The following is a 226,643-nucleotide window of genomic DNA, read 5'->3' on the forward strand; positions in this document are numbered from 1 at the left end:
GACGGCACCCACTTTTCGCCGCGGTCCTGGTTGTCGGTAGTGACCTTGCAGGTCAACTGGCCTGTTCCGGTGACGTTCTGGCGCAGAACGGTTTCATACATCCCATAGGGCACATCGAACGTCAGTGTTTTTTCGGTGACCTGGCCACAGCCTGCCAGCAGATACAGCGCCGATAGACCGATGGCTCCTTGGAGAATCTTCACGTGCTTTCCTTTGCTTGGGGGGAATGTTTGGAGAAAAGAGGGTACCCGGCCTGCTGATAAAAGATAAGGCGGTTGTGGTGAATCGGTCCTTTCTGTGGGAAGCGGGCTTACTCTGCACTGGCTGGTTTTGGGGCTGCTTCGCAGCCCAACGCGAGCAAGCTCGCTCACCACAGAGGAATGGGTGATCCTTAAAGAGGCGCCTATACAGTTATGCCTGTTCGCCATCAATGCACTGAGTGATCCACTGCCGGCTATAGGCCAACACCCCATCCGCCATCGCCACCGGAAAATGAATAAACCCATGGGCCGACTCCGGCAGCAGTTGTGCTTCAGCACTGGGCCACCGCTCGGCAATCAGCAGCGTGTCATCCTTAAGCGGGTCCAATTCCCCGACAAACATCAACGCCGGGGGCAGCCCTTCAAAATCGCCATACAACGGCGACAACGGCGGCTGTCGGCGCTCATCATCACTCAGCCCCGGCGTGAGCATCCGCAACGCCGCCACCATCCCCGGCCCGTCCAGCAGCAACGTTTCAGGCCCGGCCGCGCGTACGCTCGGTGTACCGGCCAGGTCATAAACGCCGTAGTACAGCACCGCGCCGCTTATGCGCTTGAGCAGTTCCGGCCATTGCTTGAGCGCCAGCAATGTCGCCGCCGCCAGATGCCCACCGGCCGATTCACCGACGACGATCACCGGCAGCCCGGCAAACTCATCATCCGTGAGCAACCAACGTGCGGCGTTCAGGCAGTCTTCCATCAAGCCTTCAACCGGCGTATCCACCGCCAACCGATAATCCACCGACACCACCGCCACGTCGCACGCCTGCAGCATGCCCAGGTTGAGGTCGTCATCCATCTGCGCATTGCCGATCACCCAGCCGCCGCCGTGGATATCCAGCACCACGCCCTTGGGCTTGCCGCTCGGCCGCAGGATGCGCACCGGGACGTGGTCGACAATCCGGCTTTCAGCCGGTATGGCACGCTTGAGCGTTTGACTGACGCGCAACAGCGCCTGGATCAAACGCGGCGTAACGCGATTGCGGATCTTGAAGCGCGGCAGCCAGGCGAGCTTCTGATTGAAGCGGCGCATCTGCGCCAGTTCCGCCTCGCTGACGGGCCACGGTTGGCGAGCCATCAGCGGTTATTACGCAGGATCGAGAAATTCAGCGCCGCCGCCACGCACAGCCACGCCAGGTACGGGAACAGGATCAACCCGGTGATCAGGTCCAGGCGCACGGCCAGTACCACCATCGCCGCCACGGTGATCCACACCAGCACGATGATCACCATCCCGGCCAGCAGGCGATGCGCGCCGAAAAACACCGGTGTCCACAAGGTATTCAGCGCAATTTGCGCGGCCCACAGCGCCAGCACCATTTGACTGCCGGGGATCAGGCTCAAGCGATAGCCGGCCCAGGCCAGCAGCAGGTAGATGATCGTCCAGGCCACCGGGAACAGCCAATTGGGTGGGGTGAAGCTGGGTTTGACGAGGGATTCATACCAGGCGCCGGGTTTGAAAATGACGCCGGTACTGGCGGCGGCGGCGCAGGCAAGCAGGAAGATAAAGAAGGTCATCGTCTGTCCTTGGCGGGAGTGATTTGAAGCTTGGACGTGCGACACCTACCTAAAAGTTCAGCGCCAATTCATTCCGGTATCTCCAACCCGACAATCCTCAGCCAGGGCCACCGCGCCTGATAACTGCGCGCCTTCTGCTCAAACAACGCCTGCTCCGGATGCAGTGGATTAATCCGCAAAATCCCCAGTTCCACATCCTCCAACCCATACGGCGCATACACCTGGCCCGTGGCAATCTCCAAGCCGATGCACGTACCGGCCACCAGATAACGGTCGACCCCGTCGCGCGCCGACTGCAACTGCGGGTAAGGCCGACCAAAGCGCTGAGCGTACCAAAGGTGCACCCGCGCCTGGTTCTTGACCTCGACATTCACGCCAAGGTCTTTGAACAGCTCATCCGCCGCACGAATTACCGCATCCTCCGCCTCGTAGGACAGGTCGGTGTCGAAGTAAAAAACGTCGTAATCCTTCACGCCCTGATCAGCCGGCAGATTCGCCTGATGATTCCACACCGCCTGGAACAGGCAGCCCGCCGTGAGCATGCACTGGTCCACACCAAGGTCAGGCAGGCGCGCAGTGATTTCGGCGTTGATGGGGTTGGCCATGGCCAGTTCGAGCAGGGTGTCGACGGTCAATGTCATGGGGGCTCCTTCATCATCGGTACGGTCCTGGGGAGCAACGGTACAACATTGAGCGCTGGCGCCGCTTCTTCACGTCATCAAAATTCGCTAAGGTGCCGCGATGCCCTGCCCTCACCGAGACCGCCCGCCTTGGCTGACTCCCCTGCAGATCGACGCGAAAGCCCCTGGTCAGTGTTCCTGATTTTCCTGCGCCTGGGCCTTACCTCCTTTGGCGGCCCGATTGCGCACCTGGGTTATTTCCGGGACGCGTTCGTGACCCGGCGACGCTGGCTGAGCGAGCGCAGTTACGCGGATTTGGTCGCACTGTGCCAATTCCTGCCCGGCCCCGCCAGCAGCCAGGTCGGCATCGCCCTCGGCCTGTCGCGCGCGGGGTACGGCGGCGCATTGGCGGCGTGGCTCGGGTTTACCTTGCCGTCCGCCGTGGTGCTGATCCTGTTGGCCTTGGGCATCACCCGGCACAGCACCGCCATCCCTCCCGGCGCGTTGCATGGCCTTAAAGTGGTGGCCGTCGCCGTGGTCGCCCAGGCCGTGTGGGGCATGGCGCGCAACCTGTGCACCAACGCCCCGCGCGTGGCCGTGATGCTGCTCGCCGCTTGCGTGGCCCTGCTGCAAACATCGGCGTGGGGCCAGGTCGGCGTGATCCTCATCGCGGGCATGGCCGGCCTGCTGCTGTTCAAGCCCGCACCGCCCACCGCACACGACGCCCTGCCCGTGACCATCAGCCGTCGCGCCGGGGCGCTATGGCTGTCGCTGTTTGGGCTGTTGCTGGCCAGTCTGCCGATTCTCGCCCAGTGGCTGCCCACCCCAACCCTGGCCGTGACCGACGCCTTCTACCGCACCGGCGCGCTGGTATTCGGCGGCGGCCACGTGGTGCTGCCCTTGCTGCAAGCCGAAGTCGTGCCCCGCCACTGGGTGAGCAACGATGTGTTCCTCGCCGGCTACGGCGCCGTCCAAGCCATGCCCGGCCCGTTGTTCACCTTCGCCGCCTTCCTCGGCGCCTCGATGACCCAAGCGCCGAACGGCTGGCTCGGTGGCCTGCTCTGCCTGCTGGCGATCTTCACACCGTCGTTTTTACTGGTGCTGGGCGCGCTGCCCTTCTGGGAAAGCCTGCGCCGCAGCCCGCGCACCCAAGCCGCGCTGGCGGGCGTGAACGCGGCGGTGGTCGGCCTGTTGCTGGCGGCGCTGTACCAGCCGGTGTGGACCAGCGCCATCTTCACCGCCCAGGACGTCGCCCTGGCGCTGATTGGCCTGGTGTCGCTGATGGTGTGGAAACTGCCACCGTGGCTGGTGGTTGTAGGAAGCGGCGCGGCGGGATGGTTATTAAGTCTTACGGTGTGAGCCGCCCAGCCACCGCACCGTGCTCCGGCTGATGATCAGCCTTTCAACTCACCCGCCCGATGACCCGCCGCATCGTCGTAAGCCACATACAACGACTCGGCGATTTGGCTTTTGATAGCCTTGGTGGACTCCAGTCCCAACACAAAACCTTCCGCCTTACCGCCGGCACGGTTGAGTTCTTCGGGGGTGGACGCGCCGGTGATGGCGTCAAGCAGCTTGATGGCGTGAGGGCCTACACCCTTGGGAAGGCTGATTTGGTCGATGGACATGGGCGATACCTTGAAAGAGAGAGATCGGTAGCGCGTGGAACCACTGCCGGGGGTGGCATGGTAGACCGTTATACGCCGCAAGGGGCTGTTTTCCGGGTGAGCCTGATGCCCCCTTTAAACTCAAGACGCCTTCACCATGTCATTTAGCTATCATGCATCACCCCGGCCTCGCGTCATCGCGCGGGCCCCGCACACTTCATCCAACAAAGACCAGGGACAGGCAATGCCGCCATTCAAGACACTGCTCGCCGCCAGCCTGCTGCTGCTCGCGTTCATGCCGGCCACCGCCAGCGCCGGGCTCTACAGTTCCGATAAAAACAACTTCGGCACCCTGAAAACCAGCCTCACCGACGCAAGCAAGTACCGCTACGCCACGCTGGTGTCTACCACGGTCGGTGGTGACAACTTTGAAACCCTGCACCGGCTTGCCCGGATCTACGCCGACATCCTGGAAAAGGACATGGGCGTTCCCGTCAGCCTGTACGACACCGACGCCCTGCAGCTGAAAAACATCGAAAACTACCGCACTTCGGCCATCGAACAGATCCAAGACAAAAACTTTAACGCCACAGTGCAGACCTGCGCGGTCGCCAGCACCTTCCTGTACCCGTCCACGGTCTCAAACCTGCTGCGCATCATGGCTCCCGACATGGTCATCACCCGCAACGACCCCGCCGTGCATGCGCAATTGGTCGATGTGTCCAAGCACTTCCTGGCGCAGGACCTGGGTGTGTTGATGAAAATGTGCGAGGCCGCCCCTTCACGCCAGCAAGTCGGTGCGTTCAAGGCGTTTTTGGAAGCGCTGCAAAAAGAACAACCCTACATTGCCAGCACCGCACGCCTCAGCCAGCATCGCGTGCAGGCCAACGCCGAACAAACCAGCGAAGACGCCCGACGCGCAGAGATCGACCGGCAGGCATGGGCGCGCAAGGCCGAGCAAGATAAGGCCTACCAAGCCGCCGAAGACGCCCGCGACGCAAAAAGCCTCGCCGACCAAGCCGCCGTCCGCGAGGAAAAACGACTCAAGGCCCAACGCGACGAAGCCGCCCGCCAACAAGCCCTGGCCGCCCGCACGCCCGAGCAAGTGAATTGGGATAACCAACGCAACGAAGACGTGCAGCAATGCTACAAATATTCCGCCATGAACAAAGTCGCCACCGACGCCAACAACCAAGGCTTTTCCATCGAAAAAGCCGAGCAATACCTGGTGGATGCCAGGGGCCTCAAAGGCCAGGATGCCCAAGATATGCGGAGCATCATCCGAGTGGTGCGCTTGACTCACGCCAACGACACACCGAACCAAGCCTTCACAACTGAATACGACCGCTGCCTGGCGCTACGGGCCAAGAAGCATGCGGCAGCTGCAGCGAACTGACCAAGGCAAACGCTCCCCCCTGTGGCGAGGGAGCTTGCTCCCGTTGGGCTGCGCAGCAGCCCCCCAACCATTCGCAGCACAGATGAACAACAGAGCCTGGCCACCCCGTGCACATTCGCCCCTAAGCGGGTGTTCCAATTACGGCATGGAAATCCTGTACTCCGCGAGCTTGGCCTTGTTCTCCTGCTCCAGGTACTTCTTGTCGACGATCTGCGAGAACTTCATGAAGTCGGCCTTGGCGTCTTCCCTGTTGCCCAAATGGTCGTACGCGATCCCGCGCGCATAATAGGCCCAGGCGTAGTCCGGCTGGCGCTGAAGGCCGGTACTGAATGCTTCGGCGGCCTCCCGGTACTGACCCAGGTCTGTCAGTGCGAGGCCCAGATGATAGTAGGTCGGCATATTGAAGCCGGCCCCCTTTCCTGCTTCTCCCATTCCGTTGTCAAGGTTGTACTGCACGAGCTCAAGGGCTTTTTTCGGGTTACCCGCGGCGCGATACATGGCGCTCAAGTCCAGGTAGGCGCGCGGCTCAGGCTTGACCACCAGTTGCATGGATTTCTCCTTGGCGGCCAAGGCTTCGGGAAAGCGCTTGAGGTTGAGGTAGGCGTCGGCCTGCACCGCATAAATCAAACTATGCAGCGAGGCAGGCAGCGTAGCTTTCTGCAGGCATAGATCACCTTCCTGCAGCACCAGGGGGTAGTTTTCGGCTTTGGACGCCTTTAACTGGTTGGCGCAGTGGGCAAGGTTGGCTTTTTGCGGGTTCTGCATCCCTGCACAACCGGTGAGGAAGGCGGAGCAGGCAATCAGTGCGAGCCAGCGAGTATTCATGATCAGCATCCTTGTCAGTCGAGCAGATGAGCGTTGAGGTCAGGGCGATAGACCTGCAGGAGCGGCGCGGTCACGGTGCCTTGCAGCGAGCAGAACACGGTGGTGTGTCCCACGAGCGACGGGGACGTGTCGCCCGCGTCGACCATCAGCACACGGTCTACGAAACCAAACGGCGTAGCGACGCCGGGACCGGTCAGCCCTTCGGTGCGCCATTGGCCGATCGGGTCACCGACACGGCGGATTTCGGCGCGGGTAATGGCTTTGCCCTGACTGACAAAACGGGCGTTATCAACGATCAGCGGCTTGAGCTTTGCAGCCACCTCTTGCGGCGAGCCATCGGCTACAAAACCCCAGAACAGAAAATTGCCGACGTCCTTGATGGTTTGGGCCTGGTTGTAATAGCCGACCATACGCACGCCGTTAACGATCAGGGGCGTTTCGAAGTGTTGGTAAGTGCCACCTTCCTGCAGCGGGCTCATGATGGTCGGTGCCTTGACCGAACCGTAGTCACTCAGGCGCAAGGTACCTGCTGGTAAGCGCGCATCGCGCAGGCTCTCGAAGAAATGCGCATCGCAACGAGAGAACTCGGTCAGCAGTTGTTCGGGCGTGGTGACGGCACGGGCGTGGGCAGTGCAGGCGACGGCGAGCAATGCAACGCCGGAAAAAAGAGAGCGGAACATTAAAATCATCCGTGAAGTGGGAACAACAGCTGTCGGCGGGTGAGTGGGAAACTTTAGCAATACGGGCCTGCCGGAGAATACCCCTGTGCGGCTGGTCCGGCCCTGCCCGGCATAAGCTATCCTGCGCTGCGACATGCACCGCCTGTCACAGACTTTCGAGCAACCTTAAAAACGGCGCACCAGGAGAGCTGCATGTTGATAGGCCATCGCTTCGAGCGCACCGCCCAGGGTGACCTGCACATCCACTCGCGCAATCGGGTGCAAAGCGCATTCGTGCTGCTGACCGGCGCAATGGCCTTCATCCTGCCGCTGGCCTTCGTCGTGTTGGGGTTCAGCGCTGAAAATGCGTCGATGGCGGACCTGGACCCACTGTCCTCGCTGCTGATCGTGCTCGGCCTGCTGCTGATTCCTGCCCTTGGCCTGCTGCTGATGGTGTACACCGGCACCCGCGAAACCTTGCTGTTATCGCGGCACAACGGTGAAGGCACGCGCCGCACCCGTAACTTTTTCGGCGGCCGCGAACGGGTGCAGTCGGTGTTCAGCATCAATGCCCCCCATGCCCTCGAACTTCGCCGCCGCCCACAGGCCGAGCCGGTCTATACCCAGCTGTGGCTGGTGATGCGCGATGGCAGCGAGCAGCGTTTGACCACCGACAACGTGCCGGTGGTGCCGGGCAGTCAACGCACCGACAGGTGGCTGCGTGAGCTGGCCGGCTACCTGAACCTGCCGGTACCCACCGAGGTCGTGGTCGATCCGGCGGCCAGGGCGACCGCCTATAGGCCCGCCCCCGCCCACGACAGAGCGGCAAAGGGGGTCAAGCCGAAGGGGAAAGAGCTCACCTCTTCACACGAATCGAGCGAGAAACTCGGCCTTCCCGCCCGCGCCCTGCTCACCCTGCTGGGAGCGTTCCTGGCGGTGCTGGAGTTGACTCACGTGATCGCATTGATGCGTGCGCTGTTGACCGGACGGCTGCGGGTCAGCGGGCTTCGAACGGGGTCGACAAGTTTTTACTGGGCTGAGCAACCGATGGTTTTTTCATTCAACCTGCTTGTCGGCATCGCCGAGGTGCTGATTATCGGGTTGATCGCCTGGGGTTGCCTGCGCACGGCGATACTGGGCCGACTTAAAGCCAATCCCTGAGCGCCGCCCTACGACACAAGATCGCTCTTTTATGGTTTTGACTGCGGTTGCGCCATCTGCCGACCTGTCAACATTCACAGTATCCGCCACGGCTGTCAGCGTTCAGAGTAAAGACTACTCAGCCGAGGAGTTCGCCATGCACATCTCCAGCTCGAACCTGGTGTCCATCCGCGCAGCATCGATGATTTTGCTGTGGCCTGCGGTACTGTTCAACCTTGCAGCCTGTACATCGAGTTCCAATACCAACACGGCCGGCAGTATGTGCCCGGGTATCGGGAACATCCACCAGACCAAAGAGTTAAAAGGCTATAGTTACACCGCACTTTCACCCGGCAGCGGATGGAAAGGTGAGAACCCCTATGCACAAGAGCACTACCTCAAGGGAATGAAGTTTGAATCGGCCGCTATTCGCACTGCGCAGCAACGCGAAGGCCAGCCCGAATATTATTTCGTAGCCTGTGACTACGAGGGGCCGGAGCAGTTGGCGTTTTTGAGAATGTCCCAGCGTTTCCCTGTACGACCTCGCGCGGTCGGCCCAAATTGGACGGCAGACGACTTCTGCCGGGCTGGTTCGGTGGACGGTTGCCAATTCACGATATTCACCGAAGTGCCGTGATAGATCTTCGCCGTAAGCTGATGCCCTAAAGCATGCACGCTGCTAATCTCAGGCATTTGGCCCCTGCAGACTCTCTATGCCCCTGACCCATCGCGAAACCGCCCGCCTCGACCGCTGCCTCATCGCCGCCCTCACCGACGCCTGCGAAACCGCCAAGACTGAAATCCCCGGCTTCGATTGGCTGACCCACACCGTCGACTACAACGCCTTCCCCCAAAGCCTGCGGGTGATCTGGGTGTTCGACAGCCGCGCCAGCAAGGAGCACGCCCTCTCGACCGGGGCAGACACACGCATGCGAGAGCTGACTGCCGCCGCACTCAACGATGCGGACGTGCGCGGCGCGCCCATGGAGCGCTGCGTACACTTCGACTCCGAGGAAGAATGCCGCCTGCGCCATGACGGCGATTGGCGCGTGCGCCTGGCCAAGGTGCATACGGCCAAGGTGTGAGTGCGCGTCTTCCTGGCGCCGGTTGTACCAGTGGGCATGGCATCTGCGGGCTTTCGCGATGGTTGCTGCACGGCTGCATTTTTACCCCACCAGGCAGGTCACGCCTGCGTACTGAACCGCTGCACTCCACGCCGCTCATACATCGCCGCTTCCGTCGCTTGCGTCGCCCGCTCGCCTTTGTATTGCAGTTGTTGGATAAAAGTCCGGTCCTTGGCCCCCTTGATGTCCGATGGGTCGTGATCCGTGAGTAGAGGCGCCAGATCAAGGGTCTTGGCGAAGTTTTCGTTAGTCAGGCTGTAAAACCCCAGGCCCGACCAGACGGAATCGGCGTCCACCGTGTCGATGGCGGCATTCCGGTAGGCAATGGCTGCGCTTTTCAGGCCCAGGGATCGGTTGAGCAAATCCGTCAGCCGCTGGGTATCCGAGCGGCTGAGCTGGCTGGCCGAATCCAGCACTTTCAGACGGCCATCGGCTTCGACGGTGAAGCCGTATTTTTTGCCGGCCAAGTCGGGAGCGGTGGCCGACAGCGCTGACTCGAATGACTTGAAGGAAGCCTTCAGCGTACTGAACGCCCCGTTGAAGATTTCAGCGCGGCGAGGAAAGTCTCGCGACTGGGTACGACCGACCCAGGTGTCGACCACCTCCAGCGGTTCCAAGGGGGCGCTGGCTGATCCACTGGGATGGTAGACGGCTGCCGGGGCGGCGTTGGCCAACGCGTCTTTCGCGGCGTCCGTCAGGGGCTGGGCCACGAGTTTCTGCTCGGAAGGTGCGAGGCTGACATTGGCCGGCGGGAGATAGGCAGCGCTGACGGAAAGAGCCATTTAATCGGTCCATGATTGGCGGGTTCATACAGGTTATCGACGGTAAAGGGTCGAGCTTTAGGCGGCCAACCTGCAGGATCGTACAAGCCAGGCGCTCCGCGGCCTCGATAGTCTGGCCGTCTTACCTACCAGAGGATGGATCATGGCTACGTCACAGCACTCGGCACAACCGGTAAACCTCGCGCAAAAGGCATCGCTCATCGACGCGCAGTGGAGCCCCAGGGTCGTCGCTGAGATGAACGACTACCAGTTCAAGGTGGTGCGCATCGAAGGGGAGTTCATCTGGCACTCGCACCCGGAAACCGACGAAGCATTCCTGGTGCTCGAAGGGACGCTGCGTATCGATCTGCCGGAAGGCCCGGTGTACGTGGCGGCGGGCGAGTTGTATGTGGTCCCGCGTGGCATGGAACATCGGACCGCCGCCGAGGGTGAGGCGAAGCTGATGATGATTGAGCCTCGAGGCATCTTGAATACCGGCCATGAAGGCGGCGAACGTACTGCAACAAACGATCTTTGGATCTGAAAAAATCGCGCGCCTCATGGGGCTCGATCATTGAGTCGAGCCTTTAGCGGGTAATTTCTGGATAATGCCCAGCTCCCGCCCCCGATACGGACATCCCGCTCGATGAAGTTGCCCACCGCCGCCGCCCTCCTCCTCGCCTCTGCGCTGCTGCCTTCCATCGCCCACGCCGACGACGCCGCGCTGACCGACACGCTCAAGGCCTTCACCCGCTGCGACGCGACGTTCTTCAGCCGCCTGAACAGCCACCGCGACGCCTGGCAGGCCTACGCACCGCTCAAGCAGGACAAAGACTTCGCGTGGATCGCGGTGGTCAACCGCGCGGACCGCAAGGCTAACGCGGTGCCGGTCAGCACGCCGCCCATCGCCGGCTTGAAGCTGTTGTCGTACGCCGACGAGGCCACCGACCTCGGCAACCTGGGGCTCTACTATTACTGGGGCTTTGTTGTGCAAGGCAACATCGACGAGGTTGCCCAACGCCTTGCCCCGCTGCTCGACCAACCGGCTCGCCTGCAAAAAGGCGACGGCGCCTACATCCGTAGCGAGCTCAAGGTCGGCGACCGCTGGCAGGCCATCAAGCCACGGCCCGGCACCGCGCCAGGCACCCGCGAAGTCGAGCGCGTACTGCTGGTAGAGCCCGAGGGCAGCGACGGCACGCAATCGCGCATCAGTTGTTCGTTGCAGGGTGGTGTCGATGCGGCGCTGCTGGCCTGGTCGCGTCCGGACATCCAACCGGTGGACTACCCGCGCACTATCGTGGAACCAAGCATCAACGACGTCGCCGTCCCCGCCAGCGTGCTCCAGCGCCTCGACTCGGCCCTGCTGCAGCCGAAGTTCAAGACGTTGAGCTACACGTACCTGTCGAAAAAAAGCGATGGCAGCAACGACAGCCCCACCTCGGTGACCTTTACGGCGGTGGGTGGCTTGCTGAACAAGAATGAGATCTACAGCGACACCTTCCATGTCGAGCGCCTGGTACAGGCGGACCTGATCCAGTTGAAGTCGAAGATGAACGGCGTGGGCGACGGCCAGGTGCTGCTGACCCGCGAAGCCGAGCTGAGTATTCCGAGCAGTTGGACGCCTGGCCAGACGCTGAGCGCCAACCTGCACATGGCGAACGTGCCCGGCAAACCGACCGATACCCCACTCGAGACCTTTGTGAGCTGCAAGGTCGGCCAGCGCTTCCCGGCCCGACAGGTGTTTGCCTCGTTGACCGGCGACGCCATCAAGCTGGAGTGCGAGCAAGGCGACTACAAGACCTCGCGCGCGTTTATCGAAGACCTGGGCATTGCCCTGACGCTGGCAACGACCTCGAGCAAAATGCGCTCGGCGTATGAATACACGGCGTTCGAGGTGGTGCGTTAATCGGCAAAAAGGAGGTATGCCATGGAACTGAAATTCAGCCACGTCGATGTACTGGTCGAAAACCTAGAGGACGCCTGCGCGTACTACGCACAGGTGCTCAACGCGCGCATCTCCAAGACCTTCGTCTGGGAACGCGGCGGCCTGCATGTGCGCTACGCAGTGGCGTTGATGGGGCGAGAGCGGTTCATGCTGGTCCAGCCGATCGCAGGCAACCTCAGGGCGCTGTTGGACACCCATGGCGAAGGCATGATTTACCGCCACTGCTATTCGACGCCGGACATCGAGCAGGCCTATGACGAATTGATCGCGTCGGGTGTACAACCCGAAGATGAAAACGGCCAGCCCCTGGCATGGGAGAACCTGCAAACGCCGTCCGGTGGACGGATTATCTGGTTGCCGAAGCGCTTTGGGAATTTCTCTATCGAGATTCTGGAGGAACACTGGCTGGAGGCCTTTATCCTGGAAGCATTTGCCGATTCGGGGCACTCTGCACCCGCCTAGCAGTCTGTTCCTACACACCCCATGCCCCGCGGAGTTCCCATGATCATTGTCCATCACCTCAACAACTCACGTTCGCAGCGCATTCTGTGGCTGCTGGAAGAGCTTGGCCTGCCGTACGAGATCAAGCGCTACCAGCGCGACCCGAAAACCAACCTTGCGCCGCCGGAACTCAAGGCGATCAATGCGCTGGGTAAATCCCCGGTGATCGAAGACGGCGCCAACGTGGTGATCGAGTCCGGCGCCATCGTCGACTACCTGATCCGCCGACATGGCGATGGCCGCCTGCAGCCGGACCCGGCCACGGCCGCCTACGACCAGTACGTGCAATGGCTGCACTTCGCCGAAGGCTCGGCCATGCTGCCGCTGATGCTTAACCTGTATGTGGGCCGCCTGGGTGAAGCCGGTGCGCCGCTGCACCCGCGGATCGAATCGGAAGTGGCCAATTACCTCGGTTACCTCAACGAGGCGCTGGCACACACGCCGTATCTGCTGGGGGATGACGTGAGCGGCGCGGACATCCAGATGAGCTTTATCGGCGAAATCGCCAAGGCCCAGGGCAAGCTGGCGGCGTACCCGCACCTGGCGGCGTGGGTACAGCGGTTCCAGGCACGCCCGGCTTATCGCCAGGCGCTGGAACAGGGTGGGGAGTATGCGTTTGCCAAGTGAGTAGCTTGCCCTCGACTGCGTGACAGAGGCTAAGGCGCCGCCATCTGCCACAGCGAAGCGCCCACGCCGGTGATGCTCTCTCCCGCAATCAACCCCGCCGCTGCGGTAATCGCAAACCGCTCGGTGAGGCTCGGCCAGCGGCAGCTCACCAGCCAGGTGAGCACCGCACCCAGGGCCATCATCAGCGACACCGAAGCTGGCAGCACAAACGCCAGCCCCAACGCGGCAGCACTGGGCAGGTAGCGGGCGCGATGGGCGGGTAACAGGCTGTCGAGTACGCCCAGCAACACCCCGGCCAGCCCTGCGATACCGATCGCCCAGCGAATGCTCGCCGACAATGAATCCAGCCCATGGGTGAGGGTTTGCGCCACGGCTTTCCAGGTCGCGACCGCCGGCGCCGGCCATTCCTCGGTGAGCAACATCGAATGCGGATCAGGAATCAGCGCCAGGTACGCGAACACCCCGACGATGCTGCCAATGAAAATCCCCAGGATCTGCGCGATCACTTGCTTGTGAGGCGTGGCACCAATGGCCTTGCCGACCTTGAAGTCGTTCATCAGGTCGGTGCACTGCCCGGCCGAGCCGCCAGCGGTGTTGGCGCTCATCAGGTTGATCGGCACCTGCCCCGGCGCGACGATACCGAAGCTCAGCTGGGACAACTGCCCGATGGCGCCAATCGGCGGAATACCGGTGGCGCCCACCACACGGGCAGCGACGGCCGCCAGGCAGATCGCCAGGGGGATGGTCAGCAACGCCATCCACAGGTTGATGCCGAACAACAGTGCCTGCAGGCTCACCACCAATACGATCGACAGCACAAAACCGGCGGCCGGCCCGGGTTTGGGTACGCTCCAGGCTTGCCCGCCGGCCGACTTGGTCGAGGTGTATAACGCCCACAGACGAATCGTCAGCGACGCCAAGGTCGAGCACACCATCAGGCTCACTCCCGGCCACAGCAACCACTCCACCAACGCCGCAAATTGCGGGCCGCTGCTGCCGGCCGGCAAGCTCACCAGGCCTTGCGCCAGCAACCACGGGCCCAGGCCGCCCCAGGCGAGCAAGGCGCCGAGCAGCAGGGTCAGGCCGACACGAATGCCGATAATGCCGCCAAACCCCAGCAGCAACAGCGAGGGGTCGGCAGTGAAGGTCAGGCGCTCCAACTGGGCGGTTGGCGACCAACGCGGGAAGGCCCACACAAAGGTGTCCACCCACTTCATCAGCCCGGACAGCAACGCCGCACTGAGCAGCACCTTCAAGCGCGTCGCCGCTTCGCGCCCATGGTTGTAGATATGCAGCAGGGTTTCCAGGGTGGCCATGCCTTCGGGAAACTTCAGCGCCTTGTCATTGAGCAACGAAGGCCGCAGGTACCAGGCGATCCAGATGCCCAGGAAACTCACCGAGAACACCCAGGCGATCATCGGCAGCGCATCCAGCTGGTTGCCGGTCAGCAGGGTATAGGCCGGGATCGGCGCCACCAGCCCACCGGAAATGATCGAAGCAGCGGCCGAGGCGACGGTCTGGTTGATATTGCTCTCATGCAGCGTCCACGGCAGCTGCTCCGACGACCGCCTCGCCAGGCCCTGCCAGATCGCATACCCCACCAGCAGGGCAATGATCGACATGTTGAACGACCAGCCGATCTTCAACCCGGCGTACACGTTCGAAGGGGTCAGCAGGATACCGAGCACGGTGCCGGTGATGACCGCGCGCAGGCTCAGTTCGCGTTCGACGGGGGGATGAAGGGGGACCGTTGATGAGGTGGCATGCATGCGGATTCCTTTCGGCAGGGGAACAGGACGACATAACAAGTGAGCCCCTCAAGGCCTGAAGGTTCCTACGCGGCAAGCGGGCACCGTTTTTTGATGAGCGGGCTTCAACCACTGCGCCATCAATTACTCAATCAGAGCCATGCAGCATCCCATAACGAATAATCCCCTACCTGCTCCACCAACCCGGCCCGCAAAGGGTTGGCAATGATGTAGCGAGCCATCTTGCGAACATCATCCTCCGCACGGACAGCCCTATCGTGATAACCGGATTGCCAGACACGCTCCTTGCTTTGACGACGCCGGTTGATGGTCAGCGTGCTACGCGACTTCATACGCCGCACCACGTCGGGCAAGGTCTTCCGCTTCAGCTCAAACAACCAGTGAATATGGTCAGGCATGATGACCCAGGCCAGAGAGTCGACCAATCCCAGCTCATGAACCTGCCGGAATTCGGCCACCAACAGACGACCCAGATAAAGGTCGGTGAATAGCTGCTGACGGTGATGCACGACAATGGTAATGAGGTAACTGCGTCCGTATTCAGAGTAACGACCGTGACGCAGGCGATGGGATTGGGGTGTGGGGCGCATTCCGATGCTCCTGGGGACCGTCCTGAAAAGCATTAACACTAGCGCGCCGTAGCTGGCGAGCCAGTGTCATCGGGTGACTGAATGTATCCGCCCGGAGTGACCTGGCTTTTTTGTGGTGAGCGGGCTTGCCCCGCGCTGGGCTGCGAAGCGGCCCCAAAAGCTGTGATCAGGATTTACCTGGAAAAACGCAGTGTTCTTGATGGGGCCGCTTCGCGGCCCAGCGCGGGGCAAGCCCGCTCACCACAGAAGCCCGCTCATCACAAAAAAGCCCGCTCACCACAGAAGCCCGCTCACCACAAAAAGTCCGTTCACCACTACGCGGGCGTACAACCCGTTCCCCCGGCCACCTCGCCATCGGCTTGTGCCTTGTCCAACAGTTGCTGCACCCACGGCCCGTTCCGGGGATTGACCACGCCATAGCGGTCCGGGGGGAAAAACGCCCAATGATGGGCGATTGCAGTAAGGCGCTTGAGCTCATCGGCCGCCAGCCAATACCCGGTGTCCAGCAAGGGCAGCGGTTCGCCGTCGAAACGTCGCCCCAGCATCAGGTTGGTGCCGGGGGCGAAGGTAAAGGCCAGGTCCTGGCAGGGTTGCAGTTGTTTGTCCGGTGCAGGCATGCGGCCGACTCGGTTGTACGTGAAGTCACCGGGGTATTCGTCCTTGAATACCAGCCAGTGGCCCGCCGTGGTCTTGGCGACGATCCACTGCGACACCCCGCTGCTCTGGGTGCGTTCGAGCTGGCCGTTTTTCCATTGCATCAGGGCGTTGCAGTCGGGATCGTAGTCCGAGGCCCACAGGCTGGTGCCCGACACCAGCCTGTGGCGCTCCAGCTCGACCACGCCCTGGTCCGGCATGGCCTGCCAGTAGCGCTTGATGGGATCGCGGGTATCACGCAGGTAGTTGCGCAGCCCCCAGGCCGCCGTAAAGACCACCGCCGCCAATACCTGCCAGGCAAACGTGTCGCCGATGACACGGTCCACGTCCAGCCCTGGCGCGAACGCGGCCCCGTACAGCCACACGCCCAGCATGAACACCAGGCTGGGCAGGAACACACCAAAGCACAGCGGCGGCAGCAGCACTTCGATCCAACTGAAGTGATGCCCGGCTGCATGCTCCCGTGCCCAGGCCTGCTCCTGGGCGAGCATCGGTGCCTGTTCGCGCGGGCCGATGCCGGGATCGGGGGCCTTGAAGCGCCAGTAAAGTGCGATGGGATCGTTATGCATGCCGCGCATCATGCCCTTGGCGCGGGCAGAGATACAGCGCCCCGACCGCCGATAAAACAATCATTGCCGAGATCCGCCCACAGTCATACGATGACTGATCACACCCATAACAATAAAGGATCACCTGTGAACAAACCCCTGCTCCTGGCCGCCGCTGTGGTCTGCGGCCTCAGTGCCCACGCCCACGCCGCCACGTTTGCGTACATCTCCAGCCCGGTTGACGGGCTGATTTCCCAGTACCGCCTCGACGAAAGTAACGGCGCCCTGAGCCTGGTCGAGCAAGTGACGGCCGGCGACCAGGTCAACCCCATGGCCCTCAGCCCCGACGGCAAGACCTTGTTCGCGGCGTTACGGGTCAAGCCGTTTCAGGTCCAGGGCTTCAGCATCGACCCGACAACCGGCCGCCTGACGCCGCAGTCCAAGGCGCCGCTGGCCGAAAGCATGGCGTACCTGGCCACCGACCGCGCCGGGCGCTATTTGCTCGCGGCGTCCTACGGTGCCGATACCCTCAGCGTCCAGCCCATCGACAAGCCTGAACCTATCCACACCTACAAGACCGGCCTGCATGCCCACTCGCTGCGCACCGACCCCAGCAATCGCTTTGCCTACGCCGGCAATCTGGGCACGGACCATGTGCTGCAATACCGCTTCGATGCCAACACCGGCGCACTCACCCCGATCGGAAGCGGCTTCGTGAGCGTGCCGGCCAATACCGGGCCTCGGCACCTGGCGTTTTCGGCCAACGGCAAGTACCTGTATGTGGTCGGTGAAATGAGCGGCACTGTCACCGCGTTTGCCATCGATGACAGTACCGGCGCGCTGACCCAGATTGGCGTGGCCAATGGCATTCCCGAGCGTTTGAAACTGGCCCATGGTGAAGTGCGTGACGCGCGCAACAATGACCTGAAAGACGACCCGACGCCGCGCATCTGGGCGGCCGACCTGCGCCTGTCGCCGGACGGCAAGCTGTTGCTGATGAGCGAGCGCACCAGCAGTTCGGTGTCGGCGTTTGCGGTGGATACCGCCACCGGCGGCCTGCGCTATGTCGACAACTACCCGGTCGAGGAGAAGCAGCCGCGCAATATCGCGTTCTCCCCCAACGGGCATTGGCTGCTGGTGACCGGCGAGAAAAGCGACAAGGTCGGCACCTATGCAGTCAGCGCCAGCGGTGCGTTGAAGCGGGTGGGGGAAGCGGCGTCGGGCAAGGGGGCGCTGTGGATTGAGGTGCTGCATACCTCGGCCAACTGACCTGAACCTGTGGGAGGGGACTTGCCCCCACCACAGGGTTGGATCTTGAGGGTTTACAGGCCTCAGCTCAGGCGAAAGCGTGCGGTGTTATCACTCAACGCCTGGCTGCCCTTGCTCAAGGTGTCCGCCGCACGGTTTACCGCGCGGGCACCGTCCAGCAGGCGCCCGGCGGCCTGGTCGACTTGCTGGATATTGCCGCTCACTTCATCCGCCGTCGCTGCCTGCTCCTCCACGGCCGTGGCGATTTGCGCCAGGGTGTCGGTGACGTTCTGCACCGCGCCGGCAATCTCGCCCAGGCGCGTGCCCAGGCCGGTGACGGACTCGGCATCGGTCAACGCCTGCTCACACGCGGCGCCCATCAGCGTCACCGCCTGGCTCACGGTGGCGCGCAGGCTGTCGACGGTGCCGGCGATCTGCGCCGTCGAGGCCTGGGTGCGTTGCGACAGGCTGCGCACCTCATCGGCGACCACCGCAAAGCCCCGGCCCTGCTCGCCTGCGCGTGCAGCTTCAATGGCGGCGTTAAGCGCCAGCAGGTTGGTCTGCTCGGCGATGCCACGAATGGTGTCGACCACCGATTGAATCTGCTGGCCTTGCTGGCTGACCTGCTGCAAGGCGTCCGAGGTGTCGGTCAGGCGCTGGTTGAGCTGCTGGATGCTGGCGGTGGTACGCTGGCTGTCGCGGCTGCTGTCTTCGGCGATGCGCCGGGTCTGCTGGGCACTGCCCGAGGCCTGTTCGCAGCTGCGCGCGACGCCCATGGACGTGGCGGCCAACTGCGTGGCAGCGGCGGCGATCTGGCTGATCTGGTGCTGCTGGTCTTCGACTTCGCTGAGGGTGCTGCCCGATTGCGAGTTCAGGGTAAGCACCGCCGAGCCAAGCTGCTGGGTTTCGTGATTGACGCCGAGCAGGCTGGTGCGCAATTGCACCACCGCGACGTTCAGCGCGGTGCTGATCGCCGCGAGTTCGTCGCGCCCTTCTACCGTCACGGCCACGCACAGGTTGCCGTCGCGCAGGGACTCGGCCAGCGTAGTGATGCCGCTGGCGCTTCGACGGATGGACGCTTGCAGGCACATGAACAGGTACAGCGCCGCCAACGCCAACAGGCTGAACGTTGCCGCCATCGGTATGAATTGCGTGTTCGCGTGCTCGTGGTAGTAGTCCAGGCGCGCATCCATCGACGTCAGCGACTGAACACGCAACGCGCCAAGCGAGGTAAGCATGGCGTCGATACTGCGCTCGAAACCGGCCGTATCCAGCTTGATGCTGCCGCCGAACACGCCGTCGTCGAGCACTTTGAGTTCGTTATCCAACAACTGCAGGCTGGTGTCGTATTGCGCTGTCCACGGTTCCATCCCGGCGTATTGCTTGGCCTTGAGCGAAGCCGCAGCCTTGACCAGTTGATCCCGCGCATCGCCGATGCGGCTGCGCAAGTCGCGCATCTGCAAACGGCTCTGCAAGGTGAACTGCCCCGAGGAAATCGAGGACTGCCCGACACTGGCCATCCGCCCGATACGCTCGATCAGGTCGGGCGTTTGCTGGGTGCCCATCTGCATGAGCATGTAGGTTTCCAACCAGGGATCGAGGATCAGGCCGGCGTCGAGGGTGATCTGTTCGCGCAGGGCCTGCATCGCCGTCAGCGCGGCGGTGAAGCGGTCGTAGCCATCCGGCCACCAACCCACGGTGCGCAGGGACGCCGAGTCCATGCCCTTGACCGTGGCCTGCAAAGCCTCGAAGCGGGCCAGGACGTCAGCGCCGGCGTTCTGGGTTTTCAGGGCATCACCGAGGGCCTGCAGGCTTTGCAGGATCAGCGGGAAATTGGCATCCACCTTATCCATCGCCGCCTTCGCCGCTGGCGTCGGGGCATGCAGGATGTCCGCCGCTTTCCAGCGCGCAGCCAGGTTACGTTGGACGGTCAATTGGCCATCCAGCGCGTCCAGGGCCAACAGTTGACGAAGGCCGGACTGCTCAGCGGAAATCACGCCTAACTTGTCGCGATAGTCCTGGCCGATCATCCACAGGCTGCCCGCCAGGGGCAGCATGAACAGGAAGAACAGGATCTGGAACTTACGCGCGAAGCCGAAACGTCCGAGCAGGCGGATACCGGGTGATAAAAGGCTGTGCATGTCCACTCCCAAAAACAACCCACGCGTTAGACGGCAGGCGAAGCCTTGAAATGACTAACGGCAAAATGCCATGTCATTGATTAGGTTGGCACTAGCAAGATACGGGCCGCTGCTGCACAGCCCTGAAACAGGGCACGCCACGCGCCAATACGGCCCGAGGCGTGCTCGAAAATGGGGCGAAAGCACCCAGTTGCGACACAGGCATCGTCACCTGCGGAGACGACCACCCGAGGCGCGCACTGAAACGCCCTCAATCACCACAGCCTATCGGCCGCCCATGGGGAGAACTTGAAGGGAGTCCAGCGGCCTATTTACGCCAGCAGTCGGGTAATCCACTGGACCTGCTGGGCGATGGCTTGCGCCTTCGCGTGCGGCACCCGCTGCCGAGCCTGTTCAAAGCCCGCCAGGGTGCGTTTTTTCAGGCGCAACGCACGCTGCCACTTGGCGAGGAACGCCGGGCTGCGGGCCTGCAGGTGCATGGGGCCGAAGTACAGCTCCTCAGCGCTGTACACCACGGGTTCGGCGCGCTCGGCCATGATGATTTCATAGTAGAAGCGGTTTTCGTGCAGCAGCTCCTCACTGAGGATGCGGTAGCCGTTGCTCATCAACCAGTGGCGCAACGGCTGTTCGCCGCCGTTGGGTTGCAGGATCAGACGTTCGCGGCCGCTGAGGTGGGCCTTGCCACTGTCGAGGATGTCGCGGATCGTCTCGCCGCCCATGCCGCACACGCTGATCGCGGTGATCGCGTCCGCCGGCTCTATCGCCGCCAACCCATCGGCCAGGCGCACCGTGACGTGCTGCTCCAGGCCATTGTCGCGCACGGTGCGCTGCGCCGCGTGGAACGGCGTGCTCGCCACCTCGCCCGCCACCGCCGCCTCAATCACGCCACGGCGCATCAAGGCCACCGGCAGGTAGGCGTGGTCCGAGCCGATATCGGCCAGCCGCGCGCCCCTCGGCACCTGCGCGGCCACACGCTCCAGGCGCATGGACAAGGTGTGTTCGTTCAACCTGCGTTCCTTTTTATTCGCCGGAAAATCGATCCCGGCTGTTGGTCAGATGCAACACCATCGCCGCCCTTGCGGCATCCGGGTCCTGGCGCTTGATCGCGTTGAAGATCGCCTCATGCTCCAGGTTCGCCAGTTGCCCGAGCTTGGCAAAGTCCGCCCCGCCGCGCTCGGCGCCCTTCACCTGGGTACGCGGAATCATCGCATTGCCCAGGTGCTGCATGATCTCGGTGAAGAACGTGTTGCCGGTGGCTTCGGCGATCAACTGGTGAAAACGCCTGTCCTCTTCCACGCAGCTGTCGTTGTTGGCCAGCGAGGCCTGGTAGTCGTCGAGAGCGGCGCGCATGTGGGCCAGCTGCGCGTCGGACCTGCGCACGGCGGCCAGCGCCACCGCCTGCACTTCCAGGCCCAGGCGCAGCTCGAGCATGTTGCGCACGCTGGCGACGGTGTCCACATGCAGGCGCAAGCCTTGCTGGGCCTGTTGCGCCAGCACAAAGGTGCCGATGCCATGGCGCGTCTCCACCAGCCCCGAGGCTTGCAGCTTGGACAGGGCCTCGCGCACCACGGTCCGGCTCACCCCATGCTCGAGCACGATGGTGGATTCGGACGGCAGCTTTTCACCGGGCTTCAACTGCCCAAGCAGGATGCGCTGGGTCAGGGCGTCGAGCACGCCTTGGGCCAGGTTGTTGGAGCGTCTACGGACGGGAGGTCCACTATCAATGGGCATCGTTGCGGGTCCACGGGGTTGGGCTGGAGGGAGCTTAACATCCCGATCGGGCACGAGGCGGTGTTGATTCAAAAGCCAGTCAACTTGTATGACAACCAATCTGATGCCTGCCTTACCTCAATCATCGTCACCGTGAAGAACTCGCGACAACCAACCTTCTTTACCCCGCCAAAAACCCCAATAAACATTAATCAAATAACCAAAATACCCGATAACCGTACGGTCTTATAAGAACAAATCACTCACGACCGCATTGCGAATCTCAGAAACTCACTTGTATGATGTCTATCAACAAAACACGCAAACCCGCATAAAAACAATCAGGGGGAGTTTTGAATTGTGAACAATTCAAGCCATGCATCTGCCGCACCAGAAAGTGATCCGGTCCTCGCGCGCGCCGTGAGCAAAGTGAAGGGCCATGTGCTCCCACTGTTCGTGATCATGTTCATCCTCAACTACATCGACCGGGTCAATATCGGCTTTGTGCGCACGCACATGGAACATGACCTGGGCATCGGAGCTGCCGCCTATGGCTTCGGTGCCGGGCTGTTCTTCATCGGCTACGCGCTCTTTGAAGTGCCCTCCAACATGCTGCTGCAAAAGGTCGGCGCGCGCATCTGGCTGACCCGCATCATGTTCACCTGGGGCATCGTCGCCACGCTGATGGCGTTCATCCAGAACGAAACCCACTTCTACATCCTGCGCTTCCTGCTGGGCGTGGCCGAAGCCGGGTTCTTCCCCGGGGTGATCTACTACTTCACGCGCTGGCTGCCGGGGGTTGAGCGCGGCAAGGCCATTGCGATATTCCTCAGCGGCTCGGCGGTGGCCTCGCTGATCTCCGGCCCGCTGTCAGGCGCGCTGCTGCAGATCGAAGGGTTCGGCTTCCACGGCTGGCAATGGATGTTCGCCATCGAAGGCCTGGCCTCGGTGGTGATCGGTTTCTTTGTGTGGTTCTGGCTCGATTCCAAGCCCCACGACGCCAAATGGATGACCCGTGAAGAACAGGATGCGCTGGTCAACGCCATCGACCAGGAACAGCGCGAGCGTGAAGCCCTGACCAGCGTCAAGCCGACCCTCGGCAAGCTGCTCAGGGACCGCCAGATCCTGCTGTTCTGCGCCCTGTACTTCTGCATTCAACTGACGATCTACGCGGCGACGTTCTGGCTGCCGAGCATCATCAAGAAGATGGGTGACCTGAGCGATGTGCAGGTGGGTTTCTTCAACTCGATCCCGTGGCTGATCTCGATCATCGCCATGTACGCCTTCGCGACGCTGTCGGGCAAATTCAAGTTCCAGCAGGCCTGGGTCGCGGCTGCGCTGTTGATTGCCGCAGCAGGCATGTTCATGTCCACCACCGGCGGGCCGATCTTCGCGTTCGTGGCGATCTGCTTTGCGGCCATTGGGTTCAAGTCGGCGTCTTCGCTGTTCTGGCCCATCCCACAGGGCTACCTGGACGTGCGCATCGCCGCAGCCGTGATTGCCTTGATCAACTCCATCGGCAACCTGGGTGGCTTCGTTGCGCCGACCACCTTCGGCTTCCTGGAGCAGACCACCGGCTCGATCCAGGGCGGTCTCTACGGCCTGGCCGGCACCTCGGTGCTCGCCGCGATCCTGGTGTTCTTCGCCAAGACCTCGCCCGCTGCCGCATCGGCCTCGCCGGGCGCCGTGCCCACCGGCGCTGCCATCAGCAAATCTCTCTGAGCCTCTTTAGGAATTAGCCATGAATACTCCCGTCATCACCCACTTCCAGGTCATCCCGGTGGCCGGTCACGACAGCATGCTGCTCAACCTCAGCGGCGCCCACGGACCGTTTTTTACCCGCAACATCGTGATTCTCAAGGACAGCAGCGGCAACACCGGCGTCGGTGAAGTGCCCGGCGGCGAACGCATCCGCGAAACCCTGGAAGACGCGCGCAGCCTGGTGATCGGCCAACCCATCGGCCAGTACCAGCGCGTCCTCAACCAGATGCGCAGCACCTTTGCCTCACGGGATTCGGCGGGCCGTGGCCTGCAAACCTTTGACCTGCGCATCACCATCCATGCCGTCACCGCCATGGAAGCCGCCCTGCTCGACCTGCTGGGCCAGTTCCTCGAAGTGCCGGTGGCTGCCCTGCTCGGCGAAGGCCAGCAGCGTGATGCGGTGAAAATGCTCGGCTACCTGTTTTATGTCGGCGACCGCAGCGCCACCGACCTGGCTTACCGCAACGAAGCCGACAGCGACGATGCGTGGTTTCGCCTGCGCCATGAAACCGCCCTGACCAGCGAGGCCGTGGTGCGCCTGGCCGAAGCCGCCAAGGCCAAGTACGGCTTCAACGACTTCAAGCTCAAGGGCGGCGTATTGAGCGGCGACGCAGAGATCGAAGCCGTCACCGCCCTGGCCGAACGCTTCCCCGATGCACGCATCACCCTCGACCCCAACGGCGCCTGGTCACTGAAAGAAGCCATCCGGCTGTGCCGCGACCAGCACCACGTGCTCGCCTACGCCGAAGACCCATGTGGCGCCGAAAACGGTTACTCGGGGCGCGAAGTCATGGCCGAATTCCGCCGCGCCACCGGCCTGAAAACCGCCACCAATATGATCGCCACCGACTGGCGCGAAATGGGCCACGCGATCCAGCTGCAATCGGTGGACATCCCCTTGGCCGACCCGCACTTCTGGACCCTGCAAGGCTCGGTGCGCGTGGCGCAGATGTGCCATGAGTGGGGCCTGACCTGGGGCTCGCACTCCAACAACCACTTCGATATTTCCCTGGCCATGTTCACCCAAGTGGCCGCCGCCGCCCCGGGCGACATCACCGCCATCGACACCCACTGGATCTGGCAGGACGGCCAACGCCTGACCCGCGAACCGCTGAAAATAGAAGGCGGCTATGTGAAAGTGCCGGCCAAGCCCGGCCTGGGCGTGGACATCGACATGGACGCCGTGGCCAAAGCCCACGAACTGTACAAAGGCATGGGCCTCGGCGCACGGGATGACAGCGTGGCGATGCAGTTCCTGATTCCGGGGTGGCGTTATAACAACAAGCAGCCTTGCCTGGTGCGCTGAAGCGCTGGGTTCTGGGGGCGGCTCGGTCTCCATAACACCATCAATCCCATGTGGGAGGGGGCTTGCTCCCGATGGCGGAGTGTCAGTCGATACATGGCTGGCTGACACACCGCAATCGGGAGCAAGCCCCCTCCCACATGGGTCCTCGGTGTTTTACAAGGGTTGTGGTCGCTCGCTAAACCGCGCGTCAGGGTTTACCGGCCAAAGCCCGCTTTGCTCTTGCAGCTTTCTTGACTGCCACCGCCGCAATCGGCTGCACCGTCAGTTCCACGCCTAACGCCAGCATCAACTTCTGAATCGTCTCATAGCGCGTTTTAGAACCGCCTTTCAGCGTTTTATACAGGCTCTCGCGATTAACCCCCGCAGACTCCGCCACCTTGTTCACGCCCTGGGCCTTGGCGACCTCGGCAAGCGCTTTCATGAGCACCTGCGGGTCTTGAGATTTCATGCTCTGCGCCAGATAAGCGCTGATGGTTTCCGGGCTATCGAGGAAGCGCGACGCTTCATAGACGCTGGTACCGGAGGTATCAAGATCGAGGATCGGCATGTCCTCTGGTTTGAATTTCGATTCGCTCATTTCATCTACCTCTCAGGGCATCAAGGATCTCTTTTGCCCGTTTGATTCCTCTGTTCTGGTCGGTTTTATCACTGCCCCAGAGCATCAGGTAAGCAGTGATGCCCGTACGCACAAAGTAAATTCTGTAGCCGGGCCCGACAAACACACGCATTTCACTCACCCCATCGCCTACAGGTGCACAATCGCCGAAATTGTTTTCCTCGGCTCGGTCTAACCGTGTGAGAACAGCGGTTTTTCCATAAATATCGCTCATGCCGTCGAGCCATGTATCGAACTCCGGCGTCCTGCCGATCAGATGGGTCACAGAATTATTTGTAGCCTACTGGCTACTCCTTGTCGATGCCAGTGAATTTTGAGTCCGGAATACTCCGGAAGAAAAATCCTAGTCCAGCGCTCGCATAAGCAGCCGATCGATACTATTAGCGCCTGTGTCTAACCTTCACCACGCCTCAGCACCTGCGCATTCTCCCGCTATCACGGTGGCTGACACTCCGCCATCGGCGGCAAACTGAGGCGGCAGACGATAGAGATGAAGCCCAAAGAAAACGTCCTGCACAGCCGCTTCACTTTGCGTAAAATGCGAGCCGTTCTCGATCAGGAAAACTCAACCCAGGAAGGGTAACTCTATGCTTGCCTTGAAGTATTCCGAGACGCAGGAAGGCGTTTACTGCCCCAAGAAACGTATGTTCACCCCATTGCATCGGTGCGATTCAGAGCGGATCACGCACACCGCACTGGATGGAGGCACACGCTTCACAGGCCCCTATTTCAAGCTGAAAGCGCTGTCAGCCATGCAACTTGCTGACGCGCCCGAAGCGCAAGAAACCGACCTCACGCCACCAACGGTGCACGTCTGATCAATTTCGCGGGTTCCTGCCTTGGTATCGGAACGCCCCACTGAGTCCGTGAGGCCGTCGCGCCGCCACTGCGGGCCTCAAACGCAAGGAAACCAGGACATGGCAACAGCAAAAACCAAAAAGGCGTTTGTGTATTCGGCATGGGGGCTACTGTTTTTGAGCCTGGTCGGGGTTTTAGTCATACAGGCCTTCCAGGACCCCCCCCAGCCCAGTAAAACCACTTTCCTCAGCGACCTCATCATCGTGACCGCACGAACGACGCCCGGGAATCGAAAGATCGACGAGCATCTAACCTTCGTTCGCGCGGAAGCGGCCAACAGTCACGCCCTCAAGTTCTATTACACGTTGGTCGATTACGATACCCATCCCGAGGACGTTGACTTGGGCGTGATGAAATCAAGCATCACCCAGGCTGTCTGCGCCGCGCAAATGCCAAGGGACCAGTCCATCATTTCATTGGGTGGCACCTTCATTTACATATTCGGCAGCAAAAATGTAAAAGAGGTTGGACGGTTCGAAATCAACAAGCAGAGCTGTAATGGCTAATGAGCTGGCCCCCCTTCAACCGACTCGCTCGAACCGCCGCCGCTTCAGGAACAACCCCACCCCCAACGCCACCGCAAAGATCGACAGCAACCCCAGGTCAGCCCCCCATGGACGGACCTGGCTCGCCGCCACGCAGCCGACCGCCCCCGCCACCACCAGCAGCCCCCCCAGCCACGTGCGAAGCAGGTACGGTTTGACAAACCGATCGAGCAGAAAAAACAGCACCAGGGCCAGGACCAACTGGGTAATGTCAGACATGTGCTTCTCCCGTCAGGTCTTGATGATCAGTGTCGAGGCGCTGCGTTGCGGGCCGATGCCGCCGTTGACCTGCGCTTCGATGCTGACCAGTACGTCGCCGGCATGATAGGTGGGCAGGATTTCATTGGCATACATGCGCACACCCGCGCCAACAGGAACACCCACGTAAGGGGAAGCCACAGCAGAAGTGGCGCCAGCGAAGGCACTGGCGGCCAGGTTGGCGATCCTGGTGCGCTGGGCATTGAGGGTGTCGCCCTGTTGCCGCGTCAGTGGCTTGGAGATGCCGATCATCATCACGCACGGCAGGCTCTTGGCCAACATCTTGTCGTACACCTCGACGACCTTGCTGTTGACCTCGTAATGGGCACTTTTCGCCTCGCCAAAATGCAGCTCGCGCAGGCGTCCGCGTTCGCTGTCGGTGAGGGTGATCTGCGAAACGTTGAACACGATCCCGTGATTGCCCATGTATTGGAACGTCCCTTCGAACTTCATCGCACGCATCCTTTCGAGCCAAAGGCGGGGATTCTCTAGAAGGCGGGCAGTGGATTCAAGGCATAAGAAAGGAAATGAGAAAATAGGGGGTCAGGCCGTTCTCACCTGTCGCGACCTTCCCCCCGGCGCTACTCACGTTCAAGTCCGCTTGGGCAACTTCCAGTTCGGCCGGATGAAGTGGCAGGTATAGCCGTTGGGTATCCGCTCCAGATAATCCTGATGCTCCGGCTCCGCCTGCCAAAACTCCCTGGCGGGTTCAATTTCCGTGACCACAGGCCCCGGCCACAGGTTGGAGGCATCCACGTCAGCCGCAGTATCTTCGGCAATCTCCCGTTGCTGTTCGCTCAGGTAGTAAATCGCCGAACGATAGCTTGGCCCCAGATCATTGCCCTGCCGGTTCGGCGTGCTCGGATCATGGATCTGGAAAAAGAACTCAAGGATCTGCCGGTAGGAAATCACCGCCGGGTCAAACACGATCTCAATCGCTTCAGCATGGTTGCCATGGTTGCGGTAGGTGGCATTCGGCACATCGCCACCGGTATAGCCGACGCGCGTCTGCAGCACGCCGGGGTAGCGTCGCAACAGGTCCTGCATGCCCCAGAAGCAGCCGCCGGCGAGGATGGCGGTTTCGGTTGGGTTGGTCATGGTCTGTCCTTGCGGTTAATGGAGACAGGGATAGTTATGGGGCAATGCTGGGCAATACCAAGTTCAATCAAAGAAAACTGCCCGCCCCTATCGACTCAAGGTTTATTCCTGGAACGAAACGCCGCCACCTTCATCCGGTTGCCGCAGGTCGCCATGCTGCACCAGCGGCGGCGGTGTGATTTGCTCAGGTCATGGAACAACAGCACGCAATCGTGGGCCTCGCACTGCCGGACAAATTCAAACTTATCGTTCGTGACCAAGCCCACCAGCGACTCGGCCACCGGCCCAAGCAGGCTGGCCGGGCGTCCCTCGACAACAACCTCCAGTGATCAACGCAACCCAATGCAGGAGCGAGCTTGCTCGCGAAAAACGTCAACGATAACGCCGCGACTCTGGTTTCCCGCGGAGCTCCAGGATTCTTCGCGCGCCAGCTCGCGCCTACCTTGTAGACATGTCCTACAGCAAGCTGCAGCGCCTTGCCCCGCTGCCTACAGTTGCGTCAGAATCCGCCGGCTTGTGCGCTTGAGTGGGCGTCTCTAAGGTGGCCCGGTCGCTGACAACTCAGTGATCGGGTTTAGTAGCCCGAGGGTCAATTACACTTAGTGCATGAGCTTCATCTATCAGACGTTCCTGTCTGTACCTGATGGTGGCTGTGCGTAGGGCGCCTTCGGGTGCGCCGGCTTTGTGTAATTCCCCGGTCTACTAACCTGCGTACAGCTGCCACCCTTCTTGTGTAGTAGCGAAAGGGTGTCAGCCTCATTCAGGAATTACACCATGTTCAAAATAACGCCTAATCCTCCGAACGGCCCCGACCTGAAACTGAATCAGGCGGCGCATCGTGCGATTGATCACTACCTCAACGCGGGCGCCGAACCGCCAGGGCCGCCTCCTCCACCTTCGACTACGCTGTTCAGCGTTGCGGACGATGTCAGCCGTGAAGTGCTGATTGCCAATAGCTATGAGACTTTTTCTTCGGTGACTGCGTTGTTGCTGGACCTGTCGGATGAGCTGACGGGGAAGCAGCGGGATGTGGCGTTGGCGATTCATCAACTCAGCGAGTTGGGAGTGTTGCTGATAGATAAGTTGATGGAGCAGAAAGTTGCGGTAGCTGGCAGCTAACCTTTCAATACTCCGATAGATCGCCGAACCGTTGTGGCACCTCTACGGCGACTCGGCGATTTTCTTCGGCCTTGTTGCGCTCCAAATCGAGAGCACTGAAAACTCAAACTCCGCTAGTTCAACTAGAGGGCCATGGCTACACGAAAATAAGAATTCCCATTCGCCAACTCTCCACTATGAACAACCGCTTTTGACCAAACTTGAGAAACCAACATCTCAAATTTAAGCGCTTTGTCACTCGCTTGAGTTAGCTGTCAAAATGCACATTCAGAATGAGTATTTCACAACCGCTCCCCACAACCACATCAGCAAGCTAAATCCCATACACGCCACGAACATGACCGTACATGCACGGAATTCCAAGTTTTTCAAAAAAACGATCTGCAAATGCGACGGCACTCACAATTGCCCATCGAGCACAACCCGCCCCAAGCACTTTATCCGGATAAAAGGGGTTGCCAGGCCCGGTCAGCCTATTAGGCTCAAATCTTCCGCGAAGCTTCTTCTCAAACTTATGCTCGGCGCCTTTATTCTCTTCAGTGTCGCTGGAGTTGAGTATGGTCTCGGGCTCATAGTGAACTAGAGCATTTCGAAGTTCAACGAGCAGCTTCACGTCCTGATAGGGACTAGCGTCCCTCGAAAGTTCTGGCTTCGAATTCAACTCAAGTGCCAACTCGTATTTTTCAAGCATTGTTGCTCGCTTGAGTGGGGACTTCCTCCATAAAGTGGCCATGACTGCACTACTTTGAAGACCTTCGATCCGTGCCGAATCGAAACCTTCACTGCAATCAGCCCATAGTTCGTTAATTACCGCCTCTAAGAACGCAACTGACAGCATAATGCTGGTCACCACACAGGCCGTGTGCTCGCGCAGACCTTCATTCGAAGCGGAGTCTCCAAGAGTCAACAAGGGTTCAAGCACAACGGCCCTCTGTGAGAACAAAGCAGCCGCAGACAAATGGGATATTGACAGATAGTGCCTAGATGAAATGCTAACATATGATGCGACGGCCACAGCAACTTCCTTATAGACAAATAGAATTCTTGAGGTTTTATCCCTGATTACCCACTCAAGCCAGAGCGCATTATATACAGAGCCTAACATCAAGGGAATCACCCTCTACAAGTACAAAATTAAACCTTGGAAAATAACTAACCCCCCAAGCTCTTCCCCAACGCAATCGTTACAACCCGAATAATTAAACAAACTCCACTTCCAACATTACAATCAAGTGAAAATTCAACACCATTAAAACTAATAAAAATTTTTAACGCAATATTTGAGACCTACCAAAAAGATCCATCAATAGGCCTAGCACTGCAAAGATATAGAAAATAGAGTCAGACCACTATTGACTTTTTATTAAAAAAGCGCTCTCAACTCGTTTTTAGACATTTTTTAGTGGATCAGTTGATGGAGTGCAAGGTTACTGGGGCGGGTGGTTAATCCTTCATAAATCAATAGATAATAGAGTCATTGTGCGCCCTCTACAACGACTCGCGATTTTCTTGGGCCTTGGTACCTTCCAGATAGAGCGCGTTGAAATTTTACATTCCGCCAATTCGACTGAAGTGTCATGACAAAACAAAATTGAAATTTTCAATCGTCAGCGGTGAAGGGCCACTTCCGACCCAAAGCGGATATTGACACCAGATAAATAACAGTCACCCCAAGCATTTATATGCTTAGGATAATTGACCAAGGAAATTTATCTTTTACAATACTTCCACCAAATCAAATTCCTCTACCACCAGCTCCATAGACTCGTCGAATGAGCCCTCTCTTTGGAAAAAATCTTTATGACCCTGCATCCAGTAACTGAGACTGAGATCCCCTTCACCTTCCTTCCTTGCAAGATCTTGATCTACATCGCAGTAACGAATTATGCGCATCGAAATGACTCTAACGACACATACAGGTTCGTCCTTACTGTTGAGAATAATGCTGTAACCACCAATAGTGGGTGACTTATCTTCATGCTTGAATGACGAGAGCGAGCTACAGCTAGCCGTTTTTATTCCTTTAGCAACAAGCTCAGCCAGCTCATCTGCCATTTCTGGAGTATCCCCAAATGACCATGCAATGGCACCGGGGTACGTAATTTCTAAATCATCAACTATGCTCATAACTAAATCCCGTCAAACCATATTATTGGCTATATCGCTGGCATTCATGAATCGTCAGGGCCTATGCGAAAGTCAGTTGCTGAAATTCTTTATCCGAATCCAACGTCGGCTCTTCGGACCAGGTATTACACGTAAACTCTTTGGTAGGTGACCGAATCTTTCAGATCCAGGTAAAAGTAGCATTCGAGACAACTGACGGGTGGCTTTTTTGGCCGGAAGAGGACCGGCCTACACACAAAAAATCTGACGGTCCCTCGATCAGTCCCGCGGAGTCTGGCCAGTCGAACTTCCAATGCTCGCGAGAAAAATCCTAGTGTCCCGATTAGACCGCAGATAAACCACGCGGCAAGCTGAGGGCGCAGTTGCGACGAGTTGCTGCATTTTTGCGCGCGCTGATCTTTTCGTCCGCCACATGAACCTAAAAAACTCCGGCAGGTTCGCCAGCAGTTCAGGGCAGTTATGCGGCAGGTCAGGCCGAGACTGACCGCGTTGGAGCAGCGTTCTGCGCAGTACGCGCAAGAATCGAAGCGTCGCCGAACGATCAATCCATATCAAAAGATCTGCACGGGCCATCCGGTTGTCCCAAGTGGCTGAATGACCACCTTCGAATATCCAGCAATCACGGGCCTCGACCTCGAGACAAAGCTGCGTCTTCTCGTCCCGGCTTCGTTCTATCCAACCTGGCTGCCAGTGGATAGTGTCGATATGAACGACCGGCAAGCCCGTGAGCTGACCAAGCTTACTTGCCAAAGTGCTTTTGCCTGACCCAGGTTGACCAACAATCATCACCCGTTGCATCGAAGCACCTTCTCGCTATTCAAGCTGATTTTTTGGGGTGGCGATTTTACGTCAATGCCTATATCGGTCAACAACAAGGGGGCATAGCGACAGACAGCTTTCGCCCAGAAGACTTCAATCAACTGGAGGGCATGGGTTGGTTGGAACGTACCAGTGGGCTGCGGAGTCGAGATGAACGTGTTCCTGCTTTCGAGGCAAGAAGGGCGTATCAAGCGTACCCAGTGCTATTGAAACCCAACTGGCAAACTCGCCTTGAGACCGTGACCAGAACAAAGCCGAACCACACTGCACGCAGAACTCGCGTGATACCGTCGCTGAAGATGCATAGGATTTGATATGGATGGAGTCGCTAAGTATTTGCAGCGCGCTGCGCGGAACACTGCCGTAAGAAGCAAATGCCGCCCCATGACCTTTGCGACACTGGCTGCAATGACAATGACTCACTGCTTTCGGTCTGGTGGATAGCTCGTAACTGACGGCGGCACATAAGCAGCTTCCTTGGTACACCTCTGTCATACGCTCTTCCATGCATGCAAAAGTGCCAGCGTAGCCCTACCTGTCTAATCAGTCGAGCGACGGCTATTGGCCGATTCTGTTGAAAACAGTCGGCCATGGTTTCCGCAGTTGAAAAGTACGCGCCCGACGTTGAAATCTTTACTTTCGGCTGAGGTGCCCACAGGCGGATTTAAAATAGCAGCGTGTAAAAAAGGCGTTTTCACCGGTCAATAATCAGGCAGTTTCGGATGACCGACTTTTTCAACAGCATTGGCCGAAAGCAGCTCCCCTATAAACACCAACCTAAGAACACCCGCGTCCATCCGTCGCATCCCCCACCCTCCCCCTCCAGCCCCCACCCAACCTGCCGATAACCCTACTAACCACATGCCTACCCCCGCATCCCCACCCGACCGAGCCCACCCTATGAACCCACTCTCCCTCCTGAAAAAATCCCGGCCCGCTCGCCAAGGCACCACCACCCTCACCAGCACCGCCAACAACCTGGACGCCGCACTCACGGCCCTGCGTATCACCCCCACCCTGATCACCGGTTTCATCTCCCCCCACCTGGACATCGACGCCATCGCCGCCAAGCTCAAGCGCCGTTTCCCCCAGTCCACCCTCAGCCTGTGCACCACCTCCGGCGAGCTGTGCAATGCGCCCGGTTCGTTGTATTGCGCCACGGGCGAGCGCTGGGACCGGGTGGTGTTGCAGTTGTTCGACGACAGTCTGATCGCCTCGGCCGAGGTGGTGATGGTGCCGCTGGAGTGTGAGGACATTCGCGGTGGCGGCACTCGCCTGGGGATGCAGGAGCGGATTGCCAAGTTGGTGGCGAATATCAAGCGGGTGCAGGTACGTACGTCGATCGATCATCGCGATACCTTGGCGTATGTGGTGTTCGATGGGTTGTCGGCGTCGGAGTCGTTTTTCATGGAGGCGCTGTATGAGTCGGGGCGGTTTCCGTGTTTGTTTGTGGGGGGATCGGCCGGGGGTAAGTCGGATTTCCAGAAGACGCTGATTCATGACGGCCAGCGCAGTTATCAGAACCATGCGCAGATTGTGTTCCTGAAGACGGCGGCCCATGTGCGGTTTGGGGTGTTCAAGAGCCAGAACTTCAAGGCGGCGGATTTGACCTTCAGTGTGCTGACGGCGTCGGTGGAGGACCGCACGATTGACCAGGTGATCGACAGCAGCGGCAATATCAAGAGCATGGTGCAGGCGCTGTGTGATGCGTTCAGTTGCGCGCCCCAGGCGTTGGAGTCGAAGCTGGCGGATTATTCGTTTGCGATTCGGGTGGGCAGTGAGTTGTTTGTGCGGTCTATCGCGCGTATCGATTATGAGCAGCAGATCGTGCAGTTGTTTTGCGACGTGGCGCCGGGCGAGGAGTTGGTGATGGTGCGGCGGACGCCATTGCGGGAGGCGACGCGCCTGGATTATGAGCAGTTCCTGCGTGGCAAGGGTGGCCAGCCGGTGGCAGGGATTTTGAATGACTGCATTCTGCGCCGGCTGAATAACGGCGCCGAGCTGGGCAGCATGGCCGGCATTTTTGGGGATGTGCCGTTGGCGGGGTTTTCGACCTTCGGGGAGATTCTGGGCCTGAACCTGAACCAGACGCTGACGGCGATTTTCTTCTTTCGGGTGGCCAAGGGTGCGAGTTTCAGTGATGAGTACGTGGACAATTTCATCGCCCATTACGGCGAGTTCAAGGCGTTTTTCCTACGGCGTCAGGTGAAGAAGCTGGCGGGGTTGAACCATGTGGTGGTCAAGCAGATTACCGCATTCAAGAACAATGACTTCACCGACACCCTGAATACCCGAGGCCTGGACCGCAATATCCTGCCAGTCTTCGAGGGCCTGGCCGACTTGGGCCTGGTGTTGGCCCAGGCCGAGCGTCAGCAGGAGGACATCGCTTCGCAGCTCAAGCATTACTCCGGCGAGTTGCACGCCTCGATGGATGAACTGGTGGGCACGATTGGCCAGCAGAACAGCGTGTCTGCCCAGGCAGGGGCCACGGTGGAGGGGCTGTCGAGCCAGGCGGATGTCGCGGTGCAGGGGGCGCGCACGCTGGCGGGGTCGAGTTTGCGTATCCAGTCGATTGTGCAGGTGATCCAGCAGATCGCCGGGCAGACCAACCTGCTGGCACTCAATGCCGCGATTGAAGCGGCGCGCGCCGGCGACCTGGGCCGGGGTTTTGCGGTGGTGGCGGACGAGGTGCGCAAGCTGGCGGAAATCACGCGCAAGAATGCGGCGGAAATTGGTGTGGATATCGACTTGTTGTCGAGTGAGATCCAGCGGGTGGCCCAGCAGATTGAAGACCAGTCCACCGGGGTCGGTGCGCTGCGGGAGATGCTGGATGTGCTGGAGGCGTCGAGCCGAGCAACTGAGGGTACGGCGCAACGGACCAAGACCATTGCGGATACGTTGACGGGGTTGACCCATGGGTAGGCGCTAACGGCAGGTAAAAAACGGCGCGGGGCTCATGGCACTGAACGGGGGATTCAGTGCATGATGCGTCGCTCATATCAAGGACGATAACAACCGTGAAAAACGCCCTCGCCGCCCTGCTATTGCCGTGCCTGACCGCTCCAGCCTTCGCCGCCGAAAACCCCGTCGGCTTCAAGACCGTCACCCTGCCTGATGCGCAAGACAAGCGTCCACTTGAGCTGGTCGTCTGGTACCCCGCCACCACCACCGCCAAACCCACCCTGATCGCCGACAACGCGGTGTTCATCGGTGCCCTCGCCGTACCCGACGCGCCGCCGGCTGCCGGCGAGCATCCGCTGGTGGTGCTCTCCCACGGCTACGGCGGTAACTGGGGCAAGCAGGTGTGGCTGGCCAGTGCGCTGGCGCATCAGGGCTACATCGTGGCGGCGGTCAACCACCCCGGCACCACCACCCAGGATCGCAACCCGCAAACCGCCGCGCAGTTATGGCAACGCCCGGCCGACCTGAGCCGCGTGATCGACGCGGTATTGGCCCAGCCGAAGCCATTTGGCGCGGTCGCGAATGGCCAGATTGCCGCCGTGGGCCATTCCCTGGGCGGCTGGACCGTGCTGGAACTCGCCGGGGCGCGCTTCGACCCCGAGCTGTTCAGCCGCGACTGCAGCATCCACCCCAAGCTCGGCGGTTGCATCGGCTACCAGGAGATGAACCCCGCCGGCACGCCAGAAGGTAAAGCGCGCTTGGCGGCGGATTTGAGCGACAAGCGCGTCACCGCCATCGTGTCCCTGGACCTGGGCCTGTCCCGCGGCTTCACCGACGCCAGCCTGGCTGCATTGCCGGTACCAGCGCTGGTGATTGCGGGGGGTGTGCCGTCGGAGGATATGGACCCGCAGCTGGAGTCCGCCGACATGGTCAAGCGGCTGCCTGAAGCAACGACGAAGTACGTGGAGATCGCCGACGCTACGCACTTCAGCTTTATGTCGATCTGCAAGCCGGGGGGCATGGCGCTGATCGAGGAGAGTTCACCGGGCGACGGCATGATTTGCCGCGATGGTGAGGGGGCTCGGCCACGGGCGGTGATTCAGCAGCAGGTGGTGGGGCTGATCAGTGAGTTTTTGGGGCGCAAAGCGCCTAACTAAAGAAAAGGCTATTCAAGAAAAAACGAATCAAATACGATGCATAAGTGTATTAACCCTCACAAATGCATTGTATAGGATGCAAACACTGTGGACGATTTAGGTTTCCTGATCAAAAACCTGCGAAAGGCGGCTGGCCTTTCCCAAAGCCAGCTCGCACTTCGGCACGGTATGAGTCGTGCAACCATCTCCGGAATCGAGAACAACACCATCCCCGAAGTGGGAATTCGCAAGGTGGCTGCGATCCTTGAAGGGTTAGGGTACGAGTTAACCGCGACACCTAAGCGTCGACGCAAAACGCTGGATGAACTGAAAGCAGAAAACGTCCATGACTAGACAAAGCGATCGGCTGCACATCGGCGCCAGCGGCGTGTATGCCGGAATACTCGGGCGCAGTGAAGAAAACCAGCGCGATTCGGTGTTTTCATATAACCAGGCAGTCACCGAAAAGAACGCGGTTTCGCTGACCATGCCCGTGCGCCTGGAGAGCTACATCTGGGCGTATGGCATCCATCCCCTGTTTGAGATGCATCTCCCCGAAGGCCACCTGAAAGCGGAGCTTGTGAGACGTTTCAGCAAGTCCGTGCGAGGTTTTGATGACTTCGCATTGCTGGGTATCGTCGGCCCCCATCAGTTGGGCCGAATCAGCGTCGCCCGAGCCACTGCGGATGAGTTACTACCTGAAATAAAACTCTCCGAGCTGCTCGTGTATGACGGGGCGAAAGATCTGTTCGACGACCTGATGAAAACCTACGCAGCCTACTCAGGCGTTTCTGGCGTTCAGCCGAAGGTACTGGTGCGCGACGCTGACGATACGAATCCTGACGTTGCGCGTCTCACCCATCGTGGCGCTACGCACTTGGTGAAGGCCTTCAATGATTCAGACTTCGCGCAACTGGCGGCCAATGAGTTTTTCTGCATGCGCGCGGCACTTCATACAGGCCTTGAAGTGCCTGAATGCCAGTTGAGTCAGCAGGGTAAGTTTCTGGTGGTCAAACGGTTCGATATCGGTGACAGCGCCTACCTTGGTTTTGAGGATATGTGCGTCTTATCCGGATGGGGGACAGATAAAAAGTACGACGGCAGCTACCAGGGCTGCGCGAAGTTGATCAAGACTTACGTCTCTCCTTCTCTTGTGACTAAGGCACTTGAGGACTTCTTTATGATGGTGGCGCTCTGCGCTGGCATACAAAATGGAGACGGGCACTTGAAAAACTTTGGCCTGCTCTATGAGAACTGCGCAGAAGATGCCGATATTTGGCTCGCGCCGGCTTACGACCTTGTGACGACCACGGTGTACCAAGTCAACGATATTATGGGTCTGTTGCTCGGTGGCTCAAAGGCTTGGCCAAAACGTAAGATGCTGGTCCAGTTCGGGCGCAGTTCGTGCAATTTGACAGAGGCTCGTTGCAATGAATTGCTCGCCAGAGTCCACAGCGGCATGAGCCGTGCAATGGTGGAGCTTTCGGACTATCGAAGCACCCACCCGGAATTTGATGTTGTTGGGGAAAAGATGACCGCTGCATGGGCGACAGGGCTGGCGAGGAGTATTGAGCCGCCGTGATTTTGCTTGCCTGGTATATGTCGTTCTTCAAGCCGGGGGGCATGGCCGAGGCCGGTGATTCAGCAGCACGGCTGACTATTTATCGTTTTAACGCTATTGAACTGCGGAGCGAACATGCAAGAAAGTAAACACCCGAAGGGACTTGGCGGTTGGTTGATCGTGGTTGGCTTGGGCCTGTTTATAGCCTTGGCGCGCCTGGGTTATGCCCTTATCGCGGTGTATTACCCAATATTCGCAGATGGCTCGTTCAGCATCCTCACCTCATCCGGCACGACGATGACTAACGCCCTGTGGGGCGCGATCCTGATTTCAGAAACCCTCGTCAATGCAGTCTTTATCGCGGCCTTTGGTTATTTGGTTTACCTGTTCTTCTGCGAACATTATTTATTCCCCAAGGTTTATATCGTCACGCTCATCGCCTCGGCTGTTTACGTTCCACTTGATGCATGGTTCAGCTCGCTTGTTCTGGTGGATGAACCCATATTCGACTACAACACGACCAAGGAAACCGTCCGCGGATTGGTGTCCACCTCGATCTGGGTCCCCTACATACTGTTCTCCAAAAGGGTCAAGGCAACGTTTGTCCAACACCGGCCGGTTGCGGCGCAAGCGCCGGGCATCGTCAGCCCTTGACGCGGTGAGCATCGAGCGCCTGCCGGATGACTGGCAGGCTGCCAAGGCGATGCCGCTGAACTACGCAGCCCCCTCACATCGATAGCACTGATGATTACTATCGAACCGCTCGCCTATAGGGTGGCCAGGCCCGATTCCTATAATCGCCTCCCAATTCTTCCCCTTCGCCTGGCCTCAGGCGACATCCCCCTTGGAACCCAGCATCATGCCAAGTGCCCTCCAGGCCCCCAGCGGCCGTCCCGAACATAATCAGCAAAGCGTCAAACAGCAGTGGCTGGCAATCCTCTCGGTCGCGGTGGGCGCTTTCGCCCTGGTGACCAGTGAATTCCTGCCGGTAGGTGTGCTCAACGACGTCGCCAGCGACCTCGGTATCAGTGCCGGCCACGCCGGGCTGATGGTGACGTTGCCCGGCATCATGGCCGCCCTCGCTGCGCCGTTCCTGTCGGTGAGCATTGGCGCGATGGACCGGCGTTACCTGCTGATCGGCCTGACGTTGATCATGATCATCGCCAACTCGGTCGTGGCCTTTGCCAGTGACTTCAGCCTGCTGCTGTTCGGCCGTGTCTTGCTGGGCATCAGTATCGGCGGGTTCTGGGCCACGGCCATTGCCCTCAGTGGGCGCCTGGCGCCCAGGGGTGTGGACGTGGCGAAGGCCACCTCGATCATCATGATGGGCGTGACCCTGGCCACCGTGCTCGGCGTGCCGGTCGGCACCTGGCTCAGCGGCCTGATGGGCTGGCGCATGACGTTCCTGGTCACCGCACTGCTGGGCGTGCCGGTGCTGCTGGCGCAGGTGTTCCTGCTGCCGCGGCTCACCCCGGAGAAGGCCATTCGCGTCAGCGACCTGCCGGCGTTGTTTATCAACCCACAGGCGCGGATCGGGTTGATCGCGGTGCTGTTGATCGGCCTGGCGCACTTTGCGGCCTACACCTATGTGGCGCCGTTCTTCAAATACAGTTCCGGCTTCGACGGGCCGACGATTGGTTCGCTGTTGCTGCTCTTCGGCGTGGCCGGGGTGTTCGGCAATATCTTTGCCGGTTTCGCCGCCAACCGCAGCGTGCGTCACACCCTGTTGCTGGTGGCGCTGATGATCGGCACCAGCACCGCGCTCTTCCCCCACTTCGCCACCGGCATGACCGGCGCAGCGATGCTGATCGGGCTGTGGGGCTTCGCCTTCGGCGCCTTCCCGGCCTGTGCCAGTATCTGGATGTTTGTGGTGGCGCCCAAGGATGTCGAACGCGGCATGCCGCTGTTCGTGGCCTTGTTCCAGGTGATCATTGCCTTGGGTTCGTTCTTCGGCGGGCGCATCGTCGACCAACTGGGCAGCTCGGTGCTGTTGAGCCTGGCCACGGCACTGGTGGGCTGCGGTTTTGTTACAGTGCTGGTGCTGGGGCGCAACATCAGTAATAGCCTGGCGGCCCAGCCTGGCTAAACCGAGGGTCCATGGATACCGCCAACGACGCTTCTTTCGCCTATCAGGCGGTGTACCGCTACCTTGTCGAGTTGATCGAGGCGAGCCCTTCGGCAGGCGAACGCCAACTGCCGTCCCTGCGCCAGTTGGCCCGGCGCCTGGGCGTGTCGGTATCGACCACCAAGTACGCCTATGCGCTGCTGGAGGATGAGGGGCGTGTCCAGGCCAGGCCCAAGCGCGGCTATTTCACCCGGGCCGTGCCGGCGCCGCTGTTGAGCGAAGGTTCGCCTGATTTGCTCGACCAGGTATTCGCCAACGCCCGCCAGCCGGGCATGCTGGCCCTGAGCAGCGACGCCCCGGCGATGCTGCTGTCGTTGGAAAACCCCTTGTTGATGATGGAGCGCGAACTGGCCCGCCAGTACCCGCGCGCCCTCACGCCGCTGTACCTGCCATTCGGCGAGCCCGAGTTGCGTGCGGCACTGGCCGCGCGCTACACCCAATCCACCCAGCGCTATTGGCAGGCCGAACAGGTGTATATCGGTTCGGACCTGCACAGCGTGCTGGACCTGTCGCTCAGCGCCCTGGCGTTGCGTGGCACGCTGGCGCTGGTGGAGTCGCCGTGTTCGTGGGCGGTGCTGCGTCAGTTGCAGGCGGCGAATATCCGCGTGATTGAAATGCCCCTCGGCGCGGACGGGCGCTTCGACCTGCCCGCCTTCCAGGCACTGCTCGAGCGGGAGCCGATCCGCCTGGCGGTGCTGTCATCCAGCGTGAACGTGCCCCAGGGCGGCGTGATGCCGGCGCAGGATAAACAGCAGATCTGCCGCTGGCTGGCAGAGCGGGACATCTGGCTGTTCGAAAACGACACCTACGGCGAGCTGTATTTCGAGCCGCCCACCGCCCGCTATCGCGACTTTGCCGACCCACAGAAACTGTTGGTGTTCTCGACCTTCGACAAGGTGATCGGCGCGGAGGCACCCTACGCTTATGTGCTGTGTCGCGGGCAAGGGCCGCAGTTGCAGCGGGTGTTCCTGGAGCGGGGATTTCGCCTGTCGCCGACCCGTCAGAAAGCGATCGCGAAGCTGTTCACCTCCGGGCGCATCGATCAGCACCTGCTGATGCTGCGCGCGGCCTTGCGGGAACGGATGACGCGCATGAAAGCCCTGCTGGAAACGCACGGCGAGTGGCACGTGGTCGAACCCCATGGCGGCGCGAGTTTCTGGCTGGAGGCCAGGCGCCCGGTCGACATGGGGCACGTGTTCGAACGCCTGCTGGCCCAGCGCGTCGTGATCGCTCCGGGGCAGTTGTTCAGCCTGCACGGCAGCTGGGCGCAGCATGTGCGCCTGAGCTACACCCTCGACTGGAGCAAGGACATCACCCAGGCCGTGCAGCTGTTGGCCCAGGCGATCCGTCAAAGCCCGTAGCAGTGTTGCGCTTGGGGGAAGCGGCCCTGGCGCACGTCGTCGGCAAACCGCTCGCACGCATCGCGAATCACCGCGCCGACATCGGCGTATTGCTTGACGAAGCGCGGCAGATGCTCGCCGCCCAGGCCCAACAGGTCTTCGGTGACCAGCACCTGGCCGTCGCAGGCCGGTGAGGCGCCGATGCCGATGGTGGGCCTGTTCGAGTCCAGGGTGATCTGCCGCGCCACGCCTTCGGCCACACCCTCGAGCAGCAGGCTGAAAGCGCCCGCCTCCAGATTGGCGCGGGCGTCTTCGGCAATCACTGCGCCGGTTTCAGCCGTGAGGCCCTGGGCCTTGAACCCACCCATCACGTTGACGAACTGCGGCATCAGCCCCACGTGCGCCATCACCGGAATACCACGCGCCACCAGGAACGCCACGGTGCCCGCCAGCGCCTGGTTGGCTTCCAGCTTGACCGCATCGCAGCCGGTGCGCGCCAACACCTGGGCGCAATTGCGGAACGCCTGTTCATGGGATTCCTGATAGCTGCCAAATGGCATGTCGGCAATCACACAGGCCAGGCGCGTGCTGTCGACCACGGCACGGGTGTGGCCGATGATTTCTTCGAGCTGCATGCTCAAGGTCGACGGCCGGCCATAGCCGACCATGGCCGTGGAGTCACCGACCAGAATGAAGTCCACCAACGGATCGATCAGCCTGGCGATGGCGCTGGTGTAGGCCGTGAGGGAGACGATTTTCTGCTGGCCTTTCATGGCGACCAGTTGGGGCACGGTCATGCGTTTGGTGCGGGTGTGCAGGCTCATGGTGTGTTCCTTATCGCGTTCAATACTCGGGGAATGCGGGGCCCGAGTATTGGCGAAAGGCGCGGCGATTCAATGCACAGATCGGCGCTAAAAAGCGACCCAGGCAGCCGTCGCGGTTTTTTAAGCTGGTATCATCCGCGCACGTACACGCCAGGTAACAACCCATGAATCGCCAGAAAAAACTGCAACAGCTGTTCAAGGCCAAAGCGAAAAAGGCCAGCGCCAAATTGGCACCGAAATCCAAGGATAAGTACATCAGCAAGGCCGAGCGGGAAAAGCTGGCGGCTGAGGCCGCCCAGGCGCCAGACATTTCCCCCGAGGGTTAACTCAGCAACCGCTCAGCGCTTCGGGCCGGCGCTCACCGGCAAAGAAAAACGGCCGCAGGCGCACGCCCACGCTGTTGCCGATAAACGCCGCCACCAGCCACACCCAGCCATGCAGGCTGCCCGAGGCGATACCGCTGAAGTACGCGCCGATGTTGCAGCCGTAGGCCAGGCGCGAGCCGTAGCCGAGCAGCAGGCCGCCGATCACCGCGGCCAGCAGCGAGCGGGCCGGGATCTTCAGGCTGGGGGCAAAGCGCCCGGCCAGGCCGGCGGCCAACAGCGCACCGAGGACGATGCCGATGTCCATGACGCTGGTGATGTCTTCCCACACCGGCGCAGCCAGGGCCTTGGCGTTGCCCGGCAGTTGCCAGAACGCCCAGCTGGCCACGTCCACACCCAACCCGTTTGCCACCTTGGCGCCCCACAGCGCGAAGGCCGAGGTAATCCCCCACGGCCGCCCGGCCAGCGCCAGGGTGGCGTAGTTGAGCAACGCCAAACCCATCGCGCCCCATACCAACGGCCATGGCCCACGCAGGAAGCGGCGCAGGCCTTGGTGTTCGCTGGTCACGCCGGCTTCAAGCTGGCCGTGGCGGCGCTTTTCCAGGCGCACGGTGACGGCCGCGATGAGCGCAAACATGGTCAGGCTGGCGAGCAACGCCGGCACCACGCCGAAGCTCTTGACGATGGACACCGCCGGGAACGCCGGCAACGCAAACCACCAGTCCACATGGTGGGTGGCGATCAGCGAGCCGCAGATAAAGAACAACAGCGTCACCAGCATGCGCGCATTACCGCCGCCCACCGTGAACAGCGTGCCCGAGGCACACCCGCCGCCCAACTGCATGCCGATGCCGAAAATAAACGCACCGAACACCACCGACACCCCGGCCGGCGCCACCAGCCCGACCACCGGTTGCCCGAACAACGTGCCCGCCCCCAGCGCCGGAAAAAACAGCAGCACCGCCAGCGCGAGCATCACCATCTGCGCCCGCAGGCCAGCGCCACGGCGATCATTGATAAACACGCGCCAGGCGGAGGTGAAGCCGAAGGCAGCGTGGTAAAGGGTCAAGCCCAGCGCGGCGCCGACCACCAGCAACAGCACCTGGCGCGAACCGACGCTGTTTTGCAGGAACAAGGCGCCCAGCACCAGGATGACAAAGGCCACCAGCGGCGCGACAGGCTTGCGCGCAGGGGTGAGGGAAAGAGAGGTGCTCATGGGGTATCTCGGTTTGATTTGAAGGAGTGATTGCGAAGGGGCGAGTATAACCTGTGGGCGCTGCGGTCACCTTGTATAGGGGGGTGGGGTATGACACACTCCGCCGAACTATAGGTAGGGGGGGTATACCGTGGGCCATATCGCAGCCAACAAAGACAGCCTGATAAAACGGGTCAAGCGCATCGCCGGGCAGATTCAAGCGGTGGAAAAAGCCCTGGCGTCGGACGCCGACTGCGCCAAGACCCTGCACCTGGTGGCCGCTACGCGCGGCGCCATCAACGGCTTGATGGAAGAAATCATCGAAGAACACGCCAGGGCGCACGTGGCCGATCCTTCCCTCAGCGAGGAGGAACGCAGCAAGGGCGTCGAAGAACTGCTCGAAGCCATCCGGCGCTACGCCAAATGACGCTCATGCCCCACCACGCCCACGACCATGTGTTCCTCGGCGGCGCCCACGACGAGAACGCCAGGCGCACCCTGTGGGTGGTGATGCTGACGGTGGTGATGATGGTGGCGGAAATTGCCGCCGGCTACCTCACCGGCTCCATGGCACTGCTGGCCGACGGTTTTCATATGGCGACCCATGCCGGTGCCTTGGGCATTGCCGCCGCAGCCTATGCCTATGCCAAACGCCATGCGCGCAGCCCGCGCTACAGCTTCGGCACCGGCAAGGTGGGCGACCTCGGTGGCTTCGCCTCGGCGCTGATCCTGGCGCTGGTGGCCCTGGGCATTGGCGTCGAGTCGGTGGTCCGCCTGCTGGAACCCACCGAGGTGCAGTTCGGTACCGCCACCCTGATTGCCATCGTGGGCCTGGTGGTGAATATCGTCAGTGCGCTGTTGCTGGGCCACGGTCACAGCCATGAGCACGATCACGAGCACCACCACGGCAGCGACAACAACCTCAAATCCGCCTATGTGCATGTGCTCGCCGATGCGCTGACCTCGGTCCTCGCCATCGCCGCCTTGCTGGCCGGGCGTTACCTGGGCTGGGTGTGGCTGGACCCGGTGATGGGTATCGTCGGTGCCATCGTGATCGCGCGCTGGGCCTGGAGCCTGATGGGGGTGACCGCCGGTGTGCTCTTGGATCAAACCGATGAGCACGTCGCCGCCGAGATCCGCGCGTTGGTCGAGCAACCCGGCGACGCCAGGATTACCGACCTGCACGTGTGGCGCGTGGGCCCCGACGCCCACGCAGCGATCGTGAGTGTGCTCGGCCAGGCGACCACGGATGCCGACACCCTTCGCGAGCGTCTCAAGGCGGTGCATGAAGTGAGCCACCTCACCATTGAGTTTCGTTCGGCGTAAGCCTTTACCCCCACCCAGGTGAACCCTTGGCTAAAGACATCGAAAATCCCTGCGTCTCCACCTGCCAGCTCAGCGGCGACCTGTGCGTCAGCTGTGGCCGCAGCAAGGACGAGATCCGCAAGTGGAAACGCATGAAGCGCCCCGAGAAAATGGCCGCCGTGCAACGTGCAACCCAACGCTTGAAAGCGTTGAAAAAAGCCAGGTAAGCCGCTTGATCAGGAGCGCCCCACCGACCCGGATACCGGAAGGTTACCCAGCAATTTGAGCCCGGTGCTTTTCACGAAGGTGTCGTAGTCCATCGGCTTCTGAATGCGCGTTTCGGCGTTGGGCAGCACGTAGGCCCAGGCGCGCTGGCTGGAGGCGTCGTACACCAGCTTGAACAGGCGCGTCGGCACCCAGACTTTGTTGTCGCCGATGGTGCTGTAGCCCGGATCGAACAGCGGCCCGGTAAACACATACACGTCACCGCCCGCGCGCACCGCGAACTTGCGTACGTCGGCCTCGACCTTGCTCCAGATCTTGCGGTTGTTGGTGGGGTCCTGGGGGACCATGTTCGACAGCGCAAACGACTGGGCCATGGCCTTGGCATCGGGGGCATCGGCGGCCGGGGATTGATGGCCGCGATCCATGGCCGGTTGCTGGCCATGGTAATCGCTCAACTCGGCCCGCGCGCCCTTGGGAATGCGCGGGTCCGCGTAGAAATGGTTGGTCCGTTCCTCGCCTTTGGCGTCCTTGAGCTGGCGGGCGTTGAGGCGCTCGACCACCACCAGCGGCGTCTTGCTGGTTTGCGAATACAGCACGGCGAAATGGTCGGAGCACAGCGCCAGGGGTTTCATGCTGGCGGGGATGGTTGCGGTTTTGATCGGCGTCGCGCCAGGGAATACATCGGCACAGCTGTCGAACGACAACTGCCGTTCCTGAGTGGAATAAAGGTCTATCGCACCACGGGCATGCGCCCCGGCCGAAAACAGGATAAAGGCCGATAGCCCAACTGCAATGTTGCGTAGGTGCATGGATTGAATCTTCGATGGAAAGTGAAGCGGCAGGCTCCGCGTACGGAGCCAAGTAAATGATATTTCGAGGATTATGGACTAGCAGATGTCAAATTAGTGCCCGAGCGACGCCGGTTTTCCCGCACCCCGCACGCCCGGCTTGAAGCCATGGGCGCTGGCCACCCAGGCAATGGCAAACGCCACGGCCACCAACAGCAGCATCGCCCACGCAAATGCGCCCACGCCCCAGGTGTCCAGCAGCACGCCACCGACCACGCCGCTGCCGGCAATCGCGCTGTTCCACGCCACCACGTTCAGCGACAGCGCCACATCCGCGCCCTCTCCCGCCGCATCCGCCAGGGCGGTTTGCAGCAAGGTCGCGGCGCCGCCGAAGCTCAGGCCCCAGACCGCCACGCCGAGGTAAATCACCTGCGGCATCGTTCCCAGTAAGCCGAACACCAGGCTGATGAGCGCAAAGCTCGCCAGGCTTGCCAGCACGGTGTTGCGCAATAACGGCTCGACCAGCCTGGCCGTGAGCCAAATCCCCGCCAACGCAGCGATCCCGAAGACCAGCAACACCAGGTCCACGCGCTCGGCCAAACCGGCCGGCGCCACGAACGGTGCGATGTAGGTGTACAGAATGTTGTGGGCCAGCATCCAACTGATCACCACCGCCAGCACAGGGCGCACCCCCGGCGTGGTCAGCACCTTGCCCAGCGACAGGCGTTGATGGGCGGGCTGCGGCGCGTAGTCCGGGACTTTCACCAGCACCCAGGCGATCAGTATCAGGCTCACGGCCGACATCAGGCCGAAGGTGGTGCGCCAGCCCACCAGGCCACCGAGCCAGGTGCCCAGCGGCACCCCCAACGACAGCGCAATCGGCGTGCCGACCATCGCCAGCGCCAGTGCCTTGCCCTGTTGGTGGGGCGCAACCATGCGCCGGGCGTAACCGGCCAGCAGGCTCCAGGCCAACCCCGCCGCCACCCCGGCAAAGAAGCGCGCCACCAGCGTCACGCCATAGTGGGACGACAACGCAGTGATCGAGTTGAACAGCAGGAAACCGACGATGGTCAGCAGCAGCACATTGCGCCGGCGCCAGCCACGGGTGGCGATGGTCATGGGGATCACCGCCAGCACCGAGCCCAGCGCATACGCGGTGACCATCTGCCCGGCCATCGACGGCGAAATCGCCAGGCCATCGCTGATCAACGGCAACAGGCCGGCGGGCAGGGTTTCGGTGACGATGCAGATGAAGCCAGTCATCGCCAGGGCGAGCAAGGCACCGATGGGCAGGCGCTCGGAGGCGGCCGATAAAGTGAGTGAGGGGGTCACGGTAAACTCCTTGGGCAAGACTTAGATACTGATCGATATAAATGTTGCGGGCGATCGGTGCACGTTGTCAACGACTTATGTATCGACTAGTATTTATCTCGCTTTCCCACCGGAGACCTGACATGGCACAAATGGGCCGCCCCCGCACCTTCGACCGCGAACGCGCCGTGGAACAGGCCATGCACCTGTTCTGGCAGCATGGCTACGACGCCACCTCCCTGGCCCAGCTCAAGGCGGGTTTGGGCGGCGGGATCTCCGCGCCGAGTTTCTACGCGGCGTTCGGTTCCAAGGAGGCGTTGTTCGACGAGTGCGTAAAGCGCTACCTGGCGACCTACGCCCAGGTCACCGAATGCCTGTGGGACGAAACCCTGCCCCCGCGCCAGGCCGTCGAAACCGCGCTGCGCCAGTCGGCGCGCATGCAATGCGAAGACGGGCACCCCAAGGGCTGCATGGTGGCGCTGGGCGTGATGAGTGCGCCCAGCCCTGAGAATGCGCGGGTGGCCGACGGGTTGACCCAGTCGCGCCTGCGTACGCGGGCGGGGATTGTGGCGTGCGTGGAGCGCGCGGTTCGGTTGGGCCAGTTGCCGCAACAGACCCAGCCCGCCGTGATGGCGAGTGTGTTTGACAGTTTTTTGCAGGGGGTGTCGATCCTGGCGCGGGACAACGTGCCCCATGCCACCCTCGACGCGGCGATCAGCCAGTTGCTGGTGAGCTGGGATGTTGCCGCGTCTATCGCACCGCCCAGTCCTCACAGCCCTGCAGCAAAAAAACCATAACCTACGAGCCGACTAGAACAGCAACCGCGAAAAATCGCAGCACGCCTGCGCCATCCGCCCCACGTCCTGGTTCAGGCCGAATTGCCGGTCCAGCCGGTGCAATGCCACATACTGGATACTTGGCAACTGCGGCTGTGTAATCAGCGCACGCAACGCCCCCTGCTCGATCAAGTGCGACAGACACGCCTTGGGCAAATAACTCACGCCGATCCCCGACAGCGCCAACCCCACCTGCACCAGCAGGTTATGGCTGGTGAGGGTGCGCGGCATCTGCACATTGTGCGCGGCCAGCCAACGCTCGTAGATCAGGCCGGTGCCCGACTGCGAACCCTGGGTCAGCACGGTGTAATCGGCCAGCACTTCCAGGCTGACGGGGTCGGGGTGCGGGATCAGGCCAGGCGCGCAGATCCAGGCGTTTTCCACGCTTTGCAGGACGGTGCTGTGGAAGCGCGGGTCGCTGTAGACGTCCGGCACAATCACCAGGTCGAGTTGGTCGCTTTCCAGCTTGCGAAACAGTTCGCTGCTCAGTTCCACTGACGGCTCGATCTGCACCTTGGGGTAGGCCTGGCGCAACGCTTCCACCAGCGCCGGCAGCCAGGTCAAGGCGGTGAGTTCGGTGACGCCGAGGCGAAAACGGCGCACCAGCACCTCGCGGGCGCTGACCCGTTCGAGCAGTTGGTCGCGGCTGTTGAGCAGGTCGCGGGCATAGTCGAGCAGCTCACCGCCCTTCTCCGTCAGCCGGGCGTTGCGCTTGCTGCGGTCGAAAATCTCGACGTCGAAGGTGTCTTCCAGCTCCTGGATGCGCTTGGAGATGGCCGACTGAGACATGTTCAGCTTGTTTGCCGCCGCTTCGAAGCTGCCGAGTTCGGCGATCCAGTACAGCGCATCGATTTGCTTGAAGGTGATCATGGCGACCAACTCATGAGAAAAAGCGATGCTATCACATCATAAAATATCGCTAAAACTCTCGCGTCATCACTCCTAAGATCCGGCCATAGCCCATCGCTATCCAACAATTCTGGAGATTTGCCATGTCCTTGCCCGGTTCACGCATCCTTCCCAACGCGCCCATGGCGCCGGCCGAACTGGTCGAGGCGTTTGCCCATGTCGTCACCCCGCATATCAGCGACAACCTCGGCCGCCATATCGGCGCCCGTGGCCTGACCCGCTACAACCGCAGCGGCAAGCTGGTGGGCACGGCGATCACGGTCAAGACCCGCCCCGGTGACAACCTGCTGATCTACAAGGCCATGAGCCTGCTGCAACCCGGCCATGTGCTGGTGGTGGACGGCCAGGGCGACACCAACAACGCGGTGATCGGCGAGTTGATCAAGCTGTATGCCCAACAGCGCGGTTGCGTGGGGTTTGTGATCGACGGCGCGATTCGCGATGTCGCCAGCTTCGAGGACACCCCCTGCTACGCCCGCGCCGTGGTGCATACCGGCCCGTACAAGACCGGCCCCGGCGAAGTGAACGTGCCGGTGTCCATCGGCGGCATGGTGGTCAACCCCGGCGACCTGCTGGTGGGTGATGAAGACGGCCTGGTCGCGTTCTCCCAGGCCGACGCCGCCGAAGTGCTGCGCCGTGCCGCGCAACATGCCGAGCATGAAGAAGCGGTCAAGGCAGAGATCGCCAGCGGTGCGGTGCGCCAGAGCTGGATCGACAAGGCCCTTAGCAACGCCGGCCTGGCGTGAAGGAGTCCCAGATGAGCACTGCATTTTTGTCGGACCGCGTCCTGGGCATCGCCCCCTCCCCCAGCATCGCCGCCAACGCCCTGGTCACCGAGTTGCGCGCCCAGGGCCGCGACATCGTCAACTTCACCGTGGGCGAGCCGGACTTCGACACCCCGGCGCACATTCTCGAGGCCGCCAGCCTGGCGATGCACAGCGGTGACACCCATTACACCGCCACCACCGGCACCCTCGCGCTGCGCCAGGCCGTCTGCCTGAAACTGCAGCGCGACAATGATCTGGTGTATGGCCTGGACGAAGTCGTCGCCGGCTGCGGCGGCAAGCACATCATTTATCACGCCCTGGCCGCCACCTTGAATCGCGGCGATGAAGTCATCGTGCACACACCGTATTGGGTGTCGTACCCGGACATCGCACGGCTCAACGACGCCACGCCGGTGATCATTGCCGGCGATGAAAGCCTGGGTTTCAAGCTGTCGCCCGCCGCCCTCGAAGAGGCGATCACCCCACGCACCAAATGGGTGATCCTCAACAGCCCGAACAACCCCAGCGGCGCGGTGTACAGTGAAGCCGAACTCTTGGCCCTGGCGCAGGTGCTGCGCCGCCATCCCCATGTGCTGATCATGGCCGATGAGATCTACGAGCACTTCGTCTACGGCGACGCCCGGCATGTGCCGTTGACACGCCTGGCGCCCGACCTCAAGCCACGCACGCTGATCGTCAATGGCGCGTCCAAGGGCTATGCGATGACCGGTTGGCGCCTGGGTTTTGGTGCGGGGCCGGCGTGGCTGATCGCGGCCATCGCCAAGCTGCTGTCGCAGACCACCACCTGCCCCAGCTCAGTGAGCCAGGCCGCCGCCGTGGCTGCATTTGCCGGTGACCAGGCGCCTATTGCCGCGATGCGCGAAGAATACCGGCAGCGTCGTGCCCTGATGCTGGAGCGACTAGCGGGTATTCCCGGCCTGGGCCTCATCCCGCCCGATGGCGCGTTCTATGTGTTCGCCAACGTCAGCGGCCTGATGGGCAAGCTCACCCCCCAAGGTGATCGCCTCGACAGCGACACCCAACTGGTGGACTACCTGCTGCGCGACTACGGCCTGGCCACGGTCAGCGGCGCGGCCTACGGCATGTCGCCGTATGTGCGCCTGTCGTTCGCAAGCGCCCTGGACGTGATCGAAGAAGGGTGCCGTCGCCTCAAAGACGCATGCCACGACCTGCGCTGACGGCCACCCGCAACACCCGGCGACCAGCGGACGGTCGCCTTTTGACTGCCTAGAACAACAACTTAAAAATCATTGATCAAATGAGGCATTCCCATGCACACGCCCCGTATCGCGCTGGTCTGGCAAATCATGATCGGCTTGCTCGCCGGTATCGCCATTGGTGCCCTGCTGCACCGCTTTCCCGAGTCCCGGCCGTGGCTGGTGGACAATCTCCTGCAACCGGCGGGCGATATCTTTATCAAGCTGATGAAGATGATCGTGGTGCCTATCGTGTTTGCCTGCATGGTGGTGGGCATTGCCGGCCACGGTGACGGCAAATCCCTGGGCCGTATCGGGGTCAAATCCCTTAGCTATTTTTTCTGCATCACCACCCTGGCGATCATCATCGGCCTGGTCATGGGCAACCTGCTCAAGCCCGGCGCCGGCACTGAACTGTCCAGCCTGCATGCGGCGAATATCACCCTGCCCACCAGCAACGGCGCCGGTCATAGCCTGGGGCAGATCATCGTCGGCATCATCCCCGACAACGTGGTCAACGCCATGGCCCAGGGCAGCCTGTTGTCGGTGCTGTTTTTTGCGGTGATGTTCGGCCTGGGCGTGGCGCGCCTGCCCGCCGAACGCAAGGACCCGGTCATCGCACTGTTGCGCGGCGTCAGCGATGCCATGTTCAAGGTCACCTCGATGATCATGGCCTACTCGCCCATCGGCGTGTTCGGCATGATCGCCGTGACCGTGGCCAACTTCGGCTTCAGCTCATTGCTGCCGCTGGCCAAGCTGATCATGGTCAGCTATGTGGCCATCGCGTTCTTTGTGCTGGTGGTGCTCAACCTGGTGGCGCGCGTGTGCGGGATCAACCTGTTCGCGCTGATGCGCCATATCAAGGATGAGTTGGTGCTGGCCTTCTCCACCGCCAGCTCGGCGGCGGTGATGCCGCAACTGATGAAAAAACTCGAAACCTACGGCGTGCCTCCTTCGCTGGTGAGCTTTGTGGTGCCGGTGGGTTACTCGTTCAACCTCGACGGCGCTTCCCTGTTCCTCGGCATCGGCACCCTGTTCGTCGCGCAGTTGTACGGCATCGACCTGAGCCTGGGCGATCAGGCGTTGCTGGTGGTGACCATGGTGCTCACCTCCAAGGGCGCGGCCGGAGTACCGGGATTCATGTTCGTGATCCTATCGGCCACCCTGGCCAGCGCGGGTTTGCCGCTGGAAGGCATCGCGTTTATCGCCGGGGTGTATCGCTTGATGGAGATGCCGACCACAGCGCTGAATGTGCTGGGCAATGCCTTGGCGCCGTTGGTGATTGCCAAGTGGGAGGGGCGTGAGGTGCGGGCGGGGCATGAGTCTAGAGGTAGAAATGTTCCCACGCTGTAATGTGAACGCTACGAATAAAGGCGCCCCGAAGAGCGCCTTTATTCATTCCAGCCTTACTGCTCGCTGATGGATTTCACCTCGGCCTTGGCTGCACCGCCAATCGCGATGCGCTTAGGCTTGGCTTCCTCCGGTACCACCCTGAGCAGGTCGATGCTCAGCAACCCGTTGGCGAGTTGTGCGCCCTGCACTTCAATGTGGTCGACCAGGCGGAACGACAAACGGAACGCGCGCTGGGCGATGCCCTGGTGCAGGTAGGTGATGCCCTCATCGTGTTCGCGCTTGCCGCCAGCGACGGTCAACACGCCTTTTTCCACCTGGATCTCCAGATCATCCTCCACCAGGCCTGCCGCCGCGATGACGATCCGGTAGTGATCTTCACCGTGCTTTTCGACGTTGTGAGGTGGGTAGGTGGTACCGGCCTCGCTGCGAAGCGCCGATTCAAAAAGGTCGTTGAAGCGGTCAAAGCCGACGGAATGACGGAACAGTGGGGCCAACGAAAGAGTAGTAGCCATTGCAAAATCTCCTGAGTTTTCTCCAAGTGATTTGACACGCGACCCGTATTCGGCATCGCGTAAAACCTAAGTAAGTTCAGGGGAAAAAATTTCAAGCAGCGCCAGCAAAAAAATTTATCCGCTGCTGTGATTGCGTGCAGACAGGCTGACGCAATGAGCCTTCCCCTAGGTCGAACAACCACTCAACGCCACATAGCAAAACGACAATTGTTGACTAGACTCATGGGCGCACTGCACTGGCAATGGGAATCGCTGCATGAGTGAAACAAACGCGCGGGCAGGAATGTTTTCCAGCCCGTGGCGACACAGGGAGTTGTTGTTTTCCATGGTCCAGCGGGAAGTGATTGGGCGTTATCGAGGCTCCATCATGGGGCTGTTGTGGTCGTTCCTTAACCCGCTATTCATGTTGCTGGTCTACACCTTCGTGTTCAGCGTGATGTTCAAGCTGCGCTGGCCCGCGGGCGACGGTTCGCGCACCGAGTTCGCGCTGCTGGTGTTTGCCGGCCTGCTGGTGTTCAACGTGTTCGCCGAATGCGTGGGACGTGCGCCAGGCCTGATCATCGCCAATGCCAACTACGTCAAGAAAGTCGTGTTCCCCCTCGAGATCCTGCCGTGGGTGGTGCTGGGCGCCGTGTTGTTCCACACCCTGGCCAGCCTGGTGATCTGGCTGGTCTTCCACCTGGTGTTTTTCGGCTGGCCGCCCCTGACCAGTGTGTTGCTGCCCCTGGTGTTATTGCCGCTGGCGCTCTTCACACTGGGAGTCACCTGGCTATTGGCAGCGCTGGGGGTTTACCTGCGTGATGTCGGCCAGGTGGTGGGCGTGCTGACCACGGCATTGATGTTTGTCTCGGCGATTTTTTACCCGACCAGCGCATTTCCGCCAGCCTACCAGGGCATCCTTCACCTCAACCCGCTCACCCTGGTGGTCGAACAGGCCCGTGACCTGCTGTTCTGGGGGGTGGTACCAGACCCTTTCACCTGGGCCTGCGGCCTGCTGGTGGCTGGTGGTATCGCCTGGCTGGGGTTCACCTGGTTCCAGAAAACCCGCAAAGGATTTGCCGATGTGCTCTGACATCGCCGTACAAACGGCCCACCTGAGTAAGAGCTATCACATCTACGACACGCCCAGGGATCGCCTGTGGCAGCTGTTGTCGCGCGGGCAAAAGCAGTTCTATCGAGAATTCTGGGCACTGCGGGACGTGTCGCTGCAACTGTGCAAAGGTGAAACGGTAGGGATCATTGGCCGCAACGGCAGCGGCAAATCGACGCTGCTGCAACTGATCTGCGGCACCCTCAGTGCCACCTCCGGCAGCATTGAGAGCCATGGCCGCGTGGCGGCGTTGCTGGAGCTGGGCTCGGGGTTCAATCACGATTTCACCGGGCGTGAAAACGTCTATATGAACGGTGCCGTATTGGGGCTCAGCCGCGCGGAAATCGATGCCCGTTTTGCCCAGATCACTGACTTCGCCACTATCGGCGAGTTTATCGACCAGCCCACCAAGACCTACTCGAGCGGGATGCTGGTACGCCTGGCCTTTGCCGTCGCGGTGTGCGTGGACCCCGACATCCTGATCGTCGATGAAGCCCTGGCAGTGGGCGACGCGTCCTTCCAGTTCAAGTGCCTTAATCGGCTGGAAGCGCTCACCCAGCAAGGCACGACGCTGCTGTTCGTGTCCCATGACATGGCCATGGTCAAGCGCTTTTGCAATCGGGTGATTTACCTGCGCGAAGGCCAGGTGCGTGCCAGTGGCTCTCCCGAAGAAATGGCCGAACTCTACCTGCTGGAGATGCGTGACGAACAGCGTCGCTGGGCCAGCGGCGGCGCGGTGGCGGTCGCCCCCAAGGCGTTTCTTGCCCAACAGGCTGGCATCGCCTTTGGCACCGATGAGGGGCATATCGTTGCGGCCTGCTTTACCAACACGGACAGCCTGTATTCAAGCTTTGTGTATGGCGAGACCATCGAACTGCGCATCGAAACCCGGGTACGCGAAAGTATCGAGCTGCCGACCCTCAGCGTGACGATCCAGGAGGCCCGCCTGCTGGTGATCGGCGGTGCCAACCTGCCGCTGCACCTGGAGGCAGCGCACAACGGCTGGCGCAAGGCGACGCTCAACGTCCGCTTCCCCGCCAACCTTGCGGCGGGCAAGTACCACATCACGCTGAAACTGATGAACGGCCACCTCGAAGAAACCGCGCAGCTCATCGAGAAGCAGGTCGCGCTGCTGGCGTTCGACACCTTGCCGGGTACCCGGGAATTCCTTGGTTTCGTCGATCTGGGAATAGAGGCCGGTCCTGCCCCTCACACGAATGAACCGGGGGTGCTGCAATGAGCCGAGAGTGGCAGGTCGGGATCTTCGGCACATTCGATGTCGCCAATTATGGCGACTTGCTGTTTCCCATTCTCGCCGAGGCGGAATTGACCCGGCGCCTGGGCGCGATAACGCTGCACCGGTTTTCCTATCACGGGAAAACACCGCCCGAGTGGCCGTACGAGGTCACCTCGCTGACTCGTTTGCCGGACATCGCCGGTCAGTTGGATGGAGTATTGATCGGCGGTGGTTTCATTGTGCGTTTCGACAAGCTGGTGGCCAGCGGTTATTACCCCCCGGATGCCACCATTCACCACCCCACCGGCTACTGGCTGACGCCCGCGCTGATCGCGCTGCAACATGGCATCCCGTTGATCTGGAATGCGCCGGGCATGCATTGCAACGACATCCCGCCGTGGGCCGCGCCACTGGTGCAATTGACCCTCGAACACAGCCCGCACATCAGGGTACGCGATGCGCTGTCCCAAGCGGCCCTGGCCCAGCTGTCGCCGACGGCCCAGGTCGAGGTGCTTCCCGACACGGCCTTTGGCCTGCCACGGGTGCTCGACCCTCATGCGCCGTCTACCCGGTTCCTGGCGCTGCGCAGCAGCGCCGACCTGACCCTCCCTTATCTGGTGGTGCATGCGATAGGAGGCTTGGACAGCTTCCTGCAGCTGTGGCAAACCCATGCCGGGCAGTTCGAGGACGTGCAACTGCTGCTGCTGCCCATAGGGCCGGTACTGGGTGATCATGAATCCGTACTGGGCGACGGCCTTGCGCGCGCGCGGTGCCTGCCCTTCTGGCCGGAGCCCCTGCTGTTGGCAGAGCTGATCGCCCATGCCGAAGGGGTGATCGGGCACAGCTACCACCTGGCGATCAGTGCACTGGCCTTTGGTGTGCCGGTCTTCTGCTCGGCGGACCTGGGCACCGGCAAATACACTGCGCTGCCGAGCCATGGACGAATATTCCAATTACGCCGGGACCAGCCGATTGATCCGCAGTGGTTTCGCGCACAGCTGGGCAAGCAACCGGTGTCCCAGGTGACCGCCGACGCGATGGTACGGATCGACGCACATTGGGACCGCGTGGCCGAGTTGATCCGCGAAGGTCCCAGGCCCACGCAGCCCGCGCTCAACCGCTACTGGCAAGCCTTGCCCGGCGTTCTCGAAGACCTGCACTCACACCTCGAAAGCCAGGCCGCCGAGCGACAACACGAACGCGAGCAACATCAACAGGCACTGGAAACGCTGTACCGCTCCAACTCGTTCAAGCTGACGGCGCCGTTGCGCCATCTGCGCCGAACCCTGAACAAATGGCTGGGAGCCCTTCGACATGATTGACCTGAGCAAACTGACGGCCCACCGCCTGCAGACCGTGCCTTTTTCCTGGGCGCAAATCGGTGCGCTCTACACCCCCGACGATGCCAAGGCGCTGGCCGAAACCTACCCGCACGACCACTTCAAGACGGTCTCCGGCTACGGCGGGGCCAAGGACTACGAATACGAGGCGCGGCAATTGATCGCCTTGGGCAGCCACCAGGTGGTCAACCCACAGGCCTTGAGCCCGCAATGGCTGGCACTGGCCCACAGCCTCTGTTCGCCGCAGTACCGCCAGGCCCTCTCCGCGCTGACCGGGGTGGACGTGACCGAGGTCCCCATGGAAGCCAATCTGTTCCACTACGGCCCCGGGGCCAACCTCGGGCCGCACCCGGACCTGGAAGACAAACTGGTCACGCACGTTTTGTACTTCAATCAGACCTGGGACCCCGCCGACGGCGGCTGCCTGCAGATCCTCGGCTCTGCCAGGCCCACCGATATCGTCGCGCAAGTGACGCCCGAGGTCGGCAACTCGGCGATTCTCGTGCGCGCCGACAACTCCTGGCACGCGGTTTCACGGGTGGTCGAGGGTTGTCGTTCTTCCAGGCGCAGCGTGACGGTGACGTTTTACCGCCCCGGCTCTACCAGCTCGATGTGGCCGGACAACGACCCGACACCTCTGCACGCTTACGGCGAACAGCACAACACAAGGTTTTCGTGAAGGACGGCACCATGGACAGGCACACGGACGACACGCGCAACTACCTGCGCTACCCGGGCTTCGCCGCCGCAAATAACCAGGGGCTGCGCCTGCAGTCCTTCAGGGTACTGCAGACGTTGTTCCACATCGAAGACGGGCCGGTCGAGTCGGGCACGTTGAAAAGCGACTTGCTTTGTGGTGGTCGCCGCATCGCCGAAAACGTCCGGATGAGGTCGTCCCGCCCATGATGATCGAGCGACGCCCATCTGGCCGGCAGCGCTGGCGCGCGGTGTATCACCGGCTGCCGTTGCCGGCCAGCGCGAAAAAACTCCTGGCAGTCATCTACCGACGTGCACTGCTGCCCGCTGTGCGCGTACTGCGCGGCGTACTGCAACCGATGAAAACCTTAGCCGACCCAGCGCCGGCGCCTCAGCCTGCGCCCCAGCCACAACAGGCCGGGCTGGCGGATTACATTATCTGGGGCGCTATCGACTGGGACTTGCGCCACCAGCGCCCGCAGCAACTGGCCCAGGTGCTGGCCGCCACCGGCCGGCGGGTCATCTACGTGTCGGCCTCATTGATACATGCGCCCCAAGCCGGCTTTGAACTCGACTCGCTGGACCAGACGCAGCGGTTGTTCCAGGTCAAGCTGTTCGCCCGTGGTGCACCGCTGATCTACACCGCAGCGCCTGACGCCGCGCAGGTTCGACAGTTGTGCTGCAGTATTGGCGAGGTACTCCTCTGGGCCGGCTCAGCCCGGGTCATTTCACTGGTGCAGCACCCTTTCTGGTGCGACATCGCCGGTGAATTACCCAACAGCCGATTGATCTACGATTGCATGGACCATCATCAAGGCTTCGGCGACAACGGCCCGAGCATCCTGCAGCTGGAGCAACGGCTGGTGCGCAACGCGGACGTTCGGCTGTTCACCTCCGACTGGTTGGCCGAGCAATGGCCGGCCCAGGCCAATGAAACTCGCGCCATCCTGCGCAATGCCGCCGACTTCACCCGGTTCTGCACCCCACCTGCCTCGATCTACCGGGATCGCTTGCAACGTAAGGTGATTGGCTACTACGGTGCCATTGCACACTGGTTCGACCAGGCGCTCGTCGCCCGCATCGCCGAGGCGTTTCCACAGCATGTGGTGCTGCTGATCGGCGCCGATACGGTGGGCGCGCGGGCGCAATTGAGTGGCTATGCGAACGTAGAATTCACCGGCGAAGTGCCCTATGCCACCCTGCCCTACTACCTGCATGGCTTCGATGTGGGCATCGTGCCGTTTCACATCACGGCCCTGACGCTCGCTACCAACCCGGTCAAGGTCTACGAGTACCTGAGTGCCGGGAAACCGGTGGTCTCGGTCGACCTGCCAGAAATGCAACAATTCGGCTCCCTGGTGCAGGTCGGCCGGGACGGCCCGGCGTTCATTACCGCGATCACGCGGGCATTGCTGCCAGCGACGACCGAACAGATTGCCCAGCGCCAGGCGTTCGCTGCCCGACAAACCTGGACACACCGCGCCGATGCGCTCATCACCCTGGCCGAGCGCCGCGACCACGCGGCACGCATCAGCGTGATCATCGTGACCTACAACAACCTGGCGCTGACGCGGGCGTGCCTGGACAGCCTCGAGCACGACAGCGAGGGGCCTGAACTGGAAATCATCGTGGTGGACAACGCGTCCAGTGACGGCACCGCTGAATTTCTCTCGCAATGGGCGGCCGACAGAGGCCAGACGATCGTACTCAACACCGACAACCGCGGTTTCGCCGCCGCGAACAACCAGGGCCTGGCGATCGCCAACGGTGAGTACCTGGTGCTGCTCAATAACGACACGCAGGTTACCAGCGGCTGGGCGAGTACCTTGCGCCGCCATTTACAACGCAATCCCGAGCTTGGCCTGATTGGCCCGGTGACCAACAACATCGGTAACCAGGCCAGGATCGACATCGGCTACACCGACCTCGCAGACATGCCACAAGCGGCTCGGCGCTTTACCTGCCGCCACCTTGGCGAGGTGGTCCGGCTGCCGACCCTGGCGTTCTTCTGCGTGATGATGCCGCGCAGTACCTACACGCGAATCGGCCCGCTCGACGAAGTCTATGGCCGTGGATTCTTCGAGGATGACGACTACTGCCGACGTGTCGAACATGCCGGCCTGGTGAATGCCTGCGCCCGCGATGTGTTTATCCATCACCAGCTTTCGGCATCGTTCGCGCTCATGAACCAGGATGAACGCCAAGCCCTGTTCGAGCGCAACAAGGCGATCTATGAAGCCAAGTGGGGCCCGTGGGTGCCCCATGAATATGAGTAACTAACGCAGGTCGTCCTGTGACAATAAAAATCCCCTGGGCGCGAAGCCAAGATCCCGGGCAGCCTCGGTATGCTCGAACACCAGGTCCTGGTTCATGCGCTGCGCCATCGCCGCCGACCAATGGCGGTAGCGTGGCAGTACTCGCAACAGCCACAACGTCATCCGGAACAGCCAGAGCGGCACCGTGAGAAAACGCGGGCGGCGCTTCTGCGCGGTGAACACGCGGGAGACCATCTCCCGATAGGGCAACGCTTCTGCGCCGCTGAGGTTGTAGGCATGGCGGCACACCTGGGGTGCCTGCAACGCACGCACACAGGCGCTCGCCACATCCTCGGCATGCACGGGTTGACGCAGCCCCATCGCGCCACCCAACAGCGGGAAAAAGCCGAAGCGCCGAATAAAGCGTGCGATCTCGGTGATGTTTTTGTCGCGGCCCTGGCCGTAGATCAAGGTCGGACGCAGGATGCCCCAGTGCACCCCGTGGTCCTGCGCCCACTGCTCAACACGCGCCTCGGCATCGCCCAACAGGTTGGCGAGGCGCCGCTCTGCGGAGTCGACGGAGTGGCTTTTGCTAAAGCGACTGGTGGAAGACAGGGCCACGACCTTGCGCGCTCCGCAGGCCTGCAGCAGCGCAAAATGCTGCGGCAGCGTCCAAATCGGTGCCACGCAGATCCAGTAGGGAATCGGCGCGGCATACGCGCTTACACCCGCCTCAGGAAGCCGTTGCCAACTGACCGTATCGCTGCCGTGCCGGGGCTGGCGGGAAAAAGCGACGACCTTGAACTGTTCGCGCACTAGCAACACAAGCAGGCATCGGCCTACCAGGCTACTGGCCCCCAGCACACCGACCGTGACCTCAGGCATGCCCACTCCGGGATCGTCCCAGCAACCAATTGAATCCATGGTAGAGGCAGACCAAACCGAAGCGCAGCCACACCCCCAGGACCACCCACCACCACAATCCCTTGGGGTAGTTGGCCCTGAAGAACTTTGCGTAGAACCGCACCATCCCTCGGTGTTTGTGCCACTCGACAAAAAACCGTCGATTCCGGCTACAGGCGCCCCGCCAGTGCATGACGCGCGCCTGTGGCACAAACACGACGCGCCACTGTTTGAGCTTGAAGCGCATGCACCAGTCCAGATCCTCGCAATGCAGAAAATAGCCTTCATCCCAGAGGCCCACAGACTTCAACGCTTCACGCTTGACCAGCATGCAGGCACCGGAAATGGCTTCCACCGCGGCGGGCTCGGTGGGCAGCGGCTCACGATGCAACAGGAAGTCGGCGCACAGCGTGGGAAACACTCCATCCAGGCGCGATAAGCCAAAAGCCCGGACGAATGCTCTCCTGGGGGTCGGAAACACCCGGCGCCCGCCCGGCTGTTCGGACCCATCGGGGTTGCATAGAAAGCCCCCCACCATGCCCGTGGCGGCATCCGCGTGCAGCGCTTCCATCATGCCCTGCAATGAGCCCGGCAGCAGGACACAATCCGGGTTCAGGAACAACAATGCGCCGGCACTCGACACCCCCACACCGGTATTACAGGCCGAGGCAAAGCCCATATTCCGCTGATTCCGGATGATGCTCAGGCCCGTATAGGCCGGGCACTCATCCAGGTACGCCAGGCTGCCGTCAGTCGAAGCGTTGTCCACCACAATCACCCGCCGCGCGCCTTCCCTGAAGGCCGACGCCACGCATTCGCCGAGCAGCGTGCCGACGTTGTAGTTGACGACGATCACGTCGCAGTCATGGATGAAGCGTGGCGGCATCAAAACGCGCTTCCCATGAGTGTTGTCGTGCAAATGCACGGGCTTCGTCCGCATTGCGCTCACACTCCAAGGCGGCCTCGGCCAGCCCGGCAATATCGCTGTGCGAGTGACTGATAAAAACACCCGGCAGCCCTGAACGGCCATGCATCTCGCCGAAGTCAGTCGAGATCACCGGCAATGCCAGGCCGCGGTATTCGTAGTACTTGATCGGATCGACCGACGCGGTGAGCAGGGTCTTTTTGAAAGGAATCAAGCCCACGTCGAACTCGGCCATGGCGGCCAACGCCGCGCCATGATTATCGGCAGGCAACACCGCTACGTTGCTCGGCAAATGCGCGGGCGCGGCGCCGAAGATCGGCCCCATCAAACGAATTTCATCGTTGGGCCTGGCTTCGGCCAAAGCCGCCACCCAGGCCCAGTCAAACCAGGTCGCCAGGGTGCCCACGTAGCCAAAAACCTTTCGACTCGATGACATCGGCGCCCGCTTTACGGCAGAGATCGCCGCCAAGTCCAGGCCGTTCAGCACCAGGCACACCTCGTTGCGATAACGCCGCCACTGTGCGTCGAGCACGGAACTCGACGTCCAGATGACGTCCACGTGCTGGGCGATCAGCCGCTCACGGCGCGCCAGGGCCGATCGCGAGAGGCCGGTATAAAACGCCGGGAAATCGTCCATTGCGTCATACAAGGACGCGCAGTGACGAAGCCGCTGCAACAACAGATGTGCCAGGACCGAGGGCTTGCCGACCACGAGCAAGGCTGGGGAGGCGTGGGTGAATTGATCGATCCTGCTCAATGCATGCCGCCAGCAAAAGCGGTTCACCCAGCCCGAGCACGGTAGAGGTTCTATCGGTAGACCGCCAGGCTTGATCAGCGTGAGCCATGGCGGCGTGCCACTGGATGGACTGGTTTGCGCGCAGGGCGCAGCCGCCTTGAGATCGCTCCACCTGGGCAGCCGCGTGGGATAAGGATCGACCCACAGCACCGACGCCCCTGTGCGGCTGTGCACCCAATCGACAAACTTGTGCGGCCGCTGGGCGAAGCTGTGCCAGGGCAACGGCGAGAGAAATACCAGGCGCTTCAAGAAAAGTGCTCGCGCAGGACCTTCACGATACGCCCGGCAGCCTGCCCATCGCCGTAGGGCGAAACACCTCGCACCATGCCACGGTAGGCCGATTCATCGTCAAGCAGGCGCTGCGCCTGCTCGATGATACGTTCATAGTTGGCCCCCACCAGCTTGACGCTGCCCTGCTCCACCGCTTCCGGGCGCTCGGTTTCATCCCGCATGACCAGCACCGGCTTACCCAGCGCCGGCGCCTCTTCCTGGACGCCTCCCGAGTCGGTCAGGATGAAATACGCCGCTTTCATGGCGGCGATGAACGCCGCGTAACCCAGCGGCGCGCACAGCCTGAAGTTCGGCATGCCTGCCAGGCACGCCTGGGCGACGTCCTGGATATTCGGGTTCGGGTGCACAGGGTAGAGAAACTGAACCCCAGGGTTGTTCTCGGCAAGGGTGCGCAGCGCTCGGCAGATGTCGAGAAACGGCGCGCCAAAATGCTCCCTGCGATGGGCCGTCACCAGCACCAGGCGCTTGCTCGGATCAAGATCAAGGCCGATCTCCACCTCACTGGCCGCGGTCATGATCAGGGCATCAATCACCGTGTTGCCCGTGACGAAAATGTCCCCACTGGCTACGCCTTCTTTCAGCAGGTTTTGCCGGGTGCCTTGCGTTGCCGCGAAGTGCCAGTGCGCTAATTTACCGGCAATGACCCGGTTGGCTTCCTCGGGGAACGGATGCTGCAGATCCCAGGTGCGTAGGCCGGCCTCAATATGCCCCACCGGTATGCGCCGATAAAAACAGGCCAGGGCACAGGCCATCACCGTGGTGGTATCGCCTTGCACCAGCACCGCATCGGGCCGTTCTTCGAGCAGGACAACATCCAGCTTGAGCAATAACTGCCCGGTCAGGGTGGCCAAGGTTTGATTGGGTCGCATGACGTCCAAGTCGATATCGGGCTCGATGCCGAAAAACGCCAGGACCTGATCCAGCATGTCGCGATGCTGTGCCGTGGCGACCACACGCACATCGACCCAGCCCTGCTGCTTCAAGGCCAGAATGACCGGGGTCATTTTGATCGCTTCGGGACGCGTTCCGACCACACAAAGAATTTTTTTTACCGACACATCAAGCCTATTTCCCTATTCGATAAGTGGCTGAATCGCTCAGGCGTTCAAGCTCATGCTCACGCACATTCCGCTGTGCTGTTTTGATGCTGTGATGGTGAAAATCCGGACTGCGGACAGCGAGAGTGCGGCGTCGAGACAGGTTCGTAGCGGGTCTCGACACCCATACTGCAGCATAGACACAGACTGCAATACCTGCACGGTGGATGGACTAAAGGACGGTCTGGTCCCGAGGAGTTCCCGCAAATCTACGCCAGGGAATGAGCGCACCGGTTCATGCCTGATGCGGTTGCCCTGGAAATGACGTGACCGACCTGTCGTTCGAGCCTGAAGACCGGCCAGATACAGTGCATAGCAGGCCAGCGCGGCTATCGTTTTTTTTGGGCCGCGTCTGTGAAAACGTCTGCTCAGGCCTGGCTGATATCCAGCAATCGAGGCATGGCGATCGCCAGATAGTCCTGCGTATCGAGCACCATCGACGCATCCAGCCGCCCCGCGTTAAAGGCTATTTCGGCGTAGCCTGTGGTCAAGGCCGGATCGACGATCAATTGAATCCGCTCATCGAAAACAAACGGAGGGATGGCGCCGATCCGGCACCCGGTCAGCTCCATGGCGGTTTCGGCCTTCACCAGCTCGGCTTTTTTCCCGCCCAGGGCCGCTCCGACTTTCTTCATGTCCAGCTTCTGGTCGCCCGGCAGTATCACCAGCGCATAGGGGCCGGCCTGGCCCTTGAGGGCGCAAAGCATGGCCTTCGCGCCTTGGCCGGGCTCGGTGCCACGGATTTCGGCGACGCGCGCCGACTGGCCCTCGGCATCGTGCATCAACACCCGGTAAGAGGCTGAGCGGGCATCGAGTAATGCCACGAGGCGATCGAACATGGGATGCATGGAGTTTTCCTCTGGTTTACAGGAACAGGTCGTAGGACAGCTTGCTGATCAGAATCACCAGTAACACCAGGAATAGAGCCCGGACAAAGGGCACGCCTTTATGAACCGCCAGCCAGGTGCCGGTGAGCGCGCCCAGGATGTTGAATGCCGCCATGGGGATTGCGATCAGGTAGAGCACGTTACCCGTCGGAATGAAGAATATCAGTGCCGCTACGTTGGTCGCGATGTTGACTAGCTTGGCCGATGCAGAGGCATGGAGAAAGTCGAAGGCGAAGCAGCGGATAAACAGGAAGATCAGGAAGCTGCCAGTGCCGGGACCGAACAGACCGTCGTAGAAACCGATGGCGCCGCCGATGACGATCGCCAGCAGTTTTTCCTTGGTACCGATGCGCATGGGTTTGTGCAGGGCGCCGAAATCTTTTTTCCAGAAGGTGTAGATCGCCATCAGCACAATCAACACCAGCACCGCCGGCCGGATCATCGACTGGGGTACGAACGACACCGTGGCGGCTCCGAAGAAGGCCATGACAAAGGCCGCGCAGGCGGCGGGGATCACAAGCCCCCAGTCGATCACCACCTTGCGCACGAAGGACCGGGCCGCGAATGCGGTGCCGCAGGCGGCCGCGACCTTATTGGTACCCAGCAGCGCCGCCGGTTGAGCGGTGGGTAGCACGTTGAATAGCGCGGGAATCTGGATCAGTCCGCCGCCGCCCACCGCCGCATCGATCAGGCCGGCGGCGAAGGCGAACACGCAAAGGATGACAATATCGACCATGAAATCAGGCTCTGACTATATAGGGTTGATGAGGGTCCAGCGGTACCACGCGTGCCGGATCATTGACCCCGAAGACACGCAACATCCAGCGATCACGGCCGTCGTAGCGGGGGGTAAAACCATCCCGGGCATGCAGGGTTTGCTGGTTCTTGAAGATCAGCATGTCCCCCGGTTGCAGCATGATGTGGTGCACGACATCGGGATGATTGGCGGCGGCGGCAAACAGCTGGAGAGCAAACTGCGCAGGGGCGCAGGTCGCTTCGACACTCGCTTTGTTGTAGCGGCAATACAGGCCATCGGTTGCGCTTCTGTAGAGCAAGGGGACGTTTTCCAGCACATTCCCCTGTTTGCCGAAGGAGGCTGGTCGGCGAACGGTGAAGTTCGGTCGTGACAGTTCTTCTTCGACGTAGGCCGGCAGAATGGCCAGCACCTCGTCAATGGCGACGATGCGCGTCGGCACGTCGAGCTCGCAGCGCAGGCCGGTCAGGGACAGGTACTCCGGACAGGCCGACAACTGCGAGATAGGTTCGCAGGTCAAAGGCAGGTGAGGGTTGTCGACATGCATGTCCAGATCCGCCCGCGAGCCATAGGAGCTCTTTTCGGTCTCCCGCTTGCGCTTGGGCGATACGTGACGGAACACGGAGTCGGTGCTTTCACCCTCGTACGCCAGCGGACGGGTTTGCAGAGTGTGCAGCACGGACAAAATAGCCCCGGCCAGAATCGACAGGTTCTCGATACCTGGCTCCAGGTCATAGGGCGTGGCGGGCAGTTGCGGGTCCAGCGGCAGCCCCCTGACGATCATCGCCACGTCACGGGCCTGTGGAAAATTGCGCAGCTGTTGGATTTTCTCGGTGCCCAGGACACTTTCCAGCAACCGCCCCAGGACCGGCATCTGGCGGATCCCCGAGGCGCTATCGGTCACGTCCAGCGATGCCAGCCCGGCCTGAAGTGTGCGTTGTTCTTCCAGCGACAGATGAATTTGCGGTATCTCCCGTCGGGTCAAAGTCACTGATTTTTTTTCCAGCCTTTCATGAATGACTTCATCAATACACGCTGCGGCTTTCCCGATTACTTCATCCAGCTTCGACACGTCCTTGCGCTCCTGTTTGCACCATCCTTGTGGGTTGAACGGGAAGGTTAACGGAAGGGCCTTTTTTGTGTTGCAATGCCGCGTTGTGAAAAATGCAATGAGGTGGAAAGTGGCACTGAATATGTTGGGGGAACTTGAAGCCTTCGCGACCGTGGCTCGCAAGCGCAGCTTCGTCGCCGCGGCACGGACGCTGGGGCGCTCCCCCAGCGCACTGACCCGTGCCGTTCAAGCCCTGGAGGAAAGTGTGGGGCTCAAGTTGTTCAATCGCTCGTCCAATGCCGTGAGCTTGACCGAAGCGGGCGAATGCTTATTGCCCCACGCGTACAAAATGCTCGATCTGCAACGTGAGGTGGATGAAGACCTGGCCGGCCTCAGCGGCCTGGCCTCCGGCTGGATCCGTTTTTCCGCCCCCGAGGTTCTCGGACACGGGGTATTGCCCCGGTTGATCGCGCAATACTGCGAGCGTTATCCAGACGTTAACATCGATGTGATTTTCACCGATGAGATCATCGACCCGGCCAAGAGCAAGCTGGACTTCTCGATTCGCGGTGCGTTTCCACAATCCAGCGACTTGATCGGCTTTGCGCTGTGGAGTTACTCACGTTACCTGTATGCCAGCCCCGGCTACCTGGAGCGCAACGGCATGCCCGACTCCATCGAGGCACTGGAGGCGCATTCGCTGATCCTGCATACGGCGCCGCGGATTCTCAAGGAGTGGAATTTTCGCAGTGAGGAGCAGGCCATCAGCTTTCGGGTTCATCCAAAATTTCGGTTCAGCTCCGGCCTGGCGGTATTCCAGGCAGCCCTGGCGGGCGTCGGGATCGCCCGCCTGGCGGATTGGATGGCGGAACCCGAAGTGGAAACGGGGCGCCTGCTCCGGGTGTGTCCTGAATACAAGCTCACCTCCAGCAGCGGTGAGAGCCCACAGATGCACGCGGTATACCCGGCCGGAAACTTGCCACTGCGGGTGAAGGCATTGATGGAGATGATCCGTGGCTTAGGTGAAAGCCTCGAATGTAAACGCGGCTCAGCACCTCTATGAAGACGGCCCTCACGTCGCTGTGAGGGGGATTCATTCAAGCATTCTGAATCGCCCCGGCACCGTAGACATCTCCAGCCTGCCAGGCTACGTTCATTAATGAGGCGTCATGGGAGGAAGGTAAAGGGTGTAGGCGCTGACCTTAGACTCCTTGTTCGAACGCTATATTGGGCTCCACTCTAAGTGCTCCCGCGGTCAAGCAAAGCGTGTGTTACTCGGCGATTCAGCCATCCAATTTGGTCATGCAAAATCACAATGGAAGTCACGGAGCAACTGAGTGACTGGCTCTCCCATCAAGCTCACACCAATGCAGTTGCAATCTTTCTGGAACGCCAGGCAAATCCCAGCACCATCAGCAGCCCTAGCCCCGCCACTGCCGCTCCAGCCAGGGAAATCGCCGGATAACCTAGCCCTGCATTGATCACCGCACCGCCCAGTGCCGCACCAATCGCATTGCCGAAGTTAAACGCACCGATGTTCACCGCCGAGGCCAGATTGGGCGCGTCCTTGGCAGCTTCCATGACGCGCATCTGTAGCGGCGGCACCAAGGCGAAACTGGCGATACCCCATATCAGGATGGCAACGGCCGCCGGCAGCGGCCAACGCATCAGTACCGTAAACGCCAGCAACACGAGAATCAGCACGCTCAGCGAAACGATCAGTGTGCGATCTATCGAGCGGTCGGCGGCCTTGCCGCCCCACATGTTGCCCAGTGTCAGGCCCACACCGAACAGAACCAGCATGGCGGTTATGTAGGCGGTGGACGCGTGAGTCTCGCTGCTAAGGATCGGCGCGATGTAGGTGAAGACGGTAAACATTGCGCCCGAACCGACTACCGTGAGGGCCAACGCGCCCAGCACCGGGCCACGGCCCAGTACCCGAATTTCGGCCATTACACCGACGCCTGGCGGCGCCTTCAGGTTGGGCAGGGCGAACCATAACGCGGCCATGGCGACCACGCCGAGGCCGGTAATGCCCCAGAATGCAGTGCGCCAACCGAACATTTCGCCAAACCAGGCGGCCAGCGGCACACCGCCAATGGTCGCCAGGGTGAGGCCCATAAACATTGCCGCGACCGCTCCGGCACGTTTCTCAGGGGCGACCACGCTGGCAGCAACGATAGAGCCAACGCCAAAGAACGCACCGTGGTTCAGTGAGGTCACCACCCTGGCGATCATGAGGCTGTAGTAATCGGTCGCCAGGGCTGACATCAGATTACCCAGGGTGAAAATCGCCATGAGTCCGATCAGTAGATAGCGCCGGGGGATCCTGCCGGTAGTCAGGGTCATCAGCGGCGCGCCGAGCAGTACACCCAGGGCGTAAGCACTGACCAACAGGCCCGCGGCGGGAATAGAAACGCCGAGATCCGCAGCGATGCCCGGCAACATGCCCATGGGGGCGAACTCGGTAACACCGATGCCAAAGGCACCTATGGCAAGTGCGACAAGTGGTGGATTGATACGCATGGAAGGCTCCTTATCTATGCCGCCAATGCTACGATCCAGCGTTTTAAGGCGGTAGATAGCATTTCTGGCAATCACCTATGCGTAAGGGGCACAAATGGACTTCAACGGCAGATCCGGTGACATGCTCGTGTTCGCCACCGTGGCGCAGGAAGGCAGCCTATCGGCTGCCGCGCGTGCATTAGGGCTCACACCCTCGGCGGTCAGTCGGATCATCGCGCGTACCGAACAGCGCCTTGGCACCCGGTTGCTGTTGCGCACCACCCGAGCGATCAGCTTCACTGCCGAGGGCGAGGCTTTCCTGCGCGGCGCCCGGCGTATCCTGGCCGACATGGCCGAGGTGGAAGAAGCCATCGCCGACCAGGGCGTACCCAGGGGCCGATTGCGGGTCAGTGCCGCCCTTGGCCACGGGCGGCTGGCCATCGTCCCCCTGGTGGCGGCATTCAGCGCCCGCCATCCGAACATCTTGGTCGACCTCACCCTCGGCGACGAAGTGGTCGATATTCTCGGCGGCCAGGCCGATGTGGCGGTACGTTTTGGCCATCTGCCCGACAGCCCGCTGACCGCGCGCAGGATCGGCGACACCGGCCAGGTAGTGGTGGCATCGCCCGAGTATCTGCAACGCCACGGCATCCCTCGCGAACCGGAAGACCTGCTACGGCATAACTGCCTGCGCTTCAACTTCCGGCGTGCCGAACCCAACTGGCCGTTCATCCGCGACGCAAGAGAGTTCTCCCTGAAGGTCTGCGGCAACATCGAATGCAGCAGTGGTGAAGCGCTGGCACAACTTGCGCGAGTAGGTGCGGGCATTGCGCGTATCGGCGAGTTCAGCGTGAGCGAGGATCTGCAGCGCGGTGACCTGATACCGCTGCTGGAAGCCTGGAACCCCGGCGACCGGGAACCGATTCATGCGGTGTTCGTAGGCGGCTCGGCAATGCCGGCGCGGGTGCGATTGTTCGTAGACTTCTTGCTGGAGCATCACCGGATGTAAGCGGTGGCGTCAGCTGATTGAACGGATCATTGGAATGGATCAATGAGAGATTAGGAATGCAGGTGTGCGAAATGACCTGGTCGGCCCGGGTCTCGTTGTTCGCGATCAGTTGATAGGTTCCACCGGGCGCCTCGTGCGATAGCGCATAGAACGACGACAGCGACGGCTGATTAAAAGTCATTTGCTAGCTGTTAGTCGCAACGGTGCCACGGAAGAGCGTGGTGGAGAGATAGGGTTGCTGCATAGCGTGCGCTGTATGAGCTCAGCACGCCACGAAAGTTAGTCGTGTTGGATTGGGTGGTTGTCAAAGCGTGGTAAAGCAATGACTTGTAGGAAAAGGAGGCGGCAGCAGTCAGCTACCGGGCTATCTTCAATGCGTGTCTGAGCGGTTCGACTTCCAGATGGCGTTACTTCAAAGTTGTGGCAATTCGTAGCTACAGCACTAAAGGACAGACTATATTTAAAATTACTAAACCACCAAAGAATGGAATCGTGAGCTGACCTCGTTTGCTGACGCCCTATCCAGCAGCCTTCCCTACCTACAATGACAGAAGAAAGTCCTTCCAACCGCGTAAAGCCCGTTCGAAGTCATCCAAACTTATAGTTATTGAGAAGTCCTCATCATAAAGTGAATAAATTTTAACTCCACTTTTCGAAATATGGGTTGCCCAGGCATCGCGGGCCCATTCAGTGGTGACCTCGTCCTCTCGCCTCACGGCTATCAATCTATTCAGACCCTCGTCTAGCCAAGGAATAGTTTCGACAAAAGGTCCCCCTCCATCGTCGATCAATAGGCAAGCAAGAATATCTAAATCATCAGGCCCCAACCCATCCGTGCTACACCAAGGTATTGCTACCCCAGTTGACTCTTCCAAAAAAAAACAAATATTCCCCTTACCTCGTACGGGCATACGGTCCACTTCGAGATCCCCCCACCTCATCTTGATTTCACTAAAACCGGCTATAACTCAAAAATCCATGATCATTTCCTTAAACTTTAATCACAGTAGGCCGCGTACCAGCTGCATACTGAAAGTAAATCTGCTTTCCTTAGCAAGTTTTTCAAAGCTCGTACTTACATATCAACTTTTGTAGATCACCAGCTCTTTCAGGGTATTTATTCCCAAGAGCAAGCATAGATTCCTTCATGGCCTCCTTAACAGCCTGAACACTATAAACACGAGAATCAGGAAAAATACCGCTCATGTTCTGATCAGCTGAGAAAACATAGTGCCCAGAACAGGCATCCGGTTCGTATTCAAACTCCCAACCCGGGTCACCAGAAAGCCCTTCGCAACGTATAAACATCCTCTGCAAAAGCCCTTCTAAGTCACCCTCTGAAAACGCACCGATAGCAAACCAAAGAATCCAATATAACAGATTCTCACTATTTCCGGACAACTCACCCCACTTCATTTATCAACTCCAATTGGAAATACAGTTGAAACATATATCCCAACATTTTTTATATTAATCGGGACCTGAAACCTCTACTTACCAACAACAACTTCCTGCAGTCTCTCACCCGTCGCCTGATACTGAATGAGCGCTCTACGCAAGAAAATAGAGGTCAGACCAACATTCTTATTTTTAAAGAGCAATTTTTCTGGCCTTTATAAAAACATGGTCTGACCCCGATTTCTATGGGCTCGCGAGCAGGCAAATCGTTTGGATCCTCTTCAGCAGGAACTGGGCGAGGTCACCGAGCTTGCGGTTGAGCTGGAGAGTTGGTTCAGCGAGTCAAGCTTTGGGCGTAAGGAAAAGGATTGGTGGGGATGAAGCACCATTCGAAGACATCTACCCCCAAGCCCTCCACCGTAGCAAAGCGAAACCAAAAGCCGTCCACACACATACAAGCACTACTTTCAAGCGGTGCTTACCCAACTAGGAGCAGCCGACCTCTCATATAAGAAAACATCGTTCACATCACACTCCGGGTACACCCATTTACTCCAGTTATCAATCAGCCACCTTGTCGAAATCCCGTGACCAGGAGCACGACTTTCGATAGGGAGCTGAATGAGCATCAACCCTGACTTATTTCCAGACGCAACGACCAAAGAGTGCCCAAATTTCTCATCCGGGAGATCAACAACCATGAAATCCACAACACTTTCATATGGCCAACTTGCTGGCAGTCTAAATATATAGCCGCGCGAAATCAGCTCACCTGCATACTCAACCAGCTTAACACATGCCATTACTTAACCCTCAGATCATGACCACCAGAAGAGTCTTTTGAGTTTTCTACAGGACTAAGATCGAAGTTAACCTCTCCCATATGCGCCCCGCCCCTACCATTTAACTGCTCGAATCTACCATGAAGGGTATCAACCGAGTAAATAAAACCATCACCACCGACATAACGTCTCGCGAATTCATACTACTGAGACGGCTATCTTCCTTCCACCCAAGCGAATCAGAAGAAAATAGAGGTCAGACCAACATTCCCATTTTTAAAGAGTAATTCTGCTGGGATTTATAAAAAAGTGGTCTGACCCCGATTTCTTGAGTTCCATCATCAACGGCTGATGATGCCTCATATATTGCTTCGGTCGCTGCCATAAGCGAATCCTCTCCACCAGCTAAGGACAGCGCCGATACAGCGCGAGCTTGGCTAAACAGCTGAAGGTCTTCTACATTTAAGCTTTGCTCTTCGTCCAGGCTGCCTTGCAAGTCAAAATACTTCTCATCTAACTGTGCAGCTGAAGCATCTAGCCCAAATACCTGATCAGTCGTGAGTTTATTACCAGATTGTAGACACCTAAGAGACTCGGCAAAATTAAAAACTTCTACTGGACAGTCCTGAAATCAAGTTCGCAAGCCAATTTTACAGCACCTCTTCGTTATTCCTCACTGACTACCTTAAGTTTTTCTACAAAGCTTTTCTCAACCTTTTCTAAACGCATAATTATTATTTAGTCTCTGGCAGTGGTTTTAATGGCGCGGACACATCCTGTGCGCTCTTTAAACTACGACTGCCAAAATGTCAGACAGACGCCATATTCATCGAGAAGATCGTCAGCAATTTCAAACTGAAATACCTTCTCTGGAAAGGCATCGGATAAAGCGCGCTTCCAATATCTAGTGATCTGTTCAGCAAATAAATGACAAAGACGATAATCTTCTTCCGACAGACCCACTTTAAATACGGGTCTGCCCGGTGCATCCTCCCACTTTGAAAAGAACTGATTTATTGAAAAAATATTTCTGTATCGTTCAACGTCTCTACGCGATGTACTTTGTTCCAACACACTAGATTCGGTTTCAACCAGCCCGTTCAAATGAAATTTTTGTGGATCGTATTGCTGAGCGTTAGGCAGCCAGAAAATGTGACCCTTGGCCTCAATAAATCAGGAGAGAGCAAACCCAGAACAGAAATTGCCTGTTCTAATGAAACCAAGTGCCCTACATATGAAAAAAACTCTCCGGAGCCAATATCTGAAACAAACAGACTCAACGACTCTTTAGAAATATCACCCTGATAAAACTTCATCATTTCAACCCCAAGCTATCAAGAACCGACTGAGGAACATTTCCCTCAAAAAATTTTTGTGTCACTTCCCTTCTTGGGGAAATATGTTCCATTCGGAGCTTGGTTCCATTCGACCACCTTAATCCGAGAGCTAGACACATCATATAGTGCACGCCCCTCAGGACCGTAGACAACAACATGCCCATTTCCAAGATTCGCATAAGAATCGGGAGTTTACCCTTGCAACGGATACTGAACACCACCACGCGTTCCCGTGACCGTCACATTCGTTTGCCTGAGCCCCTTGGTATAATCTAAATCAATAGAGGAAAATAGGGGTCAGACCACTATTCTCATTTTTTAAAGAGCAATTTTTCTGGCCTTTATAAAAACGTGGTCTGCCCCCGATTTCTGCAAATAAACAACGGTGGGTTTCCCACCAGAACTAGCTAATTCTCCTGTCGCTTTTGCACCAACTAATTACGGCGAAATCAAAACCACTGGAAAATTTAAAACTCTTCCTTCAACATAATCCCAAGATAGGGCATGCAACTTCTTTGACACGCGCGAATCTATTGGCATAAGTAACATCAAGAAAGTCTCCAGTTCGTCACTATACTCTATTCCTTTTATACCTAAATTATCGTGCAGCCTTCCAGAATACTCACTTTCAATTCCATCATTCGAAAAGACATAAATTATCTCAGAGGTAATATCTGAGTAAACAATTGACTGAACAAAAACCTTACTGTTTATAGACGGAATGACCATTCCACACATCCTTAAACTCTTCAACGCCCATTTTGTACTGCGTACCATTAAAAGGATCTTTAATCAACACCCTGCCAACGTCATCCACTCCATCAACCACGACCCAGTGCCCCACTTTATTTCCAGAATCCCACATCATTGCACTCCAAGAGCCAGTTTTATTGAGTGCATTGAAGCTAGATACATCGACTGCATTCCCAACCAAACCAGAATCAACTGTATTCAATTTTCTCGCCAAGGAGTTCATGGAAGTAAGCTCGGTTCCAAGGTCAACCTGAGAAGTAAGAACACCTCGATCCTTCAACAGCATCTCACCACAGGCAGCACCGCAAGCTGCAAAACAATGACGTATAGGAAAAGGAGGCAGCGGCAGTCAGCTACCGGTTCATCTCCGATACGTATCGAACGGGGTCCACTTCTAGATGGAGTACTCAAGATTGTGGCAATTCGTAGGGACAGCACTAAGGGACAGACCATATTCAAAATTACTAACTAAACCACCAAAGAATAGAATGGTGGGCTGCCCCTAAGGAATCCCCACAAAACTTCCTTGCAGGTCAGTGAGATAGCTTGAAGTGCCGTGCATGAGTCGGGCAGTTTGGTAGTCGCCAAACAAACCAATATCTGAGACTCATGCAGGCCGTACGATTCTTACACAAGGCATTTTCCCAAGCACTCCCACTCTGTACCGCAAGCGCCTGAGCGCCCTGATGAGTCGCGTCAGCGCCTTGCTGTACGGGCACCGTCTGACGCCGACCGATCTGGGCAAATCTATGCCCAGCAGAGCTTACGCCAAGCATTCGATCAAACGTGTGAATTGCCTGCTCGGTAACGTTCAGCTGCAACCTGAACGTCCGCTGTTTTACTGGAAAATGCTCACGGCACTGATTGGCTCCTTGCGCCATCCCTTGATTTTGGTGCATTGGTCGCCTGATCAATGCCGCTTCTGATCTTTACCTGCTGCGGGCGTCAATTCCGCTGGCTGGCCGAGCGTTCCCTATTTACGAGAGTGTGCATGATCGTGAAGGTTGCCCCTGGCAGCAGCGGCGGTTGCTCGATGCGCTTGAACTTATGCTTCCCGAGCAGTGCGTACCGATCCTGCTGACGGATGCCGGGTTTCGTCGTCTCTGGTTCCAGGCCGTCGAAGCCAAAGGCGGGTATTACGTGGGACGTGTGCGCGATCGTGATCTCTATCGTAACGAGCAAGGTCAATGGCGACCGATAAAGCAGCTCTATCGGCAGACAACATCGACCGCACGTTCGCTTGCACAAATTGAGATGACACGTAGCGCACCGTACCGCGTTGCGCTGTACGGCATTCACCAACCGCCCAAGGGGAGAAAACATCGGCGAGTGACGGGTAACATCGCGCGCAGCAAACTCAGCCGACAGAACGCTCGCCGTGAACAAGAACCCTGGCTGCTCGCCTGCAATTTGCCGCAACCGCAATGGATGGCTCGGAAAATTTTCGGTATCTACCGCAAGCGGATGCAGATTGAGGAAGGTTTTCGGGACATGAAGAGTCTGCGTTTCGGCTTTACCTTTGACCTGCATCGAACGCGCAGCCCACGGCGTATCGAGATCCTGCTGCTGATCGCCGCGTTGGCCTGTTATGCACTGCATCTGGCCGGTCTTCAGGCTCGAACGACAGGTCGGTCACGTCACTTCCAGAGCAACAGCATCAGGGATAAATCGGTGCTCTCACTCTGGCGTCTCGGCCTCGAATACTTCGAGATGCTCCACCACCGGTTTGTCCTGCTCGAAATTGGCGGATATGGAACTATTGCTGCGCGATGAAGTGCACCGGCAAGCTCAGAGACTGGAGTAGATTTGTGGGGACTCCTCAGGGTCTGCCCCCGTTTCCCACTCGCCTGAAGAAATCAAACTAGATCCAGCCAGTCTCCGGAGAAACTATTGCCCCCATTAAGAATATAAGCACCATACTTTCGCTTGCAAAGCTCTATATTTTTAGAATCTATATCAATAGAAATAAATCCAGTGGGCTTTTCATACACACACAAAGACTCTATCTCAATGGTAGAATCTTCTACGCTAACAAAACGCCCAATAGCTTCCACTCTATGAAACACAAAGCTCTTCCCCCCACCAAGAGGATAAATACGATCTCTCACAGCATAAACAATATCAGAGTTTAATATCCTGACTTTCTTACTAATCTCATAGGGGTCGGCATAGCTCTCTTCCAAAATAAAAAACTCATTACCAATGATAACTAACCACCCGGAGAGACTATAAACGGCGCCACCCTCAACAAGCTCAGAAAGATGATCGCCTTCGAAAAGCAGCCCTACGTCCATAATCACCTCCCCACAATAATTGTGTTAGCGCCACTCGATATTGCTCTATCTACAAATAATTGCATTACTCCACGAGGCCCCGCAAGTGGATCTCGAGCCATATAATATCCAACCCCATCTACAACTTTAACACTATCCACTATAATAAAACGATATCCATTACCACCAACAGGAACTTGTAGAATCACATTCCTACCGCCTTGCAATACTTGATTAAGTTCGCTCGGCAGCATCGTAGCTTTCACGGTGTTATATACACCTGCATTTGATAAAACCTCCGATAACTCCAGTGTATTCACACCTGACGATCTAATGCCGTTCGCAAACCCGCCAATTGCATCAACCAAACTAAGAGAGCGCCCCGTATTACCTGTTATTGTCATTGCCGCACATGCCGAACCGCACACAGGCGCATCTCCTTGCAAGACAACTGAGCCAGGAGGATCATATGAGATGGATGGTTTAAGACTACCACCAGCCCCATCTTTAATAACGTTTTCACCGGCGACACTGCCAACCGCTGCCTTCAGCCCCACTATATTCAGAAGCGCTTGCGCAAACCAACCAATACGCTCGCCAGTGGTCGCCTTCGTCTCTGTAATCGGGTTGGTGGCTCCAAACCCCATCGAAAGCTTGCATACGATACCGATTCCTAGCGACCCACCGCAGCCTTCATTGAATGAATCAGCAGCAATCTGCTTAAGCGACGCTATCGTATCGCTCGTCATCTTCTCCTGATTCGCTCGTCCTTCCAATGCCTGTTCGACAGTCACCGGCTTCAGATACCACTCGTCACCGTCAGCGGTTTTCACAGATTGATCTGTAACGACACAGAACGAGGTATAAGATGTATGGCACATGACGATGTCGCAAGGCTTGTGATCCAACTTGGACGCCTGTGTTGCATCAAATCGGCCAAAAGCGGACCGCCGGCGCAGTTCTGGTTCAGACCGATAGTCGAGGCTCACAGCATGCGACTGCATATCTAAAGTCATTCTGGCTTATTGCTTACACCCATATCCCTATTGGCTCCCTCTCGCCGTCCAGTTTACTGGGGGATTGAAGACCCTCTAAGCTCAGCGGGAGCATGCTCCCGCCACAGGGGAACATTAAAGTCATAAGACTTGTATTGGCCACTGGGTAATTGGCATAGTGCTGCCACTCCCCAACTGACCCGGCGCCAAGGACTAAATCAGCCAGAAGCTGACGGAAGTTCAGGGCCTTGCCAGGTTGCTTGTTCCAAGGATCTGGACATTTACCCCATGAAAACATACGCAGCGCTGGCCCTTGCGCTCACCACTCTGTGCAGCACCGTCCACGCGGCGAGCTGGCAGATTTGCCGGTTGGACGTACAGATCGTCAACGTATTGAAACAACCGTACCCACAACTGCATGGGCGGATCCTCAAGGCCGCCCCGATCTCCACCACCACGCAATGTCCCCAGCAAGGCTCGATGGTCACCTTCACCCCGGAAACCACCGATTACCAGAACACCCTTCCGCGTCGGCAATGGCCTCGAAAAGGCCAGTCGGTGCAGATTGACTACCGGTATCTGGATGGCATTTGCAAGGGCGACGGCCACCCGCATCCGTGTCGCATCGACCACTATCCACTCATGGGACGCTAATCGGGCGTCACTCGCTCACGCAACTTTCGCAGCAACCCATCGCATGGATATGCCCAGCACTCCTTCGCGCGAAATGCGTGGCGCTGTAGCATCATGAATTCTGCCAGCAATCCAGCCCTAAGGACGATTGATGGCTATTAACTTTGAACCCAAGATAGGCAGATCTTGGAGCGTAATTATGGCGGCTACCAGTACGATGAGAACGCCATGGCTATCATTAGAGGGACTCAAGCGCACTAGCTGCCTATCAGCCATTCCAGCTCGGCCTTTCCAATTAGAAAGTCAGTTATCGGCCAAAAGGGGCCTTTGATAGACAGTAGTTGATGACGAAATTATCACTGTGGCTCTAATTCTGACCATAAACCTTTGCAGCCCATGCCGGCCATTAATGTCCCGAAGTCTTCAAAGTTGCAGACATTCACCTCAATCTGGCTCGCCCACGTTGCCTCACACTCGTCGCACACCCACAGTAAAAGTTGTGTAGAGCAGACCCGCATTGCTCGAACGTCACCTTGACCGCATCTTTGGCATTTAATCAGCATGAAAATAATCTCTGACAGGACCCCGGCGTAGTCTAATCAGATCGGTCGACTGTCGTCCGCGGCGACAGGCAGAGGTTGTCCAAAAGCAGAAATCTAAAGTGTCCCCACTAGAGTGGGGACTATTCAGTTGAGTGCCTGATGGTCGGCACGCTCTCAATCACCTTGGCGTCGTTCCGAGCGCGTACGCCGGCACTCTGGTCTCGGTGCTATTGCACACCTCGGCGAAAGCCGTGAATATCTTGAGGGGCGTCGTGACAAGCCTGTGGCTGTTGAGCTGCGCTGCCTTCGACTCATGGTGGAAATAAAAAATAGAGCAATCAGGGAATGGAATATCCTTCATTTGAAAACGAGCCAAAGAAAAAAGCTTTCTGGGCGGCGACGTGCCTGATTTTGGTAGTGGGCTGGATTGTTTATATGCTTTGGGCTAGTCGCATTGGGACTCGAATCGTTTTAATGGCGTCGATTTCTGAGTGGACCACCTATATAGTCGTTGGCTGTTTGGTTGGACTCGTTTTTACCGGACGAGCAATTTACTATCGCCCTGACGGAAGAGACTTGAAGCGAGTTGCCGACTCTTTTGTGGGGGGCGTTTGTCTGGGTCTTGTATTGTCTTTAGATTGTTATAAGGTTTTTACTTATCTATTGCCTGGCGAGATTATTCATTATGAATCAGCTTATGAGCTACATATTCCGGGACCTTCCTTTGCAAGGTCTGGCCGGTGTGAGGCGGGCTTGCGGTTTAAGCATTTGAATACTGAGCGCTGGATTGAGCTGTGCACCACTGAGTTGGAGTTCAACGAGCGAAGGAAAAAAGGCATGGATTTCGTTTTGGTGACTGCACACTCCAATAAGATAGGCTCTTATATTGTTGGTTATCAGTTCATTTATAAATAAATTATAGTGGAGTCGCTTCCATAGACCTCAGCGCTTAATCAGCCTGTAAGAAACTCTGGCAGCACTTTGATGTAGCCTAGTACCGTCGTCCGCATCATCGCCGTTTCCTGTCATAGACGACAGGCAGAATCGACTCAAAAGCGGCTTCCGACACCGACAAAAATCCACAACTACAGATGCCACCAACGGCCGTAGCATCCGGGCGCCGAAAACAGATTTTCTAGAAGGCTAAAGGTCTATTTTCCTTCGGGTTGTGAGTCCAGGCGCCCAAGGCCGTAGTAATTCATGAATTCGCGCATAGTCGGTGAAAGCGTCTCTTGTGAAGCAATCTGCCAGAATTTTCTTTCCCCAAGAACCGGCTGTAACCGCTTGATGAGTTCCTGCGCCGTATTGTGATGGCCAGCACGCAGCCAATGCCTGAACATGTATTCGTTTTCTTGCCTCGGTAGCTGTGCTGCTTGGAGCAGTCTGAGTGAATACCGGAAGTTCAGTGGCCAAAGTTGCTTTAAAAAATCGAGCCTCTCAGCGATTGGAAGGCCCACTAACCATTGCCTCACATCTTTATCCACCTGAGCATTACCAGATCGCGACGCCATCTGCTGCGGGGTGAAACGAGAGTCGTCCATGAAGTGCAAGGCCTAAGAGTAAAAGGGAAGGTCACATTCTGTCGTATGCATAGGAATAACGGGCAGCTTATTTTTTGCCCTTTGCCTGCTATTGGCCGTTTTCTGCCTGTCCCGACCGACAGAAAACGACCCATTGCAGCCCATCGCGATCAGCGGCAGTTGGTCAGAACCAGCTGTTGACTGACTCTGCGACTCGACATCACGAGTCGAACGGTGAAGCTGAATAACGCTATTTTTTTTACAACCGGCCGAGTTGCCCGCTTGAAGTAATCAAAGCTCTGGGCCGCTGAATTTTCCTGATGCAATACATTCTAAAAAAATTCTTTGTTCTGGTTTAAGAAGTTTGCGTGGCGTATAGCCGTGCTCATCAGGCTCCCTTAGCCACCTCGCCAAAGCTCGGCTCGCGGATTCCTTGAGAGCTTGACGCTCTGCGTCAGTGAAATTATGTTCCATCTCATGAGACATAGACTCAATTTCTTTTACTACCCAATCTTCGTCAAATCCTAAATCATCGCTTGAAAAATTCAGCGTCCAAAGATAGTTCAAAGCTATGTCCGCGAGATTATTCATAAACGTTCCTAATGGTCTATTCAGGGGACAATTTTGGCCGACCCGGATGAGCTACGCGAACAATTTTAAGCAGCTGTGTAGGTAGCCTCGCTGACTCGACCAAATGCGCAAAAAAATTCGCGGGTACATTACTCGATTCGCACGAAACGTGTCGATGGGAGAGGGTTGAAGGCTCGTCTCCAACACTTTCGTCATACGGTAGACTCTATTTCATTGATGCTGACCAGCATTTACTTTTGGCCGACCTCTGCCGGATGCGAAGGGCTGCAATGGGTCGATTCTGTTGAAAAAGCCGGCTTCGAATTCCGCGCCAGAAAAGTACGCGCCTGAGATTGAAATCTGAATTTTTGGCAGAAGGTTCAGCACTCGGATTTCGCGTAGCCGCGTGTAACTGAGGTGTTTTCATCCCTCAATATTCGAGTGTTTCGGGAAAGCCGACTTTTTCAACACAATCGGTCGATTTCTGCCGGCGGCGACAGGTAGAAAACGAGCCGTTGCGGTCAATCGATCTGAGACGATGAGTTGGATGGCGTATACCAGTGAACTCTGGAGGCGACATAAACGTGTTTTTGCGTCTGAGGCGTGAAGGTGGTGTCGAGTGTGCCCAGTGCTATCGAAACCCAATCGGAAAATTCACCTTGAGAACGTGACCAGAACAAAGTCGAACCACACTGAGCACAGAATTCACGTTGCACAGATTCTGAAGAAGAATACTTAGTGATATACCTGGCGCCGTTGAGTATTCGTAACGCGCTTCGGGGCACGCTACCATACGAAGCGAATGCTGCACCGTGACCTTTACGGCATTGACTACAGTGACAATGACTCACTGCTTTTGGCGTAGTCAGTAGCTCATACCTGATTGCTGAGCATAGGCAGCTTCCCTTGTAGCTCTCTGTCATGCCTTCGTCCCTGTCGCTGGAAGAGGCGCCAGCTTACTCACTTGAATCTGATCAGTCGAACGTCTGCTTCTGGCCGATTGTGTTGAAAAAGTCGGTTTTCTCAAACGGCCGAAAAATTGATCGGTGAAAGCGCCTTTTAGCACGCTGCTACGTGAAATCTCAGTCCGAATGCCTCTGAGAGAATTCTGGATTTCAATCTCAGGCGCTTACTTTTTGCCAAGGAAACTAAGGCCGACTTTTTCAACAGAATCGGCCGAAAGCAGGCGCTCGCGTGAGGCTGTTATCCGCCCCGCTTAAGAGTGAGTGATCTCACCGCACTGCAGACCGACGGTGCTGACTAGCAATTTAGCTTTTGCCCGACTACCACTCAGCTTTCGTCTCCCATGACGCTAGAAAGTCACCTCAACTGCACAATTTGAGAACCCCACTCAGGCTCTGGAGCCCCTCGTGCCCTCAATTCAGCGAAGACTTGCGCAGAACACTCACCGTAACCCGAATAGCCGAGTTTGATAGCAGACATACCATCTTCCTCCCGAACGTAGGTAGCGTCCGCTCCTGCTTGCAGAAGCAACATAGCGATCTCACTTCCCTTTTTCTTTCCGGCACTGCACGCGTGGAGCAAGGGCGTCAGCCCGTAGCGATCGACCTGGTCAATGGGTGCGCCGACCTCGATAAGAAATTTCACGAAGGCAATACGAAGCTTGTCCACTGCCGCCTCCATAGCGCCGTCCAGACTTGCGCCTGCATCCGCTAGCAACTTGGCTGCAGCAATCGTCCCGTTGTACACCGCCGATATCATTGCTGTACGGCCGAACTTATCTTTCAGGTCGACCTCTGCTCCGCGTTTGAGCAGCAACTTCGCAAGCTTTAAGTCACCCCTTCCGCAGACCGACGCCAGCGGCGTTGAGAGTTCACCCGTACCATTGGGGTTTCCTCCATGGTCGAGCGCATGCAGGAGTATTTCCTCCCTGCCGTAATAGGCGGCTTTGTCGAGCACGCTGTGGGGATCAGCTTCAAAGTCATATTCATGCCCAATGAAATCCAGAAGCTGCTGCAGGTCACAATCACGCATGAGGTTGCTGAGATCGTTTCTAAAACTCAATTCGCTCATTCAGACAAGTCCATTTGTTAGAGGTGAGTTTACGGGTGTTCAATGGATGGCAAAATAGTAGCAGACGATCTTGAGATATCGCTGAGTACGCACGCTCTCGATCAAAAAAATTGAAGGCTTGCATCAAGTAGGAGGGCTTGTTAACCCCATAGATTAAAGTTTACTGGGTTTTTATTGGCTTGCGCACCTAGTTCCGTAGACACCCGAAGGCCGCTTTTGGCCGGTTAGCGACGTTCTGATTTCGACCGTCACTATAAATGGTCAAACCTCAGTCTGTTCCGCCATCTCCAGGGCGTCATCGACCTCAATCCCCAGGTAAACAGTGCTCTCCAGCTTCGTATGGCCGAGCAGCAACTGAACCGCCCGCAGGTTCTTCGTCCTGCGATAGATCAGTGATGCCTTCGTACGTCTCATTGAGTGGGTACCATACATGGCTGGATCAGGGCCCACGGCTTTCACCCAGCCTTTGCGACAGCATGGACATCTCCGAATCCATTGACGTGCGCGACGCCTCCACACCCAGCGCCATCATTCCGATGGGCGCCGAACCTCAATCTCGACAATGTGGCGAGGACTCAGTCCACGCCGGGCATCGCCGTTGGCGATGGCGACTATAGCCGCGATGACCTTGGGCCAATCCTCATCCCGTAACTGACCGCGCATCAAATTCGCCAGGTTGAGCTCGCCCAGGATGGCAATCAAACGAAACATCAGGGCGTGAGCTGACATCTCCTGGCTGTAGATCTGGACCGTGTTGGTTGGCTTCTGTTGAAGTGCCGCATCCACGACACTAAGTGCCAGGCTGGTTTTCCCCATAGAAGGACGCGCCGCAATGACGATCAAGTCGGCATCTTGAAAACCACCCGTGACTTGGTCCATCGCATCCAAACCACTGGGAATGCCGGTAACGCTGTCGCCCTCATTGAAGTGGTAGTCGATCCTTTCAACCACCTCCATCAGTGTCTGCTTCACGTCTACGAAATCACTCCGACTTCTATCCTGCCCCAGCAAGAAGAGTTTCTGTTCGATAAGGTCTTGGACCTCGGCGCTCTTGGCCTGGCTTGAAGAGGCCTCCCGACTGCACTCATAACCGAGCATCACCAAACGACGAAGGTGGGAGCGCTCACGGACGATCGCGGCGTAGGTCGAAATGTTGGCAACGGAGGGCGTGTTCTTTGCCAGCTCCGCCAGATAACTCAAGCCTCCAACTTCATCAGGTTCCTCGAGGGACTCAAGGACAGTGACAACGTCAATAGGTGAACTACGTGAAGCGAGCTGCTCAATTGCCTGGTAAATCAGACGGTGATCACGCCTGAAAAAATCGTCCGCAGAGAGGACGTCGGCGATGAGGTCCCATGTGGAGTTGTCAAGCATCAGGCCACCGATCACGCCTTGCTCGGCCTCAACCGAATGAGGTGGGGCTAGATCAAGGAGACTCATACCGCAGTTCTCCCCAAGACCACCCTATTCGATAACAACGATATGTTCTGACTCAGACGCTCTTCGCTCAGCGCTTCAAATTTCGAGCGCCATTCGGGAAATAGCTCGATTGAGAGGTCTTTGATGACTTTGAATGCTGTGGGTGAACGGCGGTGAGTCGGGAGGCGATACTCCAGGCGGTGCGCAGGAATGCCTTCTGTGGCAGCCCGACGAAAACTCACTGCCGCCGGGATCGTGGTCTGGATCATCTGAACCTTCGGATGATCAGCAAAGGTTTCGGTCAGCGTGTGATAAATCAGGTTTGCATCATTGGTTGCATCAAGCTTGTTGATCACGACATTCAGCATTGGCGTCACTGCGCCCAGTGCGGCCAACGGCTCAAGATCTCGATAGAGCTGGAGCATTCCACGCTGAAACTCTCGTGCAGTCAGCATATCCGGGGTGATGGGCGAAATCGCCATGTGTGCCCCAAGCAAGGCCATCTCCAGCACGATGGAGCGAGCGCCTTGGGTATCGATCAAAATCAGATCAAAGTCCTGCTCGAAAGCAGGCAACAGATTCTTGAGACGAAGATGTCCGTCAGCAGCATGGAGCAACAAATTTCCCAGCTGATTGAACGGATCATTGGAATGGATCAGTGAGAGATTAGGAATGCAGGTGCGTGAAATGACCTGGTCGGCCCGGGTCTCGTTGTTCGCGATCAGTTGATAGGTTCCACCGGGCGCCTCGTGCGATAGCGCATAGAACGACGACAGCGACGGTTGATTATCCAGATCGATGAGCAGGGTACGGATCCCTGCATCGGCGCAGAACGCGCCCAGATTGACGCCAACCGTGGTTTTACCCGGCCCGCCTTTGGTTGAAACGACCGCAGTGACTTTCATGATATTGACCTCGGAATCGTAGGATTTGAGATGCTTTCATGCAGGTCACGCTATGCGCTTTGATCACCCCGGAAAATCCAAGGCAAAAAAAAGCCTGCATCGCTGCAGGCTTTTCCCTATCTGGCTCCACGACCTGGACTCGAACCAGGGACCCAATGATTAACAGTCATTTGCTCTACCAACTGAGCTATCGCGGAATGCGCCGTATGTTACTGATTGAAAAGGAGAAGTCAAGCTTTCCCTGACGGCCTGGACGATTAATCCGGATGACCGGCTGAAAGCTGCTGCTCCTTGGCCAGGTCCAGCCAGGCGCGCACGGCGGGTGGCAGGTGGGCGCTGGCGCGCCAGGCCAGGGCGATGTGCCAGTCGGTGTGGGGTTCGTCGAGGGGGATCAGGGCGATGCCTGCGTGTTGATGCTTGTGCGCCAGCATGCGGGGCAGGAAGGCGACGCCGAGGCCGGCGGCGACCAGGTCGACGATGAAGTCGATCTGCCCGCTGCGCGCCGCCACGCGGGGTATCACGCCTTTGCGCTCGCAGGCGGCGAGGATCTTGGCGTTCAGGGCGAAGCCGGCTTCGAACAGGATGAATGGCGAATCCGCCAGGTCGGCGAAGTCGATGCGTTGACGCTGGGCCAGGGCGTGGCTCCTGGGCAGTACGGCCATCAGCGGTTCGTTGCGCACGGGCTGATAATCGAAGCCCGCATCCACCGGCAGCAGCAACGCAGCGAGGTCGACCTCCCCCGCTTCCAGGCACTCGCGCAATCTCTTGCTGCCGTATTCGGTGAGTTCGATGTCGATGTCCGGGTAACGGCTGCGATAGGTGGCAAACATCGTCGCAAACAGCACCCCACACCCCACCGGTGGCAGGCCGATGCGCAACACGCCGCGCTTGAGGCCGCGCAGGTCGTTGATCTCGGCGACCAGGTCATGGTGTTCGGCGAGCAGTACCAGGGCGCGGCGGTAGGCGATCTCACCCGCGGCGGTGAGTTCGTTGCGGTGGCCGAGGCGGTCGAGCAGCGGCATGCCGAGTTCTTCCTCCAGGGTCTTGACCGCCTTGCTCACCGTGGATTGGGTCAAGGCCACCACGTCGGCGGCCTGGGAAAATCCGCCCTGGCGCACCACTTCGACGAACGTGCGCAACGTTCTCAAGTTCATGGGTATTCCTTTAGCGACTGGTATCTAGCGATAAAAGTTGTTTTTATCATGACAGATATTTGCCTATCCTGACCCGCCCAGCCTTGTGGAGACACGCTTAATGATCATCTCGTCCGCCTCCGACTACCGCGCAGCGGCCAAACGCAAGCTGCCGCGCTTCCTGTTCGACTACATCGACGGCGGTGCCTACGCCGAGCACACGATGCGCGCGAACAGTTCGGACCTGGCCGAGATCAGCCTGCGCCAACGGGTGCTGCGTAATGTCGACAACCTCAGCCTCAAGACCACGCTGTTCGGCCAGACCCTGGACATGCCGGTCATCCTCAGCCCTGTCGGCTTGACCGGCATGTATGCGCGGCGCGGCGAAGTGCAGGCGGCAAAGGCGGCGGCGAACAAGGGCATCCCCTTCTGCCTGTCGACGGTGTCGGTGTGTTCGATTGAAGAAGTGGCCTCGCAGAGCCCGCAGTCAATCTGGTTCCAGCTGTATGTGCTCAAGGACCGGGGCTTTATGCGCAATGCCCTGGAGCGGGCCCAGGCGGCGGGGGTTACCACCCTGGTGTTCACCGTGGACATGCCCACACCGGGCGCGCGCTACCGCGATGCACACTCGGGCATGTCCGGGCCGTTCGCGGCGCAGCGGCGCATGTTGCAGGCCGTCACCAAGCCGCAATGGGCGTTCGACGTAGGGCTCATGGGCCGCCCCCACGACCTGGGCAATATCTCCAGGTACCTCGGCAAACCCACTCATCTGGAAGATTACATTGGCTGGCTGGCCAATAACTTCGACCCCTCCATCAGTTGGAAAGACCTGGAGTGGATCCGCGACTTCTGGAAAGGCCCGATGATCATCAAGGGCATCCTCGACCCTCAGGACGCCAGGGACGCAGTCAGTTTCGGCGCCGATGGCATCGTGGTTTCCAACCATGGCGGCCGTCAACTGGACGGTGTGCTGTCCACCGCCAAGGCTCTGCCACCGATTGCGGACGTGGTGGGCGATGACCTGACGGTGCTGGTGGACTCCGGCATCCGTTCCGGGCTGGACGTGGTGCGCATGCTCGCCCTCGGCGCCAAGGCGTGCCTGCTCGGACGCGCCACCGCCTATGCACTGGCCGCCGACGGGCAGCACGGGGTAGAGAACCTGCTGGACATCTTCGCCAAGGAAATGCGTGTGGCCATGACGTTGACCGGTGTCACGTCCATCGACCAGATTGACCACAACACGCTGGTGCAATCAGCCAAATAACTGACGTCAGTGCTGAACGACCGTTTTTTTACTGTAAAAACGGTCTTTGATTTGTAAGGTTTTTTATTTATTTAAACGAAATGGCACGAATCTCGCTCTAACACCTTCCAAGCAGGTCAAGCGATGACAAGACGTGCGGCAGTGCCCAGGGGTTATAACCCCTGGTAAAGCGGTCTAAACTGTTTCCAATGTTTTACGGAACTGAAGGAACAGTAAGACGCCTGGCATTTGCCACTCTCATCCAGCCTGTAAGACAGCTAAGTGCTTAGAGGCCGTTTGCTTATGAAAACCCCCACCCAGACCAACGCAATTGACTTTGACAGTGCAAAATTGCAACGCCTGGGCTTTGGCCAACCCGCCCTCCTGCCACGTCGCCCCACCACCCTTGTCCAAACTCGCCAGCAACTGGGCATGCAACTGCAGACCAGCCTGGAACCGCAGCGCATCCTTGCCGTGTTCTTCCGTGAGGTCCAGCATCTGGTGCCCCTGGACGCCCTGCAGTACCGCCACGACGCCAGTGACCTGCGCCTGGAGTTCGGCCACCGTGGCCACCACTCGGTGAGCTACAGCCTGAGCCACGAAGGCGAGCACCTCGGCGAGCTGGTCTTTCGCCGCAACCAGCGTCTGCTGGAAGAGGAACTCGGCCAGCTCGAATCACTGCTGTCGACCCTGCTCTACCCGATGCGCAACGCCCTGCTCTACCGCGCCGCCACCCGCAGCGCCCTGCGCGACCCATTGACAGAAACGGGCAACCGCATTGCCATGGACCAGACCCTGCAACGGGAAATCGACATGGCGCGCCGGCACCTGAACCCGCTGTCCCTGCTGATGCTGGACATCGACCATTTCAAGACCATCAACGACACCCACGGCCATGCGGCCGGCGATAACGTATTGCGCGCCGTCGCCGGGGCAATCAAGAGCCAGTTGCGGAACGTGGACATGGTGTTTCGGTTTGGCGGGGAAGAGTTTCTGATCCTGCTGTCCAACACCGGCCGGGATGCGGCGGCCATGGTCGGTGAACGCCTGCGCCAGGCGGCACAGGCCCAGGACTATTGGGCGGATGGCACACGGATCGAATTGACGGTGAGCCTCGGTTGTTCGACCTTGCTGGCCGCCGAGTCGGCCGAAAGCCTGTTGCGTCGCGCCGACAGCGCCTTGTACGTGGCCAAGCGCGAAGGCCGCAATCGCCTGGCAATGGCGGGGTAAAACCCCGCCATCCCCGTTACATCACGCTTCGCTGGCGACGCGCAGCGGGCGCTCACGCACAGCAGCGCTCGCCGGTTTTTCTTTCTCCAGGCGCATGCAACTTTCCAGGAACAGGTACATGTAGTCGTAGCTCTTGCATACGGCCTGGCGCAGCTCTGCCTGCAGTGCCCTGGTAGGGTTCATCCCGGCCAGGGTGCAGATGATTTCCAGGGCTTCCCAAGGATGGGCATCGTCGTACTGGGCGTGCATCTTCAACCACTTCATCGCACGCTTGCGGTCTTCCTCGGGAAAGGCTGCCGCATACACGCCGGTGGAGCACACCACCGCCGACCATTCCCCCGTCGCCCCCTCGATCGCATAGTTGGTCGCGGCAATGGCCACGATCAACGAATCGGCCGAGCTGGTGTGCCAGCACCAGTGGCTCAGCGCATGCAACTCCGGCGGCACGTCCTGGGCCTGCAGTTCTTCGAGGCTGACGCCATGGGCACGCGCCCAATGCACCCAATAGTCCGCGTGGTTCAGCTCCACGCGGATATTGCGCATCAACCAACGGCGCGCCATGTCTTCCCCCGGATGGCGGGCAAACTTGGTTTTGGTGAGGTTCTGTGCCATGTACAAGGCAAACTGTTCCACCACGGGCCAGCCACCGATCAGGTAGTGACGCATGGTCTTGGCGCTGAGCGTGTTGTCACGCATGCGTTGGTACAGTTCGTGTTCGACAACCCGGCGCTTGCTCTCGCTGCAGTCCTGGATCAATTGCTGAGCCCAGGCGGGGTAGCTTGAGGCTTCCATAAGCGGGCCGGTTCTGCTGAATGTGTCGATCACTATTAAGGCTCCTTTTTAAGTGTGATTTACAGACCGGCGAATGTTTCAGCGGAATGTGCCGGGCGCCCTGAATAACAGAGGCTGCGGCCGCACGGGTCGACACTGCAAGCTATCGAAGGTAAACAATTGCGGTCGTTCAATCAGGTAGCCCTGAGCGTAATCCACACCAATATCGAGCAGGGCCTGTTCGATTTGCGGTGTTTCAACAAACTCGGCAATTGTGCGCTTACCCATGACATGGCCGATGTGATTGATCACTTCAACCATCGCGCGGTTAATCGGGTCGTCCAGCATATCCTTTACGAAACTTCCATCGATCTTCAGGAAGTCTACAGGTAAATGTTTGAGATAAGCGAATGAGGACATTCCGGCGCAAAAGTCATCCAGCGAAAAATGGCAACCTAAGGCCTTGAGTTCATTAATAAAGCGGATGGCACTGCCCAAGTTTGCAATGGCACTGGTTTCGGTAATTTCAAAACAGATCATGCTGGGCGGAATAGCGTAGGTATGAAATTTCTCTCGCAGGAATCCGAGAAAGTCATCATCGCCAATCGTTATACCTGACAGATTGATCGCACACAGGGCCATGGGACGGCCCGGACGCTCTTTAATGCAACGGGCAATAATCTCAAATACATTCTCCACCACCCAACGGTCCAGGGACGTCATCAAACCATAGCGTTCGGCGGCCGGGATAAAGCTGTCCGGCAGGATTACACGCCCTGCCTCATCGTGCAGACGCAGCAGTATTTCGATATGCCCATTGCCGCCGTCGGTATGCCCGAGGGGGGAAATTTCCTGGGAGTACAGGCAAAAGCGGTTCTCCTCAAGCGCCATGTGCAGGCGCTGCACCCAGGCCATTTCGCCAAAGCGCAGGGACAGTTCGGAGTCGTCGGCGTGGTACACCTGCACGCGGTTGCGGCCTTTTTCCTTGGCCATGTAGCACGCCATGTCGGCGGCACGCAGCGAGGCTTCCAGGGTGGTCGGGGTGCTGGCAATGTGTACCAGGCCGATACTCACGGTGGTCATGAACGGCCGCCCCTTCCATACGAAATGCAGACTCTGCACGGTATGGCGCAGGCTTTCGGCGATTTTTTCCGCCACCGCCACCGGGCAGTTCTCCAGCAGGATGCCGAATTCATCGCCGCCCAGGCGCGCCAGGGTGTCACCTTCGCGCAGGTCCGATTGCAACAGCGCGCAGATGTGCCGCAACAGTTCGTCGCCTGCCGCATGGCCGCAGGTGTCGTTGACCAGCTTGAACTGGTCCAGGTCCAGGAACATCAACGCATGCCGCCCGGCCTGCGCCTGCCCTGCCGGGTGCAGCACCTGCTCCAGGCGATACTCGAATTCGCGGCGGTTGGCCAGGCCGGTCAGCGCATCGTGGGTCGCCTGCCATGACAGATTGGCGATGTACTGGCGCTCCTGGGTCATGTCATGCAGCACCAGCACCGCGCCCGAGACCTTGCCGGCGCTGCGGATCGGCGCGCCCACCAGGGTGACCGAGACCGTGCTGCCATCCAGGCGCTGGATCGTCTTCGAATGCTCGCTGCCGCCGCTGAGCTGGCCCTTGACGATGTGTTCGATCAGGGTGAAGCCATCCGGCTGTGCGTGGTCTTCCAGCAACTTGAACAACGCTGCCAGGGGCTGGCCCTGGGCCTGCGCCGAGTGCCAGTGAGTCAGCGCCTCGGCCGCCGGGTTCATATAGGTAATGGCACCGTCGACGTCGGTGGTGATCACCCCGTCGCCAATCGACTCCAGGGTGATCTGCGCCCGCTCCTTTTCTTCCTGCAAGGCATCGGCGAAGGCATGGCGCTGGGCCAGCAGCTTATGGGTGCGCAACAGTGCCAATACGATCAGGCCCAGGGCCGTCGCCAGGTTCGTGATGACCAGCAGCCGCAGAATCATGCGCGAACCTTCGCCGAGAGCATCGCTGAAGGCCTTGGCGGCGGGTGTCACGCCTTCGTTGATGGCGATGATATGCGCCTTCCACTGGCGCACATCGTTGGCGCCGATCTGGTCGTGAATGATCGCCTGGTGCATCTCGCGGGCCAGGTCATCCAGTTGAAGCAGGTAACCATCGCCTACGGTCCACAGTTGGATGGCTTTTTCCAGGTAGCTGAAATGGCGAAAGTTGAGGTACAGCCAGATCAGGCTGGAGACATCATCCGGGTGGTTGCCCCCCTTGAGGATACCCAGGCGGGCTGCGGCAAGGTCGGGCACGGGACGGTCAAGGGCAATGCGCAGTTCGTGCCCGCCCTGGGGCACGGCAATGGCCTGCTGGTACTTGAGGTACGTGCCGGCGTCGCGATTATCGGCGTAGAGCGTCAGGTAATAGATGGCGTCCTTCTGGCCCTTGGACCACAGGCTCTCGCCGGCCACGTAACCACGCACGGCCGAAAGCACGTAGAGACTGACACAGCCCAATAATGCCTGGAACAGCACCACGGCGATAAATGGCCAGACAATGCCCAACAACCGGGGCGTTCCTAAAGTCCGCTTTTGCTTCATGAAGTCCCTTGCACATGCACTGCTGGATACGCACGCGAAAACCCGCTTCCGATAGCTCAGCCTAGGCTAAATCAACGTACCTGTTGCAAGTGTCCATACAGTTTGGCGTACAGCCCGCCATCGGCAATCAGCTGCTGATGGTCACCATCCTCGGCAATGTGACCGCCGTCGAACACCAAGACTCGATCCGCCTGCTTAACAGCCGACAGACGGTGGGCGATGATCAGTGTAGTACGCCCGCTGAGGAACCGTGCCAGCGCCTGGTGCAGGTTGTACTCGGTGGCGGCGTCCAGGGCTGAGGTTGCTTCGTCGAGTATCACCACCTTGGGTTCGGCCAGGACCATGCGCGCAATTGCCAGGCGCTGGCGCTGCCCACCGGAAAAACGCACCCCGGAACGCCCCACCACGCTGTCCAGGCCCAAGGGCAGTGCCTTGACGGTAGCATCCAACTGGGCGATTTCCAGTGCCTGCCAACAGGCCTGGTCGCTGCGCTCCCGGCCCATGGTCAAGTTGGCGCGCACGGTATCGTTGAACAGCGCCGGGTGTTGCAGCACCACCGCAACGTGCTCGCGAAGGGTCTCCAGGCCAATCTCCTGCTGGGTGGCACCGCCAAACCGGATACTGCCCGCCTGGGGTGTGTAGAGCCCGAGCAACAATTGCACCAGGGTGCTTTTGCCACCGCCACTGGCACCGACGATCGCCACCTTCTCACCGGGCGCGATGGCCAGGTTCAACTGGTCGAGTACCAGCTCTTCGCCGTAGCCGAAGTCCAGGCCGCGCACTTCGATGCCCACGGTGTCGTGCCCGGTGAACGGATCAGCACCGCCGGCATATTGCGGCTCATCGGCACGCGCCAGCAGCTCGTTGATCCGCGTCAGCGCCCCGCCTGCCGCGTAGTAGGCGTATTGCAGGTTGAGCAGTTGCTCCACCGGGCCGATCATGAACCACAGGTAGCTGAACACCGCGAGCATCTGGCCGATGGACAGGTCGGAAAACAGCACGGTAAGCATCGCCGCCGCACGGAAGATGTCGATACCGAACTGGAACAGCAACCCACTGGCGCGGCTCGAAGCGTCGGTTTTCCATTGCGAATGAATGGCGTAGTCACGCACTTCCTGGGCCCGCTGGCCGAGGCGCCCGAGGAAAAAGCCCTGGCGGTTGCCGGCGCGCACTTCCTGGATGGCATCCATGGTTTCGGTCAGGGCCTGGGTAAAGCGCGAGGTGCTGTCGTTTTCCAGCTTCTTCAGGTGCTTGACGCGCTTGCCCAACTGCACCGTGGCGTAGATCACCAACGGGTTGAACAGCAGGATCAGCAGCGCCAGTTGCCAATGCATCCATACCAGGATCGCCGAGGTACCCACCAGGGTCAGCATGGCCACCAGGAAACGGCTGAGGGTTTCACCGACAAACTTGTCCAGCGTATCCAGGTCGGTGACCAGGTGGGTGGTGACGGTCCCGCTGCCCAGGCTTTCGTACTCGCCCAGGGAGATGCGCTTGAGCCGCTCGATCAGGCGCACGCGGATGCGGTACACGATGTCCTTGGCCAAGCGCGCAAACAACCGCGCCTGCACCACGTTGAACAGCAGCGCGCCACAACGCAGAAACAGCGTCACCAGCAGCATCAGGCCGATATAGCCGGCCGCCTTCTGCCAACCCAGGGGCAGTGCGTGGTTCATCACCTTGAGCGCGGCATCGCCGTGTCCCAACAGCACTTCATCCACCAGCAACGGCAACAGCAAGGGAATCGGCACGCTGCACAGGGTCGCCAGCACGGCGACGCCATTGGCGATCCACAGGGACTTCTTGTGCCGCAGGGCCAGGCGGCGAATTTCCGCCCAGGTCAGTCGGTCGGTACGGGGTGACTGATCATGCACAGGTCGCTCGCTCCAGCCATCGCCCCAACAACGGTGACAGCTCGGACAGCGGCTGGTAGCCGTTGGTCAGCAACGCCAACTGGCCATTACGCTCGGCAAGCAAGGTCGGAAACCCGGCGATCCCCAGGTCCTGGACCCAGGTGAAGTCAGCGGCGGTCGCGGCATGCTGCTCGGCACGGTCGAATGCGCCGGCAAACTCGATGCGCGGGATGCCTGCCTTTTCAGCCAGTTCCACCAGCACGCTGGCGAGGGTCACGTCGCGGCCCTCGACATAAAACGCGCGCTGAATCAGCCCCAACAGTGTCCAGGCGCAATCCGGCGCCAGGCTGCGCGCGGTGACGATGGCACGGCAGGCAGGCTCGGTGTCATAGACAAAGCCGTCGGGCAACGCGCCATCGCGCTTGAACGACTGGCCGGTGGCGTCGGTGACCGCCTGCCAGTGCTCGAGGATGTAGCGCCGCGTGGTCGGTTCCAGTGCCGCGCCGCTGCCGGTGCGCAAGCCGCCCACCACCAGGTGCACGTCCACGCCGGCCGCCTGGGCCTGCTCGACCAGCGCCTGCGCCACCGGGGCAAAGCCCCAGCACCAGGAACACATCGGGTCCATCACATAGAGCAGGCGCGCGGGCATGGGTCAGGCCTCGGAAGGGGTTTGCTTGTAGTTGAAGCCAATCGGGTGCGGCATATTGCGGGCCTTGGCCAGCTCAATCTGCTTTTGCCGGTCGATCGCGCTGCGACGGGTTTTCTCCGGCAGCTTATCCCAGCAATGGGGGCAACTGATGCCAGCCACATAGTGTTCGGATGCGCGGTCGGAGGCGCTCACCGGTGTGCGGCAGGCATGACATTGATCGTAGTCGCCTTCGCTCAGGTCGTGGCGCACAGTGACGCGATTGTCGAACACAAAGCAGTCGCCCTGCCATTTGGTTTCTGCCTGCGGCACCTCTTCGAGGTACTTCAGGATGCCGCCCTTGAGGTGGTAGACCTCATCGAAACCTTCGCTGAGCATGTAGCTCGACGCCTTCTCGCAACGAATGCCGCCGGTGCAGAACATGGCGACCTTCTTGTGCCTGGCCGGGTCGAAGTTGGCTTTGATATAGGCGGGAAATTCGCGAAAACTGGTGGTTTTCGGGTCGATTGCGCCTTCGAAGGTGCCGATCGAAACTTCGTAGTCGTTGCGGGTGTCGATCAACAGCACTTCGGGGTCGCTGATCAGCGCGTTCCAGTCCTGCGGGTCGACATAGGTGCCGACTTTCTTGTTCGGGTCGACGCCTTCGACGCCCAGGGTCACGATCTCTTTCTTGAGCTTGACCTTGGTGCGGTAGAACGGCTGCTCATCGCAGTACGACTCTTTATGGTCGATGTCGTCCATGCGCGGGTCGTTCTTCAGCCAGGACATCAGGCCATCAATGCCTTCGCGGCTGCCGGAAACGGTGCCGTTGATACCTTCTTCGGCGATCAGCAAGGTGCCTTTGATGCCGTTGTCGACCATCGCCTGCAGCAGTGGCTCGCGCAGGGCGACGTAATCTTCGAGGGTGACGAACTTATACAGTGCCGCCACGACAATCGGTTGAGTCATGGGTGTTCTCTCCAGGTGGCTACCCTCGTAAGGGGTGAACCGGATGCAAAAAAAACGCGCCGGCTGAGCGGCGCGCTGCGGATTCTAGCAAATGCGGGGTGTCAGAGACACCCGCGTATCAGCCATGCCCGCCGGCGCAGGTCGGCGAGGCCGGGGCTGCGTCGATTTTCGCCCATTCTTCGGGCGTGTAGGTATGCAGCGCCAGCGCATGAAATTCGCTCATCAGGTCACCCAGGGTGGCGTAGACCTTCTGGTGGCGCTTGACGCGGTTAAGCCCCTCGAACTGCTGGCTGACCAGCACGGCCTTGAAGTGGGTCTGCAACCCACGGCTGTGCATATGGCTTTCATCCAGCACGCTCAAATGCTCCGGGGCCAGGGCGGCGAGCGCCGTTTCGATACGCTGTTGCATGGTCATTCCTGCTTACTTCTTCTTCGCCGGTGCGGCAGCTTTTGGCGTCAGCTCGTTGGTCATGTCTTCCAACAGCTTGTTGACTACCGGCACGGCGCTTTCCAGCTTGGCCTGGGTCATCTGGGCCGATTGCTGGGTCAGTTGCGGCATTTTTTCCAGGACTTTCTTGCCCAGTGGCGACTGGTAGAAGGCAACCAGGTCCTTGAGCTCGGATTCGCTGAAGTTGGTGGTGTAGAGCTTGACCATGTCCGGCTTCAGCTTCGGCCAGCCGATGGCCTGGTCCAGGGCGGCGTTGGCCTTGGCCTGGTAGCTGTCCAGTACGGACTGCTTGGCGGCAGGCGCCTTGGTCTGTTCGAAACGCTGGGCGAACATTTGCTGCACTTGCATGTACACCGGGGTACCCAGCTTGTCGGCATGGGCCAGGGTAAGGAAGGCTTCGGCACTGGCGTTGTGGCTGGCGGTATCGGCAAAAACCTGGCCGCTGGCGCAAACCAGAGCAACCGCGGTACAGATGGCACGAAGACGAGTCATCGAGTTTCCTTTTCTAGCAGGCGAGGTAAGACCCCAAGGGCGCCCATTCTGCGCCTAAAAAACGCTGCGGCTCAACCCCGGGCCTTACCGGGCGCGGATTGCAGTGAATGAATCCGATGAAAAGTCTTTTAGGGAACCCCCCAGGCCGATCAGGGCCTAAACTGCGCAAACGAACCTGAAGGAGAGTGCCCGATGAGCCGTATCGAAACCGACAGCCTGGGAGACGTGGAAGTCCCGGATGACGCTTACTGGGGCGCCCAGACCCAACGTTCGCTGGTGAATTTCGCCATCGGCGAGCAGCGCATGCCCCTCGCGGTACTGCACGCACTGGCCCTGATCAAGAAGGCCGCCGCCCGGGTCAACGACCGCAACGGCGACCTGCCCGCCGACATCGCCCGCCTGATCGAACAGGCCGCCGACGAAGTGCTCGATGGCCAACATGATGACCAGTTCCCACTGGTCGTCTGGCAAACCGGCAGCGGCACCCAGAGCAACATGAACGCCAACGAGGTCATCGCCGGCCGCGCCAACGAGCTGTCGGGCAAGCCCCGTGGCGGCAAGAGCCCGGTACACCCCAACGATCATGTGAACCGCTCCCAAAGCTCCAACGACTGCTTCCCTACGGCCATGAGCATTGCGGCGGTGCAAGCGGTGCACCAGCAATTGTTGCCGGCGATCAATACGCTGTCCGGCGGCCTCGCGGAGTTGTCGGCGCGGCATGCAAAGCTGGTGAAGACGGGCCGCACCCACATGATGGACGCCACGCCGATCACCTTCGGCCAGGAACTCTCGGCGTTTATCGCCCAGCTCGACTACGCCGAACGGGCGATCCGCAGCGCCCTGCCCCAGGTATGCGAGCTGGCCCAGGGCGGTACGGCGGTGGGCACCGGGCTCAATGCCCCCCATGGCTTCAGCGAGGCGATTGCTTCGGAATTGGCCGCCTTGTCCGGCCTGCCCTTCGTCACCGCGCCGAACAAATTCGCCGCACTGGCCGGCCATGAACCGATCGTGACCCTGCACGGCGCCCTGAAAACCCTGGCCGTGGCCCTGATGAAAATCGCCAACGACCTGCGCCTGCTGGGCTCCGGCCCGCGTGCCGGCCTTGCCGAGGTGAAACTGCCGGCCAACGAGCCCGGCAGCTCGATCATGCCCGGCAAGGTCAACCCGACCCAGTGCGAGGCGTTGTCGATGCTGGCCTGCCAGGTGCTGGGCAATGACGTGACCATCGGCATCGCGGCGAGCCAGGGGCATTTGCAGTTGAACGTGTACAAGCCGGTGATCATCCACAACCTGCTGGAATCGATCCGCCTGCTGGCCGATGGCTGCAATAACTTCCAGGAGCACTGCATTGCCGGCCTCGAACCCGACGCCGGGAAAATGGCCGAACACCTGGAGCGCGGGCTGATGCTGGTCACCGCGCTCAACCCGCACATCGGCTATGACAAGTCGGCAGAGATCGCCAAGAAGGCCTACGCCGAAGGCTTGACCCTTCGGGAAGCGGCGTTGGACCTGGGCTACCTCACCGACGCAGAGTTCGACCAGTGGGTACGCCCGGAAAACATGCTGGGCGCCTAAGACGCCATGCGTAGCCGCCGGGCCTTGAGCCCGGCGAGCAACGACGGCGCCAGCGCCACCGCCGCCGACCCCAGCACCACCACCAACGCGCCGAAATAGCCCAGGGCATTGATCTCTTCGGCCTGCACATAGTCCGGCCACAGCCATGCCGCCAACGCCACCGCGACAAAGGTCACCAATGGCGTCAGGGCCAGGGTCGCGCTCACCCGCGAGGCTTCCCAGTGGGCCAGGGCCTCGGCGAATGCACCATAAGCCACCAGTGTGTTCATGCAGCACGCCAGCAACAGCCAGCCTTGCAGCGGGCTCAGTTGCAGGGCCTCCAGCGGATGGGCCCACGGCGTCAGCAGCACGGCGCACGACAGGTAGATCACCATCATCACTTGCAGCGAATTCCACACGGTCAGCAACTGCTTCTGTCCCAGGGCATAGAACACCCAGACCGAAGTCGCCAGCAGGATAGTCAGCACGCCGGCGGTGTAGGCGCCAAGGGACGTCAGCAACTCTTCCAGGCGTTGGTTGAAGAACAGCCCGAAGCCGATGATCAGCACCACCAGGCCCACGCTCTGCCCGACGCTGAAACGTTCCTTGAACACAAACACGCTGGCGATCATCAGGAAGATCGGGCCCATCTGCACCACCAACTGCGCGGTGCCGGGGCTGAGCAGTTTCAGGCCCACCAGGTACAACACGTAGTTACCCACCAGGCCGCACACCGCCATCGCCACCAGCCAGCCGCCCCTGGGGCCGAGTACCTTACGACTGGGCAGGCGCCTGGTCGCGGCGAGGTACACGAACAGGCAACTGCCGGCCACCACCAGGCGAAACCAGGTGACCGTGATCGGGTCCATGACCTGCAACACTTGCTTGAGCTTGATCGGCAGAATGCCCCAGAGCAGCGCGGTCAGCAGGGTCAGGAGAAAACCGTAGACCCAGCGGCCGGAAGAGATGTGCATGAGTGCCCCAGAAGCCAGAGGAAGTGGAGCGGGCATTCTAGGGGGAAGTGAGCGAATTGGGATACGCCGCCGTTCAAATGTGGGAGGGGCAAGTCGAATCGTCGCACTGTCCCTCCAACACTTATCAGCGCACGGCTTCGAACAGTCCGGTGGCGCCCATGCCGCCGCCCACGCACATGGTGACGATGCCATAACGCACATTACGCCGTTGCAGCTCACGCACCAGGTGCCCCACCTGCCGCGAGCCGGTCATGCCGAACGGGTGGCCGATGGAAATCGAGCCGCCGTTGACGTTGTACCTGGCGTTATCGATGCCCAGGCGATTGCGCGCATACAGGCACTGCGACGCAAAGGCCTCGTTGAGTTCCCACAGGTCGATGTCCGCCACCTGCAAGCCCCGCGACTTGAGCAGCTTGGGCACCGAGAACACCGGGCCGATGCCCATCTCATCCGGTTCGCAACCGGCCACGGTGAAACCGCGGAAAAACGCCTTGGGCTTGAGCCCCAGTGCCAGGGCTTTTTCCAGGCTCATCACCAGAGTCATCGAGGCACCGTCGGAGAGCTGCGAGGAGTTACCCGCCGTCACCGAGCCGTCTTCGGCAAATACGGGCTTCAACCCAGACAGGCTGGCCAACGTAGTGTCCGGACGGTTGCAGTCATCGCGATCAACCACGCCGTCGAGGATCTGCACGGCACCGGTGTTCTTGTCCTCGACCTTGTACTTGACCGCCATCGGCACGATTTCATCATCAAACAAGCCCTCCGCCTGGGCCTGGGCGGTGCGTTGCTGGCTTTGCAGGGCGTAGAGGTCCTGTTCTTCGCGGCTGACGTCATAACGGCGGGCGACGATTTCCGCGGTCTGGCCCATGGGGAAGTAAATGCCCGGCACCTGCTCCTTGAGCAGCGGGTTGATCAGGTTATCGGTGTTGACGCTTTTCATGGTCAGGCTGATGGACTCGACGCCCCCGGCAACGATGATGTCGCTGCAACCCGACGCGATCTGGTTGGCCGCAATCGCAATCGCCTGCAAGCCCGACGAGCAGAACCGGTTGAGGGTCATGCCCGCCGTACCGGTGCCCAATTGCGACAGCACGGCCACGTTGCGCCCGATGTTGTAGCCCTGGGCGCCTTCGTTGGAACCCGCGCCGACGATGCAATCCTCGACGCTGGCCGGGTCGATGCCGTTGCGGGTCAGCAGTGCGTTGACGCAATGGGCCGCCATGTCATCCGGGCGGGTCTGGTTGAACTTGCCGCGAAAGGATTTGGCCAAGCCGGTTCGCACGCTGTCGACGATCACTACTTCACGCATGGGCTACCTCGATCTTGTCGTTGTGGGGAGATGGATCGAGGATAGATCCAGGCCTGCCCCACCGCGACGATCATTCACCCGGCGTATACAAAAGCATGGTGACGGACATAAACCTGTTGCGGGGCGGGCCTGTTGTGGCAAGCGGGCCGGTTGTGGTGAGCAGGCTTGTTGTAGTCAGCAGGCCTGTTGTGGTGAGGGGGCCTGTTGTGGTGAGCGGGCTTGTTGTGGTGAGCGGGCTTGCCCCGCGCTGGGCTGCGAAGCGGCCCTGACCAAGGCGCCGCGTTATTTCAGGCAGACCTTATTGGCTGGTTTTGGGGCCGCTTCGCGCCCCAGCGCGGGGCAAGCCCGCTCACCACAACAAGCCCGCTCACCACAACAAGCCCGCTCACCACAACAAGCCCGCTCACCACAACAACCCTGCTCACCACCACAGGCCCGCTCGCAACAGAGGACTGCATCCTGAACAACACCAGGCCAGTGGTTATTTCTTTTTCTTCTTGTCGTGCTTGTCGGACTTGGCGAACGCTTCCTCCAGGGCAAGGTTGATGGTGCGCAACACCTTGACCCGCGCCCAGCGCTTGTCGTTAGCCTCCACCAGCGTCCACGGCGAGACCTCGGTGCTGGTGCGGTCGACCATATCGCCCACGGCGGCGCGGTAGTCGTCCCATTTTTCGCGGTTGCGCCAGTCGTCTTCGGTGATCTTGAAGCGCTTGAAGGGGATTTCCTCGCGGGCCTGGAAGCGTTCCAGTTGGGTCTGCTTGTCGATGGCCAGCCAGAACTTGACCACGATCACACCGGCGTCGCGCAGTTGCTCTTCGAAGTCATTGATCTCGCCATAGGCGCGCATCCAGTCGGCCGTGGTACAGAAGCCCTCGATACGCTCCACCAGCACGCGGCCGTACCACGAGCGGTCGAACACGGTGAACTTGCCCCGCGCCGGGATCTTCTGCCAGAACCGCCACAGGTACGGCTGGGCGCGTTCATCCTCGGTGGGCGCGGCAATCGGCACGATGTGGTACTGGCGCGGGTCGAGCGCGGCCGCCACCCGACGGATCGCCCCGCCCTTGCCCGCCGCGTCGTTACCTTCGAAGACCGTCACCAGCGCGTGCTTGCGCATGCGCTTGTCGCGCATCAGGCCGGAGAAGCGCGCCTGCTCGGTAATCAGCTGTTCTTCGTAATCGTCCTTGTCCAGGCTCAAGGTCATGTCGAGGCTGTTGAGCAGGCTCATCTGGTCGACGGCCGAGGGCAAGGGTGCCGGGTTCATGCCGCTGGCCTTGCCCTTGGGCAGCTTCAGGGCGTTCTGCAGGCCTTCGAGCAGGATCTTGCCCACGGTGAGGCTGCGGTAGTTGGCGTCGACGCCTTCAATCACATGCCAGGGCGCGTAATCGCGGCTGGTACGGCGCAGGATGCGCTCGCCGAAATGCACGAACTTGTCGTAGGTCTCGGATTGCTGCCAGTCCAGCGGGCTGATGCGCCAACTGTGCAACGGGTCGTCGGCCAGGGCCTTGAGCCGTGCCTTCATTTGCTTCTTGGACAGGTGGAACCAGAACTTGAAGATCAGCGCGCCTTCATCGCAGAGCATCTTCTCCAGGCGCTCGGCGCCGGCGATGGCCTGGTCGAGCCGCGCATCCTTGATCTCGCCGTGCACCCGGCCTTGCAGCATCTGGCTGTACCAGTTGCCGAAAAAAATGCCCATGCGGCCTTTGGCGGGCAGTTGGCGCCAGTAGCGCCAGGCCGGGGGGCGGGCCAGTTCTTCGTCGGTCTGCTGGTCGAAGGTGCGCACCTCGATCAGGCGCGGGTCCATCCATTCATTCAGCAGTTTGACCGTCTCACCTTTACCGGCGCCTTCGATGCCGTTGATCAGGATGATCACCGGGAAGCGCTTTTGCTGTTGCAACTCGTACTGCACCTCCAGCAAAGCCTCGCGCAGGGCGGGCACTTCGGCCTCAAAGGTGTCTTTGTCGATGGCGTGACCGATTTCGGCAGATTCGAACATGGGCGGCTCCGTTCCAGAAGTGAGCAAGACTAGCGGATTGGGCAACAACGCGCGGGAGGAAATTCCACCTGGGCTTGCCGTGGGTCAATTCAAAGCCTGTTGATCGGCTAGAATGGCCGCCTTGCCTTTACCGAGCCGCCCATGAACCCCGTAACCCACGCCCAGCTCGACTGGGATGATCAAGGTCGCCCGCACTCGCGGGTGTTCGACGACGTGTATTTCTCCGACCAATCGGGCCTGGACGAAACCCGCTATGTGTTCCTGCAACAGAACCGCTTGCAGGAGCGCTTCGCCGCACTGCCGGCGGGCGGGCGGTTGGTGATTGGCGAAACCGGCTTCGGCACCGGCCTGAATTTCCTCTGCGCCTGGCAGTTGTTCGAGCAACACGCCGTAGCCGGTGCACGCCTGCATTTTGTCAGCGTGGAAAAATACCCCCTGAGCCACGCCGACCTGCAACGCGCCCTCGCCCTCTGGCCCGAGCTCGCGCCGTTCGCCGAGCAATTGCTGGCGCACTACATCGCCATTCACCAAGGCTTCCAGCGCCTGGTGCTGGATAACGGCCGCGTCACCCTCACGCTGCTGATCGGCGATGCCCTGGAACAGTTGCCGCAACTGGATGCGCAGATCGACGCGTGGTTTCTCGACGGCTTCGCCCCGGCAAAAAACCCCGAGATGTGGAGCGCCGAACTGTTTGCCGAGCTGGCACGCCTGGCGGCCCCGGGTTCGACCATCAGCACCTTCACCAGCACCGGCTGGGTGCGCCGGCTGATCAACGCCGCCGGTTTCAAGATGAAGCGTACGCCGGGCATCGGCCACAAGTGGGAAATCCTGCGCGGGGAGTTTCTCGGCTGGCCGGCCGAGACCCCGGCACCGGCCGCCGCCAAGCCCTGGTTCGCCCGCCCCTCCATGCCCAATGGCGAGCGCCGTGCCCTGGTGATCGGCGGCGGCCTGGCCGGCTGCGCCAGCGCGGCCAGCCTGGCGGCGCGGGGTTGGCAGGTCAGCCTGTTGGAGCGCCATGGCGGTCTCGCCCAAGAGGCCTCCGGCAATCCGCAAGGGGTGCTTTATCTCAAGCTGTCGGCACACGGCACGGCGTTGTCGCAGATGATCGTCAGCGGGTTCGGATACACCCGGCGCCTGCTGGAGCACCTGCAACGCGGCGTGGAGTGGGACGGCTGCGGCGTGCTGCAACTGGCCTTCAATGCCAAGGAGGCCGAACGCCAGGCGCAACTGGCCCAGGCATTCGCCCCGCAGCTGCTGCATCTGCTGGATAAGGCTCAAGCCCAGGCTCGCGCCGGGGTGGGCCTGGAACAGGGCGGGCTGTTTTTCCCCGAAGGCGGCTGGGTGCATCCCCCCGCGCTGTGCCAATGGCAGGCGCGCCAGCCAGGTATCGGGGTGCTGGCCCATCATGAGGTGCTGGACCTGCGCAAAGTCGACGGCCACTGGCAGGCCTGGGACGGCGATCGGCTGCTGGCCAGCGCCCCCGTGGTGGTGCTGGCCGGGGCGGCTGAGGTCAAACGGTTTGCCGCCAGCGCCGAGTTGCCCCTCAAGCGGATTCGCGGGCAGATCACCCGCCTGCCCCAGACCACCGCCAGCCAGGCCCTGGCCACGGTGGTGTGTGCCGAGGGCTACGTGGCGCCGGCTCGCCTGGGCGAACACACCCTGGGGGCCAGCTTTGATTTCAACAACGATGACCTCACCCCTACCGCCGCCGAGCACGCCGGTAACCTTGAGCTGCTGCAAGAGATTTCCCCGGACCTGGCCCAGCGCCTGCACGCCGCCGACCTTGCCGCAGAGACCCTGGAAGGCCGCGCCGCCTTCCGCTGCACCAGCCCGGACTACTTGCCGATTGTCGGGCCCCTGGCCGACAGCCTGGCGTTCGCCCAGGCCTACGACGCGCTGCGCAAAGACGCCCGCTACACACCGCAGGCTGCCTGCCCGTGGCTGGACGGCCTGTACATCAACAGCGGCCACGGCTCCCGGGGCCTGATCACCGCGCCGCTGTCCGGCGAGTTGCTGGCGGCATGGCTGGACAACGAACCGCTGCCCCTGCCCCGCAGCGTGGCCGAGGCCTGTCACCCGAATCGCTTTGCAGTGCGCGGGTTGATTCGCAGCAACGCTGCAAAAACGACCCCGTAGGCCGCGCTTCAACCTGCCGGTGGCAATTGGCAGGTGCCCAGCTCATCGAGCCTCAACGCCTCCTGGGTCAGGCGTTTGAGCTCGACGAGTTCGGCGCTTTCCCGCGCGCTCTGGATCGCGCCCATCTGGGTGTGATAGTCAGCGTCACCCAAGGTTTCCCTTTGCGCCCACACCGCTTCCATGCGATCGCCAAAAGGCTGGGTCAGGGTGTCGAACGAACCGCCATGGGTGCGCCTCAGGTAACTGCTCCAGAATGGCAGCTTCACCATATAGTTCAGCAGTTGCGGGGAAAGCTCGGCCTCCTTCAACTGCGCTTCGGCAACCTCCAGCATGTGCTCGGTCACCCCGGCCAGGCTGGCAAAGCGCATATGCCGGGGCTGCCCGGGCAAATGAAAGCGCTCCACCAGCCCGGTGCGATAAGCCAGGCTGACCTCCAGCGGGTCGAGCATCGGATGCTCGGCGCTGTGTCGGCTGGCCATGGACTCCAGGCGGTCGAGACGAAACAAGCCCCTGGCCAACCTGAGCAGCGGCTTGGCCGTGACCCTGCCGCCCTCCACCCGCTGCGAGGCCTCGTGGATTTCAACCAGCACCTCCAGGTCGCTGAAGCTCACGGCAGCGGCGTCATCACAGTTCAACGGCGTGGCCGCGCGCTCGAAAATCTCGGCCCGCAGTCGGGTATCGGCAGCGGCCGCCTCCAACACGCGCCAGATGCGGCGGTTCATGTCCTCGCGCACGTGGCTGGTGTCGGCGGCGCCCCCCAGGCCGGCCAGCAATTTGAACAGGCCGTCGGAGCCGGGCTCATCCTTGAGCCCCTGCCAGGTCTCGGCCTTTTCGGCGAAGTGTGTCGCGTATTCATCGCCCAGCCACAGCTCCCGGGCGGTCTGCTCGTTGAGTCGCGCAATGTCATCCTCAACGAAGCCCATGCCCACGCCGATGGTGTCCCGGTAACGGTTCAAGGCCTGACGAGTGCTGGCGTCCAGAGGGTTATGCCGCACGTTGATGACTTCGGTGTGCTCACGCGGCGCATTGAACAACCATGCCGGCAAACTGGCGATGTCATTGTCCCGCAGGTCGAGTTGCTCCAGGTACGGAACGCGGGTAAAGCCGGTGGGCAGACTGGTCAGCCGGCAGTTGCGCAGCATCAGGTTGCGCAATTCGAACATCTTGTTGACGACGGGCGGGTCCACCAGGGGATTGTTGCTCAGGTCGAGCACGACCAGGCTCTTCAGGTCCGCGAGTTTGGTGCGGGTGTACTCGGTCAGTTGCAGGTGGTTATCGGCCATGTACAGCTGCCTGAGCCACGGCATGTGCTGGAGCACTTCCGGCAGCCGCGTCAGCCGATTGCCGTTCAACGCCAGGCTGCGCAGCCCCTTGAAGTGCTTGAGGAAATACGCAACGTCATCGTTGAGCCCCATGCGTTTCAATGACAATTGCCGGACATGCTCGAACTGCACGTGCGCCGGCAAGGTCGGCAACGCCCCGATGGCCATGCCGTCCAGGGACAGGCTCGGCACTTTCTGATGGTGTTCATCCGGCGCCAGCGACGCATATTGCCAACAACGCTCGATGGCCCGAGCGGCCTGGTGTCGCGCCAGGCGGTAGTCTTGCAGCGCAATGTCCGAGTAGGGCTGCGCCGGTTTGTCCTTGGCCCACAGCCTCAACGCCCGCTGCAGTGCCTCATAGTGCTGCTCAAGGGTGCGCACGGCTTTGGCCCGGGACAGGTGATCGGTGCCCAAGTCCTGCAGGAAGGTCGACAGGCGCCGGTCATCGAATAACGGGAAGAGTTTGCGAGCCTTGCGCATCAAGCCCGCAGGCTGTGGAGGCGGCGCAGGCGGCGAGCCTTGCACGCACGACAGGGCCGGCTCCTCGGGTACCGCGCGCTCGGGCCATAAGTAACGGCCGATGCGATTGCGTTCATCCTGCGCCTTGCCAATCAATGCATGCCGCAGCTGGCTGGCCCTGCCGCTCGCGGTCAGGCGCAGCGCGTCGCGTTGGGCGGCAGGCAAACTGTTGAGCAACGCCTCGTAGAAACCTTCCGACCCGCCGGCCAACGCGCCCAAGGCCTTACCTTGCCCATCGTGGGCGCGAAAGCCCTTGGCCGACTGCACCACGATGCGCCTCATATCAGCGTCTGCGTGGCCCACCTGGCCCAGGACAGTGCCCTGTACGCTTTCGCGGCGTACCTGCAAGAACAGATCCCCGGGCCAGCCTGGAACCCGTTGCAGCAACCCGGTGGCCACGCGCCGTGTCGCATCGGTGGCCAGCTCCGGCAAGTACAGGCCGGCCAGGGCGGCGTCTTCCTCCAGCGCTTCCAGGGCTTCCCGGGCCCATTGGCTGACCCGCAGCGGCACACGCCCGGTATGACGCAAGTGCCAGCGCTCCGCCGTGGAGGCCTGGGTCATGACCTCCCAGGCCACCCGGATCGGCAATTGCGGCAAGCGCTGCTTGAGCTGGCCGTGATCGGTCTGATCGATGAAATCGGCATCCATGCGCAGCCGCTCATAGACCGCCTGATGGGTGGTCTTGAGCGAGGCGGTGAGACGCCGCGCCAGGGCCGCTTGCGCTTCGTCGGCGTGGAAGGTGCCCCCGAGCAATTGCGCGGTTTCCTCGGAGTCGAGGGCGGCCAGCAAGGTGGGCAGGATCTGTCCGTTCCGCAGTTGTTGCGTGGTGAGGTGGATGCTCAAGTCCTCGTAATCGAACGGCGCGGTATCTGGATGGCGCTCAAGCAGGTAGCCCTCGTCGTCGAGCAGTTCGAAAAAACGCCCACGGGGCCACCCGTCCATCAGCGGCAGGGCCAGCATCTGTACACGGGTGGTGGCCGCATTAAGCGGGGCTTGATGCTCCATTTGCCAGATCAGGTCGCGAACCCCCTGGTTCAGCTTGAACCGCAGCGCACAATCGCGCAGCCGCTCCGGCAGCGGCAGGTTCTGCCTGGCCAGTTGCTGCAAACGCGGCAAGGTCGAGCCGGTGATAGCGGCGATATCCTTCAGGTGTCCGGCCGGGAAAACGCTGAGACTGGGGTCCAGCCGCCCCAGGATATAGTCAGGGCTGCGCCATTCATCCGCCTGCTCGAACGAGAACTGCCAGCCGCCCTGGTAGTTGTGGGTCAAGGGCGGCCGATAGGCCGAATCCCGCTGCGGATGCCGGGCTCGCCAGCGCCCGGTGCGGGCGTCAAAGACAATCGAATACAGCGCCCCGTCGACATTCACATAGGACTGGCCATTGAGCTGGTAGACCCCACGGGGGCTGGCCACTGTGCCTTCGAGCGAGACGGTGTGGCGATACGGCTCGGTACGACTGCGCCATAAGCGCGTGGTCTTGTCGGGCAGCCGCACGGCTTCGAGGCTGTCGTAGAACCCCGCCGCCGACGGCGTGGTTCGCCACAGCCGGCCCACCACTTTCGTACCCGCGGCGAACAACGCCATGGCAGCGAGGTTTTCCGCGATGTTCGTCAGGTGCCTGAGGGCGCCGAGCTTGTCATGGTGCAGCCAGTCATCCACCCCCTCGAACACCTCGCCAAGCAACTGCCCAACGGCCACGCCGGTCATCAGTTGGCCCACCACCGGTACCACGAACCCGGCGACGTTGAGCACCGTCAAGCCGACATCCAGGTAATCCTGGATACGCTTGCGACGCGCGTCGTCATCGGCCTGGGCATTGGGAACCGCCAATACCTGCGCATCCAGCTGGATCTTGCCAACGCAGGCATTGAAAAAGAATGTCGACAACTTGCCTGTGACCGGGAGCGGCGTCACCCGCACGACGATTGCCTCCTGGTCAAAACGCTCGAAAAAACCGAAACGCTCGGACTCGTCCAGGTAACCCTTGAAGAAATCACGATAGGTACTGACGTGAAGCTTGAGGGTGAGGTAGAGCTTGAAATGCTCCAGTGATTCATAGCGGTACCACGGCCGCACGGGCTCGTTGGGCATATACACCACGATCGGGCCGCTGGAGAACCCTTCGGCCGATGCACTGGAAAACACCAATACCCCCCACAGGCAGGCGCCGTCGATGTTCAGGCCTTGCCAGGTCAGCGGCTGCTGGTTGAACCACAATTGCCGGATGTCCCTGGCGGGCATATCCGCCTTGACCAGACCCAGCAGCAACGCGCGGGTCGGTGCATCGATATCGCCCTTGGCATGGGCCAGATGCAGGTCGATCTGCATGTCCACGCAGCGGGATTGGCCGACCTGCGCCACCGAAGGATTGAAGTCCTGGTCGGGTGCCACCAGGTTGAACACTTCGCGCACATGGGTCTGATAGGCCTCTCCCAGGTTCAGCTCGCGGCAGTAGCCGATAAAGGCCTGGGCACTGAGGGTTTGCGCAACTTGGCGCATCGGGCCGATGCGCACCACGGCAGTGGTCGGCGAGCCGCCTGGCTCGGCAGCCGCCTGGGAGAAATTCTGCATGGCCGCTTGCAGCAGGCTGTGCTTCTCCAGATTGACGGTCTCAATCATCTGGCCGCCCAGGTCCTGGCTGACACCGCTGAACGAGCGCCGGGGGATTTCCAGGGTGTCGTTTTCGATGTCCAGGCCCCCATGCCCCTTGTCGTCCAGGAATGCCCTGAGCCGTCCGGCACAGAATTTATCCAGCGGTTGCAGACGGTTCAGCAATCGGTGCAGGGTTTCACGGGGGCGCTCGCTGTCGGCATACGCCTGCTCGATGGCCTGCAGTACATGGGAGTCGGCCTTGACCAACCAGGCCGGCAGCGTGTCGTGCAAGACCTGCGCTTTATCCAGGTCGCCGGTGATATTCAGCAGGGCCGCCATCAATTGGTCGTGGGGCACCGGCTCGAGCGCCTGGGTCAAATCAGTGGTTTGCGTCATTCGCAATGTTCCTTTATCGCGTTGAACAATGACGCCAGACGATAAGCGCTGCGATCGCGCAAAAGGGTTCAAATAGCTGCAGGATCAGCCCTCGTAACCGTCGATTTTTTGCATCTCACCTCGACTTAAGTACCGCCCCTTTCACCCACGCCGCACAGGCTGCTGGGGTGTTCCGAATGGGGGGCGGCGGTTTGCCATATAACTTATTGATCTAAAACTCCGCGTATAGCCTCGGGTCAGTCCCTAGGTACCCGCCCTTTTGGTGCGGGTCTTTCTATCCCTCCCCAACGGAAAAACCGGTAAGGAACCTATGTGCGGATTAGCTGGCGAGTTACGTTTCGATCACCAACCTGCGGACCTCGCAGCGGTGGAGCGAATTACCCATCATTTGGCCCCACGTGGCCCTGACGCGTGGGGCTTCCATGCCCAAGGGCCGATTGCCCTGGGTCATCGGCGCCTGAAAATCATGGACCTGTCGGACGGCTCCGCCCAACCGATGGTCGACGCCCAACTGGGCCTGTCCCTGGCGTTCAACGGCGCGATCTATAACTTTCCGGAATTGCGCCAGGAGCTTGAAGCCCTCGGCTACGCGTTCTATTCCGGCGGCGACACCGAAGTGCTGCTCAAGGGCTACCACGCCTGGGGCGAAGCGCTGCTGCCCAAGCTCAACGGCATGTTTGCCTTTGCCGTCTGGGAGCGCGATGCCCAGCGCCTGTTCATCGCCCGTGACCGTCTCGGCGTGAAGCCGTTGTACCTGTCGCGCACCGGCCAGCGCCTGCGCTTTGCCTCGGCCTTGCCGGCGCTGCTCAAGGGCGGTGATATCAACCCGATCCTAGATCCGGTGGCGCTCAATCACTACTTGAATTTCCATGCCGTCGTGCCTGCTCCGCGCACCTTGCTGGCGGGCATTGAAAAACTGCCGCCGGCCTCCTGGATGCGCATCGATGCCGAAGGCAACACCGAGCAGAAAACCTGGTGGACCCTGCCCTACGGCCCCCATGAAGATGAAAAAAACCTGAGCCTGGAAGACTGGACCGACCGCGTGTTGGACAGCACCCGCGAAGCCGTGGCCATCCGTCAACGGGCCGCAGTGGATGTCGGCGTACTGCTTTCCGGCGGCGTCGACTCGAGCATGCTCGTCGGCCTGCTGCGTGAAGTGGGCGTGCAGGACCTGTCGACCTTCTCCATCGGTTTTGAAGACGCCGGTGGCGAGCGTGGCGACGAGTTCCAGTATTCGGACCTGATCGCCAAGCACTACGGTACCCGTCATCACCAACTGCGCATTGCCGAACACGAGATCATCGAACAACTGCCGGCGGCGTTCCGCGCCATGAGCGAGCCGATGGTCAGCCATGACTGCATCGCCTTCTACCTGCTGTCGCGGGAAGTGGCCAAGCATTGCAAGGTGGTGCAGAGCGGCCAGGGCGCCGATGAGTTGTTCGCCGGTTACCACTGGTACCCGCAGGTCGACGGCGCGAGCGACCCGTATGCGGCTTATCGCGAGGCGTTCTTCGACCGCAGCTACGATGATTACGCCGCCACCGTCGCACCGAAATGGCTGACCGCCAACGACGCCGCCGGCGACTTCGTGCGCGAGCATTTCGCCATGCCCGGCGCGGACGCCGCCGTGGACAAGGCCCTGCGCCTGGACAGCACGGTGATGCTGGTGGATGACCCGGTCAAACGCGTCGACAACATGACCATGGCCTGGGGCCTGGAAGCGCGCACGCCCTTCCTCGACTACCGCCTGGTGGAACTGTCGGCCCGTGTACCGGGTAAATTCAAATTGCCCGACGGTGGCAAGCAGGTGTTGAAAGAGGCCGCGCGCCGGGTGATTCCGAGCGAAGTCATCGACCGCAAGAAAGGCTACTTCCCGGTACCGGGCCTCAAGCACTTGCAGGGCGACACCCTGAATTGGGTGCGCGAACTGCTGCTGGACCCAAGCCAGGATCGCGGCCTGTTCAACCCGGCCATGCTCGACCGCCTGCTCACCGACCCGCAGGGTCAATTGACCCCGTTGCGCGGCTCGAAGCTGTGGCAACTGGCCGCGCTGAACCTGTGGCTCAGCGAACAAGGAATCTGATTGATGAAACCCCATGCAGCGGCTTACAGCCAACGCTTGTTGAAGGGCCAGGCGCCGACCTACGAGCGCCTGCAAGCGCGTCTGGCCGAAGATGGCAGCCCATTGGCCGCCGAGCCGATCGCCGTGCATTGCGGCTGGGGCCGGTTGTTGATCGGCCATACCTTCCCGGACCCGGCGAGCCTGGCCCAGGAACTGCTCAACGAACAGCCCGGCGAGCGCGATATCGCGCTGTATGTGGCCGCGCCCCAGCAGATCCTCGGCATAGATCCGCAGCAGTTGTTCCTCGACCCATCCGACACCCTGCGCCTGTGGTTCAGCGACTACCGCCCGGCCACCCGTGTGTTTCGCGGCTTTCGGATTCGCCGGGTGCAGAGCGAGGCCGATTGGCTGGCGGTCAACCAGTTGTATCAAGGCCGCGGCATGCTGCCGGTCGACGCCGAACGCCTGACACCGCGCCATGAAGGCGGCCCGGTGTACTGGCTGGCCGAGGACGAAGACAGTGGCGCGGTGATCGGCAGCGTGATGGGCCTCAATCACCAGAAAGCCTTCCACGACCCGGAAAACGGTTGCAGCCTGTGGTGCCTGGCGGTCGACCCGCTGTGCACACGCCCCGGTGTGGGCGAAGTGCTGGTGCGCCACCTGGTGGAGCACTTTATGAGCCGTGGCCTGAGCTATCTCGACCTGTCGGTGCTGCACGATAATCGCCAGGCCAAGAACCTCTACGCCAAGCTCGGCTTCCGTGCCCTGACCACCTTTGCGATCAAGCGCAAGAACGGTATCAACCAGCCGCTGTTCCTCGGCCCCGGACCCCAGGCGGGGTTCAACCCGTATGCGCGGATCATTGTCGAAGAGGCCCATCGACGCGGCATCGATGTGCAGGTGGATGACGCCGATGCCGGTTTGTTCACCCTCAGCCATGGTGGCCGCCGCGTGCGCTGCCGCGAGTCGCTGAGCGACCTGACCAGCGCGATCAGCATGACCCTGTGCCAGGACAAGAGCCTCACCCACAAGGTGTTGAAAGCCGCGGGCTTGAAACTGCCTGCGCAACAACTGGCGGGCAGCGCCGATGACAACCTGGAGTTCCTCGACGAACACCAGCGCGTCGTGGTCAAGCCGCTCGATGGCGAGCAAGGCCAGGGCGTGGCGGTGGATCTGCAGAGCATTGAAGAGGTGCAGCAGGCAATCGAAGCCGCGCGCCAGTTCGACAGCCGCGTGTTGCTGGAGAGCTTCCACCAAGGCCTGGACCTGCGCATCCTGGTGATCGGCTTCGAGGTGGTCGCCGCTGCGATTCGCCGCCCTGCCGAAGTGACCGGTGACGGCCAGCATTCCATTGGTGCGCTGATCGAGGCCCAGAGCCGACGCCGGCAGGCGGCCACCGACGGCGAAAGCAAAATCCCCGTGGATGCAGAAACCGAACGCACCCTGCACGCCGCCGGCTACGACTACAGCAGCATCCTGCCCCGTGGCCAGACCCTGGCCGTGCGCCGCACCGCCAACCTGCACACCGGCGGCTGCCTGGAGGACGTCACCGCGATCCTCCATCCGACCCTGGTGGACGCCGCCGTGCGCGCCGCCCGCGCCCTGGATATCCCCATGGTGGGCCTGGACCTGATGGTGGCTGCGGCCGATCAACCCGAGTACGTCTTTATCGAAGCCAACGAACGGGCCGGCCTGGCCAACCATGAACCGCAGCCGACGGCGGAGAAGTTTGTGGACCTGCTATTCCCCCATAGCCAGCCGACAGCTCAATAACCCTGTGGTGAGCGGGCTTGCCACAACAAGCCCCTTGGCCACAACAGCCCCACTGGCCAAAGAATTTCACTTATTTCATCAGGAGTCTTCATGAGCCGAACCATCCCCGAACCGGATCTCAACTACCTGCAAAAAGTCCTGCTGGAAATGCTCGCCATTCCCAGCCCCACCGGGTTTACCGACACCATCGTGCGCTACGTCGCCGAGCGCCTGGAAGAGCTGGGCATCCCGTTTGAAATGACCCGGCGCGGCACGATTCGCGCCACCCTCAAGGGCCAGAAAAACAGCCCCGACCGCGCGGTGTCCGCGCACCTGGACACCATCGGCGCCGCCGTGCGCGCGATCAAGGACAACGGCCGCCTGACCCTCGCGCCCGTCGGCTGCTGGTCGAGCCGCTTTGCCGAGGGCAGCCGCGTCAGCCTGTTTACCGACAACGGTGTGATCCGTGGCAGCGTGTTGCCGTTGATGGCCTCCGGGCACGCGTTCAACACCGCCGTGGATGAAATGCCGGTGAGCTGGGACCATGTGGAATTGCGCCTGGATGCCTACTGCGCCACCCGCGCCGATTGCGATTCCCTGGGGATCGGCATCGGTGACTACGTGGCGTTCGACCCCTTGCCCGAGTTCACCGAGAGCGGGCATATCAGTGCCCGCCACCTGGACGATAAAGCCGGCGTCGCCGCGCTGTTGGCTGCGCTCAAGGCCATCGTCGACAGCGGCGAACCGTTGTTGATCGACTGCCACCCGCTGTTCACCATCACCGAGGAAACCGGCAGCGGCGCCGCGGCGGCTTTGCCCTGGGATGTGAGTGAGTTTGTCGGTATCGATATCGCCCCGGTCGCCCCCGGCCAGCACTCCAGCGAGCACGCGGTCAGTGTGGCCATGCAGGATTCCGGCGGGCCGTATGACTATCACCTCTCCCGCCACCTGCTGCGCCTGGCCTCGGATAACGACTTGCCCGTGCGCCGCGACCTGTTCCGCTATTACTTCAGCGATGCCCATTCGGCGGTGACGGCCGGCCACGACATCCGCACCGCGCTGCTGGCGTTCGGTTGCGATGCGACCCATGGTTATGAGCGCACCCATATCGACAGCCTGGCGGCGCTGAGCCGGCTGTTGGGCGCGTATATCCTCAGCCCGCCGGTGTTCGCCAGTGACGCACAACCGGCCCAGGGCTCACTGGACCGGTTCAGCCATCAGATCGAGCACGAAACGCAGATGGAGAGCGACACGCGTGTGCCGTCGGTGGACAGCCTGGTCGGCCAGAAGTCCTGACGCTGGCAACTGCGGTCCCGGCGCAGTAGGATCGCCGGGATCCATCATCTGAGGCTTGTATGCTGATTCCCTACGATGCACTTGAAGTCGACACCCTGACCCGCCTTATCGAAGACTTCGTGACCCGCGACGGCACCGACAATGGTGACGACACGCCCCTGGAAACCCGCGTGCTGCGGGTGCGCCAGGCGCTGACCAAGGGCCAGGCGCTGATTGTGTTCGACCCGGACAGCGAGCAGTGCCAGTTGATGCTCAAGCACGATGTGCCCAAGCATCTGTTCGACTGACTCAGGGGTTGGTGGCGGTTTGGGATTGCGGGGTTTGACGCTTGAGGATCTTTTGGTGGACCTCGGCACGATGGACATGCACCCCGACGGGCGCAACAACACCAAATTTCACCTGATTACCATTCAGCTCGAGAATGCGCACGGTGATGTCATCACCGATGGCGATGATTTCGCCTACGGCGCGGCTTAAGACCAGCATGGCGGTTGTCCTTATTGAATGACAGGACCCCGACCATGCGCGCTGGGTGTGGGCGCAGCAATGCCTCGCGGCAAAATCAGGCAACACCTACATATGCAGGTAAATTGCCTGACAGACTACTGCCTGATCAGCCCTTAACAGCCTGTGCCTTGGCGCGCATCTTGTCGGCCATGGTGGTCATTTCGTCATAGAGCAACTGCGGGTTCTTCTGCTTCAAGGCCCACGCCATCCGCCCCTGCTCATGGGGCAGGATCATGAATTCGCCCTGCGCCACACGCTGGTAGATGTAGTCGGCAATGTCCGCCGCCGAGATCGGCGAACTCTCCAACAACTTGCCGACCTGCGCCTTCATCGCCGGTGTGGGCCCACGAAACGAATCCAACAGGTTGGTCTGGAAGAACGACGGGCACACCACGTGCACGCCGACTTCCTGCTGCTTGAGCTCCACCAGCAAACTCTCCGACAGCGCCACCACACCGGCCTTGGCCACGTTGTAGTTGCTCATGGCCGGCCCCTGCATCAGGGCCGCCATCGAGGCGATGTTGATGATGCGGCCCTTGCTCTTTTCCAGCAGCGGCAGGAACGCCTTGCAGCCCTTGACCACGCCCATCAGGTTGATTGCGATCTGCCAGTCCCAGTCCTCCAGGGACAGTTCGGCAAAGAAACCGCCCGAGGCCACGCCGGCATTGTTGACGATCACATCGATGCCGCCCAGCTTCACTTCGCAGGCCTGGGCAAACGCCGTGAGCTGGCTGTAGTCGCGCACGTCGCAGCGCTGGATAAAGCCATCGCCACCGGCTTCACGCACGCGCTTCAGGGTGTCCTGCAAGCCTGGCTCGCTGACGTCCGACAAGGCCAACTGCCAACCCTCACGGGCCCAGCGCAGAGCGATTTCACGACCCAGGCCGGACCCGGCGCCAGTGATCATCATGCGATTTTGCATAGGAAGTAGCCTTGTGGTTCACAGAAGAAGTGATCGGCAGTGTAGCGAAGGTTTTTCCTGCACCCACGCACCATCAGAGTGATGAATGCCCCAGGCAAACCGTGGGCCGGGTCGGATACCTGCCGTCCGCCTAAGTTCAATGTTTTTCAACTAATAAGTGCTGGATGAGCGCGAATTAAAAGAAATAAGCGACTGATCGAAATGCTTTAAAAAAACATGGAATTTTCTGCGAAGCACCAGAGTCGGAGTAGTTAAGGCGTCTGTAATTAACTCTGCAGGCCTATCGTTAAACAACCGGTCTTTGCAGAAAGACAATAAGGAAAAAACCATGAGCCTCATTCTGATCATTATCTTGATCCTCCTGCTGGTCGGCGGCCTGCCGGTATTCCCGCACTCGCGTAATTGGGGTTATGGCCCGTCGGGTATCCTCGGTGTGGTGCTGGTGGTGCTGCTGGTCCTGTTGTTGCTGGGCCGGATATAACCGCCCCGCGGTAATAACGAAGCAAAAAAAGAGGCCTTGAAAAAGGCCTCTTTTTTATTGCCGGTTAATTAGTCCGGCTTACCGTTTACAACGCCTGCGGTGTTATCCAGCAAACTCTTGGTCGCGGTTTGCAGGAACGCTTCGAGTTTCTGCTTGAGTGCAGCCTCGTCCGGCGATTCGGCAATCACTTTACCGCTCGGGTTGGCGCCCAGTTCGTATTGCCACAGCTTCGGTGGCATTTCCTTGGGCAGTACCAGAATGCGGTCTGCGGTGACCAAGGCCACGGTCTGGTCGCTGCCCGATGGCTTGATCACGCCAAAGCCCTTGTCGCCTTCCGGCAGGTTCAGCAGGTCGCGGCCCCAGCATTGGTGCAGGGTGTCGCCACCCAGGCGGCCCATGATGGTCGGCACGATGTCGATCTGGGTGCCCACGGTGTGGTCACGCTCGCCGAACTTCTCCTGCATGCCCGGTGCAATCATCAGCATCGGCACGTTGAAGCGGCCCAGGTCCATCTCGGTGATCTGCTGTTCGTTGCCGAAGCCGTGGTCGCCCACGATCACGAACAGGGTTTCCTTGAAGTACGGCTCCTTGCGGGCCTTTTCAAAGAACTGGCCCAGGGCCCAGTCGGAGTAACGCATGGCCGTCAAATGCTCGTTGAGGCTGCCACGGTCGGTGACTTTCTCCACCGGCAATGGCGTCGGCAACGCGTACGGCGTGTGGTTGGACAGGGTTTGCAGGAGTGCGTAGAACGGCTTGCCGCCTTCACGGGCCTTCAACTCTTCCAGGCCACGGTTGAACATGTCCTGGTCGGACACGCCCCAGGTTGGGTCGGAGAACACCGGGTCGACGAAGTCGTTGCGGCCGATGAAGTTGGTCATGCCCTGGTTGCTGAAGAAGCCCGACTGGTTGTCCCAGGCGAAGTCACCGTTGTAGACATACACGTCGTTGAAATCACGGGCGCTGAGCAACTGCGGCAGGCCCGACAGCTTGTGGCTGCCTTCCGGGGTCTGCATCAGGTATTCAAAGCCTGGCAGGTTCGGGAAGCAGGCCATGGTGGCGAACATACCCTGGTGGGTATGGGTGCCGTTGGAGAAGAAACGGTCGAACAGCAGGCCTTCCTTGGACAATTTGTCGAAGGATGGCGTGATGTTGCCGGGACGCCCCAAGGCGCCGACCGAGTGACCGGCGAAGCTTTCCATCAGGATCACGACCACGTTCTTGATCGGCAGGGTCTTCTCGGCCGGTGGCGTGTAGTCGCGGCGTACGGCGGCGATGTCGGTATCGACCAGTTTTTCCTGTGGCAGCACCAGCATGTCACGCACGGTCTGGGTGGCCAGCGGCTGGTCCAGGGTCGCCTTCCAGATGTTGGAGCGGTCCTCACCGAACCGGGCCTTGGCCGCCGCGATCAGCGACAAGGTGCCATTGAGGCCCAACTGGTTGGCGAAGTTCGAATCGGTGGTGTACACGTCGCCCCAACGCAGCGGCGGGCCCTGGCGCAGGGTGCCACGGGCGGCAACCACGGCGATCAGCAGGCACACGACGAACACCGCGATGCGGCTGTACCACGGCGCCACCTGGCGCGTGCCGATGCTGCCACCACTGAACGGGCCACGTGGGCGCGTCGCGCGGTCGGCGCCTTTGAACGCGATGCTCAGGATCAGCGTGCCCACGGCCCAGGCCAGCAGGTAGCGCACCACCGGGAAACCGTACCAGAGCATGCTCATCACGGTTTTCGGGTCTTCCTTCACATACTGGAAGACCAGGCCGTTGAGGCGCTGGTGGAACTCGCGGTAGAAGTCCATCTCCATCAAGCCCAGGAACAGGGCGATGCTGGACGCAAGGGTCAGCCAGAAGCGGAATAACCCACGCGCGGCCATGGCCCGTACGCTGAACAGTGCCAGCAGCAGCGGGATCAGCAGGTAGACCACCAGGCGGATGTCAAAACGCAGGCCGTTGGCGAACGCTTCAAGGAAGGTCGAGGCCGGCGTGTCGAGGATCATCTCGCGGTTGTAGACCAGCAGCGCCAGGCGCAGCAGGGAGAACATCACCATCATGACCAGTGCGCAGAGCAGCGTGTACGCCAGATGGGATTTGACGGTCGGTTGCAGCAGGCGATTAGAAGCTCGCTGCTGACTCAGGGCGTCCGGGTTTGCCATGTCGTTTCAGGACCCATTGGAAGTTTAAGTGACGAAGTAATGCAGTGGCGCGAATGGTGCCCGATCAATGCCATCAAGGCTATTAATTACTGAACGAGCACCGCTGCGCCGCCTTTAAAAGCACCTGAGGCAGGGCCTTGGCAGGGAGATAGAGCCGGCGGATTGTCTTGGATAAGATGTGAAAATTGTGTGCAGCGAATATTTCGACACACAAATCTCTGGAGCGCGCTGAAAACCAATGTGGGAGGGGCTTGCTCCCTCCCACATTTACTGTGCCCACTCCAAATTGAGTGCGGGGGGGGGGGTCAGATGCGCACGTTGCCGCGCGGCCCGGCGATAGCCCAGATGATCAGGCCCAGTACCGGCAGCAGCAGGATCAACAGGATCCACAACACCTTGGCCCCGGTGCTTGCGCCGCTTTTGAACACATTGATGATCGCCCAGATATCCAGCGCCAGGATAATCAGCCCGATCAGACCGTTGAAAGTGGAACCCATGGTGTCGCTCCTAAGTGAGGGCATGCCCTTGTAGGATAGCCAGCCCTGGCCGGGGTTCCGTTTTATTTCAGACGTGCACGGCGACCTTCAGCGCTTCCAGGGATGGCTCGGCCTGGATGCCGACTTCGGCACACAACGCCAGCACGCGCGGCAGGTCATTGCCGAACACCAGCACCGCCTGGATCTCGTCGTCCAGCAACTGGCTGAAGTTGAGCAGCACATAACCGCCGTCTTCCGGGCTCAGGGCGCTCATCTGGATCTGGATACGGTTGAGGGCGGTGAGACTATCAGTCTTGGCCAGTTGCTTGGGTTTGAGGTTGAACGCCACACCCGGGCCGAACGACGCGACGATCTGCGCAAACAGGTCGCCATAGGTATCGGCCTGGAACAGCACGGTATCCGGCAGGCTGCCGACCACTACCCACTCCCCCAGCGGGATCGGAAAGCTGTCGTCGTAGTTGATATCCGGGTTGGCCGCCAGGAAGGCCGCCGGGTCGGCGTAGGCTTGGGCGGCCTCTTCGGCAATGCGCGCCACCTCGTCCTCGCCCATGACCCCGGCGCTGATTTTACTGATAAGTTCGACGAGGGCGGTTTTCATGGGGTGATCCTGTAGCGGGCTGGTTTTTGAGGGCGCACAGCCTACACCAGTTTCTCCAACTGCGCCGCCGTGTCCTTCGCCCCCATGGTCTGCGCCGCCGCCAGCGCAGTCGCGCCCTGGGCATCGGTGACCTTGGGGTTGGCGCCTTGGCTGAGCAGGTAGTCGAGCATCTCGACGCGGTTGAACATGGCGGCCATCATCAGGGCGGTACGCCCGTCGGACGAGGCGGCCTCGATTGGCGTGCCCCCTTCAATCAGCGCCTTGACCACCGGCAAGTGGCCCTTGAAGGCAGCGCCAGCGATGGGCAACTGGTTCTTGTCATTGGCGATCAGCGGGTCGGCCTTGAACTCCAGCAGCACTTTTACCGCTTCGGCATGGCCGTGGTAGGCAGACAGCATCAGCAAGGTATCGCCGTTGTGGTTGCGAAAGTTGGCCGGCAAGCCTTTGGCCAGGAGCGCGGCGAGCATGGCGGCGTCGCCTTTGCGGGCGACGTCGAAGACCTGCTCGGCAAATTCGGCGGCTTCGTCTTCAGTCATTTGTTTGGCTTGGTCTGACATGTGGGGGCTCCTTGTCTGGTGCTTTATAGGCCGCCAGTGTCGCGAGGGAGTTCCCCACTGTCATGCCCTTTTTAGCAAAAGCGGCCATAGACAGAATCAATAGCGGAACTGGCCGCCCTGGATCTGCGCCAACAGTTGCCCGGTGACCGGCACATAGCAGTCCGACCCCGGCAGCCAGGCATACACCGGGTCATTGCCGGCCTTGTCCGGATCAAAGGCTTCTTCCTTGAGCTTGACCTTCTGGTACTTGAAGGTACCGGTGGTTTCCATCTTGACCTTGATCCGCAGGAAGAGCGGCACCGCATAGTGGGGCAACTGGCCGTGGGCGAATTGCAGCAGCTCGCGCATGTCCAGCGCGGCCAGGGATTCACTCGGGGTGATGGCGACCATGCCCGCGCGGCCATTGGTGTTTTCGATCTCGACGCCATAAGCCACTACTTCGGCGATCTGCGGGTGTTGCAGCAGGACGTTCTCGACCTCGGTGGTGGACACGTTTTCACCTTTCCAGCGATAGGTGTCCCCCAGGCGATCCACAAATTGCGCATGGCCAAAGCCGATGCTGCGCAACAAATCGCCGGTATTGAAGTAGCGATCACCTTTTTCAAACACGTCGGTGAGTACCACCTTGCGATTCTTTTCCGGGTCGGTGTAGCCGTCGAAGGGGGATTTTTCATCGATCCTCGCCAACAACAGGCCCTGCCCGCCCGTGGGGACTTTACGCATAAAGCCATCGCTGCCACGCAGCGGCTCACCGTTGTCATGGGCGTAGTCCACCAGCGCCCAGTGCTGGAGGCAGAAGCCGATGGTGTTGTCGAAATTCAGCACGTTGGTAAAACCGATATTGCCGTCACTGGCCGCGTACAGCTCACAGATATGCTCCACGCCATAGCGTGCCTTGAACTGCGCCCACACGCCGGGGCGCAAGCCATTGCCGACCATCTTGGTCACACGGTTATCACGATCGTTTTCGCCGGGTGGCTGGTCGAGCAGGTAACGACACAACTCACCGACATAGCCGAGGGTGGTCGCCTTGAATCGGCGCGCATCGTCCCAGAACTGGCTGGCGCTGAACTTGCGGCGAATGGCGAAGCCCGAGGCCCCGACAATCGCCGAGCCCCAACACACGCAAAGGCCGGTGGCGTGGTACAGCGGCAAGGTGCAATACAGGACGTCGTCAGGGCCCATGTCCAGCGCGATGCTGCCGAAGCTGACGGCAGTCTTGGTCCAGCGGCCGTGTTTCATGATGCCGGCCTTGGGCAGGCCGGTGGTGCCGGAGGTGTAGATATAGAAGCAAGGGTCGTTGAAGAAGATCTGCGCAGTGCTGGCCGGGTTGTCCACCGGGCACGCGGCGCTCGCCGCCAACAGGTCGATATACCCCTGCGGCACCAGGCTGGACGGCTGATCGGCGACGAACCAGGTTCGATCAGCCGCGATGGCCACCTGATCGCGCACCGCGTCATAGGGGGCCACCAGTTCCGCGCCGACAATAATGGCTGCCGGGCTCACCAGGGTCAGGCTGTGCACCAGCGCCGCCTGGGTTTGCGCGGTATTGAGCATCGCGCAGATGCCACCCAGCTTGGCCACGGCCAGCACGTTCAAGAGCAATTCGGGGCGGTTTTCGATAAACAGCGCCACCACGTCCCCCTTGCCGATGCCCTCGACTTGCAGGTGGTGGGCAATACGGTTGGCGCGCTGGTTGGCGTCGGTGTAGCTGAGCACACGGTCGCCGTACAGCAATGCGTTGCCGTCGGGGTTGCGCAGGGTGGCTTGCTCAAAGTGCCAGCCCAGCCCGCAAGGCTGCGCGGGGTCGGTGACATTGGCGGCACGCATGCCGCGCACTACGCGCGGCAGGGCGCGAACGATGGCCGGCACCTTACTCAGCAGCTTGCCCCAGGTGATCATGTCGTTGTGCGGGTGGCTCATGGAGAAACGTCCTTTTTCTTATTCTTCGTCTGATCCCGAAGCACCGACACCTCCGTAAGAGGAAGGCCGAATGCATTGCAGGAAAATACGTCAGCCGTTCTTCGGCTGTACACGCGGGATTTGAAAAGTTTTGTATCCCGTCGGGTGGGTGCTCAAAAAAGGAATTTAGCTGCCCGCGAGTAGTCTTTATCCGTACAGGGGCGCCAACCCCATCCTATCGAGTAACGCAAAATGCAGGATGCATGATGGCCATTCATGCAAATTGCACGAAAGCGAAAATCTACTGTATTTTCAAGCCATTGATTTATAAGGATATTTTTTAAATCATAAGCTGGCACAATCACTGCACCTATCACTCCATGCTTGCCAACTTGAGCCAACGGAGCTGATAGACATGAGCCTGATCCAAGATAAATTCGCTTCAGTATTCTCCAACTACGACGTCACCACCCAGCCTCGTCCCGACGGCGGCATTCTGTTGACCCTGCGCAACAGTGACGGCAAGCAGGTCAAGCGTTCGATCTCTTACCAGCAGTTGCACACCGCCGATCAATTGACCTGGGTGATCAGCGCGATTCGTCGCGACCTGGCCGAACAAGCCAGTGAACTGCCGCAAATTTCGATGTTGCAAAGCCAGAACCGCTTTGCCCTGCCGACCTACCATTCGGCGTAAATACCGCAGTCATAACAAGGCCGCGACGCTCTTGAGCGTCGCGGCCTTTTTTGTTTGACGATGACTCCAGCCCGGCACTTCGCTGAACTGCGCCTGAGCCCGATACAGCTGTTTATACGCGAGTTCAACATCTGCCGGTGCCGTCTCGTCTTATAGAGTCGGCACCGGGGTGCCGCCGTTCAAGGCTGGAATCTTTGAAAACACCTCAGCCATGAAATCCATGAACACGATAGCCCGCGTGGGGAGCAATCTATTGGCGACATAAACCATCTGCACGGGGACAGGTGGAGCCCCATGGTTGGTGAGAATGAACTGTAATCTCCCGCTGTTCAGCCCGCCCTCAAACAGCCACGCGGGTCCATGCGCCACACCCAGGCCCGCCACGACCGCCGCACTCACAGCGTCGGGCGAGTTGACCCTGAGCCTGCCGGTAATCGGAATCTCCGCGTCCCGGAATCGCCAGGTCGCCCCGGACGACAGTAAGGTGTAGATGATGCAATCGTGGTCGCGTAGATCCTCCGGGGTCTGCGGAACGCCGCGTTTAGCCAAGTAGTCCGTGCTGGCGACGAAGACCCGGTCGTACCATCCAAGAGGCCGGGCGCGCAAGGTGCTGTCCTCCAGCAGTCCTATGCGAATGGCGAGTTCGGTGCCTTCATTGACCAGGTCTACGTATCGATCGTTGAGTTGGAGATCCAAGATCAATTGAGGGTAGCGCTCCAGAAAGGCCGGCACATGCGGCAGCACAAACGCGTGTGCGAGAGCTGTCGGACAGGCTACGCGCAAGAGTCCCGATGGATCGACGCTGTTTCTGAAGGACGATTCGGATTCATCCACCGCATCCAGGATGCGCCGGATGTCCGCATAGTAGCGTTCGCCCTCCGGTGTCAACGACAGCTTGCGAGTAGACCGGTGGAGCAAACGCGTCTGCAAATGATCCTCCAGAGCCGCTACATAACGGCTTACATTCGGTTGCCCCAGCCCTAGATCACGTCCTGCCGCCGAAAAGCTCCCGGTTTCTACAGCACGCGCGAAGCACGTCATCAACAGAAATCGGTCCACTTCTCCACCTCAATTCATGCTCAATTTGCATGAATTATATGCGAATAAGCAGTCTTATATACCATGGGGCATGAGCGCATATTCTCCCTGTCGACCGCGGTGGTCGTCATTCACCGGAGAATTCAAATGTCGCGCTTGCAAGGTAAACGTACGCTCATTACTGGCGGCACCAGTGGCATCGGGCTGGAAACGGCAAAGCAGTTCCTGGCGGAGGGTGCTCGCGTGATCGTAACGGGGGTCAACCCCGATTCGATTGCAAAGGCCCAGGCCGAATTAGGCCCGGAAGTGCCGGTGCTGCGCGCCGACTCGGCCAGCGTTGCGGCACAAAAGGAGCTGGCACACGTCATCAAGGAACACTACGGCCAACTCGACGTTGCCTTCCTCAATGCCGGCGTATCCGTCTGGCAGCCCATTGAGGAATGGACGGAAGATATGTTTGACCGCTCTTTCGACATCAACGTCAAAGGGCCGTACTTCCTGATGCAGGCGCTGTTGCCGGTCTTCGCCAATCCTGCTTCGGTCGTGTTGACGACTTCCGTAAGCGCCCATGCAGGCGCAGATCGCTCGTCCGTGTATGCCGCAACGAAGGCCGCACTGCTGAACATGTCGAAGACGCTCTCGACCGAATTGCTGGGCCGTGGCATCCGTGTCAACGCAGTGAGCCCTGGCCCCGTCGAGACGCCGCTTTACGACAAGCTGGGTATTCCGCAAGCTTATCGCGCGCAGCTTAACAAAGAGATTGCGGCAACCATTCCGCTTGGGCGCTTCGGTACCTCCGACGAGGTGGCCAAGGCAGTGCTGTATCTGGCATCCGACGAGTCGCGCTGGACGCTCGGCTCTGAAATCGTCCTTGACGGCGGCCGCCTGCTGAATGGCTAAGCGCGCAGCTCAAGAATTACGCGAATGCCACATCGCCCGGGCTGAGTTAATCAGGTACTGAACGCCGGCCCCAGCACTCAGGGACGAAACAGTCCAATCCAGACTGCGCACACAGCGGTACGCGGGAAACCTCTGCCGCTGTTTGCGCTTGATAAACCATCCAGGGCCACTAAAAGCAATGAACGCTCTTACGCTGATAAGCCACCCACTATGCCCATTCGTACAGCGCGCCGCGATTGTGCTGCTTGAAAAGGGTATCCAATTCGATCGGATAAATGTCGATTTATCAGCCAAGCCAGACTGGTTCCTGGCAGTTTCGCCAACCGGCAAGGTCCCGGTGCTCAAGGTGCGCCGGGACAATGCAAAAGACGCGATCCTATTCGAAAGCATGGTCATCTGCGAGTACCTCGACGAAACCCAAGGCGGCGCGCCGATGTACCCCGTCGATGCGTTAGCTCGCGCACGGAATCGCGCGTGGATCGAGTTCGCGTCGCAGGCGCAGGCTGAAGCCTGGCAGTTTCTCCACGCTCGTGACTCTGCGACCGCAGATGCCAAGCGCACCGCATTTCGCGAACGGCTCGGCAAACTGGAGTCAGAAATAGGCGTGGGGCCGTTCTTCAATGGCTCGGCCTTTGGAATGGTTGATGCGGTTTATGCCCCGCTTTTCCGTTACTTCGAGAGTATCGACGCAACTGTCGCACACCAGATTTTCGACGGCCTTCCGCGCATTTCGGCTTGGCGTGAGGCGCTTGAGGCGCGCTCCAGCGTAAGGGATGCCGTTGTCGAAGACTATGCCGATCGTTTCCAGACGCATCTGCGCCAACAAGGAGCGCTGATCGCTGCCGCTTAGCCGACGCGATCAATCAAAAGACTGACGTCGAGCCTAGCGCCACCAATGCGACGTTAGGCATCGAGCCCCCCCGAATGTGGGCGACACGATGAGGTCAATTAGGAGCAAGGTCGAGCTCATGGCATTACCGTTATTCCGCGTCAGGTACCGCCTCCGCTACGCCCGTTCATTGACACCCTCCGGAACTGGAGCCGAGTCGGTCGCCGAGGACATTCTGAAGGGGCATCCACGTAAGCACGACTTCGTTATGGCTGGACGATGACGCTTCAAACCGATTGCTTCGGTGGCCGAAAGCTGGGGTCAGCATAAACCTTGGCGTGCCGCCTCATTCATCGCCTGCACTCGGTTGGTCACGCCAAATTTGCCGTAGATATTGCGCAGGTGGAATTTCACCGTGGCTTCGGACGTGGCGCGAATCTGGCTGATCTCCCAGACGGTCTTGCCTTCGGAGGCCCAACGCAGGATTTCCAATTCCGTAGGGGTCAGTGGTTTTCCGGACAAGCTCAAACGCCTCCTGGCGGCGTTGGGCACCGAATGTGGCACTGGAGACAATTCCCTGGGGCCTCTCATTAGTTTCACTCCCTTTTGCTGGCTATCGCCCTATCACCTTCGGATTCCTCCTATTGACAGGTGATATAAACGTTGTTGCCGCAAAGAGTTACATAACCAATGGCACTAAGGCGCAGGCCCCGCGATAAACAGCCGGGCCTTACAAGAATAAGAGTTTATTCCCACAACAACTTCCAACATGCGGGGGTTGAAGTTTTCGATATGTCGTAATCAGTCATCCAGCCCGGGAAAGCGTCGGGCGATATCGTCGCCCGTCAACTCCGGCACCGGGTTTTGCGCCTGATTGAAGAGTCGCAGCGTTATACAGTGGGGGTTCTCCCCCATATCAAACCAATGCGGCATACCGGCGGGTACCAACAGCAGATCGTTTTTTTCACAACGCACGGCATACACGTAGTCGCCAACATGCAGGTTGAACAAGCCCTGGCCGGCGATGAAAAAATGCACTTCGTCTTCGCTGCAGCGGCGTTCATCCAGGAACCGGGCACGCCATTCGGCTTTTTGCGGGTGGTCGCTGGTGACACTGAGCACCGCCACCGCACCGTAGCCGAGGGCATCGATCTGCGGCTGATAGGCGGCAATCATCTCAGCGTCGCTGGCGCCCCTCTCGATCAGGGCAGGCTGCCAGCGCTCGAACCGCACACCGTGCTCGGCCAGGGTAGCGGCGATGTCGTCGACATGGGTCAGGACCTTGTTCGGGGTATCCGGTGAAGCGACGGGGTAGACGGCGACATAACTCATTGAAGGGTTCCTTGGTTCTGCTCTTGCAATCGAAAACCGATGATAGCGGCGGCGGCCAGGGCGGCGACGCTGGCAATACTAAAGGTGAAGGTCGGCCCCAGCAGGTTCCAGCTGTAGCCGGAATACAGCGCACCCAGCGCACCGCCGGTGCCGGCCAGGGCGGCGTACAGCGCCTGGCCCTGGCCTTGTTGCTTATCGCCAAAGCTGCGCTGCACAAAGGCAATCGCTGCGGCGTGAAAACTGCCGAACGTGGCAGCGTGCATGACCTGCGCCAGCAACAGCACCCACAGCAGTTCGGCAAACGAGCCCAGCAACAGCCAGCGCAGGGCCGCCAGCAGGAAACTGGCCAGCAGCACCCGGCGTACCGAAAAACGTGTGAGGATGCGGCTCATGCCCAGGAACATCAGCACTTCCGCCAGCACTCCCAGGGCCCACAGCATGCCGATCATGCCACGGCTGTAGCCAAGGTGTTCCAGGTGCAGGGTCAGGAAGGTGTAATACGGGCCATGGCTCATTTGCATCAGCGCCACGCAGGCGTAAAACGCCAGTACGCCGGGACTGCGCAGCTGCTTGAGGAAACCATCAGCGGCCAGACGATTGCCGTGGCTGGCGGGCTGCGCATTCGGGACCCACAGGCTGGCACCGATGATGCCGGCCATGATCACCACGACCACCACCGGGTAGATATCCAGGCTCAGCCAGTCGAACAGGCGGCCCATGATCACCACGGTGAGGATAAAACCGATGGAGCCCCACAGGCGCACCTGGCTATAGCGCGCGGTCTGTTTTTGCAGGTGGGCCAGGGTGATCACTTCAAACTGCGGCAGCACCGCGTGCCAGAAGAACGCATGCAGGGCCATCACCAGGGCCAGCCAGGCGTAGGAGTGGCTGACGAAGATCAGGGAAAAACTCAGCAGGGTGCACACCGCGCCGAAGCGCACGATGGCCAGGCGTCGGCCGCTGTAGTCGCCCAGCCAGCCCCACAGGTTGGGGGCCACGCAGCGCATCAGCATGGGGATGGCCACCAGCTCGCCGATGCGCGCGCTGGAGAACCCCAGGTGGTCGAAGTACAGCGCCAGGAACGGCGCCGTCGCCCCGAGCAGGGCGAAGTAGAACAGGTAGAAGCTGGAGAGGCGCCAGTACGGGAGGGCTGTCACCGCCGCGCCGTCACAGCTGGCCCAGCACCGGGGTACTCACGCGCACATCGGCATTTTGCCCGCGATTGCGCAGCAGGTGGTCCATCAACACGATGGCCATCATCGCTTCGGCAATCGGCGTGGCCCGGATGCCCACGCACGGGTCGTGACGGCCCTTGGTGATCACGTCCACCGGGTTGCCGTGCACATCGATCGAACGGCCCGGGGTGGTGATGCTCGAGGTGGCCTTGAGTGCCAGGTGCGCAACAATCGGCTGGCCGGAGGAAATACCGCCGAGGATGCCGCCCGCGTTGTTGCTGAGGAAGCCTTCCGGCGTCAGTTCATCGCGGTGCTCGGTGCCACGCTGGGACACGCAGGCGAAACCGGCGCCAATCTCCACGCCTTTCACGGCATTGATGCTCATCAGCGCGTGGGCCAGTTCGGCGTCGAGGCGATCGAAAATCGGCTCGCCCAGGCCCGGCTTGACGCCTTCGGCGACCACGGTGATCTTGGCGCCGACCGAATCCTGGTCGCGGCGCAGCTGGTCCATGTAGGCTTCCAGCTCCGGTACTTTGTCCGGGTCAGGGCAGAAAAAGGCGTTGTCTTCCACGCTGTCCCAGGTCTTGAACGGGATTTCAATCGGGCCCAACTGGCTCATGTAGCCACGGATGACGATGCCCTGGGTCGCCAGGTATTTCTTGGCGATGGCGCCGGCTGCCACCCTCATCGCGGTTTCACGGGCCGAGCTGCGACCGCCGCCACGGTAGTCGCGTTCGCCGTATTTATGGTGGTAGGTGTAGTCGGCGTGGGCCGGGCGGAACAGATCCTTGATCGCCGAATAGTCCTTGGACTTCTGGTCGGTATTGCGAATCAGCAGGCCGATGGCGCACCCGGTGGTACGACCTTCGAACACCCCGGAGAGGATCTCGACTTCGTCGGGCTCCTGGCGCTGGGTGGTGTGGCGGCTGGTGCCGGGCTTGCGACGGTCGAGGTCACGCTGCAGGTCTTCCAGGGACAGCTCGAGGCCGGGCGGGCAGCCGTCGACAATGGCGACCAACGCCGGGCCATGGCTTTCGCCCGCGGTGGTGACAGTGAACAGCTTGCCGAAGGTATTGCCGGACATGCAGGGCGCTCCGTGAAATCAGTTGAATCAAGTCAACCGTAATAACTTAAGGCGGCCAGTATACGCAGGCTAACCGACTAGTTCATCCTCGAAACCTTACCGGTAGACCTTGGTCCAACCGGCACCTTCCTCATGATGGCGCGATGATGCTGCGAGTTCTTCTGTTTACCCTGACCCTGTTTACCGCCGTGGCCCACGCCGCCTCCCCTGTCGTACTGCAACGCCCGATCAGCCTGGACACCGGCAGTGGCGAACTGTTTGGCTCGCTGCTGCTGCCGCAGTCCGACAAACCGGTACCGGTGGTGTTGATCATCGCCGGCTCCGGCCCCACCGACCGCAACGGCAACAGCGCCGACGGCGCACGCAATGACAGCCTCAAGCGCCTGGCCTGGGTGCTGGCCCGGCATAACATCGCCAGCGTGCGCTACGACAAGCGCGGTGTGGCCGCCAGCCTCGCCGCCACGCCCGACGAACGCAACCTGACCCTCGATGCCTACGTGGCCGACGCGGTGGCCTGGGGTAAATTGCTCAAGGCCGACACACGCATGGGCCCGCTGATTGTGCTGGGCCACAGCGAAGGCGCGCTGGTTGCCGCCCTCGCCGCCCCCCAACTCGACCCGGCTGGAGTCATTTCCCTGTCCGGCAGCGCCCGCCCGGTCGACCAGGTGATCCGCCAGCAACTGGCCGATCACCTGCCCCCTGCCCTGCTGCTGCGCAGCAATGAAATCCTTGATCACCTCAAGGCCGGTCAGGTGGACGCCGATGTGCCTGGCCCGTTGCAGGGCATTTTCCGACCCAGCGTGCAGCCTTATCTGATCAGCCTGTTTCGCGCCGACCCTTCAGCGGCCTTTGCGAAACTGCGCATGCCGGCGTTGATCATCCAGGGCAGCAACGATATTCAGGTCGGTGTGGGCGACGCCGAGCAACTCAAAAGGGCCAAGCCCGATGCCGAACTGGCGGTGATCGAAGGCATGAACCACGTGATGCGCATCGTGCCCAACGACGTAAAGCAACAATTGGCCTCCTACAATGACCCGCAATTGCCGCTCGCCGCTGAACTGGGCACCCGCTTGGCAGGCTTTATCGACGGACTTCAACCCCGTTAACCGACAATTTGCCTCCAGTCCTGCAAAAAGCGGCCGATAAGCCCAGAGTCGACAGCAAAAAGACTGTCGACTGGCAGGGCTTGGACAGGATCGCACCGCATGACAACCACTGAAGCAACACCGGAACCGACCGCCGACACCCCGGCTGAAAAAACCGAGGCCATCGACACGGCGGCTCCCCTGCCGTGGGCGGATGTTCAGGCCGAGCATTTCAAGATGCTGCGCCTGGCCCCGCTGGCCACCGACCGCGCCACCGGCCTGCGGCCGCTGCGGTTCGTACAGTTCGGCTATGCCGAGCGCCATGACAAACACCACAGCCTGTTGCGCATGGTGATCCAATTGCCGGGGCAGCGGGTGCGCCGTGAGCAGAACCATCTGGATATCTGGGTGGATCACGATAAACACCGCGTGCACTTCGGCCCGGGCAACAGCCTGGAAATCGAACCGGCCAACCGCGGCATCGGCCGCTTCCTGGTGGCCCAGGGCGCCGCGTGGGCGAAGAAAAAATGGTCAAGCTACCGCGTCGACGGCGTGGACCTGGCCAACAAGGACGCACTCAACGAAGCCACACGCCTGCGCCGCGATCACTTCCTGCGCGTCCAGGGTTTCGATGTGGCCTACGCCGATGTGCAGCACCTCAAAGGCAACGTGCAGCCGGGCAAGGTCAGCGACGTACTGGACAGTTGGAACACCGAGAAGGTGCAGTTCGTGGAGATCCTTGAAGCCGCGCAGATGCTGCAACAGGCCGAGCACAACCTGCTGGAGCAGGAAGTGAAGCTGCGCAAGGAAGAAGAAAAGGTCACCAAGTTCAAGCGTGAGGACAGCGGGTTGCGCTTTACCATCACCTGCCTGGTGGCATTTACCGTGTTTCAGGCGGGGCTGTTGATCTGGATTGCCACGCACCGATAGCCGGCTGGAAAGCCATCGAAAGGTGGGAGGGGGCGTGGCCCCTCCTACATTTCCTACCCTAAGGTTGGTTAAACCCGAGCGGCGAAGATTGCCTGGTGCTCTCGGCACTGTTCGGCCGTGAGCATGAACACCCCATGCCCACCCCGCTGGAAATCCAGCCAGGCGAAGTCCACTTCCGGGTACAGCGCGTCAACATGCACCTGGCTGTTGCCCACCTCGACAATCAGCAAACCCTTCTCGGTCAGGTGGTCCGCCGCCTCGGCCAGCATGCGCCGCACCAGGTTCAGGCCATCGTCGCCGCAGGCCAGGCCCAGCTCCGGCTCGTGCTGGTATTCGTCCGGCATGTCGGCAAAGTCTTCGGCATCCACATACGGCGGGTTCGACACGATCAGGTCAAAGCGCTGGCCCGGCAGGCCGTCGAAGCCGTCGCCCTGCACGGTGTACACACGCTCGTCGACACCATGGCGCTCGATATTCTGATTGGCCACTTCCAGGGCTTCGAAGGACAGGTCACCGAGTACCACTTCGGCGTCCTGGAACTCGTAGGCGCAGGCAATGCCGATGCAGCCGGAGCCGGTGCACAGGTCGAGGATGCGCGTCGGTGGTTGGGCCAGCCAAGGTTCGAAGCGGTTTTCGATCAACTCGCCGATAGGTGAGCGCGGGATCAGCACGCGCTCGTCAACGATAAACGACATGCCGCAGAACCACGCCTCTTTCAACAGGTAGGCCGTGGGCACCCGCTCATGGATACGGCGATGCAACAAACGCTGTACGTGAGAGATTTCCTCTTCTTCCAGGTTGCAATCGAGGTAGCTGTCGGCAATTTCCCATGGCAGGTGCAAGGCACCGAGCACCAACTGCCGGGCTTCGTCCCAGGCATTGTCGGTGCCATGGCCAAAAAACAGGTCTTCCCCATGGAAACGGCTGACGGCCCAACGGATGTGGTCGCGCAAGGTGCGCAGGCGGGATGTGATCACGGGGGGCAGACTCCTGGAAAAAACGACTGGCGATTCTAACAGTCTTCGCCTGTATCGACGATGTACGAAAACCTGTTGCCGTACGTCGGATTTCATCCAAATCGCCATCATTCGGTTAAACATCGCCACCACTTGACATGGCTGCACGCCAGCAACGGCGTACCTTACGATAGTAGCGATTCACAGAACCGCTCAGCCAGTGGACAATGACGCAAAAGCCCCCCTCACAGGAGCCCCAGAATGTCCGTTCCAAAGACGATGTTTCAACTCAGCGGTCGTGGTTACGCAGCTGCCAACCTTGCCCATGCGACCCTCGTGATCATCGACGCTCAAAAGGAATACCTCAGTGGCCCGCTCGCCCTCTCCGGCATGGACGCGGCGGTCGGCAATATCAAGCAACTGGTCGCCGCCGCGCGCAACGCCGGGCGCCCGATCGTGCACGTGCGCCACCTGGGTACCGTGGGCGGCCTGTTTGACCCCCAGGGCGAGCGCGGTGAGTTCATCCCCGGCCTCGAACCTCAAGGTGACGAAACCATCATCGGCAAGCTGCTGCCCAGCGCCTTCCACGGCACCGGCCTGGAAAAACACCTGCAGGACCTCGGTTCCCTCGACCTGATCGTCTGCGGCTTCATGAGCCACTCCAGCGTCAGCACCACCGTGCGTGCCGCGAAGAACCTGGGGTTTCGCTGCACCCTGGTGGAAGACGCCTGTGCCACCCGCGACCTGCCTTACAAAGGTGGCATCCTGAGCGCCGAGCATGTGCAGCAGACCGAGATGGCCATCATGGCTGACAATTTTGCCACTCTCGCACTGACTAAAGACCTGATCTGATCGCCCTTCGGGTGAGCGGCGCGGCCTGTTGCAGGTCCCGCTCATCCGCAAAGCCCTCTCATTTGGCGCATTTACCTCGGGTACAGGAACAACCTGTGTATCTTCCGGTCGAAGGGCCGATACCCTGGAGGAAAGGTCGGAATGAAGATATCCGATGGTTTTGACGCTCGTCGCTTGCGCCCCAAGGGCCCGAGCAACTGGCGTCTGCGCCTGGTGGCCGGCATTGCCGCGCTGCTGGCGGTCGTAGGCTTGTTGTTGGCTGGCGCTGGTGGCGCCGGTTTGTCTGGCCACTCGCCGGCCCTTGGCGAACTGAATGCCAGCCCTGGCGGCTCGGCGATTTTACTGGGGATCGGGCTGCTGGTGCTGTGGCTGGGCGTGTGGCTGTGGCGCCGCAGCCGTCGGAAGATGCGCCAGCCGTTGTCACTGAACATCGCCTCGCACCTGATGAAAAAGCACGACTGATGGCGCTTGGATAGCGTTTCCTGCGCCCCGGCCGCCGCGATTTAGGTAAACTGCCCGCCCTTCGCGGAGGCTGACATGCAAGACGACGATTTTTCCCTGTTCAAAAACGAGCTGCGCGGCGTCAAGCCGATCAAGCACGACCGCGCCGACACCGGCAAACCCAAGGCCGACCGCGCACAGATCGCCAAGCTGCGCCAGGCTGCTACCGTGCGCACCGATGCCACCACCGTAGATGGCCTGTCAGACCAGTTCGTGATCGATGTCGGCCCCGAAGACGAGCTGATGTGGGCCCGCGACGGCGTACAGGAAAGCCAGATGCGCAAGCTCAAGGCCGGTCAGATCCCGTTCGAAGGCAGCCTCGACCTGCACGGCATGAACGTGGAGAAAGCCCGGGAAACCCTGTGGGCCTTCCTCGCCGAAGCCACCAAGTTTGAAATCCGCTGCGTGCGCGTCACCCATGGCAAGGCGGTGCGCTTGGACGGCAAGCGGCCGATGATCAAGAGCCACGTCAACACCTGGCTGCGCCAGCATGCCCAGGTGCTCGGCTTTACCTCGTGCCAGGCCCGTCATGGGGGCGCGGGTGCGGTGTATGTGATGCTCAAGCGCACGATGATGGAAGGGCGCGACGAGTAACAAGTGCCATCGTCAGGCTTGCAGCGATGTGTCGGCCACCGTAACCTTGCGCTTTGCGAAAATCCCACAGGTAGTTTCATGTCCCTGGAACAGAATTACACCGCGATCCTCGGCCAACTCGGCGAGGACGTCTCCCGCGAGGGCCTGCTCGACACGCCCAAGCGTGCCGCCAAGGCGATGCAGTACCTTTGCCGCGGCTATGAACAGACACTCGAAGAAGTCACCAACGGTGCCTTGTTCAGCTCCGACAACAGCGAAATGGTGCTGGTCAAGGACATCGAGTTGTACTCGCTGTGCGAACACCACCTGCTGCCGTTTATCGGCAAGGCGCATGTGGCGTATATCCCGAGCGGCAAGGTGCTGGGCCTGTCGAAGGTCGCGCGGATTGTCGACATGTATGCGCGCCGCCTGCAGATCCAGGAAAACCTCAGCCGCCAGATCGCCGATGCGGTGATGCAAGTGACCGGTGCCCTGGGCGTGGCCGTGGTGATCGAAGCCAAGCACATGTGCATGATGATGCGCGGTGTGGAGAAACAGAATTCGTCGATGATCACCTCGGTGATGCTGGGTGAGTTCCGCGAAAACGCGGCCACCCGCAGTGAATTCCTCAGCCTGATCAAGTAACAGGCCGGGTAGGGAAAAACCGGCGTTCATCGCCGGTTTTTTTTCGCCTGCAAAATTGAGGTAAGCTGCGGCCCCTTCTTCATGGGCAAGAGGTTTCAGCCATGTTCGTCAAAGCACTTCGAGTGGGCCTCGGCCACGTCATCATCGCCGGCGACTTCCTTACCCGCCCGCGCAAAAAGCAGCGCCCTGCCGAACAACAGGCGCAGGTGAACGCAGCGGCCAAGGACCTGACCCTGTATCAATTCCACGCCTGCCCGTTCTGCGTGAAGACCCGCCGCACCCTGCACCGCCTGAATGTGCCGGTGGCGCTGAAGGATGCGAAGAACAACGAGCAGGACCGCCAGACCCTGCTGGAGCAAGGCGGCAAGATCAAGGTGCCGTGCCTGCGTATCGAAGAGAATGGCCAGACCACCTGGATGTATGACTCCAAGGTGATCATCGATTACCTGGACAAGCGTTTCGCCGCGATCTGACAGACCTGGGCAGATTCACTGTGGGAGGGGCAAGTCCCTCCCAGAGTTAGTCCAGTAGTGCCAAATCGAGATCGAGCAGCGCCGAGCCGAGGCACTTGCCATGGGCATCCAGTGCCAGCGAGCGGGTTACGCCGCCGCGCAATATCCCCGGCAGTACGAAGTTCAGCGCCTGCACATTCGGCAGTTCATAGCGGCGCACCGGGGCCGCGTCCGGCTCCAGCAGGCCGGCAAAAAAGTCGGCCACGCGCTCGGCGGTAAGCTGTTCACACAACAGCAGATAATCCTCGGCTCGGTAAGCAATGATCGAAATGTTCGAGGTGTCGCCCTTGTCGCCGGTACGGGAATGGGCCAGCGTGTGCAGTTTCATGCTTCGATCCTCGGGTTGACCGCGTCACGGGGCAGCAGCAATGACGCCACCGCCACCACCTGCCGTACGCTCTTGCTGGCACCGCCGCCGCCGGACGGGCCGTTGGTGTAGAGGGTTTCCACTTCATTGCCGACCCGCACCGCTTCACTGCGGTCTTCACAGCGGGCCGCCACGCGCAGGCGCACTTCCCAGGGCTCTACGCTGCTGCGCGGACCGTGCAGCGAGTCCATGCCGATCAGTTCGGCGCGTACGTCCTGCATCTTCACACCCATCAGTTGCAAACGCTTGAGTACGACATCCCGCGCCAGCTGCGCCCGTGCGACCGCGCCGGGACCGCCGTAGGACATTTGCCCTTCGCCAATCCAGCCATCCAGGTAACCGACGCTCACCTTCAACTGCTCGGGCCGTGCGCGGCCAGCAGCACCGTGGGCACGTACCCGATCAACGCCCTCCTCGTCAAACCCCACCTGGGAAAAATCGGCAGTCACGTCCGGGGTGAGATACGCCGCAGGATCATGCACTTCGTAGATCAACTGCTCGGTGCAGGTGGCACGACTGACCCGCCCACCGGAGCCTGCCACCTTGGTGATCACGGCCTCACCCTCGGCATCGATTTCAGCCAACGGAAAGCCCAGGCGTGCGAGGTCATCCACATCCTTGAAACCGGGATCGGCAAAATAGCCGCCGCTGACCTGCCCGGCACACTCCAGCAGATGCCCGACCAACGTACCGCGCCCCAGACGCTGCCAATCATCCGCTGCCCAGCCGAACGCAAACATCTGCGGTGCCAGGAACAGCGACGGGTCGGCCACCCGCCCGGTGATCACCACATCGGCCTCGGCGCGCAAGGCATCAAGAATGCCGTCGACGCCCAGGTAGGCATTCGCGGAAATCAGGCGCTTGCCGAGTGAACCCACGGTCTGGCCGTTATCCAGCAATTGCTCAGGCCGCAAGGCCTCCAACACATCATCGCCCACCACGGCCACGACCTTGAGGTGCAGGCCCAGCTCCGTGGCGATACGGCGCACTTCAACGGCGGCCGACACGGGGTTGGCCGCGCCCATATTGGTGATCACCCGCAGGCGGCGACGCCCTTCATGGCGGCCGACGTAAGGCAACACACGCTGCATGCGCTCACTGAGCAGCGGGTCATACCCCCCCTGCGGGTCACTGATTCGCGCCTGTTGCGCCAAGGCGATGGTGCGCTCGGCCAGGCACTCGAACACCAGGTAATCCAGGTCGCCCAGCTCGGCCAGTTCCACGGCAGGTTCGATGCGGTCGCCGGAGTAGCCGGCGCCGGAACCGATGCGCAAGGTTTTCATTTCAAATCACTCCCAGGAGCAACGCCGTCAGGGTCATCAACACCGACGCGGCAAACAGAAAAGGAATGGTGAAGCGCTGGTGATCGGCCAATTCGATCTTGCACAGGCCCACCAACAGGAAGGTCGCCGGGGTCAGCGGACTGACCGGAAAACCGGTGGTGTGTACGCCCAGCAACGACGCCTGGGCCACTTGCAGTGGGTCGACGCCCAGGGCCTTGCCGACTTCGGCAATCACCGGCATCACGCCGAAATAGTAGGAGTCGGGGTCGAACAGCATGCTCAGCGGCATGGACATAAAGCCCACCACGGCCGGAATCAGCTTGCCGTGGCCGGCCGGAATCTGCGCTACCGCCACTTCGGCGATGGCCTTGAGCATGCCGGTGCCTTGCATGATGCCGGTGAACACCCCGGCGGCGAGCAGGATACTGGCCATGGTCAGGGCGGTTTTCGCATGGGCATCGATGCGTGCGCGTTGGGCGTCCACGTTCGGGTAGTTGATGCACAGCGCTGCCACGGTGCCGAGCATGAACATCACCACCGGGTCGACCCAGCCGGCGATCATCACCACCATAACCAGCACGGTCAGGATCAGGTTGACCCAGAACAGGCGGGGGCGGCGCAGCTTGATGTCGTCGTCGCTGAGCACCCGTTGCGGCACGGCGTCCACGCTGGAGCCGGCGCCCAGGCCCAGGCGTCTTTCTTCTCGCCGGCCGAGCCACCAGGCGCAGGCGAAGACGAAGATCAGCCCGACGATCTGCACCGGGATCAGCGGCTGGAACAGGTCCGCCACCGGCACGTGCAAGGCCGCCGAAGAGCGCAGCACCGGGCCGGTCCACGGCAGGAAATTGACCCCGGCGGCCATCGCGCAGACACAGGCGAGGATGCGTTTATCGATGCCCAGCCGCGTATACAACGGCAGCATCGCCGGCACCGTCACCAGAAAGGTCACGGCACCGGAACCGTCCAGGTGCACCAACAGGGCCAGGGTCGCAGTCCCAACGACAATCCGTGTAGGACGTGTCCCTACCGTGCGCAGGATGCGATCAATGATGGGATCGAGCATACCGGCATCGGTCATGATCCCGAAAAACAGGATCGCGAACACGAACATGCCCACCACGGGGGCGACGTTCTTGATGCCGGTAATGATGAAGGCACTGGTTTGCAGGCCGAACCCACCGAGCAGCGCGGCGATGATCGGCAAGGCGATCAGGGCCACCAGTGGCGAAAGGCGTTTGCTCATGACGGCAGCGAGCAGGCACAGGATGGTAATGACACCCAGGGTTGCGAGCATGGGTTACTCCAGAGCGGCCTTGGTGGCCGGTTATTGTTTTCCCTGGAGTATTGGAAGCGCGTTACTCTTTGTAAATTGGAATGTTCAGCCAGTCATATTCGTAAAAACAAAACGCTCGAGAACAACAACAATGAAAAATTCGATCCAGCACATTCAGGCGTTCCTTGCGGTGGCCCGCACCGGCAGCTTTATCAAGGCCGCCCATGAGCTGCATCTTTCGCCTTCGGCACTCACCGTGCAGGTGCAACAACTCGAAGACTGGCTCGGCGTCGCCCTGCTCGACCGCAGCCCCCGGCATGTGAGCATCACCGCTGCCGGCCAGGACGCGCGCGGGCCGATGGAAAAACTGCTGCTGGACCTGGACAACATCGTCACCGGCTCCCGCGACCTCGCGGCCTTGCGCCGTGGCGTGGTCACCCTCGCGGCCCTGCCGTCGGTCTGCGCCGGCGCCCTGCCCCCGGCCCTGCGTCTGTTTCGCGAGCGTTTTGCCGGGATCGAAGTACGCCTGCAGGACCTGGTGGCCCATCGCATTCATGCCCAGGTGCGCGCAGGCGAAGTGGATTTCGGTATTGGCGTACGGGCGCGGCTAAGCCATGGCCTGGAGTTCACCCCGGTGCTGAATGATCGATTGTGTGCGTTCGTACCGCTGGATCACCCCCTCGCCCACCATCGCCAATTGACCCTGGAGCAACTGGCGGACCAGCCGATCATCCTTACCGGCCGCGACAGCAGCGTACGCGAGCAAGTGGATGGGCTGTTCGATGAGACGCGGTTGACGATGAACGCCGGGATGGAGGCCAACTACATGTCGACGGTGCTGGCGCTGGTGCGTCAGGGGCTGGGGATCAGCGTACTGCCGGAGTCGGCGGCGGACAGCCTGGAGGGGTTGAAGCGCATCCATATCGATCATCCCGGGGTGAACCGCGAGATCGGCTTGATCAGTCGTAGCGGGATGGGATTGAGCCCGGCGGCGCAGCGCTGTTTCGACCTGCTGAACGATGAATTATCTGGCACGGCATCGAGCTGAATGTGGGAGGGGCAAGTCGAATCGTCGCACCGCCCTCCCACCGTTTTTGACCGTGGTGATCAGTCGAGCATGGCCACATGCCTGGGATGGCTGGCCACGCGCTTCAACCAGGCCTGCACCGCCGGGTAAGGCGTCAGGTCAAACCCACCTTCATGGGCTACATGGGTGTAGGCATACAGCGCAATATCGGCAATCGAATACTGCTCGCCCACCAGGTATGGCGTGGTTTGCAGCTGACGCTCCATGACCTTCAGAGCCTTGTAACCGCGCTTGTGGGTGGTCTTGTATTCCTCCAGGCGATCTTCCGGCATGTTCAGGTAGAACTGGATAAACCGCGCCACCGCAATGTACGGCTCATGGCTGTACTGCTCGAAAAACTGCCACTGCAGCACTTGCGTGCGCAGGCGCGGTTCGGTGGGCAGGAATTCGCTGCCATCGGCAAGGAAGTTGAGGATCGCGTTGGACTCCCACAGGCAGGTGCCATCCTCCAGCTCCAGCACCGGGATCTTGCCGTTGGGGTTCTTGGCCAGGAATTCAGGGGTCTCGGTATCGCCGTTGAGGATGTCGATATCCACCCATTGATACGGGATACCCAACAGGTTGAGCATCAATTTGACCTTGTAGCAGTTGCCCGACTTGTAATCGCCATAAACCTTGTACATGGGGCTCCCCTTATGCCGCTTGCGCGTGCTGTGCTTGACGGACCACCGCGGCCAGGCGTTTGAGCCCTTCGTCCAGGCGGGCCGGGTCGATATGGCTGAAATTGAGTCGCAGTGAGCCTAAATGCTGGTCCGGCTCGGAAAAGAACGGTTCACCGGGCATGAACGCGACGTCCTGATCGAGCGCAGGTGCCAACAAAGTGCGGGTATCGAGCGGCTGTTTCAAGGTCAGCCAGAAGAATAATCCGCCCTGGGGCACTTGCCAGTCGGCCAGTTCGCTGAAGTGGCGTTGTAATGCAGCCTGGAATGCGTCGCGGCGCTCGCGGTAGAAACTGCGCAGTTCCACCAGGTGTTGCTGGTATTTCTGCGTGCCGATCCACTGCATGGCCTGCCACTGGCCGACGCGATTGGTGTGCAGGTCCGCCGATTGCTTGAGCTTGAGCAGGTGCGGGAACAGGTCCGGGCTGGCGATCAGGTACCCCACGCGCAGGCCGGGCAGCAAGGTCTTGGAGACCGTGCCGGTGTAGATCCAGCTGGCTTTTTTCAAGCGGCCGACGATGGGCTGCGCACTGCCGCCGTCGAAGGTCAGCTCGCGATAGGGTTCGTCTTCGATCAGGGTCACGCCGAACTCATCGAGCAAAGCGGCGACGGCCTCGCGCTTGGCTTCGCTGTAGCGCACGGCCGAAGGGTTCTGGAACGTCGGGATCAGGTAAATGAACGCCGGGCGATGGCGTTCGAGATTGGCGCGCAGGCTGGCCAGGTCGGGACCATCGGCTTCCAGTTGCACGCTGAGGCAATCGGCGCCGAACAGCTGGAAGATCTGCAGGGCGGCCAGGTAGGTCGGGCCTTCCAGCAGGATCTTGGTGCCCTTGTCGATATACAGCTTGGCCGCCAGGTCCAGGGTTTGCTGGGAACCGCTGACCACCAGCACCTGGCTGGCCTGGCACGGCACACCCAACGCACGCGCTTCGGCGGCGAGCAGTTCACGTAACTGCGGCTCGCCTTCGCTCATGCCGTATTGGCCGATGTTGAGCGGCATGTCATCCCAGTCCAGCGCGGGCAGCATGGCCTCGGCCGGCAGGCCACCGGCGAACGACATCACTTCCGGGCGCTGGGCTGCGGCAAGGATTTCACGGATCAAGGAGCTTTTGAGGCGCGTAACACGTTCAGAGAAGGCCATAAGGTCACCGCTAGCGAAGCCTGTGGGAAATACGTCAAACTGGTTGACCGAAATTACGACAGCTTGAGTGGATACGTCAACATGCTTGACCTTAAAAACCAAAGCAGCCAGCAACAAGCCATGGAAGCGTTCTTCTTTGGTTACCAGGCGTTCACTGCCAAGGCCGATGAAATGCTTGAACGCCGTGGCCTGAGCCGGGTGCACCAGCGCATCGTGTTTTTTATCGCGCGCTACCCGGCGCTGAGCGTCAAGCAACTGCTGGAACTGCTCGGTGTGAGCAAGCAGGCGCTGAACATACCCTTGCGCCAATTGCAGGAAATGCACCTGGTGGACAGCGTCGCGTCGCAGACCGACAAGCGCAAACGCCTGCTGGAGTTGACCGAGGAAGGCCTGCGTTTCGAGCAGTCGCTGCGCCGTGAACAGGTGAAGTTGTTGCAGCGCGCCTTCGCCGAAGCGGGCGAAGAAGCGGTAAACGGTTGGCTCGCAGTCAACCAGGCACTTGCAGGCCAGCCTTGATCCTCGGTGGCGCCCTGGCTTTGCCTTTCATCCTTTTCATGCAGAAAATAGAAAACATTATTTGCTTTATTTGTATACAAAAGCATAATTCGCTTCGTGCGAGTTCCTGACCTATTGGTCAACAAAACCCGCCGGTACCTCACAGCGCCCCGCGCTGGACATAACAATAAAATGCTTGAGGAGTACTCGCTGTGGATAGCCGCAAATCCGAAGCCTCGCCGCTGGACCTTGCCCCCTCACAGAACGGCTGGCTCGAACGCCTGTTCAAACTGCGCCTGCATGGCACCACAGTGAAGACCGAGCTGATCGCCGGGCTCACCACCTTCATCACCATGGCCTACATCATCTTCGTCAACCCCAACATCATGGCCGATGCCGGCATCGATCACGGCGCTGCGTTCGTCGCCACCTGCATCGCCGCCGCGCTGGGTTGCCTGCTGATGGGCCTGTACGCCAACTGGCCGGTGGGCCTGGCGCCGGGCATGGGCCTGAATGCGTTTTTCACCTACACCGTGGTCGGCACCATGGGTTACCACTGGGAAACCGCGCTGGGTGCGGTGTTTATTTCCGGGGTGCTGTTCATGGGCCTGACCCTTTCCCGGGTGCGTGAATGGCTGCTCAACAGCATTCCGGTGAGCCTGCGCCACGCCATGGGTGCTGGTGTCGGGCTGTTCCTCGGGGTGATCGGCCTGAAAACCGCGGGCATCATCGTCGACAGCCCGGCCACCCTGATCAAGCTCGGTTCGCTGCACGAGCCGGCGCCGCTGCTGGCGGCGGTGTGTTTCCTGCTGATCGCGATCCTCAGCTACCACCGGGTGTTCGGCGCGATCCTCATCAGCATCATCGCCGTGACCCTGGCCGGCTGGGGCCTGGACCTGGTGCACTACAACGGCATTCTCTCCACGCCTCCGAGCCTGGCGCCGACCTGGATGGCCATGGACATAAAAGGTGTATTCAATGTCAGCATGATCAGCGTGGTATTTGCCTTCCTTTTTGTGCACATGTTTGACACTGCAGGTACACTGATGGGCGTTGCGCAACGCGCCGGGCTGGTCAACGCCGACGGCAGGATCGATAACCTGTCCCGCGCCCTCAAGGCCGACAGCGCTTCGAGTGTGTTCGGTGCCATGGTGGGGGTGCCGCCGGTGACCAGCTACGTGGAAAGCGCCGCCGGGGTGGCCGCAGGTGGCCGTACCGGGTTGACGGCGGTGACGGTCGGCGTGTTGTTTGTGGCGGCCATGTTCTTCGCACCGCTGGCGGGCATGATCCCGGCCTATGCCACCGCCGGTGCGCTGATCTACGTGGCGATGCTGATGATGGCGAGCATGGCCCACATCAATTGGGATGAGGCCACCGACAGCATCCCGGCCATCGTGACTGCGATCATGATGCCCCTGACCTTCTCGGTCGCCGACGGTATCGCCCTGGGCTTTATCACCTATGTGGCGCTCAAGGCGGGCACCGGCAAGTACCGCGAGATTTCCGTAAGCCTGTGGGTGTTGTGCGCGATCTTTATCGCCAAGTTCGTCTTTCTATAGAAAAGGAGCATGCAATGAGTCTGGAAACCTGGCTGCTGTTCAGCGGCGCTGCGCTGGTGGTGATCCTGATCCCGGGGCCGCTGTCGTTGCTGATGATCAGCAACAGCCTGAACTACGGCCTGCGCCGCTCGTACCCGGCATTTCTCGGTGGGGTGATTGCCTCGATCTGCCTGTTGAGCGCGTCGGCCCTGGGCCTGGGCGCCTTGCTGCTGGCTTCGGAACAACTCTTCAGCGCGTTGAAGATCGTCGGCGCGCTCTACCTGTTCTACCTCGCCTCGCAGAGCTGGCAGCAATCGCGCCAGCCGTCCCACGGCGCGACCGTCCCGGAGGCGGCGCCGGTGCCGCGTTTTCGCGCACTGTTCGGCCGCGCCTTCGTGCTGGGGGCCAGCAACCCCAAGGACATCCTGTTTTTCGCCGCCTTCCTGCCGCAGTTCCTCAGCAGCCAGCAGCCGTTCCTGCCGCAATTGCTGATCATGATCGCCACCTGGACGCTCCTCGACCTGCTGTGCAAACTCGCCTACGGCCTCGGCGCCCATGGCGCTGCGCGCTACCTGCGCAGCGGCAGCGGCCAACACTGGTTCAACCGCGTCAGCGCCGCGCTGTTCGGCTGCGCCGGCGTTGCCTCGCTGCTCAAGGCACGGGTGGGCTCAGTTTGACGAAGTAAACGCTGGGCGCCAGGTTCCCCAGCACCGGCCACTGGATGCCTGCGACGATCCGAACCAGGCGCTGTTCCTCCATCGCCCCGCTGACCGTGGCGGCGAGGACGGAATCCCGGTGCGAACGGATGGCTGCCTGGAGCCAGCGGTCAGTGAGCCGCTTGTTCAACGCCACCGAACCGCGCTCGAACCACTGATAGGTCACGTAGTACAGGTTGTTCGAATGGGGATGGGTGGCAACCAGCTCAGGCACGAGGATCTTGCCGCGCCGCACACGCCATTCGTGAAGGCGGAAGCCCTGCTGCTCCAGTACAGCCCTGACGGCCTCCCGCTGCAGGGTTTTGCGTGCTTCGGAGACCTGCGCACCACCGGCCTTGAGTCGCGGCGCCACGGCGACCGGCGAACTGAAATCGACACGGGTGAAACCCGGCGCCTTGCCTTCGTAGCCAATGAACAGATTGGCGCCCCGCGTTGGCGTGGGCCGCAGCAGGTTCAGCAAATCATCGGTCTGGCCCAACCTCACAGGGTTGGGGGTCAACCAGTTGTCCAGGGTGGCCCGCAGGTTGAGCAAATGGCTGGCCGTGACCGAGCGCGAGGAATCGGCCAACTCAATCACCCTGGCAATCGCAGACGCCTGGCTTTGCCGCGTAATGCCCGGGAACGCCCTGCCCACCTGTGGCTCCAGCGGCCCGTCGAACAACGGCGCGTGCAATTGCCACTCCCCCGATGGCAGGCGCGACACCGGAATCGGCTGCTCCTGCAGCGCGCCGCCGGTCCAGCGCTCGATATCCACCTGGGCCTTTGAAACCAGCGGCTCGTTCCTGGCAATAAAGCCGAGCGTGCTTAACGGCGCGTGATCCCCCTGGTGAAGCAACCGGTAATAACCAACGCCCGATTGCGTCGCGGTGTCATACCTGGAGCCGATGTAAATAGCGTCGTAGGGAAAACCGGGCGGTTCCAGATGCACGTGAAACACCCCGGAAGCCGGTGTACTCGTCGCCTGGGCTTCAGGCACCTGGGTACGCCAACTGAACCAGTAGTCCGCCGGCGCGGAGGACTGAAGAATACGGTTGTGGGTGGCCATCGGTGCAGTGGGCGGTCGCCAGCCTGGTGCTCGGGCAGGTGCCGGCCACGGGGTGAGCGTGGCCGAACTCGGCCCGGCCACGGGTGCATCCGCCCCCAGCAGCCACTCCCGGGGCTCATGGACCGTCAGGATCAACTCATCGGTGCCCGGCGCCTGCCGGTTCTTCAGGCGGAAATACGCTTCGTCGCCACGTCGGTAAACCGGGTAGTGGTGCGTGTCGTCCACCATGAAGTACTCGCCGTGTTTGACGTAGATGCCTTTTTCGCCCGGCCCCTTCAACGCCACGGCCTCCTGCGGCGCACCCTGGGTTTTGAAACGCTCCAGGGGATTGAAGCGCGCGCCCCTCGATGGCGACGGCTCCAATGGGGCGACCCGGCCCAACGTCGAGACGCTCGCGCGGTGGATACGATTCAAGCCGGCGCCCATGGAACGGACCGCCGGGTTCGCCACAGTGCCCGGCTTCAGCTTGGGGCCGGGGAAAAACGTCAGTAACAGGTCTATCGTCAAAAACACCGTGCCAAACGCCACATCCACCGCATCCCGCGCATCACCATAGCGGTGATAGCGCCGCGAGGTGAGCAGCAACTCGTACAGCTGGTTACCCAAGCTGAAAAACGGCACCACCACCGACAGCAACGCCCGCCGACGCGTGTCACGTTGCGCCTCCAGGCGCTGTTCGCGGTAGCGCTGCAGCGCCTGGCCGGACTGACTGTGCGCCTGGGCCTGGCGGTGCAACTCAAGCACCCGCGCCCGGTACAACAGGGCCTGGGCATCGGCGTGGGACGTCGGGACCCAGGCCAGCCAGTTCAGCGGGTCACTGGCGATTTGCTCAAGCAGTTGCTGTTCAATCTCCTCGACACGCGCCGCGGGCACCAGGTGCTTGATATTGAATGAGCGAACGAAATCAGCCGCGCGCCAGAGCCCCTGCAGCATGATCGCGCCCGGCAGCAGATTACTCGGCTGAAAAAAACCGGCTTGCGCGTGCACCGGGCCCGGGTGATGGACGATGGCTTCAAACGCCCAGCCCGGCGCAACATGCCGGGCCAGGGCGCTGACGTAATCGGGCAACGCCCCGACACGATTGAAGTGCTCATGGGCCTCTTGCAGGCTGGCGTACTCATGAATGTGCCGCGCATCCGGCGCACTGGGCCAATAGACCACGCAGCGTTGCGACAACAGGTCGTGAATCAGCAGGATGCCGGCGATATAGCGATCGTGCTGCAGGGTATGGCCCACCAGATGCGCCACGTGCAGTTGCAACTGATCGCCGTGTGCAAGCAAATCCGCAGGCATACGGGCCGCCATTGCCGTGTTGAAAAAACGTTGGGCACTCGGGGTCAGCCCCTGCTGAATCGCCGAATGGAGATCCGCCTCGATACCCGCCTGCAAGGCCCGCCTGAGCAGCTCCGGGACACGTGCGTCGCTCAGCCGGTGCGCAGCGGCATCGGGGGGATAAAACGCACGATTGATCAAGGCTTCGTAGCGCCCGCCAATATCCAGCGAGGACACCATGCCGATCAGGTAACGCGGGCTCAGTTGCTGCCGCCAGGCCGGTTGCAGGTAATGGGCATAACGGAAGCGCCACCAGGTGGACATCATCTGCGGGTCGAGGTTGTGCAGTGCCAGTTGCAGCAGGCTCAAGCGCGAACGCTCAGTACTGGGCGCGAGGACTTCCTTGCGATCGCCGACCGTACAGCCGCTTTCCCAACCGCAGAAGCGGCCATCGACCCGGTCGGGCATTTCGATAAACGGAGTGTCGATGTCCAGTTGCGGCGGCAGGCCGTCCTCACGCAAGCGCGCAATCAAAAGGCGGCGGGCGAAGCTGTGCAGATCCGGCAAACGCTGCCCGAGGCGCTCTTCATAGGCCAGGACGCTGCCCAGGTAGCGGCTCTGCAGGTACTTGAAACGGTTGCGTTGCGCCACCGTCGCCTCGGCCAGCCAACTCGGCAATCTGTGTTTGGCACTCGCCGCCTTGCGCACCAGATCGACCTGGGCCCGTGCTTGAATAAGGGCATCGCTGACCGGCGCGTCGAGGTGCTTCTCCAACTCGACGGCCAACAGAGAGCGAGTCAATTGGACATCCCGGGTTTCACTGAAAATATTCGCGCTGCCATCAAACCCGCGCTGCTGGCGCAGGTACCCCTTCATCAGCCTTTTGAGCGCAAGCAACACAGGATTACCCTCGCTGACCTCATAGCGCACCGCCAGGGTTTGATTGGCCACCTGTTCACGTAGGGCGTTGCGCTGCGGCCGCTCGATGTAGCGCCACAACACAGACCCATCACGGCTGTCGAGGCTGGCCTCGATGCCCAGGGACAAGGCTTCGAGGCTGGCAAACGTCGCCACGCCACCCTCGCGCCCCAACGCGCACAGCACCACCGGCACCCGGCGCTGCGGATCGTTGAGCGCCGTGGTGCGGGTCACCGCAAACACGCTGTGCAGAGGCTCAAAGGCGTCGGCGCTGCCCACCAGCACGGACAGCACGCGGGTATCACTGCCGGCGCGCTTGCTGGCCAGCGGCGTATCCAGCACATCCACCAGCAGGTCGCGATGGACTGCGCGGATCAATTGCAGCCGATGCAGCAAGAAGATGTCGGCGCGCAGCACATCACTCCACCCGTCGATGAGCGCGTTCAGGCGCCTGGCTTGACCGGTGGGGCGCGCCTTCCAGAAGGCAGGGTCGAACAGCTGCAATTGCGCGCCGTGCAGCAGCGTGTGCAGGGTGTCCGCGTGCACCTTGCGCCGCTGCTCCAACACGACGAAATCGTCAAAGGCCTGGGTATCCGCCCCGACGTCCTGCGGGTCGAGCAATGCCATCAGGCCTTTTTCATACCGTTTGAGCTGTTGCAGCGCCGTGTTCACGGGCAGGTGCGCGGCGGTGCTGGCGAACAGGATTTCCTTGCGCCGTCGATGCTGATCCCAGTCCTGCAACGTCCGGCGAAGGCTGCCCAGGCGTGCCTTGCCCACCCAGTGTCGGCGCGCGCGTTCGATATAGGCGAGCAGTCGCGCGGCATTCATCTCCAGCGGCTCGCGCCTGGCGGAAAACACCTGCGCAAGGTTGATCGACATCCCACAGGCCAACTCGTTTTCCCATTGCCCCTCCAGCACCGCCTGCGCGCTGTATGCCAGCGCATCGCCCCTCAATGCCACACCGCGTCCGGGCGCCGCCGCCGCGTCTTCGGGCCGGCACACCTCATGCCGGCGCCGCAGCGGCAGGCACTGCCAGAGGTCGTCGAACGAGGCGCCATTGATCAGTGCCACCAGGCCACACTGCAAGTGGGCGAACGACGGATATTCGTAGTAGTTGCGGCGGGCACCCGGCAGGTACATCACGTGCGGCCCGCCCGCCGGGTCGCCCTCGCGATAAATATGCAGGGCGCCGGGGATCGGCATCAGCCGCGGCCCCACGCCCGGCCACATCAACTCACTGGCCTTGACGCTGGCCCATGGCTCACCGGCGCGTCGGCGCGCCTCGGCCGTCGGAGCGTCCGCCAGCGCCTGGAGCATGCCCATCGCCCCCTCCGACAGCTCGTCCAACTGCCGCGCCACAAAGGCCTGGTCGGCGAACTGCTGCTTGTGCAAAACCGCCCAGCGCTCCTGGCGCGTCAGCCAGGAACCCGGCACCAGCGCCTGCCAATAGGCGCTGTGCACCTGGGCAAGTCGAGCCGAAAGGTTGAGCGCAATCACCCGGCGCAACGCCTCCAGCGGCGTAAACGGCAGCTGGCGTGCCGGTTCGGCCTTGAGGCTGACAGCGGTGAACTGATTGAGGTTGATCGGCACTGCAGGCAACACCATCAGCCGTAACGCACGGTCGGTCAGACTGTCGACCTGCTGCGCGGCTGCCGGCGGCTTGGGTTCGGTGAAGAGCAGGCCGTCCGGGTCCAGGTCAAAGGCCTTGCGCAGCTCGGCGCGAATCACCCGCAGCACCTTGGGCGCATGCAGGATCAGGCGAGACTGGTGTTTGACCGACTGGGAGCAGCGCAGGTCGGCAATGGCCAGCCAATTGATCAACAGGCTGGGATGGGGGCTGCGGTTGATGGACCGGGTCAGTTGGCGACGCATGGCCTGCAACGCATCGTCGTCAGCCATATCGGGATCGGTAGGTGAAGTCACGGCGGTATCTTCGTCGAGGAAAGCCCTAGCCTATGCAGCGCAAACGCCCAGGGGGCGCTAGATAATTGACGGGTGCCGCGCACAAAAAAAAGCCCGCAGTGTGGGCGGGCGAAAAACCAACGAAGAGCTTGGGGGTGTAACCAGGTGACGACTCAGCTACCGCGATAGGTGGAGTAGCTGTAGGGCGAAATCAGCAGGGGCACATGGTAGTGATCCTGTTCGGCGCTGATGCCGAAGCGCAATACCACCACATCCAGGAAGGCCGGCTCCGGTAATTGCACACTGCGGGCGCGGTAGTAATCGCCGGCGCTGAATTGCAATTGGTAGACACCGCTGCGGTAGTCATCACCTTGCAGTAACGGCGCGTCGCAGCGGCCATCGCTGTTGGTCAGCGCAGTGGCGACCAGTTCCAGCTGCGCGCCGTCGACGCGGTACAGCTCAACCTGGATGGCGCTGCCGGGGCAGCCGTGGGCTGCGTCGAGTACGTGTGTCGTCAGTCGTCCCATGGGGCGGGCTCCCTTGCATGAAGTGAAATAGGCTGCACCTTTACGGGGCATCAAAAAGCCGCTGATAGGCCGATTAAGACACTTTTAATAAAAATTGTACACAATAAAAACCACAAAGTTTCGCACAGGCTGCGACGCCTCGATCCTCAACGGGATTTCCCAGCAAGCCTTGCTTTTAAAAGACCTTTTGTCCGTTTACTGACCAATCGGGCAAGTTTCTTGCAGTGCTGAACGGCGGCAACTCCACGGAAAAAATGCGGAAATACAGGCTTACAAAGTGACCATTAAGTTGTATACAATCAGCCCATCGCTGTGACGCCACCCAGTCTTTCCGCTGGCCGCCACACACTTGCTACCACGAACAAGAAGGAAGACTGCAGTGAGCGCTGACTACCCACGCGACCTGATCGGTTACGGCAGTAACCCTCCTCACCCCCACTGGCCGGGCAAGGCACGCATCGCCTTGTCGTTCGTACTCAACTACGAAGAAGGCGGCGAGCGCAACATTCTGCACGGTGACAAAGAGTCCGAAGCCTTCCTTTCGGAAATGGTCTCGGCCCAGCCGCTGCAGGGTGAGCGCAACATGAGCATGGAGTCGCTGTACGAATACGGCAGCCGGGCCGGCGTGTGGCGCATCCTCAAGTTGTTCAAGGAATTCGACATTCCTTTGACCATCTTCGCCGTGGCCATGGCTGCCCAGCGTCACCCGGATGTGATCCGCGCCATGGTCGACGCCGGCCACGAGATCTGCAGCCACGGCTACCGCTGGATCGACTACCAATACATGGACGAGGCCCAGGAGCGCGAGCATATGCTCGAAGCCATCCGCATCCTCACCGAACTGACCGGCGAACGCCCGTTGGGCTGGTACACCGGGCGCACCGGCCCCAACACGCGGCGGCTGGTGATGGAGGAAGGCGGCTTCCTGTACGACTGCGACACCTACGACGACGACCTGCCCTACTGGGAACCCAACACCCCCACCGGCAAGCCGCACCTGGTGATCCCCTACACCCTGGACACCAACGATATGCGCTTCACCCAGGTGCAGGGTTTCAACAAGGGCGATGACTTTTTCGAGTACCTGAAAGACGCGTTCGACGTGCTGTATGCCGAAGGCGCCGAGGCACCGAAGATGCTGTCGATCGGCCTGCATTGCCGCCTGATCGGCCGCCCGGCGCGCCTGGCCGCCCTCAAGCGCTTTATCGAATACGCCAAGGGCCATGACCAGGTGTGGTTCACCCGCCGCGTCGACATCGCCCGCCACTGGCATGACGTACACCCTTTTCAGGGAGCGGCAAAATGACCGCTTTCCAGACCTTGAAACCTTCGACCTTGAGCCGTGACGCCTTCGTCCAGGCCTTCGCCGACATCTACGAACACTCGCCATGGGTGGCCGAAAAGGCCTTCGACCTGGGCCAGGACGCCTCGATCGACCAGATCGAAACCCTGCACCAGCGCATGAGCGACATCCTGTTGAGCGCCGATCACGCCAGTCAGCTGGCGTTGATCAACGCTCACCCGGACCTGGCCGGCAAAGCGGCCGTCCAGGGCCAACTCACCCAAGCCAGCACCGATGAGCAAGCTGGCGCGGGGATTCACCACTGCACGGCCGAAGAGTTCTCACGCTTCACCGAGCTGAACGATGCCTACAAGGCCAAGTTCAAGTTTCCCTTCATCATGGCGGTAAAAGGCAGCAACCGGCACCAGATTCTCGCCGCGTTCGAAACCCGCATTCACAACTCGGTGGATGCCGAGTTCAAGTGCGCGCTGGACGAGATCAACAAGATCGCGTTGTTCCGTTTACTGACCCTCTAAACGACCATCCCCAGCCACTCAATTTAAGGCAGACAAGAAGAATGAAAGCTTACGCCGTACCTTTCGAAAAGTTCGTCAACCTGGCCGACGCCCGCCTGGGCACCAAGATCATCTCCGTGACAGATGACTGGTTCGCCGACGCCAACCGCCTGTTCCAGCCGACCCCGGCCGTGTGGAAGGAGGGCGTTTTCGATGACAACGGCAAGTGGATGGACGGCTGGGAGTCACGCCGCAAGCGCTTCGAAGGCTACGACAGCGCAGTGATCCGCCTGGGCGTACCGGGCTCGATCAAGGGCGTGGACATCGACACGTCATTCTTCACCGGCAACTACCCGCCGTCGGCCTCCCTGGAAGCCTGCTTCCTGGCCTCGGGCGAGCCTGACGACAACACCCAGTGGGTAGAAGTCCTGTCGGCCGTCGAGCTGCAAGGCAACAGCCACCACTACCACGAGATCAGCAACGACCAGGCGTTCAGCCACCTGCGTTTCAACATCTACCCGGATGGCGGCGTGGCCCGTCTGCGTGTGTACGGCGTGCCGTTCCGCGACTGGTCGGCAGTGGGCGACAACGAACAGATCGACCTGGCTGCCGCATTGAACGGTGGTCGCGCACTGGCGTGTTCCGATGAACACTTCGGGCGCATGAGCAACATTCTCAACCCAGGCCGTGGCGTCAACATGGGCGATGGCTGGGAAACCGCCCGCCGTCGCACGCCAGGCAATGACTGGGTGATCGTCGCCCTGGGCCACCCCGGCGAAATCGAGAAGATCATCGTCGACACCCTGCACTTCAAGGGCAACTACCCGGACACCTGCTCGATCCAGGGCGCCTTCGTGAAGGGCGGCACCGACAGCCAGATCGAAACCCAGTCGCTGTTCTGGCGCGAACTGCTGCCGGCACAGAAACTGGAAATGCACGCCGAACACACCTTCGCCGAGCAGATCAAGGCGCTGGGGCCGATCACCCATATCCGCCTGAACGTGTTCCCGGATGGCGGTGTGAGTCGCCTGCGTGTGCTGGGTAAAGTCTCCAGGTAAACGCTGAATCCTGTGGCAAAAGAGCTTGTTGTGGTGAGCGGGCTTGTCGAATCGTCGCACCGCCCGCGTTGGGGCGCGAAGCGACCCTGGAAGCAGACACCGCGTTTTCACAGAAGAAACGCAGTGATCTTGTTGGGGCCGCTTCGCAGCCCAGCGCGGGCAAGCCCGCTCACCACATAAGCTCATTGCCACACACAAAATAGTTTTAACAACACAGAACTCGGATAAGAAGACAGCCATGCGCACACTGATGATCGAACCCCTGACCAAAGAAGCCTTCGCCCCTTTCGGAGACGTTATCGAAACCGACGGCAGCGATCACTTCATGATCAACAACGGGTCGACCATGCGCTTTCACAAGCTGGCAACGGTAGAAACCGCACAGCCTGAAGACAACGCGATCATCAGCATCTTCCGCGCCGACGCGCTGGATATGCCGTTGACCGTGTGCATGCTGGAGAGACACCCGCTGGGCAGCCAGGCCTTCATTCCGCTGCTCGGCAACCCCTTTCTGATCGTGGTCGCGCCACTTGGCGATGCACCTGTATCAGGCTTGGTCCGCGCCTTCGTCACCAACGGCAGGCAGGGCATCAATTACCATCGCGGCGTCTGGCACCACCCGGTGCTGACGATCGAAAAGCGGGATGACTTCCTGGTGGTTGATCGCAGTGGCACAGGCAATAACTGCGATGAGCATTTTTTCAAAGAGGATGAGCGGTTGATCCTCGCCCCCCACCAATAAGAGAAGGCCGGATCACCCGACAACAAGGGTGACAGGCGAGAGGTAAAGACTGTGGAAGCACATCTGTTGGAATGGCTGAACCTCAGCGTGCGCTGGGTTCACATGATCACTGGCGTCGCCTGGATCGGCGCTTCGTTCTACTTCGTCTGGCTGGAAAACAACCTCAACCGCGTCAACCCCAAGGACGGCCTGTCCGGTGACTTGTGGGCGATCCACGGTGGCGGTATCTACCACCTGGAAAAATACAAACTGGCCCCGCCGACCATGCCGGACAACCTGCACTGGTTCAAATGGGAAGCCTATTTCACCTGGATGTCGGGCGTCGCGCTGCTGTGCGTGGTGTTCTACCTCAACCCGACGCTCTACCTGCTCGCCCCCGGCAGCAGCCTCAGTGGCGGCGAAGGCGTCTTGCTGGGCATCGGCTCACTGTTCGCCGGCTGGTTCATCTACTCCTTCCTCTGCGACTCGGCCCTGGGCAAACGCCCTGCCCTGCTCGGCTTGATCCTGTTCGTGCTGTTGATTGCCGCCGCGTACGGCTTCAGCAAAGTGTTCAGCGGCCGTGGTGCGTACCTGCACGTGGGCGCGGTGATCGGCACCATCATGGTCGGTAACGTGTTCCGCATCATCATGCCGGCGCAGCGCGCGTTGGTGGCGGCGATCGCCGAGCACCGCACGCCCGATCCGGCCCTGCCGGCCAAGGGTCTGCTGCGCTCACGGCACAACAACTACTTCACCCTGCCGGTGCTGTTCATCATGATCAGCAACCACTTCCCGAGCACCTACGGCAGCCAATACAACTGGCTGATCCTGGCCGGGATCGCGGTGGCGGCGGTGCTGGTGCGGCACTACTTCAACACGCGGCATAACAGCCAGAAGTATGCGTGGACCTTGCCCGTGGGTGCGTTGGCCATGATTTGCCTGGCGTATGTGACCGGGCCCAAGCCGGTGGCGGAAGTCGCCAAGGCACCGGCGGCCATTGAGTACCAACCGTTGCCGGAAACCGCATTGGGCGGTGGCTTGAAACCCGCCGCGCCGGCAGCTCCGGCCGCCGCACCTGCGCCTGCCCAGGCGACGATTGATTTCGACAAGGTCCACGGGGTGATCCAGGAGCGTTGCGCCGTGTGCCATTCGGCCAAACCCACCAGCCCGCTGTTCAGCACCGCCCCGGCCGGCGTGATGTTCGATACACCGGCGCAGATCCAGCAACAGGCGGCACGTATCCAGGCGCAGGCCGTGGCAAGCCAGATCATGCCGTTGGGCAACATCACCCAGATGACCCAGCAGGAGAGGGATTTGATTGGCACGTGGATCAATCAGGGGGCGCGTACCAACTAACAGATTCACATAGTTCCAATGTGGGAGGGGCTTGCCCCCTCCCACATTTGGACCTGCAGTGTTTTGAAGATTGCGTTCCACACAACACAAAAATAAAAAAGATCCGAGGTGTTGCATGACCGAGTTAGTCGAACCGCAGATTCCTGCCGCACCCGCCATGGTGCGGCTGCCCCTCTTGCAACTGATTCTGGTAGGCCTGCAACACGTCTTGCTGATGTACGGCGGCGCCGTCGCCGTCCCCCTGATCATTGGCCAGGCCGCCGGCCTGAGCCGTGAAGAAATCGCCTTTCTGATCAACGCCGACCTGCTGGTAGCCGGCATCGCCACCCTGGTGCAGTCATTCGGCATCGGCCCGGTGGGCATCCGTATGCCGGTGATGATGGGCGCCAGTTTCGCCGCTGTGGGCAGCATGGTCGCCATGGCCGGCATGCCCGGTATCGGCTTGCAGGGCATCTTCGGCGCTACCATCGCCGCCGGGTTCTTCGGCATGCTGATCGCACCGTTCATGTCCAAGGTCGTACGCTTTTTTCCGCCGCTGGTGACCGGCACCGTGATCACGGCCATCGGCCTGTCGCTGTTCCCCGTGGCCGTGAACTGGGCCGGTGGCGGCAGCGCAGCGGCCACCTTCGGCTCACCGATTTACCTGGCGATTGCCGCCCTGGTACTGGCGACCATCCTGCTGATCAACCGCTTCATGCGCGGCTTCTGGGTGAATATCTCGGTGCTGATCGGCATGGGCCTGGGTTACGCCCTGTGCGGGGCCATCGGCATGGTTGACCTCAGCGGCCTGGCCCAGGCGCCGTGGGTGCAAGTGGTGACGCCGCTGCACTTCGGCATGCCCAGGTTCGAACTGGCGCCGATCCTGTCGATGTGCCTGGTGGTGGTGATTATCTTCGTCGAATCCACCGGAATGTTCCTGGCGCTGGGCAAGATCACCGGCCAGGACGTCACGCCGAAAATGCTGCGCCGTGGCTTGCTGTGTGATGCCGGTGCGTCGTTCTTCGCCGGTTTCTTCAACACCTTCACCCATTCCTCCTTCGCGCAGAACATCGGCCTGGTGCAGATGACCGGCGTGCGCTGCCGCTCGGTGACGATGATGGCCGGTGCCTTCCTGATTGTGCTCAGCCTGTTGCCCAAGGCCGCGTACCTGGTGGCGTCGATTCCCCCGGCGGTGCTCGGCGGGGCGGCGATCGCCATGTTCGGCATGGTGGCGGCCACCGGCATCAAGATCCTCCAGGAGGCCGATATCGCCGACCGTCGCAACCAGTTGCTGGTGGCGGTGAGCATCGGCATGGGCCTGATCCCCGTGGTGCGCCCGGAGTTCTTCGCACAGTTGCCCGTGTGGATGAGCCCGATCACCCACAGCGGCATCGCCATGGCGACCCTCAGCGCACTGTCGCTGAATATCCTGTTCAACATTCTCGGCGGGGCCGAACGCCCCGTAGTCGACCCCGCCCATACCTGACACGTGCCCCATTGTCGCCCTGTGCGCGCTGTAACGGCGCACTTGAGCCCTGACGTGGGAGCCAGTATTCTCCGCGCCCGCTTGAATCGACGGTTGTTTACCGCCTTGGCGCGGGTCTTGCTGTAGCAATAAAGCTGACCATTCAGACCACTTTTGTAACCACTAAAGGCGCCGCACCAGAGCGCTTGTGTAGAAGAAAAACCATAAAACTTTAACTCGGGAGCAACCGAATGAAACCTCTGTTCAAAGGCCTGATGCTGGCGGGATCCCTGCTGGCCGGCGGCCAGGCCGTGGCCGGTGACTTGTTGCAGTGGCAGAACAACAGCCTGACGTATCTGTGGGGCAAGAGCTTTACCGTCAACCCGCAGATCCAGCAAACCGTCACGTTCGAACATGCCGATGCCTGGAAGTACGGCGACAACTTCGTCTTCGTCGACCGCATCTTTTACAACGGCAAGGAAGACGGCAACGTCGGCCCAAGCACGTATTACGGTGAGATCAGCCCGCGACTGTCGTTCGGCAAGATTTTCGACCAGGACCTGTCCTTCGGCCCGATCAAGGATGTGTTGCTGGCCTTCACGTATGAGTTCGGCGAAGGCGACAACGAGTCGTACCTGCTCGGCCCTGGCTTCGACCTGAACATCCCGGGCTTCGACTACTTCCAGCTGAACTTCTACCAGCGCCAGACCGAAGGCAATCGCCCAGGCGACGGTGTATGGCAGATCACCCCGGTATGGTCGTACACCCTGCCGGTGGGCAACTCGAATATCCTGATCGACGGCTTCATGGATTGGGTGGTGGACAACGACAAGAACGCCCGTGGCACTTACCACGCCAACCTGCACTTCAACCCGCAGGTCAAATACGACTTGGGCAAGGCGCTGCATTGGGGCGACAAGCAGTTGTACGTGGGCTTTGAATACGACTACTGGAAGAACAAGTACGGGATCGAGGATTCCGGCGCGTTCAAGACGACCCAGGACACGGCGAGCTTCCTGGTCAAGTATCACTTCTAAAAGCTACTGCAAGACACATGTGGGAGGGACTTGCTCCCTCCCACATTCAGATAGGCGGCAGGCCCAGGAACCGCATGATCTCTTCACGCTTGGCCAGCGCATCCTTCCTGCCCAACTCAATCAACTCGCTGCAATACCCCGCCTCGAACAGCAAGTAACTCAGCACCCCTGCCCCGCTCGTCTTGGTCGCCCCCGGCCCACGCAGGAACAGACGCAATGCCGCCGGCAATTCCTGCCGATGCCTTGCGGCGATTTCGTCGATCGGCTGGCTTGGCGCAATGACCAGCACTTCCACCGGTGCCAGGCCACGGGCCGCGCTGTCGGCTGGCTGGTGATGGCTGAACTGGTTCAGACGCTCCAGCAGTTCGATATCGCTTTCCAGGCTGTCAATGAACGTGCTGTTGAGCATATGCCCGCCGATCTGGGCCAACGTCGGCTCCTGGCCGGTATAGGTGCGTTGCGCCATCGGTTCATTGCCCCGCGGGTTACCGCTGACACCCACCACCAGCACCCGGGTCGCCCCCAGGTGCAGCGCCGGGCTGATGGGGGCGGATTGGCGCACCGCGCCGTCACCGAAGTATTCCTGGTCGAGTTTCACCGGGGCAAACAGCAAGGGGATCGCCGAACTGGCCAGCAGGTGTTCAACGGTCAGTTGCGTCGGCACTCCGATACGCCGATGGCGCAACCAGGCGTCGATGGTGCCGCCGCCCTGATAGAAGGTCACCGCCTGCCCGGATTCATAGCCGAAGGCCGTGACGGCGACCGCATGCAGGTGCTGTTGGCGGATGGCCTCGTCGATACCTGCCAAATGCAGTTTGTCCTGCAACAAGTCCCGCAGCGGCGAGCTGTTGAGCAGCGCCACCGGCAACTGCCGGCCCAGCCCCAGCAAGCTGTGGGTAAAGAAGCGACTCGCCTGGCGCACCACCCCCGGCCAATCGCTGCGCAATACCAGGTGGCTGCGAAACCCCTGCCAGAACGCAGTCAGGCGCTGGATCGCCGCCGTGAAGTCCATCGCACCGCTGGCCAGGCTCACCGCATTGATCGCACCGGCCGACGTGCCGACGATCACCGGAAACGGATTGGGCGCCCCCGGCGGCAACAGCTCGGCAATCGCCGCCAATACCCCCACCTGATACGCCGCTCGCGCCCCGCCGCCTGAAAGAATCAAGCCTGTAACCGGTTCAGCTGCGCGCATTGCATCACTCCATGTGGGGGAAAGTCGGTCTTAGCGACGGCGTTTTTCGTACAGCTTGGGTTCGCCCGGTGGCCGACTCTTGAAGCGGCGGTGGGTCCACAGGTATTGCTCGGGACATTCACGCACCGAGGCTTCCACCCACCGGTTGATGCGCAGGCAGTCGACTTCATCGCTTTCGCCGGGGAAGTCGGTCAACGGCGGGTGGATCACCAGGCGGTAACCGCTGCCGTCCGCCAGGCGCTGCTGGGTGAACGGCACCACCAGCGCCTTGCCCAGCTTGGCGAACTTGCTGGTGGCAGGCACGGTGGCGGCCTGGATGCCGAACAGCGGCACGAAGATACTTTGCTTGGCGCCGTAGTCCTGGTCCGGTGCATACCAGATGGCGCGGCCGGCACGCAGCAGCTTGAGCATGCCGCGCACGTCTTCGCGCTCGACCGCCAGGGAGTCGAGGTTATGCCGCTCGCGGCCACGGCGCTGGATATAGTCGAACAGCGGGTTGCCGTGCTCGCGGTACATGCCGTCGATGGTGTGCTTCTGCCCCAGCAGGGCCGCGCCGATTTCCAGGGTGGTGAAGTGCAGGGCCATGAGGATCACGCCCTTGCCATCCAGTTGGGCCTGCTTGAGGTGTTCCAGGCCTTCGACATGGGCCAGGCGCGCCAGGCGCTGGCGCGACCACCACCAGCTCATGGCCATTTCGAAGAAGGCGATGCCGGTGGAGGCGAAGTTTTCCTTGAGCAGCTTCTTGCGCTCTGCGGGGGATTTTTCCGGGAAGCACAGTTCCAGGTTGCGGGCGGCGATGCGGCGACGTTCGCCGGCCACATGGTACATGCCTGCACCCAGCAGGCGACCAATGGTCAGCAGCGCACGGTACGGCAGTTGGGTCACCAGCCACAGCAGGCCGAGTCCCAGCCATAACAGCCAAAAGCGCGGGTGAAAAAATACAGCTCGAAAACGCGGGCGATCCATTACAGATTCCGGGAAAGACAGGGCCGCGCATTCTACAACGGTTCGACTCGGCTTGCGGCCAGTGAGTGTTCTCGTTATAAGTCTCGACACTTTTCGTGACAAGCCGCTTTTTGCCGACCATGAGCCAAACCGAACCGCTAGACCAAGATCCCGTGTTCCAGCTGAAAGGCAGCATGCTCGCCATCACCGTGCTGGAACTGGCCCGCAACGACCTCGACGCCCTGGACCGCCAGCTCGCCGCCAAGGTCGCCCTGGCGCCGAACTTCTTCAACAACGCCCCGCTGGTACTGGCCCTGGACAAACTGCCGGCCGGCCAGGGCAGCATCGACCTGCCCGGCCTGATGCGCGTGTGCCGCTCCCACGGCCTGCGAACCCTGGCGATTCGTGCCAGCCGCATCGAAGACATTGCCGCCGCCATCGCCATTGAACTGCCAGTACTGCCACCCTCCGGCGCGCGTGAGCGTCCACTGGAACCTTTGGTCGGCGAAGTGCAGAAAAAACCGGAAAAACCAGCGGAACCGACGATCAAGCCTACAAAGATAATCACCACGCCCGTACGCGGCGGACAGCAGATTTACGCCCAGGGCGGCGACCTGGTGGTGATCTCTTCGGTCAGTCCCGGCGCGGAACTTCTCGCCGATGGCAATATCCATGTATACGGCCCGATGCGCGGACGTGCCCTCGCCGGCATCAAGGGGGATACCAAGGCGCGCATTTTTTGCCAGCAATTGACCGCTGAGCTGGTGTCCATCGCGGGCCAGTACAAGGTTTCGGAAGATTTGCGCCGCGATCCGCTGTGGGGAGCCGCGGTGCAGGTCAGCCTGTCGGGCGATGTGTTGAACATCATCCGTCTTTAACGGATACTGCCGCATTTTCCAAGCATCTCTAGACTCTGATAGCACAGCGAAACTGGCATTACTTGCGTAGGAACATTTGAAGGTTGGCGTTTTTCCTGCGAAAACCCGTCTTTTTTCCTACAAAGGCTGTCCGCCTGCGGCGAGTTCCAAGAGATGTTTTTCAGGGGCTGAAAAGTCCTTTTTCCTTAGGGGTGAAACACCTTGGCCAAGATTCTCGTGGTTACATCCGGCAAGGGTGGTGTGGGTAAGACCACCACCAGCGCCGCTATCGGTACCGGCCTCGCTCTGCGCGGCCACAAGACAGTCATCGTCGACTTCGACGTCGGTTTGCGTAACCTCGACCTGATCATGGGCTGCGAACGCCGCGTGGTGTACGACTTCGTCAACGTGGTGAACGGCGAAGCCAACCTGCAACAGGCCCTGATCAAGGACAAGCGCCTTGAGAACCTGTATGTACTGGCCGCCAGCCAGACGCGCGACAAAGATGCGCTGACCAAGGAAGGCGTAGGCAAGGTCCTCGCTGAACTGAAGGAAACCTTCGAGTACGTGGTCTGCGACTCCCCGGCCGGTATCGAAACCGGTGCTCACCTGGCGATGTACTTCGCCGATGAAGCCATCGTGGTGACCAACCCGGAAGTGTCTTCGGTACGTGACTCGGACCGCATGCTCGGCCTGTTGGCCAGCAAGTCCAAGCGCGCCGAGGAAGGCCAGGACCCGATCAAGGAACACCTGCTGCTCACCCGCTACAACCCTGAGCGCGTCAGCAACGGCGAAATGCTCGGTGTTGAAGACGTCAAGGAAATCCTCGCCGTAACCCTGCTGGGTGTGATCCCGGAATCCCAGGCCGTGCTGAAGGCTTCCAACCAGGGCGTCCCGGTGATTCTCGACGACCAGAGCGACGCCGGCCAGGCGTACAGCGATGCGGTTGATCGCTTGCTGGGCAAGACCGTGGAACATCGCTTCCTCGATGTTAAGAAGAAGGGATTCTTCGAGCGTATCTTTGGAGGCAACTAAACAATGAAATTTCTCGACTTCTTTCGCGCCAACAAAAAGCCAAGCACCGCGTCGGTCGCGAAAGAGCGTCTACAGATCATCGTGGCGCACGAACGCGGCCAACGCAGTACCCCGGATTACCTGCCAGCCTTGCAGAAGGAGCTGGTGGAGGTGATCCGCAAGTACGTCAATATCGGCAACGATGACGTGCATGTCGCCCTGGAAAATGACGGCAGCTGCTCGATTCTGGAACTCAATATCACCCTGCCTGATCGTTGATCGAACAGGCGGCCGCCACGGCGGCTCGGTCACCTTGATCCCTTCGCGGGAACCGGGTGGTCGAGCCGCCGTTGGCGTTTGTTGCGAGGCTGTTTAATGCCGCTGTCCACTATTCATATCCTGCATCAGGACGACGCTGTCCTGGTGGTGAACAAGCCGACCCTGTTGCTCTCGGTGCCCGGCCGCGCCGATGACAACAAGGACTGCCTGATCACCCGCCTGCAGGAAAACGGCTACCCCGAAGCCCGCATCGTCCATCGCCTGGACTGGGAAACCTCGGGGATCATCCTGCTGGCCCGGGATGCCGATACCCATCGCGAACTGTCCCGCCAGTTTCACGACCGCGAAACCGAAAAGGCCTACACCGCGCTGGCCTGGGGCCAGCCGGAACTGGACAGCGGCAGCATCGACCTGCCCCTGCGCTACGACCCGCCGACCAAACCGCGCCATGTGGTGGACCACGAGTTCGGCAAGCATGCGCTGACCTTCTGGAAAGTGCTGGAACGCTGTGGCGACTGGTGCCGCGTCGAGCTGACGCCGATTACCGGAAGGTCGCACCAGTTGCGCGTGCATATGCTGTCCATCGGGCATCCGTTGCTCGGTGACGGCCTGTATGCCCATGAACAGGCCCTGGCTGCCTGGCCGCGCCTGTGCCTGCACGCGAGCATGCTGAGCTTCACTCACCCGCAAAGCGGTGAGCGCTTGCGCTTTGAGTGCCCGGCTCCCTTCTAAAGCTGTAAATACAGTACATGTGGGAGGGGCGGTGCGACTTGCCCCCTCCCACATTTGTTCTGTGCACTTCTCGCCCTCGAACGGTAAACTCCGCGCATTGCTGTCTGGAGCTATTTATGCGCGAAGCGTTGAATCAAGGCCTGATCGACTTCCTCAAGGCCTCCCCTACTCCTTTTCATGCCACCGCCGCCCTGGCCCAGCGCCTGGAAGCGGCCGGTTTCCAGCGCCTCGACGAGCGCGAGACCTGGGCCACCGAAGCCAACGGTCGCTACTACGTGACCCGCAACGATTCCTCGATCATCGCCTTCAAGCTCGGCCGCCATTCGCCGTTGCAAGGTGGGATTCGCCTGGTCGGCGCCCATACCGACAGCCCGTGCCTGCGGGTCAAGCCCCAGCCTGAGCTGCAACGCCAGGGCTTCTGGCAACTCGGCGTGGAAGTCTACGGCGGCGCGCTGCTGGCGCCGTGGTTCGACCGCGACCTGTCCCTGGCCGGCCGCGTCACCTTCCGTCGCGACGGCAAGGTCGAAAGCCAGCTGATCGACTTCAAGCTGCCCATCGCTATCATCCCCAACCTGGCCATTCACCTGAACCGTGAAGCCAACCAGGGCTGGGCGATCAATGCCCAGACCGAATTGCCGCCGATCCTCGCGCAATTTGCCGGTGATGAACGCGTGGACTTCCGTGCCGTGCTCACCGAGCAGTTGGCACGGGAGCACGGGCTGAACGCCGATGTGGTGCTCGACTACGAGTTGAGCTTCTACGACACCCAGAGTGCCGCCGTCATCGGCCTGAACGGCGACTTCATCGCCGGCGCACGCCTCGATAACCTGCTGTCGTGCTACGCCGGCCTGCAAGCCCTGCTCACCAGCGAGAGCGACGAAACCTGCGTGCTGGTGTGCAACGACCACGAGGAAGTCGGTTCCTGCTCGGCCTGCGGTGCCGACGGCCCGATGCTGGAACAGACCCTGCGTCGCCTGTTGCCTGAAGGTGATGAATTCGTACGCACCATTCAGAAATCCCTGCTGGTGTCGGCCGACAATGCCCACGGCGTACACCCCAACTACGCCGATAAGCACGACGCCAACCACGGCCCCAAGCTCAATGCCGGCCCGGTGATCAAGGTCAACAGCAACCAGCGCTACGCCACCAACAGCGAAACCGCCGGGTTCTTCCGTCACCTGTGCATGGCCCAGGAAGTGCCGGTGCAGAGCTTCGTGGTGCGCAGCGACATGGGCTGCGGCTCGACCATCGGCCCGATCACCGCCAGCCACCTGGGTGTGCGTACGGTGGATATCGGTTTGCCGACGTTTGCCATGCACTCCATTCGTGAACTGTGCGGCAGCCATGACCTGGCGCATCTGGTGAAGGTGTTGGGCGCGTTCTACGCCAGCCACGACCTGCCCTAAGACCAGGACTGGATGTCGTCAACATGTGGGAGGGGCGGTGCGACGATTCGCACTTGCCCCCCACATTTGGTTTACGTCCACCTGATCTGCATCACCTGCATTTCCTGCAATCCGACCTAGACTTGTCAGTATTCCCACTCCGACAAGGCCGTCGCCCCATGATCTCCATGTCCTCCTTCCACGCCATGCTTATCCCTATCCTGATCGGCATGATCATGCTCGCCGTCGGCTTCAACTTCCGCGACAAGCCCCTCGGCGTGTTCGGCATGTGGGTCGGCATGCTGCTGATCCTGGGCACCGTGGTGTACAAGATCCTCGCCAAACTGGCCGAATGACGCTTGCACTCGTACACTCGCTCAACCCGTCGTTTCCAAGGTTGACCGCCTCGTGCTTTCCCGTCTGTTTGCCCTGCCCTGCTGTTTCCTGATCGCCCTGCTCACGCTGCTGCCGCTCTCGTCCGCCCAAGCGGTGGGCCTGCCCGGGCTGCTCGGCACCACCAAGGCCCAACCCCAGGCCGAAGTGCCGTTGGGGCAGTCGCTGGACGAGGTGATCAAGACCCTGGAAAACGACCAGCAACGCACCCAGTTGCTGAGCGACTTGAAGAAGCTGCGCGCCGCTACCCAGAAGGCCCAGCCCGCCGCCGAGCAAGGCGTGCTCGGGCTGATCGGCAGTACGCTGTCGGGCCTGGAGCAGCAGTTCTCCGGCGCCGACAGCCCGCTGGGGCGCTGGTCGAATGAAATCGACCTGGCCAAGGACGAACTCAGCGCCCTGATGCTGCCGGCCAGCGAATGGCTGCCGATCATTTTCGGCTTTGCAGTGATTCTCGCGGTATGGAGCCTGCTGGCAGCCGCGTTGATCTGGCTGAGCCACCGGGTACGCGAGCGCTTCGGCCTGCCCGAGGAGCTGCCGCAACACCCGCGTACCTGGGACATGCTGCGCTTCGCCCTGCGCAAGCTGGGGCCCTGGCTGATCGCACTGGTGATCACCGTGTACCTGAGCTACGCCCTGCCCTCGTCCCTGGGCAAATCCCTGGCGATGGTGCTGGCGTATGCGCTGGTGGTCGGCACCTGTTTCTCGGCGATCTGCGTGATTGCCTTCTCCCTGCTCGACGGCCCGCACCGCCACCGCGCGCTGTATATCCTGCGCCACCAGGCGTTCCGCCCGCTGTGGTGGATCGGCAGCTTTGCCGCCTTCGGTGAAGCCTTGAGCGACCCGCGGCTGGTGGCTGCGCTCGGCCAGCACCTGGCCCACACGGCGGCCACGGTCGCCAATGTGATGGCCGCGCTGTCCACCGGCGTGTTCATCCTGCGTTTCCGACGGCCGATCGCCCACCTGATCCGCAACCAGCCCCTGTCGCGCCGCCTGACCCGCCGCGCCCTCAGCGACACCATCGAGATCGTCGGCACCTTCTGGTACATCCCCGCCTTGCTGTTGGTGGGCATCTCGCTGTTCGCCACCTTCGTCTCCGCCGGCGACACCAGCACCGCCCTGCGCCAGTCGCTGTTGTGCACGGTGTTGCTGGTGTTGTGCATGGTGATCAACGGCCTGGTGCGGCGCCATGCGCTCAAGCCGCAACGGGGGCACAAGCGCCATGCGCTGTACTCCGAACGCCTGAAAAGCTTCGTCTACACCCTCGCCCACCTGGTGGTGTGGCTGGTGTTTATCGAACTCGGGCTGCGGGTGTGGGGCCTGTCGCTGATCCGCTTTACCGAAGGCGACGGCCATGAAATCAGCGTCAAGCTGTTCGGCCTGGGCGGCACGCTGCTATTTGCCTGGTTGATCTGGATCCTCAGCGACACCGCCATCCATCACGCCCTCACCCGCTCGCGCAAAGGCCTGGCCAATGCCCGCGCGCAGACCATGATGCCGCTGATCCGCAACGTGCTGTTCGTGACCATCTTCATCATCGCCGCCATCGTCGCCCTGGCGAACATGGGCATGAACGTCACGCCACTGCTGGCCGGTGCCGGTGTGATCGGCCTGGCCATCGGTTTTGGTGCGCAGTCACTGGTGGCCGACTTGATCACCGGCCTGTTCATCATCATCGAAGACTCCCTGGCCATCGATGACTACGTGGACGTCGGCGGCCACCTCGGCACCGTCGAAGGCCTGACCATCCGTACCGTGCGCCTGCGCGACATTGACGGCATCGTGCACACCATCCCGTTCAGCGAGATCAAGAGCATCAAGAACTACTCGCGGGAGTTCGGCTATGCGATCTTCCGGGTGGCGATCCCGTACAACATGGAAATCGACGATGCGATCAAGCTGATGCGCGATGTCGGCCAGAAAATGCGCAACGATCCGCTGCAACGCCGCAATATCTGGTCGCCGCTGGAGATCCAGGGGGTGGAAAGCTTCGAGTCAGGCAGTGCGATCCTGCGCGCGCGCTTCAAGACGGCGCCGATCAAGCAGTGGGAAGTGTCGCGGGCGTTCAACCTGTCGCTGAAGCGGCATCTGGATGAAGCCGGTCTGGACCTGGCCACGCCGCGCTTGAGTGTGCAGGTGGTGACGGGGGCTGCGGGGGGGTTGGAGAAGGACAAGAACGCGTAAGGTCATGGCGAATGTGATGAGCTTGTTGTGGTTTGTGGTGAACTTATTGTGGTGAGCTTTTTGTGGTGAGCGGGCTTGCCCCGCGCTGGGCTGCGAAGCAGCCCCACTCAAGAAGCACTCGGTGTATCAGACATAACTCAGCGGCTGGTTTTGGGGCTGCTGCGCAGCCCAGCGCGGGGCAAGCCCGCTCACCACAACAAGCCCGCTCACCACAACAAGCCTGCTTGCCACAACAGGCCCGCCCACCATAACAGGCCGGCCTACTGAAGGTTTTGCGTCAGGCCAGCGTTGCGCCGTCCATCTTCTGGCGCAGGCTCAACGGACGCATATCGGTCCAGGTTTCTTCGATGTAGGCCAGGCACTCTTTCTTCAGGCCGCTCTTGCCCACGGTGCGCCAGCCTTCCGGCACGGCCTTGTAGTCGGGCCAGATGGAATACTGTTCTTCATGGTTGACCACTACCTGAAACAGGATGTCGTCGCGGTCAAATACTGAGGTCATTGCTGTTCTCCATCGCTCAAAGGCTGGCTGCGCACCACGCGCAGCGCTGATATCTGTAGAAACGTACCAACACGCCAAAAAATTAGAGGCTGGCGACGGCTGCCGCCAGGGCGCGCCCGAAGATCTCGGCCACGCGGTCGATCTCGGCGGCGCTGATCACCAGTGGCGGCAGGAAGCGCACCACGCTGCCATGCCGGCCGCCCAGCTCGAGGATCAAGCCGCGCTTGAGGCATTCGCGCTGTACCAGCGGTGCCAGCTGGCGATGCACCGGCGGGTGGCCCTGGATATCCAGGGTGCCGTCCGGGTCCACCAGTTCCACGCCGAGCATCAGCCCGCGCCCGCGAATATCCCCCAGGTGCGGGTAGTCACGCTGCAGGATGCGCAGGTGTTCGCCCAGGCGCTCGCCCATGGCGGTCGCGTGGCCGGCCAGGTCGTGCTCCTTGAGGTAGCGCATCACCGCCGAACCGGCCGCCATGGCCATCTGATTGCCACGGAATGTCCCGGCATGGGCGCCCGGCAGCCAGGTGTCGAGCCAGTCGCGATACACCACCACCGCCAACGGCAGGCTGCCGCCGATGGCCTTGGACATCACCACCACATCCGGAATGATGCCGGCGTGCTCGAAGGCAAACATCTTGCCGGTACGGCCGAAACCGCTCTGAATCTCATCGACAATCAACGCCACGCCGGCCTGTTCGGTGATGCGCCGCAGGCCGCGCAGCCAGTCGAGATCGGCCGGGATCACCCCGCCCTCGCCCTGCACCACTTCGACAATCACCGCCGCCGGCAGCAACACCCCGGCTTCAGGATCGTTGAGCAGGTTTTCCAGGTAATGCAGATTGACCCGCACGCCTTCTGCGCCGCCGAGACCGAACGGGCAACGGTAGTCGTAAGGGAATGGCAAAAACTGCACGCCATTGCCGAGCAAGGCACCCAAGGGTTTTTTCGGCCCCAGGCTGCCCATCAGGCTCAACGCGCCCTGGCTCATGCCGTGATAACCGCCCTGGAACGACAGCACCGTGCTGCGCCCCGTGGCAGTGCGCACCAATTTCAACGCCGCTTCCACGGCATCGGTACCGGTGGGGCCGCAGAACTGGATCTTGGCTTCCCGCGCCAGTTCCGCCGGCAGCAGGCCGAACAGGTCCTGCACGAACTGGTCCTTGACCGGCGTGGTCAGGTCCAGGGTATGCAACGGCAGTTCGTCGCTCAGCACTTGCTGGATGGCCTGGATCACCACCGGGTGGTTGTGACCCAACGCCAGGGTGCCGGCGCCGGCCAGGCAGTCGATGAAACTGCGACCCTCCACGTCTTCCACGTAGATCCCCTTGGCGCGCTTGAGCGCCAGGGGAATGCGCCGTGGGTAACTGCGGGCGTTGGATTCCTGCTGGCGCTGGCGGGCCAGCAGCGGGCTTTCGTCGAACTGATAAAGCGTTTCATGCACCTGGGTATCTTCGATACGGCTGGTAGCGACTGACATCTCTCGATCCCTCAATACGCGGATGATGGTGACCAAACTGCCGATCCGTTGGCGTCTGGCCCAAGGGCATGCGCACGGATTTCCTGTTCTGGAGACGCACCAGCGAGAAAAGGATTTAGGGGACAGTGATGGTTGACTGATGGATGAGATCAAAGTCCGCGGTATTTTTCGTTCAAGGCATACAGGATCGCGCAGGTCTCGGCATCCAACACACCACCATAATCCCGCGCCCGAAAGTGCATCTGAAACGCCCGGGTGCGCTGCTCGAACGCCTGGCGATTCTGCGCCGGCTTATAGCCATAGCGCTGAAATGCCCGCTCCACCTCCACTTCAGGCGGCAGCCCGACACAAAACCGGCGCTGGTACATGGCCCGCGTCGACTCGTCGAACCACGCCCCGACTCCCGCCTCGAACAAACCGCGCCACGGCAGGCGCGGTCCCGGATCGCTCTTGCGCCAGTACGCCACGTCCGAATGCCCAAGAATGTCGGCCGGTCCGATCTGCGGGTAACGCCCAAGGATGTCGCGAAGCAATGCGATCAACACCGCCACCTGCTCCTGGCCGTACGCGGGAAAGGTGAATACGCCGCCGTCATCCCGGGCCAGGTTGACGATTTCGATGCCGATCGCCCGACTGTTGAGGTTATCGCGCCCACCCCAGTGGCTCGCCCCGGCATGCCAGGCGCGCTGGTTTTCGTGCACCAGGCGAAACACGCGCAACTCGTCATACCCGGCGGCGCGGTAGCCGGGCTCATGGGGATCCGGCAGCAGGTAATGCGCGCTGACCCCGTTACGGGTGAGGGTGCGCAAGGAGGAGGCGAACGGGGCCGCGGTGTAATGCAGGATCACCTGCCGCACGGGTTCGCCGTGACGTTCGTTGAAATCCCTGGCGGGGAAACTGGTATCGATGACCAACATAAGAACCGTCCTTTTCAATACAGGCCGAGTCTTTCGGCCCGTTCAAGCGCAAAAAAATTACCGCCATCCTGAAGGCTTGCACCTCAAGCGGGCGGTAACTATTTGGCACGTGAAAGAACGCGGTCAGCGCCGCAACGGCATGCCCAGGTCAACGCGCAGGCCATCCACCTGGCTGTCGAACTTCAATGAGCAGGAACAGCGCTGCACGATCGCCTGCACGATCGCCAGGCCCAAGCCACAGCCCTCGCTGTTGCCATTGCGCCAGAAGCGTTGGGTGAGGTATTGCAGGTCTTCGGGGGAGATCTGCTTGCCGTGGTCGCGCACGCGGAAGATCACGTGATCGGCGGCGGTAAACACGCTGAGCTCCACCCGTGTGTCTGCGGGTGTGTGGCGCAGGGCGTTGTCCAGCAGGTTGCGCAGGGCGGCAACTGCCAGGCCCACCGGCATGTCCACCGGGGTTTCGCTGAGGTTATCCGCCAGGTTCAGGTCGATACGCCCATTATCGCCGGCATTCGCATCCTGGATCGCCAGCCGTGCGACTTCCTCGGCGCTGGACTGCACGCCATCGTCGAATGACAGGCTGCCTTCCACCCGCGCCAACAGCAGCAATTGCTCCAGGGTGCGATGCAAGCGGTCGGCGCCCTCCTCGGCATGGGCCAGGGACTGGTCGCGGGCCGCGCCTTCGGTCATGCGCGCCACTTGCAGGTGGGTCTTGATCGCCGTCAGCGGGCTGCGCAGCTCGTGGGCGGCGTCGCCGGTGAGGCGGCGTTCGCGCTCGATGGTCTTGGCGATGCGTTGCAGCAGTTGGTTCTGGGTGTCGAGCAGCGGCTTGAGCTCGCTGGGCAGCGGGTGGATCTGCAACGGCTCGAGGGAATCGGCACTGCGGCGCATCAGCGCGTCACGCATGCGGTTGAGCGGCAGCAGGCTCTGGCCGATACCCAGCCACAACAGGCACAGGCAACCGAGCATCGCCACGCCCACCGGCACCGAGGCGGCTAGCAGGATCGACAGGTTCAGCGCCTCGCGCTCCACCTGGCGGTCGGCGGTGGTGATCAACAGGTCGCCACGGGACAGGGTAAAACTGCGCCAGCCCACGCCATCGATGACCTGGTCACGAAAGCCGCTCTTGCGCGACTCCAGGCCCTCATCCGGCGTGGTATGGCTGCGGGCGAGGATTTCCCCGCGCAAGGAGCTGACCTGGCACGCCATGCCCCCCGGCACATTCAGTTGCTCGGCGCTGAAATGCGCGCCGCCGCTGACACTGGCCAGGCCCGGCATCTGCTCGGTCAGGCCCGCCACCATGCGCGCCGACGCCACCAGGCGCTGGTCGAGGGAGAACATCATCTGGTTGCGCAGGTCGTTGAGCATCCAGGCCGCCGCCAGGGCCCAGATCAGCACAAACGCGGCGCCGAGCTTGAACGTCAGGCGCAGGCGCAGGCTTTTCACGAAACGTTCTCGCCATCGTCTGCCGGGCCGAGGCGATAACCCAGGCCGCGCACGGTCTCGACGATGCCATTGCCCAACTTGCGCCGCAGGTGATGGATATGCACGTTGAGGGCGTTGCTTTCCAGTTCATCGTTGAAGCCGTAGACGCTGTCCTTGAGTTGCTCGCTGGACAGCACCCGGCCTTTGTTGTGCAGCAGCGCCTGTAAGAGCGCCTGTTCACGTCGGGACAGGTCCACCGGCTGGCCGCCCAGCAGGGTTTCGCGGCTGCTCGGGTCGTAGGTCAGCCGGCCGTGCTCGATCAGGTTGACGCTGCGCCCCGCCATCCGGCGCAGCAGGGTTTGCAGGCGTGCGGCCAATTCGCGCAGGTCGAAGGGTTTGAGCAGGTAGTCATCGGCACCGGCTTGCAGGCCGTCGACACGGTTGGTCACCGAATCCCGCGCGGTGAGGATCAGCACCGGAATCTCCAGGCCCTGGCTGCGCAGCTGTTGCAGCAGCTTGAGGCCGTCTTCGTCGGGCAGGCCGAGGTCAAGCACCATGATGTCGAAGGTCGCCGCCTTGAGCATCGCGCGCGCAGCGGCGGCCGTGGCCACGCGCTCGACTGTAAAGCCCTGGGCTCCGAGGCCGGCCACGATGCCGCTGGCGATCAGTTCGTCGTCTTCACAGACCAGTACGTGCATGCTGAACCCTTCATGAAAGATGGGGGGATTAAAAGTGCAGCGGATTAAGCGCAGATTATGCCGTGAAAAGATGCAAGCTCAGATAATCCCTACACTTTAGAATAGCGCCCGGTTAATCATCGGTTAATCAACGCCACACATTGTGTGCCTCACTTGCATCGAACTAAGGCTTGACCATGCGGCATCTGTTTATCTTTCTGCTGGTGTTATTCGCGGGGTTGGCCCAGGCGGCGCCGGGCAATCCGTTTGAGACCAAAGCCGATTTCCTCCCGGTGGGCAAGGCTTTCACCTTTACCTCCGAACGTCTTGAAAGTGGCGAGACCCAGCTGTATTGGCAGATTGCCGACGGTTATTACCTGTACAAGCAGCGCATGAAGTTCGATGGCCTGGCCGAAAAGCCCGTGTTGCCGCAAGGCGAAGCCCATAGCGACGAATTCTTTGGCGAGCAGGAAGTGTATCGCCAGGGCCTGGAAGTGAAGATTCCCGCCGGTGTCACCGGCCAGGTCAAGCTCGGCTGGCAGGGCTGCGCCGATGCAGGGCTGTGCTATCCGCCGCAGTCGATCAGCGTAGACCTGGGCGGCAACCCCGCCGTTGCGGCCACCGCCGAAGCCCAGGACCAGAGCCTGGCCAGCGGCCTGCAACAACGCAGCCTGGGCTGGAGCCTGCTGGTGTTCTTCGGCCTGGGCCTGCTGCTGGCGTTTGCCCCGTGTTCGTTGCCGATGCTGCCGATCCTCGCCGGCCTGGTGGTGGGCAGTGGCGCCAGCCCGCGTCGCGGCTTTGCCCTGGCCGGCAGCTACGTGGTGTGCATGGCGCTGGTGTACGCGGCGCTCGGCGTGCTCGCCGCCCTGCTCGGCGCCAACCTCGCCGCGCTGTTGCAAACCCCGTGGATCCTCGGCAGCTTCGCCGCCTTGTTCGTGATCCTCGCCCTGCCGATGTTCGGCTTCTTCGAACTGCAACTGCCCGTGGCCTTGCGCGATCGCCTGGATAACGTCAGCCGCAACCAGAGCGGCGGCAGCCTGGTCGGCGCCGGGGTGCTCGGCGCGCTGTCCGGCCTGCTGGTGGGGCCGTGCATGACCGCGCCGCTGGCCGGTGCATTGCTGTATATCGCCCAGAGCGGCAATGCCCTGCACGGCGGCCTGATCCTGTTCGCCATGGGCATCGGCATTGGCGTGCCGCTGCTGTTGCTGGTGACCGTGGGCAACCGTTTCCTGCCCAAGCCGGGCACCTGGATGAATGTACTCAAGGGCATCTTCGGCTTCCTGTTCCTGGCCACCGCCGTGCTGATGATTCGCCCGGTGATCGACGAAAGCCTGTGGCTCGGCCTGTGGGGCGTGCTGGCCATGTCCATGGCCTACTGCGGCTGGCGCCTGGCCCAGGATTTCGGGCGGGTCGCCATGCTGTTCGGCGCCGGTTCCGTGGTCGTGGGGGTGTGGGGCGGCCTGCTGCTGGTGGGTGCTGCGGGTGGCAGCGATGACCTGTGGCAACCGTTGAAGGTCTACAGCGGCTCGCGGTCCACTGCCGCACCCAGCGCCCACGAAGCCTTCATGACCATCAATGACCCCGCTGTGCTGCAAGGCCAGCTCGACAGCGCCAAGGCCCAGGGCCAATGGGTGCTGGTGGACTACTACGCCGACTGGTGCGTGTCGTGCAAGATCATGGAAAAACAGGTGTTCGGCAAACCCGAAGTGCTCGATGCGCTGAAGGACGTACGTCTGCTGCGCCTTGACGTCACCGCCGACAATGCCGCCAGCCGCGCACTGCTGGGCCGCTACAAGGTACCGGGGCCGCCCAGCTTCGTGTGGATCGGCCCTGACGGTGAGGAACGCCGCGCCCAGCGCATCACCGGCGAAGTGGATGCCGCCGCCTTCCTGCAACGCTGGACTCACGCCCGGGACGCCCTCTGATGCTGACCCTGACCATCGGCACCTTCGCCATCGCCCTGAATCACATCCTGCTGATCAGCGCGTTGATTCTCGCCACCCTGGTGGGTTGGCGCGTGGCCAAGCGTGGCGGTGAAAATCCGGAATCGGTGCTGTTCAGCCTGTTCCTGCTGGGCATGCTGGCGGCCCGCGTCAGCTTCGTGCTGATGTACTGGAGTTACTACAGCAACGACTGGCTGCAGATGGTCGACCTGCGCGACGGCGGTTTTCTCGCCTGGCCCGGTATCGTCGCCCTGATCCTCGGTGCACTGCTCTATGGCTGGCGTCGCCCGGCGCTGCGCAAGCCCCTGAGCGCCGGGGTCATCACCGGGCTGGTGTTCTGGGGCATGACCAGCCTGTCCTTGAGCGTGTATGAAAAAGGCACACGCCTGCCGGACATCACCTTGCGCAACGCCAATGGCGAAGTGGTGCAACTGGCCGATTACCAGGGCGGTCCGCTGGTGATCAACCTGTGGGCCACCTGGTGCCCGCCGTGCCGCCGCGAAATGCCGGTGCTGGAAAACGCCCAGCGCATGCGCCCCGACGTGACCTTCCTGTTCGTCAACCAGGCCGAAAGCATGCAAAGCGTCAGCACCTTCCTCGCCACCCAGGGCCTGACCCTCGACAACGTGCTGTTCGACGCCAGCGGCCGCCTCGGCCAGGCCGTGGGCTCCATGGCCCTGCCCACCACGCTGTTCTACCAAGCCGACGGGCGCCTGATCAACAGCCACCTGGGCGAGTTGTCCCAGGCCAGCCTGGCCCGTGCCATGGAACCCTTCGACACCGCCCCTGCCGCCACAAGGAAACCGACATGCCTCGCCTCCGCCACCTGCTGACCCTGCTGCCGCTGACGCTGGCGGCCTCCCTGGCCCAGGCCGAAAACTGGCCGGCACCGATCAAACAGATCGAAGCCAAAGGCGCCAAAATCCTCGGCAAGTTCGACGCCCCCAGCGGCCTCACCGGCTACGCCGCGCAATACCAGAACCGCGGCATGGCGCTGTACCTGACCGCCGACGGCAAGAGCGTGATCGCCGGCAACCTGTACGACGCCCAGGGCAATGACCTGAGCAGCGCGCCCCTGGAAAAACTGGTGTACGCGCCGATGGCCAAGGAAGTCTGGGCCAAAATGGAAAAAAGCAGCTGGATCCAGGACGGCGACAAAAACGCCCCGCGCATCGTCTACCTGTTCAGCGACCCCAACTGCCCGTACTGCAACATGTTCTGGGAACAGGCGCGGCCATGGGTAAAAGCCGGCAAGGTCCAACTGCGCCACATCATGGTCGGCATCATCCGCGAAGACAGCGCCGCCAAATCGGCCGCCCTGTTCGCCGCCAAGGACCCGCAAAAGGCCCTGGAAGAACATGAAGCCGCCGGCAAGGGCAGCAAATTGCAGGCGCTGGCCAAGATCCCGGCGGACATCGAAGCCAAGCTCGATGCCAATATGAAGTTGATGGACGAGCTGGAACTGTCGGCGACGCCGGCGATTTTCTACCTGGATGACAAGGGCGGCTTGCAGCAACAGCAAGGGGCGCCGTCGCCGGAGAAGTTGGCGAAGATTATGGGGCCGAAGTAAGCGGCGCCTGGTCTGACGCCATCGGGGGCAAGCCCCGATGGCGTCCTGACAGACAGCGAAGATCAGAGCCCCTCCAACTCCGCCATCAAATCACTCAACCGATCCACCTTCTCCGCACTGATCTCATTGGCCGCCAGCCCCTCGATGTACTCGGCCAACTCCGCCACCGTACTGCATTCGAACATCGCCCGCAGCGGCACATCCCGCTGCAGGGTCTTCTGCACGCGCGAGGCAATCTGCGTGGCCAGCAACGAGTGGCCGCCCAGTTCGAAGAAGTTGTCCTGCACGCCGACCCTGTCGACTTTCAGCACCTCGGCCCAGATCGCGGCCAAGGTGTTTTCCAGTTCGTTGCGTGGCGCCAGGTAGTCCTGGCTGTGCAACTGGCCGATCTCCAGTTCCGGCAGGGCCTTGCGGTCGAGTTTGCCGTTGGCGTTGAGCGGCAGGCGCTCGAGCCATAGCCAGTGCAGCGGCACCATATACTCCGGCAGTTCGGCGCGCAGGCGTTGCTTGATGCGGTCCAGGCGTTCGCCCGGATTCAGCCTCTCATCGGCGGCCACCAGGTAACCCACCAGATGCTTGCCGTTGACGCCTTCCTGCACGCCCACCGCCGCGTCGCGCACTAGGGGTTGTTCGTGCAGGCGCGCTTCGATTTCACCCAGCTCGATGCGGTAACCGCGAATCTTCACCTGATGGTCGATACGCCCGACGTACTCCAGCACGCCATCGCTGCGCCGCCGTGCCAGGTCGCCGGTGCGGTACAGGCGCTCGCCCGGTGCACCGAACGGGTTCGGCACAAACACCTGGGCGGTGCGCAGCGGATCGCTGACATACCCGCGGCCCACCCCGGTGCCGGCCACGCACAGCTCACCGACCGCCCCTTGGGGCACCAATTCCAGCGCACCATCCACCACGTACAAACGGTTATTGTCCGTCGGCGTACCAATCGGCAGGTAAGTGCCACGGGTGGACGCCAGGTCGACGCGGAAGAACGCCACATCGTCCGAACATTCCGCCGGGCCGTAGGCGTTGACCAGGCCGATCTCCGGGTAACGCAACAACCACTGGTGCGCCAGCTCCGGCGGCATCGCTTCACCGGTCGGCAGCATCCAGCGCAAACCGTCCAGGCTGATGCGATCCTGGGCCAGCATGCCCTGGATCAGCGACGGCACGCTTTCCAACACGGTGATGCCGTGTGCCTGCACATGGGCCAGCAAGCCCTGCGGATCGTGGGCGATGCTGTTCGGCACGATATCCACCCGTGCACCGAACAGCGGCGCGGCGAGGAATTGCCATACGGAAATATCGAAGCTTTGCGAGGCGGTCTGGGCGATCACATCCGCTGGCGTCAGGTCCATATACGGCACCTTGCTCAATTGGTTATTGAGCATGCCGCGCTGTTCGACCATCACGCCTTTGGGCAAGCCGGTGGAGCCCGAGGTGTAGATCACGTAGGCAAGGTTATCCGGGCCGCTGTAGATGCCAGGATTTTCCCCACGGGCAGGCACGTCCTCCCACACCAGCAACTGGCAGTCGACGCCGTCCAGCAGCTCGATGGCCTGCTCGCGGCACGCTTCGGTGCAGACCAGCAACGGTGTGCGACTCAGGTCGATGATGCGACTCAGGCGCTGGCTCGGCAGGCCCGGGTCCAACGGCAGGTAACCGGCACCGGCCTTGAAGCTGCCGATGATCATGCCCAGCAGGTCGAGGTTACGCTCGGCCAGCAACGCCACGGGTTGGTCCAGGCCGACGCCCGCCGCAATCAGTGCATGACCCAGGCCGTTACTGCGCCGGTTCAGCTCGTCATAGGTCCATTGCCGGTCCAGGCAACGGGCGGCGATGCGCTGCGGATGCGCGCTCACCTGGGCTTCGAACAGCTCGATATAGCTGCGTTCCAGCGGGTAGGCGTGTTCGCTCTGGTTGCAGCCGTCCAACAGGAACGCGCGCTCCTGTTCGCCCATCAGTGGCAGGTCGGCCATGTCGCCATGGAAGCCCTGCACCAGCGCCAGCAGCAGGCGCTTGAACTCGCCGAGCATGCCTTGCACGGTGGTTTCGTCGAAGTAACGCTGGTCGTAGGACAGGTGCAGGCCGAGGTCATCCCCCGGGTAGCACACGGCGGTCAGCGGGAAATTGGTGTGGGTGCGGCCGGAGTCCGAGGTGGCATTCAGGCTGTGGGCGCGGTCCAGCACCGAGACTTCCACCGGGGCGTTTTCGAACACGAACAGGCTGTCGAACAGCGGCTGGCCCTTGGGCAGTTCGCTGTGTTCCTGGATCGTCACCAGCGGCAGGTATTCGTACTCGCGCAGTTGCATATTGCTGTCGAGCAACGCGTTCAACCACTGGCGTACGCTGCAACGCTGGTCGTCCTCGGGCAGCTTCACCCGCAGCGCAATGCTGTTGATAAACAGGCCGACGGTGCGTTGCATCTCGGGCATTTCTACCGGGCGCCCGGCCACGGTGACGCCGAACAGCACGTCACGCTCGCCGCTCAAGCGTCGCAGCACCAAGGCCCAGGCCGCCTGGGCGAAGGTATTGACGGTGAGTTGATGGGCCTGGGCCAGTTCGCGCAGTTGCGCACCGTCACGGGGGTCGAGGCGGGTGTAGCAGTCACCCACCACCATGCCGCCACTGTGGCCGGCATGTTCGCGCAGGAACGGCCGGTCGCTGGGGATCGGCGTGGTGCGCTCGAACCCTTGCAGGTTCTGCTGCCACCACTGGCGTGCTTCGGCCAGGTTCTGGCGTTGCAGCCAGGCGATGTAGTCGCGGTAGCGCGGCGGCGTGGCCAGCTGCGCTTCACGACCTTCGCCGAGGGCCATGTAGATATCGAAGAAGTCATTCATCAACAGCGAGCGGCACCAGGCATCGATCAGGATGTGGTGGTTGCTCATCATGAACCAGTAGCGCGCTTCACCGACGCGGATCAGGCGCAGGTGGAACGGCGCCTGGTTGAGCAGATCGAAACCGGCTTCGCGCTCGGCCTTGAGCAGCGCTTGCAGGCGCGGTTCCTGTTCACTTTCCTGGTCGGCACTCCAATCCAGGTACTCGATCGGCGTGCTGCCCGGCTTGTGGATCACTTGCAGCATGTCTTCGCCGACGTTCCAGCAGAACGAGGCGCGCAAGGCTTCGTGGCGAGCGATCACCGCTTGCCAGGCCTGGGCGAAACGCTCGGGGTCCAGAGCGCTGTTGATGCGGTAGCGGTCCTGCATGTAGTAGAGGCCGGTGCCCGGCTCGAGCAGGGTGTGCAGCAGCAGGCCCTCTTGCATCGGGGTCAGCGGGTACACGTCTTCGATGGCGCCGGCCGGTACCGGCAAGCTGTCGAGCTGCGACTGGCTCAAGTGCGCCAGGGGGAAGTCGGACGGCGTGAGGCCGCCGGCGTTGTCCTCCAGGCAATGGGCGACCAACGCTTGCAGTTCGGCCAGGTAGGCCTGCGCCAGGTCCTGGATGGCCTGTGGGTCGTGGCGTTCGCGGCTGAAGGTCCAGCGCAGCACCAGTTCGCCGCCGTACACCTGGCTGTCCACACTCAGTTCGTTGGGCAGCGGCGCATCCGGGTCATGGGCCAGGCCCGCCGATTCGTCCAATGGGTGGAACAGTGCATCGGCGCCGAAGCTTTGGTCGAACTGGCCAAGGTAGTTAAAGGTGATCTGCGCACTCGGCAAGGCGGCCATGCTCTGTTTGCACAGGTCATCGGCGAGGTAACGCAGCACGCCATAGCCCAACCCTTTATGGGGCACCGCACGCAGCTGTTCCTTGATCGCCTTGATCGAGTCGCCCTGCCCGGTTTGCGGGGTCAGGCGCAGTGGATAAGCGCTGGTGAACCAGCCGACGCTGCGGGTCAGGTCGATGTCGTCGAACAGGCTTTCGCGGCCATGGCCTTCGAGCTGGATCAGCGCCGCCCCGTGCCCGCTCCAGCGGCACAGCACACGGGCCAGGGCGGTCAGCAGCAGGTCGTTGACCTGGGTGCGGTAGGCGCTCGGCGCCTGTTGCAGCAACTGGCGCGTGTGTTCGGCATCCAGGCGCACGCTGACGGTGTCGGCATCGCGGTTGCGCCGCGAACCGTGCGGGTGGGCCACAGGCAATACCGCGTCAGGGCCGGCCAATCGGTCCTGCCACAGGCTCAGCTCTTCACGCAGGGATTCGCTGCCGGCATACGCCTGCAAGCGCGCGGCCCAATCGCGCAGGGCGCTGGTCTTGGCCGGCAGGCTGACGGACTGGCCGTCGCTGAGCTGGCGGTAAACGTTTTGCAGGTCTTCGAGCAACACGCGCCACGACACACCGTCCACCACCAGGTGATGGATCGCGATCAGCAAGCGTTGCTGGCCTTGAGGGCCATCCACCAGCAAGGCGCGCACCAGCGGGCCGTGCTCCAGGTCGAGGCTGCGCTGGGTGTCGGTGAACAGCGCGGTGCACTGTTGCATGTCGCGCACTTGCGCCTGCATCAGCACGCCGCCTTTCGGCACGGCCAAGTGTTCGGCATGCCATTGCGCATCGCGCCGGGTGAAACTCAGGCGCAGGGCGTCGTGGTGCTCGAGTACCGCCAGCAACGCTTGCTCCAGTCGATGAGGCTCGAGCAGTTGCAGCGGCTTGAGCACCAACGCCTGATTCCAGTGCTGGCGCGCGGGAATATCGGTGTCGAAGAACCAGTGCTGGATCGGTGTAAGGCCCGAAGCGCCGGTGAGCACGCCTTGCTCGGCGCTGACCTGCTCGGAGCGCGTGGCCACCCCGGCCAGGGTTTGCACGGTCTGGTGCTGGAACAGGTCGCGGGGGCTGAAGTGAATCCCCGCCTGACGCGCGCGACTGACCACCTGGATCGACAGGATCGAATCGCCGCCCAGTTCAAAGAAGTTATCGTCGAGGCCGACCTGCTGCACGTTCAACACCGCGCACCAGATCGCCGCCAAGGTGCTTTCCAGCTCGTTGCGCGGCGCCACGTACTGTTGCCGATTGGCCTCGGGATCGGGTTGCGGCAGGGCGCGGCGGTCGAGCTTGCCGTTGGCGGTCAGCGGCATGCTGTCGAGTACGATCAGGTGCGCGGGTACCATGTAGTCCGGCAGTTGCGCCTTGAGATGAGCCTTGAGCGCCTCACGCAAGGTGCCGTGGTCGGCGTCGCTGACCAGGTACGCCACCAGTTGCCTGCCACTCGGCGAATCCAGCGCCAGCACCACCGCTTCGCGCACAGCTGCGTGTTCCAGCAGGCGGGTTTCGATCTCGCCCAGTTCGATCCGGAAACCGCGAATCTTCACCTGGTGGTCGATACGCCCCAGGTATTCCACCAGGCCATCGGCACGCTGGCGCACCAGGTCGCCGGTGCGATACAGGCGACCGCCCTGGCGGGCAAACGGGTCGGCGACAAACCGTTCGGCCGTCATCCCCGGACGTTCGTGGTAACCCTGGGCCAGACCGGCGCCGCCCACATACAACTCGCCGGTCGCGCCTTGCGGTACCAACGCCAGGTCGGCGTCGAGAATATAAGCCACGCGGTCGCCGATGATGCTACCGATCGGCACGCTGGCGGCGCCCTCTTCCAACTGCTGCGGCGCCAGGCTGGCCAGGGGCATCACCACGGTTTCGGTGGGCCCATAGGCATTGAAAAACACCTCGGGCTGGAACGCCGCACGGATACGCTGCAGGTGTTCGCCGGTCAGCGCTTCGCCGCCGGTGATGCACATGCGCACCGGCAAGGTCTGGTGCTGGGTTGCCAGCCACTGCGCCAACTGGCTGCCGTAGCTCGGGGTAAAACCGAGGATGTTGATGCGATGGGTACGGATCAGCCCGCAGATTTCCTCGGCATCCCACTGGCCCTGGGCGCGCAGGACCACCTGGGCACCGCTGAGCAGCGGCACCAGCAGACGCTCGGTGGCGGCGTCGAAGTTGATCGAATAGAAATGCAGCTCGCAATCGTCCGGGCGCATGCCGAAGCGCTCGATCACGGCCTGGCAATGCATGGCGATTTCACCGTGGGACACCACCACGCCCTTGGGTTTACCGGTGGAACCGGAGGTGTAGATCAGGTAGGCCTGATGTTGCGGCAAACTGATAAACGGCAGCTCGCCGGCCGGGTAATTGGCCAGCACCGGCAAGTCATCTTCCAGGCACCAGCAGGCCACGCTCGCCGGCAATTCGCCGAGGGCGTCGAACATCGCCGCATCGCTGAGCAGCAGGCCGATGCCGCTGTCTTCGATCATGTAGTGCAGGCGGTCCAGCGGGTATTCCGGGTCCAGCGGCACATAGGCGCCACCGGCCTTGAGGATCGCCAGCAGGCCGATGACCATTTCCAGCGAGCGCGGCAGCGCCAGGCCGACCCGCACCTGCGGGCCGACGCCGCGCTCGCGCAGCATCCAGGCCAGGCGGTTGGCGCGGGCGTCGAGTTCAGCGTAGGTGAGGGTCACACCGGCAAAGGTCAGCGCCGGGGCATCGCCACGCTTGAGCGCCTGCTGGCTGAACAGTTGCTGGAGGCACTGGTCGAGGCGATGCTCGCCCGCCTCCACGCCCAGGCTGTCCTGCAACGCGCGTTGCTCGGTGGCGCTCAGCAATGGCAATTCGCTGAGGCGTTGTTGCGGGTTGGCGATCAACGCTTCGAGCAGGTTGCGCCAATGCTCGGCCATGCGCGCGATGCGCGGTTCATCGAACAAATCGGTGCTGTAGGTCAGGCAGCAACCCAGGCGATGGTCGAGGTCGGTGACTTCCAGGTTGAGGTCGAACTTGGTCGCGCGGGCATCGTTGGCCAGGTATTCGACGGTCATGCCGGCCAGTTGGCGGCTCTGCTGGAATTCCCAGCGCTGCACGTTGCACATCACCTGGAACAGTGGGTTGTACGCCGCGCTGCGCGGCGGTTGCAGGGCTTCCACCAGGTGGTCGAACGGCAGGTCCTGATGGGACTGGCCTTCGATCACCGTGTGACGGACCTGCTCGAACAGCTCGGCGACACGCATCTGCCCCGTGAGCTGGCAACGCAGTACCTGGGTGTTGAGGAACGCGCCGATCAGCCCTTCGCTTTCCGGGCGAATGCGGTTGGCCACCGGCGCGCCGATGCGCAGGTCGGTCTGGCCGCTGTAGCGATAGAGCAATACGGCCAGGGTGGCGGTCATGGTCATGAACAGGGTCAGGCCATGTTCGGCGTTGAAAGCACGCACACGGGCGGCGAGATCGTCGCTGAGGTCGAAGCGGTACAGCTCGCCCTGGTGACTTTGCACCGGTGGCCGTGGACGGTCGCTGGGCAGTTCCAGCAGCGGATGCTCATGGCCGAGCTGCGCGGTCCAATAGTCCAGTTGGCGTTGGCGCTCGCCAGACTCCAACCACTGGCGTTGCCACACGCTGTAGTCCAGGTACTGCACCGGCAACGGCGCCAGCGGTGACAGGCGCTCATCGATAAACGCTTCGTACAGCGCGCTGAGTTCACGGGCAAAAATGTCCATGGCCCAGCCTTCGGTGACGATATGGTGCAGGGTCAGCACCAGGTAGTGCTCCCGCTCACCGGCCTTGACCAGGCACGCGCGCAGCAGTGGCCCGGTTTCCAGGTTGAACGGGGTGTGCGCCTCGTGGTCGGCCAGTTGCTGCAAACGCTGCTCGCGCTCGCCTTCGTTCAACGCCGACATATCCTGCCAGTCCATGCGCAGGCCGGTCTGCGCCGACACCTTTTGATAGGCCACGCCGTCGACGCTCGGGAATGTAGTGCGCAGGGTTTCGTGGCGCATGACCAAGGCCTGCAATGCCGCCTCGAAACGCCCCACATCCAGCACGCCACGCAGGCGTGCCATGCCGCCGACGTTGTAGGCCGGGCTGTCCGGTTCCATCTGCCAGAGGAACCACATGCGCTGCTGGGAATACGACAACGGCACCGGCAGGCTGCGGTCGACGGTGGCGATTGCGGTTTGCTGGTTGCGTTGGCCGCTGGCCTGGATCAGGCCGACTTGCTCGGCAAACGCGCCCAGCTCGCTGGCCTCGAACAAGGTGCGCAACGGCAACTCGACGTCGCACGCCTGGCGGGTGCGGGAGATGATTTGCGTGGCCAGCAGCGAGTGGCCGCCGAGGGCGAAAAAGTCATCGCGCAGGCCGATTGTTGCCAAGCCGAGTACTTCGCGCCAGATCGCTGCAATCTGCTGCTGCAAGGGTGTTTCGGGCTCGATGTGTTCGCGGGTTTGCCACACCGGCGCCGGTAATGCGCGACGGTCGAGCTTGCCGCTGGGGCTCAGGGGCATCGCGTCCAGGCGCATCAGTTGCGCGGGCACCATGTACTCCGGCAGCTCGGCGGCCAGGGCGGCTTTGACGTCCTGTTCGTCGAGGGGGGCATGGGCGGTGTAGTAACCGATCAACTGCGCATCGCGCACCAGCACCACGGCCTGGGCGACACCGTCCAGGGCCAGCAGGCGCGCTTCGATTTCTTCCGGTTCCACCCGGAAACCGCGCAGCTTGACCTGCTGGTCGAGACGGCCGAGGTATTCGAGCACGCCATCCGCACTCCAGCGTGCACGGTCACCGCTGCGATACAGGCGCGCGCCCGCCTCGCCCAGCGGGTCGGCGACAAAGCGCTCGGCGGTCAAGCCGGCACGCCCAAGGTAACCACGGGCCAGGCCGATACCGCCGATGCACAGTTCACCCGGCACACCGGCCGGCAACGGGTTGAGCTGCTCGTCCAGCACGCGGCAGATCACATTGCCCAGTGGTCGGCCAATCGGCGAACGCTCGCCATCGTCAGCAGTGCAATGCCAGTGGGTGACGTTGATCGCGGTCTCGGTCGGGCCATAGCGGTTGTGCAATTGCACCGCCGGCAACTGCGCCAATACGCGATTGCGCAACTCGGCAGGCAAGGCTTCGCCACCGGAGAACAGGCGACGCAGGCTGGTGCACTCGGGCACCAGCGGTTCGTCGATAAACAGCTGCAACAGCGGCGGCACGAAGTGCAGCGTGGTCACGCCGTGCGCCTGCACCAACTGCGCGATGCGGTGCGGGTCGCGGTGTTCGCCAGGACCGGCCAGCACCAGGCGGCAGCCGGTGATCAGCGGCCAGAAGCATTCCCACACCGACACGTCGAAACTGATCGGTGCCTTTTGCATCAGCACGTCGCTGTCATTGAGTTGATAGGTGGCCTGCATCCACTGCAAGCGCTCGGCCAGGGCCGCATGGGTATTGCCCACGCCCTTGGGCTGGCCGGTGGAGCCGGAGGTGTAGATCACATAGGCGAGGTTGTCGCCATCGAGGTGCAGGCCGGGCGGCTGGGTCGGCCAGCTGTCGAGGTGCAGGCTGTCCATGGCAATCACGCACACGCCTTCGGCACTCGGCACACGGTCCAGCAATGCGGTCTGGGTCAACAGCAGGTGCACGCCGCTGTCCTTGAGCATGTAGGCCAGGCGCTCGGCGGGGTAATCCGGGTCCAGCGGCACATAGGCGCCACCGGCCTTGATGATCGCCAGCAGGCCCACCAGCAACTGCGGCGAACGTTCGGCGGCGATGGCTACGCACACGTCCGGGCCGACGCCTTTGTCGCGCAGGTAATGGGCCAGGCGGTTGGCCTGGGTGTGCAGTTGGGCGAAGGTCAGGCTGCCGTCCTGCCAGACCAGCGCGGTGTTGTCCGAGGTGTGTTGATTGAGCAGTTCGGGCAACCATTGTTGAGCCGGTGCGCACGGCGCCTGGCTCCACGCTTGCTGTTCGTCCTGCGGCATCAGCTGGAGGTCACCGATGGCCTGTTGCGGCTGTTCGCACACGGCCTGCAGCAGGTGGATGAAGTGCGCGGCCAGGCGCTGGATGGTCGCGCTGTCGAACAGTTCGTCGGCGTAGTCGAAGGACAGGCTCAGGCGCCCGTTGCGGTCTTCTTCGCTGTGCAGCTGCAGGTCGAACTTGGCTTCGCGGCTGTGCCAGGGCAGCTCATCGGCGAGCATCCCCGGCAGGCGGCGCAAGGCGCTGAGGTCGCGCTGCTGGTGGTTGAACATGACCTGGAACAGGCCCTGTTCGCGGGCTTGCGGGAAGGCTTCCAACAGTTGCTCGAACGGCAGGTCCTGATGGGCCTGGGCGCCCAACGCAGTGTGGCGGGTGGCGGCCAGCAGCTCATTGAAAGGCCGGCGCCCGTCCAGCTCGGCACGCAGCACCAGGGTGTTGATAAAGAAGCCGATCAGGCCTTGGGTTTCCTGGCGCGGGCGGTTGGCGTTGGGCACGCCGATGCGGATATCGCGCTGGCCGCTGTAGCGGTAGAGCAAGGTCTGGAACGCCGCCAGCAACAGCATGAACGGCGTTGACTCGTGGGCCTGGGCGGTCTGGCGAATCGCCTCGCTGAGGCTGACACTCAGGCGCACACTATGGCGCGATGCGCTGTGGCGTTGCCGGGCCGCACGCGGGTGGTCGGTGGCCAGGCTCAGGGTCGGGTGCTCGTCGCCCAACTGCGCTTTCCAGTACGCCAGTTGGCGCTGGCCTTCACCGTCGGCCAGCCATTGGCGCTGCCAGCTGCCGTAGTCGGCGTACTGCAAGGCCAGTGGCGGCAACGCCAGGGCCTGGCCCTGGCTTGCGGCGGCGTACAGGCGCGAGAACTCGTCGATGAGGATATTCAACGACCAGCCATCGGCGATGATGTGATGCAGGGTCACCAGCAACTGGTGATCGTCCTCGTCCAGGCGCACCAGGGTCACCCACAGCAGCGGGCCTTTTTCCAGGTCGAACAGGGTGCGGGCTTCGTCCTCACGGATCTGTTGCGCGCGAGCCTCACGCTCGGCGACGGGCAAGTCGCTGAGATCGATAACCTGCAGGTCAAAATCGCTATTGGCGTCCACACGCTGGAAGCCCTGGCCATCGCGCTCATAGAAGCGGGTGCGCAGGGCTTCGTGGCGCTGGATCAGGTACTGGAAGCTCGAGCGCAGCGCGTCTTCATCCAGCTCGCCACGCAAACGCAAGGCGCCAGGGATGGTGTAGGCGCTGCTTTGCGGGTCCAGTTGCCAGGTGATCCACAGGCGGTTCTGGGCCAGGGATTGGGGCAGTTCGTCCTGGCGCGACAACGGGCGGATCGCACCTTGGGCAATGCCGCCGTCCTGTTGCAGTTGCGCCACGCCGGCGGCGAACCCGGACAACGTCGGCGCCTCGAACAGCAGGCGCAGGTTCAGCTCCAGGCCGAGGGTTTCCCGCAGGCGCGCCACCACCTGGGTGGCGGTGATGGAGTTGCCGCCGAGCAGGAAGAAGTGGTCGTCGGCCGCCACCGTGGCGACCTGCAACTGCTCGCGCCAGATAGCGGCGATCCGGCTTTGCAATTCGGATTCCAGTGCAACAGTGCTCGCCTGGGCATGCAGATCGGGGAACTGCGCGTAGCAGTCGAGGCTGCCGTCGGCCTGCCGAAGCGCGCACGCCGCACGCTGCACCTTGCCGCTGGAGGTCTTGGGCAAGCCGCCGGGATTGAGCAATACCACCACGCACGGCGCCTCTTGGTAGGCCTCGGCCACCGCCTGGCGGATGGCTTTGATCAACGCTTCAGGCGGCAGGATCTTCTGCACGCTGCGGCTGATCTCTGCGGCGATGCCGATGCCTTCCAGGCCGTTGTCATTCACCGCAAACGCCGCGACCCGGCCCTTGCGCACCACTTCCACTTCGCGCTCGATGGTCTGTTCGATGTCCTGGGGGTAGAGGTTATGGCCGCGCACGATCAGCAGGTCTTTCAGGCGACCGGTGATGTACACCTCACCCTCGCGGATAAAGCCCAGGTCACCGGTGCGCAGCCAGGTGCGGCCGGCATGCTGCACGAAGGTCTTGGCACTGGCTTCCGGGTTGCGCCAGTAGCCGTGGGCGATGCTCGGGCCGCTGGCCCAGAGTTCGCCGACGCAGTTGTCGGCCAGCTCGCTCAGTGTGTGCGGGTCGGCGATCAGCACCGCGTGTTCCGGCTGGGAGGTGCCGCAACTCATGATCGCACTGCCCTGCCCCGGCTCGGCGCGGTTGGCGGCCAGGGCCTGCTCGTCAATGCGCAGCGCCGGGATGCCATGGCCACGCCGGCCGCCGGCGACAAACAGGGTGGCTTCGGCCAGGCCGTAGGAGGCGAAGAAACTATCCGAGGTAAACCCGCAGGCGGCGAACTTCTCGGCGAAGCGCTCGAGGGTGTCGAGGCGGATAGGTTCGGAGCCGGAATAGGCCACGCGCCAGTTGCTCAAGTCCAGGCGTTCCAGGGCCGACTCACTGACCCGCTCGCTGCACAGGCGGTAGGCGAAATCCGGCCCGCCGCTGATGGTGCCGCGGTATTCGCTGATCGCTTCAAGCCAGCGCAATGGCCGGCCGAGGAAATAGGCCGGCGACATCAACACGCACGGCACGCCGCTGAAAATCGGTTGCAGCAGGCCGCCGATCAGGCCCATGTCGTGGTACAGCGGCAGCCAGCTGACGATCACGTCGTCAGGGTTCAGGTCGATGCCAAAGCCGCGCCGGATCAGCACTTCGTTGGCCACCAGGTTGCCGTGGCTGACTTGCACGCCCTTGGGCAACGCGGTGGAGCCGGAGGTGTATTGCAGGAAGGCGATGTCGTCGGGTTGCAGGTCGGGGGCGCTCCAGGCGCTGGCGATCTGTGCGTCGAGGGTGTCGACACTCAGCACCGGCGGCGCGTTTTCGATCTGCGCGAGGCCCTCGGCCAGGCTGGCGATGGTCAGCAACAGGCGCGGTTCGGCGTCACCGATAATCGACAGCAAGCGCTCCTGGTGATGACGGCGGGTGGACTCCGGCGGGTAGGCCGGCACCGCGATCACCCCGGCGTACAGGCAGCCGAAGAACGCCGCGACGTAGTCCGGGCCACTGGGGAACAGCAGCACCGCACGGTCGCCCTGTGCCGCATTGGCCTGGAGGGCGGCGGCGATGGTGCGGGCGCGTTGGTCCAGGTCACGGTAACTGAGTACCACGTTGTGCTCGGCCGACTCGGCGAGGAAGCGCAGGGCGACCTGGTCCGGGGCCTGGGCGGCGCGACGTTGAAGGGACTCGACCAGGGTGCGGGGAAGTTCGAAGGCGTCCATCATGGGGTTCCTGCCTGAAATCGGCTTGCGGGAAATTCGGGAATGGGAGAGCGATCAGCCGGCGGCCAGTTGCCGCGCCGCGCCATTGCGCCAGCGGGCCAGGTGTTCGTCGGCATAGCGCCGCACGCAGCGCAATACGGCGCTTTCGTGCTGGATAAGGAAGAAGTGGTGGCCGTCGAACATGTCCAGGGAAAAACCGCTGGCGGCATCGAGCTGCCAGTCGAGCAACTGGTCGGCGCGCACGCTGTCCTGCTTGCCGCCGAACACATGGATCGGCAGGTCCAGCGGCTTGCGCTCGCCGTAGGTGAAGCTGCCGCACAGCAGGAAGTCGGCGCGCAGGATCGGCAGCATCAACTGCATCAGCTCGGGATTGGCCAGGGCTTCTTCGGCGGTGCCTTGCAGTTCGCGCAGGCGGGCGATCAGTTGCGCGTCGGTCTTTTCGATGGCGTATTCGCTGACATCGCGGCGGGCCGGGCCGGCCGTGCCGGAGGCGAACAGCGCCAGCGGCGCAGGGACATTCCGTGCGTTTAACGCGTGGGCCAATTCAAAGGCCAGCAGGCCGCCGAGGCTATGCCCGAACAACGCATAAGGGCCGCTCAAGTCGCGACTGATTTCCTCCGCGAGCTGCGCCGCCAAGGCCTTGATATCGCGCTGCAGGGGCTCGTCCATGCGCATGCCCCGCCCAGGCAATTCCAGCGGGCACACCTGCAGCCACTCCGGCAACGTGCGGCGCCAACGCGCGTAAACCATGGCGCTGGCGCCCGAATAGGGCAGGCAGAACAGGCGCAGTCGAGTCGGCGTAGTCATCCCGCGGCGACTCCAAACTGAAACACGCTGTGTGCACGATAAAAACCCATGTCGTCCTCCTGCGGGTGCTGATCCTTGGCCGCTTGACTAACGGCCCTGTCACCCAGAAGAACGGACGGCACCGGCAAATAATTAGTCGCCGGGTACCTGCGAGACGTGGTTCACACCTAACAAGAAAGCATAAGATTAGTTCGCCTTCTCATTTGACAATCATTATCATTCAGCATAATTTGTTGCCCGATGTGTAGGAGGCCTCAGCAAGGACGCCCTCCCCTAACCTCTTTTGCGACAAGGTGATTTCCATGACGGAACAAGTATCCACAGGCAGGTGCGACTCACCGCTTCTCCAGGCATTTGTCGACAATCGACTGATTCTGGTGAAGATTGCGGCACGTATTACCGGGTGCCGCTCCCGTGCCGAAGATGTAGTGCAGGACGCCTACTTCCGCCTGCAATCGGCGCCGACGATCACGTCATCGTTCAAGGCCCAACTGAGTTATCTGTTCCAGATCGTGCGCAACCTGGCGATCGATCACTACCGCAAGCAGGCCCTGGAACTCAAATATTCCGGGACGGAAGAGGAAGGCTTGAATGTGGTCATTCACGGCGCTTCACCGGAAACCTCCCACATCAATTTCAACACCCTGGAAAACATCGCCGACGCCCTGACGGAGTTGCCCCAGCGCACCCGCTACGCGTTCGAGATGTACCGCCTGCACGGTGTGCCGCAAAAGGACATTGCCAAGGAACTCGGGGTTTCACCGACGTTGGTGAACTTCATGATTCGCGATGCGCTGGTGCACTGCCGCAAGGTGTCCGGCAACCATAGCGATACGTTTGCACGGCGGGTGTGACCTCAGGGTACCGCCATCACATCGATGCGGTACGGCTCGAAAATCTTCAGCATCTCGCCGCTGTCGCGCAAGCGCTTGAGCAACGCCGAAAACGCCTCGCCCGTGATCGGCGCCTTGGGCCGCAGCAACGCGTAGTGGTGATAGACCTGGTCGATGCGCTCCGAGACCAGGAACTGCCCGGCCATATCCGCATTGCGCACCATGAAGTCACTCAGGTACGAACGGGTTACCAAGGCGATGTCCGCACGCCCGCGCGCAACCATCAGCAGGTTGCTGTCATGGGAATAGGTCAAGGTGGCGTTGAAGTGCTCGGCCAAGTACTTGGGGTCGGGGTTGAAGTTGGCAAAGGCGTAGTGATAGCCGCTGAACACGGCCAGGCGTTTTCCGGCAAGGTCGGCGAAATAGTCCTGGCCTCGACCGGGCTCACGCTGGGCGACGAAGATTTCCGCATCTTCCAGGCCCATGTCGATGCTGGTGTGGGCAACCTTCTGCCAGCCCCAATCGGGATTTTCGAAGATGGCCATGTCGATACGGCCTTGTTCGAAATCACGAAAACGCCGAGGGATGGAGGTCGGTACCAGCACAAACTGGTAGTCGGTTTGCGAGGCGTTCAGGGCCTCCACCAATTGAGGCAACAGACCGGTGTCGGCGCCTTGCTCCGGGCGCACGGTGTAGGGCGGAAAATGCGCCGCGCCGATACGCACCAGTTGCGCAGCCGAAGCCGGCAACCACGCTGCGGTGCCGAGTGCCCATAAAGTAAGTCCTGCAGCCAACCGCCATGGCGAAAACATCAAGGCACGCACCGTTCAATACATCGATGTCGATAAGCTAGGCGTTTTTGTCCAGCTAGACAACTTTCCACCGGAAAATTAATAGCTTGCGCCTCAATCGGCCTTCAAAACCATCAACAAGGCTTCTTCGGCCAATTGCTCCAGGGTCAGGTTGCCCTCGGCGCGAAACCAGGTGGTGGTCCAGGACAAGGCTCCGGTGAGGAAGCGTCGCGCAATAAACACATCGCCCTTGATGTAACCCGCCGCCTTGGCCTCGCCCAACACCTGCAGCCAAATGTCTTCGTACACATCGCGCAGCGCCAGCACCTGGGCCTGGGCGTCGGTCGACAGCGAACGCCATTCATACACCAGCACCGCCATGGCCTCGCCGCTGCCACCCATGATCGACTGCAATTCGCAGCGAATCAGCGCCAGCACACGTTCGCGTACGGTGCTCGCCTCCTCGAGCGAGGCACGCATCAAGGCGGTGTTGTAGTGGATGGTTTCCTCCATCACCGCGCGCAGGATCTCGTCCTTGCTCTTGAAGTGATGAAAGATACTGCCGGACTGGATGCCCACGGCACTGGCCAGATCGCGCACGGTGGTGCGTTCAAAGCCCTTGTTGCGAAACAGGTGCGCCGCGGTTTGCAGCAACTTGCCCCGGGCACTGTCGGGGTCGGTCAATTGGCCGCCGTCGACCATGGTGCGCATCACCCGCAGGGCTTTGTGCTCATCCATGCTGCTCTCCTCTACTTCTACTGACGTCTTGGCCGGCAATTTAGGCCGTGCCAGTCACCCAAGCAAGCGCTTGGGCAAAACTTGTGACCGGAGTTTACAAACCAAGCGCTTGCTTGGTAGTCTCGTTGCCAGCCATTCGAGGAAGGATTTCTCATGAGCAAGACGGTTCGTATCGGCTGCGCCAGCGCCTTCTGGGGTGACACCTGCAGCGCGGCCGCGCAGTTGGTGCACGGCGGCAAGCTGGACTACCTGGTGTTCGACTACCTGGCGGAAGTCACGATGTCGATCCTCGCCGGTGCACGGATGAAAGATCCCCAGGCCGGCTACGCCACGGATTTCGTCGAGGTGCTCACACCGCTGCTGGCCGAGATCCAGCGCCAGGGCATCCGCGTGATCAGCAATGCCGGCGGCATCCACCCCCAGGCCTGCGCCGCCGCCCTGCAAGCTGCCTGCGATACAGCCCAGGTGCCGTTGAAAATCGCCGTGCTGCTGGGCGATGACCTGCAACCCCGGCTCAAGCACCTGCACGGCATCACCGACATGTTCAACGGCGCGCCGCTGCCCCCCCTGTGCGTCTCCGCCAATGCCTACCTCGGCGCACCGGGCATTGCCCAGGCGCTGCAACTGGGCGCGGACATCGTCATCACCGGCCGGGTGGTCGACAGCGCGGTGGTCAGCGCGGCACTGGTGCATGAATTCGGTTGGTCGTGGCAGGACTACGACCGCCTGGCCCAGGCCGCGTTGGCCGGGCATATCATCGAATGCGGCGCGCAGTGTACCGGCGGCAACTTCACCGACTGGCGCGAGGTGCCCGACTACGAGCACATCGGCTTTCCCATCGTCGAAGTCAATGCCGATGGCCAGTTCACGGTCAATAAAGTCGAGGGCAGCGGTGGCCTGATCAGCGAACTGAGCGTGGCCGAACAGCTGCTGTATGAAATCGGCGACCCACACGCGTACCTGCTGCCCGATGTGATCTGCGATTTCAGCCAGGTGAAGTTGCAGCAGCAAGGCAAAAACTGCGTACGCCTGCACGGCGCCAAGGGGTTGCCGCCAACGCACCAGTACAAGGTCAGCGCCACGTACCCGGAAGGCTTTCGCTGCACCGCCAGTTGCCTGATCGCCGGGATAGACGCGGTGGCCAAGGCCGAGCGGGTCAGCCAGGCGATCATCAACAAGACCTCGGAACTGTTCAGCCAGCGCGGCTGGGCGCCCTACACCGACGTGAATATCGAACTGCTGGGCAGCGAAGCGACGTATGGCCCCCGCGCCCTGCGCCACGACTGCCGCGAGGTGGTGGTCAAGCTGGCGGTGCGCCACCCGAGCAAGCCGGCCCTGGTGCTGTTCGCCCGCGAGATCGCCCAGGCGGCCACGGGCATGGCGCCGGGGCTGACCGGGATTGTCGGCGGGCGGCCGACGGTGTGCCCGCTGATCCGCTTGTTCTCGTTCCTGATCGATAAGGCCGCCTGTGAGGTGGTAGTCGACTTCCAGGGCCAACGCCATGTCTGCACGCTGCCCATCGCCGACGCGCCGATCCTGCCTGCCGCCCCGATGGATCCGCCCCAGCCCCAAGGCCGCGCCGACGCCAGCGTGGCGTTGGTGAAACTCGCCGTGGCACGCTCCGGCGACAAGGGCAACCACAGCAATATCGGGGTCATCGCCCGCGCCCCCGAGTACCTGCCGTGGATTGCCGAAGCGCTGACGCCAGAGGTGCTCGTCGACTGGATGGGCCATGTGCTCGACCCCGTGCACGGCCGCGTTGAACGCTGGTATTTGCCCGGCAGCCACAGCCTCAATTTCCTGCTGGAAAACGCCCTGGGCGGCGGCGGTATCGCCAGCCTGCGCATCGACCCCCAGGGCAAGGCCTTCGCCCAGCAGCTGTTGGAAATCCCCATCGCTGTGCCGCAACACATTGCCGATCAACTCACGTAAAGGAGCATTGCCGTGGCCTTCGACTCGATCTTCAAAGCCGGCCTGTTCCAGGGCTACACCGTGATCGTCAGCGACCGCGACACAAGGCGGAGCAATAAACCATGCCGCTGATTGACAGCCTGATCGATCCCCACAGCCCGCAGTTCGCCCAGAACCGCGCCGCCATGCTGGAAGGCATCCAACACCTGCGCCAGTTGGAACAGACCCTGCTGGGCAAGGCCGAGGAGGCCAGGCCCAAGTTCGAAAAACGCGGCCAACTGCTGCCCCGCGAGCGCCTCAACCTGCTGCTGGACCCGGGCGCGCCGTTCCTGGAACTGGCGAGCCTGGCCGGCTACAAGCTGCATGATGACAAGGACGGCAGCGCCGCCGGCGGGGGGTTGATCGCCGGCATCGGCTACGTCAGCGGCGTGCGCATGCTGGTGGTGGCCAATAACAGCGCGATCAAGGGCGGCACCGTTTCGCCCTCCGGCCTGAAAAAATCCCTGCGCCTGCAACAGATCGCCATGGACAACAAACTACCGGTGGTGACCCTCGCCGAAAGCGGCGGCGCCAACCTCAACTATGCCGCGGAGATTTTCATCGAAGGCGCGCGCAGCTTTGCCAACCAGGCGCGCATGTCGGCCATGGGCTTGCCGCAGATCACCGTGGTGCACGGCTCGGCCACGGCGGGTGGCGCGTACCAGCCAGGACTGTCGGATTACGTGGTGGTGGTGCGCGGCAAGGCCAAGCTGTTCCTTGCCGGCCCGCCGCTGCTCAAGGCGGCGACCGGTGAAGTCGCCACCGATGAAGAATTGGGCGGTGCCGAAATGCATGCACAGATCGCCGGCACCGCCGAATACCTGGCGGAAAACGACGCCGATGGCGTGCGCATCGTGCGTGAAATCGTCAGCCTGTTGCCCTGGGATGAGCGCCTGCCGCTGGCGCCCAAACGCAATTACGCCGAGCCGCTGTACCCCATCGACGACCTGCTGGGGCTGATCCCCGCTGACCCGAAAAAGCCCTACGACGTGCGCGAGATCCTCGCGCGCCTGGCCGACGGTTCGCAGTTCCTCGAGTTCAAGGCAGCGTTCGACGCCCATACCGTCTGCGGCCATCTGCACATCCAGGGCCGCGCGGTCGGCGTGATCGGCAACAACGGCCCGATCACGCCCAAGGGCGCGAGCAAGGCGGCGCAGTTTATCCAGCTGTGTGACCAGAGCCGCACACCGCTGCTGTTCCTGCACAACACCACCGGCTTCATGGTGGGTACCGAAGCGGAGCAGCAAGGGGTGATCAAGCATGGCGCGAAGATGATCCAGGCGGTGGCCAACGCACGGGTGCCTAAACTCACGGTGGTGGTCGGTGGCTCCTACGGCGCCGGCAACTATGCAATGTGCGGTCGCGGCCTGGACCCACGTTTTATCTTCGCCTGGCCCAACAGCCGCACGGCGGTGATGGGCGGTGCCCAGGCGGGCAAGGTGCTGCGGATCGTCACCGAGGCCAAGCAGTTGAAAGACGGCCTGGTGCCGGATCCCAAGGTGCTGGACATGCTCGAACAGGTCACCGCGCAAAAACTCGACAGTCAGTCCACTGCCCTCTATGGCAGCGCGAACCTGTGGGATGACGGGCTGATAGACCCACGGGATACCCGTACCTTACTCGGCTTTCTGCTGGATATCTGTCACGAGGCCGACGTCCGCGAGTTGCAGCCCAACAGCTTCGGCATCGCGCGCTTCTAACCGGAGAACAAGAACAATGATCTTCACCCAGGAACATCAGGAACTGCGCCGCACCGTCCGTGCCTTCGTCGACCGCGAGATCAACCCCCATGTGGACGCATGGGAAAAAGCCGGGCGCTTCCCCATCCACGACATCTTCCGCAAGGCCGGCGACCTCGGCTTGCTGGGGATCTCCAAACCGGAACAATTCGGCGGCATGGGCCTGGACTACAGCTACTCGATCGTCGCCGCCGAAGAGTTCGGCACCATCCGCTGCGGCGGCATCCCCATGTCCATCGGCGTGCAGACCGATATGTGCACCCCCGCCCTCGCCCGCTTCGGTTCCGATGAATTGCGCGACGAATTCCTGCGCCCGGCTATCAGCGGCGAGCAGGTCGGTTGCATCGGCGTCTCGGAAACCGGCGCCGGCTCCGATGTGGCCGGGTTGAAAACCCATGCGCGCAAGGACGGCAGCGACTATGTGATCAACGGCAGCAAAATGTGGATCACCAACTCGCCCAGCGCCGACTTTATCTGCCTGTTGGCCAACACCTCCGACGACAAGCCGCATATCAACAAGTCGCTGATCCTGGTGCCGATGAACACCCCAGGGATCAGCGTCAGCCCGCCCCTGGAAAAACTCGGCATGCACAGCTCCGAGACCGCCCAGGTGTTCTTCGACGGCGTGCGCGTGCCCCAGCGCAATCGCATCGGCCATGAAGGCGCGGGTTTCATGATGCAGATGCTGCAGTTCCAGGAAGAACGCCTGTTTGGCGCGGCCAATATGATCAAGGGCCTGGAGTACTGCATCGACAGCACCGTCGAGTACTGCAAGGAGCGCCAGACCTTCGGCAAGGCGCTGATCGACAACCAGGTGATTCACTTCCGCCTGGCCGAACTGGCCACCGAAATCGAATGCCTGCGTGCACTGGTCTACCAGGCCACCGAGCAGTACATCAAGGGCCAGGACGTGACCCGCCTGGCCTCCATGGCCAAGCTCAAGGCCGGGCGCCTCGGCCGCGAAGTCAGCGACAGTTGCCTGCAATACTGGGGCGGCATGGGCTTCATGTGGGACAACCCGGTGGCCCGCGCCTATCGCGACGTGCGCCTGGTGTCGATTGGCGGCGGTGCCGATGAAATCATGCTGGGCATCATCTGCAAGTTGATGGGCACTTTGCCGGGGAAAAAGCCATGAATACCCTGCTGCTCGAACCCCACAACGGCGTGTTGCACATCACCCTCAACCGGCGCGAATGCCGCAATGCCATGAGCCTGGAAATGGTCAACGAACTGCGCGCGGTGCTGGCCGGGTTGGACAGCCAGGTGCGCGCCGTGGTGATCAGCGGCGCAGGCGGGCATTTTTGCGCCGGTGCCGATGTGAAGGACCTGGTCAGCGCCGGCGATCAATTGCAGGCCCTGAACCGGGCCTTCGGCACGTTGCTGCAAGCGGTGGAAGCCGTGTCGCCAGTGGTCATCGTGGTGCTGCAAGGCGCGGTGCTGGGCGGCGGGTTTGGCCTGGCCTGCGTGAGTGACATCGCGATTGCCGATCACCAGGCGCAGTTCGGTTTACCGGAGACCAGCCTGGGGTTGCTGCCGGCACAGATCGCACCGTTTGTGGTCAAGCGTATCGGCCTGACCCAGGCGCGGCGACTGGCGCTGACGGCGGCGCGGTTCGATGGGTTGGAAGCTCAACGGCTGGGGCTGGTGCACTTCACCGAGACCGATCCGCAGGCGTTGGCGGAGCGTCTGGATGAGGTGCTGGGGCAGGTGCTGCGCTGCGCCCCCGGCGCCAATGCGCGCACCAAGGCGCTGTTGCTGGCCAGCGTGGAGCAGCCCGTGGGGCCGCTGCTGGACCAGGCGGCGCAGTGGTTTGCCGAGGCGGTGACCAGCGCGGAAGGGATCGAGGGGACGCAGGCGTTTGTGCAGAAGCGCAAGCCTGGGTGGTGCAAATGACGCCCGCTGGGCATGGGTATCTACACAATTTTCTGTAGTCTGTGGCGAGGGCGCTTGCTGCCGTGGCGGCCTTCGGGCCGACCATGTCGTTGGCTTTGAGCGAGTACATATCCGTTGCTGCGGTAACGGCTGCCTATGGTTCCGCTCTTACAGCGGGTGACTTTGGAAAAGCCCCAAAGTAACCAAAGGGCTCTTGCCCCACCACTCGGTACCTCGCCTAGGCTCGGTATGCCCGAACGCAGGCTTTGGAGCGTGGGTAACCCGGCAGGACGCCGGGTTAGCCGCACTGGGCCAGGGATGGCCCATTGCGGCGGCCCACGCGCCAAAGCCGGAGTGAGGGCACACCGAGCCTAGGCGAGGTGCCGAGTGTTGGGGCGAGGACCTTTTGGTTACTTTTGGGTCCTTCCAAAAGTGACCCGCTGTAAGAGCGGAACCCTAAGTGGCCGTTACCTAAATAACGGATATACACACGGAGCAAAAAATGCCGCAGTTCACAAAAATCCTGATCGCCAACCGCGGCGAAATCGCCTGCCGCATCCAGCGCACGGCCCAGGCATTGGGCTACCGCACCGTCGCCGTCTACAGCGACGCCGACGCCCAAGCCCGGCACATACAAATGGCCGACGAAGCCGTCCACATCGGCCCCGCCCCGGTACAGCAGTCGTACCTGAACATAGAAGCCATCCTCAATGCAGCCAAACTGACCGGTGCCGACGCCATCCACCCCGGCTACGGCTTCCTCTCGGAAAACCCCGGTTTCGCCCGCGCGTGCCAGGACGCCGGCCTGACCTTCATCGGCCCCAGCGCCGAGGCCATCGAATTGATGGGCAGCAAGCGCCGGTCCAAACTCGCCATGCTCGAGGCCGGCGTGCCTTGCATCGCCGGCTACCAGGGCAGCGCCCAGGATGACACCTGCCTGCAACGTGAAGCCGAGCGCATCGGCTACCCGCTGATGATAAAGGCCAGCGCCGGCGGCGGTGGCCGTGGCATGCGTCTGGTCCACCAGCCGGAGGCGCTGCTGGAAAGCCTGCACAGCGCCCGCTCGGAGGCCAGGCATGCGTTCGGCAGTGACGAACTGATCCTCGAACAGGCGCTGATCGAGCCGCGCCACGTCGAGATCCAACTGTTCGGCGACCGCCACGGCAACCTGATTTACCTCGGCGAACGCGACTGCTCGATCCAGCGCCGCCATCAAAAAGTCATCGAGGAAGCGCCCTGCCCGGTGATGACGCCCGAACTGCGCCAGGCCATGGGCGAGGCCGCGCTCAAGGCCGGGCGCGCAGTGAATTACCTCGGCGCCGGTACCGTGGAATTCCTGCTCGACCGCAACGGCCGGTTCTACTTCCTGGAAATGAACACCCGCCTGCAAGTGGAGCACCCGATCACCGAGCTGATCACCGGCCTCGACCTGGTGGCCTGGCAACTGCAGATCGCCGCCGGCCAGCCGCTGCCGCTCGAGCAGGCGCAGGTGAGCCTGAGCGGCCACGCCATGGAAGTGCGCCTCTATGCTGAGGACCCGGCCCAGGGCTTCCTGCCGCAAACCGGTGAGGTGCTGCGCTGGGAACCGGCCGTGGGCGTACGGGTTGACCATGGGCTGTGCGAAGGCAAAACCATCAGCCCGTTCTATGACCCGATGCTCGGCAAGCTCATCGCCCATGGCGCCACCCGCGAAGAAGCCCGGCGCAAACTGCTGCGGGCGGTGGAAGACACGTTGTTGCTGGGGGTGACGACCAATCAGCGCTTGTTGGCTGAACTGCTCAAGCACCCAGGGTTTATCGAGGGTGATTTCAGCACCGGGTTTATCGCCGAGCACTTCAGCGAAATACCGCGCCCGGCCGCGACAAGTGATCAACTCGCCCTGGCCGCCGCGCTGTTTTACCAACACAGCGCCGACCAGCATCCCCACGGCCTCGCGGGATGGCGCAACAACGCCCGTGTTCCCTGCACCTTTCGCCTGGAGGTCGACGGCGAAACCCACACCGTCACCGCCGCCCCCCTGCCACTCAGCACCGATGGCCGTCACGCCACCGTGGTGCTCAACGGCGTTCGCCGTCGCATCGCCTATCACCTTGAGGGCTCCCGGCTGTGGCTGCCTGGCCTTACCGTCACCAACCGCACCCAGCAGGCTGCCGGGCGCCAGGCCGACGCCGGCAGCGGCACGGTCAAGGCACCGATGGACGGTGCCATCGTCGACGTCCGCGTCAGCACCGGTGAACAGGTGACTAAAGGCCAACTGCTGCTGGTGCTCGAAGCCATGAAAATGGAGCATCCACTCAAGGCCGACAGGGACGGCGTGGTCAAGGCCGTGCAGGTGATGGCGGGCGATCAGGTACGCAATCGCCAGGTTCTGCTGGAGATCGAATAACCCCCTAGTCGGAACTACAAGGCCGGTCTACGCTCTATCCCCAACAGGAAAGGACGAGTACGGGAACCTGCGCGATGCCTCATTGGCTGATTATTGACCTTGAAGCCACAACGGATGAAGGCGGCTGGCCCGTGACGGAGATGGAAGTCATCGAGATCGGCGCTAGCCTGGTAAACCGCCAGGGCCGCGAGCTGGACCACTTCCAGCGCTTTGTGCGGCCGCTGCGCCGCCCCTTGCTCACGCCCTTTTGTCGCCAGCTGACCCATATCACCCAGGCAAATATCGACGGCGCTGCACCGTTCATCGAGGTGTGGCCGCTGTTCGAGCGCTGGCTGGGCCAGCATCAGGCGCGCCTGGAAGGCTGGGCCAGTTGGGGTGACTACGACCGCGTGCAGCTGGAGCTCGAATGGCAGCGCCATGGCCTGGCCAGCGCCATGGCCCCCACGCCCCATGTCAACCTCAAGCAACGCTTCGCCAAGGCCCGGCGCCTGGACAAGCCCCTGGGGCTCAATGGCGCCCTGCAATTGGCGGGGATGCAGTTCCAGGGCCAGCAACATCGCGCGCTGGAAGATGCACGCAACACCGCGCGCCTGCTGCCGCTGATTTTGCCGGTCTAGGCAGCTTCCCTGGCCTTGGGCATACTGGCCGACCTTTCCAGACCCTTTTTCCGAGGATTCGCCCATGTTCAAAGTCAACGAGTACTTCGACGGCACCGTCAAGTCGATCGCTTTCGGCACCGCAGAAGGTCCGGCGACCATCGGCGTAATGGCCCCGGGTGAATACGAATTCGGCACCGCCCAGCGCGAAATCATGCACGTGGTGTCCGGCGCCCTGAGCGTCAAGCTGCCCGACGCCAATGACTGGGAAACCTTCGCCGCCGGCAGCCAGTTCAACGTACCGGCCAACAGCAAGTTCCAGCTGAAGGTCGCGGTAGACACCGCTTACCTGTGCGAATACCGCGGCTGATCGCTGCGCCGCAAAAAAAATGCCCGTCTCCCAGGAGACGGGCATTTTTTATGGGCCCATGGCTTATTCGAGGATGATCACCGGCATGCCCACTTCCAGGCGGCCCACGCCATCGTTGACCAGGTTCTGGCCAAAAATCGCGCCGTCCTCGGTCTTGCGGTAGGCCTCCAGCGTCACAAAAGGCTCACGGTCGGGACTGCGCTCGCCGGTGTGCGGATCGATGGTGGTGAGAATGCAGCGTGAGCAGGGCTTGACTGCACGAAACTCCACATCCCCGATGCGCAGGCGCTTCCAGCCATCCTCGGCGAAGGCGTCACTGCCTTCGATCACCAGGTTGGGGCGAAAGCGCAGCATGTCCATGGGACGGCCGACTTTTTGCGAGAGGTCGTCGAGGGACGCTTGCCCGATCACCAGTAACGGATAACCGTCGGCGAACGCGACCTGGTCATCATCGCGGCCGTAACCTGCCTGGGTGGTGCGCGCCCGCTCAAGGGGTATCTGCACCAGCCGCGTGGGCTTGCCGATAAAGGCGCTGACCCAGGCGGCGGCTTCGTCGCCGGCGTCCGGCACACGCAAGGTGTCGCGCCAGATGGTCACGCCACGTAACTCAGCCGCGCTGCCGGGCAACGCCACGTCCAGCGGCGCGTAGCCAGGCGAACTCAGGGTCAGGCCGCCGCTGCTGTTCCACAGCGCCGACAGTTGGCTCATCTTCGCCACGGCGCGCTGGGTGAGGAAACGCCCGCTGGCCTCATCCACCAGCATCCAGCGTCGATCGCCGTCCAACCCCAGTTTATCCAGGCCGATCTGTTGCAGGGTTTCGGCCTTGCCGGACTTCAAGGGGTAACGGTACAACGCGCTGAGACGAAGCATGGGCCAACATTCCTGAGGGGCAAAGCCGTCACCCTAAGGTCAAGCGGACGCTTCGTCCAGCATCAGGCGCTGACGCACCACATCCACCAGCTTGTCCGGCTGGAACTTGGACAGGAAGTTGTCGCAGCCGACCTTCTTCACCATCGAGTCGTTGAAACTGCCCGACAGCGAGGTGTGCAGCACCACGTAGAGCTTGCGCAGTCGTGGGTCGTTGCGGATTTCGGTGGTGAGGCGGTAGCCGTCCATCTCGGGCATTTCGGCGTCGGTGAAGATCATCAGCAGCTTGTCGGTCATCACATGGCCGGCGTCGGCCCAGGCCTTGAGCATGTTCAGCGCCTTGAGACCGTCGCTGGCGATGTGCATCTTCACGCCCAGTTGGCCGAGGGTGTCGCGCAATTGCGACAGGGCCACGTTGGAGTCGTCCACCAGCAGCACTTCGCGGCCACGGGCGCGTTCCAGCACCGGGTCGTCGAGTTTTTCGCGGGAGACCTTGGCGTTGTACGGCACGATCTCGGCGAGGACTTTTTCCACGTCGATGATCTCCACCAACTGGTCGTCGACCTTGCTGATGGCGGTGAGGTAATGCTGGCGCCCGGCGCTGGTCGGCGGCGGCAGGATGGCCTCCCAGTTCATGTTGACGATGCGGTCCACGCCACCCACCAGGAACGCCTGCACCGAGCGGTTGTACTCGGTGACGATGATGGTGCTGTTGGGGCCCGGCACCAGCGGACGCATGCCGATGGCCTGGGACAAGTCGATCACCGGCAGGGTCTGGCCCCGCAGGTTGACCACGCCGCACACGAAGGGGTGGCGCTGGGGCATCAGGGTCAGCTTGGGCAGTTGCAGGACTTCCTGCACCTTGAACACGTTGATGGCGAACAGCTGCCGCCCGGCCAGGCGGAACATGAGGATCTCCAGGCGATTCTCACCCACCAGTTGCGTGCGTTGGTCTACCGTGTCGAGAATGCCGGCCATTAAGAGCTCCTGGTGTGCGCTGGAAAGTAATGCGCGAAGTGTTTGTGCAGTTAGCTTGTTATCGGCGGCAAACGCCGGACCTTGACCCCGGTAAAATGCCACGTAAATTCATTGATGTCACACTGACATCATGCTTTACTGCTGAGGCCTGTTCATATGGCGGTGCAGCGACGTTGCGCGACATTCAAATCGACGCAAGGTTCCGCCATGTAAGGGATTCCCCTATACACAATCAGGCCCAACCTGATGTTCGCAATATCTAATAGCCATTAATGTGACGCCATTCTCATTGCATGAATGGAGTCAGGCTTTTGTTTGCCATCCCCAGCCCTCGTCTTATGGGTTTTCCAGACGCTCACGTCGCGGCAACTGAAGGTGTGCAATCGAGCCCGCTCACGGGGGCCACGCACAGCCGTCGCCGTCATTCAAATAAACGTCCTACTGAAAACTCAGAAGCAACCTACAGATTCCCGTTATCTTTCAGCGGTAGTTTTACGCCATTCACCCGGTGCGACCTCTCATCACCCGACCTTATGTTGTGGAGACTTGCATGATGAACGACGGTAACGAGTGGCAACTTGCACTTCCTGAGTTCCTGCGCGAGGCTGAAAAGCTGCTGACCAAGTCGGAAGAATGCCTGAGCCACCTGCATTTGATCCGCAACGACAGTGACGCCATCGACTGCATGAAAATCAGCCTGATCAAGCTCGCCGAAAAGGCCGATTGCCTGGCCCTGCAAGCGATCAGCGAGTTCTCGCGGCATATCCAGGACGTGATCGCCAACGCCGAAAACCCGTTGCAGTTACATGATCAAGCCCTGGACGCCCTGCATGACTGCCTGACATTGCTGGCCTGGCAGTTGGAATTGATCGATGCAAAAACAGGCCAACTGCCCCTGGATGAAGAAGAACAGACCAAGTTGATTGACACGGTCACCCTGCACATTCCGCAAAAGGGTTTCAGTTACAATCCGCAACAACGTATGCACCATTTGTCTTGAAGCGTTATCAGGTCGCATTCAAGCACGGGGTTATCTAAAAACGACGACTCCAACTAATCTGCTGGAGAAAAATGGCTATTCAATATCAATTAGCCATTAACGATACAAACCCTTTGAAATAATACAACCTCACTTCATTAACTCTGGGATTATCATTCCTCGAGTTGTTGCGCGTTTAAATAGGCCCGCCAGGCACGGCACCTGGCGACCAACGGTAAGAGTGGTGGTACTATGCACCCGCTTGAAGTGACTCAACTTCAGCCTGCTTGAGAACGATTCAAGAACGTATTCCAAACAGAGCCCGGTCAGCCGCGACCGGTCTTCCCGCAGCGAACCTTCATTGGCTCCATCCGCTATGCATGCCAGCCTCAAGACATTCATCGCAAGGTCCGCGTCCCGCAGTAACGCACGCCGTTTGATCCTCGCCCTGTGCCTCGGCTCGCTGCTGCTGAGCCTGTGGGCCTACAGCCGCTCCGCGCCGCTGCCACTGCTGGTGCTGCTGCTCAACCTGGCCATCTTGGTGGTGGTTGGCCTGCAACAGTGGCGCTCGCGTAAATCCATCAAGTTCCAGCCCCAGGAGTTGGCCGATCGCCTGTTGCAAGTGCAGGAAAACGAACGTCATCGCCTCAGCCGTGAACTGCATGACGATATCGGCCAGTTGCTGACCGCCGCCAAGCTGCAAAGCGAATGGCTCAAGCGCCGCCTGCCGGAGGAGCTGCAAAGCCAGTGCACCGTGCTGTGCAACACCTTGAACGAGACCCTGGCCAAGGTGCGCGACGTGTCCGCCATCCTCAACCCCCGGCAGCTCGCCAGCCTGGGCCTGGAAGCCAGCCTGCGCGCGCACCTGCTCAAGACCCTGGAAAACACCCCGGTGCACTGGAGCCTCGAATGCCAGCAACGACTGACCGGCATCCCTGAAGAAATGGCCGTGGCGGCCTTTCGCATTACCCAGGAAGCCGTGACCAACATGCTGCGCCACGCCCAGGCGCGCAACCTGCTGGTGCGCCTGCAGCGCCTGCCCGAGGGCCTGTCGCTGACCATCTGCGATGACGGCCAGGGCTTTTCGCCCGCCATCAACCCCGGCCTGGAAGGCCAACGGGGCATGGCCGGCATGTCCGAGCGCATTGACCAGCTTGGGGGTTCATTGTCCGTCAGCAGCCAACCAGGCCACGGCACACGGATCGACGCGCTTTTCCCCTGGGCGCCTCGCTCCCTCGAACGGGCCAGCGCCCCTAAGGTTATCGAGTGACCTGCACATTACTCCTGGTGGATGACCATGCACTGATCAGGGCCGGCGTACGTGCGCTGGTACAGGATATTCCCGGCTACACGGTGACCGGCGAAGCCAGCGATGGCGCGCAATTGCTGGAGCAGTTCAATACCCTGCTGCCGGATATCGTGCTGTTGGACTTGTCCATGAAACACACCACTGGCCTCGACGCGCTGCAGCAACTCAAGCGTGTGCACCCCAGGAGCAAGGTGCTGATCCTGTCGATGCACACCGATCCGGAGCTGATCATGTGCGCGCTGGAAGCGGGCGCCCACGGCTACCTGCTCAAGGACACCACTGCCAACGAGCTGGAACACGCGTTGCTGGCCTTGCGCAACAACGAGCGCTACCTGAGCCCGGCGATCGCCCATACCGTGATCAACCAGGCGCTGGTGCGCAGCCAGGGGCCGGCCACGCCCACCAGCCACAGCCATAACCTCACGGCCCGCCAACTGGAAATCCTGCGCCTGATCGTGCGCGGCAAATCCACCCGCGAGATCGCCCACGGCCTGGGCCTGAGCATCAAGACCGTAGAAGCCCACCGCTCGCAAATCATGAAGCGCCTGCAGATATTCGACGTGGCGGGCCTGGTGTTATTTGCCGTGCGCGAGCAGATCATCAGCCTGGACGACTAGGGGCGAACCCACCGGCAGATGCACGCGCAGGGCCTTGGGCAAGGCCTCGAAGTGCAGGTCGTCACCTTCCAGCGGCTCGCCATCGAGGTTGATGTACAAGCCCTGCGCGACCTTGATGTTGACCCACGGCAGGCGTGCCCGCACGAACATCGCGTCCAGCTCCCAACCGTTGCCCATCAGCTCGCGCAAGGTGCCGACCACTTCCTGGGGCGCCGGCAGGATACTGACGTCCAGCAAGCCATCGTCGGCCAATGCCCCAGGGCACAGCACATGCCCACCGCCCGCCTGGCGACCGTTGCCGATACCCAGGGCAAGCAGCTCGCCTTTCCAGTGGAAATCCGGCCCGTCCAGCTCCGCATAGGCGGCCTTCAACTCGCTGAAGCGCGTCAGGCCGGTGAACAGGTAGGCGGCGCCACCGAGGACTTTCTTCAGGTCTTCGGAGGTATTGGCGGTAACCTGGCTGCCGAAGCCGCCGGTGGCCATATTCAGGAAGATTTGCCCGCCGACCTGGCCGAGGTCGATCGCCCTGGGCGGCACATCCAGCAACGCCAGGGCCTGGGCGGGCTCCAAGGGCACGCCGGCAGCCTTGGCGAAATCATTGGCGGTCCCCAGGGGCATCAGCACCAGGCTGGCGTCACCCTTGGCCTGCGCCATGGCCTCGGCCACGTCGCGCAAGGTGCCATCGCCGCCGCCGGCAATGATGTGGGTATAGCCGCCCTCCAGGGCCTCCTTGACCAGGCGCTTTGCGTCACCGCCCTCCCAGGTCACCCGTACCGCCAGCTCCCAGCCCTGCTCGCGCCGGGCCAGCACGGCGCTGCGCACGTCCTCGTTGAGGGCCTGCTTGCCGTGGAGGATCAACAGTGCCTTGGGGGTGGTCATGGGTGGCTTACTCCTGGATTCAAAGGTGCTTGAAGGATGTGGACCCTGGGCGACCGAAAAAAAGCCATGGGCGTTGAAAATTAATCCCGCGACTCACTAGAAGTTATCCATCGCGTTGCACATCGACAGCTTGCCCTTGGGCACAGGCTCCACAGCGACCCATTGCTTGGCGCCCGCCGGCAGTTCATGCAACTGGATCGAACAATTGGCATACATGGACGCCTGCACCATGTAATCCACCCCGGGCCGAGGCACGAAGGCCATGCTGGCGGAGCATTGCCGGGAATACTGCAATTGCCCCAAGTAATGAAAGGCGATCGGCGTGTTCGCCGGCACCACCAATTCCGACGACACCGCAGCCGCCCACGAATAAATCGGCCCAGGCATGCCCAGGCTTTCACCGTTGTGATCGGGGAAGCCCGCTTTCGTCGACGCCATCACCCCGGCGCCCGGCACGTTCCAGTCCAGGCAATCACGCCCCGGCACCGCGCGCACCAGACCATCGGTGATCAACCGCACGCGGGCGGTCTCGCCGGTCTGCGGTGCAACGTAGCCGGTGGACAGGGAGCGGATGTTCGCCACTTGGCCGCAGCCGGTCAGCAGCACCAGCAACGCCACGGGAACCACACGTAAAAGGCTCATCAGCAGTCAACTCGCAGAGGAATAAAGGGCCGCTTACGGCTGACGGCAATTCTGCTTGACCGACAGCTCTGGCGCCGGTTCGTACTTCACCTGCTGCAAGCCATCAGCGCCCTGGAAGATGAAGTACTTGATCCGGCAGTCCTTGAACATCGGCGAATAACCCTCAGCCCGGAAGCCTTGGCCATCGACCTGCTTGGTCACAGCGTTGTTTCGGCTGACCACCGCGAGCACCTGGGCGTAACTCTGGCCCATCTTCACCCCCGGCTCGCCGGTGACCGTCATCGACGAGGCGCAACCGCCCAGCCCTGCCACCGCCAATGCCAGCGCGACGCCGTACAGTCCATTGCGTAGATCGTTCATTCCTTGCTTCCTTTTAGTGATGGATCAGCGGCGGCCATCGCACACTGGAGATTCGCCAACGCGGCCAAGCTTGCACAGGTCCAGATTATCCTTGCGGGTAAAGCCAGCGTCCTTCATGCAATAGAAGTGCTTCAGTCTCTCATCGATTGAGCCGCCGCCCGTGCCCGCCACATTCTCGTACCCGCACGCGAGCATGCTGCTCTTGACGCCCTCTACAGAGACCCCGCTCTTTTGCCAATCGGTAAAATCCGGCGGCGGCGGTTGGAAGCCCCTGCCCGTGCACCCAATCAATAACACCGCGTAAACACTCAACAGCAGCCCGCTCCTCAACATCGCGTTCCTCCTCATGGTTTGCGTAGACCGCTCACCCGCCAACGCGTCCCTGGCATGGCCCGTGGCTCAACGTGAGGTCAATGCCGCTGGCACCGATGCAACGTCCCTGCAACGGATCATCGACAGGGTTGACTGGACATCTTCAGCCTGATCGCCACTGAGTACGACGCGGTCGATCTTGAAGCACGGCATTTGATTGCGCGGTAAGCGCGGAGGTGGCAACCCAAGACGGCAGCCAAACAGAGGGTTTTGCTCGAGAGGGGATCAACAGGCATTTCGCATCCTTGTGAGTGAAACGTCCTACATGCGTAGCTTGGTCATCACAAACAAGTAAAAGTGCCACGGAAAAACATGGCACGGTGACGCATCCGACACAATCAGCCGCAGGCGGCATTCAAGGCATAGCGAGAAGCGCACGGTATACACGGCACAATCAGCTTTTGTGTAATTTACTCATCAACTGCGCCTCAGCCTGGGTCAAGCCACACGACTGGGTCAGTTCATCCACGGTAGCGCCCATGCCCACCAGCTTCGCCGCCTGGGCAAATGACAGGCTGGAAGGGTCACGCTGCTCGATCTGCGCCAGCTTGTCCGGCAGCGGCGCGAGAATGGCGCGCAGTTCATGCACCTCGTCCCCCACCCTCACCGCACTCTGCTGGAAGTGATCAACCCGCTTGACCAGCTCCAGCACCCGTCGATCACGCACCGCATCGCGCTCGGCCTGCTGCATCGCCAACTCGCGCTGCTGGCGTATGTAGCGCAGCAGAAAACCCAAGGTCCCGGCCCACAACAGGGCCAGGACAATCACCGCGACCTCAAGGAACAATCAGATGCTCTCCAGTTCCGACCATTCTTCTTCGCTCATCATTTTGTCCAGCTCAACCAGAATCAACAGTTCGTTGTTCTTGTTGCATACGCCCTGGATGAACTTGGCCGATTCCTCGTTGCCCACGTTCGGCGCGGTTTCCACTTCCGATTGGCGCAGGTAGACCACTTCCGCGACGCTGTCGACCATGATCCCGACCACTTGCTTGTCGGCCTCGATGATGACGATACGCGTGTTATCGCTGACTTCGACCGTGTCCAGGCCAAAACGCTGGCGGGTGTCGATCACCGTCACCACGTTGCCGCGCAGGTTGATGATGCCCAGCACATAGCTTGGCGCACCGGGAACCGGAGCGATCTCGGTGTAGCGCAGCACTTCCTGCACGCGCATCACGTTGATACCGTAGGTTTCGTTGTCCAGTTTGAAGGTAACCCATTGCAGGATCGGATCATCCAAACCTTGTGCGGACGCTGACTTGTTCATATCTCTGACCCCTTCAAATGCCGATGTAGGCGGCGTGTGTACTTCTTTTGGCCGCACGTTCGCGCGGCCCTTGTTGTCCCATCAACTGCGTTTGTTCACCGGCATTGCTTTAACGGCACCGCTGGCGATCAACTCGGCCAGTTCGGCAACGTCCAGCAACGCACACATGTGTTCGATCACGGTGCCTGCCAGCCAGGGCCGCTGGCCCCGATGGCTGCGCCATTTGATTTCATTCGGGTCCAGGCGCAGCGAGCGGCTGACTTGATGCACCGCCAGCCCCCATTCGTAGCCCTGCACCGAGATCACGTATTGCAAGCCTTGGCGGAAGTCATCGCGGTAGCGGTCGGGCATCACCCAGCGTGCGGTGTCCAGCACCTTGAGGTTACCGGCCTGGCTCGGCAGGATGCCCAGGAACCACTCCGGCTGCCCGAACAACGGCGTCAGTTCCTGGCCCTCCAACGAGTAGATCGAGCCCAGGCACACCAACGGCACCGCCAGGGTCAACCCGGCGACGTCGAACAGCAGACATTCAAATGGCTCGGCCGCCCAGGCCGGCCGATCATCGCCACTCACCGGCGGTGGCGTGATGCTCGGTGGCAGGTGCACTTCCACGACCGGCTCGACCACCGCAGGTACGACGGGAGCGACCACCGGGACGCTGACCGGGACGACGAGTGCATCGCGGGCCTGCTCTTCCAATACAGCCAACTGGAACTCGTCCAGGCTGCTCGAGGACGGCACTTCGACCGCCGGCTCCAGCACCAGGATAGGCTCCTGTAATTCTTCTGCGGTCGCGTCCTGCAGCAAGGCATCCAGGTAGGATTCCAGTGCCAGTTGCGGCCGGGTCTTGACCTTGAGTTCGACGGGACGGTTCATCATCAGGCCACCTGCGCCACAAGCTGCTGGGACAGCAGGTGCTTGAGCAACGCCCGGTAGGCCAGCACACCGCGGCTTTTGCCGTCGAACTGCGACGGCGTGAGCCCGGCACGGCTGGCATCACGCAGGCGGGTGTCCACCGGAATGTAGCCGTTCCAGATAGTCTCCGGGTAGGCATCGCGCAGGACGCGCAAGGTGCCCAGGGACGCCTGGGTGCGGCGGTCGAACAGGGTGGGCACGATGCTGTAGGGCAACGCCTGTTTGCGCGAACGGTTGATCATCGCCAGGGTGCTGACCATGCGCTCCAGGCCCTTGACCGCCAGGTGCTCGGTCTGCACCGGGATCACCAGTTGCTGGCTGGCCGCCAAAGCGTTGACCATCAGCACCCCGAGCAACGGCGGGCTGTCGATGATCGCGTAGTCGAAGTCCTGCCACAGTTGCGCCAGGGTCTTGGCGATCACCAGGCCCAGGCCGCTCTGCCCCGGCGACTGGCGCTCCAGGGTGGCCAGCGCGGTACTCGACGGCAGCAGGAAAATGCTTTCGTTACTGGTGGGCAGCAGCAATTGCCCGGGCAGGTCGGCCGGTACGTTGCCTTTGTGCAGGAACAGGTCGTAGTTGCTGTGCTCCAGCGCATCCGGGTCGTAGCCGAAATAGCTGGTCATCGAGCCGTGGGGGTCGAGGTCGACCACGACCACACGCTTGCCCGCCTCGGCCAGCAAGCCGGCTAAAGCGATGGAGGTGGTGGTCTTGCCGACTCCACCTTTTTGATTGGCAACTGCCCAGACTCTCATTCGGATGGTTCCTCCCGGTGGGCACACGCGCGACCGAGACATTGCATAAGGTTATTGAGCCGGCGACGGAGAATTGACGGCACTCTGCTGAACCGGCGGCTTTGCAGGGGCCGGTGCAGTTTGTGTGCCAGCGCGCTTCAAGGCCGCATCCGGTGTTGCATTGGCGGTACCAGTGCCGGTCAGGCTACGGCGCACCTCCAGGTTTCGGGACACCACCAGCACCACCCGACGGTTGCGTGCGCGGCCTTCGAGCGTGGCGTTATTGGCCACCGGCTGGAACTCGCCATACCCCACCGACGCCAGGCGTCCAGGGTTCACGCCCTGCATCGCGAGCATGCGCACGATGCTTGCGGCACGGGCCGATGACAGCTCCCAGTTGGTCGGGTACTGCGCGGTACTGATCGGCACATTGTCGGTAAAGCCTTCAACGTGGATCGGGTTTTCAAACGGTTTGAGGATCGCCGCCACCTTGTCGATGATGGTGAACGCCTGGTCGCTGGGCAATGCATCGGCACTGGCGAACAGCAGGCTGGAATTGAGCTCGATCTCCACCCACAACTCATTGCCGCGCACGGTCATCTGGTTGGAGCTGATCAGGTCGCCAAACGCGGCACTGATGTCGTCGGCGATGCTTTTCAGCGGATCACTGGTGCCGCCCACGCCGGCAGCGGTTTCGTCGCTGTCGTTGACCAGCGGCTTGGCCGGGGTCACGGTCCTGGGCCGCTCTTCGCCAATCGGGATCGGCTTGAGCGAACGGTCGGCGTCGTTGAACACACCGATCAACGCCTGGGAAATGACCTTGTACTTGCCTTCGTTGATCGACGAGATGGAGTACATCACCACGAAAAAGGCGAACAGCAAGGTGATGAAGTCCGCATAGGACACCAGCCACCGCTCGTGGTTGACGTGTTCTTCAGGCTCGCGACGGCGACGGCTCATTGGCAATACTCCCCATCAATCCATGAAGCCCTGGAGCTTCAATTCGATGGAGCGCGGGTTCTCGCCCTCGGCAATCGACAGGATGCCTTCGAGCAGCATCTCGCGATAGCGCGACTGGCGCATGGCAATCGACTTGAGCTTGCTGGCCACCGGCAACAGCACCAGGTTGGCACTGGCCACCCCGTAGATGGTGGCAACGAACGCCACGGCAATGCCGCTGCCCAACTGCGACGGATCGGCCAGGTTGCCCATCACGTGGATCAGGCCCATCACCGCGCCGATGATGCCGATGGTCGGCGCGTAGCCGCCCATGCTTTCAAACACTTTGGCGGCGTTGATGTCGCGGCTTTCCTGGGTGTAGAAATCCACCTCGAGGATGCTGCGGATCGCTTCCGGCTCGGCGCCGTCCACCAGCAATTGCAGGCCTTTGCGCGAATAGCTGTCGGGTTCGGCATCGGCCACGCCTTCGAGGCCCAGCAGGCCTTCCTTGCGTGCGGTGAGGCTCCAGTTGACCACACGATCGATGCCACCGGCCAGGTCGACACGCGGCGGAAAAATGATCCAGATGAGGATCTGCATCGCGCGCTTGAACGAACTCATCGGTGACTGCAGCAACGCGGCGCCCACCGTGCCGCCAATCACGATCAGCGCCGCCGGGCCGTTGGCCAGGGCGCCCAGGTGACCGCCTTCGAGGTAGTTGCCGCCAATAATGGCGACAAACGCCAGGATGATGCCGATCAGGCTCAATACATCCATCAGAGGCAGGCCTCCACCAGATGCCTGCCGATGTCGTCCAGGCTGTAGACGGCGTCGGCCAGGTCAGCCTTGACGATGGCCATGGGCATGCCATAGATCACGCAGCTGGCTTCGTCCTGGGCCCAGATCGCACTGCCGCCCTGCTTGAGCAGGCGCGCGCCTTCACGGCCGTCGGCGCCCATGCCGGTGAGCACCACCGCCAGAACTTTGTCGCCGTAGGACTTGGCCGCCGAACCGAAGGTGATGTCCACGCACGGCTTGTAGTTGAGGCGCTCATCGCCCGGCAGGATTTTGATCGCGCCACGGCCGTCGACCATCATCTGCTTGCCGCCCGGGGCCAGCAACGCCAGGCCAGGACGCAGGATGTCGCCATCCTCGGCTTCCTTGACGCTGATGCGGCACAGCTTGTCCAGGCGCTCGGCGAAGGCCTTGGTGAACGCGGCGGGCATATGCTGGATCAACACGATCGGCGCCGGGAAGTTGGCCGGCAATTGGGTCAACACGCGCTGCAAGGCGACCGGGCCGCCGGTAGAGGTGCCGATGGCGACCAGCTTATAGGCCTTGCGCTTGGGCGCAGGCGAATGGGCAGCCGCCGGTGCCGACGTCCGCACCGGCGGCGCGGCAGGCCGTGCAACCGGCGCAGGTGCCGGGCGGCCAAACGTGGAACCGGCAGGCGCCGCCGGCGCAGCAACCGGTGCCGGCGCAGGGGCTGGCGCGCTGAACAGGCTGCGGCGGTTGCTGCGGGAAATACTGTGGACTTTCTCGCACAGCAGTTGCTTGACCTTCTCGGGGTTGCGCGAGATGTCTTCGAAATTCTTCGGCAGGAAGTCCACCGCCCCCGCATCCAGCGCGTCGAGGGTCACTCGGGCGCCTTCGTGGGTCAGCGAGGAGAACATCAATACCGGGGTCGGGCAGCGTTGCATGATGTGCCGGACTGCCGTGATGCCATCCATCATCGGCATCTCGTAGTCCATGGTGATCACGTCCGGCTTCAACGCAATGGCTTGATCAATCGCCTCTTTGCCGTTGGTGGCCGTGCCGACCACCTGGATGCTTGGATCGGCGGAAAGAATTTCCGAGACGCGGCGGCGGAAGAAACCCGAATCGTCCACCACCAGGACCTTGACTGCCATAAACACTCCGTTAGGTGGGGCGGGCAATACCGCCCTGCCCCACCAGAATCAAATACGCCGAGCGGCGTAACGCTTGAGCATGCTCGGAACATCGAGAATCAGCGCGATCCGACCGTCACCGGTGATGGTCGCGCCCGACATGCCCGGGGTTCCCTGCAGCATTTTGCCCAAAGGCTTGATGACCACTTCTTCCTGGCCAACCAGTTGATCGACGACAAAGCCGATACGCTGGGTGCCCACGGAGAGGATCACCACATGGCCTTCGCGCTGCTCTTCATGGGCGGCCGATGCAACCAGCCAGCGCTTGAGGTAGAACAGGGGCAACGCCTTGTCCCGCACGATCACCACTTCCTGGCCGTCGACCACGTTGGTGCGCGACAGGTCGAGGTGGAAGATCTCGTTGACGTTGACCAGCGGGAAGGCGAACGCCTGGTTGCCCAGCATCACCATCAGGGTCGGCATGATCGCCAGGGTCAACGGCACCTTGATGACGATCTTGGAGCCCTGGCCCTTGGTCGAGTAGATGTTGATCGAGCCGTTGAGCTGGCTGATCTTGGTCTTCACCACGTCCATGCCCACGCCACGGCCCGACACGTCGGAAATCTCGGTCTTGGTCGAGAAGCCGGGGGCGAAGATCAGGTTGTAGCACTCGGTGTCGGTCAGGCGGTCGGCGGCGTCCTTGTCCATCACGCCACGCTTGACCGCGATATTGCGCAGGATGGTCGGGTCCATGCCCTTGCCGTCATCGGTGATCGACAGCAGGATGTGGTCGCCTTCCTGCTCCGCCGCCAGGATCACCTTGCCGCCACGGGACTTGCCCGAGGCTTCGCGTTCTTCCGGGGTTTCGACACCGTGGTCGACAGCGTTGCGCACCAAGTGGACCAGCGGGTCGGCCAGGGCCTCGACAAGGTTCTTGTCGAGGTCGGTTTCTTCACCCACCAGTTCCAGATTGATCTCTTTCTTCAGCTGGCGCGCGAGGTCGCGGACCAGGCGCGGGAAGCGGCCGAAGACTTTCTTGATCGGCTGCATGCGCGTTTTCATCACGGCGGTCTGCAGGTCGGCGGTGACCACGTCGAGGTTCGACACGGCCTTCTGCATGGCTTCATCGCCACTGCTCAAGCCCAGGCGCACCAGGCGGTTACGCACCAGTACCAGCTCGCCGACCATGTTCATGATGTCGTCCAGCCGTGCGGTATCGACCCGCACGGTGGTTTCGGCTTCACTGGCCGGTTTTTCCGCGACCGGTGCCGCAGCGGCACGCGCTGGCGCCGGAGCAGCAGCCGGCGCAGGCGCAGGCTTGGCGGCGGGCGCGGCGGCTTTGGCGGCAACCGGTGCCGCCGTGGCTGCAGCAGCGGCCGGGGCGACTTCGGTGAACTTGCCCTTGCCGTGCAGATCGTCCAGCAGTGCTTCGAACTCGTGATCGGAGATCAACCCATCGTCCGCAGGCTTGGCGCCTGCAGCGGGTGCTGCCGGGGCCGCGGCCGTAGCGGCGACTGCCGGCAAGGCATCGGCCGCGAAGGTGCCCTTGCCATGCAACTGGTCGAGCAACGCTTCGAATTCATCGTCAGTGATGTCGGTGCTGGCAGAAGCGGCGGGCACCTCCGCAGCACCGGCGGCGGCACCGGCAGGCGCCACGGCGTCGGCAGCGAACTGGCCCTTGCCGTGCAATTGATCGAGCAGGGACTCGAACTCAGCGTCGGTAATGTCCTCGCTGGTCGGCGCGGCAGCCGGGGCAGCCGGGGCAACCGCAGCCGGCGCTTCGGCTTCGGCCTTGACGGCACTGAGGGAACTGAGCAGTTGCTCGAACTCGCTGTCCGTCACATCCGCTTCAGGCTCCGCCACTGGTTCCGGTACGACTTCGACCACCGGCGCTGCCGTGGTGTCGGCCGGCTCGGCATAGCGCGCCAGGGCGGCCAGCAGTTCCGGAGTGGCTGCGGTGATCGGGGCACGCTCGCGCACTTCGCTGAACATGCCGTTGACCGCATCCAGTGCTTCGAGAATCACGTCCATCAACTCCGAATCAACGTGACGCTCACCCTTGCGCAGGATGTCGAACACGTTCTCGGCGATGTGGCAGCACTCCACCAGCTCATGGAGCTGGAGGAAGCCGGCGCCCCCTTTTACAGTATGAAAACCGCGAAAAATTGCATTGAGCAGGTTCGCATCATCCGGGCGGCTTTCCAGCTCGACCAGTTGTTCGGACAGTTGCTCTAAAATTTCGCCGGCCTCTACAAGGAAATCCTGAAGGATCTCTTCATCGGCGCCGAAGCTCATGTGGGTGCTCCTTAGAAGCCTAAACTGGATAACAGGTCATCTACGTCATCCTGACCTGACACAACGTCTTCACGTTTATCGGCATGAATCTGCGGACCTTCACCCTTGGCGAGATGTTTTTGTGGATCTTTTTCAGAGAGGATCGCTTCGCGGTCATGTTCGATGCCGGCAAAACGGTCGACCTGGCCGGCCATGAGTACCAATTTGAGCAGGTTGCTTTCCACTTCGGTGACCAACTGGGTCACACGCTTGATCACCTGACCGGTCAGGTCCTGATAATCCTGGGCGAGCAGAATGTCATTGAGGTTGCTGGAAACCATGCGGTTTTCCTGCTCGCTGCGTGACAAAAACCCTTCGACCCGACGGGCCAGCTCACGAAACTCTTCCGCACCGACTTCACGGCGCATGAAGCGGCCCCAGTCAACGCTCAGGGCGTGGGCTTCCGTGGCCATGCCGTTGACCAGGGGCGTGGCGTTTTCCACCAGGTCCATGGTGCGGTTGGCCGCCGCCTCGGTCAGCCTGACCACATAGGACAGGCGTTCGGTGGCGTCGGTGATCTGCGAAATCTCTTCGGCCTGGGGCATGTGCGGGTCAATCTGGAAATTGACGATCGCGCTGTGCAGCTCGCGTGTGAGCTTGCCCACTTCCTGGTACAGGCCTCGGTCACGGGTCTGGTTGAGCTCATGGATCAACTGCACCGCATCGCCGAACTGGCCTTTTTCAAGGCTGTCAACCAACTGGTGAGCATGCTTTTTCAGGGTCGACTCAAAGTCTCCCTGTGACGTTTCTTTATGCTCCATAGCTCCCCCGCGATGGCATCAGCCGTGGATGCGTTCGAAGATCTTTTCGATCTTCTCTTTCAAGGCCTGTGCAGTGAATGGTTTGACCACGTAACCGTTGACCCCGGCCTGGGCGGCTTCGATGATCTGTTCACGCTTGGCTTCGGCGGTCACCATCAACACGGGAAGGCTGCGCAATTTTTCGTCGGCACGCACGTGGCGCAACAAGTCGATACCGGTCATCCCCGGCATGTTCCAGTCCGTTACCAGAAAGTCGATGCTCCCGCTGTTGAGGATCGGAATCGCCGTCAGGCCGTCATCCGCCTCGACCGTGTTTGTGAACCCAAGGTCACGCAACAGGTTTTTTATGATCCGCCGCATCGTTGAGAAGTCATCAACGATGAGGATTTTCATGTTCTTGTCCAATTCGACCTCCAAGCAGTCTTAAACGCGCCCAGCACCTGGACGCGCCATTTCAATCAACAGGCATTACACAAAAAGGACTGCCAAGGGCACCACGGCCCGAGCCCGCGAAGGCCTATCACCTTCGCGGTATCGCTTTGCAATGCTCCCCACACTGCCTGTCAGCGCGCTCGCCACTCTCCCAGACGCCCCCGCAAGCGGGCCGCGCACTGGCTATGCAACTGGCTGACACGGGATTCGCTGACCCCCAGGACCTCACCGATTTCCTTGAGGTTCAGCTCTTCGTCGTAGTACAGCGCCAATACCAACCGCTCACGCTCCGGCAAGTTGGCAATGGCGTCCGCCAACGCACCCTGGAAACGCTCATCTTCCAGGTCACGGGACGGCTCCATATGCGCGCTCGCGCCGTCCTCGTGCAGCCCTTCGTGTTCGCCGTCCTGCAACAGGTCGTCGAAACTGAACAGGCGGCTGCCCAAGGTATCGTTCAAAATCCCGTAATAATCGTCGAGACTCAATTGGAGTTCGGCCGCAACTTCGTGATCTTTAGCGTCGCGACCGGTTTTTGCTTCAATTGCACGAATTGCGTCACTGACCATGCGTGTATTGCGGTGCACCGAACGCGGCGCCCAGTCACCCTTGCGCACTTCGTCGAGCATCGCGCCACGGATGCGGATCCCCGCATACGTCTCGAAGCTCGCGCCCTTGCTCGCGTCGTACTTGGTCGACACTTCGAGCAGGCCGATCATGCCCGCCTGGATCAGGTCTTCGACCTGGACGCTGGCGGGCAGGCGTGCCAGCAGGTGATAGGCGATGCGCTTGACCAGTGGCGCATAGCGCTCGATCAACTCGCCCTGGCTGTCACGGGCAGATTTCTTGTAAGCGTTATAGCCGTTCGCTGTCATAGCACCGGTCCTGCACTCGTCTGATGCACCAATCGCTCGACGAAAAACTCCAGATGCCCCCGAGGGTTGGCAGGCAACGGCCAGGTATCGACCTTCTGGGCAATAGCCTTGAACGCCAATGCGCACTTGGAACGAGGGAATGCTTCGTAGACTGCACGCTGCTTTTGCACAGCCTTGCGCACACACTCGTCGTAGGGAACTGCACCGACGTATTGTAAGGCGACATCGAGAAAGCGATCCGTGACCTTGGTCAACTTGGCGAACAGGTTGCGGCCTTCCTGCGGGCTCTGGGCCATGTTGGCCAGGACGCGGAAGCGGTTCATGCCGTAGTCACGGTTAAGCAGTTTGATCAGGGCGTAGGCGTCGGTGATCGAGGTGGGTTCATCGCAGACCACCAGCAAGACTTCCTGCGCCGCGCGCACGAAGCTGACCACGGACTCGCCGATCCCGGCGGCGGTGTCGATCACCAGCACGTCGAGGTTGTCGCCGATGTCACTGAATGCCTGGATCAGGCCGGCATGCTGCGCCGGGCTCAGGTGCACCATGCTCTGGGTACCGGAGGCGGCCGGCACGATGCGGATCCCGCCAGGGCCCTGGAGCAGCACGTCGCGCAGCTCACAGCGCCCCTCGATCACATCGGCCAGGGTATGTTTGGGCGTCAGTCCCAGCAGAACGTCGACGTTCGCCAGCCCCAGGTCAGCATCCAGCAGCATGACGCGACGGCCAAGCTCTGCCAGGGCCAGGGACAAATTCACTGACACGTTAGTTTTCCCGACGCCACCTTTGCCGCCGGTCACCGCGATCACCTGTACGGGATGCATGCTGCCCATTTTATTTCTTTACCTTGTCTTGCTTAGACGCAGGCTACATGGCTTGGCCGCGTGAGTCGCTTGCAGACCATCGATGTAGGTACATTTCACGGTGTTCATCGCACCTCAACCCACCCGTTTTGCAGGCTTGTGGTAAAGGTCGGCGAACATATCGGCCATCGCTTCCTCGCTAGGCTCTTCTTGCATTTGCACGCTGACGGCGCGGCTGACCAGTTGATGACGGCGCGGCAGATGCAAATCATCCGGGATCCGCGGCCCGTCGGTCAGGTAGGCAACCGGTAGTTCATGGCTGATAGCCAGGCTCAACACTTCGCCCAGGCTGGCGGTTTCATCCAGTTTAGTCAGGATGCAGCCGGCCAGACCGCAACGCTTGTAGCTATGGTACGCAGCGGTAAGAACCTGTTTCTGGCTGGTGGTTGCAAGCACCAGGTAATTTTTCGACTTGATGCCACGCCCCGCCAGGCTTTCCAGTTGCAGGCGCAACGCCGGATCGCTGGCCTGCAGGCCGGCGGTGTCGATCAGCACCACGCGCTTGCGCAGCAATGGATCGAGCGCGTTGGCCAGGGACTGGCCCGGGTCGACGTGGGTGACCGGTACATTGAGGATACGGCCCAGGGTCTTGAGCTGTTCCTGGGCGCCGATGCGATAGCTGTCCATGCTCACCAGCGCGATGTTGTTCGCGCCGTACTTGAGCACATAGCGCGCCGCCAGCTTGGCCAGGGTGGTGGTCTTGCCCATGCCGGCAGGGCCGACCATGGCGATCACACCGCCCTCTTCCAGGGGTTCGATTTCCGGGGTGGCGATCATCCGCGCCAGGTGGGCCAGCAACATGCGCCAGGCCTGGCGAGGCTCTTCGATTTCGGTGGTCAGGGCCAGCAGGTCGCGGGACAACGGGCCGGACAGGCCGATGCGTTGCAGGCGGCGCCACAGGTTGGCCTGGTGCGGTTTGCTGCCTTGCAGCTGGGTCCAGGCCAGCGAACCCAGTTGCACTTCCAGCAATTCGCGCAGGCCGTTGAGTTCAAAACGCATCGAGTCGAAGACGCGCTGGTCGACTGCGGCGGCCGGGGCTGGCGCGGCAGGACGCGGCGGTTCGATGAATGTTGGCTCAACCAGCGGCTCGGCGGCGGTCAGCGGCAGGCCGGCGAACAACTGGCGATTGGTGGAGGCATCGCTGTCGCCACGCATGCTCAGCTCAGCCTGGGCCGAGACGATGCGCGAAGCGGTCTTGCGCAGCTCGTCTTCGAGTTCCATGTTCGGCACACGCGGCGCCAATGCCGAGGGGGTGTAGTCCAGGGCAGCCGTCAGCTCGACACCGCCGGCAATACGACGATTACCGATAATCGCGGCATCGGCGCCCAGCTCATCGCGGACCAGTTTCATGGCCTGACGCATATCGGCGGCGAAAAAACGCTTAACTTGCATAACCCACTACCCTCAGCCGTTGGGCCCTACTGTCGCGACGATAGTCACTTGCTTGTTGTCAGGAATTTCCTGATAAGCCAAAACGTGCAAATTCGGTACTGCCAGACGTCCAAACCGCGACAACATCGCCCGGACAGGACCCGCCACCAGCAGAATCACCGGTTGGCCCTGCATTTCCTGGCGCTGTGCGGCGTCGATCAACGAACGCTGCAGTTTCTCAGCCATGCTTGGCTCCAGCAGAACGCCCTCTTCCTGGCCTTGTCCTGCCTTCTGAATACTATTGAGCAATATCTGTTCCAACCTTGGCTCCAAGGTGATCACAGGCAGCTCGGAGTCAAGCCCTACAATGCTTTGCACGATTGCGCGGGACAATCCGACACGCACCGCCGCCACCAGCGCGGCGGTATCTTGACTCTTGGCGGCATTGTTGGCGATAGCCTCGGCAATGCTGCGAATGTCGCGTACCGGCACCTGTTCGGCCAGCAGCGCCTGCAGCACCTTGAGCAGTTGCGACAACGACAGCACGCCCGGCACCAGCTCTTCTGCCAGTTTTGGCGAGGCCTTGCCCAGCAAGCCCATCAATTGCTGGACTTCTTCGTGGCCGATCAGCTCGTGGGAGTGCTTGTACAGGATCTGGTTGAGGTGGGTGGCGACCACGGTGCTGGCGTCCACCACGGTGTAGCCCAGGGACTGCGCCTGGCTGCGCTGGCTGATTTCGATCCACACCGCCTCCAGGCCAAAAGCCGGATCTTTGGCGGTAATGCCGTTGAGGCTGCCGAATACCTGGCCGGGGTTGATTGCCAGCTCGCGGTCCGGGTAGATCTCGGCTTCAGCCAGAATCACGCCCATCAGGGTCAGGCGGTAGGCACTCGGGGCCAGGTCGAGGTTGTCGCGGATATGCACGGTGGGCATCAGGAAGCCCAGGTCCTGGGACAGCTTCTTGCGCACGCCCTTGATCCGCGCGAGCAACTGGCCGCCCTGGTTGCGGTCCACCAGCGGAATCAAGCGGTAGCCGACTTCCAGGCCGATCATGTCGATCGGGGTCACGTCGTCCCAGCCCAACTCCTTGGTTTCCTGGGCGCGGGCCGGGGACGGCAGCAGTTCCTGCTGGCGGGCGATCTCTTGCTGGGCCTGGACCTTGACCGCATTCTGCTTTTTCCAGAACAGGTAGGCAGCGCCGCCGGCCAGGGCCGCCATGCTCAGGAACGACACATGGGGCATGCCCGGCACGATCCCCATGATCGCCATGATGCCGGCCGCCACAGCCAGGGCCTTGGGCGAGGCAAACATCTGGCGGCTGATCTGCTTGCCCATGTCTTCGGAGCCCGAAGCACGGGTCACCATGATGGCGGCAGCTGTAGATAACAACAGTGATGGCAATTGCGCCACTAAACCGTCACCGATGGTCAGCAGGGCGTACACCTTGCCCGCATCGCCGAAGGTCATGCCGTGCTGGAAGATCCCGACCGCCATGCCGCCGATCAGGTTGATGAACAGGATCAGCAGGCCGGCGATGGCGTCACCGCGCACGAATTTGCTGGCACCGTCCATGGAACCGTAGAACTCGGCTTCCTGGGCGACTTCCAAGCGGCGGGTCTTGGCCTGGTTCTGGTCGATCAGGCCGGCGTTGAGGTCGGCGTCGATAGCCATCTGCTTGCCGGGCATGGCGTCGAGGGTAAAGCGTGCGCTCACCTCGGAAATCCGTCCGGCGCCCTTGGTCACCACCACGAAGTTGATGATCATGAGGATCGCGAACACCACGATACCGACCACGTAGTTACCGCCGATCACCACCTCACCGAAAGCCTGGATCACCTTACCGGCAGCGGCGTGGCCGTCCTGGCCGTGGAGCATGACCACACGGGTGGACGCCACGTTCAGCGCCAGGCGCAACAGGGTTGCCACCAGCAGGATCGTCGGGAACACCGCGAAATCCAGCGGCCGCAAGGCGTAGACGCACACCAGCAGGACGACGACGGACAGGGCGATGTTGAAGGTGAAGAACACGTCCAGCAGGAACGGCGGCATCGGCAACATCATCATTGCCAGCATGACCAGCAACAACAACGGCACACCCAGATTGCCCCGCGAGAGGTCAGTCAGGGTGCCACGGGCCGTGCTGAACATTTGAGAGCGATCCACCACCGGTATTCCTCGTTTCCTTGAAGCAAACTTTTGACGCCGGGAGGCGTCCTGGAGGCGGTATTGCAAGAAGCCTTCCAACTTTGCTTTTGAGGAGGTGGATCGCTGCAGGCGCCCGAGTTCTATCGGATGTAAACACTCCAACTGTGGGAGGGGACAAGTCCCCTCCCACAGTCGACTCTTTTTGTACATCCATTGCCGACAGCGAAACTAGCGCCCGCGGGCTAGCTCACAGTTTTAACTTCAGTTGCCTGCAGCCCCTTGGGACCGTTGGCAAGCACGTATTCGACCTTTTGGTTTTCATCCAGGCTTTTGAAACCGCCGGAAACGATCCCCGAGTAATGCACAAATACATCTTCAGAACCGTCGTCCGGCTTGATGAAACCAAACCCCTTTTCTGCGTTGAACCACTTTACGATGCCGGTTGCCATTAACCTTCTCCACCCTGCTTGTTTTAAGACCTGAGCCTTATCAAACGCGCTGGAAATAAGATTGACTACTGTCAAAGTTGACAGGTAGACGGCAGTTAGTGACGAGTGGTAGGAGGTCAAGAATCGCGACGCAACTCCGGCGGGATCGGCAGATCCTTGAGCGGATCCGGGCGCTTGCCCTTGCCCGCGCGGTATTGGCGAATCTGATAGACATACGCCAACACCTGGGCCACGGCCAGGTACAACCCCGCCGGGATTTCCTGATCAAGGTCGGTGGAGTAGAAGATCGACCGCGCCAGCTCCGGCGACTCCAGCAGCAGGATGTCGTGGGCCACGGCGATTTCGCGGATTTTCAACGCGGTAAAGTCGCTGCCCTTGGCCAGCAGCATCGGCGCGCCGCCCTTCTCCGGGTCGTACTTGAGGGCCACGGCGTAGTGGGTCGGGTTGGTGATGACCACGTCGGCGTCGGGCACCGAGGCCATCATCTTGCGCTGGGACATTTCCCGCTGCAGCTGGCGGATGCGTTGCTTGACCTCGGGGCGGCCTTCCTGGTCCTTGTGCTCGTCGCGCACTTCCTGCTTGGTCATCAGCAGTTTCTTGTGGCTTTCCCACAACTGGATCGGCGCATCCACCGCCGCGATGATGATCAGCCCGGCAGCCATCCACAGCGCACTCCAGCCCACCACCTGCACGCTGTGGATGATCGCCGACTCCAGCGGCTCATGGGCGATGCGCAGCAGGTCATCGATGTCGGACGACAACACCATCAGCGCCACGAACAGAATCAGGATGAACTTGGCCAGGGCCTTGAGCAGCTCCACCAGGGCCTTGGCGGAAAACATGCGCTTGAGACCGGCCGCAGGGTTCATGCGGCTGAACTTGGGCGCCATGCTGCCGGCGGCGAACAGCCAGCCACCGAGGGCGACCGGGCCGATCAGTGCGGCCAGCAGCAAGGTGATCAGGATCGGCTGCACCGCCAATATCGCGATCTTGCCCGAGTGCAGCAGGTATTGGCCCATGGAGCCGGGGTTGAGCAGCACATCGCGGGGCAAGGTGAAGTTGTGCTTCATCAGCTCCATCAGGTCCAGCGCCAGGCCGCCGCCATAGATCAGCAAGGCACCGGCTCCGGCCATCATGGTCGCAACGGTATTGAGTTCCTTGGAACGGGCAATCTCGCCCTTTTCCCTGGAGTCCTTTTTACGTTTCTCCGTGGGGTCTTCTGTCTTGTCCTGACCACTCTCGCTCTCGGCCATGGCTCAGCGCGCCCGTGCCAGATCACGTAGGAACTGCAAGGCGTCGGTCGCCAGCGGTTGATACTGATTGAGAATGTCAGCCAGGCCGACCCAGAAAATCCCCATGCCCAGCACCAGGGTCAAGGGGAAACCAATGGAGAAAATGTTCAGCTGTGGCGCCGCGCGGGTCATGACGCCAAACGCGATGTTGACCACCAGCAGCGCGGTGATCGCCGGCAATACCAGCAACAGCGAGGCGCCAAGCACCCAGCCGAGGCGCCCGACCACTTCCCAGAAGTGATTGACCACCAGCCCGGAGCCCACCGGTAAGGTGGTAAAGCTTTCGGTCAACACCTCGAACGCCACCAGGTGACCGTTCATGGCCAGGAACAGCAGGGTCACCAGCATGGTCAGGAATTGCCCGATCACCGCCGCCGACACGCCGTTGGTAGGGTCGACCATAGAGGCGAAGCCCATGCCCATCTGGATCGAGATGATTTGCCCGGCAATCACAAACGCCTGGAAGAACAGTTGCAGGGAAAAACCCAGCATGGCGCCGATCAGGATCTGTTCGGCGATCAGCATCAGGGCGCTGAGGTCCAGGGCATTCACCGGCGGCATGGGCGGCAAGCCCGGCACCAGCACCACGGTAATGGCCACGGCGAAATACAGGCGCACCCGGCGTGGAACCAGGGTCGTGCCGAACACCGGCATGGCCATCAGCATGGCCGTCACCCGGAACAACGGCAGGATGAACGAGGCCACCCACGTGCTGATCTGGGTGTCGGTCAATGCCAGCAAGGACTGCATCGGGTCAGCCGATCAACTGCGGAATACTGCCGTACAGCTGCAGGATGTATTCCATGAAGGTTTGCACCAGCCACGGGCCGGCGACAATCAGGGTGATCAGCATCACCAGCAGGCGCGGCAGGAAACTCAAGGTCTGTTCGTTGATCTGGGTCGCGGCCTGGAACATCGCCACCAGCAGGCCCACCAACAGGCTCGGCACCACCAGCACGGCAACCATCACGGTGGTCAGCCACAGTGCTTCACGGAACAGGTCGACGGCGACTTCTGGGGTCATGCTGCTTCACCTAACACATCACACCCCTCCGAAACTGCCGGCCAACGTGCCGATAATCAGCGCCCAGCCGTCCACCAGCACAAACAGCATGATCTTGAACGGCAATGAAATAATCAGCGGCGACAGCATCATCATCCCCATGGCCATCAGCACGCTCGCCACCACCAGGTCGATGATCAGGAACGGGATAAAGATCATGAAGCCGATCTGGAACGCGGTCTTCAGTTCCGAGGTGACGAACGCCGGCACCAGGATGGTCAGCGGCGCCTGGTCCGGAGTCGCGATGTCGGTACGCTTGGACAGGCGCATGAACAGCTCAAGGTCGCTGGAACGGGTCTGCGACAGCATGAAATCCTTGATCGGGCCCTGGGCCTTGTCGATCGCATCCTGGGCAGTCATTTTTTCGGCCAGGTACGGCTGCAGGGCTTGCTGGTTCACCTTGTCGAACACCGGCGCCATGATGAACATCGTCAAGAACAACGCCATGCCGGTGAGGATCTGGTTCGACGGTGTCTGCTGCAGGCCCAGGGCCTGACGCAGGATCGAGAACACAATGATGATCCGCGTAAAGCTGGTCATCAGCATGACAAACGCCGGGATAAAGCTCAGCGCGGTCATGATCAGCAGGATCTGCAGGCTGACCGAATACTCCTGGGCCCCCGCCGCGTTGGTACCCAGCGTAATCGCCGGGATCGACAACGGGTCGGCGGCCAGCGCCAATGGCGTGGCCAGCAACAGCATGAGCGTCAATAAAACGCGCATTACTTCTTATCCTTCTGATCCTTGCCCAGCAATTCCATCAGGCGCTGGGCGAATTCTGGCGTGGCGGGCTGGGATTGGGTAGTTGGCACCGGGGTCTTGAGCACATGCAGCGGCGTGATTCGGCCGGGGGTAATGCCCAGCAGGATCTGTTCCTCGCCCACTTGCACCAGCACCAGCCGGTCACGCGGGCCGAGGGCGCGCGAGCCGATCATTTCGATGACCTGGGCATTGCCCGGACCGATGCTCTGCACGCGCCGCATCAGCCAGGCCAACACGAAGATCAAGCCGACCACCAGCAACAGGCCCAGCACCAACTGCGTCAGTTGCCCGCCAACGCTGCCGCCGACGGGTGCAGCGGCAACCTGGGCTACCGGCTCCGCCGCCCACGCCGCCAATGGCAGCGCGGCGAACAGTCCCACCATCAGCCGTTTCATATCAGCGCAACTTCTTGATGCGTTCGCTTGGGCTGATCACGTCGGTCAGGCGGATGCCGAACTTTTCGTTGACCACCACCACTTCGCCGTGGGCGATCAGGGTGCCGTTGACCAGCACGTCCAGCGGCTCACCGGCCAGGCGATCCAGCTCGATCACCGAGCCCTGGTTGAGTTGCAGCAGGTTACGGATGTTGATGTCGGTGCTGCCCACTTCCATGGAGATCGACACCGGGATGTCGAGGATCACGTCCAGGTTCGGCCCATCGAGGGTCACCGGGTCGTTGTTCTTCGGCACGCTGCCGAACTCTTCCATGGGCAGGCGATTACCCGCTGGTGCTGTGGCGGCATCAGCGGCCAGCAGTGCGTCGATATCGTCCTGGCCGACATCGCCGGTTTCTTCCAGGGCCGCAGCCCACTCGTCAGCCAGGGCCTGGTCTTCGGCGGAAGTGTTTTCGTGTTCGGTAGCCATTACATGTCCTCGGCGGAGCAAACATTCATAAATAGGGATCAGCGACGGTTGATCGGCTCAACCACTTGCAAAGCGAGGTTGCCCTTGTGAGACCCCAGCTTGACCTTGAACGACGGCACGCCGTTGGCGCGCATGATCATTTCGTCCGGCAACTCGACCGGGATAATGTCCCCCGGCTGCATGTGCAAAATATCCCGCAGGCGCAACTGGCGCCGGGCCACGGTAGCGCTCAGCGGCACGTCGACATCCAGCAGGTCTTCGCGCAGGGCCTTGACCCAGCGTTCGTCCTGGTCGTCCAGGTCGGACTGGAAACCGGCGTCGAGCATTTCGCGCACCGGCTCGATCATCGAATACGGCATGGTCACGTGCAGGTCGCCGCCACCGCCATCGAGCTCGATGTGGAACGTGGACACCACAATGGCCTCGCTCGGCCCGACGATGTTGGCCATGGCCGGGTTCACTTCCGAGTTGATGTACTCGAAATTGACTTCCATGATCGCCTGCCAGGCTTCCTTCAAGTCAATGAAGGCCTGCTCCAGCACCATGCGCACCACGCGCAATTCGGTAGGGGTGAATTCACGGCCTTCGATCTTGGCGTGACGGCCGTCACCGCCGAAGAAGTTGTCCACCAGCTTGAACACCAGCTTGGCGTCGAGGATGAACAGCGCGGTACCGCGCAATGGCTTGATCTTGACCAGGTTGAGGCTGGTGGGCACGTACAGCGAGTGCACGTACTCGCCGAACTTCATCACTTGCACGCCGCCCACCGCCACGTCCGCCGAGCGGCGCAGCATGTTGAACATGCTGATCCGGGTGTAACGGGCGAAACGTTCGTTGATCATCTCAAGGGTCGGCATGCGTCCACGGACGATGCGATCCTGGCTGGTCAGGTCATAACTTTTGACGCTGCCGGGCTCGGCAGCCATTTCAGTCTGTACCAGACCGTCGTCGACGCCATGCAACAGCGCGTCGATTTCATCCTGGGACAGCAGGTCCTGCACGGCCATGGGGTGATCCTACTGCAATACGAAATTAGTGAAGAGCGCCTGCTCGATCACGACTTTGCCGAGCTCCTTCTGGGCCACTTCCTGCACGCTGGCAGTGACCTTCTGGCGCAGCATTTCCTGGCCCACCGGGGTGGCCAGGGTGTCGAAACTCTGCCCGGAGAACAGCATCACCAGGTTGTTGCGGATCACCGGCATATGCACCTTGAGGGCATCCAGGTCCGACTGGTTACGCGCCAGCAAGGTGATGCTCACCTGCAGGTAGCGTTGACGACCGTTCTGGTTGAAGTTGGCGACAAAGGCCGGAAGCATCGGCTCGAAGATCGCCGGTTGCTTGGCGTTAGTGGCGGTTTCGGCGGCAGGTGCCGGCTTGCTGGCACTGCTGTGCATGATGTACCAAGTGCCGCCCACCGAGGCGCCGATGGCCAGGAGCAGGCCCACGACAATCATCAGGATAAGCTTGAGCTTGCCTTTGCCTGCGGGTGCGGGTGCTTTTGCTGCGTCGTCGCTCTTCGCCATGCCAATAATCCGTCACTATTCGGGGATTCATAGATCTACGGAAAGGCAAGAGCAAGTGTTATGCCAGAGTTGTCTGGCTGAGCGCAGACAGAGGAACGCCACAAAAAAATGTGGAAGGGGGGGGGGGGGGCTGTGGGGGGGGGCTTGCTCACCGACAATGGGACTGCTACGCAGTCCAGCGCGGGGCAAGCCCGCTCACCACAGCAAGCCCGCTCACCACAGCAACCCCACTCACCACAGCAAGCCAGCTCACCACAGCAAGCCTACCCA

General features: G+C 61.3%; 213 protein-coding genes, 1 tRNA gene and 5 pseudogenes (1 of these 219 only partly in view). 93 read left to right on the forward strand and 126 right to left on the reverse strand.

Features of this window, described 5'->3' with window-relative positions:
• From BLQ09_RS01640 to BLQ09_RS01655, 4 genes are all read right to left on the reverse strand, one after another.
• Positions 1-203, reverse strand: partial view of a hypothetical protein gene (locus BLQ09_RS01640; protein WP_223841618.1) — the beginning only. The gene continues 337 nt to the left of window position 1, outside the view; the window shows 203 of its 540 coding nt (coding positions 1-203); the start codon lies at positions 201-203; its stop codon lies off the left edge, out of view.
• Positions 204-411: 208 nt separating this feature from the next.
• The gene (locus BLQ09_RS01645; protein WP_027604044.1) at positions 412-1,338 is read right to left on the reverse strand and encodes an alpha/beta hydrolase fold domain-containing protein; all 927 of its coding nucleotides are present in this window, start codon (positions 1,336-1,338) and stop codon (positions 412-414) included.
• On the reverse strand, positions 1,338-1,778 hold the full coding sequence (locus BLQ09_RS01650) for a tryptophan-rich sensory protein TspO (RefSeq protein ID WP_027604043.1): 441 nt from the start codon (positions 1,776-1,778) through the stop codon (positions 1,338-1,340). The genes BLQ09_RS01645 and BLQ09_RS01650 overlap by 1 nt, the downstream gene beginning before the upstream one ends.
• A gap of 68 nt (positions 1,779-1,846) precedes the next feature.
• Complete coding sequence (locus tag BLQ09_RS01655) at positions 1,847-2,419, reverse strand: nucleotidyltransferase family protein (protein ID WP_027604042.1); 573 nt, start codon at positions 2,417-2,419, stop codon at positions 1,847-1,849.
• A 129-nt stretch (positions 2,420-2,548) separates the two neighbouring features.
• On the opposite strand from BLQ09_RS01655, the gene chrA reads away from it, so the two are divergent.
• Positions 2,549-3,757 carry a chromate efflux transporter gene (gene chrA, locus BLQ09_RS01660; RefSeq protein ID WP_092354942.1) on the forward strand — a complete coding sequence of 403 codons (1,209 nt, stop codon included), beginning with the start codon at positions 2,549-2,551 and terminating at the stop codon, positions 3,755-3,757.
• A 35-nt stretch (positions 3,758-3,792) separates the two neighbouring features.
• Here the strand turns inward: chrA and BLQ09_RS01665 are convergent, their stop codons facing one another.
• Entirely contained in the window at positions 3,793-4,026 is a 234-nt protein-coding gene (locus BLQ09_RS01665; protein ID WP_074847337.1) for a hypothetical protein, read from the reverse strand.
• Positions 4,027-4,249: 223 nt separating this feature from the next.
• Here BLQ09_RS01665 and BLQ09_RS01670 point away from each other — a divergent pair, with 223 nt between their 5' ends.
• A complete protein-coding gene (locus BLQ09_RS01670) occupies positions 4,250-5,401 on the forward strand; it encodes a hypothetical protein (RefSeq protein ID WP_092354945.1) in 1,152 nt (383 codons plus the stop codon).
• A gap of 138 nt (positions 5,402-5,539) precedes the next feature.
• On the opposite strand, the gene BLQ09_RS01675 is transcribed toward BLQ09_RS01670, so the two are convergent.
• Both BLQ09_RS01675 and BLQ09_RS01680 read right to left on the reverse strand, forming a co-directional pair.
• On the reverse strand, positions 5,540-6,235 hold the full coding sequence (locus BLQ09_RS01675; RefSeq protein ID WP_092354948.1) for a tetratricopeptide repeat protein: 696 nt from the start codon (positions 6,233-6,235) through the stop codon (positions 5,540-5,542).
• Positions 6,236-6,240: 5 nt separating this feature from the next.
• Entirely contained in the window at positions 6,241-6,906 is a 666-nt protein-coding gene (locus BLQ09_RS01680) for a hypothetical protein (RefSeq protein ID WP_092354950.1), read from the reverse strand.
• A 192-nt stretch (positions 6,907-7,098) separates the two neighbouring features.
• On the opposite strand from BLQ09_RS01680, the gene BLQ09_RS01685 reads away from it, so the two are divergent.
• The 3 genes from BLQ09_RS01685 (at position 7,099) to BLQ09_RS01695 (ending at position 9,110) form a co-directional block, all read left to right on the forward strand.
• Positions 7,099-8,046 (forward strand): hypothetical protein, encoded by a 948-nt coding sequence (locus tag BLQ09_RS01685; protein WP_092354953.1) that lies wholly within the window; start codon positions 7,099-7,101, stop codon positions 8,044-8,046.
• A 136-nt stretch (positions 8,047-8,182) separates the two neighbouring features.
• Positions 8,183-8,662 carry a DUF3757 domain-containing protein gene (locus BLQ09_RS01690; RefSeq protein ID WP_158277077.1) on the forward strand — a complete coding sequence of 160 codons (480 nt, stop codon included), beginning with the start codon at positions 8,183-8,185 and terminating at the stop codon, positions 8,660-8,662.
• Between the two features lie 76 nt (positions 8,663-8,738).
• The gene (locus BLQ09_RS01695) at positions 8,739-9,110 is read left to right on the forward strand and encodes a hypothetical protein (protein ID WP_027604037.1); all 372 of its coding nucleotides are present in this window, start codon (positions 8,739-8,741) and stop codon (positions 9,108-9,110) included.
• Positions 9,111-9,208: 98 nt separating this feature from the next.
• Here the strand turns inward: BLQ09_RS01695 and BLQ09_RS01700 are convergent, their stop codons facing one another.
• Positions 9,209-9,931, reverse strand: coding sequence for a hypothetical protein (locus tag BLQ09_RS01700; protein ID WP_092354956.1), 723 nt, complete (start codon positions 9,929-9,931; stop codon positions 9,209-9,211).
• Positions 9,932-10,073: 142 nt separating this feature from the next.
• On the opposite strand from BLQ09_RS01700, the gene BLQ09_RS01705 reads away from it, so the two are divergent.
• The 4 genes from BLQ09_RS01705 to BLQ09_RS01720 all read left to right on the forward strand — a co-directional run bounded on the left by BLQ09_RS01705 (position 10,074) and on the right by BLQ09_RS01720 (position 12,983).
• Positions 10,074-10,454, forward strand: a complete 381-nt coding sequence (locus BLQ09_RS01705) for a cupin domain-containing protein (protein WP_092354959.1) — start codon at positions 10,074-10,076, stop codon at positions 10,452-10,454.
• Positions 10,455-10,556: 102 nt separating this feature from the next.
• Positions 10,557-11,816 carry a hypothetical protein gene (locus tag BLQ09_RS01710; RefSeq protein WP_092354962.1) on the forward strand — a complete coding sequence of 420 codons (1,260 nt, stop codon included), beginning with the start codon at positions 10,557-10,559 and terminating at the stop codon, positions 11,814-11,816.
• A gap of 21 nt (positions 11,817-11,837) precedes the next feature.
• A complete protein-coding gene (locus BLQ09_RS01715) occupies positions 11,838-12,317 on the forward strand; it encodes a VOC family protein (RefSeq protein WP_092354965.1) in 480 nt (159 codons plus the stop codon).
• A gap of 39 nt (positions 12,318-12,356) precedes the next feature.
• Positions 12,357-12,983, forward strand: coding sequence for a glutathione S-transferase family protein (locus BLQ09_RS01720; protein ID WP_027604033.1), 627 nt, complete (start codon positions 12,357-12,359; stop codon positions 12,981-12,983).
• Between the two features lie 29 nt (positions 12,984-13,012).
• Here BLQ09_RS01720 and BLQ09_RS01725 read toward each other — a convergent pair whose 3' ends face one another.
• The 3 genes from BLQ09_RS01725 to BLQ09_RS01735 form a co-directional block, all read right to left on the reverse strand.
• Entirely contained in the window at positions 13,013-14,752 is a 1,740-nt protein-coding gene (locus BLQ09_RS01725) for an OPT family oligopeptide transporter (protein WP_092354968.1), read from the reverse strand.
• 131 nt (positions 14,753-14,883) lie between these two features.
• A complete protein-coding gene (locus BLQ09_RS01730) occupies positions 14,884-15,342 on the reverse strand; it encodes an REP-associated tyrosine transposase (RefSeq protein ID WP_092354971.1) in 459 nt (152 codons plus the stop codon).
• A gap of 314 nt (positions 15,343-15,656) precedes the next feature.
• Positions 15,657-16,565: a hypothetical protein gene (locus tag BLQ09_RS01735; protein ID WP_256221100.1), complete on the reverse strand. Its 909-nt coding sequence runs from the start codon at positions 16,563-16,565 to the stop codon at positions 15,657-15,659.
• Between the two features lie 126 nt (positions 16,566-16,691).
• Between BLQ09_RS01735 and BLQ09_RS01740 the strand changes: the two genes are divergently transcribed.
• Positions 16,692-17,813 carry a lactonase family protein gene (locus tag BLQ09_RS01740; RefSeq protein WP_027604030.1) on the forward strand — a complete coding sequence of 374 codons (1,122 nt, stop codon included), beginning with the start codon at positions 16,692-16,694 and terminating at the stop codon, positions 17,811-17,813.
• Positions 17,814-17,875: 62 nt separating this feature from the next.
• Here the strand turns inward: BLQ09_RS01740 and BLQ09_RS01745 are convergent, their stop codons facing one another.
• The 3 genes from BLQ09_RS01745 to BLQ09_RS01755 form a co-directional block, all read right to left on the reverse strand.
• Positions 17,876-19,933, reverse strand: a complete 2,058-nt coding sequence (locus BLQ09_RS01745; RefSeq protein ID WP_027604029.1) for a methyl-accepting chemotaxis protein — start codon at positions 19,931-19,933, stop codon at positions 17,876-17,878.
• Between the two features lie 311 nt (positions 19,934-20,244).
• Complete coding sequence (locus tag BLQ09_RS01750) at positions 20,245-20,940, reverse strand: tRNA (adenine(22)-N(1))-methyltransferase (protein WP_027604028.1); 696 nt, start codon at positions 20,938-20,940, stop codon at positions 20,245-20,247.
• A 13-nt stretch (positions 20,941-20,953) separates the two neighbouring features.
• Positions 20,954-21,664 carry a FadR/GntR family transcriptional regulator gene (locus tag BLQ09_RS01755; protein ID WP_027604027.1) on the reverse strand — a complete coding sequence of 237 codons (711 nt, stop codon included), beginning with the start codon at positions 21,662-21,664 and terminating at the stop codon, positions 20,954-20,956.
• Positions 21,665-22,003: 339 nt separating this feature from the next.
• On the opposite strand from BLQ09_RS01755, the gene BLQ09_RS01760 reads away from it, so the two are divergent.
• Both BLQ09_RS01760 and gudD read left to right on the forward strand, forming a co-directional pair.
• Complete coding sequence (locus BLQ09_RS01760) at positions 22,004-23,365, forward strand: MFS transporter (protein WP_027604026.1); 1,362 nt, start codon at positions 22,004-22,006, stop codon at positions 23,363-23,365.
• A 19-nt stretch (positions 23,366-23,384) separates the two neighbouring features.
• Complete coding sequence (gene gudD / locus BLQ09_RS01765; protein ID WP_092354974.1) at positions 23,385-24,710, forward strand: glucarate dehydratase; 1,326 nt, start codon at positions 23,385-23,387, stop codon at positions 24,708-24,710.
• Positions 24,711-24,897: 187 nt separating this feature from the next.
• Here the strand turns inward: gudD and BLQ09_RS01770 are convergent, their stop codons facing one another.
• Together BLQ09_RS01770 and BLQ09_RS01775 are read right to left on the reverse strand one after the other, a co-directional pair.
• Entirely contained in the window at positions 24,898-25,287 is a 390-nt protein-coding gene (locus BLQ09_RS01770) for an addiction module antidote protein (RefSeq protein WP_092354977.1), read from the reverse strand.
• 1 nt (position 25,288) lies between these two features.
• Positions 25,289-25,591, reverse strand: a complete 303-nt coding sequence (locus tag BLQ09_RS01775; RefSeq protein WP_027604023.1) for a type II toxin-antitoxin system RelE/ParE family toxin — start codon at positions 25,589-25,591, stop codon at positions 25,289-25,291.
• 322 nt (positions 25,592-25,913) lie between these two features.
• On the opposite strand from BLQ09_RS01775, the gene BLQ09_RS01780 reads away from it, so the two are divergent.
• Together BLQ09_RS01780 and BLQ09_RS31435 are read left to right on the forward strand one after the other, a co-directional pair.
• Positions 25,914-26,144 carry a hypothetical protein gene (locus tag BLQ09_RS01780; RefSeq protein ID WP_092354980.1) on the forward strand — a complete coding sequence of 77 codons (231 nt, stop codon included), beginning with the start codon at positions 25,914-25,916 and terminating at the stop codon, positions 26,142-26,144.
• Positions 26,145-26,243: 99 nt separating this feature from the next.
• Complete coding sequence (locus BLQ09_RS31435) at positions 26,244-26,690, forward strand: hypothetical protein (RefSeq protein WP_092354983.1); 447 nt, start codon at positions 26,244-26,246, stop codon at positions 26,688-26,690.
• 15 nt (positions 26,691-26,705) lie between these two features.
• Here BLQ09_RS31435 and BLQ09_RS01790 read toward each other — a convergent pair whose 3' ends face one another.
• From BLQ09_RS01790 to BLQ09_RS01805, 4 genes are all read right to left on the reverse strand, one after another.
• Entirely contained in the window at positions 26,706-26,948 is a 243-nt protein-coding gene (locus tag BLQ09_RS01790; RefSeq protein WP_027604020.1) for a hypothetical protein, read from the reverse strand.
• 12 nt (positions 26,949-26,960) lie between these two features.
• Complete coding sequence (locus BLQ09_RS01795; protein ID WP_092354986.1) at positions 26,961-27,440, reverse strand: hypothetical protein; 480 nt, start codon at positions 27,438-27,440, stop codon at positions 26,961-26,963.
• Positions 27,441-27,578: 138 nt separating this feature from the next.
• A complete protein-coding gene (msrA, locus tag BLQ09_RS01800) occupies positions 27,579-28,085 on the reverse strand; it encodes a peptide-methionine (S)-S-oxide reductase MsrA (RefSeq protein ID WP_092354989.1) in 507 nt (168 codons plus the stop codon).
• 95 nt (positions 28,086-28,180) lie between these two features.
• Positions 28,181-28,366 carry a CGNR zinc finger domain-containing protein gene (locus tag BLQ09_RS01805; protein WP_371914481.1) on the reverse strand — a complete coding sequence of 62 codons (186 nt, stop codon included), beginning with the start codon at positions 28,364-28,366 and terminating at the stop codon, positions 28,181-28,183.
• Between the two features lie 493 nt (positions 28,367-28,859).
• On the opposite strand from BLQ09_RS01805, the gene BLQ09_RS01810 reads away from it, so the two are divergent.
• The gene (locus BLQ09_RS01810; RefSeq protein WP_092354992.1) at positions 28,860-29,204 is read left to right on the forward strand and encodes a DUF6124 family protein; all 345 of its coding nucleotides are present in this window, start codon (positions 28,860-28,862) and stop codon (positions 29,202-29,204) included.
• A gap of 313 nt (positions 29,205-29,517) precedes the next feature.
• Here the strand turns inward: BLQ09_RS01810 and BLQ09_RS01815 are convergent, their stop codons facing one another.
• The 4 genes from BLQ09_RS01815 to BLQ09_RS01830 form a co-directional block, all read right to left on the reverse strand.
• Positions 29,518-30,309: a hypothetical protein gene (locus BLQ09_RS01815; RefSeq protein WP_227432253.1), complete on the reverse strand. Its 792-nt coding sequence runs from the start codon at positions 30,307-30,309 to the stop codon at positions 29,518-29,520.
• 611 nt (positions 30,310-30,920) lie between these two features.
• Positions 30,921-31,331, reverse strand: a complete 411-nt coding sequence (locus BLQ09_RS01820; RefSeq protein ID WP_092354998.1) for an ASCH domain-containing protein — start codon at positions 31,329-31,331, stop codon at positions 30,921-30,923.
• Positions 31,332-31,589: 258 nt separating this feature from the next.
• Positions 31,590-32,129, reverse strand: coding sequence for a P-loop NTPase family protein (locus tag BLQ09_RS31440; protein ID WP_092355001.1), 540 nt, complete (start codon positions 32,127-32,129; stop codon positions 31,590-31,592).
• A 114-nt stretch (positions 32,130-32,243) separates the two neighbouring features.
• A complete protein-coding gene (locus tag BLQ09_RS01830; protein ID WP_092355004.1) occupies positions 32,244-32,645 on the reverse strand; it encodes a GFA family protein in 402 nt (133 codons plus the stop codon).
• 405 nt (positions 32,646-33,050) lie between these two features.
• On the opposite strand from BLQ09_RS01830, the pseudogene BLQ09_RS31785 reads away from it, so the two are divergent.
• The 8 genes and pseudogenes from BLQ09_RS31785 to BLQ09_RS01865 all read left to right on the forward strand — a co-directional run.
• Positions 33,051-34,205, forward strand: a pseudogene (locus tag BLQ09_RS31785) (FIST signal transduction protein); the annotation flags it as partial.
• A gap of 372 nt (positions 34,206-34,577) precedes the next feature.
• Positions 34,578-35,072 (forward strand): methyl-accepting chemotaxis protein, encoded by a 495-nt coding sequence (locus tag BLQ09_RS31790; protein WP_371263349.1) that lies wholly within the window; start codon positions 34,578-34,580, stop codon positions 35,070-35,072.
• Between the two features lie 95 nt (positions 35,073-35,167).
• Positions 35,168-36,208 (forward strand): alpha/beta hydrolase family protein, encoded by a 1,041-nt coding sequence (locus BLQ09_RS01840; protein ID WP_092355010.1) that lies wholly within the window; start codon positions 35,168-35,170, stop codon positions 36,206-36,208.
• 87 nt (positions 36,209-36,295) lie between these two features.
• Positions 36,296-36,541 carry a helix-turn-helix domain-containing protein gene (locus BLQ09_RS01845; protein ID WP_027604011.1) on the forward strand — a complete coding sequence of 82 codons (246 nt, stop codon included), beginning with the start codon at positions 36,296-36,298 and terminating at the stop codon, positions 36,539-36,541.
• Positions 36,534-37,769, forward strand: coding sequence for a type II toxin-antitoxin system HipA family toxin (locus BLQ09_RS01850; RefSeq protein ID WP_027604010.1), 1,236 nt, complete (start codon positions 36,534-36,536; stop codon positions 37,767-37,769). The genes BLQ09_RS01845 and BLQ09_RS01850 overlap by 8 nt, the downstream gene beginning before the upstream one ends.
• A gap of 114 nt (positions 37,770-37,883) precedes the next feature.
• Positions 37,884-38,402 (forward strand): DUF2569 domain-containing protein, encoded by a 519-nt coding sequence (locus BLQ09_RS01855; RefSeq protein WP_027604009.1) that lies wholly within the window; start codon positions 37,884-37,886, stop codon positions 38,400-38,402.
• A 205-nt stretch (positions 38,403-38,607) separates the two neighbouring features.
• Positions 38,608-39,834, forward strand: a complete 1,227-nt coding sequence (locus tag BLQ09_RS01860) for an MFS transporter (RefSeq protein WP_027604008.1) — start codon at positions 38,608-38,610, stop codon at positions 39,832-39,834.
• An 11-nt stretch (positions 39,835-39,845) separates the two neighbouring features.
• On the forward strand, positions 39,846-41,234 hold the full coding sequence (locus tag BLQ09_RS01865) for an aminotransferase-like domain-containing protein (protein WP_027604007.1): 1,389 nt from the start codon (positions 39,846-39,848) through the stop codon (positions 41,232-41,234).
• Here BLQ09_RS01865 and panB read toward each other — a convergent pair.
• Positions 41,222-42,037: a 3-methyl-2-oxobutanoate hydroxymethyltransferase gene (panB, locus tag BLQ09_RS01870; protein WP_092355013.1), complete on the reverse strand. Its 816-nt coding sequence runs from the start codon at positions 42,035-42,037 to the stop codon at positions 41,222-41,224. The two genes, BLQ09_RS01865 and panB, sit on opposite strands and share 13 nt — an antisense overlap.
• Before the next feature lie 164 nt (positions 42,038-42,201).
• On the opposite strand from panB, the gene BLQ09_RS01875 reads away from it, so the two are divergent.
• Complete coding sequence (locus tag BLQ09_RS01875) at positions 42,202-42,363, forward strand: DUF2986 domain-containing protein (RefSeq protein WP_092355016.1); 162 nt, start codon at positions 42,202-42,204, stop codon at positions 42,361-42,363.
• Position 42,364: 1 nt separating this feature from the next.
• Here the strand turns inward: BLQ09_RS01875 and BLQ09_RS01880 are convergent, their stop codons facing one another.
• Positions 42,365-43,576: a YeeE/YedE family protein gene (locus BLQ09_RS01880; RefSeq protein ID WP_092355019.1), complete on the reverse strand. Its 1,212-nt coding sequence runs from the start codon at positions 43,574-43,576 to the stop codon at positions 42,365-42,367.
• Between the two features lie 130 nt (positions 43,577-43,706).
• Between BLQ09_RS01880 and BLQ09_RS01885 the strand changes: the two genes are divergently transcribed.
• Genes BLQ09_RS01885 through BLQ09_RS01895 form a run of 3 tightly spaced genes read left to right on the forward strand, consistent with a single transcriptional unit; the run spans position 43,707 to position 45,087 of the window.
• On the forward strand, positions 43,707-43,982 hold the full coding sequence (locus BLQ09_RS01885) for a metal/formaldehyde-sensitive transcriptional repressor (RefSeq protein ID WP_027604004.1): 276 nt from the start codon (positions 43,707-43,709) through the stop codon (positions 43,980-43,982).
• Complete coding sequence (gene dmeF / locus BLQ09_RS01890) at positions 43,979-44,881, forward strand: CDF family Co(II)/Ni(II) efflux transporter DmeF (RefSeq protein WP_092355022.1); 903 nt, start codon at positions 43,979-43,981, stop codon at positions 44,879-44,881. The genes BLQ09_RS01885 and dmeF overlap by 4 nt, the downstream gene beginning before the upstream one ends.
• Before the next feature lie 26 nt (positions 44,882-44,907).
• Positions 44,908-45,087: a DUF1289 domain-containing protein gene (locus tag BLQ09_RS01895; protein ID WP_027604002.1), complete on the forward strand. Its 180-nt coding sequence runs from the start codon at positions 44,908-44,910 to the stop codon at positions 45,085-45,087.
• A gap of 9 nt (positions 45,088-45,096) precedes the next feature.
• Here the strand turns inward: BLQ09_RS01895 and BLQ09_RS01900 are convergent, their stop codons facing one another.
• Both BLQ09_RS01900 and BLQ09_RS01905 read right to left on the reverse strand, forming a co-directional pair.
• The gene (locus BLQ09_RS01900) at positions 45,097-45,894 is read right to left on the reverse strand and encodes a DNA/RNA non-specific endonuclease (protein ID WP_027604001.1); all 798 of its coding nucleotides are present in this window, start codon (positions 45,892-45,894) and stop codon (positions 45,097-45,099) included.
• Between the two features lie 93 nt (positions 45,895-45,987).
• Positions 45,988-47,205, reverse strand: coding sequence for an MFS transporter (locus tag BLQ09_RS01905; protein WP_092355025.1), 1,218 nt, complete (start codon positions 47,203-47,205; stop codon positions 45,988-45,990).
• Between the two features lie 122 nt (positions 47,206-47,327).
• On the opposite strand from BLQ09_RS01905, the gene BLQ09_RS01910 reads away from it, so the two are divergent.
• Complete coding sequence (locus tag BLQ09_RS01910) at positions 47,328-47,981, forward strand: TetR/AcrR family transcriptional regulator (protein WP_027603999.1); 654 nt, start codon at positions 47,328-47,330, stop codon at positions 47,979-47,981.
• 12 nt (positions 47,982-47,993) lie between these two features.
• Here the strand turns inward: BLQ09_RS01910 and BLQ09_RS01915 are convergent, their stop codons facing one another.
• Positions 47,994-48,890: a LysR family transcriptional regulator gene (locus tag BLQ09_RS01915; protein WP_027603998.1), complete on the reverse strand. Its 897-nt coding sequence runs from the start codon at positions 48,888-48,890 to the stop codon at positions 47,994-47,996.
• A gap of 122 nt (positions 48,891-49,012) precedes the next feature.
• On the opposite strand from BLQ09_RS01915, the gene BLQ09_RS01920 reads away from it, so the two are divergent.
• The 3 genes from BLQ09_RS01920 (at position 49,013) to BLQ09_RS01930 (ending at position 52,266) form a co-directional block, all read left to right on the forward strand.
• Positions 49,013-49,675: an RraA family protein gene (locus BLQ09_RS01920; RefSeq protein WP_027603997.1), complete on the forward strand. Its 663-nt coding sequence runs from the start codon at positions 49,013-49,015 to the stop codon at positions 49,673-49,675.
• A gap of 11 nt (positions 49,676-49,686) precedes the next feature.
• Entirely contained in the window at positions 49,687-50,895 is a 1,209-nt protein-coding gene (locus BLQ09_RS01925) for a pyridoxal phosphate-dependent aminotransferase (RefSeq protein WP_027603996.1), read from the forward strand.
• Between the two features lie 93 nt (positions 50,896-50,988).
• Complete coding sequence (locus BLQ09_RS01930; RefSeq protein WP_092355028.1) at positions 50,989-52,266, forward strand: cation:dicarboxylate symporter family transporter; 1,278 nt, start codon at positions 50,989-50,991, stop codon at positions 52,264-52,266.
• Between the two features lie 53 nt (positions 52,267-52,319).
• Here BLQ09_RS01930 and BLQ09_RS01935 read toward each other — a convergent pair whose 3' ends face one another.
• A complete protein-coding gene (locus BLQ09_RS01935) occupies positions 52,320-52,778 on the reverse strand; it encodes an Hsp20 family protein (protein ID WP_027603994.1) in 459 nt (152 codons plus the stop codon).
• Between the two features lie 256 nt (positions 52,779-53,034).
• On the opposite strand from BLQ09_RS01935, the gene BLQ09_RS01940 reads away from it, so the two are divergent.
• From BLQ09_RS01940 to BLQ09_RS01965, 6 genes are read left to right on the forward strand one after another with little or no spacing between them, the layout of a single operon-like run.
• Positions 53,035-53,850 (forward strand): ABC transporter permease, encoded by an 816-nt coding sequence (locus tag BLQ09_RS01940; RefSeq protein WP_051429305.1) that lies wholly within the window; start codon positions 53,035-53,037, stop codon positions 53,848-53,850.
• On the forward strand, positions 53,840-55,108 hold the full coding sequence (locus tag BLQ09_RS01945; RefSeq protein WP_027603992.1) for an ABC transporter ATP-binding protein: 1,269 nt from the start codon (positions 53,840-53,842) through the stop codon (positions 55,106-55,108). The genes BLQ09_RS01940 and BLQ09_RS01945 overlap by 11 nt, the downstream gene beginning before the upstream one ends.
• Positions 55,105-56,427, forward strand: a complete 1,323-nt coding sequence (locus BLQ09_RS01950) for a polysaccharide pyruvyl transferase family protein (RefSeq protein WP_092355031.1) — start codon at positions 55,105-55,107, stop codon at positions 56,425-56,427. Before BLQ09_RS01945 ends, BLQ09_RS01950 begins: the two co-directional genes overlap by 4 nt.
• On the forward strand, positions 56,420-57,124 hold the full coding sequence (locus BLQ09_RS01955; protein ID WP_092355034.1) for a 2OG-Fe(II) oxygenase family protein: 705 nt from the start codon (positions 56,420-56,422) through the stop codon (positions 57,122-57,124). Before BLQ09_RS01950 ends, BLQ09_RS01955 begins: the two co-directional genes overlap by 8 nt.
• Positions 57,125-57,135: 11 nt before the next feature.
• Positions 57,136-57,351 carry a hypothetical protein gene (locus tag BLQ09_RS01960; RefSeq protein ID WP_027603989.1) on the forward strand — a complete coding sequence of 72 codons (216 nt, stop codon included), beginning with the start codon at positions 57,136-57,138 and terminating at the stop codon, positions 57,349-57,351.
• Positions 57,348-59,417 carry a glycosyltransferase gene (locus BLQ09_RS01965; protein ID WP_027603988.1) on the forward strand — a complete coding sequence of 690 codons (2,070 nt, stop codon included), beginning with the start codon at positions 57,348-57,350 and terminating at the stop codon, positions 59,415-59,417. The genes BLQ09_RS01960 and BLQ09_RS01965 overlap by 4 nt, the downstream gene beginning before the upstream one ends.
• Here the strand turns inward: BLQ09_RS01965 and BLQ09_RS01970 are convergent, their stop codons facing one another.
• From BLQ09_RS01970 to BLQ09_RS02000, 7 genes are all read right to left on the reverse strand, one after another.
• Positions 59,418-60,281 (reverse strand): SDR family oxidoreductase, encoded by an 864-nt coding sequence (locus BLQ09_RS01970; RefSeq protein ID WP_043293327.1) that lies wholly within the window; start codon positions 60,279-60,281, stop codon positions 59,418-59,420.
• Entirely contained in the window at positions 60,274-61,185 is a 912-nt protein-coding gene (locus tag BLQ09_RS01975) for a glycosyltransferase family 2 protein (protein WP_027603986.1), read from the reverse strand. Before BLQ09_RS01975 ends, BLQ09_RS01970 begins: the two co-directional genes overlap by 8 nt.
• Complete coding sequence (locus BLQ09_RS01980) at positions 61,163-62,269, reverse strand: glycosyltransferase family protein (RefSeq protein ID WP_027603985.1); 1,107 nt, start codon at positions 62,267-62,269, stop codon at positions 61,163-61,165. Before BLQ09_RS01980 ends, BLQ09_RS01975 begins: the two co-directional genes overlap by 23 nt.
• Positions 62,266-63,369: a non-hydrolyzing UDP-N-acetylglucosamine 2-epimerase gene (wecB, locus tag BLQ09_RS01985; protein WP_043293325.1), complete on the reverse strand. Its 1,104-nt coding sequence runs from the start codon at positions 63,367-63,369 to the stop codon at positions 62,266-62,268. The genes BLQ09_RS01980 and wecB overlap by 4 nt, the downstream gene beginning before the upstream one ends.
• 407 nt (positions 63,370-63,776) lie before the next feature.
• Positions 63,777-64,256 (reverse strand): YbaK/prolyl-tRNA synthetase associated domain-containing protein, encoded by a 480-nt coding sequence (locus BLQ09_RS01990; RefSeq protein WP_027603983.1) that lies wholly within the window; start codon positions 64,254-64,256, stop codon positions 63,777-63,779.
• 16 nt (positions 64,257-64,272) lie between these two features.
• Positions 64,273-65,031: a sulfite exporter TauE/SafE family protein gene (locus tag BLQ09_RS01995; RefSeq protein WP_027603982.1), complete on the reverse strand. Its 759-nt coding sequence runs from the start codon at positions 65,029-65,031 to the stop codon at positions 64,273-64,275.
• Positions 65,032-65,035: 4 nt separating this feature from the next.
• Positions 65,036-66,040, reverse strand: a complete 1,005-nt coding sequence (locus BLQ09_RS02000; protein WP_256221098.1) for a TauD/TfdA family dioxygenase — start codon at positions 66,038-66,040, stop codon at positions 65,036-65,038.
• Positions 66,041-66,230: 190 nt separating this feature from the next.
• On the opposite strand from BLQ09_RS02000, the gene BLQ09_RS02005 reads away from it, so the two are divergent.
• The gene (locus BLQ09_RS02005) at positions 66,231-67,163 is read left to right on the forward strand and encodes a LysR family transcriptional regulator (protein WP_027603980.1); all 933 of its coding nucleotides are present in this window, start codon (positions 66,231-66,233) and stop codon (positions 67,161-67,163) included.
• A gap of 296 nt (positions 67,164-67,459) precedes the next feature.
• Here BLQ09_RS02005 and BLQ09_RS02010 read toward each other — a convergent pair whose 3' ends face one another.
• A complete protein-coding gene (locus BLQ09_RS02010) occupies positions 67,460-68,626 on the reverse strand; it encodes an MFS transporter (RefSeq protein WP_027603979.1) in 1,167 nt (388 codons plus the stop codon).
• A 94-nt stretch (positions 68,627-68,720) separates the two neighbouring features.
• Between BLQ09_RS02010 and BLQ09_RS02015 the strand changes: the two genes are divergently transcribed.
• Positions 68,721-69,614 (forward strand): LysR family transcriptional regulator, encoded by an 894-nt coding sequence (locus tag BLQ09_RS02015; protein WP_027603978.1) that lies wholly within the window; start codon positions 68,721-68,723, stop codon positions 69,612-69,614.
• A 10-nt stretch (positions 69,615-69,624) separates the two neighbouring features.
• On the opposite strand, the pseudogene BLQ09_RS31445 reads toward BLQ09_RS02015, so the two are convergent.
• The 6 genes and pseudogenes from BLQ09_RS31445 to BLQ09_RS02045 form a co-directional block, all read right to left on the reverse strand.
• A pseudogene (locus tag BLQ09_RS31445) lies at positions 69,625-69,783 on the reverse strand (ParA family protein); the annotation flags it as partial.
• Between the two features lie 893 nt (positions 69,784-70,676).
• Positions 70,677-71,030 (reverse strand): hypothetical protein, encoded by a 354-nt coding sequence (locus tag BLQ09_RS02030; RefSeq protein WP_027603976.1) that lies wholly within the window; start codon positions 71,028-71,030, stop codon positions 70,677-70,679.
• Positions 71,031-71,479: 449 nt separating this feature from the next.
• Positions 71,480-71,815, reverse strand: coding sequence for an Imm45 family immunity protein (gene imm45 / locus BLQ09_RS31795; protein WP_081744377.1), 336 nt, complete (start codon positions 71,813-71,815; stop codon positions 71,480-71,482).
• A gap of 235 nt (positions 71,816-72,050) precedes the next feature.
• Positions 72,051-72,290, reverse strand: coding sequence for a hypothetical protein (locus tag BLQ09_RS30875; protein WP_133822117.1), 240 nt, complete (start codon positions 72,288-72,290; stop codon positions 72,051-72,053).
• A 1,279-nt stretch (positions 72,291-73,569) separates the two neighbouring features.
• On the reverse strand, positions 73,570-73,860 hold the full coding sequence (locus BLQ09_RS30880) for a hypothetical protein (protein ID WP_139202093.1): 291 nt from the start codon (positions 73,858-73,860) through the stop codon (positions 73,570-73,572).
• Positions 73,835-74,170 carry a cysteine peptidase family C39 domain-containing protein gene (locus BLQ09_RS02045; protein WP_081744376.1) on the reverse strand — a complete coding sequence of 112 codons (336 nt, stop codon included), beginning with the start codon at positions 74,168-74,170 and terminating at the stop codon, positions 73,835-73,837. Before BLQ09_RS02045 ends, BLQ09_RS30880 begins: the two co-directional genes overlap by 26 nt.
• Positions 74,171-74,493: 323 nt before the next feature.
• Here BLQ09_RS02045 and BLQ09_RS02050 point away from each other — a divergent pair.
• Positions 74,494-75,688, forward strand: a pseudogene (locus tag BLQ09_RS02050) (IS4 family transposase).
• 52 nt (positions 75,689-75,740) lie between these two features.
• Here the strand turns inward: BLQ09_RS02050 and BLQ09_RS02055 are convergent.
• Positions 75,741-76,178, reverse strand: coding sequence for a hypothetical protein (locus tag BLQ09_RS02055; protein WP_027603974.1), 438 nt, complete (start codon positions 76,176-76,178; stop codon positions 75,741-75,743).
• Between the two features lie 2 nt (positions 76,179-76,180).
• The gene (locus BLQ09_RS30885; RefSeq protein ID WP_139202094.1) at positions 76,181-77,173 is read right to left on the reverse strand and encodes a hypothetical protein; all 993 of its coding nucleotides are present in this window, start codon (positions 77,171-77,173) and stop codon (positions 76,181-76,183) included.
• A gap of 267 nt (positions 77,174-77,440) precedes the next feature.
• Between BLQ09_RS30885 and BLQ09_RS02060 the strand changes: the two genes are divergently transcribed.
• The gene (locus tag BLQ09_RS02060; RefSeq protein WP_027603972.1) at positions 77,441-77,806 is read left to right on the forward strand and encodes a hypothetical protein; all 366 of its coding nucleotides are present in this window, start codon (positions 77,441-77,443) and stop codon (positions 77,804-77,806) included.
• An 866-nt stretch (positions 77,807-78,672) separates the two neighbouring features.
• Positions 78,673-79,242, forward strand: a complete 570-nt coding sequence (locus tag BLQ09_RS02070) for a hypothetical protein (RefSeq protein WP_092355040.1) — start codon at positions 78,673-78,675, stop codon at positions 79,240-79,242.
• Between the two features lie 236 nt (positions 79,243-79,478).
• On the opposite strand, the gene BLQ09_RS02075 is transcribed toward BLQ09_RS02070, so the two are convergent.
• The 9 genes and pseudogenes from BLQ09_RS02075 to BLQ09_RS02115 all read right to left on the reverse strand — a co-directional run bounded on the left by BLQ09_RS02075 (position 79,479) and on the right by BLQ09_RS02115 (position 85,929).
• A complete protein-coding gene (locus tag BLQ09_RS02075) occupies positions 79,479-79,868 on the reverse strand; it encodes a hypothetical protein (protein ID WP_027603970.1) in 390 nt (129 codons plus the stop codon).
• Between the two features lie 270 nt (positions 79,869-80,138).
• Positions 80,139-80,438: a hypothetical protein gene (locus tag BLQ09_RS30890; RefSeq protein ID WP_094949838.1), complete on the reverse strand. Its 300-nt coding sequence runs from the start codon at positions 80,436-80,438 to the stop codon at positions 80,139-80,141.
• 500 nt (positions 80,439-80,938) lie between these two features.
• A complete protein-coding gene (locus BLQ09_RS02080) occupies positions 80,939-81,340 on the reverse strand; it encodes a GFA family protein (RefSeq protein WP_092355043.1) in 402 nt (133 codons plus the stop codon).
• A gap of 397 nt (positions 81,341-81,737) precedes the next feature.
• A complete protein-coding gene (locus tag BLQ09_RS02090; protein ID WP_027603968.1) occupies positions 81,738-82,451 on the reverse strand; it encodes an ankyrin repeat domain-containing protein in 714 nt (237 codons plus the stop codon).
• 261 nt (positions 82,452-82,712) lie between these two features.
• Positions 82,713-82,919: pseudogene (locus tag BLQ09_RS02095) on the reverse strand (integrase); the annotation flags it as partial.
• A 135-nt stretch (positions 82,920-83,054) separates the two neighbouring features.
• A pseudogene (locus BLQ09_RS02100) lies at positions 83,055-83,891 on the reverse strand (replicative DNA helicase); the annotation flags it as partial.
• Positions 83,888-84,775 carry a ParA family protein gene (locus tag BLQ09_RS02105; RefSeq protein ID WP_092355046.1) on the reverse strand — a complete coding sequence of 296 codons (888 nt, stop codon included), beginning with the start codon at positions 84,773-84,775 and terminating at the stop codon, positions 83,888-83,890. The pseudogene BLQ09_RS02100 and the gene BLQ09_RS02105, both read right to left, overlap by 4 nt.
• A gap of 121 nt (positions 84,776-84,896) precedes the next feature.
• Positions 84,897-84,972, reverse strand: a tRNA-Asn gene (locus BLQ09_RS02110).
• Between the two features lie 60 nt (positions 84,973-85,032).
• Positions 85,033-85,929, reverse strand: a complete 897-nt coding sequence (locus BLQ09_RS02115; RefSeq protein WP_027603966.1) for a LysR family transcriptional regulator — start codon at positions 85,927-85,929, stop codon at positions 85,033-85,035.
• Between the two features lie 100 nt (positions 85,930-86,029).
• Between BLQ09_RS02115 and lldD the strand changes: the two genes are divergently transcribed.
• Positions 86,030-87,172, forward strand: a complete 1,143-nt coding sequence (gene lldD, locus BLQ09_RS02120; RefSeq protein ID WP_092355049.1) for an FMN-dependent L-lactate dehydrogenase LldD — start codon at positions 86,030-86,032, stop codon at positions 87,170-87,172.
• 282 nt (positions 87,173-87,454) lie between these two features.
• Entirely contained in the window at positions 87,455-88,381 is a 927-nt protein-coding gene (locus BLQ09_RS02125; protein WP_092355052.1) for a GGDEF domain-containing protein, read from the forward strand.
• Between the two features lie 21 nt (positions 88,382-88,402).
• On the opposite strand, the gene BLQ09_RS02130 is transcribed toward BLQ09_RS02125, so the two are convergent.
• From BLQ09_RS02130 to BLQ09_RS02160, 7 genes are all read right to left on the reverse strand, one after another.
• Positions 88,403-89,173, reverse strand: coding sequence for an iron-containing redox enzyme family protein (locus BLQ09_RS02130; RefSeq protein WP_222935384.1), 771 nt, complete (start codon positions 89,171-89,173; stop codon positions 88,403-88,405).
• A gap of 78 nt (positions 89,174-89,251) precedes the next feature.
• Positions 89,252-91,714, reverse strand: coding sequence for an EAL domain-containing protein (locus BLQ09_RS02135; protein ID WP_092355055.1), 2,463 nt, complete (start codon positions 91,712-91,714; stop codon positions 89,252-89,254).
• Between the two features lie 71 nt (positions 91,715-91,785).
• Complete coding sequence (locus BLQ09_RS02140; RefSeq protein ID WP_092355058.1) at positions 91,786-93,588, reverse strand: ABC transporter ATP-binding protein; 1,803 nt, start codon at positions 93,586-93,588, stop codon at positions 91,786-91,788.
• Positions 93,581-94,183 (reverse strand): DsbA family protein, encoded by a 603-nt coding sequence (locus BLQ09_RS02145; protein WP_175472292.1) that lies wholly within the window; start codon positions 94,181-94,183, stop codon positions 93,581-93,583. The genes BLQ09_RS02140 and BLQ09_RS02145 overlap by 8 nt, the downstream gene beginning before the upstream one ends.
• 36 nt (positions 94,184-94,219) lie before the next feature.
• Entirely contained in the window at positions 94,220-95,161 is a 942-nt protein-coding gene (locus tag BLQ09_RS02150) for an oxygen-dependent tRNA uridine(34) hydroxylase TrhO (protein WP_092355065.1), read from the reverse strand.
• Between the two features lie 118 nt (positions 95,162-95,279).
• On the reverse strand, positions 95,280-95,576 hold the full coding sequence (locus BLQ09_RS02155) for a BolA family protein (protein WP_027603958.1): 297 nt from the start codon (positions 95,574-95,576) through the stop codon (positions 95,280-95,282).
• A 6-nt stretch (positions 95,577-95,582) separates the two neighbouring features.
• The gene (locus BLQ09_RS02160) at positions 95,583-96,101 is read right to left on the reverse strand and encodes a DUF2059 domain-containing protein (protein WP_003236690.1); all 519 of its coding nucleotides are present in this window, start codon (positions 96,099-96,101) and stop codon (positions 95,583-95,585) included.
• Between the two features lie 192 nt (positions 96,102-96,293).
• On the opposite strand from BLQ09_RS02160, the gene BLQ09_RS02165 reads away from it, so the two are divergent.
• Positions 96,294-97,676, forward strand: a complete 1,383-nt coding sequence (locus BLQ09_RS02165) for a class II fumarate hydratase (RefSeq protein ID WP_027603957.1) — start codon at positions 96,294-96,296, stop codon at positions 97,674-97,676.
• Here the strand turns inward: BLQ09_RS02165 and BLQ09_RS02170 are convergent.
• From BLQ09_RS02170 to pap, 3 genes are all read right to left on the reverse strand, one after another.
• Positions 97,673-98,629 carry a DMT family transporter gene (locus tag BLQ09_RS02170; RefSeq protein ID WP_092355068.1) on the reverse strand — a complete coding sequence of 319 codons (957 nt, stop codon included), beginning with the start codon at positions 98,627-98,629 and terminating at the stop codon, positions 97,673-97,675. The two genes, BLQ09_RS02165 and BLQ09_RS02170, sit on opposite strands and share 4 nt — an antisense overlap.
• 124 nt (positions 98,630-98,753) lie before the next feature.
• Positions 98,754-99,938, reverse strand: a complete 1,185-nt coding sequence (locus BLQ09_RS02175; protein WP_092355071.1) for a thiolase family protein — start codon at positions 99,936-99,938, stop codon at positions 98,754-98,756.
• Between the two features lie 481 nt (positions 99,939-100,419).
• Entirely contained in the window at positions 100,420-101,934 is a 1,515-nt protein-coding gene (gene pap, locus BLQ09_RS02180; RefSeq protein WP_027603955.1) for a polyphosphate:AMP phosphotransferase, read from the reverse strand.
• Between the two features lie 141 nt (positions 101,935-102,075).
• On the opposite strand from pap, the gene mnmC reads away from it, so the two are divergent.
• On the forward strand, positions 102,076-104,070 hold the full coding sequence (mnmC, locus tag BLQ09_RS02185; RefSeq protein WP_027603954.1) for a bifunctional tRNA (5-methylaminomethyl-2-thiouridine)(34)-methyltransferase MnmC2/FAD-dependent 5-carboxymethylaminomethyl-2-thiouridine(34) oxidoreductase MnmC1: 1,995 nt from the start codon (positions 102,076-102,078) through the stop codon (positions 104,068-104,070).
• Positions 104,071-104,078: 8 nt separating this feature from the next.
• Here mnmC and BLQ09_RS02190 read toward each other — a convergent pair whose 3' ends face one another.
• A complete protein-coding gene (locus tag BLQ09_RS02190) occupies positions 104,079-108,899 on the reverse strand; it encodes an NEL-type E3 ubiquitin ligase domain-containing protein (RefSeq protein ID WP_092355074.1) in 4,821 nt (1,606 codons plus the stop codon).
• A 310-nt stretch (positions 108,900-109,209) separates the two neighbouring features.
• Here BLQ09_RS02190 and BLQ09_RS02195 point away from each other — a divergent pair, with 310 nt between their 5' ends.
• The 4 genes from BLQ09_RS02195 (at position 109,210) to BLQ09_RS02210 (ending at position 114,296) form a co-directional block, all read left to right on the forward strand.
• Positions 109,210-110,982 (forward strand): N-acetylglutaminylglutamine amidotransferase, encoded by a 1,773-nt coding sequence (locus BLQ09_RS02195; protein WP_092355077.1) that lies wholly within the window; start codon positions 109,210-109,212, stop codon positions 110,980-110,982.
• A gap of 3 nt (positions 110,983-110,985) precedes the next feature.
• Positions 110,986-112,734, forward strand: coding sequence for an N-acetylglutaminylglutamine synthetase (gene ngg, locus BLQ09_RS02200; protein ID WP_027603951.1), 1,749 nt, complete (start codon positions 110,986-110,988; stop codon positions 112,732-112,734).
• A 90-nt stretch (positions 112,735-112,824) separates the two neighbouring features.
• Positions 112,825-114,009, forward strand: a complete 1,185-nt coding sequence (locus BLQ09_RS02205) for an osmoprotectant NAGGN system M42 family peptidase (protein WP_027603950.1) — start codon at positions 112,825-112,827, stop codon at positions 114,007-114,009.
• A gap of 59 nt (positions 114,010-114,068) precedes the next feature.
• Positions 114,069-114,296 carry a YheU family protein gene (locus BLQ09_RS02210; protein ID WP_003236706.1) on the forward strand — a complete coding sequence of 76 codons (228 nt, stop codon included), beginning with the start codon at positions 114,069-114,071 and terminating at the stop codon, positions 114,294-114,296.
• A 1-nt stretch (position 114,297) separates the two neighbouring features.
• Here BLQ09_RS02210 and csrA read toward each other — a convergent pair whose 3' ends face one another.
• Both csrA and BLQ09_RS02220 read right to left on the reverse strand, forming a co-directional pair.
• Positions 114,298-114,495 carry a carbon storage regulator CsrA gene (gene csrA / locus BLQ09_RS02215; RefSeq protein ID WP_092355080.1) on the reverse strand — a complete coding sequence of 66 codons (198 nt, stop codon included), beginning with the start codon at positions 114,493-114,495 and terminating at the stop codon, positions 114,298-114,300.
• Positions 114,496-114,622: 127 nt separating this feature from the next.
• The gene (locus BLQ09_RS02220) at positions 114,623-115,438 is read right to left on the reverse strand and encodes an SDR family oxidoreductase (protein ID WP_065940493.1); all 816 of its coding nucleotides are present in this window, start codon (positions 115,436-115,438) and stop codon (positions 114,623-114,625) included.
• Positions 115,439-115,766: 328 nt separating this feature from the next.
• On the opposite strand from BLQ09_RS02220, the gene BLQ09_RS02225 reads away from it, so the two are divergent.
• On the forward strand, positions 115,767-115,919 hold the full coding sequence (locus tag BLQ09_RS02225; RefSeq protein WP_015885095.1) for a DUF3309 family protein: 153 nt from the start codon (positions 115,767-115,769) through the stop codon (positions 115,917-115,919).
• Positions 115,920-115,987: 68 nt separating this feature from the next.
• On the opposite strand, the gene BLQ09_RS02230 is transcribed toward BLQ09_RS02225, so the two are convergent.
• From BLQ09_RS02230 to BLQ09_RS02250, 5 genes are all read right to left on the reverse strand, one after another.
• On the reverse strand, positions 115,988-118,075 hold the full coding sequence (locus tag BLQ09_RS02230) for an LTA synthase family protein (protein ID WP_065940494.1): 2,088 nt from the start codon (positions 118,073-118,075) through the stop codon (positions 115,988-115,990).
• 305 nt (positions 118,076-118,380) lie between these two features.
• Complete coding sequence (locus BLQ09_RS02235; protein WP_003172956.1) at positions 118,381-118,572, reverse strand: PLDc N-terminal domain-containing protein; 192 nt, start codon at positions 118,570-118,572, stop codon at positions 118,381-118,383.
• Between the two features lie 67 nt (positions 118,573-118,639).
• Positions 118,640-119,170 (reverse strand): hypothetical protein, encoded by a 531-nt coding sequence (locus tag BLQ09_RS02240; protein WP_092355083.1) that lies wholly within the window; start codon positions 119,168-119,170, stop codon positions 118,640-118,642.
• A 41-nt stretch (positions 119,171-119,211) separates the two neighbouring features.
• Positions 119,212-119,727, reverse strand: coding sequence for an ankyrin repeat domain-containing protein (locus tag BLQ09_RS02245; RefSeq protein WP_092355086.1), 516 nt, complete (start codon positions 119,725-119,727; stop codon positions 119,212-119,214).
• A gap of 96 nt (positions 119,728-119,823) precedes the next feature.
• Entirely contained in the window at positions 119,824-121,650 is a 1,827-nt protein-coding gene (locus BLQ09_RS02250) for a long-chain-acyl-CoA synthetase (protein WP_092355089.1), read from the reverse strand.
• Positions 121,651-122,044: 394 nt separating this feature from the next.
• Here BLQ09_RS02250 and BLQ09_RS02255 point away from each other — a divergent pair, with 394 nt between their 5' ends.
• Positions 122,045-122,323: a DUF3509 domain-containing protein gene (locus BLQ09_RS02255; protein WP_027603943.1), complete on the forward strand. Its 279-nt coding sequence runs from the start codon at positions 122,045-122,047 to the stop codon at positions 122,321-122,323.
• Positions 122,324-122,473: 150 nt separating this feature from the next.
• Here BLQ09_RS02255 and BLQ09_RS02260 read toward each other — a convergent pair whose 3' ends face one another.
• Positions 122,474-123,382, reverse strand: coding sequence for a LysR family transcriptional regulator (locus BLQ09_RS02260; RefSeq protein ID WP_092355092.1), 909 nt, complete (start codon positions 123,380-123,382; stop codon positions 122,474-122,476).
• Between the two features lie 126 nt (positions 123,383-123,508).
• Here BLQ09_RS02260 and BLQ09_RS02265 point away from each other — a divergent pair, with 126 nt between their 5' ends.
• On the forward strand, positions 123,509-124,261 hold the full coding sequence (locus tag BLQ09_RS02265; protein WP_092355095.1) for an SDR family oxidoreductase: 753 nt from the start codon (positions 123,509-123,511) through the stop codon (positions 124,259-124,261).
• A 178-nt stretch (positions 124,262-124,439) separates the two neighbouring features.
• Positions 124,440-125,111, forward strand: a complete 672-nt coding sequence (locus tag BLQ09_RS02270) for a glutathione S-transferase family protein (RefSeq protein WP_092355097.1) — start codon at positions 124,440-124,442, stop codon at positions 125,109-125,111.
• 300 nt (positions 125,112-125,411) lie between these two features.
• Here BLQ09_RS02270 and BLQ09_RS02275 read toward each other — a convergent pair whose 3' ends face one another.
• The 4 genes from BLQ09_RS02275 to aroC all read right to left on the reverse strand — a co-directional run bounded on the left by BLQ09_RS02275 (position 125,412) and on the right by aroC (position 128,681).
• Positions 125,412-125,681, reverse strand: coding sequence for a response regulator transcription factor (locus BLQ09_RS02275; protein ID WP_027603939.1), 270 nt, complete (start codon positions 125,679-125,681; stop codon positions 125,412-125,414).
• 210 nt (positions 125,682-125,891) lie between these two features.
• The gene (locus tag BLQ09_RS02280) at positions 125,892-126,422 is read right to left on the reverse strand and encodes a 1,2-dihydroxy-3-keto-5-methylthiopentene dioxygenase (protein WP_092355099.1); all 531 of its coding nucleotides are present in this window, start codon (positions 126,420-126,422) and stop codon (positions 125,892-125,894) included.
• Positions 126,419-127,579 (reverse strand): MFS transporter, encoded by a 1,161-nt coding sequence (locus BLQ09_RS02285; protein WP_027603937.1) that lies wholly within the window; start codon positions 127,577-127,579, stop codon positions 126,419-126,421. Before BLQ09_RS02285 ends, BLQ09_RS02280 begins: the two co-directional genes overlap by 4 nt.
• Before the next feature lie 10 nt (positions 127,580-127,589).
• Complete coding sequence (gene aroC, locus BLQ09_RS02290; protein ID WP_027603936.1) at positions 127,590-128,681, reverse strand: chorismate synthase; 1,092 nt, start codon at positions 128,679-128,681, stop codon at positions 127,590-127,592.
• A 143-nt stretch (positions 128,682-128,824) separates the two neighbouring features.
• Here aroC and BLQ09_RS02295 point away from each other — a divergent pair, with 143 nt between their 5' ends.
• A complete protein-coding gene (locus BLQ09_RS02295; protein ID WP_027603935.1) occupies positions 128,825-129,787 on the forward strand; it encodes an alpha/beta hydrolase in 963 nt (320 codons plus the stop codon).
• A gap of 99 nt (positions 129,788-129,886) precedes the next feature.
• Complete coding sequence (locus BLQ09_RS02300; RefSeq protein ID WP_027603934.1) at positions 129,887-130,696, forward strand: hypothetical protein; 810 nt, start codon at positions 129,887-129,889, stop codon at positions 130,694-130,696.
• Between the two features lie 68 nt (positions 130,697-130,764).
• Here the strand turns inward: BLQ09_RS02300 and prmB are convergent, their stop codons facing one another.
• Complete coding sequence (gene prmB / locus BLQ09_RS02305) at positions 130,765-131,673, reverse strand: 50S ribosomal protein L3 N(5)-glutamine methyltransferase (RefSeq protein ID WP_027603933.1); 909 nt, start codon at positions 131,671-131,673, stop codon at positions 130,765-130,767.
• Between the two features lie 240 nt (positions 131,674-131,913).
• Here prmB and BLQ09_RS02310 point away from each other — a divergent pair, with 240 nt between their 5' ends.
• From BLQ09_RS02310 to BLQ09_RS02330, 5 genes are all read left to right on the forward strand, one after another.
• The gene (locus BLQ09_RS02310; protein WP_027603932.1) at positions 131,914-132,504 is read left to right on the forward strand and encodes a cysteine hydrolase family protein; all 591 of its coding nucleotides are present in this window, start codon (positions 131,914-131,916) and stop codon (positions 132,502-132,504) included.
• A gap of 141 nt (positions 132,505-132,645) precedes the next feature.
• Complete coding sequence (locus tag BLQ09_RS02315; RefSeq protein WP_092355101.1) at positions 132,646-132,966, forward strand: hypothetical protein; 321 nt, start codon at positions 132,646-132,648, stop codon at positions 132,964-132,966.
• A 75-nt stretch (positions 132,967-133,041) separates the two neighbouring features.
• The gene (locus tag BLQ09_RS02320) at positions 133,042-133,599 is read left to right on the forward strand and encodes a Smr/MutS family protein (protein ID WP_016976371.1); all 558 of its coding nucleotides are present in this window, start codon (positions 133,042-133,044) and stop codon (positions 133,597-133,599) included.
• Between the two features lie 78 nt (positions 133,600-133,677).
• Complete coding sequence (gene folE / locus BLQ09_RS02325) at positions 133,678-134,223, forward strand: GTP cyclohydrolase I FolE (protein WP_003442011.1); 546 nt, start codon at positions 133,678-133,680, stop codon at positions 134,221-134,223.
• Positions 134,224-134,324: 101 nt separating this feature from the next.
• The gene (locus tag BLQ09_RS02330; RefSeq protein ID WP_027603930.1) at positions 134,325-134,696 is read left to right on the forward strand and encodes a glutathione S-transferase N-terminal domain-containing protein; all 372 of its coding nucleotides are present in this window, start codon (positions 134,325-134,327) and stop codon (positions 134,694-134,696) included.
• A 46-nt stretch (positions 134,697-134,742) separates the two neighbouring features.
• Here BLQ09_RS02330 and BLQ09_RS02335 read toward each other — a convergent pair whose 3' ends face one another.
• The 3 genes from BLQ09_RS02335 to BLQ09_RS02345 are packed head-to-tail and all read right to left on the reverse strand — an operon-like array spanning position 134,743 to position 137,679.
• Entirely contained in the window at positions 134,743-135,063 is a 321-nt protein-coding gene (locus BLQ09_RS02335) for an AtuA-related protein (protein ID WP_027603929.1), read from the reverse strand.
• Positions 135,060-136,385 carry an acyclic terpene utilization AtuA family protein gene (locus BLQ09_RS02340; protein WP_092355104.1) on the reverse strand — a complete coding sequence of 442 codons (1,326 nt, stop codon included), beginning with the start codon at positions 136,383-136,385 and terminating at the stop codon, positions 135,060-135,062. Before BLQ09_RS02340 ends, BLQ09_RS02335 begins: the two co-directional genes overlap by 4 nt.
• A gap of 1 nt (position 136,386) precedes the next feature.
• Positions 136,387-137,679 (reverse strand): CitMHS family transporter, encoded by a 1,293-nt coding sequence (locus tag BLQ09_RS02345; RefSeq protein WP_092355107.1) that lies wholly within the window; start codon positions 137,677-137,679, stop codon positions 136,387-136,389.
• A 130-nt stretch (positions 137,680-137,809) separates the two neighbouring features.
• Here BLQ09_RS02345 and BLQ09_RS02350 point away from each other — a divergent pair, with 130 nt between their 5' ends.
• Positions 137,810-138,706, forward strand: coding sequence for a LysR family transcriptional regulator (locus tag BLQ09_RS02350; RefSeq protein ID WP_027603926.1), 897 nt, complete (start codon positions 137,810-137,812; stop codon positions 138,704-138,706).
• 59 nt (positions 138,707-138,765) lie between these two features.
• Here the strand turns inward: BLQ09_RS02350 and BLQ09_RS02355 are convergent, their stop codons facing one another.
• Both BLQ09_RS02355 and BLQ09_RS02360 read right to left on the reverse strand, forming a co-directional pair.
• Positions 138,766-139,368, reverse strand: a complete 603-nt coding sequence (locus BLQ09_RS02355; RefSeq protein ID WP_027603925.1) for a glutathione S-transferase family protein — start codon at positions 139,366-139,368, stop codon at positions 138,766-138,768.
• Between the two features lie 10 nt (positions 139,369-139,378).
• On the reverse strand, positions 139,379-140,545 hold the full coding sequence (locus tag BLQ09_RS02360) for an aminotransferase-like domain-containing protein (RefSeq protein ID WP_092355110.1): 1,167 nt from the start codon (positions 140,543-140,545) through the stop codon (positions 139,379-139,381).
• Positions 140,546-140,626: 81 nt separating this feature from the next.
• Between BLQ09_RS02360 and BLQ09_RS02365 the strand changes: the two genes are divergently transcribed.
• The 3 genes from BLQ09_RS02365 to BLQ09_RS02375 all read left to right on the forward strand — a co-directional run bounded on the left by BLQ09_RS02365 (position 140,627) and on the right by BLQ09_RS02375 (position 143,255).
• A complete protein-coding gene (locus BLQ09_RS02365; RefSeq protein WP_092355113.1) occupies positions 140,627-141,061 on the forward strand; it encodes a MarR family winged helix-turn-helix transcriptional regulator in 435 nt (144 codons plus the stop codon).
• A gap of 191 nt (positions 141,062-141,252) precedes the next feature.
• The gene (locus BLQ09_RS02370) at positions 141,253-142,599 is read left to right on the forward strand and encodes an NCS2 family permease (protein WP_027603922.1); all 1,347 of its coding nucleotides are present in this window, start codon (positions 141,253-141,255) and stop codon (positions 142,597-142,599) included.
• A gap of 14 nt (positions 142,600-142,613) precedes the next feature.
• The gene (locus BLQ09_RS02375) at positions 142,614-143,255 is read left to right on the forward strand and encodes a LysE family translocator (RefSeq protein ID WP_092355116.1); all 642 of its coding nucleotides are present in this window, start codon (positions 142,614-142,616) and stop codon (positions 143,253-143,255) included.
• Here BLQ09_RS02375 and BLQ09_RS02380 read toward each other — a convergent pair.
• Both BLQ09_RS02380 and uraH read right to left on the reverse strand, forming a co-directional pair.
• Positions 143,230-148,452: a dermonecrotic toxin domain-containing protein gene (locus tag BLQ09_RS02380; protein ID WP_092355119.1), complete on the reverse strand. Its 5,223-nt coding sequence runs from the start codon at positions 148,450-148,452 to the stop codon at positions 143,230-143,232. The genes BLQ09_RS02375 and BLQ09_RS02380 overlap by 26 nt on opposite strands.
• Positions 148,453-148,604: 152 nt before the next feature.
• The gene (gene uraH, locus BLQ09_RS02385; protein WP_092355122.1) at positions 148,605-148,958 is read right to left on the reverse strand and encodes a hydroxyisourate hydrolase; all 354 of its coding nucleotides are present in this window, start codon (positions 148,956-148,958) and stop codon (positions 148,605-148,607) included.
• A 379-nt stretch (positions 148,959-149,337) separates the two neighbouring features.
• Here uraH and puuE point away from each other — a divergent pair, with 379 nt between their 5' ends.
• From puuE to BLQ09_RS02420, 7 genes are all read left to right on the forward strand, one after another.
• Positions 149,338-150,264: an allantoinase PuuE gene (gene puuE, locus BLQ09_RS02390; RefSeq protein WP_092355125.1), complete on the forward strand. Its 927-nt coding sequence runs from the start codon at positions 149,338-149,340 to the stop codon at positions 150,262-150,264.
• Positions 150,261-150,776 carry a 2-oxo-4-hydroxy-4-carboxy-5-ureidoimidazoline decarboxylase gene (gene uraD, locus BLQ09_RS02395; protein ID WP_092355128.1) on the forward strand — a complete coding sequence of 172 codons (516 nt, stop codon included), beginning with the start codon at positions 150,261-150,263 and terminating at the stop codon, positions 150,774-150,776. Before puuE ends, uraD begins: the two co-directional genes overlap by 4 nt.
• A gap of 41 nt (positions 150,777-150,817) precedes the next feature.
• Complete coding sequence (alc, locus tag BLQ09_RS02400) at positions 150,818-151,813, forward strand: allantoicase (protein ID WP_027603916.1); 996 nt, start codon at positions 150,818-150,820, stop codon at positions 151,811-151,813.
• Between the two features lie 238 nt (positions 151,814-152,051).
• A complete protein-coding gene (locus BLQ09_RS02405; protein ID WP_027603915.1) occupies positions 152,052-152,555 on the forward strand; it encodes an ureidoglycolate lyase in 504 nt (167 codons plus the stop codon).
• A 51-nt stretch (positions 152,556-152,606) separates the two neighbouring features.
• The gene (locus BLQ09_RS02410; protein ID WP_027603914.1) at positions 152,607-153,890 is read left to right on the forward strand and encodes a urate hydroxylase PuuD; all 1,284 of its coding nucleotides are present in this window, start codon (positions 152,607-152,609) and stop codon (positions 153,888-153,890) included.
• A 115-nt stretch (positions 153,891-154,005) separates the two neighbouring features.
• Positions 154,006-155,355: a nucleobase:cation symporter-2 family protein gene (locus BLQ09_RS02415; protein WP_092355131.1), complete on the forward strand. Its 1,350-nt coding sequence runs from the start codon at positions 154,006-154,008 to the stop codon at positions 155,353-155,355.
• 230 nt (positions 155,356-155,585) lie between these two features.
• A complete protein-coding gene (locus tag BLQ09_RS02420; RefSeq protein WP_027603912.1) occupies positions 155,586-156,371 on the forward strand; it encodes an outer membrane protein OmpK in 786 nt (261 codons plus the stop codon).
• Positions 156,372-156,417: 46 nt separating this feature from the next.
• Here BLQ09_RS02420 and BLQ09_RS02425 read toward each other — a convergent pair whose 3' ends face one another.
• Positions 156,418-157,566: a patatin-like phospholipase family protein gene (locus BLQ09_RS02425; protein WP_027603911.1), complete on the reverse strand. Its 1,149-nt coding sequence runs from the start codon at positions 157,564-157,566 to the stop codon at positions 156,418-156,420.
• Between the two features lie 30 nt (positions 157,567-157,596).
• Positions 157,597-158,532, reverse strand: a complete 936-nt coding sequence (locus BLQ09_RS02430; protein WP_092355134.1) for a lipid A biosynthesis lauroyl acyltransferase — start codon at positions 158,530-158,532, stop codon at positions 157,597-157,599.
• A 119-nt stretch (positions 158,533-158,651) separates the two neighbouring features.
• Between BLQ09_RS02430 and minC the strand changes: the two genes are divergently transcribed.
• From minC to BLQ09_RS02460, 7 genes are all read left to right on the forward strand, one after another.
• Positions 158,652-159,389: a septum site-determining protein MinC gene (minC, locus tag BLQ09_RS02435; protein ID WP_027603909.1), complete on the forward strand. Its 738-nt coding sequence runs from the start codon at positions 158,652-158,654 to the stop codon at positions 159,387-159,389.
• Between the two features lie 201 nt (positions 159,390-159,590).
• A complete protein-coding gene (gene minD, locus BLQ09_RS02440) occupies positions 159,591-160,403 on the forward strand; it encodes a septum site-determining protein MinD (protein ID WP_003175251.1) in 813 nt (270 codons plus the stop codon).
• A 3-nt stretch (positions 160,404-160,406) separates the two neighbouring features.
• Positions 160,407-160,661 carry a cell division topological specificity factor MinE gene (gene minE / locus BLQ09_RS02445; protein WP_003175252.1) on the forward strand — a complete coding sequence of 85 codons (255 nt, stop codon included), beginning with the start codon at positions 160,407-160,409 and terminating at the stop codon, positions 160,659-160,661.
• Between the two features lie 96 nt (positions 160,662-160,757).
• Entirely contained in the window at positions 160,758-161,393 is a 636-nt protein-coding gene (locus BLQ09_RS02450) for an RluA family pseudouridine synthase (RefSeq protein WP_027603908.1), read from the forward strand.
• A 116-nt stretch (positions 161,394-161,509) separates the two neighbouring features.
• Positions 161,510-162,799, forward strand: coding sequence for a M18 family aminopeptidase (locus BLQ09_RS02455; RefSeq protein ID WP_027603907.1), 1,290 nt, complete (start codon positions 161,510-161,512; stop codon positions 162,797-162,799).
• A gap of 158 nt (positions 162,800-162,957) precedes the next feature.
• A complete protein-coding gene (locus BLQ09_RS31225) occupies positions 162,958-163,134 on the forward strand; it encodes a hypothetical protein (protein ID WP_016970148.1) in 177 nt (58 codons plus the stop codon).
• A gap of 52 nt (positions 163,135-163,186) precedes the next feature.
• A complete protein-coding gene (locus BLQ09_RS02460) occupies positions 163,187-165,352 on the forward strand; it encodes a mechanosensitive ion channel family protein (protein ID WP_027603906.1) in 2,166 nt (721 codons plus the stop codon).
• A 277-nt stretch (positions 165,353-165,629) separates the two neighbouring features.
• Here the strand turns inward: BLQ09_RS02460 and BLQ09_RS02465 are convergent, their stop codons facing one another.
• The 5 genes from BLQ09_RS02465 to BLQ09_RS02485 all read right to left on the reverse strand — a co-directional run bounded on the left by BLQ09_RS02465 (position 165,630) and on the right by BLQ09_RS02485 (position 170,368).
• Positions 165,630-165,851, reverse strand: coding sequence for an MbtH family protein (locus tag BLQ09_RS02465; RefSeq protein WP_027603905.1), 222 nt, complete (start codon positions 165,849-165,851; stop codon positions 165,630-165,632).
• An 82-nt stretch (positions 165,852-165,933) separates the two neighbouring features.
• Positions 165,934-167,328, reverse strand: a complete 1,395-nt coding sequence (locus tag BLQ09_RS02470) for an aspartate aminotransferase family protein (protein WP_092355137.1) — start codon at positions 167,326-167,328, stop codon at positions 165,934-165,936.
• Positions 167,329-167,477: 149 nt separating this feature from the next.
• The gene (locus BLQ09_RS02475) at positions 167,478-168,245 is read right to left on the reverse strand and encodes an N-acetylmuramoyl-L-alanine amidase (RefSeq protein WP_092355140.1); all 768 of its coding nucleotides are present in this window, start codon (positions 168,243-168,245) and stop codon (positions 167,478-167,480) included.
• 123 nt (positions 168,246-168,368) lie between these two features.
• Complete coding sequence (locus BLQ09_RS02480) at positions 168,369-169,691, reverse strand: ATP-binding protein (protein WP_027603902.1); 1,323 nt, start codon at positions 169,689-169,691, stop codon at positions 168,369-168,371.
• Positions 169,688-170,368 (reverse strand): response regulator, encoded by a 681-nt coding sequence (locus BLQ09_RS02485; protein ID WP_027603901.1) that lies wholly within the window; start codon positions 170,366-170,368, stop codon positions 169,688-169,690. Before BLQ09_RS02485 ends, BLQ09_RS02480 begins: the two co-directional genes overlap by 4 nt.
• Before the next feature lie 176 nt (positions 170,369-170,544).
• On the opposite strand from BLQ09_RS02485, the gene dsbD reads away from it, so the two are divergent.
• Genes dsbD through dsbG form a run of 3 tightly spaced genes read left to right on the forward strand, consistent with a single transcriptional unit; the run spans position 170,545 to position 173,860 of the window.
• On the forward strand, positions 170,545-172,272 hold the full coding sequence (gene dsbD, locus BLQ09_RS02490; RefSeq protein WP_092355143.1) for a protein-disulfide reductase DsbD: 1,728 nt from the start codon (positions 170,545-170,547) through the stop codon (positions 172,270-172,272).
• Positions 172,272-173,123 (forward strand): TlpA disulfide reductase family protein, encoded by an 852-nt coding sequence (locus BLQ09_RS02495; RefSeq protein ID WP_065927226.1) that lies wholly within the window; start codon positions 172,272-172,274, stop codon positions 173,121-173,123. The genes dsbD and BLQ09_RS02495 overlap by 1 nt, the downstream gene beginning before the upstream one ends.
• Positions 173,099-173,860: a thiol:disulfide interchange protein DsbG gene (gene dsbG / locus BLQ09_RS02500; RefSeq protein ID WP_092355146.1), complete on the forward strand. Its 762-nt coding sequence runs from the start codon at positions 173,099-173,101 to the stop codon at positions 173,858-173,860. The genes BLQ09_RS02495 and dsbG overlap by 25 nt, the downstream gene beginning before the upstream one ends.
• 62 nt (positions 173,861-173,922) lie before the next feature.
• On the opposite strand, the gene BLQ09_RS02505 is transcribed toward dsbG, so the two are convergent.
• Positions 173,923-186,819: a non-ribosomal peptide synthetase gene (locus BLQ09_RS02505; RefSeq protein WP_092355149.1), complete on the reverse strand. Its 12,897-nt coding sequence runs from the start codon at positions 186,817-186,819 to the stop codon at positions 173,923-173,925.
• 51 nt (positions 186,820-186,870) lie between these two features.
• Complete coding sequence (locus BLQ09_RS02510; protein WP_027603896.1) at positions 186,871-187,623, reverse strand: thioesterase II family protein; 753 nt, start codon at positions 187,621-187,623, stop codon at positions 186,871-186,873.
• A 302-nt stretch (positions 187,624-187,925) separates the two neighbouring features.
• On the opposite strand from BLQ09_RS02510, the gene BLQ09_RS02515 reads away from it, so the two are divergent.
• Positions 187,926-188,477 (forward strand): RNA polymerase factor sigma-70, encoded by a 552-nt coding sequence (locus tag BLQ09_RS02515; RefSeq protein WP_027603895.1) that lies wholly within the window; start codon positions 187,926-187,928, stop codon positions 188,475-188,477.
• Positions 188,478-188,479: 2 nt separating this feature from the next.
• On the opposite strand, the gene BLQ09_RS02520 is transcribed toward BLQ09_RS02515, so the two are convergent.
• On the reverse strand, positions 188,480-189,268 hold the full coding sequence (locus tag BLQ09_RS02520; protein WP_092355152.1) for a substrate-binding periplasmic protein: 789 nt from the start codon (positions 189,266-189,268) through the stop codon (positions 188,480-188,482).
• A gap of 93 nt (positions 189,269-189,361) precedes the next feature.
• Entirely contained in the window at positions 189,362-189,985 is a 624-nt protein-coding gene (locus BLQ09_RS02525; RefSeq protein ID WP_027603893.1) for a TetR/AcrR family transcriptional regulator, read from the reverse strand.
• Between the two features lie 153 nt (positions 189,986-190,138).
• On the opposite strand from BLQ09_RS02525, the gene BLQ09_RS02530 reads away from it, so the two are divergent.
• The 7 genes from BLQ09_RS02530 to BLQ09_RS02565 all read left to right on the forward strand — a co-directional run bounded on the left by BLQ09_RS02530 (position 190,139) and on the right by BLQ09_RS02565 (position 198,898).
• Positions 190,139-191,917 carry an acyclic terpene utilization AtuA family protein gene (locus BLQ09_RS02530; RefSeq protein WP_092355154.1) on the forward strand — a complete coding sequence of 593 codons (1,779 nt, stop codon included), beginning with the start codon at positions 190,139-190,141 and terminating at the stop codon, positions 191,915-191,917.
• Between the two features lie 101 nt (positions 191,918-192,018).
• Positions 192,019-193,635, forward strand: a complete 1,617-nt coding sequence (locus tag BLQ09_RS02535) for an acyl-CoA carboxylase subunit beta (RefSeq protein WP_092355157.1) — start codon at positions 192,019-192,021, stop codon at positions 193,633-193,635.
• Positions 193,636-193,651: 16 nt separating this feature from the next.
• On the forward strand, positions 193,652-194,809 hold the full coding sequence (gene atuD / locus BLQ09_RS02540) for a citronellyl-CoA dehydrogenase (RefSeq protein WP_092355160.1): 1,158 nt from the start codon (positions 193,652-193,654) through the stop codon (positions 194,807-194,809).
• Positions 194,806-195,567, forward strand: coding sequence for an enoyl-CoA hydratase/isomerase family protein (locus BLQ09_RS02545; RefSeq protein WP_092355163.1), 762 nt, complete (start codon positions 194,806-194,808; stop codon positions 195,565-195,567). Before atuD ends, BLQ09_RS02545 begins: the two co-directional genes overlap by 4 nt.
• A 481-nt stretch (positions 195,568-196,048) precedes the next feature.
• Entirely contained in the window at positions 196,049-197,932 is a 1,884-nt protein-coding gene (locus BLQ09_RS02555) for an acetyl-CoA carboxylase biotin carboxylase subunit (RefSeq protein WP_092355166.1), read from the forward strand.
• A 74-nt stretch (positions 197,933-198,006) separates the two neighbouring features.
• Complete coding sequence (locus BLQ09_RS02560) at positions 198,007-198,549, forward strand: 3'-5' exonuclease (RefSeq protein ID WP_027603887.1); 543 nt, start codon at positions 198,007-198,009, stop codon at positions 198,547-198,549.
• Positions 198,550-198,613: 64 nt separating this feature from the next.
• Positions 198,614-198,898, forward strand: a complete 285-nt coding sequence (locus BLQ09_RS02565) for a pyrimidine/purine nucleoside phosphorylase (protein ID WP_027603886.1) — start codon at positions 198,614-198,616, stop codon at positions 198,896-198,898.
• A 63-nt stretch (positions 198,899-198,961) separates the two neighbouring features.
• Here BLQ09_RS02565 and BLQ09_RS02570 read toward each other — a convergent pair whose 3' ends face one another.
• Positions 198,962-199,768 (reverse strand): MOSC domain-containing protein, encoded by an 807-nt coding sequence (locus BLQ09_RS02570; protein ID WP_027603885.1) that lies wholly within the window; start codon positions 199,766-199,768, stop codon positions 198,962-198,964.
• A 39-nt stretch (positions 199,769-199,807) separates the two neighbouring features.
• Positions 199,808-200,743, reverse strand: coding sequence for a chemotaxis protein CheV (locus tag BLQ09_RS02575; RefSeq protein WP_027603884.1), 936 nt, complete (start codon positions 200,741-200,743; stop codon positions 199,808-199,810).
• A gap of 550 nt (positions 200,744-201,293) precedes the next feature.
• Here BLQ09_RS02575 and BLQ09_RS02580 point away from each other — a divergent pair.
• From BLQ09_RS02580 to BLQ09_RS02590, 3 genes are all read left to right on the forward strand, one after another.
• Positions 201,294-201,743, forward strand: coding sequence for a hypothetical protein (locus BLQ09_RS02580; protein ID WP_027603883.1), 450 nt, complete (start codon positions 201,294-201,296; stop codon positions 201,741-201,743).
• Positions 201,744-202,098: 355 nt separating this feature from the next.
• On the forward strand, positions 202,099-202,992 hold the full coding sequence (locus BLQ09_RS02585) for a sensor histidine kinase (protein ID WP_027603882.1): 894 nt from the start codon (positions 202,099-202,101) through the stop codon (positions 202,990-202,992).
• A complete protein-coding gene (locus BLQ09_RS02590; protein ID WP_092355169.1) occupies positions 202,989-203,648 on the forward strand; it encodes a response regulator transcription factor in 660 nt (219 codons plus the stop codon). The genes BLQ09_RS02585 and BLQ09_RS02590 overlap by 4 nt, the downstream gene beginning before the upstream one ends.
• On the opposite strand, the gene yegS is transcribed toward BLQ09_RS02590, so the two are convergent.
• The 27 genes from yegS to fliL form a co-directional block, all read right to left on the reverse strand.
• Complete coding sequence (gene yegS, locus BLQ09_RS02595) at positions 203,607-204,527, reverse strand: lipid kinase YegS (RefSeq protein ID WP_092355172.1); 921 nt, start codon at positions 204,525-204,527, stop codon at positions 203,607-203,609. The two genes, BLQ09_RS02590 and yegS, sit on opposite strands and share 42 nt — an antisense overlap.
• Before the next feature lie 96 nt (positions 204,528-204,623).
• Complete coding sequence (locus BLQ09_RS02600; RefSeq protein ID WP_027603879.1) at positions 204,624-205,169, reverse strand: hypothetical protein; 546 nt, start codon at positions 205,167-205,169, stop codon at positions 204,624-204,626.
• Positions 205,170-205,202: 33 nt separating this feature from the next.
• Entirely contained in the window at positions 205,203-205,529 is a 327-nt protein-coding gene (locus BLQ09_RS02605) for a hypothetical protein (RefSeq protein WP_027603878.1), read from the reverse strand.
• Positions 205,530-205,553: 24 nt separating this feature from the next.
• Positions 205,554-205,862, reverse strand: coding sequence for a hypothetical protein (locus BLQ09_RS02610; protein ID WP_027603877.1), 309 nt, complete (start codon positions 205,860-205,862; stop codon positions 205,554-205,556).
• 433 nt (positions 205,863-206,295) lie between these two features.
• Positions 206,296-206,688 (reverse strand): DUF2802 domain-containing protein, encoded by a 393-nt coding sequence (locus BLQ09_RS02615; RefSeq protein WP_092355175.1) that lies wholly within the window; start codon positions 206,686-206,688, stop codon positions 206,296-206,298.
• A complete protein-coding gene (locus tag BLQ09_RS02620; protein ID WP_005790025.1) occupies positions 206,689-207,171 on the reverse strand; it encodes a chemotaxis protein CheW in 483 nt (160 codons plus the stop codon).
• A gap of 81 nt (positions 207,172-207,252) precedes the next feature.
• Positions 207,253-208,047 carry a CheW domain-containing protein gene (locus tag BLQ09_RS02625; protein ID WP_027603875.1) on the reverse strand — a complete coding sequence of 265 codons (795 nt, stop codon included), beginning with the start codon at positions 208,045-208,047 and terminating at the stop codon, positions 207,253-207,255.
• A gap of 2 nt (positions 208,048-208,049) precedes the next feature.
• Entirely contained in the window at positions 208,050-208,838 is a 789-nt protein-coding gene (locus BLQ09_RS02630) for a ParA family protein (RefSeq protein ID WP_027603874.1), read from the reverse strand.
• 51 nt (positions 208,839-208,889) lie between these two features.
• Positions 208,890-209,777 carry a flagellar motor protein MotD gene (motD, locus tag BLQ09_RS02635; RefSeq protein WP_027603873.1) on the reverse strand — a complete coding sequence of 296 codons (888 nt, stop codon included), beginning with the start codon at positions 209,775-209,777 and terminating at the stop codon, positions 208,890-208,892.
• A 15-nt stretch (positions 209,778-209,792) separates the two neighbouring features.
• Complete coding sequence (locus BLQ09_RS02640; protein ID WP_027603872.1) at positions 209,793-210,533, reverse strand: flagellar motor protein; 741 nt, start codon at positions 210,531-210,533, stop codon at positions 209,793-209,795.
• The gene (locus BLQ09_RS02645) at positions 210,533-211,666 is read right to left on the reverse strand and encodes a protein-glutamate methylesterase/protein-glutamine glutaminase (protein ID WP_074847404.1); all 1,134 of its coding nucleotides are present in this window, start codon (positions 211,664-211,666) and stop codon (positions 210,533-210,535) included. The genes BLQ09_RS02640 and BLQ09_RS02645 overlap by 1 nt, the downstream gene beginning before the upstream one ends.
• Before the next feature lie 48 nt (positions 211,667-211,714).
• Positions 211,715-213,940: a chemotaxis protein CheA gene (locus tag BLQ09_RS02650; RefSeq protein WP_027603870.1), complete on the reverse strand. Its 2,226-nt coding sequence runs from the start codon at positions 213,938-213,940 to the stop codon at positions 211,715-211,717.
• A gap of 11 nt (positions 213,941-213,951) precedes the next feature.
• On the reverse strand, positions 213,952-214,740 hold the full coding sequence (locus tag BLQ09_RS02655; RefSeq protein ID WP_027603869.1) for a protein phosphatase CheZ: 789 nt from the start codon (positions 214,738-214,740) through the stop codon (positions 213,952-213,954).
• 18 nt (positions 214,741-214,758) lie between these two features.
• Positions 214,759-215,133, reverse strand: a complete 375-nt coding sequence (locus BLQ09_RS02660; RefSeq protein WP_160385018.1) for a chemotaxis response regulator CheY — start codon at positions 215,131-215,133, stop codon at positions 214,759-214,761.
• A gap of 170 nt (positions 215,134-215,303) precedes the next feature.
• A complete protein-coding gene (gene fliA / locus BLQ09_RS02665; RefSeq protein WP_015885174.1) occupies positions 215,304-216,044 on the reverse strand; it encodes an RNA polymerase sigma factor FliA in 741 nt (246 codons plus the stop codon).
• Entirely contained in the window at positions 216,041-216,874 is an 834-nt protein-coding gene (gene fleN / locus BLQ09_RS02670) for a flagellar synthesis regulator FleN (RefSeq protein ID WP_003192912.1), read from the reverse strand. The genes fliA and fleN overlap by 4 nt, the downstream gene beginning before the upstream one ends.
• Positions 216,875-216,979: 105 nt before the next feature.
• Complete coding sequence (flhF, locus tag BLQ09_RS02675; RefSeq protein WP_027603868.1) at positions 216,980-218,296, reverse strand: flagellar biosynthesis GTPase FlhF; 1,317 nt, start codon at positions 218,294-218,296, stop codon at positions 216,980-216,982.
• A 12-nt stretch (positions 218,297-218,308) separates the two neighbouring features.
• Positions 218,309-220,423 (reverse strand): flagellar biosynthesis protein FlhA, encoded by a 2,115-nt coding sequence (gene flhA, locus BLQ09_RS02680; RefSeq protein WP_222935394.1) that lies wholly within the window; start codon positions 220,421-220,423, stop codon positions 218,309-218,311.
• A 239-nt stretch (positions 220,424-220,662) separates the two neighbouring features.
• Positions 220,663-220,869 (reverse strand): cold-shock protein, encoded by a 207-nt coding sequence (locus BLQ09_RS02685; RefSeq protein ID WP_027603866.1) that lies wholly within the window; start codon positions 220,867-220,869, stop codon positions 220,663-220,665.
• A 116-nt stretch (positions 220,870-220,985) separates the two neighbouring features.
• The gene (gene flhB, locus BLQ09_RS02690) at positions 220,986-222,122 is read right to left on the reverse strand and encodes a flagellar biosynthesis protein FlhB (protein WP_027603865.1); all 1,137 of its coding nucleotides are present in this window, start codon (positions 222,120-222,122) and stop codon (positions 220,986-220,988) included.
• A 3-nt stretch (positions 222,123-222,125) separates the two neighbouring features.
• Positions 222,126-222,911: a flagellar biosynthetic protein FliR gene (fliR, locus tag BLQ09_RS02695; RefSeq protein WP_092355178.1), complete on the reverse strand. Its 786-nt coding sequence runs from the start codon at positions 222,909-222,911 to the stop codon at positions 222,126-222,128.
• A gap of 4 nt (positions 222,912-222,915) precedes the next feature.
• Complete coding sequence (gene fliQ, locus BLQ09_RS02700) at positions 222,916-223,185, reverse strand: flagellar biosynthesis protein FliQ (protein ID WP_027603863.1); 270 nt, start codon at positions 223,183-223,185, stop codon at positions 222,916-222,918.
• A gap of 18 nt (positions 223,186-223,203) precedes the next feature.
• Complete coding sequence (gene fliP / locus BLQ09_RS02705) at positions 223,204-223,947, reverse strand: flagellar type III secretion system pore protein FliP (protein ID WP_027603862.1); 744 nt, start codon at positions 223,945-223,947, stop codon at positions 223,204-223,206.
• Complete coding sequence (gene fliO, locus BLQ09_RS02710) at positions 223,947-224,381, reverse strand: flagellar biosynthetic protein FliO (RefSeq protein WP_065940556.1); 435 nt, start codon at positions 224,379-224,381, stop codon at positions 223,947-223,949. The genes fliP and fliO overlap by 1 nt, the downstream gene beginning before the upstream one ends.
• A 1-nt stretch (position 224,382) precedes the next feature.
• Positions 224,383-224,850, reverse strand: coding sequence for a flagellar motor switch protein FliN (gene fliN / locus BLQ09_RS02715; protein WP_027603860.1), 468 nt, complete (start codon positions 224,848-224,850; stop codon positions 224,383-224,385).
• Positions 224,851-224,888: 38 nt separating this feature from the next.
• Positions 224,889-225,857, reverse strand: a complete 969-nt coding sequence (gene fliM / locus BLQ09_RS02720) for a flagellar motor switch protein FliM (protein WP_027603859.1) — start codon at positions 225,855-225,857, stop codon at positions 224,889-224,891.
• Between the two features lie 9 nt (positions 225,858-225,866).
• Positions 225,867-226,373: a flagellar basal body-associated protein FliL gene (gene fliL, locus BLQ09_RS02725; protein WP_065924962.1), complete on the reverse strand. Its 507-nt coding sequence runs from the start codon at positions 226,371-226,373 to the stop codon at positions 225,867-225,869.
• Positions 226,374-226,643: the final 270 nt, after the last annotated feature.

This window comes from Pseudomonas sp. NFACC25, assembly GCF_900100935.1.
Classification (GTDB): Bacteria; Pseudomonadota; Gammaproteobacteria; order Pseudomonadales; family Pseudomonadaceae; genus Aquipseudomonas; species Aquipseudomonas marginalis.

Excerpts from the sequence above, each read along its gene's own strand:
- BLQ09_RS01645 (WP_027604044.1), bottom strand. The coding sequence starts at position 1,338 with ATGGCTCGCCAACCGTGGCCCGTCAGCGAGGCGGAACTGGCGCAGATG.
- BLQ09_RS01650 (WP_027604043.1), bottom strand. The coding sequence starts at position 1,778 with ATGACCTTCTTTATCTTCCTGCTTGCCTGCGCCGCCGCCGCCAGTACC.
- BLQ09_RS01655 (WP_027604042.1), bottom strand. The coding sequence starts at position 2,419 with ATGACATTGACCGTCGACACCCTGCTCGAACTGGCCATGGCCAACCCC.
- BLQ09_RS01665 (WP_074847337.1), bottom strand. The coding sequence starts at position 4,026 with ATGTCCATCGACCAAATCAGCCTTCCCAAGGGTGTAGGCCCTCACGCC.
- BLQ09_RS01670 (WP_092354945.1), top strand. The coding sequence starts at position 4,250 with ATGCCGCCATTCAAGACACTGCTCGCCGCCAGCCTGCTGCTGCTCGCG.
- BLQ09_RS01675 (WP_092354948.1), bottom strand. The coding sequence starts at position 6,235 with ATGCTGATCATGAATACTCGCTGGCTCGCACTGATTGCCTGCTCCGCC.
- BLQ09_RS01680 (WP_092354950.1), bottom strand. The coding sequence starts at position 6,906 with ATGTTCCGCTCTCTTTTTTCCGGCGTTGCATTGCTCGCCGTCGCCTGC.
- BLQ09_RS01685 (WP_092354953.1), top strand. The coding sequence starts at position 7,099 with ATGTTGATAGGCCATCGCTTCGAGCGCACCGCCCAGGGTGACCTGCAC.
- BLQ09_RS01690 (WP_158277077.1), top strand. The coding sequence starts at position 8,183 with ATGCACATCTCCAGCTCGAACCTGGTGTCCATCCGCGCAGCATCGATG.
- BLQ09_RS01695 (WP_027604037.1), top strand. The coding sequence starts at position 8,739 with ATGCCCCTGACCCATCGCGAAACCGCCCGCCTCGACCGCTGCCTCATC.
- BLQ09_RS01700 (WP_092354956.1), bottom strand. The coding sequence starts at position 9,931 with ATGGCTCTTTCCGTCAGCGCTGCCTATCTCCCGCCGGCCAATGTCAGC.
- BLQ09_RS01705 (WP_092354959.1), top strand. The coding sequence starts at position 10,074 with ATGGCTACGTCACAGCACTCGGCACAACCGGTAAACCTCGCGCAAAAG.
- BLQ09_RS01710 (WP_092354962.1), top strand. The coding sequence starts at position 10,557 with ATGAAGTTGCCCACCGCCGCCGCCCTCCTCCTCGCCTCTGCGCTGCTG.
- BLQ09_RS01715 (WP_092354965.1), top strand. The coding sequence starts at position 11,838 with ATGGAACTGAAATTCAGCCACGTCGATGTACTGGTCGAAAACCTAGAG.
- BLQ09_RS01720 (WP_027604033.1), top strand. The coding sequence starts at position 12,357 with ATGATCATTGTCCATCACCTCAACAACTCACGTTCGCAGCGCATTCTG.
- BLQ09_RS01725 (WP_092354968.1), bottom strand. The coding sequence starts at position 14,752 with ATGCATGCCACCTCATCAACGGTCCCCCTTCATCCCCCCGTCGAACGC.
- BLQ09_RS01730 (WP_092354971.1), bottom strand. The coding sequence starts at position 15,342 with ATGCGCCCCACACCCCAATCCCATCGCCTGCGTCACGGTCGTTACTCT.
- BLQ09_RS01735 (WP_256221100.1), bottom strand. The coding sequence starts at position 16,565 with ATGCATAACGATCCCATCGCACTTTACTGGCGCTTCAAGGCCCCCGAT.
- BLQ09_RS01745 (WP_027604029.1), bottom strand. The coding sequence starts at position 19,933 with ATGCACAGCCTTTTATCACCCGGTATCCGCCTGCTCGGACGTTTCGGC.
- BLQ09_RS01755 (WP_027604027.1), bottom strand. The coding sequence starts at position 21,664 with ATGCCCATTGATAGTGGACCTCCCGTCCGTAGACGCTCCAACAACCTG.
- gudD (WP_092354974.1), top strand. The coding sequence starts at position 23,385 with ATGAATACTCCCGTCATCACCCACTTCCAGGTCATCCCGGTGGCCGGT.
- BLQ09_RS01770 (WP_092354977.1), bottom strand. The coding sequence starts at position 25,287 with ATGAGCGAATCGAAATTCAAACCAGAGGACATGCCGATCCTCGATCTT.
- BLQ09_RS01780 (WP_092354980.1), top strand. The coding sequence starts at position 25,914 with ATGCTTGCCTTGAAGTATTCCGAGACGCAGGAAGGCGTTTACTGCCCC.
- BLQ09_RS31435 (WP_092354983.1), top strand. The coding sequence starts at position 26,244 with ATGGCAACAGCAAAAACCAAAAAGGCGTTTGTGTATTCGGCATGGGGG.
- BLQ09_RS01790 (WP_027604020.1), bottom strand. The coding sequence starts at position 26,948 with ATGTCTGACATTACCCAGTTGGTCCTGGCCCTGGTGCTGTTTTTTCTG.
- BLQ09_RS01795 (WP_092354986.1), bottom strand. The coding sequence starts at position 27,440 with ATGAAGTTCGAAGGGACGTTCCAATACATGGGCAATCACGGGATCGTG.
- msrA (WP_092354989.1), bottom strand. The coding sequence starts at position 28,085 with ATGACCAACCCAACCGAAACCGCCATCCTCGCCGGCGGCTGCTTCTGG.
- BLQ09_RS01810 (WP_092354992.1), top strand. The coding sequence starts at position 28,860 with ATGTTCAAAATAACGCCTAATCCTCCGAACGGCCCCGACCTGAAACTG.
- BLQ09_RS01815 (WP_227432253.1), bottom strand. The coding sequence starts at position 30,309 with ATGTTAGGCTCTGTATATAATGCGCTCTGGCTTGAGTGGGTAATCAGG.
- BLQ09_RS01820 (WP_092354998.1), bottom strand. The coding sequence starts at position 31,331 with ATGAGCATAGTTGATGATTTAGAAATTACGTACCCCGGTGCCATTGCA.
- BLQ09_RS31440 (WP_092355001.1), bottom strand. The coding sequence starts at position 32,129 with ATGCAACGGGTGATGATTGTTGGTCAACCTGGGTCAGGCAAAAGCACT.
- BLQ09_RS01830 (WP_092355004.1), bottom strand. The coding sequence starts at position 32,645 with ATGACAGAGGTGTACCAAGGAAGCTGCTTATGTGCCGCCGTCAGTTAC.
- BLQ09_RS31790 (WP_371263349.1), top strand. The coding sequence starts at position 34,578 with ATGGATGAACTGGTGGGCACGATTGGCCAGCAGAACAGCGTGTCTGCC.
- BLQ09_RS01850 (WP_027604010.1), top strand. The coding sequence starts at position 36,534 with ATGACTAGACAAAGCGATCGGCTGCACATCGGCGCCAGCGGCGTGTAT.
- BLQ09_RS01855 (WP_027604009.1), top strand. The coding sequence starts at position 37,884 with ATGCAAGAAAGTAAACACCCGAAGGGACTTGGCGGTTGGTTGATCGTG.
- BLQ09_RS01860 (WP_027604008.1), top strand. The coding sequence starts at position 38,608 with ATGCCAAGTGCCCTCCAGGCCCCCAGCGGCCGTCCCGAACATAATCAG.
- BLQ09_RS01865 (WP_027604007.1), top strand. The coding sequence starts at position 39,846 with ATGGATACCGCCAACGACGCTTCTTTCGCCTATCAGGCGGTGTACCGC.
- panB (WP_092355013.1), bottom strand. The coding sequence starts at position 42,037 with ATGAGCCTGCACACCCGCACCAAACGCATGACCGTGCCCCAACTGGTC.
- BLQ09_RS01875 (WP_092355016.1), top strand. The coding sequence starts at position 42,202 with ATGAATCGCCAGAAAAAACTGCAACAGCTGTTCAAGGCCAAAGCGAAA.
- BLQ09_RS01880 (WP_092355019.1), bottom strand. The coding sequence starts at position 43,576 with ATGAGCACCTCTCTTTCCCTCACCCCTGCGCGCAAGCCTGTCGCGCCG.
- dmeF (WP_092355022.1), top strand. The coding sequence starts at position 43,979 with ATGACGCTCATGCCCCACCACGCCCACGACCATGTGTTCCTCGGCGGC.
- BLQ09_RS01900 (WP_027604001.1), bottom strand. The coding sequence starts at position 45,894 with ATGCACCTACGCAACATTGCAGTTGGGCTATCGGCCTTTATCCTGTTT.
- BLQ09_RS01910 (WP_027603999.1), top strand. The coding sequence starts at position 47,328 with ATGGCACAAATGGGCCGCCCCCGCACCTTCGACCGCGAACGCGCCGTG.
- BLQ09_RS01915 (WP_027603998.1), bottom strand. The coding sequence starts at position 48,890 with ATGATCACCTTCAAGCAAATCGATGCGCTGTACTGGATCGCCGAACTC.
- BLQ09_RS01920 (WP_027603997.1), top strand. The coding sequence starts at position 49,013 with ATGTCCTTGCCCGGTTCACGCATCCTTCCCAACGCGCCCATGGCGCCG.
- BLQ09_RS01925 (WP_027603996.1), top strand. The coding sequence starts at position 49,687 with ATGAGCACTGCATTTTTGTCGGACCGCGTCCTGGGCATCGCCCCCTCC.
- BLQ09_RS01930 (WP_092355028.1), top strand. The coding sequence starts at position 50,989 with ATGCACACGCCCCGTATCGCGCTGGTCTGGCAAATCATGATCGGCTTG.
- BLQ09_RS01935 (WP_027603994.1), bottom strand. The coding sequence starts at position 52,778 with ATGGCTACTACTCTTTCGTTGGCCCCACTGTTCCGTCATTCCGTCGGC.
- BLQ09_RS01940 (WP_051429305.1), top strand. The coding sequence starts at position 53,035 with ATGAGTGAAACAAACGCGCGGGCAGGAATGTTTTCCAGCCCGTGGCGA.
- BLQ09_RS01945 (WP_027603992.1), top strand. The coding sequence starts at position 53,840 with ATGTGCTCTGACATCGCCGTACAAACGGCCCACCTGAGTAAGAGCTAT.
- BLQ09_RS01950 (WP_092355031.1), top strand. The coding sequence starts at position 55,105 with ATGAGCCGAGAGTGGCAGGTCGGGATCTTCGGCACATTCGATGTCGCC.
- BLQ09_RS01955 (WP_092355034.1), top strand. The coding sequence starts at position 56,420 with ATGATTGACCTGAGCAAACTGACGGCCCACCGCCTGCAGACCGTGCCT.
- BLQ09_RS01960 (WP_027603989.1), top strand. The coding sequence starts at position 57,136 with ATGGACAGGCACACGGACGACACGCGCAACTACCTGCGCTACCCGGGC.
- BLQ09_RS01965 (WP_027603988.1), top strand. The coding sequence starts at position 57,348 with ATGATGATCGAGCGACGCCCATCTGGCCGGCAGCGCTGGCGCGCGGTG.
- BLQ09_RS01970 (WP_043293327.1), bottom strand. The coding sequence starts at position 60,281 with ATGCCTGAGGTCACGGTCGGTGTGCTGGGGGCCAGTAGCCTGGTAGGC.
- BLQ09_RS01975 (WP_027603986.1), bottom strand. The coding sequence starts at position 61,185 with ATGCCGCCACGCTTCATCCATGACTGCGACGTGATCGTCGTCAACTAC.
- BLQ09_RS01990 (WP_027603983.1), bottom strand. The coding sequence starts at position 64,256 with ATGCATCCCATGTTCGATCGCCTCGTGGCATTACTCGATGCCCGCTCA.
- BLQ09_RS01995 (WP_027603982.1), bottom strand. The coding sequence starts at position 65,031 with ATGGTCGATATTGTCATCCTTTGCGTGTTCGCCTTCGCCGCCGGCCTG.
- BLQ09_RS02010 (WP_027603979.1), bottom strand. The coding sequence starts at position 68,626 with ATGCGTATCAATCCACCACTTGTCGCACTTGCCATAGGTGCCTTTGGC.
- BLQ09_RS02015 (WP_027603978.1), top strand. The coding sequence starts at position 68,721 with ATGGACTTCAACGGCAGATCCGGTGACATGCTCGTGTTCGCCACCGTG.
- BLQ09_RS02030 (WP_027603976.1), bottom strand. The coding sequence starts at position 71,030 with ATGAAGTGGGGTGAGTTGTCCGGAAATAGTGAGAATCTGTTATATTGG.
- imm45 (WP_081744377.1), bottom strand. The coding sequence starts at position 71,815 with ATGGCATGTGTTAAGCTGGTTGAGTATGCAGGTGAGCTGATTTCGCGC.
- BLQ09_RS30880 (WP_139202093.1), bottom strand. The coding sequence starts at position 73,860 with ATGGTCATTCCGTCTATAAACAGTAAGGTTTTTGTTCAGTCAATTGTT.
- BLQ09_RS02045 (WP_081744376.1), bottom strand. The coding sequence starts at position 74,170 with ATGCTGTTGAAGGATCGAGGTGTTCTTACTTCTCAGGTTGACCTTGGA.
- BLQ09_RS02055 (WP_027603974.1), bottom strand. The coding sequence starts at position 76,178 with ATGGACGTAGGGCTGCTTTTCGAAGGCGATCATCTTTCTGAGCTTGTT.
- BLQ09_RS30885 (WP_139202094.1), bottom strand. The coding sequence starts at position 77,173 with ATGACTTTAGATATGCAGTCGCATGCTGTGAGCCTCGACTATCGGTCT.
- BLQ09_RS02060 (WP_027603972.1), top strand. The coding sequence starts at position 77,441 with ATGAAAACATACGCAGCGCTGGCCCTTGCGCTCACCACTCTGTGCAGC.
- BLQ09_RS02070 (WP_092355040.1), top strand. The coding sequence starts at position 78,673 with ATGGAATATCCTTCATTTGAAAACGAGCCAAAGAAAAAAGCTTTCTGG.
- BLQ09_RS02075 (WP_027603970.1), bottom strand. The coding sequence starts at position 79,868 with ATGGACGACTCTCGTTTCACCCCGCAGCAGATGGCGTCGCGATCTGGT.
- BLQ09_RS30890 (WP_094949838.1), bottom strand. The coding sequence starts at position 80,438 with ATGAATAATCTCGCGGACATAGCTTTGAACTATCTTTGGACGCTGAAT.
- BLQ09_RS02080 (WP_092355043.1), bottom strand. The coding sequence starts at position 81,340 with ATGACAGAGAGCTACAAGGGAAGCTGCCTATGCTCAGCAATCAGGTAT.
- BLQ09_RS02090 (WP_027603968.1), bottom strand. The coding sequence starts at position 82,451 with ATGAGCGAATTGAGTTTTAGAAACGATCTCAGCAACCTCATGCGTGAT.
- BLQ09_RS02105 (WP_092355046.1), bottom strand. The coding sequence starts at position 84,775 with ATGAAAGTCACTGCGGTCGTTTCAACCAAAGGCGGGCCGGGTAAAACC.
- BLQ09_RS02115 (WP_027603966.1), bottom strand. The coding sequence starts at position 85,929 with ATGAACTTGAGAACGTTGCGCACGTTCGTCGAAGTGGTGCGCCAGGGC.
- lldD (WP_092355049.1), top strand. The coding sequence starts at position 86,030 with ATGATCATCTCGTCCGCCTCCGACTACCGCGCAGCGGCCAAACGCAAG.
- BLQ09_RS02125 (WP_092355052.1), top strand. The coding sequence starts at position 87,455 with ATGAAAACCCCCACCCAGACCAACGCAATTGACTTTGACAGTGCAAAA.
- BLQ09_RS02130 (WP_222935384.1), bottom strand. The coding sequence starts at position 89,173 with ATGGAAGCCTCAAGCTACCCCGCCTGGGCTCAGCAATTGATCCAGGAC.
- BLQ09_RS02135 (WP_092355055.1), bottom strand. The coding sequence starts at position 91,714 with ATGAAGCAAAAGCGGACTTTAGGAACGCCCCGGTTGTTGGGCATTGTC.
- BLQ09_RS02145 (WP_175472292.1), bottom strand. The coding sequence starts at position 94,183 with ATGTGTTCCTGGTGCTGGGGCTTTGCCCCGGTGGCGCAGGCGCTGGTC.
- BLQ09_RS02150 (WP_092355065.1), bottom strand. The coding sequence starts at position 95,161 with ATGACTCAACCGATTGTCGTGGCGGCACTGTATAAGTTCGTCACCCTC.
- BLQ09_RS02155 (WP_027603958.1), bottom strand. The coding sequence starts at position 95,576 with ATGACCATGCAACAGCGTATCGAAACGGCGCTCGCCGCCCTGGCCCCG.
- BLQ09_RS02160 (WP_003236690.1), bottom strand. The coding sequence starts at position 96,101 with ATGACTCGTCTTCGTGCCATCTGTACCGCGGTTGCTCTGGTTTGCGCC.
- BLQ09_RS02165 (WP_027603957.1), top strand. The coding sequence starts at position 96,294 with ATGAGCCGTATCGAAACCGACAGCCTGGGAGACGTGGAAGTCCCGGAT.
- BLQ09_RS02170 (WP_092355068.1), bottom strand. The coding sequence starts at position 98,629 with ATGCACATCTCTTCCGGCCGCTGGGTCTACGGTTTTCTCCTGACCCTG.
- BLQ09_RS02175 (WP_092355071.1), bottom strand. The coding sequence starts at position 99,938 with ATGCGTGAAGTAGTGATCGTCGACAGCGTGCGAACCGGCTTGGCCAAA.
- pap (WP_027603955.1), bottom strand. The coding sequence starts at position 101,934 with ATGTTCGAATCTGCCGAAATCGGTCACGCCATCGACAAAGACACCTTT.
- mnmC (WP_027603954.1), top strand. The coding sequence starts at position 102,076 with ATGAACCCCGTAACCCACGCCCAGCTCGACTGGGATGATCAAGGTCGC.
- BLQ09_RS02190 (WP_092355074.1), bottom strand. The coding sequence starts at position 108,899 with ATGACGCAAACCACTGATTTGACCCAGGCGCTCGAGCCGGTGCCCCAC.
- BLQ09_RS02195 (WP_092355077.1), top strand. The coding sequence starts at position 109,210 with ATGTGCGGATTAGCTGGCGAGTTACGTTTCGATCACCAACCTGCGGAC.
- ngg (WP_027603951.1), top strand. The coding sequence starts at position 110,986 with ATGAAACCCCATGCAGCGGCTTACAGCCAACGCTTGTTGAAGGGCCAG.
- BLQ09_RS02205 (WP_027603950.1), top strand. The coding sequence starts at position 112,825 with ATGAGCCGAACCATCCCCGAACCGGATCTCAACTACCTGCAAAAAGTC.
- BLQ09_RS02210 (WP_003236706.1), top strand. The coding sequence starts at position 114,069 with ATGCTGATTCCCTACGATGCACTTGAAGTCGACACCCTGACCCGCCTT.
- csrA (WP_092355080.1), bottom strand. The coding sequence starts at position 114,495 with ATGCTGGTCTTAAGCCGCGCCGTAGGCGAAATCATCGCCATCGGTGAT.
- BLQ09_RS02220 (WP_065940493.1), bottom strand. The coding sequence starts at position 115,438 with ATGCAAAATCGCATGATGATCACTGGCGCCGGGTCCGGCCTGGGTCGT.
- BLQ09_RS02225 (WP_015885095.1), top strand. The coding sequence starts at position 115,767 with ATGAGCCTCATTCTGATCATTATCTTGATCCTCCTGCTGGTCGGCGGC.
- BLQ09_RS02230 (WP_065940494.1), bottom strand. The coding sequence starts at position 118,075 with ATGGCAAACCCGGACGCCCTGAGTCAGCAGCGAGCTTCTAATCGCCTG.
- BLQ09_RS02235 (WP_003172956.1), bottom strand. The coding sequence starts at position 118,572 with ATGGGTTCCACTTTCAACGGTCTGATCGGGCTGATTATCCTGGCGCTG.
- BLQ09_RS02240 (WP_092355083.1), bottom strand. The coding sequence starts at position 119,170 with ATGAAAACCGCCCTCGTCGAACTTATCAGTAAAATCAGCGCCGGGGTC.
- BLQ09_RS02245 (WP_092355086.1), bottom strand. The coding sequence starts at position 119,727 with ATGTCAGACCAAGCCAAACAAATGACTGAAGACGAAGCCGCCGAATTT.
- BLQ09_RS02250 (WP_092355089.1), bottom strand. The coding sequence starts at position 121,650 with ATGAGCCACCCGCACAACGACATGATCACCTGGGGCAAGCTGCTGAGT.
- BLQ09_RS02255 (WP_027603943.1), top strand. The coding sequence starts at position 122,045 with ATGAGCCTGATCCAAGATAAATTCGCTTCAGTATTCTCCAACTACGAC.
- BLQ09_RS02265 (WP_092355095.1), top strand. The coding sequence starts at position 123,509 with ATGTCGCGCTTGCAAGGTAAACGTACGCTCATTACTGGCGGCACCAGT.
- BLQ09_RS02270 (WP_092355097.1), top strand. The coding sequence starts at position 124,440 with ATGAACGCTCTTACGCTGATAAGCCACCCACTATGCCCATTCGTACAG.
- BLQ09_RS02275 (WP_027603939.1), bottom strand. The coding sequence starts at position 125,681 with ATGAGAGGCCCCAGGGAATTGTCTCCAGTGCCACATTCGGTGCCCAAC.
- BLQ09_RS02280 (WP_092355099.1), bottom strand. The coding sequence starts at position 126,422 with ATGAGTTATGTCGCCGTCTACCCCGTCGCTTCACCGGATACCCCGAAC.
- aroC (WP_027603936.1), bottom strand. The coding sequence starts at position 128,681 with ATGTCCGGCAATACCTTCGGCAAGCTGTTCACTGTCACCACCGCGGGC.
- BLQ09_RS02295 (WP_027603935.1), top strand. The coding sequence starts at position 128,825 with ATGATGCTGCGAGTTCTTCTGTTTACCCTGACCCTGTTTACCGCCGTG.
- BLQ09_RS02300 (WP_027603934.1), top strand. The coding sequence starts at position 129,887 with ATGACAACCACTGAAGCAACACCGGAACCGACCGCCGACACCCCGGCT.
- BLQ09_RS02310 (WP_027603932.1), top strand. The coding sequence starts at position 131,914 with ATGTCCGTTCCAAAGACGATGTTTCAACTCAGCGGTCGTGGTTACGCA.
- BLQ09_RS02315 (WP_092355101.1), top strand. The coding sequence starts at position 132,646 with ATGAAGATATCCGATGGTTTTGACGCTCGTCGCTTGCGCCCCAAGGGC.
- BLQ09_RS02320 (WP_016976371.1), top strand. The coding sequence starts at position 133,042 with ATGCAAGACGACGATTTTTCCCTGTTCAAAAACGAGCTGCGCGGCGTC.
- folE (WP_003442011.1), top strand. The coding sequence starts at position 133,678 with ATGTCCCTGGAACAGAATTACACCGCGATCCTCGGCCAACTCGGCGAG.
- BLQ09_RS02330 (WP_027603930.1), top strand. The coding sequence starts at position 134,325 with ATGTTCGTCAAAGCACTTCGAGTGGGCCTCGGCCACGTCATCATCGCC.
- BLQ09_RS02335 (WP_027603929.1), bottom strand. The coding sequence starts at position 135,063 with ATGAAACTGCACACGCTGGCCCATTCCCGTACCGGCGACAAGGGCGAC.
- BLQ09_RS02340 (WP_092355104.1), bottom strand. The coding sequence starts at position 136,385 with ATGAAAACCTTGCGCATCGGTTCCGGCGCCGGCTACTCCGGCGACCGC.
- BLQ09_RS02345 (WP_092355107.1), bottom strand. The coding sequence starts at position 137,679 with ATGCTCGCAACCCTGGGTGTCATTACCATCCTGTGCCTGCTCGCTGCC.
- BLQ09_RS02350 (WP_027603926.1), top strand. The coding sequence starts at position 137,810 with ATGAAAAATTCGATCCAGCACATTCAGGCGTTCCTTGCGGTGGCCCGC.
- BLQ09_RS02355 (WP_027603925.1), bottom strand. The coding sequence starts at position 139,368 with ATGTACAAGGTTTATGGCGATTACAAGTCGGGCAACTGCTACAAGGTC.
- BLQ09_RS02360 (WP_092355110.1), bottom strand. The coding sequence starts at position 140,545 with ATGGCCTTCTCTGAACGTGTTACGCGCCTCAAAAGCTCCTTGATCCGT.
- BLQ09_RS02365 (WP_092355113.1), top strand. The coding sequence starts at position 140,627 with ATGCTTGACCTTAAAAACCAAAGCAGCCAGCAACAAGCCATGGAAGCG.
- BLQ09_RS02375 (WP_092355116.1), top strand. The coding sequence starts at position 142,614 with ATGAGTCTGGAAACCTGGCTGCTGTTCAGCGGCGCTGCGCTGGTGGTG.
- uraH (WP_092355122.1), bottom strand. The coding sequence starts at position 148,958 with ATGGGACGACTGACGACACACGTACTCGACGCAGCCCACGGCTGCCCC.
- uraD (WP_092355128.1), top strand. The coding sequence starts at position 150,261 with ATGACCGCTTTCCAGACCTTGAAACCTTCGACCTTGAGCCGTGACGCC.
- alc (WP_027603916.1), top strand. The coding sequence starts at position 150,818 with ATGAAAGCTTACGCCGTACCTTTCGAAAAGTTCGTCAACCTGGCCGAC.
- BLQ09_RS02405 (WP_027603915.1), top strand. The coding sequence starts at position 152,052 with ATGCGCACACTGATGATCGAACCCCTGACCAAAGAAGCCTTCGCCCCT.
- BLQ09_RS02415 (WP_092355131.1), top strand. The coding sequence starts at position 154,006 with ATGACCGAGTTAGTCGAACCGCAGATTCCTGCCGCACCCGCCATGGTG.
- BLQ09_RS02420 (WP_027603912.1), top strand. The coding sequence starts at position 155,586 with ATGAAACCTCTGTTCAAAGGCCTGATGCTGGCGGGATCCCTGCTGGCC.
- BLQ09_RS02425 (WP_027603911.1), bottom strand. The coding sequence starts at position 157,566 with ATGCGCGCAGCTGAACCGGTTACAGGCTTGATTCTTTCAGGCGGCGGG.
- BLQ09_RS02430 (WP_092355134.1), bottom strand. The coding sequence starts at position 158,532 with ATGGATCGCCCGCGTTTTCGAGCTGTATTTTTTCACCCGCGCTTTTGG.
- minC (WP_027603909.1), top strand. The coding sequence starts at position 158,652 with ATGAGCCAAACCGAACCGCTAGACCAAGATCCCGTGTTCCAGCTGAAA.
- minE (WP_003175252.1), top strand. The coding sequence starts at position 160,407 with ATGAAATTTCTCGACTTCTTTCGCGCCAACAAAAAGCCAAGCACCGCG.
- BLQ09_RS02450 (WP_027603908.1), top strand. The coding sequence starts at position 160,758 with ATGCCGCTGTCCACTATTCATATCCTGCATCAGGACGACGCTGTCCTG.
- BLQ09_RS02455 (WP_027603907.1), top strand. The coding sequence starts at position 161,510 with ATGCGCGAAGCGTTGAATCAAGGCCTGATCGACTTCCTCAAGGCCTCC.
- BLQ09_RS31225 (WP_016970148.1), top strand. The coding sequence starts at position 162,958 with ATGATCTCCATGTCCTCCTTCCACGCCATGCTTATCCCTATCCTGATC.
- BLQ09_RS02465 (WP_027603905.1), bottom strand. The coding sequence starts at position 165,851 with ATGACCTCAGTATTTGACCGCGACGACATCCTGTTTCAGGTAGTGGTC.
- BLQ09_RS02470 (WP_092355137.1), bottom strand. The coding sequence starts at position 167,328 with ATGTCAGTCGCTACCAGCCGTATCGAAGATACCCAGGTGCATGAAACG.
- BLQ09_RS02475 (WP_092355140.1), bottom strand. The coding sequence starts at position 168,245 with ATGTTGGTCATCGATACCAGTTTCCCCGCCAGGGATTTCAACGAACGT.
- BLQ09_RS02485 (WP_027603901.1), bottom strand. The coding sequence starts at position 170,368 with ATGCACGTACTGGTCTGTGAAGACGACGAACTGATCGCCAGCGGCATC.
- dsbD (WP_092355143.1), top strand. The coding sequence starts at position 170,545 with ATGCGGCATCTGTTTATCTTTCTGCTGGTGTTATTCGCGGGGTTGGCC.
- BLQ09_RS02495 (WP_065927226.1), top strand. The coding sequence starts at position 172,272 with ATGCTGACCCTGACCATCGGCACCTTCGCCATCGCCCTGAATCACATC.
- dsbG (WP_092355146.1), top strand. The coding sequence starts at position 173,099 with ATGCCTCGCCTCCGCCACCTGCTGACCCTGCTGCCGCTGACGCTGGCG.
- BLQ09_RS02505 (WP_092355149.1), bottom strand. The coding sequence starts at position 186,819 with ATGATGGACGCCTTCGAACTTCCCCGCACCCTGGTCGAGTCCCTTCAA.
- BLQ09_RS02510 (WP_027603896.1), bottom strand. The coding sequence starts at position 187,623 with ATGACTACGCCGACTCGACTGCGCCTGTTCTGCCTGCCCTATTCGGGC.
- BLQ09_RS02515 (WP_027603895.1), top strand. The coding sequence starts at position 187,926 with ATGACGGAACAAGTATCCACAGGCAGGTGCGACTCACCGCTTCTCCAG.
- BLQ09_RS02520 (WP_092355152.1), bottom strand. The coding sequence starts at position 189,268 with ATGTTTTCGCCATGGCGGTTGGCTGCAGGACTTACTTTATGGGCACTC.
- BLQ09_RS02525 (WP_027603893.1), bottom strand. The coding sequence starts at position 189,985 with ATGGATGAGCACAAAGCCCTGCGGGTGATGCGCACCATGGTCGACGGC.
- BLQ09_RS02530 (WP_092355154.1), top strand. The coding sequence starts at position 190,139 with ATGAGCAAGACGGTTCGTATCGGCTGCGCCAGCGCCTTCTGGGGTGAC.
- BLQ09_RS02535 (WP_092355157.1), top strand. The coding sequence starts at position 192,019 with ATGCCGCTGATTGACAGCCTGATCGATCCCCACAGCCCGCAGTTCGCC.
- atuD (WP_092355160.1), top strand. The coding sequence starts at position 193,652 with ATGATCTTCACCCAGGAACATCAGGAACTGCGCCGCACCGTCCGTGCC.
- BLQ09_RS02545 (WP_092355163.1), top strand. The coding sequence starts at position 194,806 with ATGAATACCCTGCTGCTCGAACCCCACAACGGCGTGTTGCACATCACC.
- BLQ09_RS02555 (WP_092355166.1), top strand. The coding sequence starts at position 196,049 with ATGCCGCAGTTCACAAAAATCCTGATCGCCAACCGCGGCGAAATCGCC.
- BLQ09_RS02560 (WP_027603887.1), top strand. The coding sequence starts at position 198,007 with ATGCCTCATTGGCTGATTATTGACCTTGAAGCCACAACGGATGAAGGC.
- BLQ09_RS02565 (WP_027603886.1), top strand. The coding sequence starts at position 198,614 with ATGTTCAAAGTCAACGAGTACTTCGACGGCACCGTCAAGTCGATCGCT.
- BLQ09_RS02570 (WP_027603885.1), bottom strand. The coding sequence starts at position 199,768 with ATGCTTCGTCTCAGCGCGTTGTACCGTTACCCCTTGAAGTCCGGCAAG.
- BLQ09_RS02575 (WP_027603884.1), bottom strand. The coding sequence starts at position 200,743 with ATGGCCGGCATTCTCGACACGGTAGACCAACGCACGCAACTGGTGGGT.
- BLQ09_RS02580 (WP_027603883.1), top strand. The coding sequence starts at position 201,294 with ATGATGAACGACGGTAACGAGTGGCAACTTGCACTTCCTGAGTTCCTG.
- BLQ09_RS02585 (WP_027603882.1), top strand. The coding sequence starts at position 202,099 with ATGCATGCCAGCCTCAAGACATTCATCGCAAGGTCCGCGTCCCGCAGT.
- yegS (WP_092355172.1), bottom strand. The coding sequence starts at position 204,527 with ATGACCACCCCCAAGGCACTGTTGATCCTCCACGGCAAGCAGGCCCTC.
- BLQ09_RS02600 (WP_027603879.1), bottom strand. The coding sequence starts at position 205,169 with ATGAGCCTTTTACGTGTGGTTCCCGTGGCGTTGCTGGTGCTGCTGACC.
- BLQ09_RS02605 (WP_027603878.1), bottom strand. The coding sequence starts at position 205,529 with ATGAACGATCTACGCAATGGACTGTACGGCGTCGCGCTGGCATTGGCG.
- BLQ09_RS02610 (WP_027603877.1), bottom strand. The coding sequence starts at position 205,862 with ATGTTGAGGAGCGGGCTGCTGTTGAGTGTTTACGCGGTGTTATTGATT.
- BLQ09_RS02620 (WP_005790025.1), bottom strand. The coding sequence starts at position 207,171 with ATGAACAAGTCAGCGTCCGCACAAGGTTTGGATGATCCGATCCTGCAA.
- BLQ09_RS02625 (WP_027603875.1), bottom strand. The coding sequence starts at position 208,047 with ATGAACCGTCCCGTCGAACTCAAGGTCAAGACCCGGCCGCAACTGGCA.
- BLQ09_RS02630 (WP_027603874.1), bottom strand. The coding sequence starts at position 208,838 with ATGAGAGTCTGGGCAGTTGCCAATCAAAAAGGTGGAGTCGGCAAGACC.
- motD (WP_027603873.1), bottom strand. The coding sequence starts at position 209,777 with ATGAGCCGTCGCCGTCGCGAGCCTGAAGAACACGTCAACCACGAGCGG.
- BLQ09_RS02640 (WP_027603872.1), bottom strand. The coding sequence starts at position 210,533 with ATGGATGTATTGAGCCTGATCGGCATCATCCTGGCGTTTGTCGCCATT.
- BLQ09_RS02645 (WP_074847404.1), bottom strand. The coding sequence starts at position 211,666 with ATGGCAGTCAAGGTCCTGGTGGTGGACGATTCGGGTTTCTTCCGCCGC.
- BLQ09_RS02650 (WP_027603870.1), bottom strand. The coding sequence starts at position 213,940 with ATGAGCTTCGGCGCCGATGAAGAGATCCTTCAGGATTTCCTTGTAGAG.
- BLQ09_RS02655 (WP_027603869.1), bottom strand. The coding sequence starts at position 214,740 with ATGGAGCATAAAGAAACGTCACAGGGAGACTTTGAGTCGACCCTGAAA.
- BLQ09_RS02660 (WP_160385018.1), bottom strand. The coding sequence starts at position 215,133 with ATGAAAATCCTCATCGTTGATGACTTCTCAACGATGCGGCGGATCATA.
- fliA (WP_015885174.1), bottom strand. The coding sequence starts at position 216,044 with ATGACAGCGAACGGCTATAACGCTTACAAGAAATCTGCCCGTGACAGC.
- fleN (WP_003192912.1), bottom strand. The coding sequence starts at position 216,874 with ATGGGCAGCATGCATCCCGTACAGGTGATCGCGGTGACCGGCGGCAAA.
- flhF (WP_027603868.1), bottom strand. The coding sequence starts at position 218,296 with ATGCAAGTTAAGCGTTTTTTCGCCGCCGATATGCGTCAGGCCATGAAA.
- flhA (WP_222935394.1), bottom strand. The coding sequence starts at position 220,423 with ATGTTCAGCACGGCCCGTGGCACCCTGACTGACCTCTCGCGGGGCAAT.
- BLQ09_RS02685 (WP_027603866.1), bottom strand. The coding sequence starts at position 220,869 with ATGGCAACCGGCATCGTAAAGTGGTTCAACGCAGAAAAGGGGTTTGGT.
- flhB (WP_027603865.1), bottom strand. The coding sequence starts at position 222,122 with ATGGCCGAGAGCGAGAGTGGTCAGGACAAGACAGAAGACCCCACGGAG.
- fliR (WP_092355178.1), bottom strand. The coding sequence starts at position 222,911 with ATGCAGTCCTTGCTGGCATTGACCGACACCCAGATCAGCACGTGGGTG.
- fliQ (WP_027603863.1), bottom strand. The coding sequence starts at position 223,185 with ATGACCCCAGAAGTCGCCGTCGACCTGTTCCGTGAAGCACTGTGGCTG.
- fliP (WP_027603862.1), bottom strand. The coding sequence starts at position 223,947 with ATGCGCGTTTTATTGACGCTCATGCTGTTGCTGGCCACGCCATTGGCG.
- fliO (WP_065940556.1), bottom strand. The coding sequence starts at position 224,381 with ATGAAACGGCTGATGGTGGGACTGTTCGCCGCGCTGCCATTGGCGGCG.
- fliN (WP_027603860.1), bottom strand. The coding sequence starts at position 224,850 with ATGGCTACCGAACACGAAAACACTTCCGCCGAAGACCAGGCCCTGGCT.
- fliM (WP_027603859.1), bottom strand. The coding sequence starts at position 225,857 with ATGGCCGTGCAGGACCTGCTGTCCCAGGATGAAATCGACGCGCTGTTG.
- fliL (WP_065924962.1), bottom strand. The coding sequence starts at position 226,373 with ATGGCGAAGAGCGACGACGCAGCAAAAGCACCCGCACCCGCAGGCAAA.